At 38.4% G+C, this 230,686-nt stretch carries 205 protein-coding genes, 1 tRNA gene and 1 pseudogene (1 of these 207 cut by a window edge); 144 read left to right on the forward strand and 63 right to left on the reverse strand.

Annotation, left to right across the window (positions count from 1 at the left end):
- Positions 1–225: 225 nt before the first annotated feature.
- From J8L85_RS00005 to J8L85_RS00290, 57 genes are all read left to right on the forward strand, one after another.
- Positions 226–1,353 (forward strand): hypothetical protein, encoded by a 1,128-nt coding sequence (locus J8L85_RS00005; protein ID WP_211013660.1) that lies wholly within the window; start codon positions 226–228, stop codon positions 1,351–1,353.
- A gap of 147 nt (positions 1,354–1,500) precedes the next feature.
- Positions 1,501–2,544, forward strand: coding sequence for a hypothetical protein (locus J8L85_RS00010; protein WP_211013661.1), 1,044 nt, complete (start codon positions 1,501–1,503; stop codon positions 2,542–2,544).
- 158 nt (positions 2,545–2,702) lie between these two features.
- The gene (locus J8L85_RS00015; RefSeq protein WP_211013662.1) at positions 2,703–3,401 is read left to right on the forward strand and encodes a hypothetical protein; all 699 of its coding nucleotides are present in this window, start codon (positions 2,703–2,705) and stop codon (positions 3,399–3,401) included.
- Positions 3,402–3,544: 143 nt separating this feature from the next.
- On the forward strand, positions 3,545–4,528 hold the full coding sequence (locus J8L85_RS00020; RefSeq protein WP_211013663.1) for a hypothetical protein: 984 nt from the start codon (positions 3,545–3,547) through the stop codon (positions 4,526–4,528).
- 217 nt (positions 4,529–4,745) lie between these two features.
- Positions 4,746–5,204, forward strand: coding sequence for a cytochrome c oxidase assembly factor Coa1 family protein (locus tag J8L85_RS00025; RefSeq protein WP_211013664.1), 459 nt, complete (start codon positions 4,746–4,748; stop codon positions 5,202–5,204).
- 253 nt (positions 5,205–5,457) lie between these two features.
- A complete protein-coding gene (locus J8L85_RS00030; RefSeq protein ID WP_211013665.1) occupies positions 5,458–5,892 on the forward strand; it encodes a VOC family protein in 435 nt (144 codons plus the stop codon).
- Between the two features lie 90 nt (positions 5,893–5,982).
- Positions 5,983–7,488: a S41 family peptidase gene (locus J8L85_RS00035; protein WP_211013666.1), complete on the forward strand. Its 1,506-nt coding sequence runs from the start codon at positions 5,983–5,985 to the stop codon at positions 7,486–7,488.
- A 158-nt stretch (positions 7,489–7,646) separates the two neighbouring features.
- The gene (locus tag J8L85_RS00040; RefSeq protein ID WP_211013667.1) at positions 7,647–8,180 is read left to right on the forward strand and encodes a hypothetical protein; all 534 of its coding nucleotides are present in this window, start codon (positions 7,647–7,649) and stop codon (positions 8,178–8,180) included.
- A gap of 277 nt (positions 8,181–8,457) precedes the next feature.
- A complete protein-coding gene (locus tag J8L85_RS00045) occupies positions 8,458–9,024 on the forward strand; it encodes a GNAT family protein (protein WP_211013668.1) in 567 nt (188 codons plus the stop codon).
- 17 nt (positions 9,025–9,041) lie between these two features.
- Positions 9,042–10,133: a serine hydrolase domain-containing protein gene (locus J8L85_RS00050; RefSeq protein ID WP_211013669.1), complete on the forward strand. Its 1,092-nt coding sequence runs from the start codon at positions 9,042–9,044 to the stop codon at positions 10,131–10,133.
- Positions 10,134–10,478: 345 nt separating this feature from the next.
- The gene (locus tag J8L85_RS00055; RefSeq protein WP_211013670.1) at positions 10,479–11,315 is read left to right on the forward strand and encodes a DUF5694 domain-containing protein; all 837 of its coding nucleotides are present in this window, start codon (positions 10,479–10,481) and stop codon (positions 11,313–11,315) included.
- 153 nt (positions 11,316–11,468) lie between these two features.
- The gene (locus J8L85_RS00060) at positions 11,469–12,110 is read left to right on the forward strand and encodes a hypothetical protein (RefSeq protein ID WP_211013671.1); all 642 of its coding nucleotides are present in this window, start codon (positions 11,469–11,471) and stop codon (positions 12,108–12,110) included.
- 147 nt (positions 12,111–12,257) lie between these two features.
- Entirely contained in the window at positions 12,258–13,139 is an 882-nt protein-coding gene (locus J8L85_RS00065) for a putative metal-binding motif-containing protein (protein ID WP_211013672.1), read from the forward strand.
- Positions 13,140–13,582: 443 nt separating this feature from the next.
- On the forward strand, positions 13,583–15,052 hold the full coding sequence (locus tag J8L85_RS00070; RefSeq protein ID WP_211013673.1) for an agmatine deiminase family protein: 1,470 nt from the start codon (positions 13,583–13,585) through the stop codon (positions 15,050–15,052).
- Positions 15,053–15,167: 115 nt separating this feature from the next.
- Entirely contained in the window at positions 15,168–16,376 is a 1,209-nt protein-coding gene (locus tag J8L85_RS00075) for a serine hydrolase domain-containing protein (RefSeq protein ID WP_211013674.1), read from the forward strand.
- Between the two features lie 213 nt (positions 16,377–16,589).
- A complete protein-coding gene (locus J8L85_RS00080) occupies positions 16,590–17,366 on the forward strand; it encodes an AraC family transcriptional regulator (RefSeq protein ID WP_348771735.1) in 777 nt (258 codons plus the stop codon).
- Between the two features lie 61 nt (positions 17,367–17,427).
- Positions 17,428–17,901, forward strand: a complete 474-nt coding sequence (locus J8L85_RS00085; protein ID WP_247656514.1) for a carboxymuconolactone decarboxylase family protein — start codon at positions 17,428–17,430, stop codon at positions 17,899–17,901.
- Positions 17,902–18,767: 866 nt separating this feature from the next.
- A complete protein-coding gene (locus tag J8L85_RS00090) occupies positions 18,768–20,921 on the forward strand; it encodes a tetratricopeptide repeat protein (protein ID WP_211013675.1) in 2,154 nt (717 codons plus the stop codon).
- On the forward strand, positions 20,918–21,655 hold the full coding sequence (locus tag J8L85_RS00095) for a LytTR family DNA-binding domain-containing protein (protein WP_211013676.1): 738 nt from the start codon (positions 20,918–20,920) through the stop codon (positions 21,653–21,655). Before J8L85_RS00090 ends, J8L85_RS00095 begins: the two co-directional genes overlap by 4 nt.
- 231 nt (positions 21,656–21,886) lie before the next feature.
- Positions 21,887–22,096 carry a hypothetical protein gene (locus J8L85_RS00100; RefSeq protein WP_211013677.1) on the forward strand — a complete coding sequence of 70 codons (210 nt, stop codon included), beginning with the start codon at positions 21,887–21,889 and terminating at the stop codon, positions 22,094–22,096.
- A gap of 29 nt (positions 22,097–22,125) precedes the next feature.
- Entirely contained in the window at positions 22,126–22,686 is a 561-nt protein-coding gene (locus J8L85_RS00105) for a hypothetical protein (RefSeq protein ID WP_211013678.1), read from the forward strand.
- Between the two features lie 46 nt (positions 22,687–22,732).
- Positions 22,733–24,424: a cadherin repeat domain-containing protein gene (locus J8L85_RS00110; RefSeq protein WP_211013679.1), complete on the forward strand. Its 1,692-nt coding sequence runs from the start codon at positions 22,733–22,735 to the stop codon at positions 24,422–24,424.
- Positions 24,425–24,494: 70 nt separating this feature from the next.
- Complete coding sequence (locus J8L85_RS00115; RefSeq protein WP_211013680.1) at positions 24,495–24,881, forward strand: hypothetical protein; 387 nt, start codon at positions 24,495–24,497, stop codon at positions 24,879–24,881.
- Positions 24,882–24,917: 36 nt separating this feature from the next.
- Positions 24,918–26,123, forward strand: a complete 1,206-nt coding sequence (locus J8L85_RS00120) for a hypothetical protein (protein ID WP_211013681.1) — start codon at positions 24,918–24,920, stop codon at positions 26,121–26,123.
- 10 nt (positions 26,124–26,133) lie between these two features.
- Positions 26,134–27,198: a trypsin-like peptidase domain-containing protein gene (locus J8L85_RS00125; protein ID WP_211013682.1), complete on the forward strand. Its 1,065-nt coding sequence runs from the start codon at positions 26,134–26,136 to the stop codon at positions 27,196–27,198.
- Between the two features lie 25 nt (positions 27,199–27,223).
- On the forward strand, positions 27,224–28,363 hold the full coding sequence (locus tag J8L85_RS00130) for a hypothetical protein (protein WP_211013683.1): 1,140 nt from the start codon (positions 27,224–27,226) through the stop codon (positions 28,361–28,363).
- Positions 28,364–28,394: 31 nt separating this feature from the next.
- Positions 28,395–29,012 carry a hypothetical protein gene (locus J8L85_RS00135; RefSeq protein WP_211013684.1) on the forward strand — a complete coding sequence of 206 codons (618 nt, stop codon included), beginning with the start codon at positions 28,395–28,397 and terminating at the stop codon, positions 29,010–29,012.
- Positions 29,009–30,181, forward strand: coding sequence for a hypothetical protein (locus J8L85_RS00140; protein ID WP_211013685.1), 1,173 nt, complete (start codon positions 29,009–29,011; stop codon positions 30,179–30,181). The genes J8L85_RS00135 and J8L85_RS00140 overlap by 4 nt, the downstream gene beginning before the upstream one ends.
- Positions 30,182–30,523, forward strand: a complete 342-nt coding sequence (locus J8L85_RS00145; RefSeq protein WP_211013686.1) for a hypothetical protein — start codon at positions 30,182–30,184, stop codon at positions 30,521–30,523.
- A gap of 49 nt (positions 30,524–30,572) precedes the next feature.
- Positions 30,573–32,462, forward strand: a complete 1,890-nt coding sequence (locus tag J8L85_RS00150; protein ID WP_211013687.1) for a hypothetical protein — start codon at positions 30,573–30,575, stop codon at positions 32,460–32,462.
- Positions 32,452–33,174 carry a hypothetical protein gene (locus tag J8L85_RS00155; RefSeq protein WP_211013688.1) on the forward strand — a complete coding sequence of 241 codons (723 nt, stop codon included), beginning with the start codon at positions 32,452–32,454 and terminating at the stop codon, positions 33,172–33,174. The genes J8L85_RS00150 and J8L85_RS00155 overlap by 11 nt, the downstream gene beginning before the upstream one ends.
- An 18-nt stretch (positions 33,175–33,192) precedes the next feature.
- Positions 33,193–33,753 (forward strand): LemA family protein, encoded by a 561-nt coding sequence (locus J8L85_RS00160; RefSeq protein ID WP_211013689.1) that lies wholly within the window; start codon positions 33,193–33,195, stop codon positions 33,751–33,753.
- Between the two features lie 3 nt (positions 33,754–33,756).
- Entirely contained in the window at positions 33,757–34,563 is an 807-nt protein-coding gene (locus J8L85_RS00165; RefSeq protein WP_211013690.1) for a DUF1266 domain-containing protein, read from the forward strand.
- A 10-nt stretch (positions 34,564–34,573) separates the two neighbouring features.
- Complete coding sequence (locus J8L85_RS00170; RefSeq protein ID WP_211013691.1) at positions 34,574–35,641, forward strand: DUF3137 domain-containing protein; 1,068 nt, start codon at positions 34,574–34,576, stop codon at positions 35,639–35,641.
- A 130-nt stretch (positions 35,642–35,771) separates the two neighbouring features.
- A complete protein-coding gene (locus J8L85_RS00175; protein WP_211013692.1) occupies positions 35,772–36,623 on the forward strand; it encodes a hypothetical protein in 852 nt (283 codons plus the stop codon).
- Positions 36,624–36,886: 263 nt separating this feature from the next.
- A complete protein-coding gene (locus J8L85_RS00180) occupies positions 36,887–38,335 on the forward strand; it encodes a serine hydrolase domain-containing protein (protein ID WP_211013693.1) in 1,449 nt (482 codons plus the stop codon).
- A gap of 214 nt (positions 38,336–38,549) precedes the next feature.
- The gene (locus J8L85_RS00185; protein ID WP_211013694.1) at positions 38,550–39,071 is read left to right on the forward strand and encodes a hypothetical protein; all 522 of its coding nucleotides are present in this window, start codon (positions 38,550–38,552) and stop codon (positions 39,069–39,071) included.
- Positions 39,071–39,910, forward strand: a complete 840-nt coding sequence (locus J8L85_RS00190; protein ID WP_211013695.1) for a tetratricopeptide repeat protein — start codon at positions 39,071–39,073, stop codon at positions 39,908–39,910. Before J8L85_RS00185 ends, J8L85_RS00190 begins: the two co-directional genes overlap by 1 nt.
- 127 nt (positions 39,911–40,037) lie before the next feature.
- Positions 40,038–41,528, forward strand: coding sequence for an amidohydrolase family protein (locus J8L85_RS00195; RefSeq protein WP_211013696.1), 1,491 nt, complete (start codon positions 40,038–40,040; stop codon positions 41,526–41,528).
- A gap of 166 nt (positions 41,529–41,694) precedes the next feature.
- Positions 41,695–42,027, forward strand: coding sequence for a contact-dependent growth inhibition system immunity protein (locus tag J8L85_RS00200; RefSeq protein WP_211013697.1), 333 nt, complete (start codon positions 41,695–41,697; stop codon positions 42,025–42,027).
- Entirely contained in the window at positions 42,024–42,386 is a 363-nt protein-coding gene (locus J8L85_RS00205; protein WP_211013698.1) for a hypothetical protein, read from the forward strand. The genes J8L85_RS00200 and J8L85_RS00205 overlap by 4 nt, the downstream gene beginning before the upstream one ends.
- A gap of 166 nt (positions 42,387–42,552) precedes the next feature.
- A complete protein-coding gene (locus tag J8L85_RS00210) occupies positions 42,553–43,113 on the forward strand; it encodes a hypothetical protein (protein WP_211013699.1) in 561 nt (186 codons plus the stop codon).
- A gap of 166 nt (positions 43,114–43,279) precedes the next feature.
- Positions 43,280–45,055, forward strand: coding sequence for an erythromycin esterase family protein (locus J8L85_RS00215; RefSeq protein WP_211013700.1), 1,776 nt, complete (start codon positions 43,280–43,282; stop codon positions 45,053–45,055).
- Positions 45,056–45,987: 932 nt separating this feature from the next.
- Complete coding sequence (locus J8L85_RS00220) at positions 45,988–46,743, forward strand: hypothetical protein (RefSeq protein WP_211013701.1); 756 nt, start codon at positions 45,988–45,990, stop codon at positions 46,741–46,743.
- A gap of 500 nt (positions 46,744–47,243) precedes the next feature.
- The gene (locus J8L85_RS00225; protein ID WP_211013702.1) at positions 47,244–48,077 is read left to right on the forward strand and encodes a DKNYY domain-containing protein; all 834 of its coding nucleotides are present in this window, start codon (positions 47,244–47,246) and stop codon (positions 48,075–48,077) included.
- Positions 48,078–48,345: 268 nt separating this feature from the next.
- Entirely contained in the window at positions 48,346–48,786 is a 441-nt protein-coding gene (locus tag J8L85_RS00230) for a hypothetical protein (protein WP_211013703.1), read from the forward strand.
- A gap of 193 nt (positions 48,787–48,979) precedes the next feature.
- On the forward strand, positions 48,980–49,894 hold the full coding sequence (locus J8L85_RS18075; protein WP_211013704.1) for an AraC family transcriptional regulator: 915 nt from the start codon (positions 48,980–48,982) through the stop codon (positions 49,892–49,894).
- Positions 49,895–49,963: 69 nt separating this feature from the next.
- On the forward strand, positions 49,964–50,428 hold the full coding sequence (locus J8L85_RS00240) for a hypothetical protein (RefSeq protein WP_211013705.1): 465 nt from the start codon (positions 49,964–49,966) through the stop codon (positions 50,426–50,428).
- Positions 50,429–51,166, forward strand: a complete 738-nt coding sequence (locus J8L85_RS00245; protein ID WP_211013706.1) for an ankyrin repeat domain-containing protein — start codon at positions 50,429–50,431, stop codon at positions 51,164–51,166.
- Positions 51,167–51,210: 44 nt separating this feature from the next.
- Positions 51,211–51,780, forward strand: a complete 570-nt coding sequence (locus tag J8L85_RS00250) for a hypothetical protein (RefSeq protein ID WP_211013707.1) — start codon at positions 51,211–51,213, stop codon at positions 51,778–51,780.
- A 422-nt stretch (positions 51,781–52,202) separates the two neighbouring features.
- Positions 52,203–52,994: an aspartate dehydrogenase domain-containing protein gene (locus J8L85_RS18080; protein ID WP_211013708.1), complete on the forward strand. Its 792-nt coding sequence runs from the start codon at positions 52,203–52,205 to the stop codon at positions 52,992–52,994.
- 231 nt (positions 52,995–53,225) lie between these two features.
- On the forward strand, positions 53,226–53,810 hold the full coding sequence (locus J8L85_RS00260) for a uracil-DNA glycosylase family protein (RefSeq protein WP_211013709.1): 585 nt from the start codon (positions 53,226–53,228) through the stop codon (positions 53,808–53,810).
- 19 nt (positions 53,811–53,829) lie between these two features.
- Entirely contained in the window at positions 53,830–54,207 is a 378-nt protein-coding gene (locus tag J8L85_RS00265; protein ID WP_211013710.1) for a DUF1428 family protein, read from the forward strand.
- A 125-nt stretch (positions 54,208–54,332) separates the two neighbouring features.
- The gene (locus J8L85_RS00270) at positions 54,333–54,725 is read left to right on the forward strand and encodes a hypothetical protein (protein WP_211013711.1); all 393 of its coding nucleotides are present in this window, start codon (positions 54,333–54,335) and stop codon (positions 54,723–54,725) included.
- Between the two features lie 130 nt (positions 54,726–54,855).
- Positions 54,856–55,296, forward strand: a complete 441-nt coding sequence (locus tag J8L85_RS00275; protein ID WP_211013712.1) for a DsrE family protein — start codon at positions 54,856–54,858, stop codon at positions 55,294–55,296.
- Between the two features lie 141 nt (positions 55,297–55,437).
- The gene (locus J8L85_RS00280; RefSeq protein ID WP_247656515.1) at positions 55,438–56,073 is read left to right on the forward strand and encodes a hypothetical protein; all 636 of its coding nucleotides are present in this window, start codon (positions 55,438–55,440) and stop codon (positions 56,071–56,073) included.
- A gap of 335 nt (positions 56,074–56,408) precedes the next feature.
- A complete protein-coding gene (locus tag J8L85_RS00290; protein ID WP_211013714.1) occupies positions 56,409–57,254 on the forward strand; it encodes a hypothetical protein in 846 nt (281 codons plus the stop codon).
- A 274-nt stretch (positions 57,255–57,528) separates the two neighbouring features.
- Here J8L85_RS00290 and J8L85_RS00295 read toward each other — a convergent pair whose 3' ends face one another.
- Complete coding sequence (locus J8L85_RS00295; protein WP_211013715.1) at positions 57,529–57,876, reverse strand: DUF983 domain-containing protein; 348 nt, start codon at positions 57,874–57,876, stop codon at positions 57,529–57,531.
- Between the two features lie 94 nt (positions 57,877–57,970).
- Here J8L85_RS00295 and J8L85_RS00300 point away from each other — a divergent pair, with 94 nt between their 5' ends.
- From J8L85_RS00300 to J8L85_RS00475, 36 genes and pseudogenes are all read left to right on the forward strand, one after another.
- The gene (locus tag J8L85_RS00300; protein ID WP_211013716.1) at positions 57,971–58,861 is read left to right on the forward strand and encodes a helix-turn-helix domain-containing protein; all 891 of its coding nucleotides are present in this window, start codon (positions 57,971–57,973) and stop codon (positions 58,859–58,861) included.
- A 440-nt stretch (positions 58,862–59,301) separates the two neighbouring features.
- The gene (locus J8L85_RS00305) at positions 59,302–60,231 is read left to right on the forward strand and encodes a HAMP domain-containing sensor histidine kinase (protein ID WP_211013717.1); all 930 of its coding nucleotides are present in this window, start codon (positions 59,302–59,304) and stop codon (positions 60,229–60,231) included.
- Positions 60,232–60,296: 65 nt separating this feature from the next.
- Positions 60,297–60,815, forward strand: coding sequence for a DUF4442 domain-containing protein (locus J8L85_RS00310; protein ID WP_211013718.1), 519 nt, complete (start codon positions 60,297–60,299; stop codon positions 60,813–60,815).
- A 100-nt stretch (positions 60,816–60,915) separates the two neighbouring features.
- Positions 60,916–61,965 (forward strand): M14 family metallopeptidase, encoded by a 1,050-nt coding sequence (locus tag J8L85_RS00315; RefSeq protein ID WP_211013719.1) that lies wholly within the window; start codon positions 60,916–60,918, stop codon positions 61,963–61,965.
- Positions 61,966–62,110: 145 nt separating this feature from the next.
- A complete protein-coding gene (locus J8L85_RS00320) occupies positions 62,111–62,659 on the forward strand; it encodes a TetR/AcrR family transcriptional regulator (RefSeq protein ID WP_211013720.1) in 549 nt (182 codons plus the stop codon).
- Between the two features lie 53 nt (positions 62,660–62,712).
- The gene (locus J8L85_RS00325) at positions 62,713–63,573 is read left to right on the forward strand and encodes an SDR family oxidoreductase (protein ID WP_211013721.1); all 861 of its coding nucleotides are present in this window, start codon (positions 62,713–62,715) and stop codon (positions 63,571–63,573) included.
- A gap of 373 nt (positions 63,574–63,946) precedes the next feature.
- Entirely contained in the window at positions 63,947–66,316 is a 2,370-nt protein-coding gene (locus J8L85_RS00330; RefSeq protein WP_211013722.1) for a TonB-dependent receptor, read from the forward strand.
- Positions 66,317–66,367: 51 nt separating this feature from the next.
- On the forward strand, positions 66,368–67,519 hold the full coding sequence (locus J8L85_RS00335; RefSeq protein WP_211013723.1) for a PepSY-associated TM helix domain-containing protein: 1,152 nt from the start codon (positions 66,368–66,370) through the stop codon (positions 67,517–67,519).
- Positions 67,520–67,627: 108 nt separating this feature from the next.
- Positions 67,628–68,569 carry a carbon-nitrogen hydrolase family protein gene (locus J8L85_RS00340; RefSeq protein WP_211013724.1) on the forward strand — a complete coding sequence of 314 codons (942 nt, stop codon included), beginning with the start codon at positions 67,628–67,630 and terminating at the stop codon, positions 68,567–68,569.
- A 307-nt stretch (positions 68,570–68,876) separates the two neighbouring features.
- The gene (locus tag J8L85_RS00345; RefSeq protein ID WP_211013725.1) at positions 68,877–69,950 is read left to right on the forward strand and encodes an FUSC family protein; all 1,074 of its coding nucleotides are present in this window, start codon (positions 68,877–68,879) and stop codon (positions 69,948–69,950) included.
- Positions 69,951–69,979: 29 nt separating this feature from the next.
- Positions 69,980–70,813, forward strand: coding sequence for a 4,5-DOPA dioxygenase extradiol (ygiD, locus tag J8L85_RS00350; protein WP_211013726.1), 834 nt, complete (start codon positions 69,980–69,982; stop codon positions 70,811–70,813).
- A 237-nt stretch (positions 70,814–71,050) separates the two neighbouring features.
- The gene (locus J8L85_RS00355; RefSeq protein ID WP_211013727.1) at positions 71,051–71,194 is read left to right on the forward strand and encodes a hypothetical protein; all 144 of its coding nucleotides are present in this window, start codon (positions 71,051–71,053) and stop codon (positions 71,192–71,194) included.
- Positions 71,195–71,844: 650 nt separating this feature from the next.
- On the forward strand, positions 71,845–72,354 hold the full coding sequence (locus tag J8L85_RS00360; RefSeq protein WP_211013728.1) for a calcium-binding EGF-like domain-containing protein: 510 nt from the start codon (positions 71,845–71,847) through the stop codon (positions 72,352–72,354).
- A 130-nt stretch (positions 72,355–72,484) separates the two neighbouring features.
- Complete coding sequence (locus J8L85_RS00365) at positions 72,485–73,225, forward strand: hypothetical protein (protein WP_211013729.1); 741 nt, start codon at positions 72,485–72,487, stop codon at positions 73,223–73,225.
- A gap of 23 nt (positions 73,226–73,248) precedes the next feature.
- Positions 73,249–74,655 (forward strand): hypothetical protein, encoded by a 1,407-nt coding sequence (locus tag J8L85_RS00370; protein WP_211013730.1) that lies wholly within the window; start codon positions 73,249–73,251, stop codon positions 74,653–74,655.
- 15 nt (positions 74,656–74,670) lie between these two features.
- Positions 74,671–75,348, forward strand: a complete 678-nt coding sequence (locus J8L85_RS00375) for a hypothetical protein (protein ID WP_211013731.1) — start codon at positions 74,671–74,673, stop codon at positions 75,346–75,348.
- A 137-nt stretch (positions 75,349–75,485) separates the two neighbouring features.
- Positions 75,486–76,028 (forward strand): YcxB family protein, encoded by a 543-nt coding sequence (locus tag J8L85_RS00380; protein ID WP_211013732.1) that lies wholly within the window; start codon positions 75,486–75,488, stop codon positions 76,026–76,028.
- 307 nt (positions 76,029–76,335) lie between these two features.
- Positions 76,336–77,001, forward strand: coding sequence for a hypothetical protein (locus tag J8L85_RS00385; protein ID WP_211013733.1), 666 nt, complete (start codon positions 76,336–76,338; stop codon positions 76,999–77,001).
- Positions 77,002–77,553: 552 nt separating this feature from the next.
- A complete protein-coding gene (locus J8L85_RS00390) occupies positions 77,554–80,460 on the forward strand; it encodes an AsmA family protein (RefSeq protein WP_211013734.1) in 2,907 nt (968 codons plus the stop codon).
- Between the two features lie 149 nt (positions 80,461–80,609).
- Positions 80,610–81,578: a bile acid:sodium symporter family protein gene (locus J8L85_RS00395; protein WP_211013735.1), complete on the forward strand. Its 969-nt coding sequence runs from the start codon at positions 80,610–80,612 to the stop codon at positions 81,576–81,578.
- Between the two features lie 152 nt (positions 81,579–81,730).
- Positions 81,731–83,434 carry a hypothetical protein gene (locus J8L85_RS00400; RefSeq protein WP_211013736.1) on the forward strand — a complete coding sequence of 568 codons (1,704 nt, stop codon included), beginning with the start codon at positions 81,731–81,733 and terminating at the stop codon, positions 83,432–83,434.
- Positions 83,435–83,577: 143 nt separating this feature from the next.
- On the forward strand, positions 83,578–84,597 hold the full coding sequence (locus J8L85_RS00405; protein ID WP_247656517.1) for a hypothetical protein: 1,020 nt from the start codon (positions 83,578–83,580) through the stop codon (positions 84,595–84,597).
- Between the two features lie 6 nt (positions 84,598–84,603).
- Positions 84,604–85,911, forward strand: coding sequence for a YHYH protein (locus tag J8L85_RS00410; protein ID WP_211013737.1), 1,308 nt, complete (start codon positions 84,604–84,606; stop codon positions 85,909–85,911).
- Positions 85,912–85,919: 8 nt separating this feature from the next.
- Positions 85,920–86,438: a TlpA disulfide reductase family protein gene (locus tag J8L85_RS17950; protein WP_247656518.1), complete on the forward strand. Its 519-nt coding sequence runs from the start codon at positions 85,920–85,922 to the stop codon at positions 86,436–86,438.
- 5 nt (positions 86,439–86,443) lie between these two features.
- On the forward strand, positions 86,444–87,142 hold the full coding sequence (locus tag J8L85_RS00420; RefSeq protein ID WP_211013738.1) for a thioredoxin family protein: 699 nt from the start codon (positions 86,444–86,446) through the stop codon (positions 87,140–87,142).
- A 222-nt stretch (positions 87,143–87,364) separates the two neighbouring features.
- Positions 87,365–87,529 (forward strand): hypothetical protein, encoded by a 165-nt coding sequence (locus J8L85_RS00425; protein WP_211013739.1) that lies wholly within the window; start codon positions 87,365–87,367, stop codon positions 87,527–87,529.
- A gap of 19 nt (positions 87,530–87,548) precedes the next feature.
- The gene (locus J8L85_RS00430; protein WP_211013740.1) at positions 87,549–89,954 is read left to right on the forward strand and encodes a T9SS type B sorting domain-containing protein; all 2,406 of its coding nucleotides are present in this window, start codon (positions 87,549–87,551) and stop codon (positions 89,952–89,954) included.
- Between the two features lie 202 nt (positions 89,955–90,156).
- Complete coding sequence (locus tag J8L85_RS00435; protein ID WP_211013741.1) at positions 90,157–90,462, forward strand: metalloregulator ArsR/SmtB family transcription factor; 306 nt, start codon at positions 90,157–90,159, stop codon at positions 90,460–90,462.
- A gap of 48 nt (positions 90,463–90,510) precedes the next feature.
- Complete coding sequence (locus tag J8L85_RS00440) at positions 90,511–90,747, forward strand: thioredoxin family protein (RefSeq protein ID WP_211013742.1); 237 nt, start codon at positions 90,511–90,513, stop codon at positions 90,745–90,747.
- A gap of 10 nt (positions 90,748–90,757) precedes the next feature.
- A complete protein-coding gene (locus J8L85_RS00445) occupies positions 90,758–91,165 on the forward strand; it encodes an OsmC family protein (RefSeq protein ID WP_211013743.1) in 408 nt (135 codons plus the stop codon).
- Positions 91,158–92,132 carry a permease gene (locus J8L85_RS00450; RefSeq protein WP_211013744.1) on the forward strand — a complete coding sequence of 325 codons (975 nt, stop codon included), beginning with the start codon at positions 91,158–91,160 and terminating at the stop codon, positions 92,130–92,132. The genes J8L85_RS00445 and J8L85_RS00450 overlap by 8 nt, the downstream gene beginning before the upstream one ends.
- A 12-nt stretch (positions 92,133–92,144) precedes the next feature.
- Positions 92,145–93,461: an FmdE family protein gene (locus J8L85_RS00455; protein WP_211013745.1), complete on the forward strand. Its 1,317-nt coding sequence runs from the start codon at positions 92,145–92,147 to the stop codon at positions 93,459–93,461.
- Between the two features lie 376 nt (positions 93,462–93,837).
- Positions 93,838–94,890, forward strand: a complete 1,053-nt coding sequence (locus J8L85_RS00460) for an alpha/beta hydrolase (protein WP_211013746.1) — start codon at positions 93,838–93,840, stop codon at positions 94,888–94,890.
- Between the two features lie 82 nt (positions 94,891–94,972).
- The gene (locus J8L85_RS00465; RefSeq protein ID WP_211013747.1) at positions 94,973–95,746 is read left to right on the forward strand and encodes an AraC family transcriptional regulator; all 774 of its coding nucleotides are present in this window, start codon (positions 94,973–94,975) and stop codon (positions 95,744–95,746) included.
- Positions 95,747–95,811: 65 nt separating this feature from the next.
- Positions 95,812–97,332, forward strand: a complete 1,521-nt coding sequence (locus J8L85_RS00470; RefSeq protein WP_211013748.1) for a S41 family peptidase — start codon at positions 95,812–95,814, stop codon at positions 97,330–97,332.
- Positions 97,314–97,454: pseudogene (locus tag J8L85_RS00475) on the forward strand (glyoxalase); the annotation flags it as partial. The gene J8L85_RS00470 and the pseudogene J8L85_RS00475, both read left to right, overlap by 19 nt.
- A 157-nt stretch (positions 97,455–97,611) precedes the next feature.
- Here J8L85_RS00475 and J8L85_RS00480 read toward each other — a convergent pair.
- The 4 genes from J8L85_RS00480 to J8L85_RS00495 are packed head-to-tail and all read right to left on the reverse strand — an operon-like array spanning position 97,612 to position 102,567.
- Entirely contained in the window at positions 97,612–98,865 is a 1,254-nt protein-coding gene (locus J8L85_RS00480; protein ID WP_211013749.1) for an FAD-dependent oxidoreductase, read from the reverse strand.
- Between the two features lie 5 nt (positions 98,866–98,870).
- Entirely contained in the window at positions 98,871–99,878 is a 1,008-nt protein-coding gene (locus J8L85_RS00485) for a 4-hydroxyproline epimerase (RefSeq protein WP_211013750.1), read from the reverse strand.
- A 5-nt stretch (positions 99,879–99,883) separates the two neighbouring features.
- A complete protein-coding gene (locus tag J8L85_RS00490; RefSeq protein WP_211013751.1) occupies positions 99,884–101,614 on the reverse strand; it encodes a DUF885 domain-containing protein in 1,731 nt (576 codons plus the stop codon).
- 23 nt (positions 101,615–101,637) lie between these two features.
- Positions 101,638–102,567, reverse strand: coding sequence for a dihydrodipicolinate synthase family protein (locus J8L85_RS00495; protein ID WP_211013752.1), 930 nt, complete (start codon positions 102,565–102,567; stop codon positions 101,638–101,640).
- 386 nt (positions 102,568–102,953) lie between these two features.
- On the opposite strand from J8L85_RS00495, the gene J8L85_RS00500 reads away from it, so the two are divergent.
- Positions 102,954–103,634 carry a head GIN domain-containing protein gene (locus J8L85_RS00500; protein ID WP_211013753.1) on the forward strand — a complete coding sequence of 227 codons (681 nt, stop codon included), beginning with the start codon at positions 102,954–102,956 and terminating at the stop codon, positions 103,632–103,634.
- On the opposite strand, the gene J8L85_RS00505 is transcribed toward J8L85_RS00500, so the two are convergent.
- The 7 genes from J8L85_RS00505 to J8L85_RS00535 all read right to left on the reverse strand — a co-directional run bounded on the left by J8L85_RS00505 (position 103,635) and on the right by J8L85_RS00535 (position 113,733).
- Positions 103,635–103,817, reverse strand: coding sequence for a CPXCG motif-containing cysteine-rich protein (locus J8L85_RS00505; protein ID WP_211013754.1), 183 nt, complete (start codon positions 103,815–103,817; stop codon positions 103,635–103,637).
- 14 nt (positions 103,818–103,831) lie between these two features.
- Positions 103,832–104,506, reverse strand: coding sequence for a hypothetical protein (locus tag J8L85_RS00510; protein ID WP_211013755.1), 675 nt, complete (start codon positions 104,504–104,506; stop codon positions 103,832–103,834).
- A gap of 28 nt (positions 104,507–104,534) precedes the next feature.
- Positions 104,535–105,896 carry a TolC family protein gene (locus J8L85_RS00515; protein WP_211013756.1) on the reverse strand — a complete coding sequence of 454 codons (1,362 nt, stop codon included), beginning with the start codon at positions 105,894–105,896 and terminating at the stop codon, positions 104,535–104,537.
- Positions 105,897–105,953: 57 nt separating this feature from the next.
- Positions 105,954–109,169, reverse strand: coding sequence for an efflux RND transporter permease subunit (locus tag J8L85_RS00520; protein WP_211013757.1), 3,216 nt, complete (start codon positions 109,167–109,169; stop codon positions 105,954–105,956).
- The gene (locus J8L85_RS00525; RefSeq protein WP_211013758.1) at positions 109,169–110,299 is read right to left on the reverse strand and encodes an HlyD family efflux transporter periplasmic adaptor subunit; all 1,131 of its coding nucleotides are present in this window, start codon (positions 110,297–110,299) and stop codon (positions 109,169–109,171) included. The genes J8L85_RS00520 and J8L85_RS00525 overlap by 1 nt, the downstream gene beginning before the upstream one ends.
- 491 nt (positions 110,300–110,790) lie before the next feature.
- Positions 110,791–111,666, reverse strand: a complete 876-nt coding sequence (locus tag J8L85_RS00530; protein WP_211013759.1) for a hypothetical protein — start codon at positions 111,664–111,666, stop codon at positions 110,791–110,793.
- Positions 111,667–111,822: 156 nt separating this feature from the next.
- Positions 111,823–113,733: an ABC-F family ATP-binding cassette domain-containing protein gene (locus J8L85_RS00535; RefSeq protein ID WP_211013760.1), complete on the reverse strand. Its 1,911-nt coding sequence runs from the start codon at positions 113,731–113,733 to the stop codon at positions 111,823–111,825.
- A gap of 117 nt (positions 113,734–113,850) precedes the next feature.
- On the opposite strand from J8L85_RS00535, the gene J8L85_RS00540 reads away from it, so the two are divergent.
- Positions 113,851–114,231 (forward strand): DUF983 domain-containing protein, encoded by a 381-nt coding sequence (locus J8L85_RS00540; RefSeq protein WP_211013761.1) that lies wholly within the window; start codon positions 113,851–113,853, stop codon positions 114,229–114,231.
- Here J8L85_RS00540 and J8L85_RS00545 read toward each other — a convergent pair.
- The 8 genes from J8L85_RS00545 to J8L85_RS00580 form a co-directional block, all read right to left on the reverse strand.
- Positions 114,228–115,283 carry an FAD-dependent oxidoreductase gene (locus J8L85_RS00545; RefSeq protein WP_211013762.1) on the reverse strand — a complete coding sequence of 352 codons (1,056 nt, stop codon included), beginning with the start codon at positions 115,281–115,283 and terminating at the stop codon, positions 114,228–114,230. The genes J8L85_RS00540 and J8L85_RS00545 overlap by 4 nt on opposite strands.
- 81 nt (positions 115,284–115,364) lie before the next feature.
- On the reverse strand, positions 115,365–116,252 hold the full coding sequence (gene gldN, locus J8L85_RS00550; protein WP_211013763.1) for a gliding motility protein GldN: 888 nt from the start codon (positions 116,250–116,252) through the stop codon (positions 115,365–115,367).
- 63 nt (positions 116,253–116,315) lie between these two features.
- Positions 116,316–117,872 carry a gliding motility protein GldM gene (gene gldM / locus J8L85_RS00555; RefSeq protein ID WP_211013764.1) on the reverse strand — a complete coding sequence of 519 codons (1,557 nt, stop codon included), beginning with the start codon at positions 117,870–117,872 and terminating at the stop codon, positions 116,316–116,318.
- Positions 117,873–117,931: 59 nt separating this feature from the next.
- A complete protein-coding gene (gene gldL, locus J8L85_RS00560; protein WP_047247323.1) occupies positions 117,932–118,585 on the reverse strand; it encodes a gliding motility protein GldL in 654 nt (217 codons plus the stop codon).
- A gap of 84 nt (positions 118,586–118,669) precedes the next feature.
- On the reverse strand, positions 118,670–120,034 hold the full coding sequence (gene gldK / locus J8L85_RS00565) for a gliding motility lipoprotein GldK (RefSeq protein WP_047247322.1): 1,365 nt from the start codon (positions 120,032–120,034) through the stop codon (positions 118,670–118,672).
- Between the two features lie 121 nt (positions 120,035–120,155).
- The gene (locus tag J8L85_RS00570; protein WP_211013765.1) at positions 120,156–121,313 is read right to left on the reverse strand and encodes a formimidoylglutamase; all 1,158 of its coding nucleotides are present in this window, start codon (positions 121,311–121,313) and stop codon (positions 120,156–120,158) included.
- Between the two features lie 74 nt (positions 121,314–121,387).
- Positions 121,388–123,877 carry a type I DNA topoisomerase gene (gene topA, locus J8L85_RS00575; protein ID WP_211013766.1) on the reverse strand — a complete coding sequence of 830 codons (2,490 nt, stop codon included), beginning with the start codon at positions 123,875–123,877 and terminating at the stop codon, positions 121,388–121,390.
- Positions 123,878–124,157: 280 nt separating this feature from the next.
- Positions 124,158–124,895 (reverse strand): hypothetical protein, encoded by a 738-nt coding sequence (locus tag J8L85_RS00580; RefSeq protein ID WP_211013767.1) that lies wholly within the window; start codon positions 124,893–124,895, stop codon positions 124,158–124,160.
- A gap of 140 nt (positions 124,896–125,035) precedes the next feature.
- Between J8L85_RS00580 and miaB the strand changes: the two genes are divergently transcribed.
- From miaB to groL, 7 genes are all read left to right on the forward strand, one after another.
- Positions 125,036–126,481 (forward strand): tRNA (N6-isopentenyl adenosine(37)-C2)-methylthiotransferase MiaB, encoded by a 1,446-nt coding sequence (gene miaB, locus J8L85_RS00585; protein WP_211013768.1) that lies wholly within the window; start codon positions 125,036–125,038, stop codon positions 126,479–126,481.
- Positions 126,482–126,502: 21 nt separating this feature from the next.
- Positions 126,503–127,771: a sigma-54 dependent transcriptional regulator gene (locus J8L85_RS00590; RefSeq protein WP_211013769.1), complete on the forward strand. Its 1,269-nt coding sequence runs from the start codon at positions 126,503–126,505 to the stop codon at positions 127,769–127,771.
- A 19-nt stretch (positions 127,772–127,790) separates the two neighbouring features.
- A complete protein-coding gene (locus J8L85_RS00595) occupies positions 127,791–128,318 on the forward strand; it encodes an LptE family protein (protein WP_247656519.1) in 528 nt (175 codons plus the stop codon).
- 6 nt (positions 128,319–128,324) lie between these two features.
- The gene (locus J8L85_RS00600; RefSeq protein ID WP_211013770.1) at positions 128,325–129,194 is read left to right on the forward strand and encodes a hypothetical protein; all 870 of its coding nucleotides are present in this window, start codon (positions 128,325–128,327) and stop codon (positions 129,192–129,194) included.
- Positions 129,195–129,199: 5 nt separating this feature from the next.
- A complete protein-coding gene (secG, locus tag J8L85_RS00605) occupies positions 129,200–129,559 on the forward strand; it encodes a preprotein translocase subunit SecG (RefSeq protein WP_211013771.1) in 360 nt (119 codons plus the stop codon).
- A gap of 142 nt (positions 129,560–129,701) precedes the next feature.
- Entirely contained in the window at positions 129,702–129,980 is a 279-nt protein-coding gene (locus tag J8L85_RS00610) for a co-chaperone GroES (RefSeq protein WP_099572506.1), read from the forward strand.
- A gap of 58 nt (positions 129,981–130,038) precedes the next feature.
- A complete protein-coding gene (groL, locus tag J8L85_RS00615; protein ID WP_211013772.1) occupies positions 130,039–131,670 on the forward strand; it encodes a chaperonin GroEL in 1,632 nt (543 codons plus the stop codon).
- A 199-nt stretch (positions 131,671–131,869) separates the two neighbouring features.
- Here the strand turns inward: groL and J8L85_RS00620 are convergent, their stop codons facing one another.
- The 7 genes from J8L85_RS00620 to J8L85_RS00650 form a co-directional block, all read right to left on the reverse strand.
- Positions 131,870–132,232, reverse strand: a complete 363-nt coding sequence (locus tag J8L85_RS00620; protein WP_211013773.1) for a cation transporter — start codon at positions 132,230–132,232, stop codon at positions 131,870–131,872.
- A gap of 24 nt (positions 132,233–132,256) precedes the next feature.
- Complete coding sequence (locus J8L85_RS00625) at positions 132,257–134,494, reverse strand: TonB-dependent receptor (RefSeq protein ID WP_211013774.1); 2,238 nt, start codon at positions 134,492–134,494, stop codon at positions 132,257–132,259.
- 21 nt (positions 134,495–134,515) lie between these two features.
- A complete protein-coding gene (locus J8L85_RS00630) occupies positions 134,516–137,008 on the reverse strand; it encodes a heavy metal translocating P-type ATPase (RefSeq protein ID WP_211013775.1) in 2,493 nt (830 codons plus the stop codon).
- A gap of 62 nt (positions 137,009–137,070) precedes the next feature.
- Entirely contained in the window at positions 137,071–137,907 is an 837-nt protein-coding gene (locus J8L85_RS00635; protein WP_211013776.1) for an NHL repeat-containing protein, read from the reverse strand.
- Positions 137,907–138,536 (reverse strand): heavy-metal-associated domain-containing protein, encoded by a 630-nt coding sequence (locus J8L85_RS00640; protein ID WP_247656520.1) that lies wholly within the window; start codon positions 138,534–138,536, stop codon positions 137,907–137,909. The genes J8L85_RS00635 and J8L85_RS00640 overlap by 1 nt, the downstream gene beginning before the upstream one ends.
- A gap of 21 nt (positions 138,537–138,557) precedes the next feature.
- The gene (locus J8L85_RS00645; RefSeq protein ID WP_211013777.1) at positions 138,558–139,328 is read right to left on the reverse strand and encodes a hypothetical protein; all 771 of its coding nucleotides are present in this window, start codon (positions 139,326–139,328) and stop codon (positions 138,558–138,560) included.
- Between the two features lie 60 nt (positions 139,329–139,388).
- Complete coding sequence (locus J8L85_RS00650; protein WP_211013778.1) at positions 139,389–139,802, reverse strand: hypothetical protein; 414 nt, start codon at positions 139,800–139,802, stop codon at positions 139,389–139,391.
- 130 nt (positions 139,803–139,932) lie between these two features.
- Between J8L85_RS00650 and J8L85_RS00655 the strand changes: the two genes are divergently transcribed.
- From J8L85_RS00655 to rodA, 6 genes are all read left to right on the forward strand, one after another.
- Positions 139,933–140,382, forward strand: coding sequence for a GAF domain-containing protein (locus J8L85_RS00655; RefSeq protein ID WP_211013779.1), 450 nt, complete (start codon positions 139,933–139,935; stop codon positions 140,380–140,382).
- Positions 140,383–140,475: 93 nt separating this feature from the next.
- Positions 140,476–142,008 carry a bifunctional phosphoribosylaminoimidazolecarboxamide formyltransferase/IMP cyclohydrolase gene (gene purH / locus J8L85_RS00660; RefSeq protein WP_211013780.1) on the forward strand — a complete coding sequence of 511 codons (1,533 nt, stop codon included), beginning with the start codon at positions 140,476–140,478 and terminating at the stop codon, positions 142,006–142,008.
- A gap of 55 nt (positions 142,009–142,063) precedes the next feature.
- Positions 142,064–143,092: a rod shape-determining protein gene (locus tag J8L85_RS00665; RefSeq protein WP_047247307.1), complete on the forward strand. Its 1,029-nt coding sequence runs from the start codon at positions 142,064–142,066 to the stop codon at positions 143,090–143,092.
- A gap of 27 nt (positions 143,093–143,119) precedes the next feature.
- A complete protein-coding gene (gene mreC / locus J8L85_RS00670) occupies positions 143,120–143,950 on the forward strand; it encodes a rod shape-determining protein MreC (protein WP_211013781.1) in 831 nt (276 codons plus the stop codon).
- 495 nt (positions 143,951–144,445) lie between these two features.
- Positions 144,446–146,314, forward strand: a complete 1,869-nt coding sequence (mrdA, locus tag J8L85_RS00675) for a penicillin-binding protein 2 (protein ID WP_211013782.1) — start codon at positions 144,446–144,448, stop codon at positions 146,312–146,314.
- Positions 146,304–147,584: a rod shape-determining protein RodA gene (gene rodA, locus J8L85_RS00680; protein ID WP_211013783.1), complete on the forward strand. Its 1,281-nt coding sequence runs from the start codon at positions 146,304–146,306 to the stop codon at positions 147,582–147,584. Before mrdA ends, rodA begins: the two co-directional genes overlap by 11 nt.
- On the opposite strand, the gene J8L85_RS00685 is transcribed toward rodA, so the two are convergent.
- A complete protein-coding gene (locus tag J8L85_RS00685) occupies positions 147,581–148,393 on the reverse strand; it encodes a DNA/RNA non-specific endonuclease (RefSeq protein WP_211013784.1) in 813 nt (270 codons plus the stop codon). The genes rodA and J8L85_RS00685 overlap by 4 nt on opposite strands.
- A gap of 87 nt (positions 148,394–148,480) precedes the next feature.
- Between J8L85_RS00685 and msrB the strand changes: the two genes are divergently transcribed.
- Both msrB and msrA read left to right on the forward strand, forming a co-directional pair.
- Complete coding sequence (gene msrB / locus J8L85_RS00690) at positions 148,481–148,945, forward strand: peptide-methionine (R)-S-oxide reductase MsrB (RefSeq protein ID WP_211013785.1); 465 nt, start codon at positions 148,481–148,483, stop codon at positions 148,943–148,945.
- A complete protein-coding gene (msrA, locus tag J8L85_RS00695; protein WP_211013786.1) occupies positions 148,935–149,474 on the forward strand; it encodes a peptide-methionine (S)-S-oxide reductase MsrA in 540 nt (179 codons plus the stop codon). Before msrB ends, msrA begins: the two co-directional genes overlap by 11 nt.
- A 154-nt stretch (positions 149,475–149,628) precedes the next feature.
- Here the strand turns inward: msrA and J8L85_RS00700 are convergent, their stop codons facing one another.
- Positions 149,629–151,770 carry a carboxy terminal-processing peptidase gene (locus J8L85_RS00700; RefSeq protein ID WP_211013787.1) on the reverse strand — a complete coding sequence of 714 codons (2,142 nt, stop codon included), beginning with the start codon at positions 151,768–151,770 and terminating at the stop codon, positions 149,629–149,631.
- A gap of 189 nt (positions 151,771–151,959) precedes the next feature.
- Between J8L85_RS00700 and surE the strand changes: the two genes are divergently transcribed.
- Genes surE through J8L85_RS00725 form a run of 5 tightly spaced genes read left to right on the forward strand, consistent with a single transcriptional unit; the run spans position 151,960 to position 156,786 of the window.
- Entirely contained in the window at positions 151,960–152,742 is a 783-nt protein-coding gene (surE, locus tag J8L85_RS00705; RefSeq protein ID WP_211013788.1) for a 5'/3'-nucleotidase SurE, read from the forward strand.
- Positions 152,732–153,016 (forward strand): hypothetical protein, encoded by a 285-nt coding sequence (locus tag J8L85_RS00710; RefSeq protein ID WP_211013789.1) that lies wholly within the window; start codon positions 152,732–152,734, stop codon positions 153,014–153,016. The genes surE and J8L85_RS00710 overlap by 11 nt, the downstream gene beginning before the upstream one ends.
- 1 nt (position 153,017) lies before the next feature.
- Complete coding sequence (gene lpxB / locus J8L85_RS00715) at positions 153,018–154,145, forward strand: lipid-A-disaccharide synthase (RefSeq protein ID WP_211013790.1); 1,128 nt, start codon at positions 153,018–153,020, stop codon at positions 154,143–154,145.
- Between the two features lie 60 nt (positions 154,146–154,205).
- Positions 154,206–154,769 carry a C40 family peptidase gene (locus J8L85_RS00720; protein ID WP_211013791.1) on the forward strand — a complete coding sequence of 188 codons (564 nt, stop codon included), beginning with the start codon at positions 154,206–154,208 and terminating at the stop codon, positions 154,767–154,769.
- Between the two features lies 1 nt (position 154,770).
- Positions 154,771–156,786 carry a ComEC/Rec2 family competence protein gene (locus J8L85_RS00725; protein WP_211013792.1) on the forward strand — a complete coding sequence of 672 codons (2,016 nt, stop codon included), beginning with the start codon at positions 154,771–154,773 and terminating at the stop codon, positions 156,784–156,786.
- A 43-nt stretch (positions 156,787–156,829) separates the two neighbouring features.
- Here the strand turns inward: J8L85_RS00725 and J8L85_RS00730 are convergent, their stop codons facing one another.
- On the reverse strand, positions 156,830–158,182 hold the full coding sequence (locus J8L85_RS00730; RefSeq protein WP_047247294.1) for a peptide MFS transporter: 1,353 nt from the start codon (positions 158,180–158,182) through the stop codon (positions 156,830–156,832).
- Positions 158,183–158,215: 33 nt separating this feature from the next.
- On the reverse strand, positions 158,216–160,381 hold the full coding sequence (locus J8L85_RS00735) for a S9 family peptidase (RefSeq protein ID WP_211013793.1): 2,166 nt from the start codon (positions 160,379–160,381) through the stop codon (positions 158,216–158,218).
- Positions 160,382–160,588: 207 nt separating this feature from the next.
- Here J8L85_RS00735 and J8L85_RS00740 point away from each other — a divergent pair, with 207 nt between their 5' ends.
- Positions 160,589–161,911 carry a hydroxymethylglutaryl-CoA reductase, degradative gene (locus J8L85_RS00740; protein WP_211013794.1) on the forward strand — a complete coding sequence of 441 codons (1,323 nt, stop codon included), beginning with the start codon at positions 160,589–160,591 and terminating at the stop codon, positions 161,909–161,911.
- Complete coding sequence (locus J8L85_RS00745) at positions 161,908–162,813, forward strand: GYDIA family GHMP kinase (protein WP_211013795.1); 906 nt, start codon at positions 161,908–161,910, stop codon at positions 162,811–162,813. The genes J8L85_RS00740 and J8L85_RS00745 overlap by 4 nt, the downstream gene beginning before the upstream one ends.
- A 51-nt stretch (positions 162,814–162,864) precedes the next feature.
- Here the strand turns inward: J8L85_RS00745 and J8L85_RS00750 are convergent, their stop codons facing one another.
- From J8L85_RS00750 to J8L85_RS00820, 15 genes are all read right to left on the reverse strand, one after another.
- Entirely contained in the window at positions 162,865–164,985 is a 2,121-nt protein-coding gene (locus J8L85_RS00750; protein WP_211013796.1) for a peptidylprolyl isomerase, read from the reverse strand.
- 94 nt (positions 164,986–165,079) lie between these two features.
- Positions 165,080–166,366 (reverse strand): hemolysin family protein, encoded by a 1,287-nt coding sequence (locus J8L85_RS00755; protein ID WP_211013797.1) that lies wholly within the window; start codon positions 166,364–166,366, stop codon positions 165,080–165,082.
- Between the two features lie 2 nt (positions 166,367–166,368).
- Positions 166,369–166,572 carry a hypothetical protein gene (locus tag J8L85_RS00760; protein WP_211013798.1) on the reverse strand — a complete coding sequence of 68 codons (204 nt, stop codon included), beginning with the start codon at positions 166,570–166,572 and terminating at the stop codon, positions 166,369–166,371.
- Entirely contained in the window at positions 166,565–167,173 is a 609-nt protein-coding gene (gene lptC / locus J8L85_RS00765) for an LPS export ABC transporter periplasmic protein LptC (protein ID WP_211013799.1), read from the reverse strand. The genes J8L85_RS00760 and lptC overlap by 8 nt, the downstream gene beginning before the upstream one ends.
- A gap of 1 nt (position 167,174) precedes the next feature.
- Positions 167,175–168,545: a hypothetical protein gene (locus J8L85_RS00770; protein WP_211013800.1), complete on the reverse strand. Its 1,371-nt coding sequence runs from the start codon at positions 168,543–168,545 to the stop codon at positions 167,175–167,177.
- Positions 168,546–168,583: 38 nt separating this feature from the next.
- A complete protein-coding gene (locus J8L85_RS00775) occupies positions 168,584–169,870 on the reverse strand; it encodes a hypothetical protein (RefSeq protein ID WP_211013801.1) in 1,287 nt (428 codons plus the stop codon).
- Positions 169,871–170,599 (reverse strand): type III pantothenate kinase, encoded by a 729-nt coding sequence (locus J8L85_RS00780; protein ID WP_211013802.1) that lies wholly within the window; start codon positions 170,597–170,599, stop codon positions 169,871–169,873.
- A 48-nt stretch (positions 170,600–170,647) separates the two neighbouring features.
- Positions 170,648–172,390, reverse strand: coding sequence for a hypothetical protein (locus J8L85_RS00785; RefSeq protein WP_211013803.1), 1,743 nt, complete (start codon positions 172,388–172,390; stop codon positions 170,648–170,650).
- Positions 172,380–174,608, reverse strand: a complete 2,229-nt coding sequence (locus J8L85_RS00790) for a tryptophan-rich sensory protein (RefSeq protein ID WP_211013804.1) — start codon at positions 174,606–174,608, stop codon at positions 172,380–172,382. The genes J8L85_RS00785 and J8L85_RS00790 overlap by 11 nt, the downstream gene beginning before the upstream one ends.
- Positions 174,605–175,891 carry a BatA domain-containing protein gene (locus J8L85_RS00795; RefSeq protein WP_211013805.1) on the reverse strand — a complete coding sequence of 429 codons (1,287 nt, stop codon included), beginning with the start codon at positions 175,889–175,891 and terminating at the stop codon, positions 174,605–174,607. The genes J8L85_RS00790 and J8L85_RS00795 overlap by 4 nt, the downstream gene beginning before the upstream one ends.
- A 1-nt stretch (position 175,892) precedes the next feature.
- On the reverse strand, positions 175,893–176,789 hold the full coding sequence (locus tag J8L85_RS00800) for a DUF58 domain-containing protein (RefSeq protein WP_211013806.1): 897 nt from the start codon (positions 176,787–176,789) through the stop codon (positions 175,893–175,895).
- Between the two features lie 4 nt (positions 176,790–176,793).
- The gene (locus J8L85_RS00805) at positions 176,794–177,801 is read right to left on the reverse strand and encodes a MoxR family ATPase (RefSeq protein ID WP_211013807.1); all 1,008 of its coding nucleotides are present in this window, start codon (positions 177,799–177,801) and stop codon (positions 176,794–176,796) included.
- 9 nt (positions 177,802–177,810) lie between these two features.
- Positions 177,811–178,431, reverse strand: coding sequence for a DUF4159 domain-containing protein (locus J8L85_RS00810; RefSeq protein ID WP_211013808.1), 621 nt, complete (start codon positions 178,429–178,431; stop codon positions 177,811–177,813).
- 82 nt (positions 178,432–178,513) lie between these two features.
- The gene (locus J8L85_RS00815) at positions 178,514–179,830 is read right to left on the reverse strand and encodes a TldD/PmbA family protein (protein ID WP_211013809.1); all 1,317 of its coding nucleotides are present in this window, start codon (positions 179,828–179,830) and stop codon (positions 178,514–178,516) included.
- Between the two features lie 27 nt (positions 179,831–179,857).
- Positions 179,858–181,498: a TldD/PmbA family protein gene (locus tag J8L85_RS00820; protein ID WP_211013810.1), complete on the reverse strand. Its 1,641-nt coding sequence runs from the start codon at positions 181,496–181,498 to the stop codon at positions 179,858–179,860.
- Positions 181,499–181,905: 407 nt separating this feature from the next.
- On the opposite strand from J8L85_RS00820, the gene J8L85_RS00825 reads away from it, so the two are divergent.
- A tRNA-Phe gene (locus J8L85_RS00825) sits at positions 181,906–181,978 on the forward strand.
- Positions 181,979–182,068: 90 nt separating this feature from the next.
- Here J8L85_RS00825 and J8L85_RS00830 read toward each other — a convergent pair.
- Positions 182,069–183,640: a glycoside hydrolase family 32 protein gene (locus J8L85_RS00830; protein ID WP_211013811.1), complete on the reverse strand. Its 1,572-nt coding sequence runs from the start codon at positions 183,638–183,640 to the stop codon at positions 182,069–182,071.
- A gap of 64 nt (positions 183,641–183,704) precedes the next feature.
- On the opposite strand from J8L85_RS00830, the gene J8L85_RS00835 reads away from it, so the two are divergent.
- From J8L85_RS00835 to J8L85_RS00850, 4 genes are all read left to right on the forward strand, one after another.
- Positions 183,705–184,220, forward strand: coding sequence for a rhodanese-like domain-containing protein (locus tag J8L85_RS00835; protein WP_211013812.1), 516 nt, complete (start codon positions 183,705–183,707; stop codon positions 184,218–184,220).
- 70 nt (positions 184,221–184,290) lie between these two features.
- Positions 184,291–184,962 (forward strand): TIGR04282 family arsenosugar biosynthesis glycosyltransferase, encoded by a 672-nt coding sequence (locus J8L85_RS00840; protein WP_348771736.1) that lies wholly within the window; start codon positions 184,291–184,293, stop codon positions 184,960–184,962.
- Entirely contained in the window at positions 184,959–185,774 is an 816-nt protein-coding gene (locus J8L85_RS00845) for a purine-nucleoside phosphorylase (RefSeq protein ID WP_211013813.1), read from the forward strand. The genes J8L85_RS00840 and J8L85_RS00845 overlap by 4 nt, the downstream gene beginning before the upstream one ends.
- 41 nt (positions 185,775–185,815) lie before the next feature.
- A complete protein-coding gene (locus J8L85_RS00850; RefSeq protein WP_211013814.1) occupies positions 185,816–186,508 on the forward strand; it encodes a TIGR04283 family arsenosugar biosynthesis glycosyltransferase in 693 nt (230 codons plus the stop codon).
- Position 186,509: 1 nt separating this feature from the next.
- Here J8L85_RS00850 and J8L85_RS00855 read toward each other — a convergent pair whose 3' ends face one another.
- From J8L85_RS00855 to J8L85_RS00870, 4 genes are all read right to left on the reverse strand, one after another.
- A complete protein-coding gene (locus J8L85_RS00855; RefSeq protein ID WP_211013815.1) occupies positions 186,510–187,544 on the reverse strand; it encodes an N-acetylmuramoyl-L-alanine amidase in 1,035 nt (344 codons plus the stop codon).
- A gap of 51 nt (positions 187,545–187,595) precedes the next feature.
- Complete coding sequence (locus J8L85_RS00860; RefSeq protein WP_211013816.1) at positions 187,596–188,543, reverse strand: hypothetical protein; 948 nt, start codon at positions 188,541–188,543, stop codon at positions 187,596–187,598.
- Between the two features lie 106 nt (positions 188,544–188,649).
- Positions 188,650–189,657: a glycoside hydrolase gene (locus J8L85_RS00865; protein WP_211013817.1), complete on the reverse strand. Its 1,008-nt coding sequence runs from the start codon at positions 189,655–189,657 to the stop codon at positions 188,650–188,652.
- Positions 189,658–189,754: 97 nt separating this feature from the next.
- On the reverse strand, positions 189,755–190,477 hold the full coding sequence (locus J8L85_RS00870; RefSeq protein ID WP_247656523.1) for a DUF547 domain-containing protein: 723 nt from the start codon (positions 190,475–190,477) through the stop codon (positions 189,755–189,757).
- 164 nt (positions 190,478–190,641) lie between these two features.
- On the opposite strand from J8L85_RS00870, the gene J8L85_RS00875 reads away from it, so the two are divergent.
- From J8L85_RS00875 to J8L85_RS00960, 18 genes are all read left to right on the forward strand, one after another.
- Positions 190,642–191,988 carry an FAD/NAD(P)-binding oxidoreductase gene (locus tag J8L85_RS00875; protein WP_211013818.1) on the forward strand — a complete coding sequence of 449 codons (1,347 nt, stop codon included), beginning with the start codon at positions 190,642–190,644 and terminating at the stop codon, positions 191,986–191,988.
- A gap of 11 nt (positions 191,989–191,999) precedes the next feature.
- Positions 192,000–193,580 (forward strand): 4Fe-4S dicluster domain-containing protein, encoded by a 1,581-nt coding sequence (locus tag J8L85_RS00880; RefSeq protein WP_211013819.1) that lies wholly within the window; start codon positions 192,000–192,002, stop codon positions 193,578–193,580.
- Between the two features lie 105 nt (positions 193,581–193,685).
- Entirely contained in the window at positions 193,686–194,375 is a 690-nt protein-coding gene (locus J8L85_RS00885) for a glycosyltransferase family 2 protein (protein WP_211013820.1), read from the forward strand.
- Position 194,376: 1 nt separating this feature from the next.
- Positions 194,377–195,861: a cellulose synthase family protein gene (locus J8L85_RS00890; protein WP_211013821.1), complete on the forward strand. Its 1,485-nt coding sequence runs from the start codon at positions 194,377–194,379 to the stop codon at positions 195,859–195,861.
- Between the two features lie 203 nt (positions 195,862–196,064).
- Complete coding sequence (locus J8L85_RS00895; protein WP_211013822.1) at positions 196,065–197,408, forward strand: mannosyltransferase; 1,344 nt, start codon at positions 196,065–196,067, stop codon at positions 197,406–197,408.
- Between the two features lie 240 nt (positions 197,409–197,648).
- On the forward strand, positions 197,649–198,260 hold the full coding sequence (locus tag J8L85_RS00900) for a GNAT family N-acetyltransferase (protein ID WP_211013823.1): 612 nt from the start codon (positions 197,649–197,651) through the stop codon (positions 198,258–198,260).
- A gap of 74 nt (positions 198,261–198,334) precedes the next feature.
- A complete protein-coding gene (argG, locus tag J8L85_RS00905) occupies positions 198,335–199,525 on the forward strand; it encodes an argininosuccinate synthase (RefSeq protein WP_211016235.1) in 1,191 nt (396 codons plus the stop codon).
- Positions 199,518–200,492, forward strand: a complete 975-nt coding sequence (gene argC, locus J8L85_RS00910) for an N-acetyl-gamma-glutamyl-phosphate reductase (RefSeq protein WP_211013824.1) — start codon at positions 199,518–199,520, stop codon at positions 200,490–200,492. Before argG ends, argC begins: the two co-directional genes overlap by 8 nt.
- Positions 200,493–200,524: 32 nt before the next feature.
- Entirely contained in the window at positions 200,525–201,319 is a 795-nt protein-coding gene (gene proC / locus J8L85_RS00915; protein ID WP_211013825.1) for a pyrroline-5-carboxylate reductase, read from the forward strand.
- Positions 201,316–202,443: an aminotransferase class III-fold pyridoxal phosphate-dependent enzyme gene (locus J8L85_RS00920; protein ID WP_211013826.1), complete on the forward strand. Its 1,128-nt coding sequence runs from the start codon at positions 201,316–201,318 to the stop codon at positions 202,441–202,443. The genes proC and J8L85_RS00920 overlap by 4 nt, the downstream gene beginning before the upstream one ends.
- Positions 202,440–203,639, forward strand: coding sequence for a glutamate-5-semialdehyde dehydrogenase (locus J8L85_RS00925; RefSeq protein ID WP_211013827.1), 1,200 nt, complete (start codon positions 202,440–202,442; stop codon positions 203,637–203,639). The genes J8L85_RS00920 and J8L85_RS00925 overlap by 4 nt, the downstream gene beginning before the upstream one ends.
- A gap of 28 nt (positions 203,640–203,667) precedes the next feature.
- Entirely contained in the window at positions 203,668–204,459 is a 792-nt protein-coding gene (gene proB, locus J8L85_RS00930; RefSeq protein WP_211013828.1) for a glutamate 5-kinase, read from the forward strand.
- Between the two features lie 33 nt (positions 204,460–204,492).
- Complete coding sequence (locus tag J8L85_RS00935; protein WP_211013829.1) at positions 204,493–205,431, forward strand: acetylornithine carbamoyltransferase; 939 nt, start codon at positions 204,493–204,495, stop codon at positions 205,429–205,431.
- Positions 205,432–205,441: 10 nt separating this feature from the next.
- Positions 205,442–206,188, forward strand: a complete 747-nt coding sequence (locus J8L85_RS00940) for an SDR family oxidoreductase (RefSeq protein ID WP_348771737.1) — start codon at positions 205,442–205,444, stop codon at positions 206,186–206,188.
- Between the two features lies 1 nt (position 206,189).
- Positions 206,190–206,969: an acetylglutamate kinase gene (argB, locus tag J8L85_RS00945; protein WP_211013831.1), complete on the forward strand. Its 780-nt coding sequence runs from the start codon at positions 206,190–206,192 to the stop codon at positions 206,967–206,969.
- 2 nt (positions 206,970–206,971) lie between these two features.
- Positions 206,972–208,036, forward strand: a complete 1,065-nt coding sequence (locus J8L85_RS00950) for a M20 family metallo-hydrolase (protein WP_211013832.1) — start codon at positions 206,972–206,974, stop codon at positions 208,034–208,036.
- A gap of 62 nt (positions 208,037–208,098) precedes the next feature.
- Entirely contained in the window at positions 208,099–209,379 is a 1,281-nt protein-coding gene (gene argH, locus J8L85_RS00955) for an argininosuccinate lyase (protein ID WP_211013833.1), read from the forward strand.
- Positions 209,380–209,410: 31 nt separating this feature from the next.
- Positions 209,411–211,006, forward strand: a complete 1,596-nt coding sequence (locus J8L85_RS00960; RefSeq protein ID WP_211013834.1) for a M1 family metallopeptidase — start codon at positions 209,411–209,413, stop codon at positions 211,004–211,006.
- Between the two features lie 61 nt (positions 211,007–211,067).
- On the opposite strand, the gene J8L85_RS00965 is transcribed toward J8L85_RS00960, so the two are convergent.
- The 5 genes from J8L85_RS00965 to J8L85_RS00985 all read right to left on the reverse strand — a co-directional run bounded on the left by J8L85_RS00965 (position 211,068) and on the right by J8L85_RS00985 (position 215,975).
- Positions 211,068–211,910, reverse strand: a complete 843-nt coding sequence (locus tag J8L85_RS00965) for a pseudouridine synthase (RefSeq protein ID WP_211013835.1) — start codon at positions 211,908–211,910, stop codon at positions 211,068–211,070.
- 25 nt (positions 211,911–211,935) lie between these two features.
- Complete coding sequence (locus J8L85_RS00970; protein ID WP_211013836.1) at positions 211,936–212,886, reverse strand: carbon-nitrogen hydrolase family protein; 951 nt, start codon at positions 212,884–212,886, stop codon at positions 211,936–211,938.
- Positions 212,886–213,791: a geranylgeranylglycerol-phosphate geranylgeranyltransferase gene (locus J8L85_RS00975; protein ID WP_211013837.1), complete on the reverse strand. Its 906-nt coding sequence runs from the start codon at positions 213,789–213,791 to the stop codon at positions 212,886–212,888. Before J8L85_RS00975 ends, J8L85_RS00970 begins: the two co-directional genes overlap by 1 nt.
- A gap of 12 nt (positions 213,792–213,803) precedes the next feature.
- Positions 213,804–214,742 carry a mevalonate kinase gene (locus J8L85_RS00980; RefSeq protein WP_211013838.1) on the reverse strand — a complete coding sequence of 313 codons (939 nt, stop codon included), beginning with the start codon at positions 214,740–214,742 and terminating at the stop codon, positions 213,804–213,806.
- A 144-nt stretch (positions 214,743–214,886) separates the two neighbouring features.
- Positions 214,887–215,975, reverse strand: a complete 1,089-nt coding sequence (locus J8L85_RS00985; RefSeq protein WP_211013839.1) for a diphosphomevalonate decarboxylase — start codon at positions 215,973–215,975, stop codon at positions 214,887–214,889.
- Positions 215,976–216,057: 82 nt separating this feature from the next.
- On the opposite strand from J8L85_RS00985, the gene J8L85_RS00990 reads away from it, so the two are divergent.
- The gene (locus J8L85_RS00990; protein ID WP_211013840.1) at positions 216,058–216,531 is read left to right on the forward strand and encodes a TspO/MBR family protein; all 474 of its coding nucleotides are present in this window, start codon (positions 216,058–216,060) and stop codon (positions 216,529–216,531) included.
- 2 nt (positions 216,532–216,533) lie between these two features.
- Here the strand turns inward: J8L85_RS00990 and J8L85_RS00995 are convergent, their stop codons facing one another.
- From J8L85_RS00995 to pgmB, 6 genes are read right to left on the reverse strand one after another with little or no spacing between them, the layout of a single operon-like run.
- Positions 216,534–217,073, reverse strand: a complete 540-nt coding sequence (locus J8L85_RS00995) for a DUF1697 domain-containing protein (RefSeq protein WP_211013841.1) — start codon at positions 217,071–217,073, stop codon at positions 216,534–216,536.
- On the reverse strand, positions 217,074–218,354 hold the full coding sequence (locus J8L85_RS01000; RefSeq protein WP_211013842.1) for an NAD(P)/FAD-dependent oxidoreductase: 1,281 nt from the start codon (positions 218,352–218,354) through the stop codon (positions 217,074–217,076).
- The gene (locus tag J8L85_RS01005; protein ID WP_247656525.1) at positions 218,354–219,043 is read right to left on the reverse strand and encodes a glycerophosphodiester phosphodiesterase family protein; all 690 of its coding nucleotides are present in this window, start codon (positions 219,041–219,043) and stop codon (positions 218,354–218,356) included. Before J8L85_RS01005 ends, J8L85_RS01000 begins: the two co-directional genes overlap by 1 nt.
- 56 nt (positions 219,044–219,099) lie before the next feature.
- Positions 219,100–220,869, reverse strand: coding sequence for an alpha-amylase family protein (locus tag J8L85_RS01010; protein ID WP_211013844.1), 1,770 nt, complete (start codon positions 220,867–220,869; stop codon positions 219,100–219,102).
- Between the two features lie 47 nt (positions 220,870–220,916).
- Positions 220,917–223,232: a glycoside hydrolase family 65 protein gene (locus J8L85_RS01015; protein WP_211013845.1), complete on the reverse strand. Its 2,316-nt coding sequence runs from the start codon at positions 223,230–223,232 to the stop codon at positions 220,917–220,919.
- Positions 223,233–223,291: 59 nt separating this feature from the next.
- Positions 223,292–223,942: a beta-phosphoglucomutase gene (gene pgmB / locus J8L85_RS01020; protein ID WP_211013846.1), complete on the reverse strand. Its 651-nt coding sequence runs from the start codon at positions 223,940–223,942 to the stop codon at positions 223,292–223,294.
- Positions 223,943–224,214: 272 nt separating this feature from the next.
- On the opposite strand from pgmB, the gene J8L85_RS01025 reads away from it, so the two are divergent.
- Together J8L85_RS01025 and J8L85_RS01030 are read left to right on the forward strand one after the other, a co-directional pair.
- Entirely contained in the window at positions 224,215–225,573 is a 1,359-nt protein-coding gene (locus tag J8L85_RS01025) for a vanadium-dependent haloperoxidase (RefSeq protein ID WP_211013847.1), read from the forward strand.
- 43 nt (positions 225,574–225,616) lie between these two features.
- Positions 225,617–226,492 carry a hypothetical protein gene (locus J8L85_RS01030; protein ID WP_247656526.1) on the forward strand — a complete coding sequence of 292 codons (876 nt, stop codon included), beginning with the start codon at positions 225,617–225,619 and terminating at the stop codon, positions 226,490–226,492.
- Between the two features lie 2 nt (positions 226,493–226,494).
- Here the strand turns inward: J8L85_RS01030 and J8L85_RS01035 are convergent, their stop codons facing one another.
- The gene (locus J8L85_RS01035) at positions 226,495–230,205 is read right to left on the reverse strand and encodes a metallophosphoesterase (RefSeq protein ID WP_211013848.1); all 3,711 of its coding nucleotides are present in this window, start codon (positions 230,203–230,205) and stop codon (positions 226,495–226,497) included.
- Between the two features lie 55 nt (positions 230,206–230,260).
- Here J8L85_RS01035 and J8L85_RS01040 point away from each other — a divergent pair, with 55 nt between their 5' ends.
- Positions 230,261–230,686 carry the start of a Pycsar system effector family protein gene (locus J8L85_RS01040; protein ID WP_211013849.1) on the forward strand. 795 nt of this gene lie beyond the right edge of the window, so only the first 426 of its 1,221 coding nucleotides appear in the window; its start codon is at positions 230,261–230,263; its stop codon lies off the right edge, out of view.

Raw genomic sequence — 230,686 nt, forward strand, 5'->3', positions numbered from 1 at the left:
GCGGAAATAACTATAGCTAACAATGCCTAAACGTAATGCTGACTTTTGGGCTAAATCGAATGGTCTCTGTATATTTATGAAGTCGCTAAATCTTATGGATTTAGCTTTGGAACAAAAAAAAGAAAAAGCAAAACAATAAGCTTTAGCTACGTCGGTAGCCGGAAACGAAAAGTTTCCTTGCCTCCGCACTACGCTTAGCCGAGCCGTTGGCAATAATTAGAAGAAATGAGTATTTGGAATAGTATAAAAACAATGGACAAGCGATTTTCCTGGTCATTTCTAGGGACGTTGATTGGCATAATTGGAATCGGATATGGTATTTATGCCGACTTTTTTAAAGAAGAAAAACCTGAACTAGTTTTTGATATACTGTCAAATACACAAGTTTTAGATTTAAAAGAAGATGTATCTGAATTACAAATTCATTACAAACATCAGGATTTAAAAAAGTCCAAAAAGTCATTAGTTCTTATTACTGTTAGGGTAAGTAATAAAGGTAACGCGCCTATCACTGAAAATGATTATTACAGTAAAACTCCTTTTGGCTTTAAAATAACAAGAGGAAATATTGCTGAACCACCATCTTTGATAAACTCCTCCCGAAAGTTCTTTGAGAACAATGTGAAGTTTAGCATTGATTCACTTAATAATATTTTCATAGATAAAGTACCAATTGACTATGATGAATATTTCACTGTGAAAATTCTCACTATTTGCAATAATGGAGAGTTACCGGATATTACACCTTTTGGAGAAATTTCAGGTTTGAGAGGTGAGATTTACACTGTTAGATCATATGAGTCCGAAAAGAAAGAAGAATTAAGCTTTTGGAATAAGTTAACTTTCGGAACATTTGGGATACACGTTGCTCGATTTTTCTACTATTTATTCTGCATAGCTCTTGTAAGTATATGCATTGGTATCCCTACTTCTAAGATTTCCGATTATATTGAAAACAAAAAGAAAGAGAAAGCAATTGCGAAGTACAAAAAAGGGGTGAAACTTAAATTAAGTCAATATTCAGAAACTATCTTCAACTTTTATAAAAGATTTGGAGAATCTCAAATTAGTTGGTTGTTAAAAACATTAAATGACCAGAAAATATTAGAGGAATACCTTATTTATATGGAGAATAAGAAAAAAGAAAATTCTCTTATGAATGATTATTTGAGTTCCAGACCAAGACATCAAGATGATATTGAAATTACACGAATACAATATCTTGGTTCTATTCATGCAATTCTAAACACATTAATTGAAGAAAAAATAATTGACCAAGAGAATAATAATGAGGTGAAACCTGATTTCTTAAAAGAATTAGAAGAATTTAATTATTATCTAAATCTAAAATAACTATTGCCAACAATGGGTATAAAAACATAGGGCGGACTGTGGTTTTCGCAAGTTTTCGGCACTTAGCAAACTCGGTTTCGGGTGGACAGTTAAGTGCTTCGAAATGCCCTACGTTTCATACCCAAGACCGTTACCAGCAATATTGAAATGATGACAAACTTAAATGACATAATTAAAACAATTCAAAAGCAAAATCAAACGATGCAAGGTGCATTTGGATTGTCTTCACTTCAGGGGATAGCTTCTGCAATAGAAAAACAAAATAAAGCACAGTTCAATTTCTCATCATTAACTGGACTGACAGATATTGCGAAGACAATATCCCAACAAATGAAACAAATCAATACATCGTCAATAAATGCAGGAAATAGTATTCAAGCACATTTGGATGCAACTAAATATCCTAAAAATCATTCGGCACTATTTGGATTGACTTCTACACTTGCTGAAATTGCAAAAAAAAATCAATTAGTTTCGGATAGTCTTTCAGGTTTTGCCACAAGTCAACTACTCCTTTCTAATAATTTATCAGCAATTGCTAAAACATTGAGTCAATCTCATTTAAATAGTTTTAATAGTTTAGATATTGCTTTACAAGGTATCTCTAAAACTTATTTGAGAAATATAGCTTTAACAAGAGATTGGGATGATATTTCTATTGCAGAAGAAGCAAATGAGACTATTGCAAATATTGCAGACGGTTTATTAGATAATATAGAACAAATTACAGCTCAAGACCTTGAGAATTTTAAAAATTCAATAGTTTCTGAACTATTCGGATTACTAGGAAAAACAAAAACTGACAAGGCTCGACAGTTGATTTTTGAAATAATAGCAATTATTAGCTTTCTTTTAATATTCTACAATCCTTTTGTTATTCCAACCGATAAAACTAACACAGAAATAACTAAAGAAATTAAACTAGATATTGAAAAGTTAAACCAAGATTTATCGAAAAAAATAGAATTAGAACTTAATAAACTTAATAAAACAAGAACAGCAAGGACAAACGTAAATTTACGTTATGCAGATAAGAAAAACTCAAAAATAATTGGACTTGTAAAATCTGGACAACAAGTAACAGTCATTGAGATAAGACATAAATATCTTCTCATTTCATATATTGATATGGAGACATCAGAACCGAAATCTGGATTTGTCGTTAAAAAATATTTCAATATAGATAAGTAAAAATACAGCTGGTAACAATGTATAAAAATAATAGCCGTTTCATCAGTAAATTCAAAGGTTGTAGCCCGCTTCAACCTTTGTGTAACTTGACAGGAATAAAGCCCGCAATCGGCTACTATTCTTATACTAAACGTTGTGGGTAATTTAAATTGACTCTTTTGAAAGAATTTAGAAATGCAATTTTAATAATCGCTTCTATAATCGTTATAATCCTAAAACTGCATTATTACTACTATCATTTTATATATCCTCTGATTTTAGTAGCCCTGTTTTATGTCTACGAAATAAGAAATGAACAAAATGGATTACTAAAATCAATTTCCATAATATTTGTATCTCTTAATATAATAGTTACTGTTTTACCAGATGCATTGATTTACAAAACATTATTTAGCAATTGGCATTACTGGTCTGAAAAGGAATTGAGTATAGAGCATTTTAAGGGCGAACCTATGGAAGATTTGAATGCTACTGCAGCTGTTTATCCATCGATTATTGGAAAATTCAGCAAAGTATATAATTTTCCTTCATCAATTATTTTCACCGCTGACAACAGTAAAAATTCATGGATTAAAAAGGAATTGTTTAAGGAAAAGGATAGCAATACTTTAAAAAAGCTTCTCAGGCATGAAAAAAGACATTTGGACTTGACAGAGGTTTATAGAAGAAAAGCTATGGACAGTATTGAAAACCTAAGATTTCCTTCGATAGAAGAAAAATACAAAGTAATCGAATATTATTACAAGATTTCCGATTCGATTAATGATGTGTTTGACTTGGAAACAGAACATGGAATAAATCCTATTGGAAATAAAAAGTGGGCCAACTATTTGGACACTCAACTTGGACTCAAATAAAAACTACCCACAACACGGTATATAATTAATTGCGGTCGGATTTCCCAATTGGAAATCCTTGCAATCAATTATCTTTATAGTCAGGCGGACATTTTCCGTTGGAAAAGTCCGCAACTAATCATACACGAACCGTTGCCCACAATATGAACAAACCTTTGAGAAATAAACTAACACTTGGATTTTTATTAATCGGAATTACCGTTTTTGGACAAGATTTTGGATTTGATATTCATAATACTTCGTTGAAAGAATATATCCAAATGGAAGAAAAATTAGGTAGCGAAAGAATACCAACAACTTCAAACCACGTCTCTTTTAGCGGAGAAGCTCAACCGATTAAATTTCAACGGAAAGAAAAAATAATTCCTGACTTAATATCCTATTTCTATTTCAAAGACAAAGACTCTTCAATGACCAAAGTACTTTACGAATGGGATGTTAGGCATTTTAAAAAAACTAACGAACTGAATGTAAAGCAATCGAAGAAATTCCAGAAAACTCTCATTCGAAAATTTAATGAATTAGAACAAAAGTTAACTGAACTTTATGGCAAACCTCAATCCAAAGGAGACTTATCTGACTTAAAGCGAGCTAATGAAAAAGGTGGTTTGAAAAAGAATGATAAATGGTTTCCAAATGACAGTACAGAAATTGAGATGTACACAGTTGTTTCTAATTTTTACGAAAAAAGAGGAATGGCAACTACTGCACCAACTCATAGAATTAGACTTTATATTAGAAACAATAAAAAAGAAGAGAAAATTGAACCTAAATTAAGCGAGAAAAAGCTTGACAACTTAAAAGCAATATCGCAAGAATTTATTCAAACTTTAGGAAATAAAGATTTAGTAAAGTCAAAAGAATATTTATCGGAATTAATACTAAAAACTGTAACTGAAGAGCAATTAAACATATTGATTGACAATTTGGACTTTAATAGAGAAACGGAATTAATTTATAGCGGAATCCAAGCTGGACTTGATGGAAGTGTTTTTACTATGCTTCAATTTAAATATAAAGATGATATTTCAAATCCACCGAATGAATTAATTAAAATAATATTTGATGACAAAGATAAAGTTGTTGGAATACAGCCAATCAAGTTACAAGGAAAAGTAACGGATTAAAAATACTGTGGGCAACAACGTGTATAAAACATAGCTAATAAAGGCTTTCCGAGAGGTTTGTGTTTATTTGCTAAGACCGCCAAATTTTTAAATTTGGCTTTTTGAGAGAAATAAAATAAAAAGAAAATTTAAAAATTCGGCTTGTGTACAATACGAAGTTCCGTGTGTATTTGCACGCTACGTTTCATATACGCACCGTTACCTGTAATTTCACAAAATGAATGAATTAATTGAACATAAGAGTTGGTTTAAACGGAATTGGAAATGGTTCGTGCCTATAATTGTAATTCTTATCTCCATCATCGGATTAACGTCAAATTCAATAGTTGGAGAAAAAATAGCAGGAATGGCAAAAATACATGCGGAATCGTCCCTTTATGATGACGCATTGGAATTAGCAAAAAAAGACGAAAAGGTTATTGCAGTATTAGGAGAATTACAACCTCTCGGTAAGTTAGCAGTAATCGAAGGTTCGCATAAATACTCAAATGATTATAAAACAATTGAACTATCCGTAACGGTTACTGGATCAAAAGGGGATGGAAAAATAAAGAGTAAAATGGACATTTTTGCGGACAAAGTAGATTCTGTATGGATTTACAAAACTATTAATATCCGCATAAAAAAACCTGAGGACCTAAAACAAACGATTGAGGTTATCTCTCAGCCGGAATAAAAACTACAGGTAACAATGCCTATACGCAATGTGGGCTAAGGTGTTTATTCGCTACGTTTGCGTATTTTTATGAGGTCGCAAAATCTTTGGGATTTTGCTTTGGACAAAAAAAATAAAACAAAACCAAAAGATTTGGCTACGCATTGTGGCGCATCGGGAATTGTGTTTCCGCTCCCCCACTACGCATAGCCTAACCGTTGTGCGTCATTAGGAATAGCGTTACTTTGAATAGCTACTAAGAGAAAATAAAATTATGGCAATAGTTAACACCTATTTATATTTTAACGGAAATTGTGAAAAAGCATTTGAATTTTATAAATCTGTTTTTAAAAAGGATTACAAATTTATGGGACGTTACAAAGATGTTCCTGAAGTTGCGAGACAGAATTTTCCAAATTGTGAAGATGAACATATTATGCACATTGGATTACCGATTAGTGATGAAACAATTTTAATGGGAGCCGATATTATTGATGATAGTAGGAAAGAAAAAAATGCTTCTAAATTTTTCTCGCTTTATATCAGTACCGAAAGTAAGGAAGAAGCTGATAGGTTATTTAATTCACTATCAAAAGAAGGAGAAATAAAGCTTCCTATTTCTGACCAGTTTTGGGGTTCATACTATGGAATCTGTATGGATAAATTTGGTGTGAATTGGAAAATTAGTTTTGCTTTTGAAAACAATTGAATATAAATAACGAACGCACAACACTATGTAAAAATGCATTAAAACGCATTTTACATTAAACGTTGGGCGTAATTTGAGAAAACATCATAAATGAAATTAAAAATCCTTTTTACAATTATATTAACTCTCAATGTAGCCATTTCACAAGCGCAGGATTTACTCAGTAAAAAACAGATAACTGAAGACATTGAATTTCTGACAAAGACTTTAAATGAAAAGTCTTCCTATGTTTACCTAAATGAGTATGATTTCAATACCGATTTTGAAAACTATTTAAAAACTTTAAGCGATTCCACCCGACTTGAGAACTTTGGAATGTTTATTACCAATACTTTAGCAAAAATTGGAGACAGACATTCTTCCCTAAGTGGAATAAGAGGTTATGATTTAAAGGAATCGCTGTTTTTACCATTTATTTACGCTCCTTTATATGATAGAGTTGTTGTTTTAAATAAAAATCAAAATAAAGAGTTAGAAATACTCAATCCTAAATTTCCTTATCTCAAAAAAATTGACGGAATTGATATTAATGATTTCCTACAAAAAACACGACCAGAAGACATAAAAGCACCGCAAGAAACCTATTTTACATATGCTGTAAGAGATATTCGAGACATTGAAAAAAATTATATACTTCTCAATAAAACACTTTCTAAAGAAATAGAATTGACACTTTCAGATTCTACTTTCAACAATGACACTATTTTGACTGTTACAACAATTAATAAGTCACAAAGGCAAAGACCTTGGGATGAAAGATTTGAGGTAGATTTTTTTAGAGTAAAAGATGAAGATTATAATAAACCTGTAATAATCGAAAAGCTCTTTAACATAAAAGAAAAAATCGCATATATCAAAATTCCCGAAATGGTTAATAAAGATGAAGCACCTCTTCTTTTTGATAAAGTCAATTCATTTATGCAATCAATCCAAAATGATAGCGAAGCCTTGATTATTGATGTAAGAGCCAACAGTGGCGGAACCCGTGATTTATTGTATGAATTCTCAAAATACTTAATACATCCAGATTCTATATATGTTGTAAATGCTACTAAACAAAGAGGTCCGCTTCCATTACCAGAAGATTATAAAAAAAGTTTAAACAATCGTTTTTTATATACCTTATCCGAATTAGACGATGAAGAACAAAAAAAGGCAACAGAATTTTTAAAAAATTTTAAGCCAATCTATGAATTGGATGAAAACAAATACAGCGAATATTATTTTGGATTGTTGAATGGAAAGAAGTTAGGTAAAACAACTTTTCACTATAACAAACCTGTCTATATTTTAGCCAATGAAAAAACATTTAGTGCAGCATCTGTTTTCGTTTCTGCTTTCAAGGACTTACCAAACATCAAGATTGCAGGAATAACAACAGACGGCTCAAGTGGAAACAGCGAATGGGTTGACTTGCCAAACTCAAAACTATTTGGAAAAATAAGTACAATGGTTTCTTTTCAAAAGAATGGAGAAATTTTGGACGGTTACGGAACAGAACCCGACATAAAAATTGAAAGAGACCTCAATCAGGTTCTTTGGCTATCGGACACGCAACTTGAAAAATTAAAAGAATTGATATTAACGCAAGAATAAAAAACTACGCACAACAATGGCTATAAGTAATTGCTGGGGATTTTCCTACGAAAAATCCACGCATAATTACTATGTTTAGTGTACGGCGGGAAATCCTGCGGATTTCTAACGCCGCAACTAATCATAGCCGAACCGTTAGCCAACATTAAAACCAATAAATGACCAAACGAGATTTTTTTAGAATCATCCTCAAACTATTTGGACTTTATTCTGTTATTCTAACAGTATTTAATTACATCCCATCGAATATTGGATATGTCACTTATCAATTTGAACCAATAGCAATACTCTGGATTTTTGGAGCTACTATTTTGGCAGTTGGACTGTATGTATTATTAATAAGAAAAACAGATAAGATTATCGACTGGCTGAAAATTGATAAGGGATTCGACGATGACAGAATGGAAATCGGAAATTTTAACGCTATCGGAATAGTGAAATTTGCTCTCATTTTAATTTCTGGATTTTTGATCATCGATTATTTGCCCAACTTTCTACATTACACATATTTAGCATTTAAAAGTGAAGTTTCGCCTAATGGACTTAATATGCTCGAAAGTTATGGAAACGAGGGACGAGTGGACTATTTCCAGTGGACAATATCAACATTGAATTTAATATTAGGAATTATACTATTGGTCAATTACAAACGGATTGCCAATTGGATTGAAAAAAGAAATAACGTTGGCTAACAAAACCTATAAACAATACGGGCTTCTGGCTTAACCGAATGGTCTGCGTATATTTATAATGTCGCTAAATTGAAAATTATGCGCCAGCGAAATGTTCAAAATTAGCTTTGGAACAAAAAAAGAAAAAACAAAACAATAAGCTTTAGCTACGTCGGCAGACGGAAACTCGCCAACGCACCAACTCGCCCGCTGCTGTCGCAGACGGCGTACCTCCGCACTACGCTTAGCCCAACCGTTATGACACATTATGAAAAACATCTAGCCTTCACAAAACAATATGAACTTAGAAACATTTTTCTCATCTGAATTGATTCTTGAAAACGAGTCAATTTTAATACGCCCTTTATCCATTAATGATATTGACAAAATAGAATCTATAAGCTATAACAAGGAACTAGGAGAGTTTGGTGCCAGGGTAAAAAGCAGAAATGATTTATTGGATTACTTTGACTTTTGTTTAAACTCAAAAAAAGACAAAGAAATATATCCGCTATTAATTACAAGTAAAGAAAATAATAATCCAATCGGAATCACAATGTTTGGAAATATTAGTTTTCCCAGTAAAAGATTAGAAATAGGATGGACATGGATTGGTCATAAATTTCAAGGAACAGGCATTAATGCGGTTTGTAAAGAACTTTTATTAGATTATTGCTTTGACATTTTAAAACTTAGAAGGGTTGAGTTTAAGATTGATATAAATAACATAAAATCTCAAAAGGCAATCGAAAAGATAGGAGCTGTCAAAGAGGGTCTCTTAAGAAATTACAACATCCAATCATATGGAGAAAGTAAAGGAACTTTTATATATAGCATTCTTAAGGAAGAATGGAAAAAGCCATAGACAATAATATAAAAACGATGAAATCCAAAATATCAATTCATACAGCGATAGCGCTTCTACTATTTCTAACTAATTCTTATGGACAAACAAAAGAAATCGAAATCAAACTTTTTTTGGAAAACTTAAAGCCAAGCAATTTTTCAGGTGCAATTTTGGTAGCACACAACGATAAAATAATAGAGAAAAAGGCTTTTGGACTTGCAAGCATTGAATACGGTATCGAAAATAAATTGGATACCAAGTTCAACATTGCCTCGATTACCAAGATGATTACGGCAGTAGCAACCTTGCAACTTTATGAAAATGAAAAAGTTGGACTAAACGTTCCTATTGGAGAATATTTGCCCAATTATCCAAATAAACTCGTGAGGGATTCGGTAACAATCCATCAGCTACTGACGCACACATCGGGAAACAACAATTTTTATGTGGGCAACTATTTGCAATCAGATAAAATGAAATACAAGACCATATCCGATTTCGTTCCGCTGTTCGCCAATGATACGTTACTTTCCAAACCGGGCACAAAATATGATTATAGTGCTTCCGGCTTTGTTCTCCTAGGTTTGATAATTGAAAAAGTAAGCGGCCAGAATTACTATGACTATGTAAAGGAAAACATTTTCAAACCAGCAGAAATGGAAAATACGGGGGAGTTGGAAATCGATTCAGTCGTACAAAACAAAGCTAGTGGATACACTACTTTTTTTGGCGAAAGCGAGATTCCAAAAAGAAACGAATATTACCTTTCAAAAGCATCGCCCGCAGGATTCCATTATTCAACCGTTGAAGATTTGTTTAAATTCTCGAAAGCCTTGAGAAACGGTAAATTATTGAAAAAATCAACTGCCGAATTAATGTTCGAGCCAAAAGTAAAAGGCTATAACACAAATTTGGGATATGGTATAGATATCGACTTGCGTTATAACCAAACAATTCAAGGGCATAGCGGAGGTTGGTATGGTGTACGAGGGGAACTTATGGATTTTATGAAAGATAACTATACCGTAGTTATTTTATCAAATATTGACGACAATGGGAAAACGGGTGCTTCAGGAGTGGCTGATTTCTTTAAAGAATTGATAGCGGAAAAAGAGACCGAAAAATAACGTAGCATAACAACGGCTATAGCAAATAGGGTAATAAGTGCTTAATTTAAAGGCTTGTGTATATTTGTTAGGTCCCCAAATCTTTTGATTTGGCTTTTAGAAAAACAAGATAAAAACTAAACAATACCCTTTAGCTTCGTCACCAGACGGAAACTGGCCAGCGCGCCAACTCGCCCACTGCTGTCGCAGACGGCGTGCCTCCGCACTACGCTTAGCCGAGCCGTTAGCCATAATTATAAAAAAACATTGAATCCAAGCATTCAGGCAACGATTTTAAAACTTTAAACGTCTATATAAGTAGAGGTTTGAATTATTAAGCCTAAACAATTAATAAAACATCTTTATATGAAAAACTATGTAATTTTATCAATGGCATTTCTGTTTTTAAATTGTATTAAAGCACAAGAAAAGTCAAATATTAAAGAAGTCTTACTTGTTGGGACATTTCATTACAATAATCCTGGTGCAGATGTTGCCAAAACCAAATCTTTTGATATTCTAAAAAAAGAATCACAAAATGAATTGAAAAAAATATCGAAAAATATTAAAGCATATAACCCCACTAAAATATTTGTAGAATGGCCTTATGACGAACAAAAGGAATTAGATTCTCTTTATCAAATTTATACAAAAGGTAATTATTTCAAAAACGATAGTCTTTCGAACTTTTATTTAAAAAATGAAATTTTTCAATTAGCATTCAGAATCGCAAAAGAAAATGACTTAAAAAAAATATACGCAATAGACTATTCCACCTCATTTCCATTTGAAGATGTTATGAAAGAAATTGAAAATAACAACCAATCTGAATTAAAGACAAGGATTGAAAATGGAATTTCCAAATTTACCACTGATTTTGACAATAAAATTGAATCAGGACTTTCACTTACTGAACTTACTTATTTTGTAAATAGTCAAGAAATGCGAAAATTTTCAAATGACTTTCATAATAATTTAATGCTTTTAGCAGGTGGAACAAAAGATTTTTCCGGGCCTTTATTAACATCGGAATGGTTTAAAAGAAATCTATATATGTGGTCGTTAATTCAAAAAAACACAGAAGAATCTGACGAAAGAATTATGGTTTTGGCTGGTTTGAGCCACGTCGCAATGTTTGAATTATTTGTAAGAGAAAATGACAATTGGAAAGTCAAAGAATTAAAGCAAGTTATGGAAAAATAACTATGGCTAACACCGTATATAATTTATTGCTAGTTCTAGCCCACTTACAAAAATCCTCTCGGATATTCTATTCGGTTTTTATTTGTCAACTTAGTTGTTTAACCACGCAACAAACCATATCACCGATCCGTTAGCCATTATTAAACAAACTAAATGAAATTTAAAATAGTTTTTAGCATTTTATTGTTGGTCATTATTATAGGTGGATATTTTATTTTCAATTCTATTAGAGGAGATATTTTAAATAAAAAAGATTTAGGATGGCAACCTTATATGGTTGGAGATGAATTAGTCTTTGAATCAAACTTTGGACAAATAGATAAAATTATAGTTACAGAAATTTATAAATCAGAGCTGCCAGCTATTCCTTTTTCAATTATTCCAAAAGAAGTTATTGAGGTTAGAATTCAAAGAAAACTTATTAAGCTACCTAAAAATAAAGATGATTCATACAATAAATATGATTACAATGAAAAAGGGATTCATAATACATCAACTATCTTATTGACATTAGATGCTAATGATTATTTTGGCGGAAAGAAATATGAAAAAAGTTTAGAATATTGGGTGCCTCTTGGAGTTTCTAAACAAAAAATAAAAGACCTAAATGCACTTTCAGAAAAAAACAGAGAAATCGTACTTAAAGAAAAAAATAAATATTATACAACTTATGAAATTATAAATAAACAATATGGAATCATAAGTTATGGTAGTAATGACAAAAATTGGAATTTGAAAAAATTTATGAGAAACGGCAAAAATATTTATAAAAAAACAATGGCTAATACCCTATAAAATTAATTGCTGGTTTTGGCTTATTTACGAAAGTCCTTGCGGACTTTCTATTCGGTTTTTATTTACTGAATTAGGTATTTAGACTACGCAACTAATCATACACGTAACGTTAGCAATAAAAAAAAGTAAATACGAATTATGCACAAAATGAAAACAATTTATTCGGCAACATTATTAATTATTGGTTTATTTTTTATTCACTCGTGTAGTGAAGATGATAATTGTACAGAACAAACTTGGTATCGAGATGCTGATGGAGATGGATTTGGAGATTCAAATAATGCCATACAATCTTGTACAATGCCAATTGGTTATGTGGATAATGATAATGACTTTGATGACAACAACTCTTCCGCCTACCCAGACGCTATTGAAGTATGTAACGGGATAGATGATAATGGAGACGGAACAATTGACGAAAACCCAACCGATTGTGGCTCTGGACAAGTTTGTGAAAATGGTTCATGTGTAACGGCTATTACCTATTATAAAGATAGTGACGGAGATTCGTTTGGTAATCCAAATGATTCAATTGTAGCTGGTACTACCGCCCCTTTGAACTACGTTATTGATAATACCGATTGTAATGATCAAGATGCATCTATTAACCCTGATGCAGTTGAAAACATCTCTGACGGAGTTGATAATAATTGTAATGGTGATGTTGATGAACTAGACATTCTAGGCAAGAAATGGTTTTTTCAAAGACATGAATCAACAAGTTGTTCGAACGGAGGGTCTCTTGGTGGAGGTGCACCTTATGAATTCAGTTTTTTAGAAGACAATACAGTTGATTTTACAGAACCGGGTAGTCTAACTTCATCTTCATACACTATAACTGAAAATAATTTAACTCTTGAAATGATATATACAACACAAGTTCGAAGATATAAATTTGTTGGAACTTATACCTACTCTGAAAACAATCAGAATTTTACGGGAACCTTTATTTATTACTCTTATGAAGGTTTAGAACCTGACGCTGAAATTCTTTCCAGTTGTGAAGGACCAACCGATATATTTCAATAAGTATTTAAAAGAAGAGATTTAATCTTAAAACGTAAATGTCCGATTATATAATTTTGCAGAAATAGCATACAACATCTATCAAGCGACAGTAAATAAGATTTATTCAAGTAATCTAGTGTCTAAATCTTCTCTACATGTTAACATAAGTATTGCTAACACAAACTATAAAGAATATGGGCTTCTGGCATAATCAGAAGGTTTGCGTATTTTTATAATGACCGCAAAATTGAAAATTACGCACCAGCGAAATATTCAAAATTTGCTTTGGACAGGAAAAAGTAAATCAAAACTAAAAGATTTCGCTGTGTGTGGCAGAAAACAAACATTAGTTTGCCCCCCGTACTGTTCATAGCCACACCGTTGTGCAACATAAAAAAATCATGATAAGATTTAGCCTTTTAATAGTATTATATTCTTTTCTCGTTTCCTGTCAAAATGAGAAAGTGGAAAACAAATTCAAAGGCAAGAATTACCTACAAATTGATAATAATAGAATAGCAGCTGAGTGGGAACCGGTTAAAGGAGTAATGTTCGTATGGCCTCCAGTAATTTCTAAAGAACTCATTATTGAATTTGCAAAGGACACGCACATTTATCTTTATGTAGATGGACAAGAAGGGGAAATTGAAGCCAAAGAATGGTTTAAAAAATGGGAATTAGACCATCAAAATATAACTTTTATTAATCTAAAAACGAATTGGGAAGTCACCCCTAGAGATTGGGGACCAAGTGCTGTTTTTACAAATAAAGGAGAAGTTAAAATTACCGATGGTCAGTATAAATATGGAAGCCCATCTACAGATATGGTTTGCAATGATTCACTTGAATTTCACATAAATAGCAGTACTGGAAAAATTTACAAAAGTATTCATGTAGATACGGCCATAGTAACTATTGGAAATAAAATTGGACTTGAAGTAATTGATGTTCCCTTTGCAAATACTGGAGGCAATGTACTAACTGATGGTTTAGGCACCGCGTTTTCCACGTGTGCTTTACTGACAGAAAATAGATATAATGGTGTAAGCAATAATGAGTTTTTTAGGTTAAACGATTCAATCCTTGGACTCTCAACTTATCATATCATTTCAAATTTTGATGAAATGGGCATCCAACATATTGATTGTCTTCTGAAGCTTATTGATGAAGAAACCATTTTAGTTGCTGAACCACCGGTAGACCATAAATTATATAAAATATATGATAACATTGTTAAGAATGAATTATCGAATTTGAAAACAGTATATAATCGTCCATATACAATTCATAGGATCAAAACCGGAGTTTATTATGAAGATGAAGAAGCTGCTTATCTATCAGCATATACCAATTCGATTATTCTTAACAAGAATGTATATGTTCCATTGTTCGGTATTAAAGAAGATTCTTTAGCGTTAAAAACGTGGAAGTCTATAATGCCTGGCTATACTATCAAAGGATTTGATTATGTATTGGAAGACCAACCGATTAAATCTAAATATCATTTTGAGGGTTTTGATGAATTAGGTGTAAAAACTGGATGGCTGTATGAGGATGCCATCCATTGCCGAACAAAAGCGATATGGGATGAAAACAAAATACTTATATCCGTTAAAAAAGTCTTACCCGAAATTAACGTAAACCAAGAAGCTATTCTTTATGCAACTATTATTGACTATGGAAAAGAAGGCTTGTCCACAAAAGAAGTATTTCTTAACTGGAGGATAAAAGGTCAAACTAATTGGAACAGAATAACAATGGACATGGATAACAACCCCAATCATTGGAAGGCTAAATTTATAGAGGGAAGTGAAGGAATGGAAATAGAGTACTATATAGAAGTAAAAGCGAATACTGGAGAAACTCAAACAAGACCTATAACTGCACCAAAAGGATATTATGAATTTAAATACGTTGCACAACAGAGTATATAAGTAATAGCTTCCAGACGTCAGCTACTACTCATATACATAGACGTTGGCATTAATTATGAAATTGCAACATTCAAAAAAGATTGTCGTCTTTCCAAAACTAAAGAACAATCACATTATGAATAAAATGAAATTTAGTTTAATTGCTATTACAATTGTTGCATTATCATCTTGCCAATCAAATAAGAAAAAAGAAATTACAAACGACTTAAAAGAGAAAGAAACCTCTATTCAACAAAGGGTCGAAAGTAACATTTATAAAATAGACGAAAATAACAAAAATGATTCGACAGCCACGACCATTGAATCAAGAATGGAAGCTCTAAAAATTCCAGGAGTTAGTATAACTGTTTTCGACAACAATAAAATCCTATGGTCAAAAGGTTATGGTAAAAAAAATAAAGAAACAGGAGAAGACGTAAACGAGAACACTCTCTTCCAAGCAGCATCAATTTCTAAACCAATCGCAAGTGTTGCCGCATTTAAATTGATAGAAGAAAACAAAATTTCTCTTAATGAAGATGTTAACTCAAAATTAAAAAGGTGGCAAGTTCCAAATAATGAATTTACCAAAATAGAAAAAGTGACACCAAGTAGAATAATGAGTCATACTTCTGGTTTAGGCACATCTGGCTTTCAAGGCTATAATAAAAAAGATTCAATCCCAACATTAATAGAAATATTACAAGGAAGTGAAATGACAAATTCTGAGCCTGTACGTGTTATTCAAAAGCCCGGAGAATCTGAATTATATTCAGGTGGTGGAATGGAAGTGTTGCAAATGTTAATGGAGGATGTAACTGGAGAAGAATTTGCCCAACTACTAAACATTTTAGTTCTTAAACCAACTGAAATGATTAACAGTTCCTTTGCTTACCCGCTTCCTGAAAAGTTGGGCAGTTTAACAGCTAATGGTTATGATGAAAACGGGAACGTTATAAATGGAGGCTATCGTATCTATCCCGAAAAAGCAGCGGCAGGACTTTGGACCAATCCAACGGATTTAGCCCATTTTATGATAGCGTTGGGGAAATCATATCGAGGAGAAGACAATCGCTTATTAAGTCAAGAATCGGCGAAGACAATGATGACTAGAGTACCAAATGCAGGCGGAATTGGAATAGGTATAGACGGAGAAGGAAAAGCCTTTCGTTTTAGACACACGGGAGGAAACGCAGGATTTGTTTGTTATGCAGTCTCTTTTGCCGACACGGGACGTGGAGCGGTCATTATGACAAACTCGGATAACGGTTTTCCTTTGATTCACGAAATAATAAGAGCCATTTCAAGAGAATATAATTGGCCAGCAATGTGGATGCGTGAGTAAAGAAAAAGAATTGAATCGAAAAAAATAACTAATGCCAACAATGACTATAAGTAATTGCTTTTTATCGCCAACTTCTGAAAATCCTAGCGGATTATCAGTTTGGCGTGTACTTGCAAAGTTAACAGCAAACCCATGCAACTAAGCATAGCCAAACCATTGTAAGCAATTAAAACAAACGTCCTGCTTAAAGAATATTCCATATCAGACATTATAATATCCAATCCAAAAGAAAAATTTTTCTACGTTGGAACTTTTGAGGGAACAGAAGACCCAAATGTAGAATGGCCACATAGGCACGATTTTTATTCACTTGTTTGGTTCAAAAAAAGTACAGGAATCAATGTAATTGACTTTTCGGAATATGAAATCAAACACAACAGGCTTTTCTTGATGCGACCCAAACAGGTTCATAATTGGTCCTATTCCAAAAACTCGAATGGTTATATTATCGTTTTTGACAAGCATTTTTTAAAAGAAACAACAGATTTTGTAGACGACCCTTTTTTTGATTTATCCGACAAAAACACACAATTTCTAAAACCTTTATTTGAAAATCTTATCGAAGAGTTCAATATAAATGACAAATTGAGCGAAAAAACAATCGTGCAAGGAATTCAGTACTTGTTACTTCAACTAAAAAGGTTATCAAATGAAAATCCTAAAAACAAGGAAATCAAACCAAAAACTATTTTAGAGTTTTCAAAGTTAGTATCAGACAATATTTGCGAAAATATTTCTGTAAACGAATATGCGTCAAAATTAAATTTGAGCGTTGATAAACTCAACGAAATCTGCAAAGAAAATTATGGACAAAGTCCTAAAACAATCATTTTGGAAAAGAAAATAACGGAAGCCAAACGATTGCTTTATTTCACTGATCTATCGGTAAAGGAAATCGCATTTCGATTAGGATTTGAGGATAGTTCATATTTTTCAAGAATATTCAAACAGAAAGCAAACCTTTCGCCCACCGAATTTAAAAGTGCCTGAAAATCTGGAAAAAGTCCTGTAAGCAAACTTCTTTCACCCCCTATTTTTGCCTAAAAACAGAATGAAATATCTATCAATTTTAATATTCACTTTATTCATTGCCGTAAGTGCATATGGGCAAACAAAAAATCAAACAAAAATGGACAGTACAAAAACGGAACGATTTGAAAGGGGTTGGAAAAAACTAAAAGAGATTGACGGAGAGGCAGGAAAAAAAGTAATTGAAAGCTTAAAAGGCGTTTCGCCAGATTTAGCAAAATACACAATTGAATATCCTTTTGGAGATGTTTACAGCCGAGAAACCACTTTGAACAACCGAACAAAGGAAATTGCCGTTGTTGCAGCTTTAGCTGCAATGGGAAATGCAAGACCTCAATTAAAAGTACACATCAACGCCGCTTTGAATGTAGGAGTGACCGAAGAAGAATTGTCCGAAATTATGATTTTAATGTCGGTTTATGCAGGATTTCCTTCTGCTCTGAACGGAACTTTGGCATTGAAAGAGGTCATAGAGGAAAGAAAAATAAAAAAATAACTGCTTACAACATTATATATAAGCCGCAATAAGAAAAACCAGATTACCGAATGAGTGACACGTATTTCTGTTTCAGTGATGAAAACGGTGACTACAAAAGGGATATGACACCTAAACAGTTACGTAGACCTCCATTTTACGTTCGTACTACACTAATAATGAACGCAGAAACATGATTTTTTGTTTTTGCAAAAAACCAAAACGAAAGTTTGAGGTTTTGGAAAAAAAACAATGGACTAGGGGCATTGGGGATTTTGAAAGCCACAAATACCAATTAAGATAACGCCAATGTACCTTACCATCTCAGTGCAGAAAATGGGCAGTACCTACAACTGCAGTGTGGGGAACTATGTGGAATCCTATCTTGGATAAAGGCCCATGCCAAAGAAAAGGACATGGCCTTTAAATTACTAAAGACATTGGCTACTGAAATCAATGGAGTAGGTTGCGCCCTATCATGTTCTTGCTTTACGCTTATCTGCCGGAACGCTACAAGAACCTATAGGATCCATGTTCAAAAGTTATAGATGAGATTTGGTTAAGTTCCAGAATTTATTGATTTCATGTTACGAAACAAATAAACATCCTGCCCTTGCAAATATTTATTCAAGCATTACGTATATAAATTGATCGTAGTCCACCACCAAGAAAATTACGCTTATATTTTCTGAAGGAGATTAAAAACCCGTATTTTGTTTTAAGTCAAACCTTTCAGCCAATAAGAAAATGAGCAAACCATACGTATTAAATTTTTTATTATTTTGATTATGCATCTCTTATGTAAAATAGCCAACATAGGGATCAATAGAATTACGTCGATTTTTTGGAATCAAAATTCTCCTATCCAAACTTTTATTCTCATTTTTTTGCTAATCACAAGCACAGTAAGGGCACAGGACATTAAAATAGACAGCTTACAGAAAGAATTGGCATTTCATACCAAAAAAGACACTGCAAAAGTTAATTTGTTAATAGAGCTTTCTAAAAGTTATTCTACATCAGATATAAACCGATCCAACGAAAAAGCTCAAGAAGCCTATGATTTGGCCAAAGAGCTTAATTACAAAAAGGGAGCTGCAAACAGTCTACTAAGATTAAGCAACAATGCCTTAAAAAACGGTGAACGAGACAATGCCGAAAACTATACGCTTAAAGCCTTCGAAATATGTAAGGAACTGAAGGACCCGGATTGTATTTATGCTTCCTATACATCTTTGGGAAAAATAGCATACTTAAACGGTAAATTTGATAAGGCTGCCGACTTTTATAATACAGTACTTGAACTAAGCATTAAAAATGGTGACTCATTAGTTCAGGCAAATATGTATAATCAAATTGGAACCTCCAGGTACAGAAAAGGAAATTTTGATGAAGCTATCGACCTGTTTAAAAAGGCAGCTGATATAAGTGAACAATTAGGTGAGGAAAAATTAAACTTGGACATTTTAAACAACATTGGTGCTATTTGCCTTAATCAAGGTAGATATACAGAAGCCCTAACTTATTTTAATAAGTGTTTGAGCATACATATTGCAAATGATGAAAAGGAAGATATTGCCGTTTCTTCTTATAACATAAGTGCGGTTTATTATGAATTGAAACAGTACGACAAAACACTAGATTATCTAGATATTGCACTAAATATTTATAGGGAATTAGATGATAAGAAACAGATTTCCAGAACATTGATCAACAAGGGTGCGGTTTATGCAGATTTAAAAGATTTTGAAAACGCCCTGTTGTATATGACAAAATCTATAAACCTTAGCAAAGAAATCAATGATAAAACAGAATTAAGTGGGGGTTATTTTCAACTTGGGGATTTGTACTTTTTAATGGATCAACCTAAAAATGCCTTAAAACATTATAAAGCTTGTTTAGAGATAAGTGAATCGATTGAGGATAAGATCTATAGCTGCCATGCCCATATTGGATTGGCAAAAACTTATGTTTCGCTCAAAGATTATTCCAATGCTCTAATACACGCCGAGAACGGAAAAAAAATAGCAAATGAACTAGAACTTCTGCCTCAGCAAATATTGGTATACAAAACAATGGCAACCATATATAAAGCAAAGGGGAACTATAAAAAAGCCCTTGAAAGTCATCAGCAATTCAAATTATTGAACGACAGCCTTTTTAACAAAGAAAATATCGAAAAAATTGCCCAGTTGGAATACGAATACAAATACAAGCAGGCATTGGATTCTGCTAGTATTCGCGAATTAAAACTTACCAAAACGGTAATGAGCACTTCACAAGACCTTGCAAAGACCAAACAAAATTACCTTTGGGCCGTTATCGGCATTTTGGTTATCTCTATCCTGTCAGGTTCTTTGGTATTCTATCAAAAATACAAGAACGTTAAAGTAAAAAACCAAAATATTATTACCGAACAAAGGTTATTGCGCTCGCAAATGACTCCACATTTTATATTTAATTCACTTTCAGTCTTGCAGGGCATGATCTTGAACAAAGAAGAGAAAAAATCAATTACCTATCTATCAAAGTTCTCGAAACTACTACGACTTGTTCTAGAAAATTCAAGGGACAAAATAGTTCCCCTCATTCAAGAATTGGATGCCATAGACAATTATATGATCTTACAAAATATGGATGCCAATTCACCTTATGACTATAGTTTAGTGGTGGATGAAAACATAAATATCAATCTCTTTTTGGTTCCTCCCATGCTCATTCAGCCCTTTATTGAAAATGCTATAGAACATGCTTTTTCTACTAATCAAGAACATCGGGAAATAGAGGTTCACCTCTCTTTTAAGGACAAAAAACTAAGCTGTGCCATAACGGACAATGGTATTGGAATCGATGCCATTTCAAATAAAACCAATACCAAAAAGAAATCGTTGGCCACCACCATTACCAGTGAGCGGCTAAACCTTTTGGCCAAAGATTTCAACATGCCAGGATCCGTATTTGTCGAGGATAGAAAAAAATATAATGAGCAAGGAACCAAAGTTACTTTGATCATTCCCTATAAAATAATAAAGAATTCATGAAAGCACTTATCGTTGAGGACAAAGCCTATATTAGAAAAGGCTTGATAAATCTTTTGGAAACGGTTGAAACCAATATAGAAATCATAGGTGAATGTGCTACGGTCAAGGAGGCCGTTGTGGTCTCTAATGCCTGTAAACCAGAATTGATATTTCTGGACATAAATCTCACAGACGGTACTGGATTCGACTTTCTCGACCAAACCGAGCACCTTAGCTTCAAAACCATATTCATTACCGCCTATGAAGAATATGCTTTGAAGGCACTTAAGGCTGGTGCCGTAGATTATCTTTTAAAACCTGTTGACGTTGAAGAATTGGATTTGGCCTTAAAAAAGATAAAGACCTTACCTATTACCGAACAAAAAGAGCAAATAAATACGGCAAAAAAAGTTTGGTATCAAGATGATGCTACTTTGGTTCTTTCGCTCAGCGACAGTTTTCAGGTCATAAACCTGCAAGAATTATTGTACTGCGAATCCGACAAGGGGTATACGACATTCTACTTGGCCAATAATAAAAAATACGTGGCTTCCAAACCATTAAAGGAATACGAGGAGAAACTTGAAAAAGTCAATTTCACCCGGCCCCACCAGTCTTTCATGGTAAACTTGAAATTCATAGACAAATACGATAAGTCGGGCGTCATCTATTTAAAGAATGGTCAAAAAATTCCTGTCTCCTCCCGAAAAAAGGAAGCTTTTGTAACCACTTTTTTGAAATACAATAGTCATTGAGAACTATTGCCCCAATGATCAAGATTACCGGAAATAGCTATCTCTTCAAAAACGCATATTTCCTTACTTCGCACGAATAATGATTCCCGGCTCACGAAAATAGATTGGCTATTTCATAGGAAATGCCATTGACCCATCTTTACCCTGACCAAACCATTTCTTACTTAAGCCCGCTTCGAAAATCACACTTTTCCAATGGTGCTTATCAAGAAATATTAAAATCAAATCTTAATGGAAAACATCAAATCCAAACTAGGCCAAGGAGGCCTTGTACTTGCAGCTATGGGCCTAATTTCTGCCCTTTTGTCAATTTTTAATTACAACATCAGATTACTTGCTTGGATAGATAGCTGGGGCAGTACCACGGGATGGGTGCTCAGGATAGTATTGATTCTAGCAGGTGGCGCGCTGTTTTTTCTATTTGGAAAAGCAGAAGAGTAAGAGTCAATCAACATAAAAAAAGTATAAAAATGAAAATACAGTTGATAATTTTAATGATAGCGATAACACTGGTTTCCTGTGGAGGAGACACGACAAAACTACCTGCCAACGCCGATGGCTTTGCGGGCATTGAGAAAGAACTGAAAAGTGAATTTGGGGATAGTGCCTACTATACGGATTTGACTATCATTTACAATGAAACCATCGGTAATAGCATTTCGACCACGGTAACCGATGCCCCTGAATCGTTAAAAATGGGGCAATGGACCTACTCATTGGGCAACTGGAACCAAACTTCCGAAGTAACCTTGGAAATACCAGAGGGTACCAAGGCGGCAGATTTTATGTTTCAATTGGGTGAAAAAATCAGTCTTGGGAAATTAGGAGAACTCGTTGAAAAATCGAGTGAGCAATTAAAGGCGGAGAAAGACATCGAGAACCCCCGACTTGAAATGGCTTTTGTCAAATACCCAAAGAACGGTGATGTGAGTGATGCCCAATACATCGTAAAACTGCAGCCTGAAAATGGGGGGACTTCTTTTACTTTTTCATACAAAATGGACGGTTCATTAATTGAAATGGACTACTAAAATTCCGAACCTATTCCTCAATTAAATTAATTTAACCAAAACAATCATGAACAATAAACTTAAAACTATTTACTTGGCCGTAAGTGTACTTTTTCTATGTGTTGCCTGCAACAATGATGATGATGGAGCTGTAACCGTAACACTGTCGGATTTAGAGGTAACCCTAGATGAAAATCCCCAAGAAGGTGATCCCGTGGGCACCGTACAAACCGATGTTTCCACCACAAATTTTAATATCGTCTCACAAGCACCTGCGGGAGCTTTGAATATTGACGGTTCTACTGGTGAACTTACTGTAGCCAATGCGACCTTATTCGATTTCGAGACTCATCCTACGATTACGGCAACCGTTACCGCGGACAATGCTGAAAATTCAGCAAGCATTACCATAAACTTGAATAATGTGAATGAGGTTTCCGCTCAGAATTTAGAGGTGACCATAGATGAAAATCCTGCCGAAGGGCAAGTTATAGGCAGTCTTCAGACCATTGGCAATGCTTCGGGCTTTGCCATTACGTCCCAGACACCGAGCGGTGCTATGGATATTGATTTCAATTCGGGCGAACTTACCGTATTGGATGCTTCGCTATTCGACTTTGAAACCAATCCTGTACTGACAGCGACCGTTTCTATTGAAGATGCAGATAATCCGGTAACCGTTACGGTGAACCTTGAGAATGTAATTGAAGTAACGGCCCAAGACCTTACGGTCTCCATTGATGAAAATCCAACGGACGGACAGGTTTTAGGAACGGTACAGGCCAACAGCAATAGTACTTTAGCGTTTTCATTTACCTCGCAATCACCCATGGGCGCCATGACCATTGATGCCGCTTCGGGAGAATTAACGGTAATTGACCCCAACCTATTCGATTTTGAGACCAACCCCGTGATTACAGCTGAGATTTCAGTGACAGATGGTGCAGAAACAGCTACGGCCACGGCCACCATCAATCTAAACGATGTAGACGAAGTATCTGCCACAAATACGGATTTGACCATAGATGAAAACCCTTCCAATGGCGATGTTGTGGGAACCATACAGGCCAGTGGTTCCAATTTAATATATACCATTACGTTCCAGAATCCAGCTGGTGCATTTACGATAGATCAGAATACAGGTGAATTGTCCGTAGCGGATGAAACCCTTTTCGATTTTGAAACCAACCCCAATATGTTGGCCACCATTTCGGTAAGCAATGGTACCGAAACAGTTTCCGCCAATGCGTTCGTAGAACTTAATGACTTGAACGAGATTGGGGAATTCAAGTATGGTGGTGTTATTTTTTGGATAGACCCTGCAAGTAACAATAGTGAAGGCTTGGTTTGTGCAATTTCAGGTCTAACCGTTAACGCCTGGGGTTGTTCAGGTATACTAACAGGGGCTTCTGGAAGTGGTATCGGAACAGGAGAAACCAATTCTGAGGCAATTATTGCCGCAGGTTGTATTCCATCTGCCGCATTAACTATTTCCAATTTGGATTGGAATGGTTATGATGATTGGTTTTTACCAAGTGTGGATGAATTCAATGAAATAGCGATAAACTACGACGATTACATTGCACCGACGATACTCGCCAATGGAGGAAGCGCCCTTTTTAGTACAGTATGGACTTCTACAGAAGTTAATGCAAATGATGCTTATATAGCTTTTTTAGGGGGTAGTGCTCCCATAGCCCTTCCTAAAAATACTGCAAATTTCACCGTATTGCCAATCCGGTCTTTTACCGACTTTTAAAAACAAAGCACCGCCACAGATGGTCAAAACCATCTGTGGCTTTTTATTTATAACCAAAATCATACAACCAATGGAGAACTTAATTCAAATAAAACAACCATACAATTCTTTAGAGGAACTCTATGAAGTCTTAAAAAAAGAATCCGGTTTTGAGTGTTCAAAAGAATATGATGTTTGGGAACATCGTACGGACACCAGCGGACAAATGGCACAATGTATTGTACTTAAAAAAAGTGGCATGCACGCTGTTAAGTTACTTTTTGTGAATGAAAACACGGTGAAAGTAAACCATATCATTCCCAATAAACTAATGCACGCCTATTTCGGAAAAAGTGTAAAGGCTCGCAGAAGCATCTTAGAAGTGATTACCGGAGCCATAAAACAGGCCGTCTTGGTAAAATCGCAGCAGCAAGCCTTTGAGGAATTGGAGGGCAAAATTAAAAGTTTAGCGGCCTAAAATTAATAATGTAATCCAATTAATCACATAACAATAATGGATAAAAGCAACAAGTATTTTCCACCAATACATCCTAAAAAATCATCGACAAGGCAGGATGAAAAATGGGACGAGGCAGTAGCTCTTTTTAACAGTAAACAATATAACGAGGTAGTGCCTACCCTATTGGATTATGTCGGGAATCATCTTTCCGGCAAAAAAAAAGGTGACACCTACGAAATACCCCATGGGTCGGTAGTGGTATCCATTACCCAAACAACTGATGAACTGTTGATCAAATGTCCTTTTTTGAACATAAAAAATGCCAAAAAAGTACCCATGATGCGAAAATTGGCAGAACTCAGAATGTATCCGCTCAATTTGACCAATATAGTCTTGGACAATCATTTGGTGTATTTTTCTTTTTCATGTCCAATAAGTCTTTGTGAACCGTACAAAATCTATGGGGTGCTTCGGGAAATATGCTATTACGCAGATAGCTATGACGACGAGTTTATAGAAAAATTTGGTGCAGCCCACATACAAGAGCCAAAAACAACCCCTTTTCCAGAAAACAGTAAACAGGAAGCTTACGATAATTATCTAAAAATTTTGGACGATGGCCTACAACGATTTGACCGGTACATGGAAAAACGGCATGGAAACAATGCATGGTACATGTTGAACATCACCTTAAAAAAGATAGAGTTTCATGCAGAGCCCCAAGGGTATGTACGTACCCTATTGGAAAAGGCGATAGACGGACTTTTTGATGGTAGGCTACCATTTCATGACCGATTGCTGAATGGAAAATCGGCCTTGGAAAAATTGAAAGAACTCCCTAAGGAGCAATTCATGGCCGACCTCTATCAGACAGAAACCTTTATTCCCTATAAATACAGCGGAAAAAAGGAAAACATCAGAGAAAATTGGCAAGAAAATTATGAAGAAGCGCAGGAAATGATCGCCAACTCCAGATTCGAGGATGCTTCCAATCTTATACAGTCCTGTTTTTACAATATGTTCTTTTACAATTTGGTAAACGAAGAAATCAGCAAACCCATCACCGACGCCCTATCACAAGCTAGTGATTTGCCATGGAGCCAAGCGGCCCCCATCCTTTTAAAGGGTATGCAAGACATCATGGAAGATACCTTTATGGATGCCGATTACGGTATGGACCTTACAAAACTGATGGGCGAACAAATGCAACAATCTATGGCGGCCATGCAAAAGATCATGGCAAACTTTAAAACCAATTAAGCAAGGAATCATGAAGAATATAGAAAGTTCGGTATTTAAGATAAATACTGCAAACGGCACGGGCACAGGTTTTTACAATAAAGAAAATGATATTATCATCACAAACTACCACGTGGTGGCGGGTTGTCATACCGTTAGCCTGGAAGGGAAAGATAAAAACAGGTACTTGACCCAAGTGCTTTATGTAAATCCGGGAAAGGACATTGCGTTTTTGCGAGCTAACGACCTTCCAAAACCTATTGAAACGGTGGTAATTGAACATCGGACAGAATCAAAATCAAGAGACAAGGTGATTGTCTTGGGCTATCCTTACGGTATGCCATTTACAGTTACCGAAGGTATTGTTTCAAATCCACGCCAAAGTATAGGAGGCAACTATTATATTCAAACGGACGCCGCCATCAATCCAGGAAATAGCGGTGGGCCGGTAATCAATGAAAAAGGGGAGTTAATGGGGATTGTGACCTCAAAATTTTCCGATGCCGACAACATGGGTTTTGCCATTCCCATGGAAACCCTTCGGGAAGAATTAACGATAGTCAATGATATGTCGGATGCCTTTACCCTTGGTTGTTCCAACTGTGGGGGACTTATTGAAGAAAAGACCGATTACTGCCCCAATTGTGGCACACTTGTAGACGAAAAATTATTCGAAGAAATGGAACTTTCCGATTTCAGTCTAAAGGTGGAGGAAGCCATATCCAAACTCGATATCAATCCCATTTTGGCAAGGTCGGGCAGAGAGCGTTGGTATTTTCACCAAGGCAGTGCAGAGATACGCATATTCGTTTATGACAACAATTATCTATTCGCTACCTCTCCCCTAAACGACTTGCCCCGTAAAAATCTGGCTGAGATTTATGAGTACATCCTAACCGCGGATATGGGTCCGCATCGATTGTCCATTTCCGATAATCAGATCTACTTATCGTATCGCATCCATATCAGTGATTTGTATTCCGACCATAAAAATGAAATTCTGGAATGTCTGGCCCAGCTTGCCACCAAAGCCGATGAACTGGACAATACATTTGTAAACGATTTTGGAGCGGAAATGACACATTACAGCAAATAGTGCTACGAAAGCCAAAAATTATTACTTGAAACAGGTAAACTTGAAAGGATCAATGGTTCCACAATATAATATTTCACAGCATGGCACATTCTTAATAAAGTTTAGTGCTATGCTGTTCATTGCCCTATTATTTGTTTCATGTAAAGCATTAGTGCCAACTTCTGGAGAAAAAGTAGTTTTTAAGAAATTGGATTCCGTAATGTATCCATTTCAAGAAATAACGAATGAGAATGGTTCAAAATCAGTTTCTGATTTGCTTGAAGAAAAAGAAATCGTGCTTTTAGACGATTGGAGAAAGTCAACATCAATTTTAGCAAATTTTATTCAAGCGGAGTGCGCGGGCTGCTCCAACCGAACAGCAGACCTAAAACCCCTTTATAAAGCAGAAAAAGGAAAGTTTATCCATTTTGGAATTCAAAACGAGATGGGTGTTGAAAATTGGGTTTTTAAGAAAAACGGACGATTTATGACCCGTTTTTACATGTTTCAAGGCGAAACACAAGAAAAAATCAACGAAGAACTAAAAGACTTTCGAAATATAGATTATGTGTTGGAAAGTGTTTATCCAATCGAAATCAATACTAAAAATGCTTACCTAGAACATGTATCATATGCTCATGGTTTAGAAGCTGATAAGCAATGGTACAAAACCATATATCCAACAAAAATCAGCTATGCTATAGACTTAAAGCAAAAAAATCCCGTTTTAAGATTTATGTTCAAAGGTGGATTGTACTCGTATCAAAAACCTAATAAAAATGGGCAAAATCAAATCATCAACTTTGTGGAGCCCTCTTTTTACGCAAATGCTGTAACTATTGATGAGCCTCAATCCTATTCTTCCCTTACCGATGCCTTTTATGCCAATGCCACCTTTTTCTTGTTCTTTTTGGAGGAAGATGCCGAAGTTTCAATCCGTATGAAGTCAAAGATAAAGGGTATGGATTTCCGTTTCTCCGTGCTAGAAAACAATGGTTTTTTCACCATGGAAGAATACCTCAACAAAAAGGGAAAATTACATGGTCAATATCGAGAAAAATTAAAGAAGGGAGGGTACTTGATCCGGGTTGCACATGAGAGTGCTGATTTCATGCAAAACCCATTGTATACCGTTGAGATAGATAAAGTAAATGTTCATTTTCCTAATAATCCAAAAAGCCATTGAGTTATTTTAATATTAAAAATAAGCCAACGTTGTGTTCATACTAGTCATTGCCATACTGATTATTGTAGCAATTCTGCTATTGATCCTTGCCTTTAGGTTTTTCAAGTGGACCTTAAAAAGCAAAAGACGGGTTCAGGCAGTTTTGGCCGTGTTGGTATTTGGTGCGACGGGACTGGTAATCCACCACTTCTTTTTTAAGGATATGCGGTTTATTCAGTCAAACGTATATCCCAATTTGTATTTGGTAAAATATCCGGATAAAGATTATTCCGTAGTACAGAATGCCATACAAGAAAAAATAAAGGTGCACCTACGGACAGAGCATAAAACCGGAAAACCACTTTCGTATACCGGCGAAAATGGGATTTATTTTTATGAATACGGGGGAACGACATTTGGTTTTATTGGGGAAGCTGGCACAGGCTATTTTATTGACCATGAAGAAGATTTTGGGGGCTTTGTAAGCGAAGAACTGGGTATGTACCGGGATTACCGCTTGGCTGAGTTTTATTATGACCCATGCCTAAATGATTCAACCCTATACTGTGGCGAAATCAATTACTTCAAAGAAGGTGAATTCTTCAAAGCCGATAGCCTAAAGAATATTTTTTCAAATGGTATTTATCCTAAAACAAAACGTGTAAAATGAAGTTTCAAGTTGTATTTCTAGCAATCTTATTACTGTCTTGTGGTCAGGAGAACAAGCGCGCTGAAAAAGAGCAAAAAGCTAAAGATTCGGTGAATGCCCTCTTTATGGAAGCTTCAGAAAACTTAAACGCGGACGAATGGGAAGCTCCAGCTGGGGCTCAAGAAAAAAGTCCAATGGAAATCAGCATCCTAAACCTGTATAAATCCATGGAAGATAAGGATGAAGAAGAATTTCTACGGCAGTTTCCTCAAGATTTTGAACAGTTTCAAAGCTATTTTGGCTGGGATACACCAAATGACGCTCCCCATGAACTTTACGAACACAGTGTACATTATATCGAATACTTGTTTTATCTGCTGCGAACCAACAAATACCCTAGTTATGAAAAAAACATTATCCGTATTTGTGAGAACGGACAATGGGAAGCAGATGGGGTCAACTACTTTCAACACCATGTGCTAAACTATTTAAGGGAATACAAAAAATATTACCTGATAAACGAGCTAAGTAACGAAAAGGCAAAATCGGTGCTATTCTTTCTCTTTGACGGGCCACATCCAAAATTTGATGCTGATTTTGCATCCCATTTAACTACTTCGAAAAAACAGATTTTAGAAGATTTATTTGAAACAGCGTTTTTTGATGACAATGAAAATCCGGACCCATTTCCAGATGACCGAACCAATGGCACCTACACCTTATCGGATTACATGGAAAACGAGCACTTTTTTATCAGGGATATTGACATCAACAACGATGGCATAGTCGATAAAATAGTAAGTGCAGGGCCTTATCAAGGAGACGAACTATTGCTCTTTAAAAATGAAGGGGAAGCATACCAATTCGCTTTAAAAACCACCAATTTTTCTGAAGATGGAGGCAATCAAATTGTTGATGTGGTCGCAGAACCCGATGGTTTTTTCATTAAAACTGCCTTTCCTGATGGCGGACTAAACGAGGCCTACCATCACATAGCCTTTAACAAGAATAGTTGGATACTGACCAATTCGGTCTACAGAACCCGAAACGGCAATCAAAAAGATGCTTTTATCTATGTATGCGATGTAGCGCAAGGACTAGATATGGCCGACACCCATTTTTTTGAGAAACTAAAGGGGATGCCCGATGAAGTTGAAAAAGACACTGTTTGCACGAAAGAAATGTTATAGATGCGAATTTTAAAATACATATTGGCCTATCTATTTTGGACGCTGTTGTGCCTGTTCATAGGCATTGGCTATATGCGTTTGGTCTTAGGAGCCAATACGGTAAACGAAGAAGGATTGGGCTATTTGCTACATCTATTTTATGATATAGGGATGATTCAAGTTGGTCTGTGGGTTGGGAGCGCCATTGCATTATGCTTCGTGTTGTTAGATATTTTTTACCTACGAAAGAAACTGAAAAACAACCCGAAAAGGACGGTTATCCGTTTGGCGGTATTGCTAATGATTACTGTACTCGTTTCCATAGTGCATTATTTACTCGAAAAAGTGATTGACGTAATATAGTATAAGAAACTAAAAACAGTGGATTTATATAAACCATAATCGGCATTAAATGAAAATTCAATATCACATAGCCATACTAGTACTTACAATCTCCTGTGGCCATGGCTCCAAAACGAAAAAAAAACCGGAGATCGAAACCCAAGGCGCCGTTGAAATCATTGAAACGGCTTTGGACACCTTACCTAAGAGCGTGCATTTAGATTTTGCCGAAGTAATTGCCAACAGCCAAACTAAAAAATTGCCACACATCGAAGACACGAATTTTGACAGTTTTATCGATGAAGACGATTATGATGAGGTAGATGCCAAAGCTTTGAAACTGGACCAAATCTATCCTGATTTTAATTCGGAAGGTCATAATTACAGGGCGATCACCATCTATAAGATACCTGTGAATACAAATTTTCACACCATTGTAACAACCATTCAACACGGAGACCATGAAATGGAGACGATTATAATCAATTATGATACGGAGGGGAACATCATAGACCACAAACAAGTAGCTTTCGATGAAATAGCCGAAGGCATGTCCAGGACTGTCTCCCGAATTAGCGAAAGCAAACTAACGGTAAACAAAATATTTTGGGGCAACACCAAAGAAGTAGAAGAAATTGAATATGAAATTAGGGGGAATGGCACCATTGAAAAAGTAAGTGTCAAAAGATTGAACGATTCCTTTAAAAATTTTGCACTGATCGATGGCGTTTTAACGGACCTAAATTTGGATTGGGTGCAAACAAAGACCGATTTGATCACTACTCTGGAAACCCCAGACAATCCCAACGAAAGCATTGTGGTCATCCCAGAAGTCGTGGATGAAGGCGAACAGTATTTTGACCTCAACAGCCACATTGTTATTGCGGACAACCGTTCTGGAAAAATAATGAACAAGTACTTTGAAAGTCACCAGACCAACCAATGGATTTCTGATGCCATTGAGTTAAATGAAATTCAGATTGCCCCAAATTTACTTGAGATTACTGAAAACAAAGTGGCTTTCGGCTTGTACGTTTCCTACTTCGGACACTCAAGGGTCAATCCATACCAAAATAAAACACTGTCCCTTTTCATGAAATCAAAAGATAGTTTGATCAAGGTGCTTGCCAATTATACCGTTGCCATGAATCGTGGAGAATGGGATGAGGATTGTGACGGAAGATTTAAAGATGAAGAAAAAGCGGTGGTGATGAGCACTAAGAAGACCAATGACCATTTTGATATTCTGATAAACAACAAGATAACCGAAACCAAGATGTTTAAAGATAATGATGGGGAATGCCAAACAGAAAAATTCTTTCATGTTAAAAACAATGTCTTGAAATTCAATGGAAGTACGTATACCGAACATGATTCTGGGGCCATTTTATTTTCCGAGTACGATCCAGAAAAATTGGAGGGCATTCACATAGATAGGTTTGATGTAGATCACGCCTATCAGTTGGAGGCATTCAAAATAGCAGCAGGAAACTATAAACCAGAAAACGGACGAACCGTAGCCCCAGATACTGAAACGGATTGGGGCGATAGACTTTTAATGTTGGATGCATCCAACAAAATAGTATACCGATCGAAAGGTATAGGTGATGCCTATCTATTTGAGCCCCATTTTTATAAAAGCAACGCATCGGACAAAGTCATTATTATTTGTCAAATGGCATTTGAATATCCATTTGGAGGTGAGGCTTTTATTCTTGAAAACGGAACCCTGAAGTCTATAGGAACCCTTGACATTGAACCCTATGATGAAAATTTGGATAATTATTTGACAGATGTTTTAGAGATAAATGAAATAGAAGGTAGCCTTGTTTTCGCCCTCAAATCTGAAGAAGTGATTCTAAAGCCTGGTTCAGAAGACACGCTTAAGACCAACAAAAATGTCATTTACGTGTATCAAAACAACGAATTGGCGTTGAAACAAATTAGAAATGAATTTTAGGAACATAGCATTTTTGATGGCATTCTTTTTGGTTCAGGTGTTTTACGCCCAAAGTGGACCTATGCTGCCGGAGCTGCCCGCCAAGGGAAGGTCAATGCAAAATATAATCCCGACCAATTGGAAAATTTTATCTAAAGCTTCAGGAGATCTAAACGGAGACGGTTATAAAGACATCGTGTTTGCGATCGAAAGTCCCATAGAGAAAAAATATGTCTACAAGGACAGTTCAGATAGCGATACGCTACACATTAACCCGAGGATATTGGGTATCTACTTTGGCAAACGCAATGGAAAATTCAAGAAAGTGCTTCAATCCAACGCGTTTATCATTAACCAAAATACACCCACGATGGAAGAACCTTTTAAAGGGCTTCAAATTCTTCCAAATGGTGAATTACAGATAGATTTCTATATATGGCCATGTCGCGAATGTACAACATGGTCTTCCCACGAATACATTTTCAGGTTTCAAAATAGAGCTTTTGAATTGGTCGAATATAAGGAAAGTGCTGCCCAAAGGGTATCGGGTGAAGAAATGAATTATAGCATCGATTTTCAAAATAAAACACTGAAAATGATAACCGAAACCCGCAATGAGGACGATGAGCGTGAATATAAGGAGACCTTACAAAAATTTGAGTTAGATCACTTAAAAACAATCCAGTCTTTGGGTAAACCCTTTGAGTGGGAATTTCAACAGTTACGCATATAACCATTTAAAAAAAGTAATATGAAAATCATTATCGCCATTGCAATTCTAGCACTTATCGGGCTAACTGGCATTATTGTCAACAACCGGATAATTGGTAAAAAAAATCAAATCAAACAAGCCTTTGGCAGCATTGAGATTTATCTTAAAAAAAGGTTTGATTTGATTCCGAACCTTATCGCCATGCTCAACAAATATCTGGCGCATGAAAAGGAAACCTTGCTAAAGATCACAGAACTACGCAGTACTGTTGAAAAAGCCTCTGGGGCGAACGAAAAAATAAAGGCCTCAAACGAGCTAACGCATATTATTGGCGGGTTGAACATCAACGTGGAAAACTACCCCGATTTAAAGGCCGACAAGCAATTCACGAACATCCAGTATGAACTTTCTGATATTGAAGACCAGATATCCGCGGCACGACGTGCCTATAATGCGGCGGTCACCAGCTATAACAATACCATAGAAATGTTTCCCGCAAGTATTATCGCGGGTATTCGAAAAGACCAACCCGGTACGCTATTGGAAATTCCAAAAGCGGAACAAAAAGAAATCAACGTTAATCAATTTTTAAAACCATAAATCATGCAAATGTTCGAAAACTTACCCTGGTACGGTTATGTGATACTGGCCATCGCTATTGCTTCTTATGCCATTCGTTATTTTAAAATTGGAAAGAAAGAATACGATGCCCCGGCCAAGACGAAGGCGAAATTTAGAAAGTCGCCAAACAGTAATCTCAATCAAGAACAATTATTTGGCTTAGCCTTGTATACGCCCATAGCCGAATGGTGGAAAGCCAACACCAACACCCTATCATTTCTCACTGCCAAAGATGTTAAGCCCTATCTGGAAGGTTGGGGCATTGATACCGTGGAAGGGTATTGGGGTTTGACCGAGTATTTTATGAAAGATGGTCGCCGATGGTACTTTGATTTTATCCAAGGAATGATTGAAAACGAACCTCAAGAAAAATGGGGCGAACTAATGGATCAAAAATTCGGCAGTAATGAGCGGGCCCATCGTTATTTGAAAACGTTAAGTTCTGGAGAAGCCCTAAACAGTTTAAAGCAAAAAGGCATCATCCTTTTTGATTCCGAATTAAAGCTTGGTGTGGCAGGTTATGATGCGGCAGTATTGGTCGGGCAGGCACGTAAAGCCTATACCGGCAATCTTATTTCTGAGGAAGAAGCCTGGAAGGTCATCAATTTTGCCAAAGCATTGGCCTTGCAACATTTTTCTTCTTGGGAAGATTTTGGAAAAAGCTTTGCCCTTGGTTTTGCCATAGATATAAGTGCCGATTCCAGTACGTACAAAGAAGAAGTATTCCACCTTTACAAACAGGTTTTGGAAAGCCCAGACAGTCCGTGGAACACCATAAAATGGCCATAATATTAAGATAATGCAAGAGCGCATAGTAGCGGCCTATTCCGAAACCAGCAAAGTGTTGGATACGCTTTATAAAAAAAAGAAGCGCACCCTTTTTTTGCAAAGAGTCATGTGGGGCATTACCGGTATGTACCTCATATTTATGCTTGCATTGTTGGGCATACAATACATACCAATGCTCGAAAATACTTCTTTGGCTTTTTTGGATGTATTTAAGCCTACACCCACCAATCCCTACGCATCCCTCTATCCAATAATGGGGCTGATGGTCCTTTTATATCCGACCACCATCTTTTTTACCAGGGCATTTCAAAAATTTAAAACCACGGAACAGAAAACCATTGCTAAAATGGTCAAAATGCTGTTTCCACAGGTTGAGTTTACCCAAGGTGCAATGGCCCCAACCAATGAAGTGGCAAAAAGCAAATTATTCCCTTGGATAAAGGAAGAAGCACCAGTTTATAGTTACGGGCAGATTAGAGGAAGAACCAATGATACAGAAATAAACATAACGGACTTGGGCATTGTGGAAAACAATGTAGCCAACAAGTTTTTGGGTATATTAATGCGTATTCCCGTTCTAAATATGTTAGGCGTTATGTACCAGACCGTATTCAAGAATATGGTAACCAAAAAATTAGCTGACAACACCAACTATTCTTTCCGGGGTATGTTCTGTTGGTTGCGGTTTAAAAAGAAATTGAACGGCCATACGGTGGTATTGTCCAAAAACCAAATGACAAAATTGGACCGATTGGCCAGTTTTAATTTTAAGGAAGAGCAGGAAATACATTTGGAAGATCCAAGGTTTACCAGCAAGTTTATGGTGTACGGTACCGACCAAGTGGAGGCCCGTTATGTTCTATCTGCTTCAATCATGGAAAAAATTGTTGCTTTAAAAGAAGAATTTGACCGACCCATATCGATGTCTTTTCAAAATAGACAAATGTATATGGCCGTAAAAAATGCGAATGGGCTGTTTTCATTTCCATCAGGAAAGCTGGACAGTATTAAGCTAGTGGAAGAATTGGCCAATGACATTGAAACTGCCTTGGAGATTTCCGAAGAATTAAAATTATAGATTGTGTATTCATCTGATACTATGGGAATTTATTGGTAAAACCGTTTTTTAGATTAGTGTGACTGAAAAAGATGTATAGCAACTAGTTGCTTTACACAATTGTTGTGTGTCATTAAAAACAACAGACTAAATGAGAATTATTAAAGTAGTCTTATTAATCTTATTGATATTAACATTAAGTTGTAAAGACAATAAGAACTCAAAAAAAGTTGAGGAAAAAAAAACTATCGAAGAGAAAATTGAGATTAAAGAAAGCAGACAATTACAATTTTTATACTTTGCGAATGGTGGTCTAATTGGCTATTTTGATGACGGAACAATAGTTGGATGTCCAAGATGTGATTTAATCGATGAAAATATTGAATTAATTAAAAGTCGAAAACCTCACTCAAGATTTAAAGTTATTGACAAAATATTAATCTCTGAACAAGGAGATTCTGTTCCAATAAATTCAATGAAAAATAATGAATGGGCTATAATTAATTACAAAAGCACTTTAAGAGAGCCTAAAAGTCCTAGTAAAAAAGAAATTAAAGATATTGCTTTATCATTTCATAAATGGTATATAAAGAACACAAACGAATTTAAATCTAAAGTTCCGACAGGCTTTGAAGTTACTGAAGGTGATAACGATAATTGCATTATTAATTACGAACCATATTTTAATGAATTACGAAAACTTGGAACAATTTCAGAAACATTTTTAAAAAAGGAAAAAGAACGTACAAAACTTTGTGTAGAAACAATATCAAAAATGAAATGGAGCGATTATATCGGAGTAATACCTGAAAATTGTGATGATTATTTGTATTGGACAAGAAGACAAGATATTTCCGAAAGTGTTGAAGTGGTAAAACTAAATCAAAAGAACAATCTTTGGGAAGTAAATATATCCATAAATAGAACAGAAGAAGCTATTGTTATAATAGAGAATGAAAACGGAAAATACCTGATAACTGAAATAAAATGGCTGAATAAATAACGCCACACAACACCGTGTATAAAAAACATAGCTAGTAAGGGCTAAACCGAAAGGCTTGTGCATTTTTGCAAGCACCGCCAAATCTGCTATTTGGCTAAGTGATAATCCGAAAAATTAGCGTCTATTTATACGCTACGTTTCATACACAAGACCGTTGGCCTTCATTATGACCAATAAACTAACATTTTACACTTTATTGACACTTTTTTACAATTGAAAAGTAGTAAACCAAATTTATAGCAGTAGGCTTAACAAAAAAAAATATGAAATTAATATCCAAATTCTGTTTACTGTTATTGGTAAGTTCGTGTTCAGGTGAATCCAATTCAGATACTGATAAAAATTTTACTACAAAGGCTGATAAAATTAATGAAATCATCAGTTTATACTCTGATTACGAAAGTTTCAATGGAGCTGTTGCTGTGTCGCATCAAGGCGCTATCCTATACAAAAAAGGGTTCGGTTTCGCTAATATGGAATGGGATATACCTAACGAAACAGACACAAAATTCCAAATAGCGTCAATAACAAAATCATTCACAGCGATGCTAATTATGCAATTAGTAAACGAAGGTGAATTAGATTTAAAAAAGCCAATCGCTGCATATTTACCAGATTATCCTAAAGAAAACGCCAACAAAATCAATATTCATCATCTTCTTACGCACACTTCTGGTATCCCAAATGTGAAAAGCGATATAAAAGCAAATCGCCCAGAAGATATGGTAAATCAATTTGCTAATGAACCGCTGAATTTTGTTCCTGGTTCAAACTTCGATTACAGTAATTCAGGGTATACATTATTGGGTTATATCATTGAAAAAGTGACGGGTAAACCCTATCAAAAGGTTTTAAGAGAAAAGATTTTTAATCCGCTAAAAATGGAAAATAGCGGATTTTACAAACACAGACCAATCATTAAAAAAATGTCGTCAGGTTACGATACGTGGTATCCAGAATATTTTGATGTTGACAAATCCGATGAGTCTTCAGCATACGCTGCGGGCGGATTGTATTCTACAGTAGATGATATGTTATTATGGGACAAAGCTTTAGTCAATGAAGAATTACTGCCAAAAAAGTATATGGATATGATTTTTACCAAACACAGTCCAGATGGAAATCATCATTATGGATACGGTTGGGAATTAAGAAAAGTGAATGTCGGAAAAAAAAATATAGAAACAATTAGTCATAGCGGCAGAGTTGATGGATACCGAACCATCTTTACACAAATTCCTAAAACTAATTCGTGCATAGTACTTTTTAGTAATACCAGTAACTCACTTTTACATAGGATTAACACCGCTATTTTAGCCATTCTAAATGACCAAAGCTATGATTTCCCTTTGAAACCTATTACACTATTTATGGATAGAATCATTGAGAAAGAAGGAATAGACAAAGGGATTGAATTTTATAAAGCCAACAGTAAAAACCCAGCCTACTCTATTTCTGAAGATGAACTCATTCTATCTGGTTATTATTTTCTTAAACAAGACAATTTTAATAAGGCGCTAAAAATTTTCAAATTAGCTATCGAAACTTTCCCCGATAAATATAACCCTTATCACAGTTATGCAGAAGGCTTAATGAAAATTGGCAAGAAAAAAGAAGCTCTTGTGAATTTTAAAATGTCATTGAAACTTAACCCAAATAATGGAAGAGCAGCACGTATGATTGAGATATTAGAAAATGAAGTGAAAGAATAACGAAAGGCTAACAACGTGTATAAAACATAGCTAATAAGTGCTAAACCGTAAGGTTTGTGTCTACTTGCAAAGACCGCCAAATTTTTAAATTTGGCTTTTTGAGAAATTAAGATAAAATATAAAAAATTGGCTCTGTGCTAAACCCAAAATGTAGTATCTTTTTACACACTACGTTTCATATACGAGACCGTTGCAAGCCATTTGAACAAAACGAATGAAGAAATCAATTTTAAAAGTAACACTACTCTTTTCAATTCTTTGTAGCTGTCAATCAGAAATAAAAACCAGCGAGAAAGAAAAATATTTACGTTGGGTTGGAGACATTGAGCAAAATGACCAAATAGATGAAACAGCATTTAAAGTTTGCAACGGAGACGATAAAATTCTTCAATATTTCAATTTAGGTAATGGACCTATTTATGCCGGAGAAAAATCTAAAGTCTTAAACACGTTCAAATCAAAATACAAACCAATATCAGGCAAAAAAGAAAATGGACTAATCAGAATACGGTTTATTGTAAATTGTGAAGGAAAAGCAGGAAGGTTTAGAGTTGTTCAATCAGATTACGATTATCAAGAAAAAGAGTTTGATGATGAAATTGTTTCTCAACTTTTAAACATAACCAAAGGAATTGAAAATTGGGAAGTTTTAAAACAAAACGAAGTGCCGATCGATTATTACATGTATCTAATATTTAAAATTACCGACGGACAACTAACAGAAATTTTGCCTTAATGAAATACTTAAACTTTTTAATATTACTGTTTGCATTTTCAAATGTATTTGCCCAACCAAATTGCGAAGCCTACAAATATTATGGAGATACTTTAAAATACGAAGCTTGTAAAAAAGCAATGGAAATTAGTGGTCATTACCAATTCAGTAAAAAGTACCAAACCATTTTAGACGAATCAATAGAGATTGACCCAACATTCGATTATGCATATTGGGCAAAATCTATTGCCTATTTGAAAAGTGGAGACTTTGTTAGTTGGAAAAAACTGATCGACAAGGCAGTTGAGTTAAAGCCAAAAAATCATTTAGGATATAGAGGTTGGTGTCGCTATCAATTCTTCAGAGACTACAAAGGAGCAATAAAAGACTTCGAAAAACTAGATAGTTTGGTAGGTTATGATATTGGACAATCTCAAAACGGAACATATCATTTGAACATTGCCAAAGGTTTGTGTTATAAAGCAATTGGAGAAAAAGAAAAAGCTGTTCAAATTATAGAAAAACAAATTAAACTAAACGAAAAAGAGAACTTTATTGGCTCCTACGATTATTTACATTTGGGAGTTCTCTATTTGGAGTTAGGAAATTTTGAAAAAGCAATTGAATTATTTAAGAAACAATCAAAAGACAATGAATTGGCCGAAAACCAATATTATTTAGCCTTGGCATACAAGAATTTAAATAAAAAGACTGAATATAAATCCTGTTTAGAAAAAGCAAAAGAACTTTATATCGGACAGAGCAGAATGTTCGATTTTTATTCAAACCCAATGGACAAAGTATATTTAGAGAATATTGAAAACGAAATAAAAACGGCGTACAACAATGGCCATAGGTAATTGATTCTCCTCGCCTACTTCTGAAAATCCTCACGGATTTTCAGTTTGGTGCGTGCTTGCAAAGTTAAATGCTAAACCAAGCAACTACTCATAGCCGAGGCTGTTGGCATGCATTAAAACTTTAAGAATGAAAAAAATCATTTTACTAACACTTATATTACAATTATTTTCTTGTAAAGACAAACAGGATCGATTGAACCTTACTCAAGGTGTTTATATATCGAACATAACCATTATATCTTCTGAAGATGGAAACTACAGCCCATATATAGGTCATCTGGTAATAGAAAAAGATAAAATCGTTTACTTTGATATAAACGAGCCAAGTGTTAACGGCAAATTTGAAGAAATTGACGGAACAGGGAAATTTTTAATTCCGGGATTAATCGATAGCCATGTTCATATCACAGAAGTACAAGGAATGCTTCCTTACCATATGGAAAAACACCCTGAATTGACAGAAGAATTTAATAATCAGATGCCCCGAAGCTATTTGTACTATGGCTTTACAACTTTGATCAACCTGGGAGGCATATCAGAAGAACAGATTGCTTCTTTTAACGCACACCCCATTAAACCAGATTTATTTCATACTGGCAGATCAGGTGCATCAGTTGCAAATGGCTATCCTATGAATTTTGCTCCTGAACAACTCCGATTCGAGAGCACTCCGAATTTCATATATCTGGAAAGTGAGGCCGACAATATTCCTGATCGATTCGACCCAGTAGATCACACCCCAAAAGCTGTTGTAAGTCGGATAAAAAATTCTGGAGGCATTGCTGTCAAATCATATTATGAATCTGGTTTTAGAGGGATGCCAAAATTGCCCGTGCCCACAAAAAGTATTATGACCGACCTGCTAAATGAAGCCCGATCAAACGGACTTGTTCTTACTGTTCATGGCAATTCACTGGAAGCACATTCATTTCTGGCCGATATTGGAGTGGATATTATCGCCCATGGTTTATGGAACTGGGGAAAATACAAAGATGTACCAAAAGACTCTTTGCCAAAAGAGATAAGGAGGGTACTAGACTTGCAAATTCAAAAACAGATTGGTTATACACCTACTTTGACGGTTATAGCTGGAGAAGAAGCTTTAGCAGACGATAGTTTTCTAGGCAATCCTGAATTAAGCAAAGTTGTCCCAAAAAAATTGCTGGAGTGGTATGCGACAGAGGAAGGACAATGGTTCGCCAATGAGCTTTTTACGGACTATACTGCCGAGGAAGTCCATAGCATATATGGCAACATTCAAGAACATGCGAAACTCGTCTTAAAATACCTGTCGAATAATGGAGGGTTAGTGTTATTCGGTACTGACACTCCTTCGGCACCAACATATGGAAATCAACCCGGTCATAATGGATTTTGGGAATTAAAATTAATGAATGAAGCTGGGGTTCCGCTAAATCAAATTTTAGCTTCAGCGACAATTAACAACGCAAAGGCTTTTAAATTGGACTCAGATGTTGGTTCAATAAAAGTTGGAAAAAAAGCAAATTTAATATTGATGACAAAGAATCCTCTTGAAGAAATAGAGGCCTACAATACTATTGAAAATATAATTCTAGGAGGTGAAGTAGTAGTTAGGGAAAGTTTATCCGTAAAATAACAACTACATGCCAACAACCTATATAAAAAATAGCGGTTTAGTCGCTTAAATGAAACAAAACGAATAAATTAAAGGTCAGCTATAACCTGAAAAGTTAGTGTATAAAAATTCGCTGTTTTTTATATACCAGACCGTTGTGCAACATTGAAAAGAACCGAAATTATCATTGAAATCGACAGAAACGAAATATGAAAATAATTGGCGAGAGAAGTCTTTGGATAATTTAAAAAAGGCCTATTGGAGCAAACCAGATTATGAAAGCCATTTGGTCAAGACTTGTCACCAACTCAGAAAAAAGCCATTAAAGGAATTCGAGATAGAAGACCTTAGAATAATGATCGGTCAAAATATCGGACCGAAGTTTTTAGTTTCAGTTGCTATTGAAGAATTGAAAGAGAACATACTTAATGAACTGATTCAACAAAATTTAGAATTGTCGGACCAAAATGCTCCAGAATTAAAGGAAGAATTTGAAGGCCTTAAATCAAGTGTTAGATGACTTGGAACAATTTATTATTAATATTAATCGCATTCGGATCAATGCTGCTTGCTTGGAAACGGTTGACAACAAAATCACTTTTTCCAACTAAGAAAAGACTCGTTAGACTTTTAGAGAAGGCTGAAAAAATGGTGTCGAAATACGAGGGTGGCTACTCGGGAGAATACTTATCGGCCCAAGAATTCCATAAAGACTTAAAAACTGCTATTGTAGACTATAAGAATGGGGACGATTCAAGACTTGACCAGTTATATATTTGGTTTGCTCCGACCTGTCAATGGGACGATTTTGTTGGAAAAGAAGGTGAAAGCATAGCAAATGAAATATTTGAAATAGTGAGTAAACTGAAAAAGAAATAAAAAACGTTGCTCAATAAGATGTATAGCCAATAGGGCATTTAGAGATAAATTGAAAGTCCTGTTCTTTGAGCAGGCAACGTCAAAACAAAAGTAATGTGTTTCGAGTCTACCCTACCTGCCATAGCTGAACTGTTGGCAACAATTAAACCAATCTATTGACAAAAAAATGAATTCAATTTTAGAGCAAATAAAAGCAGAAAATGAAAAATTTGGAGAAATAGATATACAAGTTGACAATTTCATCTGCAAAGACTGGAATGTTTATTACAATTTGTATAATCCTGAAAATTTCGAAGACCCTGAAAATAGCCCTGAATGGTACGATGTATCTGAAGTTTACGAATATTATGAAACCCCTTTTTCAACATCTGACAAGATTTCTTTCTATTCATCAAAAAGAGTCGATGATTTTCAAACTATAAAGGAATTAATAGAAAAATCAGCTGAAATTGAAAAAAAGCTATTGACTGCGATTGTAAATTATACTTTTGGAAATGGCGGAGCTTATGCATCTGCCAAACATTATGAATACGCAAAAAGAACAATGGAGATTTTGCATAAAACTGAATTCTCTAACGAAGAGTTTATCAAAAAAAATCTATGTATTGATACTATTTCATTTGGAGACAAAAATGATGAATTAGAATTACTTTTTAATTGTAGTTGGAATGAAGAACACGGACTAAAAATCAATTTAAAAAATAACGAAATAATGTCTATTGAATAAAAAACCACTAACAACAACGTATATAAAAAATAGCGGCTTTAGTGCTTGAACAGAAGATAAATAATAAAATAAAGGTCAGTTATAAACCGAAAAATTAGTGTATAAAAATCCGCTACTTTTCATACACTAGACCGTTAGCAACAACCCTAAAAAAATCAAGTAAGATATGAAAGTTATAAAACAAACATTTTACTTTTTAGTTCTTCTGATGCTAATACCTTTAGCTGTTAATAGTCAAAATAAATACAATTTAGACTTTAACGATTTTAACCAAGAAGAACAAAAAATGCCCACAGGATGGTTTAAGTGGGGGGATTTCGAAAATTTAACGGGAGAAATTATTAGCGAGGGTAATTCTGTGGGGAAAGTTGTTTCCGATAAAGATGGGGAATTTGGCTGCATTACTTATAGAATACCAGCAAATTACGTTGGAGACACCATTGTACTTTCTGGTAAAATCAAATACGAGAATGTAAAAGGATTTGTAGGGCTTTTGATGCGGATTGACGGAAATTCAAAAAAAAGGTTTTTAGCGTTTAAATCAATGCAAAATCAAAAAATAAGAGGAACAAGTGATTGGAAAGAATATTCTATAAAACTACCTTTTCCATCTAATGCAAAAACAATCTTTGTAGGCGGAATTTTAGGCAAAAAAGGTGTCGCTTGGTTTGATGACTTTAAAGTGAGTATTGACGGCAAAGACATTCAGGAATTAAAAGAAACAAAAAAGTTAACTTTAGAAAACTACAATTCTAACGAACTAGAATCGGCTTTATCAAAATCCTCTAAAAAATTGGACTTTTCCAACGAAGAAAGTCTGCGCAATAGTTTAGACCCTTTGATAGAAAAAATCGGAGACAAAAAGATAGTTGCAATAGGCGAAAGCACACACGGAACATCTGAATTTTATCGACTTAGAGAAATCATAACAAAAAGACTAATTAAAGAAAAAGGGTTTAGTCTCGTTGTTTTGGAAAACCCATACGATGATATTGAAATCTTGAACAAAGATTTGGATAAAATGCCATTAGATAGCTTAATGCGAAAACACCTATTTTCAATTTATCAAACCCAAGAAATAAAATCTTTCTTACAATGGTATAAGGACAACAAAACCCGATATAACATTAAGTTTAAAGGTTGTGACGATTCATATTGGGTTTTCTATGAACTACTAAAAGACAACATTAATCCAATAAATGATAAAATATTGAATAAGCTTTTGAAGGAATTAGAATCCAATATTGCAAAAAGTTCAACTGATAATTTAAAAAAAGAATACAAAGTCAATAATTCAATTTACAATAACATCTTAGAAATTGAAAATTATTTAGAATCAACTAAAAAACTAACTAAATCAATCAGAGAAATTCTATTCAATGGGAAAAACACATATATCAACTATGCAAACATTAAAAACCAAAAACCATATCAAAGTCGAGATGAAATAATGGCAGACAGAATATCATTTTTGGCTAAAAATTCGGACAATAAGATTATTGTTTGGGCTCACAATGCACATATTTCAAACGAAATTATCATAGATAATGAAATAGGGATTATGGGCAGAGATTTAAAAAATGATTTCAATAAAGATTATTACACAATTGGACTTACGACCTTAAAAGGCAATTATTCATATATAGATGAAAAATTTATAAACGGAGATCACAGTTATAAGGAGAAACTTAAAATCGAATCATTTAAACCAATTGATAGCTTGTTTTGGGAAAATAGATTATCTGAAATTGGCAACTCGTTTATTATAAATATGTCCGATTTAAAAAATGAATTAACCACAGACAAAATAATGGGTCCTACAAGGCTAATTGGATATTCAAAAGAGTCGGAAGAGGATATTTATTATCTTCCATTAATCAAGAATTTTGACACGATGATTTTCATTAAAGAAACTAATTCAACCAAACCAATATTCGAGTGAAAAGGGCAGTTGCTAACAATGTACAAAAAAATAAGGCGGAAAGGTGCTTAAATAAAGGCTTGAGCATATTTTCAATGTCGCCAAATCTTTTGATTTGGCTTTTAAAAAAATAAGATAAAAACAAAATACAAAAGATTCGGCTTGTGGCTAAACGGAAAGGTAAACGCTTACCATCTGCCCTACTTGCCATAGCCGAGCCGTTGACAGTCATTTAAAAAAATATTCAATTGAAGATTTTACTAAAAATTTATAGGATTCTGACATACATATTTTTAATATTACTAATAGTCGGACTTTTTCTAAGCGCATACGAATATTTCACTGAAAAACGCGACGTCGGATTTGACGGACTTTCGATAAACATTATTATCATTTGCCTTTTTATAATTGTGGGTTACTATCTCTTGAAAACAAAGAATATTTTTCTTCTAAAACCGAATGAGATTTTAAACAAAGCAGACCTGGCTGGCTTTAAATTTGATAAAGTGACCGGAATCGGGAACTTTTTAGTTGGACTGGCCATAACTGCGTTCCCTATTTATATATTCCTTATATATTCTATTAATCCATTAGATGTAAAAGAAATCCTCAGGATCAGCTTGCTTTTACTTGTCGGTTTTTATGGAATTTTAAAAATAAACTATACGATACGGACTTTAAAAATCATATTTGACGTAAACAAAAACTAGTCTGCACAAGAAAAAGTACGTATACCAACAAAACCTAAACGTAATGCGGACTTAAGGGCAAAACCGAAAGGTCTGTGTATATTTATGATGTCGCCAAATTGAAAATTACACGTCAGCGGAATATTCAAAATCGGCAATTAAAAAATAAAAAGATTCGGCTAATCGTTTAAACGGAAACAAAAGTGATTTTTTATTCCCGTACTAATCATAGCCGAGACGTTACCAACAAGCTAAAAACAAACTATGAGAATACTTATAACATCCTTTATGATTTTAAGCATTGTTAGTTCTTTTGCTCAAAAAAATGATTCATTGGTCTATGGGTTCGGAGAAAACCTCAAAGTATATAAAACTCAGGAATCAAAAACTTTTAAAATCAAAAAAAATGACAAAAAAGTAATTTTCAAAAACCTAAAATTCATCGAACCTTTAGGAGAATATTTACAAGTTTTAGATAAAAACAATATTGCTTTCTACATTGACAGCAAAGGAAATAAGAAAGAAAAAGTAAACATAAACCTTGAACTATGTGGAACTGTCCCTAATTATATCTATCAAATCATAGAAAAAAAAGGAAAATATTATTTGACCGAGAACGAAAACTTCTATGATTATGAAGATAAAATTCCGCCAAAAATTATTGATTCAATCGGAATAAAGGGAATTGAAAAAATTAACTTTCCAAACAACCAAAGGAAAATCGAATTTGACGAAAACACATTTATTTTTAATCATACAAAAGTATTCCCAAACGCAATTATAATTAAGAAAGGAAAAAAACAGGGAGTTTTATATGGCAATGACTTAAAATACTTTGACGAAGTAACCTATGATTCTGGTTTATTAAAAGTTCGAATAAATAACGAGTATGGATACTACGGCATAACAGAAGTGAAATATAAAGAACTTGAAGAATTTACATTTGGATTAGCTAAATTTAAAACGACTGACAATAGAATTGGTTATGTTGATTCGAATGGAAATGAATATTATAAATAAAGCCAGTTGACAGCAACGTGTAAAATTAATTGCTGGTTTTAGTCTATTTACAAATGTCCTCACGGATTTTCTATTCCGTTTGTATTTGCTAAATTAGTTACTGAACCACATAACGAAATCATACACAAAACCGTTAACAATAATTTGAAAAAAAACAAACTACAAAACAATATTACTAGCTTATATTCCAATCGGAATTAAGTACTGGTTTTAGAGGATATCATGACTTTGTGAAGTATACTATCTTTTTGGTCAGTGGTATCATAGTGTTTATTTGCACTTTAATAAAACAGGGAATAAGAATTAAGAAAAAAGTTGAAGTTAGAGATGCCAAAATTAGTATAATCCTGCTTTTAATTTCTACTTTTTTAGCCATTGGCTCATTATATTTTCCAGATTATTTTTTTACTGAAATTAAAAACACCCGTTATTACTTCTTATAATTTCGAAACAGAATCTAAACACCATAAGCTTTTAAAACCCTATCAATAAAATTTAAAATGGACGATTTAATAATCTTAGATATATTTTGGGACCGACAATTGGTAAAAGATAAATCAGGCAAAGAGTTTGAAATTTTTAGAGGAAAAGATTACGATCACGACTGGGTAAATTTAGGACACGGATATTCAAAAAATAAAGATTGTATTTATTATTACCTCAACACTTGTTTTGAGAAATATCTAAACAAGATTGATATTGACAGCTTTAGTGTAATTGAAGCTAATAAAGCTGAAAACACCATTTATTTTAAAGATAAAAACGCTGTCTATCTAGAAAGTTATATGTGTGGATCTACAATCTTACCTGATGCGAGTCCAAACAATTTTAGAATTTTAGATATTGATAACGGCTACTCCACTTCGGGGGAAATCGATTATTGGTATGAATCTAAACTACCTTATTCCCTTTCTGAAATGACACCAATTAATGAATGTTACCAAAGAGTTGGAGATACCGTATATTATGGCCATACCGTAAGAATGACTTGTGATGTGGAAACTTTTGAACAAGTTCACCCAAAAGTGGATACACTTTTTAAAGACAAAGACCATCTATATTTTAAAAGTGAAATAGTAGAAGGAGCAAATCCTGCAACTTTTCAATTTTTGGAAGAATGCATAGGAGAGGATGCCCCATATTATTTAGAATGTGATATTCATTACTATGCCAAGGATGACCAATATGCCTATTTTGTAAACGAGCCTTTTGGTATCAAGGTAATTAAAACTAGAGATTTGGAAAATTTCAGGTTTGAAGTGATAGATGAAATTGGATATGGAAGAGACTCTAAATACAGATATGAAAAAGGGAGAAGAAAAAAAATAAATTGAATAAAAATTAACTACTGCCGACAAAACCTGAACGTAATGCGGACTTAAGCGCAAAACCAAAAGGTCTGTGTATATTTATAATGTCGCTAAATTGAAAAAAATAAATACAAAACAAAAAGATCCGGCTGGTAGACCAGACGGAAACTGGCCAGCGGGCCAACTCGCCCGCTGCTATCGCAGATGGCGTGCCCCGTACTGTACATAGCTAAACCGTTGGCAACAAGTTGATAAAAAACTGCCTTGATTCACTAATCATAACAGAAAAAAGTTGAAAATAAATATCTCAAAAATATCTTTTGAAAAACTGACTAAAAAAGAATTGCAAGTATTTCATAATTTGAACAATGAAAACTATGGTGAAAAAATAGCGCATAAAGTATCTGAGAAATTAAAACAGTCCGTTAATGAATCAGATGGGTTATATTTTTCTCATCGAGACTATTGCGGAATAGGAATATTTTTCCAAAAAGGAAGTTTTATTTTGAGCACAGTCTATGATGGTCATGGCATTGATAAAGTTATTGCTGAATTTAATTCTGATACTGAATTTATTAATTGGTTGTCTAAAGAAAATGACCAAAGTATGTCATTATATGGAGAGAAATTTAATAATCAGACTATAACTAAATTGAGATTAAATTGGTTTCTCGAAGATAACTATTCACCCGTTTGGAATGACTATTGTGAATACATCAGAGCAACAGAATGATTGAATTTTATATTAATTGAATAAAAAAACCAATGCCAACACCGTACAAAATTGCGGTTTAGTGTTTAATCAAGTGTACATGCTTTTTTGTTACAGCTGATTTTCCTGTGGAAAATCTACGCATACAAAAACGCACTATCCTTATACCTAAACGTTACCCACAAGCTAAAAAAACACCTCGACAATAGACAAAGTGCAGTCAAAAATAAAAACATACAATTCTGAAGATTTCAGAAAGGAGTACTTCAACGCAAATCCTAAATTAGATAAACTGTTTAAAAAAAGTGTTGAGGACTTTTTCTGCTTGCGAATTGAAGATCTAAGTGAAGGAGTACTCAAACCAATCCATCCTTCAAGAGAAGAAAGCCACACATTGATTTATGTTACAGAAGGCTCGTACAAAACAAATATAGGCTTCCAAGAATTTACAATTTCACCAAATCAAATTGTAGTCCTTCAGGCAGGGGCTGTATTTTCAGCGGAACAGATTTCAAAAAATATGAAAGGGTTTACTTGCCATTTTCACCCAAACATACTTGTTGGCAAATTCGGCAATCGATATTTAGTGTCAGATTTTCAATTTTTAAACAATGGAAATTATCCCATTTTAAATATTAATAAAGAATCGAAAATTCCAATTTTAAACTTATTTGAAAGATTGGTAACAGAATTTAAAAGTGCCATAAAACCAAATTCAGATATCATTCATTCCTACATTTATACGTTATTGACGGAATTAAAAATAATTTATGGATTAAATAATTTTCAACGTCAAAATGCTTCTTTTAATATAACATCTCAATTTAGAATGTTAGCAAACGAAAAAGTAAAAGAAAACTTAAAGGTAGCCGACTTTGCAAAAATGATGAATATTAGTCCAAATCATTTGAACAAATCCATTAAAATATCCACTTTAAAATCAGCATCTGAAATTCTTGATGAAATTAAATTAATTGAGATCAAGTATTTACTTTATCAATCAACTTTATCAATAAGTGAGATTTCCTATGAAATGGGTTATTTAGACCCTTCATATTTCGCAAGGTTTTTCAAAAAAAGAGAAAATGTATCACCAACGAAATTTCGAGAATTGATTGAAAAGTCCTAATCAAAGCATGAAAGTTTCTAATCGAAGATGAACTGAATATAGACCTTTGCCTTAACAAAATCAAGGCATATGTATTCAACTGTACTAATTCTTCATTCCATTTTCAGATGGCTTGTTCTACTCTCATTGGTTTATGCCATATTTCGGGCAGGTAGAGGTTATTTTACAAAAAGCAGTTTTTCATTTTGGGATAACAAGGTTCGTCATTGGACAGCAACAATTGCACACGTCCAACTTATTTTGGGCATGCTCGTTTATATGAAAAGTCCTCTTGTTCAATACTACTTTGCCAACTTTAAAACTTCCATTTCGAATTGGGATTTGACCTTTTTTGGGCTTTTTCACTTTACCTTAATGGTTGTTGCTATTGTGCTTATCACAATTGGTTCTGCAAAAGCAAAACGAAAAGCCACTGATTTAGAAAAGTTTAAGACAATCCTTTTGTGGTTTTCAATTGCACTTACGATCATATTCATAGCCATTCCTTGGCCATTTTCACCTTTGGCAAATAGACCATACATAAGAACATTTTAGATGAAGACATTTCTTAGTTCAAATATCGGTAGATTGCGTTTGCTGGCAATTATAGAAGGATTTTCGCTACTCATTTTAGTCTTTGTTTCTGTTCCACTAAAACAGATTTACGGAGTTACAACACTATCCTCAATTTTAGGACCAGTTCACGGAATACTTTTCCTCTTGTTCGTTATGAACACGATAAGTGTAGGAACAGAGCAAAATTGGAAATTCAAACAGACAACTTGGAAAGTTCTATTAGCCTGTATTATTCCGTTTGGAACATTTTACATTGATAACAAGATTCTTAAACCCTTGCACGTAGCCTCATACTACGGTCATGAACAAATTGTAAAATACCTTTTTGAAAACGGAGCTAAGATCAACAAAAACGGTTTTAACAATGAATCGCCCCTTTATGTAGCCGCTTACAAGGGGGATCCTAAAGTGGTTGCGTTTTTAACAGAAAAAGGAGCCGATGTAAATATTAAGAAAACCGATGGCACCACCCCTCTTTTAGCAGCTTGCCAAGAAGGGCATCTTAAAATTGCAACCATGCTGATCAACGCCGGTGCGAATATCAATAGTACGGATAACCACAGAGCCTCTCCACTGCATAGGGCAGCATCTGGCGGCCATAAAGATATTGTTGAAAAATTACTTGCGAACGGTGCCGACCCTAGTTTAAAAAACAGGAACGGGAAAACAGCATACGATCTAACAAAAGACCCAGAAATAAAAGATCTATTTAGATAGGTTTTTTATTTTTGTTGCTTTATCAACCTATTTTACCCTATTACATGCATACGTCTATAAATTTTATTTTTAAAACTATAGTCTGTTTATTTTTCATTACCTCTTTTGTCAGTTGCAACAACAAAAAAGCAATTCAACCAACAACTGATTTTATCCAAATAGAACCTGAAAAGGCCTCCACGAACCTTCCTTCCATATCGGGAGAGTGGAAATTGGATTCTATCGTATGGACCGACGACTCCATTAGGGGCAAGCAACAAATACCTTTTAGCACTACCATTTGGTCTTTCTCTGCAGAGGGGGATTATGTGGTTGAAATTTTACAAAACCAATACGATGTTTCTTCAGTGGAAGACGGCACCAAACAAAAAACTTCATTGACGGCAGAAACTCCTTCCCAAAAATTCATTGGTAAATTCAAAGAAAATAGCGGTAAAGTGACCACCACCATACTTGGAGGGGATACAGAATATCAAATTGTACAACAATCGGACACCTCCCTACATTTAAAATCCCAAAGAGTTCAAGTACCTCCCATTTCTGAAGAAGATAAGGGCAAAATTGCGGAGCATTATTTTTCTTTATACAAACAACAAGAAACCAACGACCAATAAGTAACACCGACTATAGGGCCAGACCAAAAGGTCTGTGTATATTTATATAATCGTAAAATCTCTGGGGCTGGCCTTATAAAAAGCAAGCGGAAAAATAACTGCACCTGACAATGGCAGCCATCGCACAACCCCAAGATGACCAAAACTATAATTTTTACGACCACGTCCCGTATTATAACGATTCATTTTTAGGCCCCGTAAAACCCATGGCCTTCCCTCAAAAAAGCACCGTATAGACCGCAGTTTATAGAACTTTCAAATGTAGTTACAATACGAATAAAAAATACCGTTGCAGAGCAATCGACAAAACCGTTACAACGCTATTACCTCATTTTCATACCATTAATAACCCTCTTATTCAATTCAAATTTTTTATTCTAATTTTAACTGAAAATTTACCCAAACAATAAAAACAGCCCCCTGTGAAAATAGCGATAATAGGTTTTGGAAATATTGGTAGATATCTTGCGGAATGGATAGATAACGACCCTTTTTTCGATTTAAAATATGTAGTAGCAAGAAGAGACATTGATAAAGACAGTATTGGTTTTAAAAATGAATCTATAGAATTTAGAAAAGAAATCACCCCTGACTTGATCAATGATGTAGACATTATTATCGAATGTGCCAATAAGGATGTCGTAACACAGCTATTGACATTTGAGGAAATAGACCGTATAGGCATGAAACTAATCGTTATTAGTACCGGCGGTCTGTACCAAAATAAAGAGGTTATAAAAAAATTAAAAAACTGCGAAATCGTTATACCGGTAGGGGCAATCGCAGGGTTAGATGCCATAAAAGCCGTGAACGACGAAATTACCTCCATCAATCTAAAAACCACCAAACATCCTAAAAGCTTAGAAGGGGCACCTTTTTTTGAACATGCAAAAATCGACCTATCATCAATTAACACAGCCCAAACTATTTGGGAAGGTGACGTAAACGAGGCGGTAAGCCAATTTCCCAAGAATATAAATGTTGCCGCAAGCATCTATTTTGCATCTAAATGCGAAGACCTAACAATTAAAATCGTTGCCGATCCCAACGCTTCTAGCAATATGCATGAGATAACTTGTGAAGGTGGTTTTGGAAAAATATACACCCGTACAGAGAACAAACCGAGTCCGAGCAACCCTAAAACAAGCTTTTTGGCCGTTAAGAGTGTGGTAAGTATACTTAGAAACATGAATTCCAATATTAAAATCAATTAAACATACCTTTAGCCTATCGGCATAAGCGATTGCTTCATCTCCTTATATTTCGAAATGTCCAGTGGCAATCGGTACAGCCATTGGCCATCGAAGGAAAGATTAATTTAAAAACATGTTCTAGATGATATGGTCAACCTTTCCGTGAAATGGATAGATACCAATAAATACTTGTAAAAATGAATATTGGAGTACATTTACAAGAAGTAAGTATAAATTCAAAAAAACAAATAATTGGACCGGTTATTATCAAAAATATATAGTTGTGATATTTGCAAAAACAAGCTTCCTCTTGGTCCAAAACCGATTGTTAATGCGCATCGTAAAAGCAAAATTGTCGTAATCGGACAGGCGCCGGGTTCCAAAGTTCACAATACGGGTGTGCCTTGGGATGACCAAAGTGGCGAAAACCTAAGACAATGGATGGGTATTGATAATTCCGTTTTCTATGATGTAGAAAAAATTGCGTTGATTCCAATGGGATTTTGTTATCCAGGAAGAGGAAAATCCGGTGACAACCCTCCAACCAAAGAATGCGCCCCTAAATGGCATAACGATTTATTAGCCAAAATCGAAAGCCCAGAGCTAATTATCTTAATAGGTAAATACGCTCAAGATTACTATTTAAAGGACCTCTCTAAAAAAACACTGACAGAAACCGTTCGAAACTACAAAACATACCTGCCTCAATATTTCGTTCTTCCCCATCCATCACCAAGAAACAACATATGGCAAGCTAAAAACGAATGGTTTAAAGAAAATGTACTTCCTGACTTAAAATTAAAAACAAACGAAATTCTAGAAAATAATAATCGTTAACATTCTAAACACAAAAAATATGACCAACTACATTGATGGCTTTGTTTTTCCGATACGAAGTATTTATTTGGACGAATACAAAAAAGTGGCAGAAAAAGTAGCTAAAATATGGAAAGAACATGGTGCAATGGCCTACTTCGAATTTGTCGGCGATGATTTATACTTAGAAGGTGTAAAATCGTTTATTGCTACCGTAGAAGTAAAAGAAGACGAGGAAATTATATTTGGATGGGTTGTTTTTCCTTCAAAAGAGATACGTGATTCTGCCAACGAAAAGGTTTTTACCGACCCAAGAGTAACAGCGCTGCTCGCACCCTTAACAGACCCAAAAAAAATAGTCTTTGACAGTAGTAGAATGGTTTACGGAGGGTTTAAGCCTCTGATACAATTAAATTGAACGTATATATTTAACCACATAGCAATATAATTGATACTCCGACACCATAGTAGGTACGAGGCAATTTCTATGAATTAGTGCAATGTTCTCTGTAAGAGAACATCTAAACAAAACATTACATCTCCATGAAAAATGTTATTATTCCAATTGCCCTCTTTCTAATAGCTTTATCTTGCTCCGATTCAAAAGATGGGGATTGGGACGACAACATAAAACTATCACAAAAAGAAGTCCGGTTTTCATCAGAAGCCCAAACTATACAGATTTATACGGAAGAGACAGATTGGTGGATCAACGAGATTGTATGGAACGGAGAATCGGTGGACCTAAACGAGGTTGATACCGGGGAGGAAAACTTTGTTATTGAAGAAATCGAATTCTCCATTGAAAGAAAAAACGAAACAGAGATATCTATCTCAATGGAACAGAACCAAACAGCATCGGAACGGGTTTTGACCATAAGCCTCCAATCAGGTGATTACTTTGACGGAATTACAATCACCCAATCCGGTACCTAAAAAACGACCTCATATACATTATACGGGCATAAGTTGAGACCAAAGATTTATTGAACGGGCCTTAAACAACACCGAATAGGGATTAATTTCCGTATTTTTAAAGAAACTATATCCATTTAAAATAGAATATATGAATACCATTTTTAGAACCTTATTTATTATTATGGTAATGGTGGGCAGTGCTACAGGCGTCCACAGTCAAAAGAAATTGGACCAACAAGTCGTTACAGATTTACAAAAGACACCTAAATATGGCTTTATACTCACCACAGAAAGGCATTTTAAAGGAGTGTTGGGCATGTACGACCTACTTATTGAAAACGGTGTTACCATAGAGGATTATGAAATTGTGGTCAAGGGCAAGGTGGTGACACAATTGGTCAAAAATTCTGAACTGGAAACATTTTTTCAAAAATATAAAGGAAAGGTAAAGGTAAGCGTGTGCAGTGTTGCCATGGAAAAATTGGGTGTATCGAAAGAAGAGCTTTTTGATGGCCTTAGCGTTACCCCGACCGCCTCGGTACGTATGCTCCAATTACAGGCAAACGGTTATAACACTTTAACATACTAATTATTTTTGTGCATTTATCGAAATATTGGCATCGGTTCTGCCACTAAACAAAAATCCGTAGAACCGTCTTTGACAGGTCTTTGGGCAATTTTGAGTAACGAACTTTAATTCTATCCGTCTAAATAAAAGACACCGTTTACCATGAATAGTATTAAAGAAAAAATAGTACCTCAAATTTTAATCATTTATACGAGATATTTAATTGGTGGAGCTTTTGTTTTTGCCAGCCTGATAAAAATAAAAGGACACCGCTTTACCTCTGAAAGTGGTGAATTAAACCCCATAAATAGCGCTTGGCATTTTTTCGAGACCATGTACCAATCCGGTCTATATTGGAAATTTATTGGAATAGCACAATTGATAGCCGGTTTTTTATTAATGACACAGCGCTATTCTAAACTGGGCGCCTTAATTAACCTTCCGATTATTCTGAACATCTTCATTATCACCTTATCCTATTATTTTGCTTATACTCCCGTAGTTACCGGACTTATGCTATTCGCGAATTTATTGTTGATTTTTTGGGAATGGAACGAAATCAAAATCCTATTTAATTTAACCCCGACCTTTGACCAAAACATTAGATTGGAAAAAGATCTATTTTGGCAGATCATCGGATTGGTTTTATTCCTTTTTACATTTACTTATAGATTATTGATCAATAAGTATGATCTTGTATTTTGGATGCTAACTTGTGTATTAATAAGCTTATTCGGATTAATAATAGGATTGTACAGAGAGAGAAAAAGAAAGATCAACTTACAACAACACCTTTAGCTTATTACAAAGGTGCTTTAAATGATAAAAAACGACATTCTCTACAATCTAAATACCCAACGTGGAAGAAATATTCGATCAGGTAAAAGTTTTTTTTGAGCTAAATCCGAAATACGCTTATTTAGTATTGTCCATTATCTTCTTCATTTTCGCTATCGGTAATTTTCTTAATAAAGATTGGGCAATAGACCCCGCAAACAGTACTCAAAAGTTTAATTATGAAATTTTCGGGCATACTATTTTTAGATCAACGAAGGGGTTGATTTATTTACTGGGTTTTATAGCCGGCCTATGCGGATTTATTATACATTTAGAGTAATCAAATTACAAAACCAATGAAATACAGAACACTCGTGCTACTGGTAGTATCGGCCATATTAATACCTTTAAAAAGTAGTGCCATAAACTTTAGCACCATAACAGAAAGGGAATTCAACAAAGAAAAAGACTTGTTGCTGGTACATTTTGATTGTAAAACAGATGTGGACGACCTTCATTCGGTCGCTGCATTGGCAACTTTAATGTCCCATCCCGATTTTTCTGAAATACAATATCATGCAGTTGCCGGCACATACGGTATTCAAGAAGGCTTATATGTTCCGCCCAACGACCTATTTCAACTTACCTTTGGAGACAACTGGACAGATGCAAACAAAAATTTGTCCAATGCGGTTGAAAAGGTCAAAACCATTGCCTTAAGAACTCTTACCGATAAAGGTGATGTTTGGATTGCCGAAGCGGGGCAATCCGATTTTACCGCCAAATTGATAAAAGCAATTCAATTAGATCTGCCAGAATTAAATGTTTCAGAACGTATTCATGTTGTTCAACATAGCGATTGGAACGAAAAAGTGACTTCGCCCGAAGCGCTTCAATTTACCAAAGAACACGCCGATTACCATAAAATTGCCGATGGAAACGCTATAGGAAACGGAACACCCGGTTTTCGTACCCCAAATTTCTCCTACTGGGAAGAAAAGATCGTAGACCCTACATTGATGGAAGTATGGCAACTCGCAACAGACATCGCAAACACATACAATGGAAAAGACGGGCGTTATAATAACGAGGCCGTTGCCGCCGGAGGATTGGACTTCTCTGACCTTTCCGAGGTTTGTTGGATCCTGGGGCTAAAACAAATAAAGGATACCGAAGAGTTCTTTAATATCTATTCTTATTAATAAGACCTATATGGCCATTATGTCCACAAGGGGCAACAGGGTTACGTACGGCCTATTTATATACGTTGCCAAGAAATTTAAGTTTAGAAAATATCATCAAGAAAATAATGGATCAGGGTATTATTACATCCAAAGAAAAACTATCTGTTTTGGTCCATAAAACCATGTTTCCTTAGATTATTAACTCCCTTTGGCGCTCTGGTCACATTAGCCTTAAATTACTCAAACATTACACTTTAAAATATTGTAATGTGACATGCAATAAAAGTCCATTTCACTTATAGAACAAATATATCCAAATAGACCTCGACAATTTATAATTGAAAGTACTTAACAAAAATGCAATTACCGCAATAATGGAAAAGACCTTTAAAGGAGACAAATCTATAAAATACCAAAATACAATAAGACTGGTTATCATTTGTGCTGCGGCAAGGGCGTAACTCACGAACATGGCCCCGAAAAAGAAACCTGGCTCCCGTTCAAATTTATAATTGCACACCGGGCACGTATCGCTCATTTTAGGAATGTTCAACAATATTCTTTTTCCCTTATCAGGAAACATGTTTCCTTTCTTGCAATTTGGACACTTACAATTTAAAGCATCTATAACTTTGCTCATAGTATAGAATTTATTCTACCACAAAGTTAGGCTGCCAACCTACTTTCACCCATATATTATGTTCGCTATTTTTTGTACTTTTAAGACATTTTAAATGAAAATACCCGTTCTAAATATTGGTCAGTTCAGAGAATCGGCACCTTTAAACGATGTGTACGTAAATTCTTTTTCAAATCACATACAGTTAAACAAGCATTTAATCAACAGACCCCACACCCACAATTTCTATCTATGTGTGCTTTTTACCGAAGGTACAGGCACACATGAAATAGATTTTAATTCTTATAGTATAAATCCTGGTAAGGTGTTCTTTCTAAAACCTGGACAGACCCATTTTTGGAAATTTGAGACACCACCCGAAGGATTTATCTTTTTTCATTCCCAAGAATTTTACGACCTAAAGTTCTTAGGGCACACAATTAACTCGTTTCCTTTTTTTGGTTCGTATCAAAACCCTCCCGTATTACAGTTAGACTCCCAAAAATTGAACGACCTAAAGAGCAAGTTTCGTGACGTCTATACAGAATACCTGCAAACCCATCTTTTAAGGGAATTAAAAATTATAAACACGCTAAACAATATCTATATAGAATTAACAAGGGTCTATACAGCCGATATTAATTTGGAAAAACTTACTTCCCCTAATTATTCCAACATACTTGAAAACTTGGAAAACTTAATAAACATCCATTTTTATAAAGAAAAATTTCCAAAATTCTATGCCGATAAACTTAATATAAGCACCAAGCATCTAAACAGGGTAGTAAAGCAAACTATAAACAAAACAACGAACCAATTAATTTTCGAAAGAGTAATTCTGGAAGCAAAAAGAATGATCGTACATTCCCACGATAATTTAGCCACAATTGCGGATACTTTAGAATTCTCGGATTACGCCTATTTTTCAAAGTTTTTTAAATCAAAAACAGGAATGACACCTTTGGGTTTTCGCAAAAAGTATTTTTATAAGACCAATTTAAAATAACAATAGGGTTAAAAAACGCACACCCAACACACAAACAATTGTTTATCGGCAACTTGATACATTAGTTTTTCAAACAAAAATCAATCGATTTTACAAGAACCGTATAGTTACACTACAAATTTCTTGCTTCCACTATTTTGTACTTTTTAAACAATACGACCAAAAGAATCATATTGCCCTATTTTATGCGCCCAAAGATTTTTAACGACCATAAAAATTACCAACAACAAAAACGTGTTTTTATAACAAAGAATGGTATCTTAAAAGGAAAAAGGCGACAACAGCCTATTTCTTTTGATCAATATTTTCTATTTTGTAGTGTTTTGCACTAGATAGACCTTTAGTGACCATTTAAGTTAAATTTATTCTTGATGCGCAAAAAAGAACATTAAATTACACAATCATCATGCATTGTAGTCCCCTGAAGAATTTTAGATAACATGCCCAAATTCATAGAAAAAGTAGAAAACCTACTAAGTAAGCCGTATAGAATTGTCTTTGTCTCTGTACTTTTTTCCCTCTTTTTATTTCTATTGTCCGCCTGTTTTATAGAGGTGGCCAATTTTACCTATGGTTTTACACTTGCCTTGGTAATGCCCATAATTATATCGTACCCGATATCTAAAATTGTTTATGGGTATACCCAAAAAATAAAAAAACAGAAGCAGGAACTTGCCAAGTTGGATAACATCAACAAAAAACTATTTACATTAATATCGCACGATATAAGAAGCCCCATCGCCACCCTACAGAGTTTGGTTTATTCGATGGCCTTTAATGATTTTGACAAAAAAACGGAGAAAGAGTATTTAGGTAAGTTGTCTAAACATATTGCGAACCTCGACATATTTTTAACCGATTTATTACAATGGTCCCAAGACCAAATTCAAAATAAACCGGTCAATTTTACCCTGTTCAAATGCAACGATATCTTAACGCAAATTGGTGGTTTGTTCGAAGGTCTGTTACTGGAAAAACAAATAGATTTTACCATTGGCGATTTGGACAGCACCATATATGCCGACCAACAGAACTATGCTTTTATCGTTAGAAACGTTTTGCACAACGCTATCAAGTTCACTCCTAAAAACGGTAAAATACATATTTGCCTAAAGGTACGTGGTGATGAAGTGCACACCATAATCAAAGATTCTGGTGTTGGACTTTCCAAAGAAGAAATAGATACCATATTCGAAGGCGAAAAACTGTTTACCCAATTGGGTACGTCAGATGAAAAAGGCACAGGTTTTGGACTAAAGGCCTGTATCGACTACTTAAAGAAAAACAACGGAAGATTGGCTATAGAAAGCACACCGGGAAAAGGAACGAAAATCTCTATCATATTGCCCCGTTCTTCCCCTAAAGATTAAATACCGAAAACAATACTTTCTACCTTTGCCCCCGTTACCTGCAAACATCGAAACCCAAATACAAAATGTCTATCTATAAAAAAATTGCAAAAATAGGTTCAAAACTATTTTCAGAGCACAAGCTTTTTAAACACGGATTCAATTTGTCTCCCATGTACAAAAGAAGTACTGCCAAAGTCATTAAGGTATCATCCGATCTATTACACATAAGAATTAAGCTTCCCATAAGCTATAAAAACAGAAATTATGTAAACACTATATTCGGAGGCAGTATGTTTTCGGCCGTAGATCCTTTTCCGATGGTTCAGTTAATGAATTTGATCGGGGATGACTATGTAGTTTGGGACAAATCGGCCCAAATATTTTTCAAAAGGCCGGCAAAAGAAAACCTATATGCGGATTTCGATTACTCAGAAAAAGAACTTGAAGACATCAAGAAACAAGTTTCCGAAAAGAAAGAAATAGAAATAATAAAAACAACACAACTCACCAATAAGGAGAAAAGCAAAGTTTTTTGCGAAGTGAGAAAAACCATTTACGTAGCCGATAAAGAATTTTATAAGCAAAAACGTAAAAACAAATAAATTTGTTCTTTATCTCAGAACGTTCGTGAGCCAAGATCATTAACCGTATTAGTTAGCGTCTATGTTTTATTTACAAACCCATTGCAAAACCAACATCACCATGTCAAAAGCTCTGTTATCGCTGTTGTTCTTTTTCACAGCGAACATAATTGTATCGCAAAATAGTTTTGAAAGCATCTATACGGCCAGCGCAAGGCCTCATAAAGAGAACATTCAGATTTATTTCAACGATAGCGAGGGCAATTCGGGCTATTTGCCAATATCCATCGTAAAAGGTGCAAACGAAGGTCCCGTATTCACGATTATTGCCGGGGTTCACGGTTTTGAATACCCACCGATCGTGGCTACACAAAAACTAATGGCCGAGATTGATATAAAAGCGCTTACGGGTACCCTGATCATTATTCCGGTAGCCAACACGGCTTCCTTTTTTACCCGAACCCCCTTTATAAACCCGCAGGACCAAAAGAACTTGAACAATGCTTTCCCCGGAAAGGTCGATGGTACCATTACAGAACAAATAGCACATTACATAACCACCAATATTATACCTGTAAGCGATGTTCTTTTAGATGTACATGGAGGCGATGCCTGCGAGGACCTGATTCCGTTTGTTTGCTATTACGACAACAAACAAAAACCCGATCAAACGGCATTGGCAAAAAAACTTTCGGAAAATAGTGGTTTTGAACTTGTGGTTTCCTACGGATACTCGCTATCTGATACAGAACCCGCAAAGTACACCTTTAAACAAGCTGTGCAGGATGGTAAAACGGCCCTGAGCATCGAATGTGGCAAACTGGGCAATGTACAGGAAGAAAATGTAGACTTGATACTAAAAGCGATACATAATATGCTTGCGGAAATGAATATGTACAATAATGGTAGCGGACCACATGAAAATATAATCTATGGTACCGACCAAGTATATATCAATGCCGGTGTACAAGGTATTTTTTATAGTGACTACAAAGCTGGTGACAAGGTTAAAAAAGATGCCATTGTCGGTTACACCACCGATGAGTTCGGCAAGGTGTTGGAGGAGTACAAATCGCCCAAAGACGGAACTATTCTGTACAAATTGGCAACACCGCCCATAAACATCGATGACACCGTTATGTGCATTACATCCATCAAAGAAAATGAATAACAAAAGACCCATATAGTCTTTTGTTAAACATGATTTAGTGTCAAGACCTTTATTTTTAGGAATCGATACGTAAAAAATAAAATCCCCCGTAAAATAATCTGAACAAAGTTTGGAATATTCATTCCAAAGATTCTATATTTGCAGTGTGAATAAAAAAGAATCCATATTACTATCAGCTTTACAGCTTCTTGTGAACAACGGGGTGCACAACACTCCTATGTCGGCAATTGCCAAAGAGGCCGGTACCGGTATGGGGACCATTTACAATTATTTTAAAAACAAGGATGAACTGATCAATGAATTGTACTTGTATATAAAAGAAAAAGAGAAAACCGTGTTTGTGCCGTTTGATGAAAACGAACCGGTAAAAACGCAGTTTGAACAATATTATACCAATTTTTTGGACTTTTTTATACAAAATCCTACATATTACGGGCTTATCGTGCAATTACAGGCATCACCCATTATAACTAAAAAGAGTAAGGAAGAAGGTAATAAATCGGCACAACCATTTATAGAGCTACTTCTACACGGACAAAAAAACAGGATTATCAAAAACATTCCGGCCGATGAGCTTATCATATTTATTGGCGGAGCCGTATTGTCTTATTTAAGATGGTATTTTGACCAAAACGAAAAACGCATTTCCATTTCAAATCAATTACAATTGGTATGGGATGCGATCAAGGAATAAAAAAATTTATCAATAATTTGGAATGAACATTCACTCCATAAACTGAAATCAAAATGAAAAAGAATGTATTAATTACCGGAACATCCACCGGCGTTGGATTTGAAAGCGCCTTACTATTGGCCAGAAACAATTACAAAGTGTACGCTACTATGCGTAACCTTAAAAAAGCAGATGCATTAAAACAGCGAATAGAAGAGGAAAATTTAGACATTGAGATTCTTCCTCTTGACGTCACCAAAAAAGAATCCATTACATCTGCCGTAGATCATATTATTAAAAAAGACGGAAAAATAGATATACTTGTCAATAATGCCGGTGCCGGTTTTGCAAAAACCACCGAACAAGCAAGCGAAGAAGAAATACGCTGGGTAACGGAAGTCAACTATCATGGTGTGGTATTTTGTACGCAGGCCGTGCTACCACATATGAGGAAACAAAAATCGGGACAAATAATCAGTATTACCTCGGTAGGAGGCCTTGTCGGACAACCCTTTAACGAGTTGTATTGCGGTGCCAAGTTTGCCGTAGAAGGTTATATGGAATCTTTGGCAACTTATGTAAGTGATGCCTTCAACATTAAGATCAGTAATATTGAACCTGGCGGAATAAGTACCGAGTTTACGGCATCTGCCATTGGTAAGACCGCCGTAAACGGAACATTTGCCACAGGGGAATACGCCCCGATCTTCGAAAACTATATGGCCGGAAACCAAAAAAGGGCCAGCGAAAGTACCGAACAGGTATATCAAACCGGCGCCGAGGTAGCACAAGTAGTACTACAAGTAGCACAGAACGACAACCCTCCGTTAAGAATACGGACTTCAAAATGGGCCGAGGATTTTTGTGAACTAAAGACAAAAGCCGACCCGGATGGCACAAAATTGGTGACTCAAATAAAAGAAAGTTTTTTATAGATAATACACCTTATTAAACAGGCAAAAGCATTGCCCAAGTCAGGAAATTGAATATGACAATATAGAATTCCCTGCACCGGGCCCAAGCGTTTCGGCGCTAATGCTTTTGCCTTTTGTTGTAACATGAACAATGGGCAAGTTTATACCAGCCCCCCTAATTACAGATAAATACTTACCCATCAAACCATTACACCTCCTTTAAAAGTCAATACTACCGTTACATTTACATAAAAAAGAACATCCCCTGCGATACCTCTTTCCCCTTTCCTAAAATTTCTTATTTAGATTTAATACAAATAATTTGGATTACTTGTAATTGGGAAATACATTTGCCCGAAATTTTACCTATTCATATTAAGTCTAAATAAGCCTAATGAAATATTTTATATCTAGTTTCACCTTACTACTGCTGTCGTATTTCGGTTTTTCCCAAGATGCCAAAGTAAGCGGAAACGTCACCGATAACTACGGAAACCCCTTAATGGGCGTTAACATCCTCGTAAAAAACACGATCAAAGGAACACAGACCGACGACCAAGGGGTCTTTGACATCAACGGTCTATCCAACGGAGACTATGTGCTTTCGCTCTCGTATCTCGGTTTTAAGACTCGCGAAGTTCCTTTTTCAATTATCAACGACCAAAATGTAAATCTTGCCGAGATCATCTTATACGAAGGCAATGAAATATTGAGCGAAGTGATCGTAGAAGCGGAACGCCGCAACAAGTTCTCTAGAAAAGAAACGGCCTATGTCTCTAAAATGCCATTAAAGAACATAGAGAACTCTCAGGTGTACAACACCATTACCAATCAGTTGTTGGTTTCGCAATCGGTAAACACCTTTAAGGATGCCTTGTCCAACGCCGCTGGTATTACCCAATTATGGTCTTCTACCGGTAGAAGTGGCGATGGTGCCGGTTACTACTCTAGCCGTGGTTTTGCGGTACAACCACAATTGGTAAACGGTGTAGCCGGTATTACCAACGGTTTTATAAACCCTTCTAACGTAGAACGTGTAGAGGTGATCAAAGGCCCTTCCGGAACTTTGTTCGGTAGTGCGGTGACCTCCTATGGCGGCCTAATAAACATTGTTACCAAAAAACCCCATAGCGGTACCGGTGGAGAAATTACCCTTTCGGGCGGATCTTACGATTTTGCAAAGCTGAACGCCGATGTAAACATAAGTCCTAACGACCAATTGTCGTTACGTTTTAACACAGGATTCCAACAAGAACATAGCTTTCAGGATGCCGGTCTAAAAAAATCGGTCTTTGTAGCGCCCTCCATTTCGTACAAGGTCAATAACGACCTAACCCTTAACTTTTCGTACGAGGCTTCCGAGAACGAACAGACCAACGAGACCTTCTTGTTCTTAAACCGATATGCCCCTCTTACCTTCAGCTCTATAGACGAGTTGGGTTATAACACCGACCTGTCTTTCACCAGCAACGATGTTACGATAGAGAACATTACCCAGAATTACCGTGGTGAAGTTGCCTGGAAAATTGCGGACCAATGGTCTTCACAAACGTTGGTCTCTGGCGGTATCGCAAAATCTTTAGGATACTACACCTATTTATGGAACGGTGCCGAAGATACTTTTAGTCTATATGCTCAAGACACCGATTCTAAGACCAAGACCCTTAATTTACAGCAAAACTTTACGGGAACCTTTAAAATAGGCAACGTACAGAACAAATTGTTGGTAGGTGCCGATTACCTAGACTACAACATCATCGACAATAGCTCTAATTGGGGGTATTTGCATACGATAGATATTACCGGTGACCGCATCTACGGCGAACCTGAAATCAATGCAGAAAACTTAAGCGCTGCCTTATCGGGGCTTGGATATTTAGATAGCGATATACGTCAGAATATTTTTGGGGCCTACGTGTCGGATGTCATCAATATATTGCCTTCTTTATCGGTAATGGGGAGTGTTCGTTACGACCGTTTCGATTACCAAGGTGACAGAAAAACGGATACCGACGACGATACAGAATACACAGAATCTACCCTATCCCCAAAATTCGGAATCGTTTTTCAACCTATCCTTAATCAACTATCGATCTTCGCCAACTATCAAAACGGATTTTCTTATGTAAATCCACAATATATCACAGACTACGATTCTGGCGAGGTTACCCTACAGGCGTATGATGTAGAAAAAGCCAATCAGTTGGAAATAGGGGCAAAATCGAACTTGTTCAACAGTAAACTGGAGGCTACTTTAAGCTACTACAACATTAATGTGGACAACAAATATTACTGGGCCACACAGACCCAAGACTTGGAAATTAACAGTCAGGGTATAGAACTGGAAGTAAATGCCAACCCTATAGAAGGCCTGAACATCCACTCTGGCTTTAGCTATAACGATTCTGAAATTACCGACTCCCCTTCCGCAAGACAATTGGAGGGCAATAGATACGGCGAATCGGGACCTGAGATTACCTATAATTTTTGGACGGACTACAGGTTTTTGAAAAACTTTGGGGCCGGGGCCGGCTTTAATGGCCAAACGGAATATGATACCATGGTAGATTACAAGGCTACCACCGGCAGTTTTATGATTCCCGGTTACACCATTTTTAATGCGTCACTTTATTACGAAACCAATAAATTTAGAATTAGCGTCAAAGGCAATAACCTGGCCGACAAAGCTTATTATTCGGGCTGGAGCACGGTTACGCCACAACAGAGAAGAACTATATTAGGTACTTTTACCTTTAAGTTCTAAAATGCATTTTACAAAGGCAGCCCCATGTGGGTTGCCTTTAAAATTATAGGCATGACTTTTAAAAAATTCGTATTTCAATTACATAAAACACTAGGCCTTAGCACGGGCCTTGTAGTCTTTATTGTGGCCATTACCGGCTGTTGCTGGTCTTTTAAGGAAGAGATTGAAAGTACGTACGATCACTATAAAAAAGTGGAGCCCCAGAACAGCCCTATTTTAATGCCTTCGCAAGCAAAGGAAATTGCCAAGGATATATTCCCCGAGCATCATATTCACGGTACGCTCTATAAAAAAGCGGACGATGCCGTAGAAGTTATCTTCTACGACCCGGAGCCCGAATTTTACCGTAGTGTATTCTTAAATCCATATTCCGGCGAGGTGATACAGGTAGACGACCACCTTAGTGGGTTTTTTGCTTTTGTTCTAAAGGGGCATATGCGATTGTGGTTGCCCGCAGGTATCGGCGAACAGGTGGTGGGCGTCTCCATCCTGATTTTTATCGTTATTATTATTTCCGGATTTATCATCTGGCTGCCAAAAAAACGGAAGAACCTAAAACAGCGCCTAAAATTTGACTGGAAAAAGACCACCCGATGGAAACGCAAGAACTTTGACCTACACACGGTTATTGGTTTTTATATCTGCTTCCTCGCATTAATATTGGCTTTTACCGGCTCTTTAATGTCATACAATTGGCTCATGAACGGGGTATACAAATCTATAGGCGGCGAAAAGGAAGTTGTATTTACCATTCCGCAAAACATAAACGGCCCCTTGGCCGACCCAAACGCACGACCTATGGATAAATTACTTTCCAAGTTGATGCAAGAATCCCCGAACGCCGAAGCCTACGAACTGCACTACCCTACTTACGAAAACGAAAGTATCTACGTAGAAGTCTCTAATAGCAAAAGTCTATTTTACGATGCCGATTATCGGTTTTTTGACCAAAACACCTTAGAAGAAATAGAAACCCCAAGTGTGTACGGCAAATACAAAGATGGTAAAGTGGCCGATAAGATCATTCGTATGAACTACGATATCCATATTGGTGCCATTGGTGGTATCGCCGGTAAGATCATTGCCTTTTTGGTAAGCCTTTTGACCGCATCGTTACCGGTTACCGGTATGTTGCTGTGGTATGGCAGAACCTACAAAAAAAAGCCCGAAAGCGTTAAAATAGCCTCTAAAAGAACTATCTGATCATTTGTTCGAACAGAAAAATTCTTACTGTTTCTTAATCGGTACGTATTTACTACATTAGTTGCTTATCTCCGAACCACCGGACAAAGAATTTCAAAACCGAAACAGATGAAAATAAAAACATGCCTGATCCAAGACAGCCCCGTTTTCTTTGACAAGGACAAAACATTGGATAAAGTAGAAATGCTGACCAAAAAGTACGCACAACAAGGTTGCGAACTCATTGTTTTTCCGGAGTCTTTTATCCCGGGCTATCCCAGAGGGTTCTCGTTTGGTGCAACCATTGGAAGCAGAACCGACGAAGGCAGAAAACTGTATTCGGAGTTTTACAAAAACAGCATAGACATAGAAAGTGACGATATAAAAAGACTGGAAAAGCTCTCGAGGTCAGAACAGGCATATTTGGTTATCGGCGTCACCGAAAAACAGCAGGTGAACGGAAGCCTATACTGCTCTATGCTCTACATTTCACCCACCAATGGTCTACTGGGCGTACATAGAAAAATAAAACCTACGGGCACTGAAAGGATCGTTTGGGGCGAGGCCGACGGTGAATCTCTGGTCACCTTCCACACCGAAATAGGCAAATTGGGCGGACTTATATGTTGGGAAAACTTAATGCCCCTGGCAAGAATGGCCATGTATAAAAAAGGTGTGGAGATCTACATCGCCCCCACGGCCGATTCTAGGCCGGAGTGGACCGCCACCATGCAGCATATTGCTTTAGAAGGCCGATGTTTTGTAATGGGCTGCAACCAGTTCTTTACAAAATCTATGTACCCAGAAAAATACCGTTCTTTGGTAGCGGACCAGCCAGAAAATATATGCCCCGGAGGCAGTGTAATCGTTTCGCCCATGGGCAAGATAATCGCAGGCCCCTTATTTGGTGAAGCCGGTGCCTTGATAGCGGAATTGGATTTGGAAGAGATCAACCTTAGCAAATTGGATTTTGATGTCATAGGCCATTATTCCAGAAACGACATTTTTGACTTTAACGTGGTCCATCAACCAGAAATTAAAAAAGAAAACAGTCGGCAAAAAGATAAATAGCCAGTGCCGATCCAAGGCATCCATAAAAACTTCACGCTCAATAATTCTTGTAACATTGGGTCTTGAGCCAAGGTCTACGTATCTTTGTAGCTTCTAAAATGGGGTATTACATACCGGTGTACATTCAATTTTAGCGTTACGACCAACCATACTGTCATCGACTTTAAAACCTTGCCAATTATAGCTAAAAACGGCATCGGTACCGGTAAACCCGAAAAGAAATTTAATAGTTGACGTGGAAAATAGATACCATGACGGAAACTACCGTTGGGCCGTTCCACGATGGTAATTTTACATGAAGAGGAACATGAATAGTAGCATAACCAAAGAAATTCGACTTCTTTTTGCTTTAAAGTCGTCGGAAAACAAATGGCAAAAACCCATACTTACCGCTATTAGCATAGGTCTACCACTATTGATAGGCTTATATTTTGACAATTTAAAGTACGGGCTCACCGCATGCTTAGGCGGATTAATCATTATTTATCTACCGGAGACGGGTTCCTTCACCAATAGAATATTAACGCTCTTGGTGTGTTCTTTTGGTTTTATGGTATCTACGGCATTTGGTCTGTTGTTCAGCTTTGACCCCTGGGTATCCGTCATCGCCTTTGGCCTCTTTTCAATGACCGTACACTGGATTGTTTTGTTCTATAAAACATCACCGCCCGGAAGTTTCTTTTTTATATTGATAGCTGCAATGACCATTTGCCAACCATTTGACCTTGGCTCCATACCCATAAAAATCGGATTAATGGGCTTGGGCACCATGCTTGCCTGCATTTTTGCATTGGTTTACCTATTGATACTTTCACAAAAAGAAAAACAATCGAATACCAAAACCATAAAGCCCATTTTTGAACGCAATACCTATGCCGATATCTGGGAAGCCCTCATTGTCGGAATATTTATGTTATCCTCTCTAGCTATAGGAAACTTGCTTAAATTGGACAACCCCTATTGGATTCCGATATCTTGTGCGGCGGTTATGCAAGGGGCATCGTTATATCATATCAGACAACGCACGTTTCAAAGAATATTGGGCACTTTTGTAGGCCTGGGCCTTACTTGGTGCCTGTTCAACTTTATCAATTACACACCGCTATCCATTTGTATCTCAATTATAGTACTGCAACTTATTATAGAAATGCTTGTTGTAAAACAGTATGCGTTTGCCGTGGTATTCATTACCCCTTTCACCGTATTATTGAACGAAGCCGCCAACCCCATTTTTAGCACTCCCGACACCTTGATCGCGCTACGTTTCTGGGAAATAGTTATGGGTAGTATTTTGGGTGCACTTGGGGGCTGGGTGCTACACAAAGAGAAAATCAGATATGCCTCTATAAACCAATTGGAAAAAATAGTCAAGAGACATTAACCTCCGCACAACGATTTAAAAATACCGCTATGAGCCTACATAATTTAAATAAAATGACCGCCGAAATGGGTAACACGGCTCCAATGCCCGTATTGTTCCTTGGTCATGGAAGCCCCATGAACGCCATAGAGGAAAACGAATTTGTTGCCTCTTTCCGTAAATTGGGAAAAGAACTGGTACGGCCCAACGCCATCTTATGCATATCGGCACATTGGGAAACCAAGGGCACCTATGTAACGGCCATGCAGCAACCCCCAACCATTCACGATTTTGGCGGTTTTCCCCAAGCCTTGTACAATGTGCAATACCCAGCACCTGGAAGTCCAGAATTGGCCCTACGAACAAAAAACCTAGTTACACGCACCCAAGTGGAACTAGACCATAAATGGGGACTCGACCACGGCGCATGGAGTGTTATAAAACACCTATACCCCAATGCCGATATTCCGGTAATACAAATGAGTATAGACTACTCTAAACCACCAAAACACCATTACGAACTGGCCAAGGAAATAAACAGTCTACGAAAAAAGGGTGTTCTTATTATCGGAAGCGGTAACATGGTGCATAACCTTCGTATGGTGGCCTGGAACAAACTGAACGAAACCTATGCCTTTGATTGGGCCACGGAGGCCAATGAGAAAATGAAACGTTTTATTCTTAACGGGGAACACCAAAAACTAATCGATTTTAAATCCCAGGGTACGGCCTTTGACCTTGCCATCCCCACACCCGAGCACTACATGCCCTTGTTATATGCACTGGCCTTAAAAGAAGAGAACGAAAAAATAAGCCTCTTTAACGATAAGCCCGTGGCCGGTTCCCTTTCTATGACCTCCGTAAAAATAGAAGCCGATTTATAGTTGTCATAAAGTAGTGCCCCTATACACCTTCCTACAATAACACCCTGATTAGTGCTCGGTTACGCTTTTTCGTAAGAAAAAAGTGTAAGAATTTTTATATTGCAAATACGGACCTTGGTCCGCTTTCCCCCCGATTATTGGAGCTTGATATCTATATAGTTACTCAATAATGTTTACCGCGATTCATGTGATTAAAATTGAGAACAAAAAAAGAAAACAATAATTCAACTTTTAAATATGGAAAGAATATTTTGGGAACTCTACAATTCAGGCTCGGAATCTGAAGTAGAAAAAATCATCAATAAGCATAAGATTTTTGACGATAAACAAACGGCTGGACCAAATGGAAAAATAAAGAAGGAAAAACTCTTGATGAATTGAAAAGAAAATAAAAGAACTCCGCTCTGCGAAGTCTGTGACTTCTACCCGTAAATGGCCTTTAGGCTCCATCTTAGGTGGATAGAAAAAATTTAATTTTCAATATATAAATAAGTTGAAGGCACCGTTGTCCGAAATGCGAAAGAGGATGTTATAAGTGGGTCACCGAGCGTTTTGAAAGTTGTCGGGAATTATGGATTGTATTATTTTGAATAATAAATACAAAATCAAACTTCCGATTTTTGTAATTCCCTTGGTCTTTCTAATAGGTTACTTTTTGGTTTTTCGGAACTATAGCAGCACTTATCACCCATCTAATTGGACACCTAAGGAAAAAGAAAAACCTAAAGGACATAAGCACTGCCAGCAACTAAGGTTAAGGCAAACGAAATCTTATTTGTTTTAGGTAATTATCATTATTGTCCCTAGCCTACATAATTATATGTTATGGCCGCTTTCCGTCCAATTGTACAATTAACCATGCAACAAACTGTATACAGGCACGTTATGATCTATAGTTGAAAACTATAAGTGCGAAGAGGCCATCAATCAAAATTATGTAGACAATTGATACGGATTTTAGTCCATAAAAAAGGAAGCCTCCGTTGAAATTAAATGGCATACCCATCTATTAACCTTCTTAAGCAAAAAACATGAAAAACGTAAAGCTCCCAATAGTAATAGTCGTATTATTTACCATGTTCATGGTGACCCAGTCTTGTAAAGATGACATTTGCTCCGATACGGTATGTCTCAATGGCGGCACTTGTAATGATGGTACTTGTGAATGTGCTGAAGGTTATTCCGGTTCCGATTGTTCTACGTTATGGAGATCTAAGGCAATCGGAAGTTATACCGTTACTTCTGTAAGTTGCAGTCCCACATATACGGGAAGCGCAGTAGTATCAAGTGATCCATCCGATGATTTAAACCTATTGTTGGATATTGCAATTTCCAATGCCGATAGCGAAGAGGATGCATTATATCAGTTTAAATTGACAATGACCGGTGAAACAACTTTTACCGTTCCTACCCAGAATCCTTGTCTGAATTTGGAGAATTGTTCGGATTTTTCAGGAAGTGGGCAAATTGATGCCGATGGAAATATTACTATGTCCACCCCTGTTAATGATTACGATTGTGTTTGGACACTCATTAAGTAAGCTTTGGACAATGGAATGCAAGGTTGTAAAAAAACAAAGAGATCAGTAGAAAACTTTTTTTGGTCCAGTGATTTCCTTCCAACGACCCAGGAGGTTAAAAATTTGGGACAATCGTACGAATAAAAGCGAAATGTATATAAAATCACCAGTTATAATAGGAATGGTCATTTTCTGTTCCTTATTGAATGTGGCTTGTAAAACAAAAGACAAGAACAATGTTATGAGCAATCAAAAAATACATGAATACAATACGATTACCGCTTTTGAATTGAATAAAGAACTAAGCTTTCCCAATTTTACCATTGAACACACCCAACATAAAAAAGTTCAGGGACCGAACAATGCAAAATGGGAAAGACAAACCTTCTACTTTACTGTGACAGGAGAACGTGATCACCAGGAAATTTCGTGGAGCACGGGGGTTATCCGTAATACGGAATTCACGGTAGACGGTATGACATATGAGTTGGTCATGGGGAGTTATCAGGATCCCAATTCAACAACCAAAGCATTCAAAACCCTTGGGTTGAACGAACTGATCATAGTAAAACCAAAAAAGGTGACCCTGTCAGAACAAAAAATAAAAACAGGCGATATTGTATTCAGAAGTACAAAGAAAAAGAATGGTGAAGTGTTGTTCAATGAATACGGAACTATTCAAAAAAACACATTCGGACTTTTCGTTTGGGATCTTAGAAATACCTTAAAACAACCGCTAAGATCTTGGTCGGCCCAAGGGATCGATAAGAAAATCGCGATTTTTCGTGTAAAATCACCGGATTTTCAAATGAACGAGATGGAATTAATAGACGGAAGCTTCAATTATTTATTTGACTCAGAAGCATTGGAGCTGGTGACCAAAAACTTTTAAGAACATTGTAAAATTGGTGTAGCATGTCAAAAAAAAACAAACAGGAAAAAATTAAACTCTTAGGGAAAGAATATGAATACGTAAGGATCGATGATATCAAGAAGAATCCCGTTATTTTTTTTGAAGAACACAGTGTTGACCTATGTATTAAAGCCTATGGGATTTTAAAACCCAAGTGCATTTATATCAACGATGTCCCTTTTGATTTTTTAAAGGATCCCCAATTCTCAGAGTTGGAAGAGATACACGTATCTGCCGCTGAAGGCGTGGATATAAGTCCTTTACATTCCTTACATCATCTAAAGTCGATCTGGGTGACCTTTTACGCAGGGTATGGGCCAAAAGGCAGTTTGGATTTTAGCCATTTCCCAAAGCTGGAAACTTTACATTGTAGTTGGTTGAACGGATCAAAGAACCTTGCTGAACTTAAAAATGTGCAATCAATTTTTATAGCTGATGCTAGCCTAACCGATCTAAAGATTTTCCATGGTTTGGAGAATTTAAAAGTTTTGGAATTAGCGCGCTCAACAGTGGAATCTTTGGAAGGTTTGCAAGGTATCGTTAATTTAAGGGAATTGAAGATAACCGGCTCATCCAATATCAAGTCCTTTGAAAGTTTAGCTGAAGTAAGCAGTACGGGTCTGGAACGTCTTGAAATAACCTCTAAAAATAACATTACGGCATTAGAGCATATAGGCAAGCTGAACAAATTACGGTCCCTGTCATTGGAAGGCATACAAAGTATAGATTGTTCTGCGTTTGAAAATAACACCAACCTTACCCAATTAAGTTTAAAAAGAATCAAAAAAATGACCAATGAACAAGGTTTAAGTAAATTGGTCAACCTAAATTCATTGCGGTTAATGCAAATAGATTATATAGACAGCCTCAACTTTCTTACCGATCTGCCCAATCTTGAAGCGTTGAATGTATTACCATGGTTCATTAAAGTTAAAGACGGGTATTTGCCTTTGATCCAAAAGTTTAGGGCGCTCAATAAATTGGAAAGTCTGTTTGAATGGGATGAAATACTTGATCATTTAGACGAAGAAGGGAAACAACAGTACAAAAAACATTTTGGTGATTCTCCTCTGGAATTTATTAAAAAAGAATTCACGTTTCATTGTTATGAAGACTTCTCTGAACCGTATACCAAAGAAAATTGTAACAAAGTGGATGAAGAAATAAGAAACTTGATCGATCGGTTAATAAAGAATGCCGAGGCAACCACGGAAGAGAAACTCAAATACTTTGAAGCCACAGCTGATAACCTAGATAAAATAGATGAGGAATTGAATCTTTTTGCAACGGGTGAACGCGAGTACCTGTGGGACACCTTGGATGAAATAGCAGGGGCAAGCGGTATCGATGTAGGCAGTCTAGAAGAATCCAATTCTAAGAACAAGTATTTCAAATGGCCCGTTTTTTAATTTATACCGTAAGACATGAATGAATTGATCCTTTTTAAAAACGAGGTGAACAAGCATCTAAGAGATAGGCTTAAAAAAGACAAATGGTCCGGCGTAAGTCCCGTTTTTTATAAAAATGATGTTCCCAACCTTACCAAATGCATTGAAATAAGACGGTCGTTGAAGGAAAACCACTTTTCTTGTTCCCTGGCCGTTTATTCCGATTTTAAGTTTCCCAATACCCCAAAAGCCATAAAAACCAAGAGGTTGCACACCTATAAGCAAATATTCCAAGTCGCATTGACCCCCGATAAGGTGAGCAGCTCGTATTACCATTGGACCTTAAAGGACGATAAGGACTTCAACATAAGGCAAATACAATTATTAGGAGAGGCCATAAGCACCCACGGTACCGATTTTTTCAATGGTTTCACTAATTTTCCGGAACCGTTCTTAAACATAGAACCAGGGGATTTCGATACCAAAGAAGTAAAATTGTTCAACAAATACGATGTGTTCAATCAAGTAATCTATATGAATTTCTTAAAAGAGGTACATCTGTCCGTCGATCAGATCGAGAAAGCCACCGTATTTTCAAACCTGGCCCTAGCGCGATTTCATGATAACGTAAAAGGCAAAAAAATAATACATGACAAAGCATATGAAAAATCCATAGGAGAATACGTAAGATTTTTAGAAATGCCGAAGTCATAAATCGCAAACGTCATAATACAGGAGTGACCGGCTTATTCGTGCCACTATTAAAAACGGTCATTACAAAGAACCATAAACCTGTACACCATCAATTCGTTACGTTTTATAGTTGAACCCAACGCAATACCCAGAAAGAGATGAAAGTAGTATATAAATTAAAACAAGAGGATTATCTACAATATGCCCTATTTTATGATTCCATAGATGAGCAATCGAAAAAATTAAGATGGAAGGCGTGGGCAAGTGTAATACTGGCGTTCATTATTTTTGGCGTTCTACTCTATAATTATGCAGACGGTTTTGTAATATATGTTTACGCAATAACCGCCACCTTGGTCGCTGTGGCTTTTCCTTTTTACCATAAAAGCAGGTTAAAAAAGTTGCATATAGGCGCAATTAAAAAAAATTATAAACATAGTTTCGATAAACCTAAGGAACTTTTGTTCGATGATGATTTTTTAGAAATTTCCTCAGAATTGGAAAGGTCTAAGTTAGATTATTCCGCTATTGAAAGCATACAGGAAATAGCAAGTCATTATTTCCTGAACTTAAAATCCGGAATCCATATTATCATTCCTAAAGCAACATTGAAAAATGATAATTCTGTGGCAACTAGGTTAGATATACTTTGTAAAAAATATGGAATCGTTCATTCTAAGAATTTAGACTGGAAATGGTAATAACAAGCACCAATATCGGTAATCCGCTCTGCGAAGTCTGTGACTTCGTAGCGTATGGCGTAAGTACATGGGTAAGTGACAAGAGTGAAATAACCTAGCCCGGTTATGGCACGAAGTTGCAAACATAGCACAGCAGGCCAATTTAGCAAAGTGATTAATAGCTATCATGAACCACTTGTCCGCTAACTCCCCAAACCCCACAAAACATTTCCAATACAAACCAAAAACCCAACCTTGTAACTATTTTTCTGCAAGCACTTTCTCAATTTTATTTACCTTGGCAAAAAACACTAACCAACTATACTTTATGAAATACCTATTCTTATTGGTTGCCGTATTATCCACTGTAGCCTCTTTTGGGCAAGCGCCGCAAAAGGTAAACCTCACCGAATACATCAGGGAAATTCAAATCTGGGAAAAAGATAATAGTCAAATGACCCTTGCTTTCTGGATCCCAAAAAGTTATTGGAAAATTTCGTTGCAAGACAATCCACAAATACCCGCAGAAACCGTAGACCAAATAGTGGCTACTTTCGAAGATTACATTTTTGTATGTGGTTTAGATGTAACGATCCACAACAACGGTACAGCATCTTTTACCGATGAGGCCGTTTTAAGGGAATCGCTTTCGCTGGTAGACGACAAAAGCGAGACCTACCTGCCGTTAGAGAACGATCAGATCGCACCCGATGCCGTAGCCCTCATGGAATCTATAAAACCCATGTTCCGCCAAATGTTGGGCCAAATGGGCGATGGCATGCATTTTTATCTTTTTAAGGTACAGGACGAAAACGGCAACAATACTATAGATGAATACAAAGAGGGTAGTTTTACCGTAAAACATTCCAACAAAGAATTTACATATACGTTGCCATTGGTAACCCTGATGCCGAGCAAAAAATGCCCTGTGGACAATGCCGAAATGAAAGGAAACTGGACGTACTGTCCTTTTCATGGCAACTTACTTAAGTAATAACGCATAAAAAACGGCCAAGAAGAATGTTTTCTATAGCGGATAGTTTATAAAATGAGGGGAAAAAGATTTTTCCCCTTAAAATACCTGTTGCAATAATCTTTGCTCATTTTAAATACCCTTTCCTTCATTTTATCTGAACCTGCATAATGTTCATTTGCAATTGAGGCGATACTTTTTGTACCCGCCCAAATATTTTGTTAGATAAAACTTTGGTCTTTGTCGATACAATTGCCATGACGGTTGATTTCATTTTATACAGATTCTATTTTTTAATACCTATGCAGCTATGGATCAATACCGTTACAGACAATATTACTAACTACAATGATCAAATAAAGTGCTCAACGGAATGTTCTACTTCGCAGATTACAGTAATTTCCCCCGTTACTTTTTACCCGTAATATGAAGACCGAACTTCCGTTACACTTTATCTGGCCTTTTAAAAACAAAAGATGTACCATGGTTCAGTAAACCCTTTTGACCCCAAAAATGCAACCCTAAATAGTCTTAATTTTGCACCCCTAAATCTTAAAAGGACCGACCCTATTAATGAAAAAAGAAAATACCCGAAAAAATAAGATTGTCAAAATACTAAAATGGTGTTTGCTCACCGTAGGCATTCTACTTGTTTGCCTGTTCAGCATCCCCTCCATTTTTGGCGACACCATTGCCAACGAAATCAAAAAGGGAATAAATGCAAATCTGAAGACAGAACTGCAATTCAAGAATTCCTCCATCTCTTTCTTTAGGCATTTTCCTTCTCTGACCTTTTCTTTCGAAGAGGTAAATTTGACCAGTACCGAACCCTTTGAGGAAGAAACTCTTGTCACCGCCCAAGAATTGGGCTTCGGCATCAATGTCTTTAAGCTTATTTTTTCTGATAAAGTAGTGATCGAAGGAACCTATTTGACAGATTGTAACATAAAGCTTATCAAAGATAAGTTCGGCAGAAACAACTACGATGTGTACAAGGCCACCGATACTTTGGCCGCTTCGGAAAAGGATACCAGTGCCCAAGGGCTGAACCTAAACCTAAGGAGATTAAAAATAGAAAATGCGACCGTTCTATATAAAGACGAGGATATGGGCATTACCGTAAGTTCCAACGGTCTAGATTACAATGGTCGCGGTGGATTGGTAGACGGTAAATTGGAATTGGGCTCTCGATTGGATATCGATAATGTAAATGTCGTGTTTGATAATATAGATTACCTGAACGGAAAAAAACTAAAGGCTCGGTCCTTTACCATCTACGACACGGAAAACTTATCTATAGAACTCGACAAGAACACCATTTCATTAAACGACCTTGAGGTCAACTTCCACGGCAATCTAGATATTTTTGATGAAGGCGTCGCCTATAACCTGATCGTCAATACCGAAGACGGAACCTTGGAAGAAGTGGTTAGCGCCCTGCCCCCTAAGTATGTCGAATGGTCCAAAGAAATGACCCTCAACGGTGATATGGATGCCACCCTACGTTTGGCCGGTTACGCCGGAACCGTACCTGCAGACAAAAAAATAGACCAAACGGATCTCGACGTAGATATCCGTGACGGATCTATTAAGCACATAAATGCCGAACAACCTATTAAGAACCTATATGTTAAGCTAAAGGGAAGCTTAACCGATAATGAAATAAGTTTTAACTTGGACAGCCTCAACTTTACACATAACAATAAAGTTACCCGAGGGCACTTGTTCGCTTCAGGCACTATGGATTCACTTTACGTGCAGTCGAACATCAAATCGAACATCGACCTCGACCTGCTCAACCAGACCCTAAGTTTGCCCGACCTGGCCTTTAACGGCCTATTGGAGACGGATTTTAACATTGACGGTGTCTACAGACCGGAAACATCCAAACTGCCAAAAACCAAGGGTATTTTTAAACTCACAAATGGATATTTGAAAACCTCCGGCTATCCAGAACCCATTAAAAACATAGAACTTAATGCGGTATTGAAAAACGAGGGACAGACCTACGAAGCATCTTCAATTACCATCAACGCCCTTAATTTCACCTTTTTGGAAAACCAATTTACCAGCAAGGCGTACTTTAAAAATTTTGATAGTCCGGAATACGATATACAGGCCAAGGGAAGTATAGACTTTACCGCCCTTAACCAAGTGGTGGACCTTCCTTTTTTGATCAAGGACGGGCAACTCATTGCCGATGCCAACCTAAAAGGTCGTTTGGACAATGACCTAGAAGAAAACGAGAACAGCGGTACCCTGGGTATTAAGAACATCAAGGTAAAGACCGACTTGCTACCTTACGAGGTTCGGGTCAAAGAAGGACAATTTTTATTCTTGAACGAAAGAATGGCTTTTTCCAAATTGGATATTGAGCACCGTTCATCACAGATAAACATGGACGGTTACTTTACCAATTATTTAGATTATGCCCTTTCTTCCGAAGGTACCTTGCGGGGAGATGTAAATCTACACTCGCCCAATATTGACATTACTGAATTTTTTCCAACCGAAGAAATACAACAACCATTGGATAGTATAGGTACCGTTACCGCCGAAGAAGTGGTAAGCGGGGTAATGCAGGTACCCGAAAATATAGACCTCGCCATTACTTTGGACATAGACACCCTCACCTATAACAAACTTGACATTACGGACCTTTCAGGAAACCTAGGTCTAAATCCGCAAGGACTTTTCTTAAAAAAAGGCCATATGAAAATGGTAGACGGCACCGCCTCCCTATCTGGGGTCTACAAGCCCGTATCTTCAGAGAAGGCCTTGTTCACTATGGATATAGATGCCGAAAACCTGAACATAGCAAAAGGATACAACAGTATCGACCTTTTTAAGGAATTGGCGCCTGCGGCGGCGCAAGCGGCCGGTATAATGTCGGTAGATTATAATTTGGCGGGTACCCTAGACGACCAAATGCTACCGGTACTTCCAGAGTTGTCGGGCAAGGGAACCCTAAAAGTGCACAGTGTTCAGTTTAATGGCTATAAATTGATGGGCAAAGTGTCCGAAAAATCGGGATTTGAGGCACTGAACGATCCCAAGGTATCGGAAATCACCATTAACTCTACCTTAAACAACAATGTCTTGGAAATGGAACGCTTTAAGTTTAAGGTATCTCCCTTTAAGTTAAGGGCCGAAGGCCAAACCACCTTGGACGGTGAGCTAAGTCTTAAAATGCGGATAGGCCTACCTCCGTTCGGACTCTTGGGCATTCCGGTGGTCATAAAGGGAAACAGTGACGATTTTGATGTAAAACTGGGTACCAAGTCACCGGACCTTGACTCCCTAGAGGATACCGAAAGCGGTTTATCTGAAGAAGATATACAACGAATGTCCATGCTCAAAGATTCCATTCGCGAGGGAATGTCCGTAGACGACATTAACAAACTACAGTCACAGATCCAAAATATGAAATTGGATTCGTTAAAGACCCAACCTGTAGACTCCTTGAACACAATTAATTAAGAAATCATGTAGGCTGATAGTATCAAACTGCACCATCAACATAAAATTACGGCCCAATGATCGAATGCCCGTACCCGTGATATAGTATCTTTGCCACTTGCAAAAATATCATAGAGGTTTCGGCCTTTGATGTGACATATCTAAAGAATATGAAACTAAAGATAGATCGGTTTGTACTATCGGTGATAGGGGTCATTGGCCTGGCCTATCTATTTCCCCAATGGGGATTACCGGACAGCAATATTCCCATCGATACCATTAGTGCGATAGGCATTTCACTTATATTCTTTTTCTACGGACTCAAATTGAGTCCCTCTAAACTAAAGGACGGACTTAAAAACTGGAAATTGCACCTGCTGGTACAGACCTCCACATTTTTTATATTTCCTTTGTTGGTCTTGCTCTTTCGCCCTCTCATCCAGAACGGGGAACAAGAAATCATTTGGCTGGCCTTTTTTTTCTTGGCCGCGCTTCCCTCTACCGTATCCTCCTCGGTGGTCATGGTCTCCATTGCCAAGGGAAACATCCCTGCAGCTATTTTCAACGCTAGTATTTCGGGTATAATCGGTGTAGTACTCACCCCTTTATGGATGGGGCTGTTCGTTAAAAACGGCCAAACCGATTTTAACTTTACCAATATATATGTAAAACTCATCGTACAGATTATTTTACCTGTATTGATCGGGGTGACACTGCAACGGTTTTGGGGTGTATATGCTCAAAAATACAGCAAGCAACTGACCTTGTTCGACAAGTCGGTAATTCTGCTCATCATCTATAAAAGTTTTGCCAGGTCTTTTGAAGGAAACATATTTGAAACCATCTCTATTACAGACCTTTTGCTACTCTTTGTAGCTGTTTTAGCCCTGTTCTCGGCCTTATATCTCTTAACAGGTTTCTTGGCCAAGAAACTAAAGTTCAATACCGAAGACCGGATTACCGCCCAGTTTTGTGGAACCAAAAAATCATTGGTGCACGGTACGGTGTTCGCAAAGATCATCTTTGGAAACATGTCCTCCATAGGTATTATTCTTTTACCCCTTATGTTGTTCCACGCCTTACAATTACTGATCATAAGTGTACTTGCTTCAAAAATGGGCGTTAAAAACCAAGGGTAAAACACCTATCTGTACAATCGTAAATTTCAACACCCGTTACGAATCCAGAAAGCCTTTTATACTGGTTTTCCGGTATTTACTCACGAGGTTCTATTCGATACATTTATCCGTAGAAAAAATACAGCCTGTATTTTCCGTAAAACGATAAAAAGATGAATTGGAGCCCCGTAGTTACAAACCGTATTTTCTTAGGTGTACTAGTTTTATGCACCGCCATTGTAAGCGGTCAGGAAAGCCTAAAGTCCAAAGTACGTGAAATACAACTTTCGACCCCGGCTACCGTGGCCTCCAGTAAACTGACCTTTCAACAAGACATGAAGGTAATCTCCCCTAGTTATTTACAGTTTTCGGTTACGGAGACCGACGATAAGGGGCGTGCCGAAAAAAGGGAGTACGCCTTTGGACTTTCCGATATAGACCAACGCAGTGTCCGCTCCTTTACCTATAAAGACCGGATCTTGGTGGAAATACGTACCAAGGGAAGGCAAAAATTGATCCAACGCTCCTTGGACGGGGGCAATAAGGTAGATTATGTGGGCGACCTTACCCTATTGGCCCGTAATGCGGCCAATGGACGCAGTTTAAAGGAAGCTTTGGAAGAGGCTATTCCCGTGGCCGAGGAATACGATAAGAATGCCCTAAACCTACATACCTACACCGATCATTTGGATTGGTTGGAAAACAACATCGAAAGTGTATCCCTGCCCAAGGAAAGAATCGGACAAGAACTCATGGCCGATAAAGACCGGCCGGCCTATGTGCGTTTTGAACGTATGCGCGGTACCCGAGAAGAAAGCGCGGTTTTTAACCTCTCGCTCCTCAACCCCGCTTCGTTACGCTATGAAATGTCGGGCAGTGAGCTGTTTTTGGAAATTTGGACCAAAAACAATGTAAACGCCATAAAATATTTCGAGGGCGACAGTCCAAAAGGCTTTGGCGACAAACTGGTCATTTATGCCAAGAACATGCCCCATGCCAAAAAAATACACCAAGTACTAGAGGGAGTGGTTCCCTTGGCCGAAGTACACTTTGGGCGCTACAGCCCCGATATCGGCACCATACCAAAGGCGGTGGACTATATAAACCCTAGAATTGGAAACGTGGTGATGCCCGAGGGCAACACCCGTCAAAAATTGGTATTGGAAGACAACCGGGCCATTCTTGAGCGAAACGAGACCCGTGTAAAGGAGGCCATAAACAATGAGTATATTTTTGACATCAATGATATTGACCCTAGAAAACTAATTCTCGACAACGACAAAACCCGTTTTATTCTAGAATTACATGTAAAAAACGGGCAACCCTTTATCCGACATATAGAAAATGGAAGGGCCCTGAATTTCAGAAAATACGTGCGCCTGTTCTTTAACACCATAGACGATGCCCTGTTCTCTAAAGAGGCCCTGCAAACGATCTTGGACAAGAACGAGAACAAGCTACAGGTGAAACAGAACATCGACCGGATACCTTTTTATCAAGGCCTGGAAGCATTGGGCAATACCATAGGCAAAGTAGATAAGGACGATATTTCGTATCATCAAGAAGTAAAATTGTTCAATAGGGAAATGAGTGGCATTACCTTTACAAAGGGGATTGCCGAGCCTAAAAGAACAAGGGAGCTCGTGTACGAATTCAGTACGAGGGACCTGAACCGGAACCAGATGAACATAGGGGTTTCCGGAAATCGCATTTGGGTGGAACTATTTACCAAGAACAAGCAAAAATTGGTGAAGTTGTACGAAAACGGACAAGTACAAAACTACCAATACCGCATTGACATAGAAGCTACCGATGCCGTAAACGCAAAGGATATCATCGCCCTATTCAGAAAAATCGAAGACTTGGATACCGAATAGAAAAAAGAAGCGTGGCCGTAAATTCTAGGCCAATTGGCCTGCGGATAGCCATCTCCCTAATAAATAAATGTTAATTTAAATCCCCATGGTTGTATGACCTATGGGGATTTATAATTTCGTTCCCGAAAACAATATCTATAAATATGAAAATACTAACGAACACCCTGCTTGTATCGCTTCTATTTATGGTGGGGTGCGCCGAGAACAAATCGAAAAGCAAATCGGAGCTAAGCGCCAATGCTTCGGAAAACATCGCCTACAAGGGTACGGCCAGCATAACCCAAGGGATAGCCAAAACGATCGTCGAAGACATCTACAGCTGTGAACGGGGAAGAAAGACCGATGTGGGCGAAATCGTTTCCACGGACGGAAAAAAATGGACCGTTCCGGCCGTAACCCATTACACCGACGATAGTTTTCCGTTTGCAACGGATCTGAACAATGAATGTGAAGGAAAAAACTATGCGACAACCGAAGAAGCCCTCTCTCATTTTGACGCTTCCAACACCGTCGAAATCGATACGGACGGGGAACTTTATACGGCCTATATCTTTGCCGATAATTATTTTGAAATGTACGTAAACGGCGTTCCTGTCGGAAAAGACAAGGTACCCTTTACCCAGTTTAATTCCAGTATTGTAAAATTCAAGGTCCAAAAACCATTTACCGTCGCCATGAAGTTGGTCGATTGGGAAGAACACCTCGGGGTAGGTTGTGAGGCCAACAGGGGCAAGTCTTTTCATGCCGGTGACGGCGGAATGGTAGCCGTTATCAAAAACGAAAAGAACGAAACGGTGGCCGTTACCGACGAAAACTGGAAGGCCCAGACCTTCTACACGGCCCCTATTACCGATCTTGCCTGTGTTTCGGAAGAGGGTGCCTATCGCTATTCCAAAAATTGCGACACCAATGGCGGACAAGACGGTAGCCAATTTTACGCCTTGCATTGGGAACTTCCCAACGATTGGATGAAAGCCGGTTTTGATGATGGCAATTGGCCCAAGGCCACTACCTTTACCAACAAGGCCATTGGCGTTGACAACAAACCTGCATATACCAACTTTACCGATATTTTTGATGATAAGGGCAATGACGCCCAATTCATCTGGTCGACCAATGTAGTTTTGGACAATGAGGTTTTAGTAAGATACACTGTAAAATAGCGCATTTTGAAAAAATGGATATTCATCTTGCTGCTCCAAGTAGCGGCATTTAACACTTTTGCCCATGTGGGCGGACATGGAACACCGACCAAAACATGGAGGTTGTCCCAAGGTAACATCGAGGCCAATTTCGTAAAACAAGAGGGCAATATGGTCTATTTAAGTGATAGTCACAATAACACCCTTACCTTCGACATTAACGAGTTTACAAAAGAGGACCGGCAATTTATTGAAGAAAAGGCCCAATGGATATTGAAGGCCAACACGGCAAGCCATCACCATTATAAAGGCTATGGTTATCTATTGATATTTTTTGGGGCGGTATTGCTCTTGGTCTCCGTTTTTAAATGGGGAAAACGCTATAAAAGGTTTCAATTGGCCTACGGGATCATAGGGCTGGCGTTGATCGTTGTTGGTTGTAAGAATACGTCGGGCAAAGAAAAGTCCGCCATAACCGATATAAAGCTTCCCGCCAATGATGTTTCATTTTTAGAGTCCGTTTTCGGGGCCTTCGATAAAGTGACCACACGTTACGACGATCATTATTTTTATGTGGAATCCGATGGTATCCCCGAACATGGGATGATGACGGGCATTACCAATTGGCAGCAACAAGTACCTATAGACCATGACTATTCGGGTAACAACGCTTGGGCGATTCCCTTGCAACCGGAACTGGCGGAGACACCCCTTTCCACCAAAACGAACTTTATGAAAGGGGCCATCGCCATTGCGGCAAACGGACTTCCCATTTTCAACCCTTTGAACAACCGCGGTGAAGACGCCAATGCCATTGGAGAGCTCGATAAATGGGGCGGACACTGTGGAAGGGCCGATGACTATCACTACCATTTGCCCCCCACGCACTTGCAAGAACAAGTGGGCGAAGGAAAACCCATTGCCTATGCACTGGACGGCTTTCCCGTATATGGGGAAACCGATGAAAAACTCGATGAGAGTTTGGGCAGGTTCAACGAAGAAGGCTCCTACGAGTACCATGCCGTAAAGGAATATCCGTACTTGATCGCATCGATGCGGGGAAAGGTAAAGCTCAACCCAAGAACAAAAGCCCCGGAAAACGAAATAATGCCACAGGCCAAGACGAAAGGGGTGCGCCCTGATCTACGGCCTTTAAAAGACGCTGTAATTACCGGCTTTAAAACCCTCGGTCCCCATTCGTACTCATTGACCTATACCATCGGGCCTAAAGAGTACACCATTAAGTACGGATGGAACGAGGAAGATGAATATACCTTTGAGTTCGTAGATCCCGATGGAAAAAGTACCGTATCGACCTATAAAAGAAAAAAATAAACAGCACATTGAAAAAGACCGTTCTAACACTACTTACGTCCCTTTTGTTCCTTGCTTTTACCAAAGGGCATAATTCGAAGGCGGTCCCCGGGGAGGTCAATTGTATTGACGACATTCCCGTTTACGATTTTGGGGCCTTGGAACCCTTGCTCTACACCGATTCGGAAAAAACCCATATCGTCAACTTTTGGGCCATGTGGTGTGCCCCTTGCGTAAAAGAGCTTCCGGTGTTTAAGGAGTACGCCAAAAATCATCCGGATGTTGAAATGGTTTTTGTAAGTCTCGATTTTCCCGAAGACATCGAAACAAAACTAAAACCCTTTTTAAAGAAGAAGGGAATCACATCAAAAGTAGTGCTGTTGGATGATCCCGACTCCAATAGTTGGATAGATAAGATCAATCCCAATTGGTCGGGCGCCATACCTTTTACGATTATCTTTAACCATAAGAACCGTTCGTTTTACGAGCACACTTTTGAAAATATTCAAGAGCTACAAAATGAAGTAACAAAAACAATAAACAACTAACAGTAATGAAAAAATGTAATTTGACATTTATTGCTATTCTAATTTTAAGCAGTGTTCTCACCACTGCCCATATTAATGCACAAGACCGAAAGGGACCACCACCAAACGGTGAACGCAAGGGACCTCCAGGTGGGGGACACAGCCCCGTACAGACAAAAACACTGGAAGAGATAGAAGGCTATAAAATAGGGGACGTAGCTACGGATTTTGAACTAAAAAATGTAGACGGAAGTACCTTCTCTCTATCCGATATCAAGGATGCCAAAGGATACATTGTGGTCTTCACCTGCAACGAATGTCCGTTTGCAAAAATGTACGAAGACCGTTTAATAGCCCTTCACAATACCTATGCCCCACAGGGGTATCCGGTAGTGGCCATTAACCCCAATGTTAGTGAAGACAATGAGAAGGAAAGTTTCGCAGCCATGCAGAAAAGAGCAAAGGAGAAAGATTTCCCCTTTGTGTACTTGGCCGATGAGGAACACAACATATTTCCCAAGTACGGGGCCGTAAGAACGCCCCATGTCTTTTTATTGGACCAAGAAAAAAAGGTACAATATATCGGCACCATTGACGACAATGCCCGATCGCCGGAAAACGTAAAGGTAAAATACGTTGAGAATGCCATTGCGGCCTTAGAAAACGGTAAAAACATAGAACCTAACTTCACCAAAGCAATAGGTTGTCCGGTAAGGGCCCGGTAATTACAAAAATCGAAACCTATATATAAAAGCGGTTCGAGTCTCGGCCCGGACCGCTTTTTGTTTGTACCCATTCCAACCATCATCTTATCCCTTTCCTAAAAAATTTTGCCTTATGTGACTTTGGTCACATTATAAGTCATAGACCCATCGTAATCTTACAAAAAGAAAAACAATGTAAGGTGAACCTATGTACAACTTTCTATAAAAAGGAAGTACTAAAAGATGAAAATAAACGCGGAACATATAGCGTATGCGACCCTATCTAGAAAAATCGAAGATCTGGATACCGAAAAGGAAGAAGGGGGTTATGTTCTTCGTCGTTTTTTTCATTATAACGAATTCATACGGGCTAAAATGATTTTCAAGCGATTTTACATTACTTTGTAATTCTTGTTAATTTTCGTTCATGAAAAACCCCCTATTTCTCATAATATTACTTTTTTTAGGCAGTTTCGTTTCATTGGCTCAAATTCCCGTATCCGAAATACAAGCTCTAAAGGCTTTTTATGATGCGACCGGGGGACCTGGTTGGGTCAGCGAAACGGATGGTGACCCGACAAACGATTGGAATTTTGTGGTTCCCATAGAAAATACAATGGTAACCAATGATTGGTATGGACTGACCTTATCACCAAATAACGTTACCGGAATTAACATGAACCTTACCGGTGATATAGCCGGGAAGAACAACTTGATAGGGGTATTACCGGAAGAGATTGGGAATTTACCTTTTCTAAATTTCTTAAATGTAGAGCTTGGAGAGCTGTCAGGGCCCATACCCGCCAGTATAACCACATTAACGAATTTGGTATCGCTTAACCTACGAGGAAATAAATTTACCGGAGGCATACCTGCCAATATTGGAGATTTGTCAAATCTTATAAGGCTAGACCTAGGTCAAAACCAATTAACGGGCGAGATACCGCTATCATTACTTCTATTGAACAATTTAACCAGCCTCTCATTGCGTTTCAATGAACTTACAGGCGAGATACCCATTGGTATAACCAACTTAATAAATCTTAGTATTCTCTATTTAGGTACAAACAATTTTACAGGTTCTATCTATCCGGAATATGGCAATCTTATTAATTTGACATACTTTGAGCTTGAAAATAATGAGTTAACAGGAGATATTCCGGAAGAATTAGGGAATCTGGTGAACATGGTGGACTTTAGAATTGGCCGTCAAGAACTAACGGGAACGCTGCCTGCATCTTTAGGTAATTTTGAAAATATTCATACTTTTAATATCAACAATACCCTTATAGAAGGGTCCATACCTCTTAGTTACGAAAATTGGTCGGATCCCATATTAATTGTACTTGACCGTAATAATTTAACAGGTCAGGTTCCGCCACAGTTTGCAAACTTTAATAACTTAGAGTGGCTTATTTTACATGGCAATGAACTAGAGGGGTCCATACCTGATTTTAGCGGTATATCAACATTATGGGGTTTAGATATAGCAAATAATCGTTTTGAATTTGGGGACTTTGAGGATCAGTTCGATAGCTATAGCTCCAATATTTTAAATTTTGTGGACCACCCCCAGGCAAAGGTCGATGAGGTAGAGAACATTACCACCTGTCCCGGAAACACAGTTACCCTCGAAACCACCGTAAGCGGTTCCGCCAACACCTATGAATGGTTTAAGGACGGCGTTGCCATCCCTAGTTCTAACAATGCCAATTTGGAACTGGACGACCTCCAACCTTCCGATTCCGGGGTCTATACCTGTGTGATAACCAGTGGTATCGTCACAGATCTGATATTGGAAAGAAACCCGATAACACTTACTGTAAGTGACGAAGGCCCAACCGCCAACCCCATTGAGAATTTATATGCATGTGATACGGACGGGGACGGTATTGCAACCTTTACCTTGGACCTGGACCAGATGGAATCGCAAGTGATCGGCTCACAGACAGGGGTCACCGTTTCCTATTTCGACGACATGGGAAACCCTCTGTCCCTATCAGCATCGTACACCAATACGACTCCCGAACGGCAAGACATTACCGTAAGGATCGCCGGTTCCGAAGGTTGTTACGGCGAGACCGTTTTCAGCCTTTTTGTACAAGAGGCACCGGTGGCCGACATCTTCGGAGATGTAGAACGGTGCTATAATTTTGAGTTGCCATCGTTGAGCGAAAACAACTACTATTATACGGGGCCGAACAAAACGGGAACGCAACTAGATCCAGGGGATATCATATCGGAAACGATCACCGTGTACATATATGCCGAAAACGGTTCGGGACCGGATACCTGTACGGACGAAAGTAGCTTTACGGTTACCATCGATAGGGTGAACGAAGTTACCCTGCTGGAAGATGTAACCGAATGCAAGGGCTATATTCTACCGATCCTACCTACAGGCGAAGGCTATTTTACGGAGAGCAATGGCGAAGGCCTGCAACTATACCCTGGAGATGAGATCGTTGAAACCCAATTGATCTACGTTCGTGCGGAATCCAATGGATGTGCCCAAGAAACTAGTTTTACCGTGACCATTGACACTGTCGCCTGTAACGATTCCGAATCTTTGGGGCTTCCAAAATTCTTCACACCCAACAATGACGGAACCAACGATTATTGGGATACTTCCATTCTTGCGGGGGAAAACAGGGCCAATATTTATGTGTTCGATCGCTATGGTAAATTGTTGGTGCAATTAGACCCGAACAACAATGCTACTTGGGACGGCACCTATAATGGTCGACCAATGCCCCCCAGCGACTATTGGTTTAAATATGTAGATCAAGGAACAGGAAAAACATTGTCCGGTCACTTTACTTTAAAAAGATAGGAATAGCGCATACTTAAAAAAGAGCCACGTAATTACAAAAAATCGTAACCGGTATATAAAAGCGGTTCGAGTCTCGGCTCGGACCGCTTTTTGTTTGTACCCATTCCAACCATCATCTTATCCCTTTCCTAAAAAATTTGGCCTTATGTGACTTTGGTCACATTATAGGTCACAAGCCCATCGTAATTTTACGATAATAAATATGAAAAGAAGTTTGGGACATATCGAATATAAAGATGATACCGAAACCTTGGCGAAATTTGCCAAAGCCTTGGGGCATCCGACACGCATTGCCATTTTAAAACATCTTGAAAGTCAGTCCTGCTGTTTTACAGGCGATTTGGTGGACGTGTTTCCCTTGGCGCAATCGACCATTTCCCAACATCTTAAAGAACTGAAAAACGCAGGGCTTATTCAGGGAGAATTAAAACCGCCCAAAATAAAATACTGTATCAACCAAGAAAACTGGAACATTGCAAAATCATTGTTTCAGGATTTTTTTAAATAATTTTTTTAATAATCAAATCGTCTATTGGCGATAAACAAAGAAGTTGCCATGAGTAAAACAATTAAAATTTTAGGAACCGGTTGTCCAAAATGTCAATCATTAACGGGAGTTGTAAAAGATGTTGTATCCGAAAACAACATAGACGCCACTATCGAAAAAGTAGAGGATATCATGGAAATCATGAAGTACAATGTTATGACCACGCCGGCATTGGTCATTGACGATGTGATTACCATAAAAGGAAGAGTTCCCTCAAAAGAGGAAGTATTGGCATTGTTGAACTAATCTTGATACTATGGACTACCAGATCAAAGCTTCCTCGATGGCCAAAGACGATGCCAAGATTCATATAAAGGAATCGAACATCGATTTTGGCACGACTTCAAAAACCGCTGACAGTCTGCCCAATCCGGCCGAGTTGTTTCTAGGGTCTTTCGCTGCCTGTATGCTAAAAAACGTGGAGCGTTTTTCGGCCATGATGCGATTCTCCTATTCCAAGACCATGCTGGAGGTAAAGGCCACTCGCCTAGAGAATCCCCCTCGAATGGACAATATAGAATACAGCTTAACGATCTACAGCGATGATGATAAGTTGAACACGGCCCTATTGAAAAAGAACATTGAAAAGTTCGGTACTATTTACAATACCGTAAAACTATCATGTTCCATATCGGGGACCATAAAAACCGTTCCTAATGTTTGATTGGCTGCAACATTTTGCCGATTGGTTGATCTATTCGGTGTTTGGAATAGGGGCGGAAACCCATTTGGGCACCGCTTTGAATTTCTTTGTCTTCGACACCCTAAAAATTCTTATTCTCCTATTCTTTATCGTTTTTATCATGGGGATAGTAAACGCCTACTTCCCTATCGAACGACTTAAAGACTATCTGAACAAGAAAAAACTCTACGGGCTGGAGTACTTTTTTGCTTCCGTCTTCGGAGCCATCACTCCTTTTTGTTCCTGTTCGTCCGTGCCTCTTTTTATCGGCTTTGTACAAGGCGGCATTCCCTTGGGGGTCACCTTTGCCTTTTTAATTACCTCACCGTTGGTAAACGAAGTGGCGGTGGCCATGTTTTTGGGGATGTTCGGAATAAAGGCGACGTTGATCTATGCCTTTTCGGGAATTCTCTTGGGCTCCGTTGGGGGTTGGCTTTTGGGGAAACTGAAATTGGAACATTTGCTGTCGGATTGGGTAAAGGAGATTCTTGAAAACAAAATGCAACAGGCCGCCTACCAAGACGAGAAACGAAGCTTTCGCGATCGACTACCGGAGATTAGCCGTGGGGCCTGGGATATTGTAAAGGGAGTGCTGTTGTATGTAATTATAGGTATTGCCATTGGCGCCGCCATGCACGGGTATGTACCCGAGAACTTTTTTAACCAGTATTTGGGCGGTGGCCAATGGTGGACCGTGCCCCTGGCCGTACTGGTAGCCGTACCCATGTACGCCAATGCCGCCGGTATTGTTCCCGTCATTCAAGTATTTGTGGCAAAAGGGGTTCCCCTAGGTACTGCCATTGCCTTTATGATGGCAACGGTAGGCCTCTCCATTCCAGAAGCTACCTTGCTTAAAAAAGTGATGTCACTAAAATTGATCGCTATTTTCTTTGGGGTCGTAACGCTGTGCATCATCATCTCGGGATATCTCTTTAACCTCATCTTGTAATTCTTATCATTCATGAAAAAAATCATTTTTATTCTCTCCATCATCGTTTTTACATCGCAGTTCCTCTTAGGGCAGAGCGTACCCACCGTACATTCCGTTGGGGCGATGAAGGATATGGGCAACACCTACGACCTTAAGGTCTGGTTGGATACCCTTCCCCAGAAATCGCACGTATACGGCATGGGTCCCTATGACCGTATGAAGGGCGAAATAACCGTTGTGGACGGCATACCCTTCCACGCCTCGGCCTTTGAGGAAGGAAAGGCCGTTGTGGCCCAGAGCTGGGACATCCGTTCCCCTTTTTTCGTCTATAGTCAGGTACCCGAATGGGAAGCCTTTGATATAAAAGGCCCGTTGAACAGCGTTCAGGAAATTCAACAAAAAGTAGCGGCCCTTGCCAAAGAAAAGGGCTATGACCTCAAAGAACCTTTTGCATTTAGGCTTGCGGGTGAATTTGACGAGCTTACCGTACATATCGTTACGCCGAGAAATCCGGAAGTGGAAGGATATAGACCTGATGTAAAATCACAAAAATTCATTTCTGAAAAAGAAAAAGGACAACTGATCGGATTTTATTCGGAACAACACCAGGGGATTTTTACAGGTTCCAAAAGCTTTGTGCATGTCCATTTTTTAAGGAACGACCAAACCTTTATGGGCCATTTGGATAAAATCACCTCGGGCGACCGATCGTTCAAAATCTATTTGCCCCAAAAAAATAACCGCGTAAAAACGGGATTGCGTGTCAATGACACCGATTTCTCCAAAGGACGTATGGGCCATATCCAAAACATAGACCTCGACGACCTCGTAAAATTTCACGGCCACCTTTGCGACGGACTTGTAGTGGGTCATCTTGCCCTGCAAGAGGCCCTGAACGAACTGTATCCCGACGGACGCATAGACCGTACCAATACCCGTATCGTAAGTCAACCCTCGCCCTGCCTAACCGATGCGGCCATATATATCACAGGGGGACGGTATCAATTCAACACCTTTTACGTTTCCAAGGATATTGACGGCCTGTTTACCCTTCAGCGTATGGATACGAAAAAGGCCGTAACCGTACGAATGAACAAAGGGGTGAAACCCGAAAAAATAGACAAGCTGGGTGCCCTTGCCGTAAAAGGGGAACTGCCGGCCTGCGACTTGGACAAGCTCAAAAAAATGGAGGACGATTTTACCGAAACCCTATTGTCCACAGACCCAGGAAAAAATTTTACCGTAACGGAAACCGTCAATTTTAAGTGGAAGCCCGTTTTAAGGAACGATTTTGTAAAAACGGATATCCTTAACAAAGACAAATCAAAATGCGGCGAAAACAATTAGGACAAGTAAATGAAGTTAGCCACCATTTTAACCCTGGAAAAATGGAAAAGGCCATGAAGCTTATTATTTATAAAGACTACCACTAACCGTAAGAAAGAGCCCAGTATAAAACTGGGCCTTTTTTATACAAAGATCTAGCATCACTAAAACTATTCAAACCAATAGATATACACAATACATGCTTTAAGAACCCGCTCCCCTTTTATATCGAATACAAGAGAAAACAAACCCTCATCACAATACCAAAACAAACAGCACCTTAACGTAGAAACATACGCCCATACCTTAAACACCTTACGTAGTATAACCGATATGACATAATAAAATACCTTGTTAAAACGTTCGCGTAATCCAACCCCATTTAATAAAATTAGATATGAAAGCCCTGACACGGATTATTTTGGCTTTGCTGACCTTAAGCGCTTGTTCCGACGATGCCAACGAAGAACCCGACCCAACCTTACCTTCTACCATAGATGACCTTGAGGGTCCCATTAACAAGCCCACCGAAGGCTATGGGAGCGACGGCACCTATACGGTGGCGAAGATCGCATTTGAAAGTCCCACCTACGAAGGAAAAAATGTGGAGGTGTTTTACCCCGAGGAAGCAACGGGACCGGTACCTACCATTTTCTATTCACATCCTTATGGTGGCGAGGAAAGTGAATACAACCTTGGACTTTACGAGTTTATCGCTAAAAAGGGATACGCCGTGGTCTTTGCTCCCTATCCAACTACAGGTGCTTCGGTAGAGGAGCGATACGAAACCTTATGGGAAAGTTTTGAAAAGGCGGTAAGCGATTATCCGGATATTATCGAAACGGAAAAAGTGGGTTTTATGGGGCACTCTTTCGGGGGCGGCGCCTCCTTTTCCCTAGCCTATAAAGGATTTGTGGAAGAAGGCTGGGGCGAAAACGGTCGATTTATTTTTACCATGGCACAGTGGTTTTCATACGACTTGTCCGATACGCAATTGCAAAATTTCCCCTCCAACACAAAACTCATTACCCAGGTCTATGACGATGATGTGACCAACGACCACCGTATGGCGATCGATATTTTTAAGCATATCAACATATCTGATGCGGAAAAGGACTTTATCTTGATCAAAAGCAGCACCGTGGATGGCTATACGTATTCGGCAGAGCATAACCTACCCAATACACAGGCGGCCTACGATGCCTACGATTATTATGGTATTTACCGTCTTTTGGACGCTCTGATCGATTATAGCTTTAACGGAAATTCCACCGCAAAAAAGGTGGCTCTGGGCAATGGCTCCCCAGAACAGATCACCATGCCGAGCTATGATGGACAGGCCTTAGAGCCTTTAGTGGTCACGGACGACCCCACCCCCTTGTATGCACAATCAAATTACTTGTTCAAGTGCGGGGCGGCAAGCAACCCGAGAAGCGCCTATTGCGAATAGGAAATCGTTGATTTTTAAAATTCGCTATCTTCGTCTTACTTAGATGGAGCCTATTTTGGGCCGAAAAACCAAAAAAACGACCATGTTTTTTGATAATTTAGAGTATATCAACATCGATGGGCAAACGGCCAATTTCCCCAAGCATTTTCATGAAACTTTTTGTATTTCGTTGATTCATCAAGGTATTGAACAGATCGAGTTTGAAAATCAAAGTTTTTTTAGCGAAAAGGGCAGCATATCCATTACCAACCCATATGAGATACACGCCAATCCCTTAAGCGAATCAAAGGTTGCCTTAAAATTCGACACCATCTATCTGTCAGGCGACCTGATGAAATACCTGTTCGAAGGAAAAAACATCACATTCGAAAACAGAAAGATCAATAGCGAAAAGGCCAACTTATTATTCGTACAACTGACCAAAGCCATGGATACCGGCAATGCAAAAACAATCGAACTTGCGTTGCATCGGTTTGCAAATGCCATAAAATATCATTCACAAGAAAATATTGGGACCCACGGGAAGCCTCATTTTAGTGATTTCAATGAGATCGATCTCTATATCGAAAACAACATCCATGAAAAATTCAATTTGGACGACCTATCAAGAATGGCAAACATCAACAAATATGGTTTTGTCAAAAAATTCAAGGCCACAACTGGCATGACCCCAATGAACTATATTTTGATGAAAAAGGTTTTTTCGTGCAAAGAGCTCATAGACGCACATACCGAACTTACGGATGTTGCCTATCGATACAATTTTACCGATATGGCCCATTTTTCAAAAACCTTTAAACGCTTTGTCGGTGTTTCCCCAAAAAAATACCAAACACATCTTATCGAAATTTTATAATTGCCAATATCTTACAAGTGTCTGGACGGACAGAAATTTACTTTTGGAAAAAAAATAATTTCCGAATGAACAAAACCGTCTTTTTCCCGCTTCTTTTTTTTATTGTTTCATGTATCGGCTTTGCTCAGTCCGTTGACGACCCTTTTTCTCAAAAAAGGATGCGCAAAGACCTTGAAGTATTTAAAAACATCCGTTTGAAAGCAAATTCGGGACTATATAAATACCGCACCAAAGAACAAATCGACAGCATCTACACCTGGGCGGACCGGGCGATAGACCGAGCGAATACTTATGGCGATTTTTATAATATCATTTGCCAACTGACCGATTTTGAGGGCAGTTTGCACAACGATACAAGGTTACCGGAGAGATATAACCAATCTATGAAAAAGGAACAAAACGGTTATTTCCCCTATCCCGTCAAATGGATAGAGGGTAAGTGGATCTTAAATTTTGCCAAGGGAGAAATACCGCTTGGGGCCGAAATTGTATCGATCAACACTATAAAAATGTCCGATATCATAAAAAACCTATACAAGTATTACACTACCGATGGTGTAAATACCACTGGAAAACGCATAGGAATAACATACAATTTTAGCAAATACTACCGATTGCATTATGGCCTATCTCCTGTATTTGAGGTTGCGTACAGGCCCCATAATTCAAATGAGGTCCAAAACGTTACCCTACAGGGAATCGCCTATACGGATTATTACAAAAATGTAAGGCAAAGGCACTCAGAACCCTTTGATGAGGTCGATTACAAAGATTGGGAAGAAGAGGAAACCTACAGTTACAAGGACATAGATGGGGATACCGGCATACTAACGGTAAACAGTTTCTCTTTAGGAAACAAACAATCTTCGTCTCATGGCAAGTACCTTACCTTTTTAGACAGTGTGTTTACCCATATAAAAACAAAGGGGATTAAAAACCTCATTGTTGATGTTCGTTACAATGGCGGTGGTACCGACCCCAACGACCTAGTAACCTATTCTTACCTTACCCAAAGGAATTTTAAGGAAAACAAACAAGCCTGGATCAGCTTTAAAAAGCTCCCTTATCTTAAATATGCCTTTACCAAAATTCCCCGTTTTTTAAGGCCACTGGGCGCAGGCAAGTACAATAAAATGTTTGAAAATAATTTTCCGGAAGAGATAGATGGAAAGTTCTATCAAGACGAAAACAACGAAGACCATCAGATTAGAAAACCAAGGCCACAAGCCTTTACCGGAAATATCTATTTATTAATAGGTCCGAGGGTGGCATCGGCAGGAAGCCTTTTTGCCGCAATGGTAGCCGGAAACAACAACACGACCGTAATAGGGGAGGAAACCATGGGCGGTTACTATGGGCACAACGGACATACCCCGATGGGATACATTTTGCCAAAATCAGGAATGGCCGTTTTCTTTTCGGTCGTAAATTTGGAGCAGGATGTACCCCAGAAGTCGAACCAGCGGTATGACAGGGGCATTATTCCTGATTATGATGTACCGCAATCGTATAATGACTTTCTGCAAAACAGGGATACTCAAATGGATTTTACGATCGATCTTATAAAGAGGAACAAAAACCGGTAAAACCACCGAAACCGGACAAACCTTTTAAAATGTGCTACGTGGAAGATCCTTTCGGAATCGTTTTTGGAATCTACACGCATAGTTACGAACTCACTTATTCATCGGGAGCCTATGCGAAATAGGAACATATTGACAGACAGAACACACTTTTTATTTAAGACAGCGCACTCAGGACTATTGCGTACTAACAAAATGGCGACCAATGGGTCGCCATTTTAGTATGTACAATTGGCCATAACTATTCGACCTATCGTTTATAATATTATGGGAATTATCACATTAATCAAATGATCGTTGGGGATCAAAGGCATCAATATTCATAGATGTCTCTTTACCGTCAACAATCTCTGAAATCAATTTTCCTGTTGCCGGGCCCAAACTCCACCCCATCATTGCGTGCCCCGTGGCAACAAAAAGATTATCCAAAACATTGCTTCTACCTATATAAGGCAGCCCATCTGGCGATACAGGGCGCAGACCACATTTGGCATTGTTTATTTCCTCTTCGGTTATTTTTATTTGGGGGTAATATTTATGGACAGCATCGGCTATGGCCTGAACCCTGCCCCTATCGATTTTATAGTCTACCCCTGAAAATTCCATCGTACCCGCAAACCGGGTAAACCCGTCCATCGGTGTTATGGCCACTTTGGCCTCCATTAAGATAACCGGATACTCGATTCCCGTAGGTCTATATACATTGATACAATACCCTTTTCCCCCTTGTACCTGTAAATTTATTCCTAATTTTTTGGCAATGTTGCCACTCCAGCTACCAGAAGCCAGTATTACATCATCTGCCTCATAGGTGCTATTTTTTGTTTGTACGGCATTTATTTTTCCATCTGTAACATCAAAACCATTCACCTCTTCGCCATACCTAATATTGACCCCAGATTTCTTGAGATACCCGTACATCTTTCCCATAAAATCATTAGGGGTACTATGGGCGTCGCAATGATAATGGACAGCCCCGTTAGCAACAACTTCGGTGTTTCCGTGCATTGCCTTTAATTCTTTCTTGTTCAGTTCCTCTACCTCTAAACCCATTTGTTTGGCCTTATTGGCTACAACCTTCTCCTCTTCTTCGGAAGCCTTTGTTTGATACACCATTAACAAGCCCTTTTTCTCTAAATGAAATTCTCCCAAATCGCCAGAATCTTTTATCTCGTCGTACAGACCACTGCTCAAAAGGTTGATATCTTTAATGACAGGACCTGCCTTGATGACTTTTTCTTTGGTCGAGGATTTATAAAAGGACCACGCCCATTTAAAAAAATCGACATCCCACCTAGGCTTTATATAAAAAGGACTCTTACTATCCATCATCATGGATAGCCCTTTGGTAATAACACCCGGAGCTGCCAACGGAATTATATGGCTAGGGGTAAGATAGCCCGCATTGACAAAGGAAGCTCCCATTTCCCCTTTTGTCTTTTCAAGAACGGTAACTTCATGACCGTTCTTATGAAGATAATAAGCTGAGCAAAGCCCAATTACACCACCACCGACAACAACTATTTTTTTTCCCATAACAACTATATCACTTGAAAACCAAAAGCATAGGGATCGTCCTCATTTATTGAAATTTCATTATAACCATATTGTCTTGCCCACCCCTTGATACTTGGTATAACACCGTTAAAATCGCCAATCTTACATGTTGCTTCGGGCACGCCAATAAATTTGGAGCCTATAAAACTCTCATGTACAAACTCTTCTCCCAACTTTAATTTTCCTTTGGCAAACCATTGCGCCATTCTGGCCGAGGTTCCCGTACCGCATGGTGAGCGGTCAATGGCCTTATCACCATAAAAAACGGCATTTCTCGCCATGGCATCGGAAGAAATTGTTTTACCTGTCCATAAAATATGGCTAACATTCTTGATCGAAGGGTTTTCTGGATGTATAAACTTATCAGGGTAGGTTTCGTTTATTTTTTGTCGAAGCTCCCTTGCCATTTCAATTAATTGCGAAGCGGTATAATCTTGTAAGCCAGAAAAATTTTCTTGGGGATCGACTATGGCATAATAGTTACCTCCATAAGAAACATCAATGGTCAGTTCCCCTAGAAATTTAGACGTCACCTTTATATCGGAAGCCGCCAGATAAGAGCCTACGTTCACCAACTTTACCCATTCTACCTTATCACCGTTTTGATGGTAGGTTACCTCTACCAGCCCTGCCGGTGTTTCCATCCTAATTTTTCCAGGTACTTTAGGGGTAACCACGCCTTCTTCGATAGCCATGGTAATGGTGCCTATACTACCATGCCCACACATGGGCAGGCACCCACTGGTCTCGATAAAAAGAATACCAAAATCATTATTGGGATCGGAAGGCGGATATATAAAAGATCCGCTCATCATATCATGCCCACGAGGTTCGAACATCAGTCCTTTACGGATCCAGTCATACTCCTTAAGAAAATGGAGTCTTTTTTCGCTCATATTGGCCCCTTCAAGTTTAGGAGCACCTTCTACCACCAACCTTACAGGGTTTCCACAGGTATGGCCATCAATACATTTAAAGACATGTTTCTTCATTCAAATCAGCTCTTTTTAGTATTTTCAATATAGTTATCGACCCGTCTTTCAAGTATAGGCAAAGTAACTGTTCCCTGTCCTAAAATAACTTCATGAAATTTACGAATATCAAAATCGGGACCCAATGCCTTCTCGGCTTTTTTTCTTAACTCCCTGATCTTTAATTCACCCATCTTATAAGACAATGCCTGGCCCGGCCATGCAATATATCTATCTGTTTCGGTATTAATTTCATGTAGGGACAAAGCCGTGTTATTTTTCATAAAATCCAACACTTGTTGTTTTGTCCATCCTTTTGCATGAATACCGGTATCCACGACCAATCTGGCCGCTCGCCACATCTCGTAGGTCAATTTACCGAACTTTTCATAAGGCGTTTTGTACATGCCCATTTCATCACCCAAAAATTCGGTGTACAATGCCCAGCCTTCACCGAACGCCGACAAATACATATTTCTTCTGAACCTAGGAATATCATCGGACATTTCTTGGTTTAGGCTCATTTGTAGGTGATGGCCAGGTACGGCTTCATGCAGGGTCAGCGACGGCAACACGTACAAGGGTCTACTTTCTAGCTTATAGGTGTTCACCAAATAATAACCGGGTTCTGTAGCACTCCGGGAACCGGAATACCTGCCACCTGTATATTTTGGGGCAAGCGCATCGGGAACCTTCTTTACACCATAAGGTTTTCTGGGCAAGGTTAAAAAATAAGCGGGCAATTTCGCGTCTATTTGCTTGGCGATATTTCTAGCTTCCTTTAAAAGGTCTTCTCCCTCTGTTACATAAAATTGAGAGTCGGTCCTTAAAAACTCCAGAAAATCAACAAACTCTCCTTTAAACCCAACGGAGGCTATAATCTCTTGCATCTCTTTTTTGATCCGGGCTACTTCATTTAATCCTATTTCATGAATATCATCTGCCGTATACGAGTTGGTCGTAGTAAAATAATCTATTCTGTTCTGATATGCCTCTTTACCGCCCGGTGTATCGGAAATACCCAAAGAGCTTCTTGTTTTTGGCAAATATTCCGTCTCAAAAAAAGTTTTGATCTTTTTAAAAGTAGGCACTACCGATTTTTCAATAGCCACCTTTGCCGCCTCAAGAATAGAGTCTTTCTGTGTAATGGTAAGTGTATTGGGTAAATTTTCAAATGGTCCGTAAAATTGATTTTCTTCTACCCTATCGGTAATATGTTGGTTATAGGTAGACTCGTAACCATCGAAAATAACCTTGGGTTGAGATACCCCTTTTTGCAAAGAACTTCTTAAAACAACAAAATGTTCATCTGCAAAACGGGGTATATCGTTAAGAAGGTCAAGGTACCTTTTAGCATCCTTATAACTTCTTATAGGTCTTATACGGTAATTGAGGTTTAAATGAAATCCCTGGTCGGCCTGTATCGGATTTAAATATAGCCCATGCGTATACCTGTCCACTCTGTTTTTAAGAGTAAAACGAAGCAGTTCTAAAGATATACCATCCGTTTCGTCAAGGTCATTTACCGAAATTTCTTCTAGCTCCCTCAGCTTCTTTTCAGCAAATGCAGCATCTTTCCGATAAATTTCAGGTAGATACCTACCCAACGGGTATTTATTTGAATCGTACAATTCAAATTCTTCTACCTGTTCAATAATCCCATTTAAAAGTGCTGCACTGTTTTTACCGTCTTGCGCGGACATGTGTACCGTTATAGGCAACAGCCATAGCAAGACAAGAAGCTTTTTAATTATCATAATTTATCTATTCAGGTTTTTTATTACGCCATCACTTCGGTTAAATCAAGATACGCTGGCAAAACCGGTCTTGATGCTACACCTTCTTTGATTATTTTCAACACTCTTTCTCGTTCCGCTCCCTGCAATGGCAACCTTGGTGCACGTACGGTTTCCGTTCCTATTCCCGTAGCGACTTCGGCCAACTTAATATTTTGTACCAACTGAGGGTTTATATCAAGTTCTAGCAACGGCAAGAACCATCTGTAAATATCCAATGCCTCTTTGATCCTGCCTGCTTTGGCAAGTTTATAGATTGCAACGGTCTCGGCAGGAAAAGCGCATACAAGGCCTGCTACCCAACCATCCGCACCCATTAGGATACTCTCTAGACCTAAGGTATCTACCCCGGTCAAGACCTTAAGACGATCACCGAACCTATTTCTTATTCTTGTAACATTGGAAATATCCCTAGTGCTCTCTTTTACCGCCTGTATGTTCTCTTCTTTGATCAAGGTCTCGAACATATCCAACGTAACCTCAATACCGTAATCTACGGGGTTATTATAGATCATGATCGGTAATTTGGTGCTTCGGGCGATTTCTTGAAAATACGTTACCGTTTCGTAATCATTTGCCTTATACCTCATCGGGGGCAATACCATTAAACCATTTGCGCCATTTGCCTCGGCCGCCTGTGCCACTTTAATGGCATCTTGGGTGGTCTGCTCCGCTATGTTCAATATTACGGGTATTTTACCCTCTACGATCTCTAAAGTCTTTTTAAGTAGTGTTTCTTTTTCCTCAGCGGTAAGGGTACTTGCCTCTCCCAAAGTTCCCCCCAGAATAATTCCATTTACCCCTGCTGAAACTTGGGCCTCAATATTAACCTGAAACATTTCTAAATCTAATTTACCTTCTTTGGTAAATTTTGTAGTAACCGCAGGCATAACCCCGCTCCATGAAACTGCCATATTTTATATATTTTGTTTTGATAAAATTATACAGAAGATAGAATACCTTGGTAATGATATTTTATCATTTACCTATACTATATTGCCCTCTAAGGCACCCTAAACGGCAATTATCCATTATTATAAGCTAAAGAGAGTGTAACCACGGAAGGTTACACCAAGCCCCACTAACCCCACAGCACCTATAAATTATGCTCAATGCAAGATTCTTAAAACCTTTATAAGCTATGCCAACATATAGATCTCTATAAAATCACATGACATTTGCATCTTCAGTGAACATATGCTAAATATGCCAAATTCTTCCAAATGTTTCGCAAATGGCCTAAAAATTGAATGATTTGTATTAATTTTCCCTTTTAATCCGCATTAAAGAATACTTTAAAATGAAAAATATCCTCTCTGTCATTGTTCTAATATTTATGAGTACGACCTGTTTTGCACAAAAAGTGAACACCAAAATATTAGAAGAGTTTTCTGAACTTAAAGTGTACGACCGTATAACCGTATCCCTTAAAAAAAGTAATGAAAACAAGCTTGTAATTACAGGGGACGATAAAGATGAGGTAAGTATTTCCAATAAGAACGGACTCCTTAAAATTAGAATGGAATTCGACAATTTTATGGACGGTGACGAAGCACATGCCACCTTATATTACAATGGCGACTTAACCCTTTTAGATGTAAACGAAAATGCCAAAATAATTTCCGATGAAACCTTTAAAGCGGATAAAGTGGATATAAGGGGCCAAGAAGGAGGGGTCATTAACTTGACAGTTGACCTGGACGAGGTTTTCGTAAAGGCCGTATCTGGTAGTGAAATTACCCTTACAGGATCAAGCAAAAAACAAGAAATATCATTAAATACCGGCGGCAAGGCCTATAACAAAGACCTAGACACCTTAGATACCATGGTAACGGTGATGGCAGGCGGAAGAGCGGATGTAAAGGCTTCCGAAGAGGTAAACGCAAAGGTAAAAGCAGGAGGCTCCATTTATATATACGGTAATCCGAAGAGCATTAAACGCGATAAGGTATTTGGTGGAAAAATCAAGGAAATGGATTAGCTACTGTCCTATTTCCCGAGCTTCAAAAGAAATCAGTTCATTGTTCAGAAAGCTCGAAACAACCTCTATAGGATTACAACATACTTCGCAATCCTCTACATAGCTTTGTTGGGGTACCGATGGATCCATGAGCATAGAGATATCTTCCCAACAGTAAGGACATTGAAAAAAATGCTCATACATAAAACGGTGTCTATTTAGTGTGTCCCTAATTTTTTGACAAGTTCTTCCAAGGTCATTCTTTGGATAAGGTTGTCGGCATTTGAAGTAAATATTGTTCTATCCTTAAGTTTTAACCCCAAATTATCATCTTGCGTTTCCAATAACAACTCAGAGGCACTGGCCTTCATTTCCTCCAATTTTACATCAAATCGTTTCTTTAAGGTAATCACCCCTTCTAGGTTAGACAACTCAAAGCCCCAATAATCGAACAAACGCCCAATACCACTAAAAAAACGTATTGCAATAAATATTAGCGAGGCCATTGCAAGTTTCATAGCCAAGGTAAATACATCTAGCTCATCTCCATTCATAAAAGTGAACACCAGGTCTATGATTCCGTTAATTCCGATAAAGAACACCACCAAACCCAAAATCACTGCAAATACATCGGTCAATACCGCATTCGTAGTTCTTGTTACCACAACGCCCTCACCGTCAGATGCCGCCTTAAAACCAAAATCTTTAAGGTATTCTAAGTTCTTGATTTTTTCGAGCTTTTCAGATATGGCCTTTTCCAATCCGGATACATCGGCTTGCGACAGGTTTCTTTTTTCTATTTCATTTTTTAAGATTAACTGCGATTCAAAAGTTAGCATAGAATACTGCTGCAACAACTCTAAAAGCTCTTTATCCGTTTTACTACTGTACATATCCATTACTTTTAAGTTGACCTCTAGGTTATAATTCAACATTTAACAACTGGCCCGTAAGTTGTAGCAACTGTAGCTCGGCCAATTTAGCATCGTATTTCGCTAAATTCTTATTTGTTTGGGCATTTAATAAATTGATCTGCGCCTGCCTAAACTCTATTGAGGTTATTCTACCCAATTCGAACTGTTCTTTCGACCTTTCAAAGTTGTTCTGATTGGTAATTACATTTTGCTCTTGAATTCTGTATATCTTCAACATGTTCTCATAAATGGCCATAGCATTCTGCATATCCCTATTTACCTCGAGTTCCACCTGTTTTTTTAACAATTCTTGATTTTCATAAGCAATTTTAGCATTTTTTACCCGTACCGTGGTACTACCACCATCGAACAAATTCCATGTTAAGCTGGCACCCAATGCCAGGTTATAGTTAGTACGGTTGGTACCTGGAAATATTTGTCCCGGAATAAAAGAGGATGGCGCACTCTGGTTTAGGTTCCACCCATAAGAGCCACTTAGACCAATAGTTGGCAAATACCCTGATTTGCTGACCTTGATATCGTACTCGTTTATCTGAAGGTTCTTTTCGGTCTGTAAAATTGCCACATTATTGGACATGGCTTTCTCCATATATTCTACCAGTTTTATTCTTGGAATGAAATTTATCAGTGTATCTACCAAAAATTTTTCATTAAGATCTTGGTTCAATATTACATTCAGGTCTCTTTTGGCATTTGCCAATTGCTGCTCTATATTCAATAAATTGATGCTATCATTGGTAACATCTACCTGTGCATTTAAAATATCCAACTTCGTATTCTGTCCGTATTCAAAAGAATACTCTGCCCTGGTAATTCGCTGTTTCGATATTTCCAAAGCTTTCTCTTGTACATTTTTATTCTCCGTTAGGCGGGCAACTTCAAAGTAAACACTAAACATCTGAAGCATCGTATTCTCTATCGTCTCTCTGGCCTGCAGCTCACTCAAACGATATTGCTCCTTCAATTTTTTGTAATTGTACAGTCTTCCCAAACCATCGAACAGTGTATAGTTTAACTGCAAAGTAGAGCTATATGTTTGTGATTCCGCATCATCTATAACAATATCTGCCCTGGGTTCCCCACTGTCTTCGAACTGACCTGGATATTCTGTAGTACTGTCCAAATTATTATAATTTGCCCCGGCCGTACCGGTAAGTGTTGGCAAATACCCCGAATTTAAAATACCAGCATTGTTTTCTGCTATGTCTACCTGGTTTTTGGCTATTTCTATTCCAAAATTACTCTCTAAGGCCTTAGCGACCGCTTCCTCTTTTGAAAGCACGTTTTCTTGGGCAACGACTAGAGCGGAAAACGATAAAAGGAAACAGGTTAATCTAAACTTTACCATTATATTTTTTCTTCTAATTCTTTATAATTCATCACTGTCTGTGGCTGTACCATTATGTTAGTGGTGTTTTTCCCCTTCTAAATGAGCCGATTCCTTTTTCTCTATAATGGCACGTTCCACTTCTTCTTTGGTTATCTTATGCCCTGATGCCAACATTCTGTTTTTCGATTTTAGTTTATTGCTAAAAGATAAAAACAAAGGCAACATTAGTAATGTAAGTACGGTTGCAATTGCGATACCATAGGCAATAGAAATTGCCATTGGTTTTAAGAATTGTGCCTGCCTACTGGTTTCTGCCATTAGGGGCGCCAAACCGGCTATGGTAGTAATAGAAGTCAGAAAAATTGCCCTGAACCTAGATTTTCCGGCTTCAAGAATAGCACTATCAAAGGTCATACCCTCCCTAAGATTGGTATTGAACTTGCCTATAAGAACCAGACCATCGTTCACCATAATACCTATCAAAGCTATTATACCCAAAAGGGAAATTACATTTATAGGAAAATCATGTATCCAATGCCCCCAAGCTACGGCCGTAAAACTAAATGGCACCAAAAGCAGCAACATTAACGGTTGGCTAAAGCTTCTAAAGGTAAATGCTATGGTAATGTATATAAGCATTAAAATAGATAGCCCCACCAATTTTAAAGATCCTGTTAATTTATCAAGTTCCCTATTCTGTCCTTCGTAAGATGGTGATACCGTTGGGTATCTAGATTGTATGTCGGGCATTATTACATTTTGAATCTCGGTCATTATTTCGGTAGGACTATCTTTCGCGTCCTTCAAATCTGCCGATACCTGAATCTCTCTACGCCCTTCCAATCTATTTATGGCCACATCACCACGTTCTATGGTATATTCCGCAATTTCTTTTAAAGGAACCCTTTCTCCTGTAGGAGTAATAATCCGCATATCGTCCAGATTGGTTATCGAAGAACGATTTTCTCGATCGTAACGCACCCAAACCCTGATCTCATCTTGCGATCTTTGAAAACGTTGCGCCTGTACCCCAAAGAAACCGGCCCTTACCTGACTCATTACCGTGCTAAGGTCCAAGCCCAACAAATAGGCATTTTCTTTAAGCTGAAGTCTTATTTCTTTAATACCGGCAGGGTCGTTATCGGAAATATCCTTTAATCTGCTATTGTTTTTCAATACAGATTTAAGTTCTTCCTTGGCCGCCTTAAGTTCTTCTATATTATTTCCCAATAGCGATACGGAGACCGGGGACCCACCAAAATTACCTCCAGATCCATAGATCAGACTTTCTACCCCAACTACAGGCCCTACCAACTCTTCCAATCTACTGGTAATCATATCCGCAACGATCTCATTGGGCCTTTCCTCACCGGGCAACAGGTTAATCGAAAGTTTTGCCGTAGAAGAACCAGGACCTATACGTCTGATCATATTTTCAAAAAGCACCTTATCGGTACCTTTTAAATACTTCTCTGTAAGCTCCTGATTTACTATTTCTGCCTTTTCTTCTATGAATGTAATAATGGAATCGGTAATTTTCTCATTTGTACCGTTAGGCATTTCCAATTCTATACTTACCTGATCACTGGCTACCCTAGGAAAAAAGGCCGTTCTTATAATTCCTCCTCCAACAGAAGCGAACGTTAACACCAAGGCTACAGCAAAAAAACTAAAGGTCAGCACCTTATATTTCATAGCAAAATGCAGTGCGGGTGCATATAGTTTATCTCTCATCCAAGACATAAACTTGTCTCCCGTTTCATTGATCACCCTTAGTTTGGCAAAAGCATTTGCCAACCCTTCTTTAGGTTTATTATCCATAGGCTGCAATGCTTTTGAATGCGCCAAGTGGGCTGGAAGAATTATCAGGGCCTCTACGAGCGAAACTACCAATGTTAAAATAACGATTACAGAAACCTCACCAAAGAACTCCCCGATCCTACTATCTAGAAAAAGGAATATAGAAAAAGCAAGAAGGGTCGTTATAATGGCCGATATTATCGGGGGCAATACTTCCATAGTACCATCTACGGCTGCCTGCACGGGAGATTTCCCTTTCTCATAATGCTGATAAATATTTTCAGCGATCACAATACCGTCATCTACCAAAATACCGATAACGATAATCATTCCGAACAAAGAGAGCACATTGATGGTCACATTAAAAAAGCCGGCAAATACAAACATCCCCAAAAATGCCACTGGCAGACCAAAAGCAACCCAAAATGCCAATCTTGTGTTTAAGAACAGGGAAAGAAATACCAAAACCAAGATCATACCCATGATGGCATTCTCTGTCAGCAATTGCGTTCTTTGAACCAATGTCTTTGATTGGTCAGAAACGATATCCAACTTAACGTTGTTATGTTTTTGGTTGAATTCTTCTATATATTCCTTTACATTTTCGGCAGACTGTATCAAGTCTTCGGTATTCGTACTTGTAATCGATGTATTTACGGATAGGTTTCCATCAAAATAAGTGGCATTGGGAGTTTCCGAAAAACGATCCCTGACCACAGCCACGTCTTTTAAACGAACGGTACTACCTGAGGCATCGGCCCTTACGATCAAGTTAGAAAGTTCATCACCGTAATAAGAACGGTTGTTGGCCCTGATCAAATATTCTTCAGCATCGGTCTTAATATTACCCCCCGTAACCAAAATATTGGCATTGCCAACCGCCGCGGCCACCTCTGTAAAAGAAATTCCGTAGGCCAGTAGACTATTTTCGTTTACGGCAATTTCGATTTCCTCGTCCGGAAAACCTGAAATCTCTATTTGTGAAATACCTTCGATCGCCCTTAGGTCATTTTCAATTTCCCTACCTACGCTTTTTAAAGTTGCCAATGGTATATGATCACCGCTAATGGCAAAGGAGATGGTTTGGCGAACCGCTTCCAATTTTGACACTATCAAGGGTTCCATACCCGTAGGAAAACTAGGCACTCGGTCTACAGCATTTTTAACCTCTAAGAGCATAAAATCAATATCTCTGCCCTTTTCTATCTCTACATTAATGGTTCCGCTGTTTTCCCTTGAAGTAGAGGTAACCCTATCTACACCTTCCAAACCTTTTAGGTTGTCCTCTATTTTAAGCACTATACCTTCTTCTACCTCTAACGGAGAAGCTCCGGGATAGGTAATGGCAATCGAAATATTTTTAGAATCCGTTAAGGGAAAGAAAGATGATTTAAGCGATTTTGCACCGACTATACCAAAAAGTGCAAAAGAAATTACTACCACATTTACCGCAACATGGTACCTAATAAAATATTCTATGATCTTACGCATTATTCTTCTGAGTTATCTGGTTGGTCCTTATACACTTTAACGGCCATTCCCGTATATGCCCCTACCAAAGGTTTGGACAATATAACCTCTCCGTCGGGAACATTCTTTAGCACCACACTTTTCTCTGAAAAGTACACAGGCCTAACATCTATAAGATCTAATACAGAATCTCTTACAACAAATATCTTATTGCCCTCAAGCAACAAACTTCTATCTATCTCAATAGCATTTTCCTCTTTTCTGGCGTCTAGATCAGCCTCTAGGTACATACCTTCCTTAAGATTTTTATCTTTCACCTCAATATAGGCCTTGATCGTTTGGGAAGCTTGGTCTACCCTACCGTTGACTCTTGCAACTTTACCTTTATAAACAGTGTTGTCGTCTAAATTGGTCAATGCTACGGACTCTCCCAACTTTAACAAATCGGAATAAGATTTACTAATGGACACCTCAAGTTCGTACACATCGGGATTGATGTACTCCCCCAATTTTTGACCAGATCTTACCAACGTACCCTCTGTTACCAAGGCTTCTGTAAGTACGCCTGTGAACGGTGCCACTATGCGATACTTTGATAGACGCTGTTCTAGATTTTTTACGCTGTAGTAACTGGTCAATATTCCCCTTCCGGTGATAAAAAACCGTTCACTTTCCGAGGACATCTCTGGTAATGGAGGTACGCTTTTTGTCATATCAAAATTGTTCAGATATGCCTGCCACTTAGGATAGAAATCTGGATAATCTAAACGTAGATCCGGCATTATTGAGGTTAACTCGTTGTACAAACTACTTTTGGCAGATTGCACACTAGCAGCATATTCCTCCGCATCGATACTTATTATCGTTTCTCCTTTACGGTAGGTCTGCCCTTCTTTGAACAATTTACTCCCTTTTTTAAATACGCCTTGTACCTCGGCATATAACTCAACTCTTTGTTTGGCTGACAAATTACCGTTAGCCGTAACCACTATAGGTACATTTTGGTTCTTAACTACTTCGGTAAAGACAGTCTTTACTACCTTCTCAACCTTTGGTTTAAAAGTTTTTTTGCTATCGATAATGATTTGGGCAAGAAAGAAGGAAACTATTATTAATACAATACCTAGTCCGGTAAAGATGATTTTTCGCATTTTAGTTTTGGTTTTTAAACTTTGTTTTTGCCTAAAGTGAACAAATATATTCGAATGGTTGTTTAGGATATTTTTTTATAAAGTGAAACGTCTAATTTAATCAGTGAAACGTCTTTCATTTTACTTTAACTTTTATGTAACAGTAATTTTTTATCATGGTTTAATTTGCACACAAACGAGAAAAAAAACCGTATAAAAATAGACCAATACAACTAATTATCTACCAATTAGATACATCGAACCCACTATTATAATTTGGGCGAATCTACAAAAAAACAAGGTCTGTCAAATACGCATCCAAGGTTAAAAATATCATAAAAAAACTTGAAAATTTTAATAAAAAAAGAAAACAATACGGTAATATGCTTTATAATTTTTCACTTCACAAAAAGCCTTTAGATCCAATTACACCCACTCTTTAAAAACAAAAAAGAGGCGCCTAACAACACCTCTTTTTTCACCAAACTAACTAAAAGTGTAAACTACTACTCTTACTCTTCAATATCCTCAAATTTTGTATCGGCCATTCTAGTCTTACTAAACTTAAGATCTTTGTATTCGAAATCTCTTTTATCACCGTCAAAATCAAAAACCAAAAACTCTCTATTTTCGAACACTTCCAAATTCTTGAAAGATTCGAACTTATTATTCTGTATTTGAAATATTTCTAGATTGGCCAATTGACCAAATTCTTTTGGTATCTCGCCTTTAAAACTATTATTTGCCAAAACCAGCTCTTTAAGTTTTTTTAAGTTACCCATTTCACCCGGTATAACACCTTCCAATGCATTTTCGAACAAGCCCAATGTTTCCAATTCGGTTAACTCGCCCAAAGATTCAGGTATAGTTCCCCTAAGGGCATTACTGGATAAGTTTAATACCTTAAGTTTTTTTATTTCACCAATACTCTCAGGTATACTACCTGAAATAAAATTATTAAAAGCAGTAAGTTCCTCTAAATTGGCAAGACTACCTATATTAGAAGGTAACCCCCCCTTTATTCTGTTCATTTCCAACTTTAACACCTTAAGGTTAGGTATATAAGCTATCTCTTCAGGTAACTGCCCGGTAATAGAATTAAAAGCCAAGTTTAAGACCTTTAAATGCTCCAATTTGGAAAGGTCTGAGGGCAAAGGCCCCATTAAGTTATTTCTGAACAAGTTTATCTCTACAACCTTATCGTCTTCTACCTTTACACCATACCACTCTGAAACTGGCTGTTTTAAATTCCACTTTTTTATCCAATGTGCACCGTTGGTACTTGTATATAGGGACAAAAGTGCCTTCTTTTCCTTTTTAGAAACCTCGGCCATACCAAAACTTGATGTTAGCAGGGCAACGAATAAAAGAGTGTAAAGCTTTTTCATAACTATGTTAGTTTAAATTGCGGCTTGGTGTTTTTAAGAATTCTCCTACAAATTTGCATTAATAACGCCACAATGTCAAAATTTATCGTTGAAGTGACGTATTTTGTTGTAAAAACCTGAATAATTGTGGTGAAAATAGAGGAAAAGTATGTTTTTCTACTTTAAACCCTCAATTTCAATGGTAAGGGTCTCCCATTTTTCCATATATTTTTCTAGTTGAGATTTTTTTGCTTGGTAATCATCGAAGAAATTAGGTTTAGCAATAGTGGCATCATAATCCATCAACAAATCATGGTCTATTTCCTTTATCTCTTTCTCTAGAGACGATATCTTACTTTCTAAATTGCTCAACTGATTCTTAAGGCTTTTGAGTCTTTTTTGTTCTTCAAAAGTATTATTGGCTTTCTCTGTCGGTTTTTCTACAACTACCTCCTGTTTTTTCTCTATACTCCTAAAGTTTTCTACCTTTCTTTGCTCTAAATAGAAATCAATGTCCCCTAAATATTCCTTTATTTTATGATCCTTGAATTCATATACTTTATTGGTTAAGCCTTGTAAGAAATCCCTATCGTGTGACACCAATATCAACGTACCTTCAAAATTAAGGCAAGCTTGTTTTAAAACATTCTTCGATTTTATGTCCAAATGGTTGGTTGGCTCATCCATTACAAGCACATTGAAAGGCTGAAGCAACATCTTGGCCAAGGCCAAGCGGTTACGTTCCCCACCGGACAGAACTTTCACGTACTTTTCTACATCATCTCCCCTAAACAAGAAAGACCCCAGAATATCACGAACCTTACTCCTGTTAGATTCATTGGCCGCATCTATCATAGTGTCCAAAATGGTTTTGTCACCATCTAAATACTCGGCCTGGTTTTGGGCAAAATATCCTATTTGTACATTATGTCCCAATTTTAAATGACCCTCGTGTTCCAATTCTCCCACAATAATCTTGGCCAAAGTAGATTTTCCTTGTCCATTTTGCCCCACAAAGGCAGTTTTACTGTTTCTTTCAACCAACAGATTTATATCTTTCAGTACCTGTTTTTCTCCATAGGATTTAGAAAGGTTCTCTATCTCTACCACAACCTTACCGGGCGTTATGGAGACGGGAAATTTGAGGTTCATAACACTATTGTCGTCTTCATCTACCTCTATGCGCTCTATTTTATCCAATTTCTTGATAAGCGATTGGGCCATGGATGCCTTGGTAGATTTGGCCCTGAACTTTTCTATTAAACGCTCTGCTTGTTGAATTTCTTTTTCTTGGTTTTTCTGGGCATTTAATTGTTGTTGTCGTATCTCGTCCCTCAGAACCAAATATTGCGAGTATGGTTTGTTATAATCATAAATTCGCCCCAAAGAAATTTCTATGGTTCTATTGGTTACATTGTCCAAGAACATTTTATCGTGCGAAACGATTACTACCGCACCGGTATAATTGTTCAGAAACTGCTCAAACCAAATAATGGATTCTATATCCAAGTGGTTGGTTGGCTCATCTAACAGCAGCACGTCGTTGCTCTGCAAGAGCAATTTTGCCAATTCTATACGCATACGCCACCCCCCTGAAAAGGTTTCGGTCTTTCTATTAAAATCTTCTCTGGTAAACCCAAGGCCCTGAAGAATTTTTTCTGTTTCACCTTGATAGTTGTATCCGCCCAATATTTCGTAATGACTAGAAAGGTCGCTCAAATCAACGATCAACTGATGGTAAGATTCACTTTCATAATCTGTACGTTCTGCCAATTGTTTATTTATAGCATCTATTTTTGCCTCTAGAGTCTTTATTTCCTCAAAAGCTTGGTATGCTTCCTCTAAAACGGTTCTGCCAAGTTCAAAATCTATATCTTGGCGCAAGAAACCGATCTTTATATCCTTTTCTATAGCAATAGTACCAGAATCTATAGGCATATCCTTTGCCAATAGTTTTAGTAAGGTAGACTTACCGGCACCATTTTTACCTACAAGGCCCACCCTGTTTCCGGCATTTAACCTAAATGATATTTCCTCAAATAAATATTCGCCGCCAAAAGAGACGGAAAGATTATGAATGTTCAGCATTGTTATAATCCAAATTTAAGAACCAACGGTAAAAAATAATACGGAAACACCATTAATCCTAACTAAATTTACAGGCAAAATCACCTACATTAATTACTTTTGCACAAAGTTTTGCAAATGTTAAAAAAAGGAAACAAACTCTACAGCATTTTAACAGGAAGTTGTCCTAAATGCCATCAAGAGAATATGTACCTGGACAAAAACCCTTACCATATTTCAAAAATTTTTGATATGCACGAGCGGTGCAGCCATTGTCACACAAAATATAAAATTGAACCTTCTTTCTTTTACGGGGCCATGTATGTAAGTTATGCCGTAGGTGTAGCTTTTGCTGTTGCGGCGTTCGTGATCAGTAAATTATTTATAGGAGCTAGCCTAATCAACACCTTTATTTCTATCGTGGTTACCCTAGTGGTATTCATGCCAATAATTATTCGCTTGTCAAGAAATATTTGGATCAACTTCTTTATACACTACGATAAGGACAAAGCTTCTTAGACTTCTTGTAGCATTGCAGAAAACCTATTGATATCCAATTCTGGATCTAGTGGTTTTCTTTCCTCTATGTGTCTATATAATTCCTCGGCAGCCCATGGAGCTACCATTATGCCGTGGGAGCCAAAACCATTTAAAAGGTTTATTCTTACATAGTTTGGATGTGTGCCTACCAACGGTCTTCTATCCCTAACGGTAGGCCTTACACCGGCCACATGGCCTTCTACTTGATACTCCTCTGACAATATAGCATCTAGTTTTCTCAAAAGCTCGTCCTTCGCGGACACCGAAGGTTCGTTGTTCTTATCTTTATTACTGTACGTTGCCCCCACTTTATATAGGTCGTTACCAAGCGGTATAATAAATATAGAAGACTTTACGGCCCTAGATTCCTTTAAGCCCGTAGATCTGATAATCAGATACTCACCCTTTGAACCTTGCATGGGTAAATAATTAAAAAACGGATTTTTAACGAGTCCATAACCTTCTGCAAAAACAATGTGTTTGGCCTTTATGTTCTTATAGGAAACATAATCGGAGTGTTCCTCTAGATCCGAATACTCAAAAGTTTCGGTTCTTAACTTATTCTGGGCCGATAAAAATTCTGCATACGAGTTGATCATTAGCCCGGTATCTAACCTAAAAGCTCTTAAAACCTCCCCAAAATCATAGGGGGCTTTAATACGGTCGTTGCTATTGCGAACCAATTTGGGTGACAGATAGTCTTGTAACAGATTCTTGTCGGATGCCTCGAACCAACGGTTTTGTTCTTCTATAGAACTTAGTATTCGTAAAACGGATTGATCGCGGATCAAGTCTACCTGCAATTCTTCACCTAAACCAGTATAAAACTTCTTTGCTAATGGCATCAACTCATTGGCCTTCCAAGCCATGGTAAACCTCTTTAGTATAACAGGGTTGGATAAACCGCCCGCAACTAAAGAAGACTTTTGGGAGGCATCGTTAAAAACGACAAATGTCTTATTGTTTTTTCTTAGTTTTTCACAAAAAGCGGTTCCAGCAAGGCCTAGGCCTACAACAATATAATCTAACATGTTGCAAAAATAACCATAAACAAAAGCTCCGATATAAAATATCGGAGCTTTAATACTTTTGAATTGGAATTTTCTAAGGCCCTAGTAAGCCCACATATCTTGCTCTCTGTCTCGAATAGTTTCTTTGATACGTTGAGCTTCTAACAATTGAAACAAGGCATTGTCGGCAATGTAATCGCTAACCTTCCTATCTCCATGTACATTATCTTCTTTATAGATAACAGCATTAAACCTTCTTGCATTCAACAGCATGTCAAAAGAGATAGGTTGTGCGGAATTACGCTGATTAAAGACTTTTGCCTCATGTAAAATTTCTCGTGCATCAGGATACCAGATCCAGAACAATTCTACTTTATCGGGATTTTCGTCATCGATAAAGTTTACGTCCGGAGCAACTGGGGCAATACCCAATAAACGATATTTCAACTCTCCCTGTCTTTTATCAAAATACCACATACCTTTAATATGATACTCTTCTATTTCTGCGGCGGTTATATTTCTACGAGTAATATACTCTTCAGAAACTTGCTCACCGGCATTCATTTGTTCGTATCCGTAGTCTAAGGTATCTACAGTTTGTAAAGCATCTGAAAGATCATCGTACGTTCTTTTTTCCGTGAAATAAGAATCGGCATAAGCCTCTAAATTCCCATTTTTAAGGTTTTTTATCAATACATGGTACAAAGATCTTCTGTCATGACCTATATCCATTGTATCCGTTGGATAATAAAGAGGAAAGTTTACCCTTTCATCCAGATCTATGGTCTCCCAAAGGGTCTTGGACCAAAGAATATCCCTATCGTCTACATAACCATATTCTAAAGGCGCATCGTTGTCCGCCTTTTTTTGGGCTTCTGTACGAACACCAATTTCATCAGGTTTCTTAGCGTTCAAGATATTGGCCTGCGCCATCATGGATACTGGCAACAAAGTTACCGCTCCCATTACTAAAACATTTTTCCAATTCATTCTTATTAACTTTAAAATTAACCGGGCAACGCTGTACGGTTACCCGGTATCATTCTATTTGTATTAATTTGTTAACTCCACAACTACCGGAGATACTTTTTTCAACTTGTAACTTTTGTTATTGGTGATGTAAGCTTCGATATCGAAGATCTGAACCACATCGCCTCTTTTGGCACGTTTAAGAGCAGACTTAGCTTTTGCATCTAGTTTACTACCTCTTACACTAACCGTTGGTTGACCAGGTACTTTGAATTTGAAACCGCTAACCGCAAGGTTCAAGTCAAAATCAAAATCATCCAATTGAGCACTAATAGTACCGATCTCAACATTTCTTCTTGGTAATTTAACACTACCCGCTTGCTTGCTTATAGTACCTTCAGGCCTTGGAATATCTTTAATTCTGAATTCAGATTTAGAAGATATTGGTTGACCATCTGGCAAGGTTCCAGAAGCTGTAATAGTAACAGTTCTACCTTTTCCAGGGTTCATAACATATTTACTACCACTAACCTGCTTAAGACCTGGTGCAGATGCACGTACCTTATTGTTTGGTATACCAGGAATAGAGATAGACATTGGGTTCGGTACCCCACGATAAACAACGTTCATCTTATCTGCAGCGATCAATGCCGAGTTTGGTTTAGAAATGGTAGCGAAAGAGTTCTTTACAGGAACTTCGATTTCTTCGCCATCTTGCTTAAAGTAGATAGTACCGGCAACTTCATGGTCACCTGCCCCACCTGCTCCAATAAGCATTTTAACTCCACCAGCTTCCAATTTATAATCTTTGCCTTCTGTAAGTTTTCTTCCGTCAAGGGTCAATTCTGCCCTTACAGGAGTAGAAGAATTATCCGTTTTACTGATAATGATCTTACCATCATACTTTTCACCTGCATAGTACGCAGATTTTGTAGCGGACAATGACGTTGCAAAGTTCTTTAAAGATACTTGGCTTGTCAACTCACCTTCCAACATAGATTTTAAAGCAGCTTCTTCAGTAGCCTTAACATCGGCTTGCAAAGAAGTCAATTTAGCTAATGACGCTACTAAAGGATACCCTTCATAGTGGTAGTTTATCCAATTTTGCATACCATCTTTCGCCTTTACCTTACCTTCTTCGTTACCTGTTTCAAATCTATCGATAACAGATTGTTTTAAAGAAGCAGGTACAATTGCAGCTACTTGGTCTCTATACTCGGTAAGTCTTTTCATAAACTCTTCACCGCCTTCCGACAGTTTGTCGCCTTGAAAGAACTTTTGATCCAAGAAATCCGAATTATCCATACGTGCATAATCCTTTGGATCTTCTATACCTTCCATCATACCGGTCTTAAGAGTTTCTAGATAATCATAATACTCTTGAGACATTGATTTAATTTTCTGTGCATTCTGGTACAGCTTTTCATATTTAGCTGCATCTTCAGATGCCTTAGTTTCTAGACTACTCAAGAACGCTTCGTTACTTGCGGTCGTCTTTGCGTTAGAAGTCTCTAGCTTTTCATTCATTATACCGAATGCCGCTAGCACCTCTTTACTCATGTTTAACGCCAGCATTGCGATGAAGATCAAATACATAAGGTTGATCATCTTCTGACGTGGTGTTGCTTTTCCTCCTGCCATGGGTTTTTCTTTAAATTAGATTTTAATTAATACTTAAATTCGATTTGATTAAAATCCAATTAATTTCTTGTCATTGCAGATAACATTCCACCATATACACCATTCAAAGAAGAAAGGTTGGTAGAAAGAGAGGCCATTTGCTCTTTAAGTGCACTAGCATTTTGTACTACTTCTTCGTTAACAGAAGCTTGTCTACTAGCACTTTCCAATTGTACTTTATAAAGACTGTTCAAAGACTCCATCTGAGCTGCTGCCTGAACCATTTCCTCAGAATATTTTCTGGTAGATTCCATTGCGTCAACTGTAGGGGCAATACCTTTGGCCGCACCTTCGAAGTTTTTGATACTTGTACCTAAGCTCTCCATAAGATTTGCATCTACTCCAGCTTCTTTTAATAAATCGTCTAATTTTTTAGACAAAGAAGTTTCAGCTTCTGCAACTTCGGCAGCCTGGGTTTTTCTAGAAGCACTAGCTTCTCCACCTGCTAATTCTGGGTATACCAAGGCCCAATCGTATTCATCGTCTACCGGTTCGAATGCACTAATTGCGAAGATAAGTGCCTCTGTAATAAGACCGATAGATAATAATAGACCACCTGTTAAAGGGCCGATTTCCCAGTGAAGGATCTTAAATAGAGCACCTATGATTACTACTGATGCTCCCAGCCCATAGGCCATGTTAAATAATTTCTTTGTTGATTTTGACTGTGCCATGATTTAATTTTAATTTAAGGTTTAATACTAAAGATTTGGTTAATAATTAATTTGTTAATGATATTTAATAGTTTGATGTAATTATTACTGTGTTGAATCTTCCTCACCCATATAATCCTGTACTGTTCTGAATCCTATATAACTTCTAGCAGAATCTGCATACTCATAATCCCTTGTACTTACTTGTAAGAAATAAGCAACGTCTTTCCAAGAACCTCCTCTGATAACTTTTCTGTTATTAGACTGGTCACCACCGTTAGGGTTCATTGTTGATACATATTCATAGGCGCTAGGATCATAACTGGAGTTCGTCCATTCAGATACGTTACCCGCCATGTTATACAGGTTAAAGTCGTTTGGTTCGTAAGATTTGGCCTCTACCGTATAGAGTGCCGCATCTGCTGCGTAATCTCCACGTTGTGGCTTAAAGTTGGCCATAAAACAACCTGTATCGCTTATAACATATGGGCCACCCCATGGGTATGTTCCTCCTTCGATACCACCTCTTGCAGCATATTCCCATTCTGCTTCGGTAGGTAACCTAAACTGGTTCACAAATTGTTTGCCACGACTTTTTTGATCATCGTTCTTGAACTTGGTTCTCCAGTTACAAAAAGCCTTTGCTTGTTGCCAAGTAATACCAACTACCGGATAATCGCTATAAGCATCATGCCAGAAATAATCGTTGTGCATTGGCTCGTTGTACGAATACTCAAAATCTCTGATCCATACCGTGGTATCTGGATAAATCTCCAATTCTTCGTGACGGATAAAGTCTTTTCTACTTCCCTTGCCTTTTTTAGCGGCACGAGCAGCTGCCTCGATATCCATCCAGCTATATTTATATTTTAGTTTTGTAACATCTATACTACGCTGACCGTTATAAGACTCTTCCTCTGGAATGTATAGGGAATCCATAACCTCTGCATAATATTCATCTGGATATTCAGAAGTATCCCATATAAGGTCTTCATCTTTGTTAAGAGCCCTGCCTTCATAACCGGTCTCTCCCATACCTGAATAATTATCCAACATGTATTTGTCGTATACCGAAGCTCTTGTGGTATCCGCATCTTTAAATGCATAATCTCCAATACCACCATCTTCAGGTCCTATACCCAACTCGTCAGCCAAAATGGCCAACCTGGTTCTAACTATAGAATCCTTTACCCATTCGACAAATTGGCGATATTCGCTGTTCGTAATTTCCGTGTCGTCCATATAGAAAGAACGAACGGTTACTGTTTTCGTTGGAGCGTTGGATATTTTGGCTTGATCCTCTTCACTTTTACCCATAATGAAAGAACCCCTGGGTATAAGTTCCATTCCATATGGTTTTTCCGGATACCATTTCTTGCCCTGGACTCCGACTAGCTCTCCTTTAGTCTTTGACCCACAACTTGTGAGTAAAAAAACAAACGCTATAGATGATAACAATAGCTTCTTCATACTTTAGGTTAAATTTCGATTATGGTTATAAATGCAATACAATCTAATATTCTAACTTCTAAAACTAAGTTTTGATTAAAATATTGTATTGAAGTGTTTTATGATTTAATTATTTTTTCAATTAATTAAAACCTTTCTTGTAGGCTTTAAACCACCTTTCGGGAATGTTTTGATTACAAGCATCCAAATAATCCTTCTCGGTGCAAGGTAATAACGCAGGTGTTTCGTCTTTAGTATGTGAAGTGAAAATAGATGGTACCTCAACCCACCATCTTTCTGTCAAAAGACTCTTGTAGAAAACAAGTTCCCCTTCTTCATTGGGAACATTATATTTGGTGAAGTCTTCTGTTTTATTATAGGGATCTTCTTTTATACGATAGTTTATTCCCTCAATAAAATACCATATTATTTGAGCAACCAGCTGCTGTGACTGCACATTATTTTCCATCTCAAATATTCCGAAGGCAGCTACTTTTTCGCTTATCCCGGCATATCTGGCAATGGCACAAATCTCTCTACCATCAAATCCGTTCGGAGAAAAATTCGGAGAAAACCCCATCTCACTTGCTTTTACCGCCCTGGTATCCAAACTTACCATATGGGCGTTTCTAAGCACGGGTTCTGCCAAAGTAAGGTCATTTGCTATTTCACCTAGCCGATAGGCATCGAAGAACAAACGCTCCATAAGGTCCATTTCTTCTTGGGCATTAAAATAACTTTGATAACCTATATTCGAAAAATTAAAAAGATTATTGGGTTTGTCGGTAATAATCTTGCTCATATATGAATGAGAAGAAATGAGCTCGTCGTGTATACCAAAATCAAATCGGCTATCTACGGCAACCAGGTTGATCATATCCTTTATACCATCAAAAGCTCTATATGCGGGGTACGTAATGTCTTGGGTAGCGCCCAAGATAATAGGAATTATATTTTCTTCAAGAAGACCGGCCGCCACTTCCTTTACCACAAAGTAAGTATCCTCTACCGTTTCGCCTTCTTCTAAATCTCCCAGATCCACCAAGGTAACGTTCCAGTTGCCCAACATTAATTTATACAACTGCAACCTTATAGCGGAAACATCTAGTTTTTCGTTCTTTTTCTCGAAAGCATTTCTAGATTCCCGAACCCCAAAAATGGCCACAGTTGCGTTCGCCAAAACGGGCAGGCCATCATTGGCCGTATGTATATGAGTGTTTCTGCCTATTGCCTGGGCCGGCAATAATTCGCAATGTGCAAGGACTTTATCTTCTACAGGAACTAAAAAGTCAAATGCCATATTGGTCTGGTGGTGTTAATTTTGAAAATCTTCAGCGAAAATTACTACTAAAATATCCTTATTTCAAAATTATACTACTTTTTTGATTTTGCTTTTGCTTTTGTCTTTTTTTTGGGTGTCTTTTTTTCTATTAATGCCGAGGCCTCTTCAAGCGTCATTTTTGCCGCATCTACCGTTTTGGCCAACTCCACCTTTATCTTACCCTTAATAATGTTGTGTCTTCCCCAACGGGCCTTTTCTATACGAATACCTTCTTCTGGCCAATTCTGAACCACCTTCTCTATCTCTTTTTGTTTCTTGGCCTCGATCAACTCAACAATATCCTCTTGCGAAAGATTATCAAAATCGTACTTTTTGTTCACGTTTATGAACATACCGTTCCATTTGATAAAGGGGCCGAACCTACCTACGCCCTTGGTAACATCTTTATCTTCATAAGTGGTTATAGGCGCATCCGCTTTTTGCTTTTCCTTAATAAGTTCAATGGCACGTTCCATCTCCACATCCATGGCACTCTCCCCTTTTGGCAACGAGATAAACTTTTTACCAAAACGCACATAGGGTCCAAAACGACCTACATTGGCCTCTACTTCTTCCCCTTCATATACCCCAAGTTTACGAGGCAACTTAAACAGCTCCATCGCATCCTCATAAGTAATCGTATTTAAAGACTGATCGGGCAACAGACTTGCGAACAAAGGCTTATCTTCATCGTCTACAGTACCTATTTGTACCATAGGCCCGAACCTGCCCAAGCGAACAGATACCTGTCTTCCTGTTTTTGGATCTGTACCAAGAACACGTTCACCACTTGCACGATCGGCATTTTCTTGTACATCTAACACGGTAGGATGAAAATCTTTATAAAAGTTCTTCATCATTTTCTTCCAATCTTCTTCACCTGCAGCGATCTCATCAAAATCTTCCTCCACCTGTGCAGTAAAGTTATAGTCTAGAATGTTTCCGAAATTGGCTACCAAGAAATCGGTTACGATCGTACCTATATCCGTTGGAACCATTTTACCTTTATCGGAACCAACATTTTCGGTTAGGCTCTTTTCTTTGACGGCATCGGCTTCCAATACCAATTGGGCATACTTTCTTTCAGTACCTTCTATCGTACCCTTCTCTACATAACCCCTATTCAATATCGTAGAAATTGTAGGCGCATAGGTAGAAGGTCTTCCAATACCCAACTCTTCCAGTTTTTTTACCAACGAGGCTTCCGTAAAACGATATGGAGGCCTAGTAAAGCGTTCTGTTGCGGTTATATAGTTATTATATAATGTTTCGCCAACCTTCATCGCCGGCAACATTCCTTCTTGTTCCTCTGCTAGGTCCTCATCGTCCACACCTTCCATGTACACTTTTAAGAAGCCATCAAAAGTGATCACCTCTCCGTTTGCGGTGAACTCCTCATTATGTTTATTCGATTTTATCCTAACATTGGTACGCTCTAATTGGGCATCACTCATTTGAGACGCCACCGTACGTTTCCATATTAAATCGTACAGTTTGGCCTGATCTCTTTCCAATGAAGGAGACTGGTTGCCCATATCGGTAGGCCTTATGGCCTCATGTGCCTCTTGCGCTCCTTTAGATTTTCCTGTAAAGTTACGTACCTTACTATATTTTTCTCCGTAGTTTTTTACAATGGCCTCTTTCGCGGCATTAATTGCCTCACCCGAAAGGTTTACACTATCCGTTCTCATATATGTTATAAGACCGGCTTCGTACAAGCGTTGTGCTACCTGCATTGTTCTGCCTACAGAAAAATATAACTTTCTTGATGCCTCTTGTTGCAAGGTAGAAGTGGTAAATGGTGCAGAAGGCGATTTTTTAGCTGGTTTTTTATCCAGTTTAGCAACAGAAAAATCTGCTTCAATATTCTTTTCCAAGAAATCGTTCGCCTCTTTCTTAGAAGCAAAAGCCTTATTTAGTTTGGCCGTAAAAACACTACCCGAGGCTGTTTTGAATTCAGCACTTATCTTAAAGGAGGCTTCTGGTGTAAATGCTTCTATCTCTCTTTCTCTCTCTACGATCAATCGCACCGCTACAGACTGAACACGACCTGCAGAAAGACCCGGTTTTATCTTTTTCCATAATACCGGAGAGAGTTGATACCCTACCAAACGATCTAAGATCCTTCTAGCCTGTTGGGCATTTACCAGATTATAATTTATTTCTCTTGGGTTCTCTATAGCCTTTTGTATCGCCCCTTTGGTTACAGAGTTAAAAACGATTCTTTTGGTCTTATTTTTATCTAAACCTAATTCTTCCGCCAAATGCCAAGAAATAGCCTCTCCTTCTCGGTCCTCATCACTTGCCAACCAAATAGTTTCCGCTTTTTTGGCAAGGTCCTTCAGTTTTTTCACCAAGGCTTTCTTTTCCTTGTCAACGATATACTTAGGCTCAAAACCATTCTCTACATCTACCCCTAATTCTTTTGATGGCAAATCTGCGATATGTCCAAAACTGGACTCCACCTTGAAATCTTTTCCTAGAAATTTTTCAATGGTCTTAGCTTTTGCCGGGGACTCAACTATTACTAAATTTTTGGCCATGCATTGGTTTTTATGAGCAACAAAAGTAGTCGATTTTTTTAATTTGCCTTTACTAAACGGTATATACCACAAAAAAACACCCCTTTAAACAACGATATTTTCATTATAAAAAAGATATTTTCCGATTCAAAATCTATGTAATCCACCAACATCTCTGACATATACGTCCATCATATTCCCCGTTACCGTACACAACACTTTATTATAAACCGACACTATCGGCAACTATCGCTGTAACTTAATATCTTAAAACAATAGCACGTACGTTGTCTCCTATAAATTAGAACTGTGAAGCGTCCTCTTCAAAACCTACCCCATGTTTAAACATAAAGTACATTGGTATCTTAGACAACATGGCCGTAAAAAGTATTCCCACACAACATAGCAGAACACCTAATTCAGCTATTAACGACACTATAATTATCAGACCGAAAATGACCAACCAATTTTTATTGCCCAATACAAAACTCGCCTTTACGACCTCCATAGCGGACAATTCTTCTTCAAACGCTAAAAAAGCAGGAAACAGTGACATCGGCACCACAAAATAAATAAGGGCTATTCCACATGTCATCATCCCCACAAGGGAAAGGCCAAGCATAATCAACGACACCATCAATATTTTTCCGAGCCTACCCTGTTTAAAAAAGTAAAAATAATCACCATCTCCCGTTTCATTCAAATCCTTCAGCCTACATATTCTTAAAAAAGCGGCATTTAAGGCCATTGCAAAAGTCAGCACCCCTATATACACTATCGGCATAATGATAGACATACTTATAATGACCATAATAGACGGATCTTCATTCCGCAACATATCTGGATCTGTTATCCCCATTGCTATCATTGGAATATAGATCATAATATAAAAAGGCAAGATGGTCGCAAAGCCCAGCAACAATATTACAAACCCCTGCAACCAAACTTTTTTAAACAGTTCTATCGTCTCCGAGAATATTGTTCCGAAATTCAAAGGAGGCCTATCTGCTATTTTTCTATGCATGCTCTCTAAGCTCATGGTCGATTTTTAATTTTTGGCAGTAAAGATAATTTATTTGAATGCCTAAAATTACGCTAAATTAAACTGTCAACTTGTCATATTTTTGAATATAATCCTATCTTTGCAAACCCGATATTTAAAGGCTAAATGGGATGAACATGGAGAAAACTATCGATGAGAGCATACAGGGATCTACCTTGAAAACCGAGAGCAAGACTCAAAATAAACGAAACTTATACATAGAAAGTTACGGCTGCGCCATGAATTTTTCCGACAGTGAAATCGTGGCATCCATCTTGGCAACGGAAGGGTTTAACACTACCCAACAACTTGCCGATGCAGATTTAGTATTGGTCAACACCTGTTCTATAAGGGACAAGGCAGAGCAGACTATCCGAAAACGCCTGAACGAATACAATAAGGTAAAAAAAACAAGACCACATTTAAAAGTAGGTGTTTTAGGGTGTATGGCCGAACGCCTAAAAGACAAATTGCTGGATGAGGAAAAGATCGTGGATATGGTCGTTGGCCCCGATGCCTATAAAGACCTTCCGAATCTAATCAAAGAAGTGGACTCGGGTAGAGATGCCGTTAACGTAATCTTGTCCAAAGACGAAACCTATGGTGATATTTCACCAGTTAGATTAAATACCAATGGCGTTACCGCCTTTGTTTCCATTACCAGGGGATGCGACAATATGTGTACTTTTTGCGTGGTACCTTTTACTAGAGGAAGAGAACGGAGTAGAGACCCGCAATCTATACTTGAAGAAGTGAACGAACTATGGAACAATGGGTTCAAGGAGATTACACTTCTCGGACAAAACGTGGATAGCTACCTATGGTACGGGGGAGGCCTCAAAAAAGATTTTGAAAAAGCGTCCGACATGCAAAAGGCCACTGCCGTTAATTTTGCGAACCTATTGGAGATGGTTGCCTTGGCACAACCAAAAATGCGTATACGTTTCTCTACATCGAACCCCCAGGACATGACTTTGGATGTTATCAGAACAATGGCCAAATATGATAATATATGTAACCACATTCATCTCCCCCTACAAAGTGGCAGCAACCGTATTCTTAAAAAAATGAACAGGTTACATACCATTGAAGAATATTTTAAATTGATCGATGATATTAGAAATATTCTTCCGGAATGTGCCATTTCGCAAGATATTATAGCTGGATTTCCTTCAGAAACCGAAGAGGACCATAAGGACACTCTAAAAGCCCTAGAATATGTAAAATACGATTTTGGGTATATGTACGCTTATTCGGAGAGGCCCGGAACCTTGGCAGGAAGAAAAATGGAGGATGATATACCAGAACCTGTTAAAAAAAGAAGGCTATCGGAAATTATAGCCTTGCAAAGAGAACATTGCCAATACCGAACCGAACAACATTTAGGAAAAGTTCAGGAAGTATTGATAGAAGGAACCTCTAAAAAATCTGAAAATGAATGGATGGGAAGAAACTCACAAAGTTCAGTGGTCGTTTTCCCTAAAGAACATTATAAGATCGGAGATTTCGTAAACGTACAAATAAACGATTGCACCTCTGCCACCTTGATAGGAAAAGCAATAGGATACTCCGAAAACAATTAAGGCCTAAAGTATAAATTACAGATGGAAAGTATACAAAGTATAAAACAACGGTTTGAGATTATTGGTCAAGACCCAAAGCTCAATAGGGCTATAGAAAAAGCGATGCAAGTTGCGCCCACCGACATATCTGTATTGGTTACCGGAGAAAGTGGTGTAGGTAAAGAATCCATTCCTAAAATAATACATTCGCTATCTCATCGAAAACATTCAAAATATATCGCCGTAAACTGTGGTGCAATTCCTGAAGGAACCATAGACAGTGAACTTTTTGGTCATGAAAAAGGCGCCTTTACAGGAGCTACCCAGACCAGAAGTGGTTATTTTGAAGTAGCGGACGGAGGCACTATTTTTTTAGACGAAGTTGGCGAGCTGCCACTTACGACCCAAGTAAGACTTTTAAGAGTTTTGGAAAACGGCGAATTTCTTAAAGTAGGTTCTTCGCAAGTTCAAAAGACCAACGTGCGGATCGTGGCGGCAACAAACGTAAACATGTTCGAGGCCATTAAGAAAGAAAAATTCAGGGAAGACCTATACTACCGTTTAAGCACGGTAGAAATAAACATTCCACCTTTACGGGAAAGACGTGAAGATATTCATTTGTTGTTTCGAAAATTTGCATCAGACTTTGGACAAAAATATAAGATGCCCACAATACGTTTAGATGAGGACGCCGTAGATCTACTTGTAAAATATCGTTGGCCCGGAAACATCAGACAGCTGCGCAACATTGCCGAACAAATCTCGGTACTGGAAGAGAACAGGTCTATTTCCGCCAGTACGCTAAACAGCTACCTGCCCCATAATGTAGGAAACAATCTTCCGGCAGTCGTTAACTCAAAGAAATCTGAAAGTGATTTCAGTAACGAACGTGAAATTCTTTATAAAGTTCTTTTTGACATGAAGGGAGACCTGAACGACCTTAAAAAGTTAACGATGGAACTTTTAAAGAACAACGACTCACAAAAGGTGCAGGAAGAAAACAAAAACCTGATCCGCAAAATCTATGGCGATAAAGAAGAGGAAATCGAAGATCAGGACAGCTCCCCTTTAGAAGTCTTGCACCTACCGGAACCGACGGTAGAAAGAACCTTTACTCCCGCACCAACGGAAGACAAATATCATTTCGCCGAAGAAATCGAAGAAGAGGAAACACTATCTTTACAGGAAAAAGAAATTGAACTGATCAAAAAATCACTGGAAAGAAATAAAGGAAAGAGAAAGGCCGCAGCTTCGGAACTAGGAATATCGGAACGAACCCTTTACAGAAAAATAAAACAATACGATTTATAGACCCAAATAAAATAGTAAATTGAAAACAAGGAAAGTTCTTATAGGTTTTGTCTTTTTGGCGTTAACATTTTCAATAAACGGTTGCGGCATTTACAACTTTACGGGCGGTAATGTCGGGGATGCAAAAACGTTTCAAGTCAATTATTTTCAAAACTACGCCACCCAAAGTCCCGGATCTACTTTTGAACCTGGTATGGATCGCGACTTCACTATTGCCCTGCAAGAAAGAATACGTGACCAAACTAGTTTAGATCTGGTAAACAACAATAATGCCGACCTATTGTACGAAGGCGAAATTACAGAATACAAAATATCCCCGATGTCGGCTACGGCCAATCAGACCGCTGCACAGAACAGGCTTTCGGTACGGGTAAAAGTAAGGTTCTACAATAAAACAGACCCCGACTCGGACTTTGACCAAAGCTTTTCTTTCTTTTATGATTATGATGCGAACACCGCATTCTCATCTATAAAGAGCGAAGCGCACGAGGTTATTTTTGAACGAATTACACAAGATATTTTTAACGCATCATTGGCAGATTGGTAAAATAATATGACAGTAACGGATTTTACATATTTTCTAGAACATCCTACCAAAGTGGTAGACCCGTTACAGACCAAGCAGTTAGAGGATATTTTAGAGGAATATCCATATTTTCAGGCTGCAAGGGCCCTTCATTTAAAAGGTTTAAAAAACCTTAATAGTTACAAATACAATAAGGCCTTAAAAACCACGGCCGCCTATACAACGGATAGGGACGTACTTTTTGATTTTATAACATCGAAAGACTTTCTTCAGTACAATCCTCCCCACCCGTCTAAAGAGATCAACGACCCCGCCCCGCCCATAGCGCAAGAGACCAAAGCGGAGAAGCCGTTAATAGAGGAATCGGAAGACGAACCTTTGCCGCAAGACACCAAGGATGCCGAGAATATTCTGGACCCTAAACTCTTTATCTCAAAAGAACCAAAGAAGGATGAAACGGACGAACTGGAACTGGGCAAACCACTTATCTTTGACAAAAAAGAGAAATATTCTTTTTCCGAATGGCTTCAACTAACCTCTAAAAAACCCATTAATAGAGAAAAAGAACCAGCGAAGGAAAAAGCTCCTAAAAATACTTCGGCAGATAAAAACCTACTCAAGAAAAAGAAATTTGACAGAATTGATGAGTTTATAGCCAAAAACCCTAAAATAGTCCCCAAAGAAAACACAGTAACACCGGTCAACATCAAAGACTCTATCAAGATCGATAAAAAAGAGTTGATGACAGAGACTTTGGCCAAAGTTTATTTAGAACAGAAAAAGTACAAAAAGGCCATACAGGCCTACAAAATTTTAAGTTTGAAATATCCGGAAAAAAGTGGTTTCTTTGCAGACCGAATTAAAGCGGTACAAAAAATTCAACAAGAAAACAAGTAAGTAAAATGAGTACATTTTCAATATTCCTGATACTGATCATCATCGTTTGTTTTTTATTGGTATTGGTAATTATGGTACAAAACCCAAAAGGTGGCGGACTTTCTTCTTCATTCGGTGGAGGGGGCAACCAAGTAGTAGGCGGTGTTAAGAAGACAGGTGACTTTTTAGATAAGAGTACTTGGACCTTAGCAGGATTATTGGTTATTCTAATTTTAGCATCGAACATTGCGCTAAAAGGAAATTTTGGTGATGTCGATTCAAAATTATTACAAGGAGACGATATAGAAACGACCGTTCCGGAAACACTTCCAGAAGAAACTACTCCACCTGTCACAAACGAAGCTACACCTTCCGACAGTTTATAATTGGAAGTTCAAAACAATATAGGAAATGCCAGCTTAGTGACAAGCTGGCATTTTTGTTTTACAATGTGTCAGTTTTTAGGCAATGGCATAATTTCTGCCCATAAAAAGCGAAACTTAAAAATCAATTTAAAATTTTAATATTATGGCTAAAGTTAACATCAAACCATTGGCTGACCGAGTTCTTATCGAGCCCATGGCAGCTGAAACAAAAACTGCGTCAGGAATTTACATTCCAGATACGGCAAAAGAAAAACCACAAAAAGGAAAAGTTGTTGCCGTAGGTCCTGGAACAAAAGACGAAAAGGTAACTGTTAAAGTTGGCGATACCGTTCTTTATGGAAAATATGCCGGTACGGAATTGAAGTTAGAAGGCACTGATTATTTGATGATGCGCGAAAGTGACATTTTAGCAATTATCTAAGTAAACCTATAGTCATTAGCACAAAACAACAACATTCAAAAAACAAAAAATAATAGAAATGGCAAAAGATATAAAATTTGATATTGATGCAAGAGACGGCCTAAAAAGAGGTGTCGATGCATTGGCAAACGCCGTAAAAGTAACTTTAGGACCTAAGGGAAGAAACGTTATCATCAGCAAATCGTTCGGCGCACCACAAGTAACTAAAGATGGTGTTACCGTTGCAAAAGAGATAGAATTGGAAAACGCCCTTGAAAACATGGGTGCCCAAATGGTTAAAGAAGTAGCCTCTAAAACCAATGACTTGGCAGGTGACGGTACCACTACCGCTACAGTTCTTGCACAAGCTATCGTAAAAGAAGGTCTAAAGAACGTTGCCGCAGGCGCCAACCCTATGGATCTTAAAAGAGGTATAGACAAAGCTGTTGACGCTATCGTTGAAAACCTTGCCAAACAATCTAAAAAAGTTGGTGATTCTTCTGAAAAAATTAAACAAGTTGCTTCTATATCTGCAAACAACGATGACACCATCGGTGATTTGATCGCACAGGCATTTGACAAAGTAGGCAAAGAAGGTGTTATTACCGTTGAGGAAGCAAAAGGTACCGATACCTATGTAGACGTTGTAGAAGGTATGCAATTCGACAGAGGTTACCTTTCTCCTTATTTTGTTACCGATTCGGAAAAAATGGTTACCGAATTGGATACCCCATACATCTTGTTGTTCGACAAGAAAATATCTTCTATGAAAGATTTGCTTCCTGTATTGGAACCGGTAGCACAATCAGGAAAACCTCTTTTGATCATCGCCGAAGATGTTGACGGTGAAGCATTGGCAACCCTTGTTGTAAACAAACTAAGAGGTTCTTTAAAAATTGCCGCGGTCAAAGCTCCAGGTTTCGGTGATCGCAGAAAAGCAATGTTGGAAGACATCGCTATCTTAACTGGTGGTACGGTTATTTCAGAAGAAAGAGGTTTCTCTTTAGACAATACCACTATAGATATGTTAGGTACTTGTGAAAAAGTACAGATAGACAAAGACAATACAACTATCGTAAACGGTGGTGGTGTTGCAAAAGACATAAAAACAAGGGTTAATCAGATCAAATCTCAAATTGAGACCACTACATCTGACTATGACAAAGAAAAACTTCAAGAACGTTTGGCCAAATTGGCCGGTGGTGTTGCCGTACTTTACGTAGGTGCCGCCTCTGAAGTTGAAATGAAAGAGAAAAAAGACCGTGTTGACGATGCCCTACATGCGACAAGAGCCGCAGTTGAAGAAGGTATCGTAGCTGGTGGTGGTGTTGCCTTGGTAAGGGCAAAATCTGTTCTATCCAAAGTTTCTACCGAAAATGAGGATGAGGCTACAGGCCTACAGATTGTAGCACGTGCCATAGAAGCTCCATTAAGAACCATCGTTTCCAACGCTGGTGGTGAAGGTTCTGTTGTAATCGCTAAGATACTTGAAGGTAAGGGCGATTATGGATTCGATGCAAAATCTGACCAGTACGTTGAAATGATGAAAGCAGGTATCATCGATCCTAAGAAAGTAACAAGGGTAGCACTAGAAAACGCAGCCTCTGTTTCTGGAATGATATTGACTACAGAATGTGCTTTAACCGATATTAAAGAAGATGCTCCGGCTGCCCCTCCAATGGGTGGTGGCGGAATGCCAGGCATGATGTAAGTCGGCAGTACCAACAGGCTATTATCAGCGTGTCCGGTCTACTAAAACCAAAACCGCTCTTGAGACTTCAAGAGCGGTTTTTTTTATATCCTTTTACCAATAAAAAAACCACCTTCTTTACTTACAGAAGATGGTTTTATCGATTAAAAATAGGCAATCTACCTTATAGATCTATGGTAGTTTTCTTTACCAAAAAATTTTACATTTTATGGGTTGCACCATCATCAGAATTGTCCTCTCTATATTTGCAGCAAGGGTGCACACTGTTATAAGCTTCTTCCGTCGCTTTTAATTCTTTGGTATCATGTCCAACGGCAACAATCGCCGTTTTGATCTTCATGGCATCTGTCTTGCGTTCATCCATAATCACAGATAGTTGATGACTGGGAATATCCCAATTGGCATATTTTACCCCTTTTACGTTCAATGCCGCCTTCTCTATACGCTCTTTACACATGGCGCACTTGCCATTTACATCGAATGTCAGTTTTTTATTCTTGTCTTGGGCATACGTCAATACCGCAATCAACATCATAGCAATTGATAAAATCGTAGTTTTCATAGTTATTGTATTATTTATTGTTCGTTATATTTTAAATCTAAATCCACCATAGAACATTCTTCCCATAATCGGGGCATACACTATAGTTGTATCAAAATTAGGACCAAAAGGATTGTCGGCACCTAATACAGGGGTATTTTGTTGTACCTCGCTAAGGTTCTCCCCTCCTATATATATTTCAAAAGTATTAGAAAACACCTTTGTTATTTGGGCATTCATATGGTTGTAAGGTGATGAGTATTCCCCAAACTGATATTGCACCGGATTAGAGCTGGTATCGGGCAATCTCTTTTTACCCATACTGTGCAAGGTATAATCAAACTTCCATTGCGCCCCGTTATCCTTGACCTTGGTCTCATACCCTAAGTTAACAAAAAAACGATCTTGCGCCAGTAAAGGCTTTTGCAAGTTTCCGCTTTTATAATCGGTAGTGACATCATAAAACTTATAGGCGGTTCTAAAGTTTAAACGTGGCAACAGTTCATAGTTCAGTTCTACTTGAAAACTCTTGGCGCTACTATCACCCTCTAAATTATAAAATGATACTTCTTGCGGATTTTCCCAATCTACCACTACCTGATTTCTAAAATCGGTAATATAATAATCTAAGGAAATATCTCCCTTTTTGTTCAGAAAGGTAAACCCTTGCAAGAAACTCACCCCATAATTCCACGCATCCTCTGGTTCCAATCCATATACATTTCCACCGGTATCGGCAATATTGATTACCCTGGCCGATGCAAACAACTGCTGGTTCTCAGCAAAAATATTGGCAGCCCTTTTTCCCCTTCCAAAAGAACCTCGCAAACTTCCCCTTTCCCAGGGTGTATATCGAATATGAAACCTTGGGGTAACAAAGGTCCCCAACCTGTTATGGTTATCCACACGAAGACCTGCCGTTAAACTTACCTTCTCTAGATTTTCATAACTGTACTCAAAAAAGGCACCGACCGAGGTGTCTTCCCTAGAATAGTCGACTGCGGTCACCATTTCATCATAACCATCATAGGCAAATGTAACACCGGTCTTAAACTTGTTTCTGGTATCACCAATGATAGAATTAAAAATAAGGTTACTGTACAAACTCTCATGATCAATATCATAGGTTCTAAAACCAAAATACGAGTCTTGTTTATGTATACTATAAGAAGTCTGAAATCCGACACTTTGAAACGGAAGTTCCGGAAAAACATACCCTAATTTTAAAGAAGTATCAAAACGGCGGGTATTGATCTCGCTGCCCCACGCATTGGTGGTAAACTTATCGGTATCAGGATTAAAACCTACCTGCCCCACCTGCTTCTCGTCATTTAAAAAACGTACATTGAAAAAACTTACCCATCCTTTTTCAGGGTCTTGGTACTGCCAGCGATTCATAACATTGATTTGATCCGCCAACGGTGCATCTAGAAACCCATCTTTGTTATCATCCTCTTTCTGGGTTCTCTTGTTTCCATGAACATACAAACCTGTACTCCACTTTTCGGTAAGTTTCTTGTTCAAATGCATATTCAGCTCATAGCGCCCATTTTGATTTGCATATCCGTTTATAAAAACCGCCTTATCCGTCAACGGTTTTACAAGTTCGGTGTTTATTTGCCCGGATATACTTTCGTACCCGTTTACTACACTGCCCGTACCTTTGGTGATCTGTATACTCTCTATCCATGTGCCAGGAGTAAAAGTTAATCCATAGGCTTGAGAAGCTCCACGAACCATTGGTATATTCTCTTGGGTGATTAACAAATACGGACTCGTGAGCCCCAACATCTGAATTTGTTTGGTACCAGTTAACCCATCGGACAGATTTACATCTATCGCCGGGTTGGTCTCAAAACTCTCGGCTAAATTGCAACAGGCGGCTTTCAATAATTCATCACTATTTACCGAGACCACGTTCTGTGGACTAAAATATGTTTTCTGAATGGCGTCACGTTCTTGTTGCACCACTACCTCATCCAACTCATTTGACGGCCTTAGACTGATACGTAACTTCTTGGGGCTATTTACAACAAGCGTGTCGGATTCAAAACCAACATAACTAATTATCAGTTTATTGAATTCCTTTAAATACGGGATAGAGAATTTACCGTCAAAATCGGTCACCACACCCATCTGGGAATCTTGCCAATAAACATTTGCCCCCGACAGAGACAAAGCGTTATCCCCATCAGAATCCAGCACCACTCCCTCTACTTTTTCTTGAGAAGAAGCAAACCAAGGCAACGCCGACATTATTACTACTATTATATATTTATTCATTTTAACTATGATTCAATTTTATTAATCAATTTTTACTGCCCGTAACCGTAACGCATTCGCAATTACAGAAACAGAGCTAAAACTCATGGCCAATGCAGCGATCATTGGCGACAACAACAACCCGAACAACGGAAACAACGCCCCTGCCGCAACCGGAATACCGACCGTATTGTAAATCAGCGCAAAAAACAAATTCTGTTTGATGTTCTTCATAACGGCATTACTTAGACGATAGGCCTTTACGACACCGTGCAAATCACCTTTTACCAAAGTGACGGCAGCACTTTCTATAGCCACATCGGTACCCGTACCCATTGCAATGCCCACATCACTTTTTGCCAATGCTGGAGCATCGTTAATTCCGTCACCGGCAACAGCCACTTTTTTACCCTCTTCTTGTAAACGTTCCACTACTTTCAACTTGTCTTGCGGAAGCATTTCTGCCTTAAAATCGGACAGGTTCAGTTGCTCGGCCACCGCCTTTGCCGTATCATAATTATCACCTGTGAGCATCATTACAGATATACCATATTTCTGAAGATCGGCAATAGCATTTTTACTGGTGCCTTTAATCTTGTCCCCTATGGCAACATAGCCTACCACCTTATTATCCACCGCCAAATAAGACACTGTTTTTCCTTGTTTTTGATAAAAAACAACTTCAGATTTTAACGCGTCAGGAACCGTAACTTTCATCTGAGACATCATGTTCTCGTTACCAAGGGCAACGGACTCATCATTAACCGTTCCCCTAACTCCCATCCCGGTAACAGAATCGAAATCATCCACCTTTAAAAAAGTTACGTTCTTCCCTTTTCCATATTTCACGGTAGCATCGGCCAACGGATGTTCGCTATGCTGATTTAAAGAGACTATGTATTGCAACACCTTTTCAGAATCAACATCACGTACACTACCTACCGTTTCTACAGATGGCCTACCTTCGGTTATGGTTCCTGTTTTATCTACAATTAAGGTATCTATCTTGTCCATACGCTCCAAAGCTTCGGCGTTCTTTATCAAAACTCCTGATTGCGCCCCTTTACCGACACCCACCATTACGGACATAGGAGTGGCAAGACCTAAAGCACACGGGCAAGCAATGATCAACACGGCAATCGCATTCACCAAGGCGTACACATAAGCCGGTTCTGGCCCAAAAACGACCCAAACAACGAACGTAATTATAGCTACAAAAACAACGGTGGGCACAAAATAACTAGAGATTTTATCTGCCAATTTTTGAATAGGCGCTTGGCTTCGGCTTGCCTTGTTCACCATATCCACAATCTGTGACAACAATGTATCGGCCCCCACTTTTTCAGCTTTCATTACAAATGAACGCTTTCCGTTTATGGTTCCCGAACTTACATGGTCTCCAACTACTTTATAAACCGGAACAGGCTCCCCGGTAATCATAGATTCGTCCACCGTACTTTCACCTTCCTCAATAACCCCATCTACCGGAATTTTATCTCCAGGTTTTACACGAAGTAAATCCCCTTTCGAAATTTTATCGATCGCGATGGTCTCTTCTCTTCCGTCTATAATCCGTACAGCTTTGTTAGGCGCAAGCTTTAGAAGCTCCTTTACAGCGGTATTTGTTTTGCTATGGGCACGAGCCTCTAACAACTGCCCAAAAAGCACCAATGTAAGAATCACGGTCGCAGCCTCAAAATACACATGTACCGTACCCTGATCTGTTTTAAATTGAGAAGGAAAAAAATCGGGAACCAAAATGGCGAATACACTGAACAACCATGCCACCCCTGCCCCAATACCGATCAAGGTGAACATGTTCAAATTCCATGTTTTTACCGAACGGTAAGCTCTCTCAAAGAACATCCAAGCCGCATAAAACACCACAGGAATGGACAATGCGAACTGCACCCAGTTCCAATATTTTAAACTTAAAATACTTTGAAGTGGCTTACCCGGTATCATCTCGGACATTGCAATGATGAAAATCGGCAAGGTAAAAGCAACAGCTATCTTAAACTTGCCCAGTAACCTTCTATAACTTTTCTCCTCTGCGGAAACATCTGCCTGTTTTGACACTAAATCCATCCCACAAATTGGGCAATCACCAGGTTCGTCTCGCACCACTTCCGGATGCATGGGACAGGTATATTCTTGGGCTCTACCGACCACCGCACTTACCTCTTCCACTAGATCCATACCGCAAACAGGGCAATCCCCCGGTTTGGAATAGGTTTTCTCTCCCTCACAATGCATCGGGCAATAAAAAATACCGTTACCATTTTCTACCTTTTTTGGCTTGGCAACCTCATGGTTATGTTCGCCCAATTCATGAATAGAATAATGTCCGCCATCCGCTTTCATAGCTTCTTGCAAATCGCCCAAAGACAACCGTTCATCCATCTCTAAAACTGCCTCGGCCTTTTCTAAATCAACGGACACATCCTCAACCCCTTCGATATTGGACAAAGTCTGTTCCACATGAGACCTACACCCATTACAGGTCATACCAATTATAGTATATGTATGTTTCATATTATTAATGTTTTAATTATCATAAACATCTGGACACCCAATAGGATATCCATATGAATCAATCATTTCTTCGCCACCATTGGCTGTTTGTTAAAGAGATTGAGTTTGCCATTTCTGTAATTAATTACATATAGCACCTCATCGATTACCAACATGTCCGTTGGTTTTTCAATCTGATCCTTTAAGGCTTGTAAAAAATTGCCCTTTATATCAAAAACCAACACACGATTGTTTTCAAAATCAGTAACGAACACCTCATTCTCGGCAACAAAAATACCCGTTGCAGCATTCATCTTTTGATCTTGCCCCATCATTGCAAGGAAAGCTCCTTTTTTATCAAATACCTGAACTCGATTGTTATAGGCATCTGCAACCCATATCCTATCCTTTGTAATTTGAACATCGGTCGGGTAATAAAACTCCCCTTCGGCCTTACCCTCCTTACCGAAGGAAATCCAACTAATGCCATCAAAATAAAGAATACGGTTATTGTAGAAATCTGCAATTGCCCTTTCATTTTCAAAAACAGAAACTCCCGCAGGAGCATCTAAAGAATCAGAGATCTGCATTACGAACCTTCCCTTTTTATCAACAGTTTCTATAACATCTTTTCCATACTCAGGAATAAAAATAGTTTCCTTTATTGCATCGATATGCATTGGCCTGTCTAGAGAATCAATAGTTTCGGTGATTCTACCCTCCTTGTCAATTTTCACCAAACGGTTGTGGTCTCCATCAGAAATCCAAATTTCCCCATGTACCTGGGTTAAACCAATAGGATTCACTCCACTTAACTGAATAGTTTTAGACAACTTCCATTCTTTAGGAACTTCAACTTTTTCTTTACAAGCCGATGCAAAAACCAACACAATGATTACAAGAATACTTTTCCTCATCATTAGTAACTTAAACGTTCGTACTTACAACATGCCAGTAAATTTCCGTAATCATCGGTATGTGCTTGATGATTTTTAGTGTCATGACCCGCGACCGCAACTTCCTTTTCTATTTTTTCAAGAGAAGTTAATCCCATGTCAAAAGAAACGTTCATGATTTTTGTATTCTTATCCCAAGAAACGGCAGAAACACCTTTGACCGATTTTGCAGCTTTGGTAATTCTAGCTTCGCACATAGCACAATTACCTGCCACCATTACATTTTTGCTTACCGTACCCTCAGACTTTTTAGCCATTTCATTTCCTGAAGATTCTTCAACCTTACCATTGGCGCGTTCTACTTTAGTTGTTATCGGTGTATAACCTGCTTTTTCAACTTGTTTTTCTACATCAGCAATCGATAAAGCCTTATCAGAAGGATAACTAAAACTAAAGTCTCCTGTTTCTATGTCTATTTTGACATCCTTTATACCTTTAAATTCCTTGAATTTTTTCTCAAGACCGTAGGCACAAAACGGACAACCTAGCCCGTCGACCTGTACCATAAACTTATCTTTACCCTCTTGTGCGACCGCACTAAAAACGACCATTAGCGTTAAAAACGCCGATACTATTATTGATTTTTTCATCATTATATATTTTAAAAATTTTTATTAAAAAGAATATCTAGAGCCTAAAAACAGGCTGTATTTTAATCTACGGTCTGCTTCAATATCGTTCACCAAAGGCACCTGAACCGCAAGATCGAACGTGACATTCTTTCTTGCATACTGTATACCTTGGGCATATAATAATTGATACCAATCACGCTCGACCAACCAAGAATTCGTATACTCAAAATACAGATTGACCTGTTTATTAGGATACTGAGGTTTTAAGAGCGGAAGACCAAAACCGATTTTATGGGTAAATACATCTAAGCTACCATCAGGCACCCAATTGTACCCAAACTCATTAGAAATACCATATTTCAACGATTCGTAACCTGCTACAATACCATAATACCCTGCATATTTCCCCGTACTTAAATCCATTACGTCCAACTCCTTCCCTGTTGGCAGCGTCTGTAATGTTTTAGCAACCATTCTAAAGGTTTTCCCCGTACCATCTTTTCTAAAGAACTGATACTTACCCATCAATTTAATATCCGCTAAACTGCTACCGCTAGGTCCGCCTTCGATCTCATAATTTATATAGGGTAAATGAATTGCCACCAAAGAATTCGAAGTGGGCAAATAATGAAGCATAACTGGAACGTAAGTAAAATTCCCTCTTTCCGTATGCCTTATCTCCGTTAAGGTTTTTACAGTAAAACTACCCCCACCCAGCATAATAGGTTTATCGGCGGTAATCGGAGGACCTTGGGCCCCGGAAAATTGTATCCCGAATAGGACAAAGGCTAAAAGCCAAGTAATATTTTTCATTGAAAATTAAATTTGATTAAAACTGTGTAAACGAAAAAGCGACGTAAAACACGTTTTAAATCAAATCAAGAAAACTTGGTGAAGTATATTTAAATCCTCAGCTACATTAGGTGGAGGATAGAAATCAAAAGCAATACCCCTATCTACAGACTCTTGAAACAAGCCTAAATAGGAAGTGGCATAGGAAATTATAAATACTTGTTGAGAGAAATCGAAATGAAAAATATCAAGATTTAAAGTATCTTGACCTTGCATAGTGAAAGCTTCATTATCGCAGCAATGCTCTTCCCCTATAGATGTATCGTCCAGCAAAGCCAAACCAGCTTCCATACCACAATCATCCGCTTGGTCAAATAAAGCTATATCCATAACCCGCCCCATGCACATATGTTTTTCTACCGTCCAAGAAATGGTGGACAACAACAACAGCAACGCCATTGAAACAGAAAACAATTTATGAAGCAAATTTTTCATCTCTGCAAAGTTACAAAATATAAAAATTGAATTTTTTAAAGACCAATACTTCTTAACGAATATTTATGCGTCACTTATTGTAGATATTGGTTTTAAGCACCATTTTTGTATCAAATATAAATCTATCGCCATGTTTAATGCTTTACGCCCTCGTGTAAGTTCTATTATAGAAACCAATAACTCCCCAGAAACTATAATGCAGAAAATCTGCGACCTATTAAAATCCGAAGTCCCACATTACGATTGGGTAGGTTTCTACTTTAAAAACGGGGATAAGCAAGAATTGAACCTAGGGCCATATGCAGGCGCACCTACAGACCACACCACTATTCCATTCGGTAAAGGAATTTGCGGACAAGTGGCGGAAAGTAACGAAAACTTCGTTGTGCCCGATGTTAAGGCACAAGACAACTACATTGCCTGCAGTATTACGGTAAAAGCAGAAATTGTAGTGCCTTTATTCGTAAATGGCGAAAACATAGGCCAAATAGACATTGATTCCAACACTCCCGACCCTTTCACCCAAGAAGATGAGCGCTTTTTGGAATTCGTAAACGAAGAGGTTGCCAAAATTCTTTAAAACTTTGTTGTTTTTGTTAATAAACTCAGTGCTTTACTACTTTTAAAAAAATTACTTTTGTTGGCTTAATAGTAAACTTTAAGCACCTTTAAAATGAGCAGCTCAAAAAAAGCCACTTCGGCTCTTATTTCCGTATTCCATAAAGATGGCCTAGAACCCATTGTAAAGAAGTTTCAAGAACTTGGCATCACCATATATTCTACGGGTGGTACAGAAAAATTCATTAAAGATCTGGGGATAGATGTGGTACCGGTTGAAGAGGTGACCAGTTACCCTTCTATATTAGGCGGAAGAGTTAAAACATTACACCCAAAGGTGTTTGGAGGTATTTTGAACAGACAGGACAACGAAAGCGATATGGCACAGTTGGCCGAGTTTGAAATTCCACAAATAGACATAGTCATTGTAGACCTTTATCCTTTCGAAAAAACAGTTGCAAGCGGAGCTTCTGAACAAGATATCATAGAAAAAATCGATATAGGAGGAATCTCTTTGATCCGTGCCGCGGCCAAAAACTTCAAAGACGTACTATGTGTCTCCTCTATGGAAGATTACGCCGAAGTTTTAGAGATCATCTCTAACGGAAACGGTGCCACCACCTTAGAAGAACGCAAGCGTTTTGCAGCAAAGTCTTTTAATGTTTCTTCTCACTACGACACGGCTATTTTCAATTATTTTAACCAAGACCATGATTTGGCCGCACTAAAAATAAGTGAGACCAACGGCAAGGTATTACGATATGGGGAAAACCCCCACCAAAAAGGATTTTTCTTTGGAGATTTTGACGCCATGTTCTCAAAATTACACGGCAAAGAACTCTCTTATAACAATTTGTTGGATGTTGATGCTGCCGTGAACCTGATGGGAGAATTTAAAAATGACGCCCCTACTTTCGCCATACTAAAACACAACAACGCTTGTGGATTGGCACAACGCGATACGCTACACCAAGCTTATGTAGATGCTCTTGCCGGTGACCCGGTATCCGCTTTTGGTGGAGTACTCATCAGCAACAAAGAAATTGACAAAGCCACGGCCGAGGAAATCCATAAATTATTTTGCGAGGTAGTGATCGCCCCTAGCTATTCAGAAGAGGCACTTGAGATATTAAAAGGCAAAAAGAACAGGATCATCTTAACACAGAACGATATCGAACTGCCACACAACCAAGTTCGTACTTGCCTGAACGGTATATTGCTACAAGAAAAAGACGCAAAAACAGATGTTCGCGAAGATTTAAAAACTGCGACCAAGCTTACACCATCAGAACAAGAAATAGAAGATTTGTTATTTGCATCTAAACTTTGCAAGCACACAAAATCAAATACGATCGTATTGACAAAGAACAAGCAACTTTGCGCAAGTGGTACCGGACAAACCTCTAGGGTAGATGCCCTAAACCAAGCAATTCACAAGGCACAATCCTTTAATTTTGACCTAAAAGGCGCCGTAATGGCCAGTGATGCGTTTTTCCCTTTTCCAGATTGTGTAGAAATAGCGCATAAAGCAGGCATTACTAGCATTATACAACCAGGTGGATCCATAAAAGACCAATTGAGTATAGATTATTGCAACGAAAACGAAATTTCTATGGTGATGACGGGCACACGTCATTTTAAGCATTAATTTTACTACTTTTGTCGATGAAATACACCCCCTAATCCATAACCAAAATTATTATATGGGATTTTTTGATTTCTTAACCGAGGAGATAGCCATTGATTTAGGTACCGCAAACACGTTAATCATCCATATGGACAAAGTGGTCGTCGATAGCCCTTCCATTGTTGCCAGAGATAGAATTAGCGGAAAAATTATTGCAGTTGGTAAAGAGGCCAACATGATGCAAGGAAAGACCCACGAGAACATAAAAACGATTAGACCGTTAAAGGATGGTGTAATTGCTGATTTTGACGCATCTGAAAAGATGTTGATGATGTTCATCAAAAACATTCCTGCACTGAAGAAAAAATGGTTCCCACCAGCCTTGCGCTTGGTAATATGTATACCTAGCGGCATTACCGAAGTGGAAATGCGTGCGGTTAAAGAATCTGCAGAACGTGTAAACGGCAAAGAAGTATACTTGATCCACGAGCCTATGGCCGCGGCCATAGGTATTGGTTTGGATATTATGCAGCCAAAGGGCAACATGATCGTGGATATAGGCGGTGGTACTACCGAAATAGCAGTAATCGCCTTAGGCGGTATCGTTTGTGACAAATCCGTAAAAATTGCGGGAGACGTATTTACGAACGACATTATCTACTACATGCGTACCCAACACAACCTGTATGTAGGGGAAAGTACAGCAGAAGCGATTAAGATAGAAATAGGGTCTGCTACCGAAGATTTACAATCTCCACCGGACGAGAAATCCGTTCAAGGGCGAGATCTTCTGACAGGAAAGCCAAAACAGGTACAGATTTCATATAGAGAAATCGCCAAGGCTTTGGACAAATCCATTCTTCGCGTAGAGGATGCGGTAATGGAAACCCTATCGCAAACCCCTCCAGAATTGGCAGCGGACATTTACAATACCGGAATCTATCTGGCAGGCGGAGGCTCTATGCTTCGTGGACTGGACAGAAGACTTTCGCAAAAAACGGATTTACCCGTTTATATTGCCGAAGACCCACTTAGAGCGGTTGTTCGTGGTACTGGAATAGCGTTAAAAAACTTGGAAAGGTATAAGAGTATCTTGATTAAGTAATTGCCTAAAATGAAAATTTAAAAGTGAATGCAACAGATTATTAATTTCCTAATTAGGTACAAAATCTTTTTGCTCTATCTCTTTTTGCTTTTCATTTCATTAATATTCACTTTTCAATCGCACTCTTACCACCAGTCAAAATTCTTGAACTCCGCCAACTATTTCACCGGTAATATTTATGAATTTTTTGACAATACCACTTCCTATTTTGGGCTTAGGGAAGAAAACGAAAGTTTATTAGAGGAGAATGAACGGTTAAGACACCAATTATATAACAGAAAAACGAATTTAACGAACACCCCCGCCCCTATAGATTCTTTGGAAAAAAACTACACTTTGGTCAGGGGAAGGGTTATAAAGAACAGCTTTTCGGATCTACGCAACTATATCACCATTAACAAAGGCCGTAAAGATAGTATTGAACAGGACATGGGAGTCATAACGGCCAAAGGTATTCTTGGTATCATAGAAAACACCTCCGAAGGTTTTGCCACTGTCCAAAGTATCCTCAATGAAAAATCCAACATCAACGCCAAAATAAAAAACTCGAACCATTTTGGCTCTTTGGTCTGGGACACAAAAAATTACAATACGGTACAACTTGTAGACATCCCCAGACTAGTGCCTCTTACCATTGGCGACACCATAGTTACAGGGGCCATGAGTAGTATCTTTCCAGAAAACATTCCTATCGGAACCATTAAAAAGTTCGATCTGGACAAATCAAAAAGCTTTTATTATATAGATGTCTCCCTTTTTAACGATATGACGAACCTTAACAATGTCTATATCATAAAAAACCTTAAGCGTCAAGAAATTTTAGAACTACAAGAAGAAACCCTGTCCAATGATCAATAGTTCTTTTTTTATAAATATTCTAAGATTTACCTTGCTGATCCTGGTTCAGGTTCTTGTATTCAATAGACTAAATTTCTTTGGTTACATAAACCCAATGGTCTATGTACTTTTTATTTATTGGTATCCCATTAAAGAAAACAGGACTTCCTTTATTATTATAAGTTTTTTACTGGGTTTTTTTATCGATATATTCTCCGACACCCTTGCATTAAATGCGGCCTCAACGGTGTCGATCGCCTACTTAAGGCCAACGATCATGAGATTCGTTTTCGGGGTAAACTACGAATTCCAGAGTTTTAAACTAAATAGTACCACAAAGGCACAACAATTCACCTTTTTAGCGTTATTAATTGTAATCCATCATGTTATTTATTTTACGCTAGAAATTTTTAGTATTGCGAACATCCTGTTAATTGTTCAAAAAACTTTAACTATTGGACTCGCATCTATAATTTTGTGCTTATTGTTTAGTTCTTTATTCAGTACTAAGAAAGAATGAGAAAAATTCTTCTATCATCTATTATTATAATCATAGGCATTACTTTTTTGAGTAGGTTGTCTTACCTACAGATATTCAGTTTTTCACCTGATCAAGTTTTAGAGGACCCAAGTATCAAAAGGGTATATAGCTACCCAGAAAGAGGCTATATTTATGATAGAAACGGAAAACTACTTGTAGGTAATGACCCCGCCTATGATGTCATGGTAATACCAAGAGAGGTAAAACCCCTTGATACTCTCGAGTTTTGTACGTTGTTAGGTATAGACAAAGAAAAATTTATAGAGAAGTTAAGAAAGGCCAAGGTATATTCACCAAGGTTACCTTCCGTTCTTGTACCACAGCTATCCAAGGCCGATTATGCACGGTTACAGGAGAAAATGCGAAAGTATAAAGGATTTTACATTCAAAAGCGCTCTTTACGATATTACGACACCAAGAGTGCCGCAAACGTTTTAGGATACATTAGCGAAGTAAACGAAGGAGACTTGGCCAAAAACAAGTACTATGTTCAAGGAGAATTAAAAGGACGAACAGGGGTAGAGCGTTATTACGAAGATTTGTTAAGAGGAAGAAAAGGAGTAAAATACATTCAAAAAGACCGTTTCAACAGAGATATCGGCCCTTATAAAAATGGCGCCTTGGACACCTTGCCCGAGCCAGGAAAACAAATAAGCATCACCTTAGATAAAACCCTGCAAGAGTACGGAGAGCGGCTAATGGTAGGAAAACGAGGTGGTATTGTAGCCATAGAGCCAAAAACCGGAGAAATATTAACCATGATATCGGGCCCCACCTACGACCCTTCATTGTTAGTAGGAAGACAAAGATCAAAAAACTATACTGCTCTTTATAACGATACAATAGCCAACCCGACATGGGATCGCTCTATACATGCTCAACAGCCGCCCGGCTCCCCTTTTAAAACCTTAAATGCCCTTGTAGCATTACAAGAAGGGGTTATAGATGAAAATACGACAATAAGGTGCTACAATGGCTTCTATGTCGGAAAAACGAAAAGAGGCTGCCATTGTGGTGGCGGTCTGCGTAAATTGAACGACGGTATCTATAAGTCTTGCAACGCCTATTTTGCCGGTGCCTTTCGAAAAATATTCGAAAAGTTCGACACTACCGACGAAGGTATGGATGTATGGGAAAAACATATAAAAAGTTTTGGCTTGGGAGATTACCTGGGCTACGACCTACCATTTGGGCAAAAGGGAAGAATCCCCAGTAAAGAATATTACGACAAATGGTATGGTGACAATAGATGGAGCTCCAGTTTTATTATTTCCAATTCTATAGGACAAGGAGAAATATTGGCCACTCCTGTACAATTGGCCAACATGACGGCCGCTATTGCCAACAGAGGATATTACTACACCCCACATGTCTTAAAAAAGGTTGAAGGAAAAGATATTACAAATCCAAAATATACAGAGCCAAAACACACCACGATCGACCCTAAGTATTTTGACCCAGTAATTGAAGGTATGGCCAATGTCTACACAAAAGGAACCGCAAGATGGTTACAGATCCCCGGTATAGACGTTGCGGGAAAAACTGGTACTGCCGAAAATTTCACAAGAATAAACGGTGTACGAACCCAACTTACCGATCATTCCGTTTTTGTCGCCTTTGCCCCCGTAAACGACCCTAAAATTGCCATTGCCGTCTATATCGAGAATGGTTATTTTGGATCAAGATATGCAGGCCATATTGCATCTTTAATGATAGAAAAATACTTAAAAGGTGAAATTACCAGAACAGACCTTGAAAAAAGAATGTTAGAAAAGACCTTAGAAGAAGAATATGCCAAACCCTACAGTGGTAAAGAATTTAAAATAAACGAGCGTGCTTGGTAAAATTCTAAAAAGAATAGATTGGCTTACGATATTTATCTATTTGTCCCTTGTTATTATAGGATGGGTCAGTATCTATTCCACCACTTTTACCGAAGACAACGCCTCCATTTTCGATTTTAGCTCACTTCATGGCAAACAACTCTTTTTTATCATTGTAAGTCTAATCTCCATTTTTGTGGTTTTAGGACTGGAAGCTAACTTTTACGAACGGTTTGCGAGTCTATTTTACCTTATTTCGATGGTGCTGCTCCTAGGACTTTTTGCTTTTGGAAAAACAATAGCAGGAGCCACCTCATGGTATGATCTAGGTTTTTTTAACCTACAACCTTCTGAACTTGCCAAAGTGACCACAGCATTGGCATTGGCAAAATACCTCAGTGATATACAAACAGATTTACGTAGAAGAAAAGACCAGTTATATGCCCTGTTGATAATTCTAATACCGGCAATACTGATAATACCACAGCCCGACCCAGGAAGCGCCTTGGTGTTTTTTGCCTTGGTATTTGTAATTTTCAGGGAAGGCTTGCCCTTGTTTTATCTAGGTATAGGTTTTTCCTTGATCCTGATTTTTATCATCACCCTTATGTTCGGCACCACCTGGCTAGTCATTGGCCTTGCCCTTCTCATAGCACTATTCTATCTATTAAAAAGAAAATCTTTTAAAATACCTGTTCTACCTGTTGTTTTAGGAGCTATCGCTATTATATTATTTTCTTTATCCGTTGATTTTGTCTTCAACAATGTTTTTGAACAAAGACATAGAGATCGTTTTAGTTTGTGGTTACGTTTAGAGAAAGACCCCCAAAAGTTAGAAGAGATTCGCAAAACCATCGGTTACAACACCTACCAATCGGAAAAGGCCATTGAATCCGGCGGATTTTTTGGAAAGGGATTTTTGGAAGGAACAAGAACAAAAGGAAATTTTGTGCCCGAACAGCACACAGACTACATATTTAGTTCTGTAGGAGAGGAATGGGGCTTTATTGGCACGGCTACCGTTATTTTCCTTTTTTCGATACTCTTTTTAAGGTTGATATATCTTGCCGAACGACAAAAAAATGCATTCTCTAGAATGTACGGTTATGGTGTAATTTCTATTTTATTGATTCATTACTTTATTAATATCGGAATGGTTATAGGGGTGCTGCCTACTATCGGCATTCCCTTACCCTTTTTTAGCTATGGGGGATCTGGGCTTCTTTTCTTTACCATCCTATTGTTTATCTTTCTAAAACTTGATACCAATAGACTTAAAGAAAGTTTTTAGAATTTCCAATTATTAAGCGTTATACTTGATTCTAGAACCACCTGTTTCTCTTTGTCCAACTTTTGAAAAAAATCGATTCCCGTCAATTGTTCCACACGATCTATCGACACGGCAAATTTTTGTATGGGGGCACTTTGCTCTTTATTCGGCATTAAAAAGGCTATTGCTTTAACATCCCCATTATTTTTACGGGCCACTATCTTGTAAAAATAATCGGGAACAGCTACATCCTCACTTCCTATTTCTTTTAGGCCAGGCTTAAGCACACCGCCAGTAAACACATATAAAACACCATATTTTTTTGCCCATTGCCGGGTCTTCTTCTCCAGCCTGTTCCAAAGACCCGCATTAAACTCTCTGTTTTGAGGACTAACATTACTGGTATAAAAGGTCTCGTTATATGCCTGTTCAGAAAATCTGCGGTCGCCCGCCGGCACCAAATGCCCACGATCATAACCAGAACCTTTATAATTTCTCCAATCCGCAGATTTCGTCCTTACCCAAGGGTCTTCAATAAAATAAGGTCTTTTTCTATCATCATAAGTCAAATGTTCTTTTTTAAGTATATATGCAACCCATTCTGCCTGCTCATAATCTTCGTTATAGGAAAGTGTATAGTAAGAATGGTTTACAACTTCTCCGGTCGTGGTATTTGGCAAGAGATCTACCGGGAACTCGTTATTGGTACTTTTCTTATCAGATTCAGAATAAGTACTAGGGGTATAAAAATTTTCGACCAACCAAAATCCAACAATACAAAACAGTATTAAAATGGAATAAATTGTTCTATTTTTACTAGGTATGCGCATTGTTCAAATTTAGTTCAAATTTGTAAGATTTAGACGCTTATATCGACTAACGACTAATTCTGAAAACACTTTAAGAAAGATAAAAACATGGCTATAACTTGGAAAGATATTATTCATTATACGGTGAACGGCAATCCCGTTCCCGATAAAAGAGTTGAAAAAAGTGAAGCTGAATGGCAAGAGATACTAACTCCAGAGCAATATAGAATTACCCGAAAAAAGGGAACCGAAGCTCCACATTCAGGCGCACTATGTAGCACGCACGATGCAGGAAAATACGAATGTGTTTGTTGCGGAACTCCTTTGTTCGATTCGACCATAAAATTTGAATCGGGCACCGGTTGGCCCAGCTTTACACAACCTATTAAAGACAACGCCATTAAATACATCAAAGATTCTTCTTTTGGAATGATCAGGGTAGAAGTGCTATGCAATACTTGTGACGCCCATTTGGGACATGTGTTCCCCGACGGACCGCCCCCAAGTGGATTACGCTACTGTATCAACTCAGAATCAATGAAAATACAAAAAGAGGCCACCAATGAGCACTAACAACTCGACAACCATCACATTAGGCGGCGGGTGTTTCTGGTGTACCGAAGCAGTATTCCAGAAAGTTAAGGGAGTCTCCTCTGTAATATCGGGCTATACCGGAGGCACCGCACCCGGCAAACCTACCTATAGGGAAATATGTTCGGGTCTAACAGGACATGCCGAAGTCGTACAAATTACTTTCGACCCAGACATAATCTCCTTAAACGATATATTGGAAATATTTATGACCACACACGACCCAACCACACTTAATAGACAAGGGGCAGATGTTGGTACGCAATACCGTTCTGTTATTTATTACAATAATGAAAAACAAAGGAAAGTCGCAAAAAAGGTCATCGACAAAATGTCCTCTTTCTACACAGACCCCATTGTTACCGAAATTAGCCCTTTAGGACCCTTTTATGAAGCTGAAGATTACCACCAAGATTATTACAAGAATAACTCTGAACAGGGTTATTGCCAAGTAGTCATCAATCCTAAATTAGCCAAATTAAGAAAACTTCATAGCGATAAATTGGCATAAGCCAAGCATTATTGATTACCCTGGGCAAACAGCTATTATAATTACTACGTGCAAATCAACTGATATAAATTCATTGGCCTATACAATTAGACCATAAAACAAAAAAACCACTCTTTCGAGTGGTTTTTTTTATATGATATACAACAACACTTTTTTAATTTTTTGCCCTACTGGCCAACTTAATGTTTTTAATGTTGTTCATTTTTAAATCTTCCAATACGTTCACAGCTTCCTCCACATAAATATCCTTCGCCAAATCCTTATGCCAACGATCTCTTTTCTCTCTAAGCACAGAATCTTTGGTAAATAATTCTTGCTCGTACTTTAATGAACCAAAAGTTAATTTAGAATCATATTCAGATAAGCTCTTATAATACTCAGATTGTTTTTTATCCTTTTCTTTTTCTTCTTTATAAGCGGTATAGTTCAAAGGAATTTCGGTTTCATCTTGTTCAGATTTTATCCATTTGGCATTCTCCTCAATGAGTTTTATCTGTGGATTGTTCGCCATTCTCTTCTTACTGTTCTCTATAGTTTTCTCATAATCTATATAACCGTCCCAAGCTTCATATTCGGCTGGGGTGATCTTATCCCATTTTAAAGGATTGGATTGATCTTTTTCCCCTAGGTCGATATAGCTATACTTATCTGGCACCACAACATCACTTTTTACACCTTCTAATTGTGTAGAACCACCGTTGATCCTGTAAAATTTCTGTGTAGTCAATTTAATAGCACCTAAATCCCCATGCTCGTTACTTCTTAGCATATTGGCCAAGGGTATTACATTTTGCACGGTACCCTTACCAAAGGTCTGCTTACTACCAATAACAATAGCTCTCTTATAATCTTGCATGGCAGCGGCCAAAATTTCCGATGCCGAAGCAGAAAGCTCGTTCACCAATATCACTAAAGGTCCGTCCCATTGTATTCTTTCATCCTTATCATCATAGATTTCTTTTTCTTTGTTACCAGATCTCACCTGTACAATAGGTCCTTCTTTTATGAACAGGCCTGCCATTTCTACGACCGTTTTCAATGATCCGCCTCCATTGTCCCTTAAATCCAAGATTAGGCCTTCCGCCCCTTCTTGTTTTAAACGTTCCACTTCTTTAGCAACATCGGTAGCTGCATTTCTTTCACTGTAATCTTCAAAATCGACATAAAACTTAGGAAGGTTGATCAACCCGAATTTTTCATCGCCTTTAAGAATATAGGCAGATTTCGCGTAAGATTCCTCAAGTTCTACCACATCCCTTACCAAAGAAATTTCTTCAAAGGAACCATCTACTTTTCGTACTGTTAAATCCACAACAGTACCTTGTGCGCCCTTTATCAATTTAATGGCATCGTCTAAACGCATACCAACAATATCAATAGGTTCTTGTCCGTTTTGACCTACTTTTACGATTTCATCCCCTACTTCCAACCTACCATCTCTCCATACGGGTCCTCCAGATATAATTTCTACTATCTTGGCTCCTTCAGGTTTCTTTTGAAGCCTTGCGCCAATACCCTCGAACTTACCGGACATACTAACATCGAATCTTTCTTTGTCTTCTGGGGCAAAATAAAATGTATGTGGATCAAACTCATCAACTATAGTATTGATGTACTGTACAAACCAATCTTTACGCTCCAGATCCGCTATAAAATCAAAAAATTCATCCAAGGTAGTCTCTGTAGATTCCCTGGCTTCCTTTTCTACCTCTTCAGGAGTGTGGGCCTCATGGTCATGATCATCTGAAAAGTCCGATGCCGACTTTTTCATATGTGACAATTTAGAGTCGTACGTACCCAAAGTCGCATATTTCAATTGCTTTCTCCATCGTTCTTTCAACTCTTCTTTATCGGAAGCAAAAGGCTGCTCGTCATATTTTATATCGATACTTTCTTTTTTATTGTAGTCAAAGGGCCTTTCCAATATTTCTTTATAGATAGACTTGACCTCGTCCATTCTTTGCATCAATCTTTCATAGACAATATTGAAAAAAGTAATATCGGTGTTCTTGATCTGATCATCTATTTGAAACTTGTACTGCTCAAATTCTTCTATATCAGAGGCCAAAAAATAACGTTTCGTAGGATCTATAACATCTATAAAATCCTCAAAAACACTTACCGAAAAATCGTCATCTATGTCTTTAGGCTCATAATGTCCCTTTTCTAAAACATAGGTAATCAGATCTAGGAGTAATTTGTCCTTGTCGTCATTTTCAAAAGTTTTATTGGTGAAGCTACATGAGGCGACCGCTACAAGCATCACCGTTAAAACGTAGGCTAAATTTCTTTTCATAAAAATCATTTTAAATCTATTTTTCAAAATCTTGGAATTTGAAATTTTTAGGCCTATTCTACAAGCCATAATCCTCTAAGATAAAGAAAAAACCATGCCAATAGGGACACAGGAGATTAATTTTTTGTTAAACGCCGAAATCGTTCAATCCTATTTAAAAACGTATTTTTACCCTAGAAAGTATATCTCATGAAAAAACCTTTGATATTGGTCACTAATGATGACGGAATTACCGCTCCGGGAGTTCGGGCATTGGTATCATATATGAAAGAGCTGGGAGATGTAGTTGTCGTCGCCCCTGACAGCCCGCAATCTGGTATGGGACACGCCATTACCTTGGACAGCACCATTTATTCAAAAAAAATGCTTGTCGACCTAAGTCACACAGGAACAGAAGAATACAGCTGTAGCGGCACACCTGCCGATTGTGTAAAACTAGCCCTACAGGAACTATTGGACAGAAAACCCGATATATGTGTCAGCGGTATAAATCACGGATCCAACTCATCTATTAACGTTATTTACTCCGGCACCATGAGTGCTGCGATAGAGGCAGGAATAGAAGGTGTACCCGCCATTGGTTTTTCTTTATGTGACTATAATTGGGATGCAGATTTTTCACAAGCCGAACAGCACATTAAAAGTATCGTTAGGGAAGCTTTGAACAACGGCATGCCAAAAGGCGTGGTCCTGAACGTAAACATTCCCAACTTGGATAAATCACAAATCAAGGGAATTAAAATCTGTAGGCAGGCAAAGGCGAATTGGAAAGAGAAATTCGACAAACGAACCAATCCAATGGGCAAAGATTACTATTGGCTCACAGGAGAGTTCGAACTACTAGATAAAGGTGAAGATACTGACGAATGGGCGCTGGCCAACGGTTATGTTTCGGTGGTCCCTACCCAATTCGACCTTACGGCACACCATGTTATACCTGATATTAATAATTGGAAATTAAATGAACACTAAAAAAGAACTGGCCATCGGCTTCATAGTAGGTATCATTGCCAATACCATCGGCACATTGGCATATATATTATTGTTCTCCGACATGAGCATTTCAGAAACTTTTAGTGCCGCTATCGCCCAAGGCCATGTTGGAAGTCTTTTGGCATTGGGAGCCATCTTAAACCTGTTGGCATTTTTTGGCTTTTTAAGAATAAAAAGAGACCAAAGAGCCAAAGGGGTTCTTATTGCCACTATTTTAACCGCTTTTATAATTCTTTACTACAAGGTTTTTTAGGATGAAATATTATATCATCGCAGGCGAAGCTTCAGGAGACCTCCATGGCTCTAACCTTATTAAAGCATTAAAACTGCAAGACCCCGAAGCGGACATTAGATGTTGGGGAGGTGATTTGATGCAACAAGCAGGTGGAGACTTGGCAAAACACTATAAAGAAATGGCCTTTATGGGATTCATAGAGGTATTGATGAACCTTAATGCCATTTTTAAGAATATTAGTTTTTGCAAAACGGACATCACCAACTTTAAGCCAGATATTATTGTTTTTATAGACTATTCGGGCTTTAATTTACGAATTGCCAAATGGGTCAAAGAAAATGGTTATAAGACAAATTACTACATCTCTCCCCAAATATGGGCCTCTCGTGAGGGCAGAATCGAAAAAATAAAGAGAGACATCGATGCCATGCACGTAATTCTCCCCTTCGAAAAAGAGTTCTATGAAGAAAAGCATGGTTTTCCCGTCAATTTTGTTGGTCACCCGCTAATAGATGCGATTTCCAACAGACCAACATTGGACAATACCAAATTCAGGGCTTCGCATAAGATCGACCCGAACAAACCCATAATCGCACTTTTACCGGGAAGCAGAAAACAAGAGGTACAGAAAATGTTGTCCATTATGCTTTCCGTTACCTCTGATTTTGCCGAGTATGAATTTGTAATTGCAGGCGCACCTAGTTTAGATCTTGATTTTTACACTCCGTTTTTAAAGGACCAGAACGTAAAAATTGTATACAATTGCACCTACGACCTTCTCTCTATAGCACAAGCAGCCTTGGTAACAAGTGGCACCGCTACTCTTGAAACCGCCTTGTTCGAAGTACCACAAGTGGTATGCTACAAAGCCAACTGGATTTCGTATCAAATTGCAAAACGCATTATTACACTAGAATACATTTCTTTGGTGAATTTAATAATGAAGAAAGAAGTGGTTAAGGAATTGATACAATCGGACCTAAACCACAACATGCTTAAAAAAGAACTTTCCTCCATTTTAAATGGCCCTAAAAGAGAGGAGATACTACAAGATTACAAACTTTTAAAAACAAAATTGGGAGGAGAAGGCGCAAGTGAAAAAGCAGCGGCACACATTATAGAAAATGCCAAATCACAAACGAAATGAGCAGATTATAAAATAATTCTATAATTTTGATGTTCAAGTATAAGATACTACTTGATATACATGCGTACCTTAATAGTTATTATTCTTATTACATTAGTTACCAGCTGTGGAACTTCTAAAAAAAGTGCTTCAATAAAAGACCGCACGGTTTCCGTGGCTGCGGCCGACAAAGAACGTAGAGGCGTAGATACGGCACCTAAAGAGCATAGGACCCGAACAAAATCAAGGTCCTCGAAAACCACAAAGGCCGATGAAGTTATCAATACAGCCCTTACATTCTCTGGTGTCCGTTATAAGTTTGGAGGTACCTCTAAAAAGGGAATGGACTGCTCTGGACTACTTTATGTTTCATTCGGGGAACATGATATACAATTACCCAGAACTTCGGCCAGTATGGCACAACAAGGCAAAAAAATAAGGGTCAAAGATGTAGAAAAAGGCGATTTGCTTTTTTTTAAGACAAGTAAGGGCGCTAAACGCATTAACCATGTAGGTATGGTCGTAAAAGTAGAAAAGAACGAAATCAAATTTATTCACGCATCCACTTCAAGAGGTGTAACCATTTCTTCTCTAAGAGAAGGTTTTTGGAACCGAGCTTTTGTAAAGGCAACCAGAATACTATAAAATGAAACTACTGGCGTTCGTTCCGATCAAACTAACGCTATTACTCATTTCTGGAATCTTAATAGGAAACTTTTTTTCAGTACCCTTAAACCTATTGTTAGCCGCAACACTGGTTTTCCTTTGTTTTCTTGGTATATTATTTAAATTTTACGACCACGACAAATCTATATTGTTTGGCGTTATAGCCGCATGCACCACCATTTCTTTAGGTGCTTTTATCGGCACTCATGCACAACCTGTAAACCATGCCTCCCACTACAGCCATTTAAACATTGAACAAGAAGCCACCTGGAAATTAAAAATAACCGACATTCTTAAACCCAATCAATTTTCACAAAATTATATTGCCTCTCTTATAAGTGTAGGCGACCACCATGTTACAGGCAAAATTCTTCTTAGTGGAAACCCTGCTCCAGATTCTACAAAATTGCAGATCGATGACGAGCTCTTGGTCCGTTCTAAATACATCCCCATAAAACCAGCATTGAACCCACACCAGTTCAATTTTAAAGATTACATGAAAAAATTAGGGGTTTACGACCAAATAAAACTTAACGACCAAAACCATTTTAAATCCAAGAATAGGACTAGAACAATTTTTGGGTATGCCCAAAAAGCAAGAAATCATATTATTGAAAAGCTAAAATCTGCAGATTTTGAAAAAGAACAATTATCGGTCATTCAAGCATTAATACTAGGGCAAAGATCCGATATTTCAGAGGGTACCTATTCCGATTATAAAAATGCCGGTGCGGTACATATACTAGCTGTCTCTGGGCTACATGTGGGCATACTGTTATTATTGATCCAGTTTTTGTTACGTCCATTAAGAAATATCCCAAATGGCCGTACCATTATTCTTTGCACTACGGTTCTCTTGCTTTGGGGATTTGCCTTTTTGGCAGGTTTATCCCCCTCCATTATTCGCGCTTGTGCCATGTTCACGTTCGTCGCCTACGCCCTATACCTAAATAGACCTAGCAACACTTTTAACATATTGGCACTATCCATGTTCTTTTTATTGCTTTTTGTTGACCCCAATCTACTATTTCAAATAGGCTTTCAAATGAGCTATGCGGCAGTTTTTGCCATTGTTTGGTGTTACCCCTTATTACAAAAACTTTGGATCCCAAAGAACAAGATTGTTCGTTATATATGGCAACTTTTATCGGTAAGCATTGCGGCGCAATTGGGTGTATTGCCCATTAGCTTATTCTACTTTCATCAATTTCCAGGGTTGTTCTTTATATCTAACCTACTTATTGTACCCTTCTTAGGTTTGGTTTTAGGTACAGGTATACTGGTGGTCTCATTATCACTCATAGATATATTGCCAAAACCACTTGTATGGATATATAATGAAATGATAGGAATCATGAACAGCTTAGTGGCTTGGGTAGCCGAACAAGAAGCCTTCCTTTTTACATCTATCTCTTTTGACGGCGTACAACTTGTATTGAGCTATATCGCTATAGGGGCAATGATAGTTATGCTGACCAACATACGTTTTAAAAGAACAATGATCTTTTTAATAGCTATACTTTGTTTTCAGTCATGGACCATTTATTCAAACTACAAGGCAAGCACCACCAATGGTCTATTGATTTTTCATCAGACCAAAAATTCTATAGTCGCACATAAAGCAGGTAAACAACTGTATGTATATACTTCTACACCTGAGCGTTCTGCCAAATTAATAGAAAACTACGCTGTTAAGGAAAGAATAGATATTATAAAATACGACACACTTCAAAACAGCTATCATATCAACGATATATTATTTTCTAGAATAGACAGCTCTGGGTTATACCTAAAAGAAAACAAAGGGCACATTGTGCTGCTAACAGATTCTCCTAAAATAAACCTTGATCGTTTAATAACGGACACCATGCCACAAATAATAATTGCGGATGGCAGTAATTACCACAGTTATGTTCAAAGCTGGAAAGCAACCTGCCAAAAAAACAACATCCCTTTTCACCACACGGGCGAAAAGGGAGTTTATACTTTATATTGATTTTAAAAAATAGAATCCTGTTACTTTAAGGACCTATGCTCTATTAGGCAATCTTAGTCTCACCATCTTCCGCCCCGTGCGACAAACGTTTTAAAGGTTTTAGCAATAAAATAACCAAAATACCTATCAAGGACCATATTACGGCAATACCTGTGAATATTTCGAATTCTCCCATCTCTTGGGAAGCTTGCCCAATTAGACCGGCCACCTTATTACCTAAACCTGTTGCCGCCCAATAAAGTCCCATAATAATTGAAGCGTATTTCAACGGCGCCAACTTGGTTATGTAGGACAATGAAACGGGAGAGGCGCACAGTTCACCAATAGTATGGAGCAAATATGCCAAAATTAGCCAATACATGGCCGATGAGCCGTTTGCCTCATATTGTAATGACGCCGCACTCATAAACCCAAAACCTAATGCCATAATGATCATACCTACCGCAATTTTAAACATCGAGGACGATTCTTTCCCTTTTTTACGCCATTTTAACCAAAACGCGCCAACAGCTGTTGCAAGGGTTATAATAAAAAATGAGTTGACAGATTGAAATACCGAAGCAGGAATTTCAAACAGCCCGAAGAAATTACGATCTGTTTTTTGAGAAGCATACAGATTCATTAAACCACCGGCCTGTTCAAAAGCGGCCCAAAAAAGAATTATCAATAAAAAGGAGATCAGCAGAACTTTTATACGGTCTTTTTCTATTTTTGATAATGGTCTATCCAACAACTCCCTATCTTTTTCATTTTTACGGCTAATCAAGTTTCCTACGTGAACCAAATATTTTTGCCCCCACATATACACTGCCTGGCCTATAAACATTCCAATGGCGGCAAGTCCAAATCCATAGTGCCAACTAATATTCTCACCTACATAACCACATAAGATAGGGGCTAAAAAACCACCAATATTAATACCCATATAAAAAATATAAAACCCTAAATCACGTCTTTCATCCTTAGGTTGGTAAAGTCCCCCGACCATAGACGAAATATTGGGCTTTAGGCACCCTACACCTAAAATGATAAAGAGACAACCAATATAAAAAGAAGTCTCAGAATTTAAGGCCAATACTGCGTGCCCTATACATAAGAGCGCCCCTCCAAGCATTACGGTTTTCTTTTGTCCCAATAATTTATCCGCCACCCATCCGCCAGGGATAGAAGACACATAAACCAACATGGTGTACCAGCCGTACAATGCCAAGGCTTCATCGTTTGACCACCCAAAACCGGCGTTACTCGAAGTAGTTTCAGCAACCAAAAACAAGGTAAACAATGCACGCATTCCATAGTAAGAAAAGCGCTCCCACATTTCGGTAAAAAATAGTATATAAAGCCCTACAGGATGTCCAAAAAGTTGTTTTTGATTAGCTGGTATTGAATTTGTCATTATATATTTAGTTTGATTATCTAAAGATTTTTGTTACAGATTATCCTTTACAAAGTTTGTCATTTTATTAAAGAGGTGTACTCTGGTATTACCTCCATAAATACCATGGTTATTATCTGGATAAATGGCCCATTCAAATTGCTTGTTCGCCTGTATCAAGGCTTCTACCATTCTCATAGTATTTTGTACATGCACGTTATCGTCTCCAGAACCATGTATCAACAAATACTTTCCTTTTAACATTTCAGGGTAATTAAAGGGCGAATTGTCATCGTAACCACTTGGGTTTTCTTGTGGTGTCTGCATATAGCGTTCTGTATAGATCGTATCATAAAAAGCCCATGATGTTACCGGTGCTACCGCAATGGCCATTTCAAAGGTATCGTTCCCTTTTAATATACAGTTGGTAGACATAAAGCCTCCATAGCTCCACCCCCATATACCGGTTCTTTCTTCGTCTATATAGGGCAACTCACTTAATTTTTGGGCAGCGGCAATCTGGTCTTCCACTTCAAATTTACCCAACTCTTTTTGAGTCACTTTCTTAAAATCCCTTCCTTTGAATCCGGTTCCACGACCATCTACGCACGCAACAATATACCCTTGCGCCACTAAACTTTGGTGCCAGTAATCATTAGCGCCCATCCAACTATTCGATACATTTTGAGAACCGGGACCACTGTACTGGTACATAAACAAGGGATATTTTTTTGAGGGGTCAAAATCTACCGGTTTGATCATATACATGTTTAGATCGTTACCGTTAACGGAAATCGTAGAGAACTCCTTAGGAGCTACAGCATAGCCCTTCAACTTATTCAGCAGAGCAGAATTATCTTTAATATCCTTCACTTTTTTACCGTTCAAGGCTTTGTGCAAAGTAAAAACAGGTGGCGTATCGGCACTGGAAAAAGTATTTATAAAATAGGTGAAATCTGTACTGAAAGAAGCCGAATTGGTTCCCGCGGACACCGCTAGGGCCTTTTTGTTCTTCCCGTTGCTCTCTATACTGTAGATACCACGGTTGATAGACCCGTTTTCGGTAGATTGATAGTATATCTTATCATCATTCTGATCATAGCCGTAGTACTTGGTCACCTCCCAATCACCTTTTGTGATCTGGTTCATTAATTTACCGTCCGAACCGTACAGGTATATATGGTTCCAACCATCCTTTTCACTCGTCCAGATAAAACTGTCATCTGCCAAAAAGGTAAGGTTGTCGGTTACATCTACATAGGCCGCATCATTCTCTTCCAACAAAAGCTTTACAGCGTTTGTTTTCGCGTTCACCATATGAAGCTTTAAATGGTTTTGATGCCTATTGATCGTCTGTACACTTAAAGAATTTGGATCGTTCATCCATTTGATCCTTGGCACATAATAAGCATCTCCCAAATCTATGTTCGAAATATTACCGGTCGCTACATCCCACATATGCAATGTTACCACCGCATTGTTCTCTCCGGCTTTTGGGTATTTAAAAACATGTTGTTGAGGGTACAGTTCAGTACCATAAACATCCATCGAAAACTCGGGCACATCTGTTTCATCGAACCTTAAAAAAGCAATTTTTGTGCCGTTGGAGTTCCATTGAAAAGCCCTCACAAAAGCAAACTCTTCTTCGTACACCCAATCGGTAATACCGTTGATTATCTTATTTTTTTCACCATCGGTGGTTATTTGTTTGGTGGTATTACTTTTTAAGTCCATCACATAAAGGTTGTTCTCCTTTACATACGCCACTTTTTCACCATTGGGAGACAATGTAGGCTCTTGGATCTTCTCATCACTGATCTTGGTCAATTTTTTAGACGCAATATCATACACATAGAAAATACCCAAGGTAGACCTTCTAAAGATTGGTTCTATTTCAGTAGATAAAATTATCTGTGATTCATCGTCACTAAACTGGTACGACATAAAATTATCTATGGCATCCAGATCTTCGGAAGAAACAATGGTCTCCACCTTTTTTAAGGTGCGATAATCGTACTTGTCAATAGAGGTAGCTCTGGTCGCCCTATCAAAATTTAACACCGTATACTGCTTTCCATTGTTCATAGAACGTAGGGCTTCCATCCCTTCTGTCCTAAATTCCCCTGCATAAATCTCTTCAACGGTAACCTGTTTTTGTTGTGCAAATACCACAGGTTGAATACTCAAGAAAAAAACTGCTAAAATGTATAATTTTCGCATAAATGAATAAAATTTGTTAAACCTGTCAAGTTTACTACTATTTCTGTAAAAAACCTCAATTTACCCCAAAAAAGAAGCCAATTTTAACGATGCTTTCACGTTGATTTAGATTCTGCTCAATATCCATTATCTTTACCACTTGATACTTGTACAGTTAAATTTTACAAGTACAAAAACATACCAACTTAATTCGGAAACCTAATATAAATGACAAAGCCGATCAGTGGTTTTTCAAAACTTTCCAAAGAAGAGAAAATAGATTGGATAGTTAACAACTACACCCATAATCCCGAACAATCGAAACACGTTATCGAAGCCTATTGGAACTCCGATTCACAATTACAAAAACTGCATGACGAGTTTATAGAAAATACGATATCAAACCTTTATATGCCTTTAGGCATTGCCCCAAATTTCTTGATAGACAAAAAACTCTATGCCATACCTATGGCCATAGAAGAAAGTTCTGTGGTGGCCGCAGCAAGTAAAGCGGCTAAGTTTTGGTTGGACAAAGGTGGATTTAAAACTACGGTACTGGGCACTGAAAAAGTAGGGCAAGTACACTTTATCTTTAAAGGTTCATACACAAGTCTCTCTCAATTTTTCGACTTTGTAAAACCTAAGTTATTACAGGAGACAGAAAGCTTAACAAAAAGCATGTCTGAACGTGGAGGAGGCATTCTAAACATAGAATTAAGGGACAAAACGGCCGAGTTGGAAAACTATTTTCAACTACACTGTACTTTTGACACGCAAGATGCGATGGGAGCGAATTTTATAAATAGCTGTCTAGAACAGTTTGCGACCACCCTTAAAAATGAGGCTCTTAAATACACTTCTTTCACAGAAGAGGAACGGAACATAGAACTGATAATGAGCATATTATCAAATTATGTCCCCAATTGCCTAGTTCGTGCCGAAGTAAGTTGCCCTGTAAAAGAACTGAATATATCTAACGAGGTTTCACCGGAAATCTTTGCGGAAAAAATGGTAAGAGCCATTGACATAGCAAAAGTAGAACCCTACCGGGCCGTAACCCATAACAAAGGTATTATGAACGGCATAGACGCGGTTGTTTTGGCCACTGGTAACGACTTTAGGGCCGTAGAAGCAGGTGTACATGCATTTGCGGCCAAAAACGGCCGCTACAGCAGCCTTACCCATGCCGAGATAGCGAACGGTATTTTCAAATTTTGGATAGAAATTCCTCTGGCCCTAGGCACCGTCGGGGGACTCACCAAACTACACCCTTTGGTGAAAATGAATCTAGAAATACTCCAAAACCCATCTGCCAAAGAGTTAATGAGAATTATGGCCGTTGCCGGACTCGCCCAGAACTTTGCCGCAGTTAGTTCTTTGGTGACCACCGGTATTCAAAAAGGCCACATGAAAATGCACCTGATGAACATCTTGAACCAGAATGGAGCCACTGAAGAAGAAAAAGAAAAGATAATTTCATTTTTTAAAACACAAACGGTCACCCATAGAGGTGTTCTTAACGCTCTGGAGGATTTAAGAAGACAGCCATGAAAAAATTCTATAGCAATGGCAAACTATTACTATCTGGCGAATATGCCATTTTAGATGGCGCAGAAGGCTTGGCATTGCCAACAAAATTCGGTCAACATCTTTCTATTAAAGATTCAGATACAGGGATTATTAACTGGAGGAGTTTGGACGAAACGAATAATGTTTGGTTTACTGCCCACCTTGACCTAGAAAGTTTGAAAGTTATTGAAACCTCTGACCCTGTCATTGCCCATAGGTTGAGTGAAATTTTAAATGAAGCGAAAACAGCCAATCCAAAATTTTTAGAAAACCTAAAAGGCGTGTACGCCGACAGTATATTAACATTTCCAAAAAACTGGGGACTAGGGTCTTCTTCTACCTTGATCAACAATATCTCTAAATGGGCGAACATTGACCCTTATCGGTTACTGGAAGCCACCTTTGGAGGCAGTGGCTACGACATTGCCTGTGCGCAACATAATTCTGCGATAGTTTATAGCAAAAAACAAAACCATCCGTACATAAAGGAAGTAACCTTCAATCCTAAATTCAAGGATAGCATTTTCTTTATTTATCTAAACCAGAAAAAAAACAGTAGAGAGGCCATTGATTCCTATCGAAAGCGTGCCATAGATAAAGTAGATTTAATTCCACAAATAAACCAGATTACTACCTCCATACTCAACTGCAACAATCTTCCTGAATTTGAGAAGCTCATGGACACCCACGAATCATTAATTTCAAAAACCTTGGGTATTACCACTATCAAAGAAAAACTATTCGACGATTACCCCAAAAGTATAAAAAGCTTGGGAGCTTGGGGCGGAGATTTTGTAATGACAACCGGTACTATGGATACAATGTCTTATTTCAGAGACAAAGGATACACCACTATATTGCCCTTCCACGAAATGATATTATAAAAAAAAGCCTCCCAAAAGGGAGGCTTTTTTTATATATCTATCTTATATATTTTAATAAAATACAGCTCTTTTATCCTCAATTTCAGAAGATTCTTTTAATGCATTGTAAACCTCTATATTTACCCTGTTAGCCGCATTGTTCTTTATAGCATTGGCGTAGGTACTATAGTTCTGTAGTTTTGGCGCCTCTGTTCTTTTTGTAAGTTCGATCATGAACACACCAGTATTTCCTTCTATTAAATCTGAAGTTTCTCCTTCTTTCATACCATAAGCAGTACCTACCACTACAGGCTCACTACCCGCACCAGGAATGGTCGGTGATTTCACCGTTAGCGCACTGGCAGTAGAAACGGAAACATTGTTGCTTGAAGCTATGGCATCCATTGCCTTTCCCTTATTGGCAGCTATGATCTGCGCAGCCTTACGTTCTTTTCTAATAATAGGAAGTACAGTTGCGGACGCATCTTCGGGGCTCATTAAACCTTCTTCATAGCTTCCCGTTACCTGAACTACAGCATAACCGTTATTTACATTGAACCTTTTAATATCACCTACTTCGGTATCTTCATTAAAAGCCCACTGTACAATACTACGTTGTGCACCAAGACCAGGAAGATTTTCGTCCAACGCCTTGATCTTATTCACCGGTCTTACCAAGTAATCGCTCTTTTTAGCAATTTCCGAAAACGCACTTTCATCCTCTAGGGTTTCCATTTCAAATTTAGTGGCATCGGTAAACAACTTGTTCGTAGTTTCTTCCGAAGCAACGATCTCTCTTGATAATGTAGCAATTTGAACTATATCCTCTTTATCATCTATTTTAATTACATGAAACCCAAAATCAGTTTCTACCAAACCAATGGTTCCTACCGGATTTCCAAAAGCAAAATCGTTGAATTTAGGCACCATTGTACCCTCTTGAAAATACCCAAGATCACCACCGTTAGGAGCAGATGGCCCATCAGAATTATCTCTTGCAAGTTCTGCAAAAACAACACCTGATTTTTTTGCTTCCCTTAACAACCTGTTCGCCTCTTCCCTAGCTTCTTCTTTTGTTCTTTTAACGTCTGCACTGGCTCTTGTAGCACCTTCGTAAGAAATAAGAATATGACTGGCCTTAACCGATCCGTTCGGTTTTCTTCCCATCATTTTAGAAATCTTATATGAACCGGCATCTTTGTATGGACCATAGAATTCCCCGACTTTCAAATTCATTAATGAATCCGCAACGCTGGATGGCAAGTTCTTTTTCGCCTTATAGATAGTATCAAATTTTACATCTGAATGTCTATCTAAAAATGCAGCTACGTCCTTTGTGTTCCTGAATCCAAGTATAGTGTCGTTCTGATCTGTTTGCGCATTGTACTCTACAGTATCGTCCAACAAATCGGTAATCGCTGTTTTAATTGCCAACTCATCTGCCTCAGAAGGTTTTTCATCAAAATAAACAAATCTAATATCCCTGGCAGGATCTTGCTTATAATCTTCTTTGTGCTTACTGATATAATCGGCTATTTCACTTTTTGTTACTGTAATCGTGCTGTCAGGTATAGATGTATAAGGCACGCGAACGTATTTGATATCCATTTTTTCGTTGGCAAGCTTATAATCCAACTCACCCTCTTTTAAGGTAGCACCTACACCTGCCTTAACAAGGTCAAAATAAGTTTGCTCTTTGGCCAACTGAATTATCTCTTTTTCAGTTTCTAACCAAGCTTCGTATTGCAAAGGATTATTGGTTTTCCAATCTAAAACGGTCTGTCTAAACTTATTAGCATCAAAAACCCCATTCTCGTTTTGAAACTCAGGACTTTGAGCATATCCGGTAGTTCTTAGAAAATCGACTATTTGATCCTGCTCTATACCTATCCCCAAATCTTCGAACTGTTCCCCTAAGATGGTATTTCTAACTTCATTTTCCCACACCTGATTCATTACTTGCATAGAAGACACCGTAGGGCCCACTCTTCTTGAGGCAGTTTCTACCTTTTGTCTAAACTCATCAATGGAAATTTCATGCCCATTAATTTCTGCAACAGTAGTACCCACTTTACCTCCTGCTCCAAAATTACTACTGGTAAACACACCAGAGATTACGAACGCAAAAAGGGCAAGGCCTATTATCAGTATTAAAACTGTAGTACGTTTTCTTATATTTTCTAAAACTGCCATTCTATCAAAAAATTAAAATCAGTTGGCGAAATTACCATTTTTAATTGAAATAATAAAAACTAAAAACACTTGTAAATAATAGATAACAATGTAGTTAGTCTTCTTCTAAAAGCTCTAATGAAACCAAATCTATTTTGGTATTGGACACTTCTAAAACCATAAACTTAAAACGATCTATAACAATCTCCGAATCACGTTCGGGTATCTCCCCTACACTCTGTACCAACAAACCGCCCAACGTTTCGTATTCATCGCCACTAGGCAGGTTCAATTTATAGTTTTCGTTTAAATAATCTACCTCTAACCGGGCAGAGAACAAAAAGTGGGTTTCATCTATTTGTTCTTCTTTAAGATCAGTGGTGTCGTGTTCATCCTCTATCTCTCCGAACAACTCCTCTACGATATCCTCGACCGTCATAAGGCCCGAAGTACCCCCGTACTCATCTAACACCACAGCCATACTTTTTCTTTTCTTGATAAGTACATTGAGTATATCCTGTATCAACATAGTCTCTGGAACAAATTCTACAGGCAACAGAATGCTTTTGATCGTTTTAGGTTTTTTAAAAAGCTCGTAAGAGTGCACATACCCAATTATGTTGTCTACCGTTTCTTTATACACCAATATCTTAGAATACCCGGTCTCTGTAAAAAGTTTTGCAAGGTTTTTGGGCGTCTCGTGCATTTCTACCGCCATGATCTCGGTTCTGGGCACCATAACCTCTCTTGCCTTGACCTCGGCAAACTCTAGGGCGTTTTGAAAAATCTGAATTTCAGAATCCACTTCATCTTCTTCCTCTACGGTTTCCATCTGCTCACTAATATAATCGCCCAATTCAATTTTAGAAAAGGCCAACTGAACCTCGTCTCCAGAGGTTCTGAATATATATTTTAGTATAAAATCGGACACAGAGATCACAAAGTCTGAAATCAAGGAAAAAACCAAATAAAAGAAATAGGCCGGTATGGCAAACAGCTTCAATAAACTATTGGCATAAATCTGAAAAAGCACCTTGGGCAAAAATTCAGCCGTAATTAAAATAACCAACGTAGATATCATGGTTTGCGTAAGCAGACTAAAGTCTGTCAGCAACATTCTAAGTACATTGTTATCGGGAGATAGACCAGAAAACCAGTTCATTAACAATTCTCCCATAAAAAGACCATATACTACCAAAGCAATATTATTGCCTATTAGCATGGTTGCAATAAACTTCGATGGTTTTTTGGTAAGTCTTGTCAATACTTTAGCCAAAAACCCTATTTGTTTTTTTTCTATTTCGATATGGATCTTGTTCGCGGAAACAAAGGCTATTTCCATCCCAGAGAAAAAGGCTGAAAATATAAGGGACAGAACAATAATTAATATACTATGGTCCACAACTAATTTTGATTATCCTTAGCCCGTTGCTCAAACTTCTTACGATACTTTCTTCGGAAGAAAAACATACCTACCGAAATAACCGCAAAAAACACAAAAAGATAGGCCATGTTCCTATCCGTATTCCAATCCGTAAAGATCCTATAAATAGAAAAAACAGCTACGATTAGGTATAGATACTCTGTATATTTTAAAATTTTAATCATCTTTATCTTCTTTAATTAGCATTAAACCATAAGTTTTACGTGCATTTAAAAAGCTAAGGTCCTTTTTTATATCCATTCCTTCGCCATCCATCACCGTACCGTCCTCAGGATTTGTAAACTTAAACTTTTCTTCAGTAAATGCCCATTCATTTTCCCTATCATAATATAACTGCGGGGCCTCTAATTTTTTTCCATCATGCCCTTTAATTATAACATTGCCCTGCAGATCGATCAGTGCTGTCGAGGCATAATAAATACCATAGTCAGCCTCAATGGTCGTTTTTTGTTTTTTTTCATCAAAAACCTCTACTAACAATCCCTCTGGAAAAGTTTGATACGGAAAATCGAGATTTTCAAAATCTTTACGTAATGGACCGGAAAGAATGGCCAACACATTAGAGGCGGCCTCACCATCTGTAACCACTTTCTCTGGTGTTTCGGTATAGGTAAGCACAAAATTTTCGGCCACTCCTTGAGGAAAAACCTCTCTTTTTGCCTCTTCCCCGACTCTTTTGTAATTGTCCTTACATGAAAAAAAAAGCATTGCGATGGAAAAAACCATGGCAATGCCTTTTAATATTTCTAAAAAACGTTTGTTCATCTTATAAACTAGGAACCTTTACGCTACCACCTACCCAGCAAGAAAAGGATACAGTTTTACCTGCCATACCGGAACTAAAGATCATCTCTTTTGTAGGTGCTTTAGCCGCATAACTTGCAGCGGCCTGTCTGGCTCTACCACTTAATGCAGGATCCACTCTACCGGCCTGTCTTGCCAAGTTTTCAGCTTTCCAGTAAATAGCTCTTTTTTCAAAAGGCGTACTACCACAAGCGTTGGCGCTACTTGCATATAGACTAGCTATCAACAAATAAGCTTTTCCGTTTGCAGGGTTGGCATCTATTGCCTTTTGAGCAAAACTTCTAGCACTTGACTTACTTGTTTTTGCATAACTGGTCGCAATCTTATAAGCAATGTTAGATTTCTTTTTAGGGTCGGTCTCCAACTCTAAAGCTTTGTTGAAATCTGCAACGGCCCCTTTGGTATCACCGGCTTTTTTCTTTAAGGTACCACCATAAACATATGCATCTGCGGATGGATCTAAAGCTAACTGCGCTTCGAATAATTTTTTGAACATAGGATCATCTGTACATTCTTTACTGAACATTCTTCCTACTGCTCTTTTTACCCAATTAACATCGTTCTTTTTTTCCTCAAAATTCTTTTCATATAAAGGAATAAGGTTACCACAATCTGCCAAGGCCCCTAACTTAGAGTCTATACTACTAGATATTTTACCGTAGTTTACAGAGTAAGAGTTATAAACCTTTAATGACCTTTTCTCTTTAGAGGTCAAAGTACCCGCTTCTTCTTTTGGAAGTAGCTTGGCGATTTTATCCGTCAACTTATCATTTTCCTCCTCAATTTTACCGGTTACGTCATCATATACGTCAAACACCTCTTGCAAATCTTTTTTTCCTGCATTGTGCAAGTCTACCAAACTTGAAAAATAGATGTATAGTGCTTTAGGATTCGTAAAGTTTTCTTTGTCCTTGGCAAAAGCCTCTGATAACATTTCATACATTTCCGCATCATCGGCCATTTTATTGTCATACTTTACCATAGCCTTGTCCACCAAAGTTTCACCAAGACTTGTTTTTGAAGAAAAGTACTTTAATTTATTATCGTACAGCCCCATCAATTCATTAGCATAACCTTCCTTTTCGCCTGCAGCTGCTTTTTCGATCTTATCCTTCAAAATTCTTTCACCATATACATAAATGGCATTATTAAGTTGAGGACAAGTCTCATAAGTCTTTTTCCATGGCTCATAGGCCGCATCATAGTTTTTAACTTTTGCATGTTCCGAGAATATGGACAGATTAGTCATACATTCAGGGTTCTGTGCCTGAGCATTACTTACCCCCATCATTCCAAGGAACATTATTGCCGTGAAGTAAAGTTTCGTTTTCATTTTGCTATTTTTAAAGTGGTTAAAGTACTAAAATTTTATTAATCTACTTTTCGTTTTCGGAACCATCTGTCGTTCAATGACAAACCAAGATTGATCTTGTAGTAGCTCTCCTCTATCAAATCGGCCCGGGTAGTACCTCGCCTTCCCAATTCAAAACCAACATTAAGATTTGAGAAACTACGCCCCAGTGGTAACCCAAGTCCAAAAGTTATGCCAAAGTTATTTATATCAACATCGTTAACGACCATCCCAGTCTTGTCCAAACGAAGCCCAGCCCTATAGGTAACCCTACTTAAATAACTATTAAAGGAGTTGTAATTTGGTGTATAAAAACCTCCTACAGCAATTGAACTTGCATCTTCGTATACTACATTATCCACCCCCATAAAAGAGTTCTCAAAAGAACTTAGACCCTGAAAACTATATTCGGCACCTAAAAACCACTTTAAATCTTTACCATACCCAAGACCTATTGTGGTAGTCGTAGGTATCTTAAGTTCGGTATTTGCGAGGTTTTGAGCGTATAAATTTACTTCTACCTCTTCAATATTGACGCCATTGGCGTTAGAAAAAGAACCTATTTTTCTTTCATTTCTAGAAACAAGGTTCCCTTGTGTATTTACCCTAACCGAGGCACGCAATGTATAACCCTCTTTTATTTTGGGGGTATAATTAAGGGCATAGTTAAAATCGAAACCATGAATTTTAGAAGTTCTTCTATCAAAAGCACCAAACTGCACATCTTCCATTTGTTGCAATCTTTCGCTGTTCATGGTACCATAATTAAAATTGATGGTTGCCCCGACACTCAAATTTTTGATAATCTCATACCCTATAGAGTAATAAACCCTATTTAATCCTCCATCACCGTTAAAATTATTTGTAACCGTCTGACCGTCGACTTCCCTTTCACTTAAAAAATTATAGCCCACAGAAGAATAGGGCATGAGGCCAAAACCCATTCCCAGTCCTTTTCCCAAACTAAAGCCCAGTGACAAATAATCTAGTGTAGTAACGGAAGGACTTTCTTCTTCGGTATAACTTTTTAACCTGTAATTATTACGGGACATACCTGCAGTATATACCACCGTACCCACTTTATTCAAAACATCCATACCCAGTTCCCCATAGGCGGCCGGGTTTTGCAAATTCACATGGATACTATCGGCATATATACCAATACCCCCCATCATTTGATTTTCAATCGTGCCCGAGGCCCTTATGTCACCGATACCGAAAAAAGAATAGGGAGAAACGGTGCCATTTTGAGCGCTCAAACCTATAGAGGCCATGAACACTAGTGCAATTACAATTTTTTTGATCATTTAGTGCTTGTTGTATTCCAGCAAATAATTAAGTCCTTTTAGAAGGAATTTGGAATCCGCAAAGATGGTATTTTTTAGCCGTTTAGACAAAAATTGTGTATCACCCCCTGTTAAAATAACTGTTAAATCTTTAAATCTGCTAGCATATTGTTCTATAACTCCGTTTATTTCACTGCACACACCATTGATTACACCACTGTGCATACAGTTTTCTGTGGAGTTACCAATAAGATCCAATGGCTCTTGTTTTTGTAACAGCGGTAACCGAGCAGTTTGATCATGCATGGCATTGTACCTCATCTGTATACCAGGCGAAATGGCTCCTCCCAAATATTCATCAAAATCATTGAGTATATCATATGTGATACAGGTACCAGCATCTATGACCAAGGTATTCTTATGTGGCCTATAATAAAAAGCAGCGGTTGCCAAGGCAATCCTATCCTTTCCCAAGGTATGGGGAGTTGCATAACTATTCTTAAAGGGCACTTTAGAATCGGCGGACAATAAATGAACTTTACAAAATAGCGAAAGTACCGCCAATTCCGTTCTTTTTACTTCCCCAACAGATGACACAATGGCTCCCTCTATTTTTGGGTATAGACCAAAAAGTTCCTTTATTTTGACAACAAACAAGTCTTTTTTGAAACTATCATCAAAAATAATCTTGTTTTTTTCAAAAACTGCCGTCTTTACCAGCGTATTCCCAATATCTATTACGAGATTCATACTGTAAAGTTATAAAACCAAACTAGTTTTCACATCTATTTACTAGGCTTAGTTTAAACTTGTTAACTTAGGCTCCAGCCACAAATACCCCATACCCAAAATAAAAACAATGAAAAACCACAGGATATTTAATTCTTGGGAAAACTTTTTTATGGGTGCCTGCCCCGTAATATCATTAAAAAACAATTTATTATGCTTTAGCATCTTACTGTAGGACAGAGATTTCCACTCTGTAGTATCCAATACAAAATAATTCAACATCACCGTACTATCTTTGCTCGAATAAAGATATTGCCACCCCTTTTTTTCAGGATACGTGATACCCTCCCACTCCTCTTTAATAATCAAACTTCTTTTTAAAGGAATTTGAAACCCTTTAGAATGAATCGCCCCAGGATTTTCCTCATACGTATTCAAAATAAATTTATAGGGTTCGTTCAAATACACTAGGTCATCTAGAGAACTGAACGACCACGACTCTTTCGATTTTTTTCCTACTCTATCTATTATAGTAGACCACACCCTTTCAAAAACATCGTTGTTTCCCTCTAAAACCAATTGATATGTATTCTTTAACAAGCTGGTACCGAACCTACCGCTTCCACTTAACAAAGTATACGCATAATTTTCAATAGGCACGCCTTTTAACCTAGTATCATTAAAATAGTAGGGGTATTTTTCAAGATTACGATCAGACCAATCTATAGACAACTCCTCTTTATTTTCTTTTTTCACATCGAAATCTACCATCGAATTTGACGAGGAAAACAATCTTTCGCCCGGTTGTACAAAAACTCCTAAGCCATCTTCCTTTACACCTTCTGATATTGCCTTTTTTTCTATCCTAGATAAACTAAGCAATGTAAGGTCATCCATAATAAGCACATCGAACTTCTTTAAATTTTCTTGGTTAATAGGGGCTACCGGTAAGCGGTCGGTATTAAAATATTCGAACTTGTACTTTTGCTTGGTAAGTTTGCTCCTGACCACAACTTCATGTCCGTTCTCCGCCAAAAAATTCTTTAAATACTTGGTCTCAAAAGAAGGAAACTCATTAACCATTAGTATTTTCATTACCTCAACGCCCCTAACTATGACCGGCAAAGGTTCTATATTAAGTATTTTTCCGGTGCTATCTTTTTCGGTCAGTTTATAAATATATTTCCCCTCAGCTTTTAGGTTGGTCTTAAGCTCAAAATTCTCAAATGTATTGTTCTCAAAAACAATGGAATCCAACCCCGATCCGCCCGAATTCTGTAACACCAATCTGTTATTGACCAAGGGACGATCATAACGCCCTTGTACCACTAATTCATTACCCACCGTGTTTTCTTTCCCGTAGTTCAACTCCGTAATTCCTTTGAGTGTCTTTGTCCCCAAGAACTCAACTTCTTTGTTTTTTAATTGCCAAAGGTCATAATCCCTAATACCATAACCCAATACAACCACATTTGATACGGAATCCAATTGAGCGGACAAATCCATACCCGGAAGGTATTTTATATATTTTGTTCGCTTCTTTGCTTTTTTCAAACTATCGAGCTGTTCTTTTTCAAAACCATCGGTAACCAAAACAGCTTCCCCCTTTATTTTTTTCTGTATTGTAGGCCTCAAAAAAATACACAACAGGGAAACAATGGAGACAAAACCAACTATAACGTTCACTATAAATCTTTTGCCGAAATTACCTGACCATTCTTTCCAGACAAAAACACTAAAAAGCAATATAGCTCCTATTAACAAAGGTATAAGCCAATCAATATGCACAAAATCCAAACCGCTATTCAACATTCAAAGCTTCTATAAAAAGTTCATTGATCTTATCGTTACCACCCTTTTTTGTACTCGGCAACGGCTTTTGATCTGGTAAAACATCATACAAACCTCTTAACACTAGGTCTATTTGTTTTACGGAAACCTTAGCCGATTCCGAAAGCCATTTAAGTTCTTGTAATGTATTAAGGTATTTTCCGGGCTCGGCAATGGCCCTTGCGGCCAATTCAGACCCCGCTTTTCCAAACAGTTCCCTATCGCCGTTCATTAGTACGTCGGGGGAAAGACGCAGCATTTCCAATCTAGCTACCGCTTTCTTTATATACGGATACGCCACATCACCTGTCAAGTTTTCTTCTTTTGTAAAGTTGCCTATCTCTTTTAAATCTCCGGTTAAACGCTTATCTTCCTTAATAGGCGGAGGGTCGAACCCGATGCGATGTACATATATACGGGCACTATTCTTTATTTCCTGAATCAGTTTAAGTGCTTTGTATTGATAGGGAAGTGATTTTTCTGGCTGAAAAAGCCTTAGATACAATTCAGCATCCCACATTTCTGCCATTGCCTGTTTCAATTTACTTTTTAAAGAATTAGCAAAGAGTGTAGATGCTTCAGGATCTTCATGATTATGTACATACGCCTCCAGAGGATCTTCTTGTTCTTCCGAATCACCATCGCTTTCATGTTCATGCTCATGCTCATGACCATGACCCTCGTCTTCGACCAGATTGTGTTCATTGGCCCCATCATGATCATGCGTATACCCAGCCAAAAGATTCCCTTCTTCAGATGTTTCGTTTATTTCGGCCGGTGCTGGGGCCGACTCGGTCTCATCGCCCATAAACTCACCATATTTTAGCCGTAGGGATTTTTGGTCAAAACCTAGCTCGTTACTTCTATAATTAAATTCTTTCTCCTCTATTTTAGATTTTTCGGAAATTAGTTTTTCGGTATCTATGATCAACTGTCGCTGGCTCCGAAAATAATCGGGCATCAGATCCGCACCCAATGTTCCTTCTACGGCAAAGAGATCTGTTACCGTATCCTTAACCACCGAGAAATAGGTTTCGGTCCTGGCAATATTTGGTCTGGGCCGTTTGGTATCGGTCGCTTCGATATAAAAATAAAGCTCATCGCCAGGCTCCATCTTTAAATCGCGCAAGTCTATCTTCTTACGAAGGTTTTGGTTTTTAGAATTCTTTTTAAAGGATGTATCAAAACCCAGTCTTTCTTCCCTGAATTTTACCGATTCTCCCGTACCCTTACTGACCGTAGCTACAATGGCAACCGCAGAAACCCCAAAATCATCATTTAACCCAGCAGAAAACTCCAACACTTGCGGACCATCATAATCAAAAGAACTAAACTGCGGCAGCCCCTCTACCCGAATAATCGGTGGTTCGTCTTTATAAACCTCCATAACATACAAATCGGATAAATGTTTGTTCTGAACCGAATCAGAAAATACGAAGGTGTAAAAATCGGAGTAGTCGGCCTTGACCGAGGCCGAATAAGTATCTCCATTTAAAACCATGGACAAAGAATCATCCCCCTTCTGAAGCAACACTTCTTTTACCGCTTGATCAAACCGAATTTTCCAATTAACCCTAGACCCCTCTAAAACCTCTATGTTCATTTTAGAAGTCACCAAAGTTGATTTATTGGTGTAATCGGGATATTGTACACTTACCTTTTGTTCTATAATTTTAGGAGCTGCAATGGTCGAAGCAACCGAATCTATCAATTGAAAATTGATCACCTCATCTTCTGGAACAGTATTGTTTGAAGAATTTGGCCCCACAAACCCTAAGGAGTACAAAAACACCCCCGCTACTGAACACCCCAATGCAAAAAGAAGCCACAGAACCAAATTATTCTTAAAACGCACCTCCCCTTTATGCGCCCCCAGTTCTTTACTTATTTTAGACTGTTGAATTTTGGCTAGCACACTCAGGTCTTTCTCGTCTTTAAGTACGAGTCCCGTACTATTTTGCATCTGTATGATATGTGCATCTACATAACTACACACATCTTCTAAAGACATACGCCAAGGTTTCACATATATAAAACCAATAACAAACAAGCCTAGCAAGACCACAAAAGCCATCCAAAGGTCAAAAAAGATAAAATAGGACAACACCGATACTCCGACACCAAACAAGAGTATTTCAGAGATTTTTATAACCCTCCACTTTGCCAAAAGTCGATATAGTATTTTTTTTGCCTCTGTCATTGTTTTTTGATTTTTGACAAAATTCTTTCGGACAATAAAAGCAGTGCCATAAACAACCACAGCCACGGAGAAACATCCATAGTACCCACACGAACCGATGATTTTTTCAAATTATTAAAAACAGGAGCAATCTCTTCTTCTGCCAAAACCCTAATATCGTAGGAATCCACCAAATTTTGGATACTATCATTTTTCAACAAGATACGAGCCAAATCCTTTACCAACCCCCTATCTATAGCCGATTCTATATTCAGCCTTTGTGTAAGCGAATACGAGTTGTTTCTTTCCGCCGGTACTATTAATTTACTAGCTAAAGAATCGGGACGAAAAAGTATTGTTGTAGAGGTTTGCAAATATGGATCCACCCCCAACCAAACCGAAAGGTCCATTTTAGAATCAAGAACGTCCGCACTTTCCCCTTTTCTGAAACTAACGATTTTTACTGGATGACCACCATATGTACCTACCGCTTTAAAAGCCGCTTCCATAAAGTGTTTTTCTCTCTCATAATCAGCATCGAAAAAGATTCCTACCTTAATAGTGTCTTTCTTCCAAACAGGAACATTAATGCTTCCTTTTTTCGAAGAAAAAAATAGACTATCACTATCCAGTCTTTTAATTTCTTCATCACTTTTAGAAATCTCCTGTTTACGGATATCCATTAGCCTATGATCGCTATTGACCTTAAGCAATTCCACAGAATCACTACCTACCCATGCTCCTACATATTCTTCTATGGCTTGCCCATCATTCAAGACCATCCAATTAATATGCTCTGAAACCGTAGGCCTTTTTCCTTTAACCCCTTTAATCAACCCTTTTGAGAATACCACAATACTATCTGACCCCAAAACGGGCATTTCTTGTGCCAACTTCCAATAATTCGATTCCTCATTACCACCCTCATAATCATAAATATCAGGAAAACCATTGGCCAATAATTTTACATGGGAAGATGGCAAAGAATCCAATAAAGACTTTATTTGTGCATTTTGAAGTAAAGAAGGCTCTATTAAGTAAGTTATAGGTGTATTTTCGGATGGCATCTTCCATTTTGGCCCAGCCATAGTCAATACCAAAAGAGCAAACAAAAGCAAACGAAGCGCCAACAACAAAATCTCATTGATCCTTATTTTTCTAGATTGCTTGGTAGCGTGTTCAGAAAGATATTTGACACTACCTACCTTGACCGTTTTTACATCGCCTTGGTTTAAAAAGTGAATTATTATCGGCAACAATAACGAAAATAAACCCCAGAGATATGTTGGATGTGCAAATGTCATATCAACTTAAACTTGCTCTTTTCTTTAAAAAAAACTGTAACGCCTCTTCTATGGGCCGGTCGAGCCTAAAGAGTTCATACCCGATATCTTTCGATAAAAAGGCCTCTTTAATCTCTTTTAGATTTCTTTGCATAGCCGCGAGGTATGCTCCCTTGGCATTTTTTGCATTCACTTTCACTTTCTTCCCGGTTTCCAAATCCTCAAAAACGATTGCCCCCTTATAATCGAACATTATTTCGTTTTTGCCTAAAACATGTAGCACACAAACTTCGTTTTTTGAAGTCTTTAAGCTTTGTACCCAATTGGTCAACTCAGCATTGTTCTCGTGCATATCGGTCACAAGAAACAATAGCTCTTTTTGGGTTCTTTGATGAATTTTGTCCAAATCGTTCTGATCGGAAGGCCATACGCCCCCTATCTTCATATGAACAAGTTCATGTAATAAACGATTGTAATGCTTTTTGTTCGAAGAAGGAAAAAGACTTTGCAAATTGACATTGTTCAATGCAAAAAGCCCTACCGAATCTCCCTGATTTTGCGATAAATAAGCGAGCGACGCTACCAATACACGTACATAATCGATTTTGCTCACCCCATCTTCCTCATGTAACATTGAAGCACTGGTATCTATAATAAACTTAACGGTGACATGGGTGTCTATATCGGACTCTTTAATATAGTACCTACCGGAGCGTGCCAACATTTTCCAATCCAACAGCCTCATATCATCCCCCGGCTGATACCCTCTGTATTGGCTAAATTCCAATCCGGACCCTACTCTTCTACTTTGGTGTGCCCCTGCCAAAAAGGTATCTACGACCACACGCGCAATCAATGCCAAACCAGACACGCTGTTAATTATTTGTGGTTGCAGTAATTGCCTATAGTCGTTTTTCAATGGATCAGCGCTTAATGTTCACTTTTATATTTTCAAGTAAGTTTTCAGTTACCTTATCTGAGGTTATACCCTCTGCCTCTGCCCTAAAATTGACTATAATTCGATGTCGCAACACGGGATAAGCCACTTTTTTTATATCCTCTAGGGTAACGGAAAAACGCCCTTCTTGCAAAGCCCTGGCCTTTGCCGTTAGTATCATCGCCTGTCCGGCCCGTGGCCCTGCACCCCAACTTACCCAATCTTTCACAAATTCATTTGTTGAAGTTTCCGGTCTGGTGGCCCTTACTATATTACTGACATACGCGATAAGGTCATCGCTAATGGGCACATCTCGCACCAACGATTGCAATTTGATGATCTCTTGGCCGCCAATTATCTTTTCAATTTTTGGCTTATTAGAACCGGTCGTACTTTTTAATATGTTAACTTCTTCGGTTGCGGAAGGGTAAGCTATTTTAATATAAAAAAGAAAACGGTCTTGTTGTGCTTCCGGCAAAGGAAAAGTACCGGATTGCTCAATGGGGTTTTGTGTCGCCAAAATAAAAAATGGCCTGTCCATCTTATACGTTTTACCCGAGTAGGTAACCTCAAACTCTTGCATCGCCTCTAAAAGTGCCGCCTGTGTCTTAGGTGGCGTTCTATTTATCTCATCGGCCAACACTATGTTGGCAAATATTGGCCCTTTATTAAATTTAAAATACTTATTGCCCGTAGTATGGTCTTCTTCCAATATCTCTGTACCCACAATGTCTGAAGGCATTAGATCGGGCGTAAATTGAATTCTATTAAACTTTAAGTCAATAGCCTGAGAAATTGTTTTTATCAATAAGGTTTTGGCCAAACCAGGTACACCTTCTAAAAGTGCATGGCCACCGGCCAAGAAAGTAATCAACAAATGCTCAATGGTCTCTTCTTGCCCTATGATCACTTTTGCTATTTCCTTTTTTAATAACGGTAGTTTATCCGTTAATGCTTTTATTTCCTTTTCGGCCGTTGCCAAATTATTATCCATTTTGTGTATTTAAGAAGTTAATGCGTACATCACAATATTTACCCCAAATCTTGTATTATCTATCTTATACCATCTTTTGTTCCTGAAATCGTAATCCCATTCGCAACCGTAATCCTTATTACTGTACAAAACACCGATTCTACCATTTACCTCAATAGCTTTCAGGTATTCATGTACCAAATCATCGCCCCAACCATTAAGTTCTTGTGAGGTAGTGGGGGGGCCATCTTCAAAATCGAAGAAAACAGAATACAATTCGTGATCGTTGGGTATTTTTTTAAGGGCTTCACCACCGAACAACTCTTCCATTTGCCTTTCAAACGACTTGGCAAAAAGACCGTCTATATCGTGGTTGCAATCATCTACAAAAACAAATCCACCGTTATCCACATATTTTTTAAAATTCTCTTTTTCCTTTTTGGAAAACTGCACCAGCTTATGGCCCGACAAATAACAAAAGGGACATTTAAAAATATCATCACTGGCCAACGGCACTATATTCTCTACAGTGTTCACTTGCAACGTGGTATACTCTACCAAAGAGTTCAGCAGATTGGAGGGCATTCGCTGATCTACATCCCAATCGCCGGATTCGTATTGAAGACGGGTAAAAAAAAAGGCATTGCTCAACAGTATACTATTCTAATTATATTAAAAGAAAAAACTGGTTACAACCATTTCAATTGCAACCAGTTTACACAACTATTCTTCCTTATACGGCATCGGACAAACTAGTGAATGTAAAGTCCCTGATTTTCATGTACGGTATTAGGTTACCATTGATCCTTACTTGCTTACCAAGGGTTTCCAAATTATTCAACATGATAATAGGACTTTCGTTAAAGCGGAAATTTTTAACCGGATGTTTAATTTTTCCGTTTTCAATATAGAAAGTTCCATCTCTTGTTAAACCTGTATAGAGCAATGTTTGGGGGTCTACCGAGCGTATATACCATAATCTGGTCACCAAAATTCCCTTTTTGGTACCCTTGATCAAATCTTCCAATGAAGCATCTCCACCGCCCATGATCAAGTTACTTGGAAAAGGAACTGGCTCTACTCCTTTTTGTTCTGCCCAATATCTACTGTATGCCAAATTTTTGACCACCCCGTTCTCTATCCATGTAGTTTTTTTAAGAGGTTGCCCTGCCCCGTTCCATGTTGCTGTCGGCACTTCGGGATGCAATGGATCAGACCAAATATTTACTCTCTCATCCAAAATTTTCTCTCCCATTTTTGTGCCACCGCCTTCTTTGGACATAAAGCTACGACCCTCATCCGCTGTACGTGCGTTCAAAGACCTACCCATGTTTCTAATAAGGTTTTCCGCGGCGGCAGGCTCTAAAATAACCGTATACTTACCCGGCTCTATCGCTTTTGCCTCTCTAGACATTACCGCTTTATCTATTGCTATTTTAGAAGCTTCGGCCGCATTAAATTTGGTAACGTCGTTATAATCGCGGGACACCCAACCAGATCCGGTACCATCATTGGTTCTCATGGTCACCGTAAAATCAACATTTGAAGACTTGTTATATGCAAACAAGCCTTTAGAGTTAAGCATGGCACTAAAACCATACGAATCATCTAAAAACCCTGCTGCGGTCACATCTTGTTTTGTAGCCGGCACAATACTGTCATTGGCCACAGACGCTCTGTATTCAGGTGTAATGTTGGCCGTCGCCTCCACGTAATTTATTGCCTTGTCATAGGTTTGTGGACCTAAGGGATCCATAAATTCCGGGTTTTCGGGCGATAGCTTTGCCAGCTCCTCTGCCCTTTTTACCACTTTTTCTAAAGAGGCATCGTCAAACTCGTCAATTGTTGCTGTTCCAGATTTTTTTCCAAAACTGGACTGTACCGCCAATGTTTGGTTTGATCTATGACCCGATGTGGAAACGGAGTTTCTCGCATAACGGATATTACCACTTTCACTACCGCTCAGATTTATTTCGCAGATGTCGGCTGTGGAAAAGCTCAGCGCTTTTTCCATTATTTTTCTAGCTTCTTCTTCTGTATATATTGCCATTTTCGAATTTTTTGAATTGCGTATCCTTTAAATGGAACGACCAGTATTAATTACGTTAATATCATTGAATCTTGAAGTAGCACTACCGTGTGATACCGCACTTACCTGAGAAGGTTGTCCCTTTCCATCAAAGAAGGAACCAAACAAACGATAGTCGCTCTCATCACATATTTTTACACAAGAATTCCAAAACTCTTGGGTATTGGACTGGTATGCCACATCATTCAACATACCTACGATCTCACCATTCTTTATCTCATAAAAAATAGTTCCACCGAATTGGAAGTTATAACGCTGCTGATCTATGGAGTATGATCCGCGACCTGCAATATATATGCCTTTTTCAACATCTTTGATCATCTCGGCTATGGAGTATTTCTCTTTACCCGCTTCTAACGATACGTTAGGCATACGCTGAAACTGAACGTCGTTCCAACTTTGTGCGTAACAACAGCCGTGTGATTCATTTTGCCCAAGAATATTCACTTGATCTCTAATTGCTTGATAATTTACCAAGGTTCCGTTCCTTACCAAGTCCCATTTCTTACATTTAACCCCTTCATCGTCATAACCTACCGCACCTAAACTACCCACTTGGGTCTTATCGGCCACTAAGTTAACGATCTCACTACCGTAGTTAAAGTTACCCGATTTCCATTTATCAAGGGTTGCAAAACTTGTTCCTGCATAATTAGCTTCATAGCCTAATACACGATCCAGTTCTAATGGGTGACCGACCGATTCGTGAATGGTAAGCCCTAAATGATTAGGTTCTAGCACCAAGTCATATTTACCTGGATCCACAGATTTTGCGGTTAACATCTCTTTTGCCTGTTTGGCCGCTTGCACGGCATCTTCGACTATATCATAACTTTTGCTGTAAAGGGTAATTCCGGCCGGACCTTCTTTTTTCTCAGAAGCAAGACCGTCCATATACTCATACCCCATTCCCATAGGAGCACTCATGGCCTGTCGTGTCTTAAACTTACCGGCACCCCTATCTACGGCCGTAACACTAAATGTTGGCCAGATACGATGCACGTCCTGATCTATATAGGAGCCGTCGGTAGAGGCAAAATATTTTTGCTCGTTTACCATAAACAGGGCAGAATTCACAAAATTGGCACCATTTTCCATTGCAGCTGCATTGGCACTCAACAACAAATCTACCTTCTCTGAAACCGGCACTTCTTTAAAGTCTTTTTTAATGGGGGTCTTCCAAGACACTTCACCGTATGCCGGAACAGGCGCGAGTTTCACCGGCTCTTTCTGAATTTTAGAGTTCGCTTTGGCTATTGCCACTGCTTGTTGCGTAGCTTTCTTAATTCCGTCTTCGGTAACACTATTGGTAGAAGCAAAGCCCCAAGTGCCATTGGCTATAACCCGTATACCTATACCAAAAGATTCGGTATTGACCACATTTTGCACTTTGTCTTCCCTTGTAAAGACATACTGGTTCAAATACCTTCCAATACGGGCATCCGCGTAGGTGGCCCCTAAAGATTTGGCCGTATTCAAGGCTACATCGGCCATTCGTTTTTTTACAACAACATCCATTCCTGGAGCTAACAGGGCTTCTGTCGCAATTGTATTCCCCATCATGCTGGCAGGCACCAACAACGATGCCGCACCCATTCCGGATAATTGTACAAAGTCTCTTCTTTTCATGTATTAGTATTTATATTTTGGTCAGTATTATCTAGCATTAAACACCTATACCAAGGTGATACACTAGACTTTAAAATTTATTAAATCACCTGTATCAAACAAAAAAATATGCTTGTCACATTTTACTTCTAATGCTTTTAAAAATACAGAATTATATACATACATCATATCGGTATTTAGATTTTATTAAGAAGATTTTATGATATTGATAATTTAGAAACAATTTTAATTCGTAAAAACTAAATAACTTCTTGATAAGAAGATATAACCTTCTATTTTTTAAACCAATAGAGCCATACACTTTAGCCTAAACACATCTATAGGAAACAAAAAAATATGCTTTTTTTAAATTTTAGTTGGTATATCTCAAATTTGAAATTATATTTGCAGCCGCTTACAGCGTATCTGGTACCTTAGCTCAGTTGGTAGAGCAACGGACTGAAAATCCGTGTGTCCCTGGTTCGATTCCTGGAGGTACCACAAAAAATCCTTACTTCACGGTAAGGATTTTTTTGTTTTACAGTATTCGCAAACACTATTGTTTAACTTATTACGTGTTTAAAAAGGACATCAATCCCAGATTCGTTCTATTTCACTTTCGGTAAAACCTTTTACTTCCAGTACCTCGTCCGACAAATTCTCTATGGTCAATTGGGTATATGGACCATTAGGAAAAATTTGATTGGTCATTACATATTGTCCTTTATTAAAAAACAGCTCTAAAGACGAGTGATCCAGTATCATGCGCACTTCTATATTACCATCTTTAAGGTTTGGAACATTCATCTCTTGCAGGCCGTCGCTAAATTTCTGACTAAAATCCGTAAGACCCGACTTAGAACGATCCAATAACACCTTTTTATTTTTAATATCCACTGCGACCTTTAAGCTATCACCCTGTTCATTACTAAAAATCCAATTGGCATTTTGCGCTCCCATATTGAATTTTATTTCCGACCTATTTCCAAATTGCAGGTCTAGCTGTTTTAGTTCATTTTTCTTTAGTACTACGAGAGGCTGTTCATAAGGCTTACCAACAATCTTATCAAAGTTTTCCAATGGATAATTGTACAGCTCCAATTGTCCATTATTTCTATGTAAAGATAATTTTCTGGGCAGGGTCATTGCACTTCTCCAAACTTTTGTGGGCGTATCGGCAGCATAATCCCAGTTGCTCATCCAACCAATAAAAATTCTATCATTGTTCGGCACATTGTTATAGGTTACCCCGGCATAATTGTCCCTACCCATATCTATCCATTTTGTCTCCTCTTGGTCTGTGGTAAAAGTAGTTCCATCAAACTCTCCAATAAAATATTGAGTGCCACTACCCCCATTTGGTGCACCTGGATTTATACTGATAAGCAATACCCATTTCTCCTCGTCACTTCCTTCTACTTTTAGTTTAAATAGATCTGGGCATTCCCAAACACCCCCATGGGCTCCTTTATCATGGCCAAATTCGCTTACTTTTTCCCACTTCTTCAAATCCTCTGATTCCCATATCTGCAAGTGGTCTCCGGCCACTAATAGCATGGTCCAATTCTTTTTGATATCGTTCCAAAAAACTTTTGGATCCCTAAAGTCCTTAATCCCCGTGTTTCCCACTACCGGGTTCCCCTCGTATACCGTCCAATTATCGCCATTATCCAAACTATACGCAATACCCTGTGTCTGAAAATTATCTTCACCCTTCTTGAGAAGGGTATCGTCATGATACGTAAAAATGGCCACCAAAGGCGGATTTTCTTTTGTTCCGAAACCAGAAGTGTTTTCAACATCCACAACCGCACTTCCAGAAAAAATATACCCGTGCCGGTCCGGATAAAGTGCTATAGGCTTATGTTGCCAATGTATCATATCTTCACTTACCGCATGCCCCCAATGCATTGGCCCCCAAACAATGTCCTCGGGGTAGTGTTGATAAAACAAATGATACTTTCCTTCATGGTATACCAACCCATTAGGGTCGTTCATCCATTTCTCTTTGGGCGAAAAATGAAACTGGGGCCTATATTCTTCTGTATAATAGACCATATCATTTTTCGTTATATCCGATGTTTTTTCTGGAGTCCTTTGCTTGCACCCCGCACTGGCCAACACAACAAAAACAATTATGCTTCTCACTATATATTTTAACATTTTATAACTTTTATCAAGGTTTTACATAAAGAGCTTCCTCTTTAAAAATACTACATTTACACTTATGTTTCGTTTTTCTTCACCCATTATCTGCTTTATTGCTATCGCAATACTATTTATACAACCCACAGAAGCACAACGCAGTATAGAAAAAAGCCTGAAAAAATGGAACAAAGAATCGGTACCTTATATCTATCCACAAAATTTGGAAATGAACGATGATTTAATATTATTGGACACCCGAAAAAAGGAAGAATTTGAAATAAGCCATTTAAAAGGAGCCATATGGGTAGGATATAAAAAATTTGACGAACAAACGATTCTCGACACCATTAAGAACAAAACAACACCGATCGTTGTTTACTGCTCTATAGGTGTGCGTTCAGAGAATATTGGAGAAAAACTTTTAAAACTTGGTTATACCAATGTAAAAAACCTTTTTGGTGGTATTTTTGAATGTAAAAATCAAGACCACAAGGTGTACAACCCAAAAGGTGTTGCCACCGATAGTGTACATGCCTTTAATAAGCATTGGGGAAAATTTTTAAAAAAAGGGATCAAAGTATATAAGGACCACTAATTATATACGACCAACAAGAGTATTGAATCTTTCAGAACAAACAACAAAATAAACTTCTTTTACCTTGGGAATATTACAGACCAATAAGACTGAAAAAGACGAAAAAACAATTGATTTTACCTTGGCAAGCTCTAAAAACCTATTGCTCATCTTTACCCGTAACCCCGAATTGGGCAAGGGAAAAAGACGTTTGGCGGCAACAGTCGGTGATGAATGTGCCCTAAACATCTATAAATTTCTGTTAGAACATACGGTCGATATTACATCAAAACTCTATGCCGAGAAAACAGTCTATTACTCAGAAGAGATTTGGAAAGACGATATATGGAAAAACACCATATACGACAAAAAGGTACAACAGGGCAAAGACCTGGGCCAACGAATGGCCAATGCTTTTAAAGATGGTTTTGAAAGAGGATTTGAAAAAATTATTATTATTGGCAGTGACATGTACGACCTAGATCAAGAAGATCTAGAAAATGCTTTTAAGCATCTTGCACAAAACGATTTTGTAATAGGCCCGGCAGAAGACGGCGGTTATTATTTACTTGGAATGAAAAAATTAATGCCCGAACTTTTTGAAAACAAAAATTGGGGCACCGCCAGTGTTTTAAAAGATACCCTTGCCGACCTAAAAGACGAAAAAACAAAGTTATTGGAAATTAGAAACGATATAGATCATTATGAGGATATCAAAGACGTACCCGTTTTTGCTCCTTTTTTAAAACATATAACAAAATGATAAAAGAACAACTTGAAGAATCAGTAGCATATTTAGTATCGAAAGGATTTGACAAACCTGAAATAGGCATTGTACTTGGTACCGGCCTTGGTAGATTGGTAGACGAAATTAAAAACCCCATAGATGCACATTACAACCATATTCCTTTCTTTCCATTGGCCACGGTAGAATTTCACACCGGCAAATTGGTCTTTGGTACCATAGAGGACAAAAAGGTGGTGGTAATGCAGGGGCGTTTTCATTTGTACGAAGGATACGATTTTCTTGATATCACCTACCCCATTAGGGTAATGCACATGCTGGGCATCACCAAATTATTCATATCCAACGCCGCAGGAGCAATCAATACCAATTTTAAAAAAGGCGATATGATGTTGATAGAGGACCATATTAACCTTCAAGGGGGGTCACCATTGGCATTTAAAAACGTCTCCGAATTCGGCGAACGGTTTGTGGATATGTCAGAACCTTATGACCAAAACATGAGGAACAAACTCATCGAGATAGCTAAAGACAACGGTATTTCATTGAAATCGGGAATCTATGCTTCTGTAGTAGGGCCACAGCTAGAAACAAAGGCAGAATATCGTATGTTAAAGATATTAGGCGCAGATGCAGTAGGCATGAGCACTGTACCCGAAGTGATTGTGGCAAACCACCTGAACCTTCCCATGATAGCGGTATCCGTTTTAACTGACGAATGTGACCCGGCCAATCTTAAACCGGTAGATATTAACGAAATTATCTCAATTGCAGAGAAAACAGAACCAAAAATGGTAAAATTGTTCAAAGAATTGATAAAACAAATCTAAAAACATCATTCTTTACAAGCGTTTGACCAAGTAGTTTTTCAATGGCCGGCATTAGCATTATTATCCCCGTATTAAATGAAGAAGCTTACATTGAAAAGCTACTTACAACCATCTCTGAACATTCAACATCAAACCAAATAAAAGAAATATTGGTAGTGGATGGCGGTAGTACCGACAACACCTTGTACATTGCCCAAAAGTTTGGTGTCGAAACAATATCCTGCGGGTCAGGTAGGGCCAAACAAATGAATATGGGAGCCCAAAAAGCTACGGGTGAAATTCTTTATTTTTTACATGTTGACAGTCTTCCCCCTATGGGTTTTGACCAAAAGATCGTTCAATCATACAATGAAGGGTATAAAACAGGATGCTTCCGACTAAAATTTGATACCCAAAGCTATTTTTTGGGATTCTTTGCCTGGTTTACAAAGATCAACCAACCTATATGCCGTGGCGGAGACCAATCATTATTCATATCAAAAGAACTCTTTATACAACTAAAGGGATTTAATGAGGACTATATAATTTATGAGGACAATGAGTTTATTCGACGTATTTATAAGGCAACCTCTTTTAAGGTTATAGACGATTTCATCGAAACTTCCACTAGAAGATATAAAAAACACGGAAACGTACGGTTACAGTATCATTTTGCAATGATACACCTAAAGCATTATTTGGGCAGTGGACCACAAACCTTGCTCAATTATTACAAAAAGCACATTGCACTTTAAGCTACCGCTCCTCATAATCCAGGATTAAACCTTCAGAAATCCATTTTGCCAAAGCCTGCCTATTGTCCGGCTCCAAAATTCTACGTTGATCTTTCTTGTTCTGTATGTTTCCTATTTCTATAAAGGCCATGGCAGGGTGCGTTTTTTTAACCAAGTATAAAGATGTGCGATCTTCAAAAGTACCCGAATAAGTACGGTTGGGCTGATACTTTTTATATTTGGTCTGAAAGGTCTTGTGAATATTCTCGGCCAATCGTTTTCCATTTTTACTTTTTTCATGATGGTAGAAAAACACATCTATATTTTGCCCCTTGCTTCTACTATCTACATGGGTTACGATCAACCGCTGGTAGGCTCCCTTGTTCTTTTTATAGAGATTATTTACAATATCGACCCTTTGCCTAAGTCTGGCCAGTTGGTTTAACGGAATGGTCTTGTCGGGGTAAGCGACCTCATCGTTATCTATCTCCAAGATTCTTTCTTCACGAATACCATCATCTTCATCCCTTATAATGATGTACACCTTAGCTCCATGGGCCAACAATTCTTTTGCCAAACGCAATGTTATATCATAGGCGTACTCATCTTCTGCAATGGGTTTACCTTTATATACCGCCATAGCACCGGGATCGGGACCTCCATGACCCGAAACCAGATAATAAACGGCTCCTTTTAATCGTTCGCTTTTTGGCAAGACTATCTTGTGGTCCTCACCAAAAATATCATAGGCCTTACCTTCTATTTTCTTTACTTTCTTGGATTGTTCTTGCAACGAACTTTCAATAGGCACGTTAGCCAATGCCACTTTCGGAATCGCATAGGTTTGCCCTTCATAAAGATGAACGCTATCTCTAAGATTATCTATATTAACACTTACAAACTCATCATAATATTCGTAAGGGTCCACCCCATGCTTTCTTAACAACGATAAAATACCGTCGCCCTTTTCTGCGGTTATCGTTGCCAAAGTATCTTGAGAGCACACCACATGGATCTGCCCTAAACATAAAAAACAAGTAATTATAAGTTTATACATCACAAAAAATTGAAAACAAAGTTCATGCCGAACAAAAAAGCTAAAAATATATTATTTTTCAAAAGTCAAATTCGCATGGTCTTGCAGAATACCATCCTTTAAAATATTTACCAACAACTTCTTATCTGTCTTTACCTTGATTCCTTTTTCAGACGGATCAGATGTTTCCTTAAAGTCCAAGGTTATGACCGGGGGCAGTACATTCTTCGCAAAGAAAACACGCACCCCATCATCAAATGAAGAAATACCGTCTTTAGCGGCCGTACTTTTTAGAGCATTCTTTCTTATCACCTTTTGAAGGTTCTTTGCGAGTTTCTCGCCTTGTTGGCTTTCATTAAAATAGTGGACCGAAACGGTCATGTTCTTTTCATTTTCAAGCTGGTCCTCGAACAACAATAGCCGTTGGTAACTACCATTATGTTTTATATACTTTTTATTTACAATGCTGGAATACTCCCCATAAATGGTTTTTTTTCCCGTCAGACCATTACTATCTCTTTCAATATTCTCTTCCAAAGAATCGCTCTGTAACACATACACTCTTGCCCCTCTCTCTAACAGATCCTTAGAGAGATGCTGCACCATATCGCCAAAGTTATTCTTATCCTTTCCATAACCTGAGTTTACCAGATAATACACGGTGTTTTTTAAGCTACTATCCTTAGCTTTCATCAACATCAATCTGTTTTTATCGAATATTGGCTCTTCTTGCAAAGTACCTACCGATATTTTTATGCCCATATTTTTGAACGAGTCGGGGGCCAAGGGCAAAATGTATTTTTTTCCGATAATCAATTCACTACCGTTTTTAATATTGCCTTCGTTCAGCAACAAGAACTTTTCGTAATATTTTACGGGATCCATGCCCGATTTTCTCAGTATCGAAAAAATACCGTCTCCCTTTTCCGCAACAATAGTGTCGTTTGAATATTGGGCAGAAATGGAGCTTAAAACAAAGAAAAAAACCAAAAAAGGGTAGCGAATTACGTTAATGTACATAGTATAGTGTTCCTTATACAAATATTACCAAAAATTATATCGGCGACAAAAAAGAAATCGCACTTTACATAAATGACACCGAGCAGATACGACGCAAAGAGACCCTTTAGTTCATGTAAGAACCGTAATGCTCCTGTATTACTTGTTGGGCCGGTTTGTTCTGCGGTGTAAACCTATTATCGGAAGCTCCCCCAGATTTTTCGTGTTTTATGAACCATTTCCATACATAACCGCCAGCAAACCAATCTTCTCCCCAAAACTCTTCAAAAATCGCTCTTTTAGCATTGGTCTGCCCCTCTAGGTTAACCCCCTCCTCGGTGCGATCTACAAGCCAAGGTTTTTTTGCCGTATAATCCATACTACGGTATCCATATTCGGTAAACAAAATAGGCCTTTCATTCGCTTTCGAAATTTCCGCTATCTTATTCTTCCATGGTTGCCAACCTTCTTTTAGCTCGTTAACAGAAGGTGTTTTAGATTCTGATAAAGGAAAATAGGCATCGATACCTATATAGTCCAATTCTTTCCAAAACGGTGTTTTGCCAAACTCGTCCCAGTTAGAGGCATAGGTCAATTTTCCGTTATATATTTTTCGAATCTTCTTAATTAAAGATTGCCAATATTCAGGTCTGTTGGCAATAAAGGTTTCCAACTCGGTGCCAATACAAAAAATTGGCGCTTCTGTTTCTTCCGCAAGTTCAGCATAGCTTATTATGAATTTTTCATACGAAGATTCCAATAGCTTCCAACTTTCTTCTGATTCTATTTTTATGGCTCCTGTAAATTGACCGTGACCGATCCATATTTGGGGTTTTACCATCACCTTTATGCCATTTTTACGAAGCATTTCTATATACTGTTTGGCTCCTTTTCTAGTCTCACCAAACCACTGGCGCTCTGTATCGAAAATAATTTTTGGAGAATTGACATCCCTGATAAAACCAAAGGGCATGACCGCAGCACTATTGGCATTTATTTTTAAAAGCTCATCCACATGCGACTGCGCCACTTCTTCCCTAGATGCCACAAAACTTACTCCGTTTATTTTTTTCTGGGCCTTTCCCGAGCAACAAAATTGCATGCAGCACAAAAAAAGAAGTCCTAATCTTTTCATAGTTGAACATTATGACTTCTAAAATAGTTTTTTTTAGAATGGCTTTTCACCCCATTGTAGCGAATACTATGTTAAACTTACCACAAAACAAAAAGGGTCAATGTTTATCGTTAAGGCTCCAATCGTATGGGTAATAAGACAATATTGCTTTTTCTGGCAGCTTTTCTTTCCTATACCGATTTATAAAATCTTTTAAAGAAAGGTCGTTTTTAACAAAATCACCATGGTACCATTCAAAAATCTGCGACACTTCTACTTTATTCTTATCTACTTTTATAAAATTAGGATCGTTAAGCGCCTTTACCGTTTGCTCTTGCAGTTGTTCTTTTAACAATAATGGCCTGTATGCCCCATCCTTTATCGACGGGCAACCTAACCCGGCACATACGAGTACAAAATGAAACCTTGGTTCGTTCGGAAAATTTGCCCTAAGCAGCTTGTTTTCAATATCGTTTAAGGTAAGGTCTATACCTTCTGCCCTAAATGTTTTCTTATCAAAAAAGTCTGGAACGTCCAATGGGGAGCCTATGGGGTAATTTTCTATAACACCCTTAATGACCAAGAGATTATAAGTATTGATCCAAAAAGCCTGATAATTTGAGCTATCCGATTTAGAGACAGAAATTGTCCGGGCCATTTGCAATGCATCCCATAACCCCTTTGGGTCTTTTTTAATGTCGGCATATTTGACCCTACCATTCTCCACATGGGTATTCAAGAATTTATCCGTATGGTCTATATAGTTCGATAGTTCTTGTCCACTGACAACAAAACCGATCATAAACGCACAAACACTGCCCCATAAAAATTTCTTCATCATATCAAGTTAAGAAACAACCATTTTAATTCTGAGTCGCAAATAACCTTGCAAACCTACGCTATGAATAAAAATTTAACCCCTCTATATTTAAATTCATTCTAAATAACCCTTCATTGTTAAGTAATTACCTTTATCATCGACACATCATGTAATAAAACTAACCTATGGAGCATGTTCTCATAATCGGAAATGGTATATCTGGTATCACTTTGGCTAGACACATCAGAAAATTATCCGATAAACAAATTACGGTAGTATCCTCGGAAACCGATTATTTTTTCTCACGTACGGCCCTCATGTATGTCTACATGGGCCACATGAAATTTGAACATACCCAACCTTACGAAAACTGGTTTTGGAAAAAAAACAGGATCGATCTAGTAAAGGGGTATGTGCAAAAGGTACATACTTCGGATAAAAAGGTGGAGCTATCCAACGGAGCGTTCATTACCTATGATAAATTAGTGATCGCAACAGGATCTAAACCCAATAAATTTGGTTGGCCCGGTCAAGACCTAAAAGGGGTGCAAGGTCTATATTCCAAACAAGACCTCGATAATTTAGAGAAATACGCCCCTAACAAAAAACAATGCAAAAGAGCGGTTATCGTTGGCGGGGGCCTCATCGGCATAGAAATGGCCGAAATGTTGAGAAGCCGAGAAATTCCTGTTACTTTTTTAGTACGGGAAACAAGTTTTTGGAACGGTGTTTTACCCGCTGGTGAATCACAAATGATCAACGAACATATCGCCGAACACCATATAGACCTTCGCCTAAACACCAATTTAAAAGAAATATTAGCAGATGAAAATGGGCAGGCCAAAGCCGTTGTTACCGATAAGGGAGATACTATACCATGTAGTTTAGTAGGGTTGACCGCGGGTGTAACCCCAAATATTGACTTTCTAAAAGATTCGAAAATTGAGATAGGCAGAGGCGTCAAGGTCAATAGATTTTTAGAAACCAATATCTCCGATGTATACGCCATTGGCGATTGTGCGGAACAACACGAGGCAATAGGCAATCGTAGACCCATAGAAGCAGTATGGTATACCGGCAGAATGATGGGAGAGACCTTGGCACAGACCATTTGCGGAAACCCAATGGAGTATAGACCAGGCCATTGGTTCAACTCTGCAAAGTTTCTCGATATTGAATATCAAACCTATGGCTGGGTCTTTAGTGAACGTAACAAAAAAGACCATGAAGAACATTTTCATTGGCGTCACCCAAAAGAAAATATCTGCATTACCGTAGCCTATCACAAAGACACCAAAAAGTTTCTTGGCATCAATACCTTCGGTATTCGCATGCGACATATCATGTTTGATCGTTGGCTAACGGAAGAACGAGACATAGATTATGTAATGCAACATCTAAAAGATGCCAATTTTGACCCAGAATTTTATTCACATTACGAAGAACAGATCATTTTAAAATACAACTCGGTTATGCACACCAGCTTATCCGTAAAGAAAAAAAGTTGGAAACGAATTTTTAGCAAAGCTTAACCAAACACGAAATGAAAGCAATTAAGAATATAGGACTGGTTATCTTTTTAGTAGGACTGGCCACTTTTACGGTACTACCGATTATAGGTACTTACAGGTTAGACCAAAACACCTTTGAAGAAATCATTAAGGACAAAAACATTAAAAGCGATGTTTTTATCCAGTCTATAAACCAAAATGTGATAGGTAAAGAATTCAATGGCATGTTGAATTTATCTCCAGCTATTACCACTGCCTTGGAAGATGCCAATACACAGCATCGAAAGAACAAGGAATATAAAAAAGTAATCTATACCAGTGGTCATGATATGGCCGCCTTGGTAGGAAAGAAATCAGGAACAGGCTTTATAACCGAAAACAAAGGTCTTATGTGGTTTTTTACCTTTGGCCTAGGTATTATTGGAGCATTAATGTTTATTCTGCCCAATATTATACTCTTGGGCAAAAAAGGAATCAAGAATGATGGCATCTACCACCAGAGTGCCACAAACAGAGGATGGATCGCTTGGATGGTATTCATATTTCTGGTTTCGTTTTATTTGGTACTGTATTTTCGTCCGGAATATGCCGTAAACTGGACATTTTTAGTTGACCCAATTAGTGAAAGTCTCAGCGGCAACCCTGCCGGCCATTGGTTTGTATATGGCTTCATGTATTGTGTAGTGATGACCGTTATGGCCGTACGCATGTATATTAAATACCGTCATAACGTTTACCAAATGGTACGTACCACATCTGTACTGTTCTTTCAAATCGTTTTTGCTTTCTTGATACCAGAAATCATGGTGCGCTTACAGATGCCATACTACGATTTTAAGAACGCATTTCCCTTAGACTACGATTTCTTTTTTCAATGGAATTTAAAATCATTGCTCAATAGTGGTGGAATAGGATTATTTATTCTAGTATGGGGTATTGTACTGACCTTGGTTATTGTACCGGTCATGGTCTACTTCTTTGGAAAAAGATGGTATTGCTCTTGGGTCTGTGGTTGTGGAGGACTGGCAGAAACATTGGGTGACCCCTACCGCCAACATTCAAGCAAATCATTATTTTCTTGGAAAGTAGAACGTTGGTTAATACACGGGGTCTTGCTTTTTGCCCTGATCATGACAGGTATGACCCTATATAGTTTCTTCGCCGAATCTGGCACTGTATTGGGCATTAAGACCCAAAGTGTTCAAAATGCGTATAGTTTATTGATCGGCGCCATCTTTGCCGGGGTTATCGGAACCGGGTTCTACCCTATTTTCGGTAATCGCGTGTGGTGTAGGTTCGGGTGTCCGCTAGCTGCATATCTGGGCTTTGTACAACGTTTTAAATCGCGCTTTAGAATAACCACCAATGGTGGACAATGTATTTCTTGCGGCAACTGTTCTACCTATTGCGAGCAAGGTATTGATGTACGTGCGTATGCACAAAAAGGAGAGAACATAATACGATCTAGTTGTGTGGGTTGCGGCATTTGTTCAGCGGTATGCCCAAGAGGAGTTCTTAAACTAGAGAACGGCCCTGAGAAAGGAAGAATAAACCCCACCGAGGTATTACTAGGAAACGATGTGGACCTTATGCAATTGGTGAACAAAAAATAGATTGTTTTACAAACAGAGACAGGTTCTCATTTAAATTCATAAACTTTGTCCACGATTTTACTATGGGTACCCTCATGGTAAAAAGATATTACCCTTAGTAGTATTATGGTAAATATTAAAGTTATTATTCCCGCTTTTAACGAGGCAGATTCTATTGCCAGCGTCATAAACGAACTTCCTAAAACGGTTTCGGAGACCATTGTCGTAAACAATAATTCTTCTGATGAAACGGTAAAAAATGCCGAATCGGCAGGTGCAACCGTATTGACAGAGAAAAGAAAAGGGTATGGCTATGCCTGCCTTTGCGGAATGGATTATGTTGCCAAACAGTCTAAAAAACCAGATATTATCGTATTTATCGACGGTGACTATTCCGATTATCCGGAAGAATTAGACAAAATAGTGGCCCCCATTATAGAAAATGACCTTGATTTTGTGGTTGGGGCCAGAAAAAAAAGTTTGAGAGAAGAAGGATCCATGACCCCACAACAAGTTTTTGGCAACTGGTTGGCCACTTTTCTAATGCAATTGTTTTTTAGGGCAAAATTTACGGATTTAGGACCTTTTAGAGCCATAAAATATGAAAAGCTCAAAGAATTGGAAATGGAAGACAAAACTTATGGGTGGACAGTAGAAATGCAATTGAAAATTTTACGAAAAAAAATGACATATACCGAAGTACCAGTACGTTACAAAAAAAGAATTGGAGTCTCTAAAGTGTCTGGTACAGTAAAAGGTAGTATCTTTGCTGGCATCAAAATATTGGGTTGGATCTTTAAATACAGTATAAAATAATATGACATTAATAATATCTTACATCATTATTGCCATTTACAGTATTTCCCTATTGTTGATTTTCTTTTACAGTTTGGCCCAATTGAATCTATTGATCAATTACCTAAGCCAAAAGAGAAAAAACCAAACTGCTCCAAAATTCAATTTATTGGACCCAAAGGAGATTCCGTTCGTTACCATTCAGCTACCTGTATACAACGAAGAATATGTAATGGAACGTCTTTTGGACAATATTGCCAAAATAGAATACCCTAAAAGTAAACTGGAAATCCAAGTTTTGGACGATTCTACGGATGATTCAGTAGCATTGACGGCAAAACGTATCGCCGAACTTCAGAAAACCGGTTTAGACATACAACATATTAGAAGAACGGACAGAACCGGCTTTAAGGCAGGAGCTTTAAAAGAAGGCCTCAAAATAGCCAAAGGGGAGTTTATCGCTATTTTTGATGCGGATTTTATGCCTGCATCGGACTGGTTGAAAAAAACGGTTATCTATTTTAAAGACGAAGAGATCGGTGTGGTCCAAACCCGTTGGGGACACCTAAACCGTGATTATTCTACCCTTACCAAAATACAGGCCTTTGCCTTGGATGCCCACTTTACCCTAGAACAGGTGGGTAGAAACAGTAAAGGACATTTTATCAACTTTAACGGTACAGCAGGTATCTGGCGTAAAGAATGTATTATAGACGCAGGTAACTGGGAAGGCGATACATTGACCGAAGATTTGGACCTTAGCTACAGGGCCCAATTAAAAAATTGGAAGTTTAAGTACCTAGAAGATGTAGAAACGCCTGCAGAACTACCTGTTGTAATTAGTGCTGCTCGCTCACAACAATTTAGATGGAACAAAGGAGGGGCCGAAAACTTTAGAAAAACCGTTTGGAGCGTTATTACCGCAAAGAACATTCCGTTTAGAACAAAATTTCATGGCGTAATGCACTTGTTGAACAGTTCTATGTTCCTATGTGTGTTCTTGGTTGCACTACTAAGTATCCCATCGTTATACATAAAGAATACATATGGCCACTTAGACTGGGTCTTTTCTTTACTGAGCCTCTTTACGATCAGTACTGTTATTCTTTTCATTTGTTACTGGTTTACCTATAAGAGCATTCAAGGCAGTAGCTTTGATAATTTTGTAGACTACATAAAACTCTTTTTTACCTTCTTCTCAGTGGCCCTAGGATTTTCATTACATAATTCTATTGCCGTACTGGAAGGACATATGGGAAAAAGAAGTGAGTTTGTGCGTACCCCAAAATTCAACATCAACAATTTGACCGAAAGTTGGAAAGGAAACAAATACCTAGCAAAGAAACTGTCACCGAACATGATACTTGAATTTGCATTAATGCTGTATTTCTTATTTGGTATGTACAGTGCCGTACCCTTAAACGATTTTGGATTGTTCCCATTTCACTTTATGTTGTTCTTGGGCTTTAGTTTCGTTTTCTTTAAATCGTTAACCTCTAGGGCATAAACGATCTTTACAAAAGATAAAAAAAACGGATGGCAATGATGTCATCCGTTTTTCTTTTAATCTATATGGCCCGCTTAACTTTCAATAACCTCGGGCGAGCCTAAGGAAAAGTGTACCCTCTTTAAGACCAATAAAAACACACCTTCAAATCAATACCGTAAAAAATCGCTTAAATTCGTACGTTCTTATATGTAAATCAAAAAATGTCGACAAGACTAACAACGTACTTTAAACTACATAAGTTTTCCATACTGTTTGTATTCTTCTCGCTAGTGTTCTATTACACGCTGGCATACCAACTGGAGCGTATAGATTTTATAAAACTACTGACCCTATTTCTTGCCCTTTTCTTCTTTTACCTAAAATTGATTCAGTTCGAAAAATGGAATTATAGGTTTCTCTTGGCTGCGGGCATTTTAGCCAGAGTGGTTTTCTTGCCTATGGAACCTCACCTGTCACAAGATTTTTATCGTTTTATTTGGGACGGTGAGCTGGTAAGTAATTTCATGAACCCTTATGTAGAAGTCCCTAATATATTGATCAAACAACCTGACCTTATAATAGCCAATGCCCAAGAGCTATATATGGGCATGGGCGATCTAAGTGCCAGACATTATAGCAACTACCCGCCCTTGAATCAATTACTTTTTGCGCTTGCCGCCCTGTTGGGAGGTAAAACGGTTTTAGGTTCCATTATTGCCATGAGAAGTATTATAATACTCGCAGATATCGGGATTTTCTATTTTGGAAGAAAGCTCTTAAAAAAACTAAACTGCTCACCCCATCTTATTTTCTGGTACTTTCTTAACCCCTTGGTTATAGTAGAGCTAACAGGCAACCTTCATTTTGAAGGGGCCATGTTGTTCTTTTTTGTGTGGTCCATGTATTTATTATCCATAAAAAAATGGCAATGGGCCGCCGTAGTATTTGGCTGCTCCATTTCTATCAAGTTGGTGCCTTTGTTGTTTTTACCCCTCTTTCTAAACTACTTGGGAGTTAAAAGAAGTATTCTTTTTTATATAATAGTATTAAGCACCCTTATATTATCTTTTGCCCCATTTTATACTTTCGAATTTGTTTCAAACTATTCACAGACCCTCAGTTTATGGTTTTCTAATTTTGAATTCAACGCAGGCATCTACAACCTCATAAAGCAAATAGCGGTTCATTTTGACCAAAAACCTTGGGAATTCATTAAAACCTATGGTAAAATAACACCCCTCATTACCGTTTCTGTGGTATTATTACTAACCTTTTTTGGCAAAAACAGGAACCTTTTAGGATTAATGACCTCTATGATGTGGGCCCTAACCATCTATTACCTGATTTCCACTACGGTTCACCCATGGTATATAGTTTTCTTGGTTTTGCTAGCTTCTTTTACCTCGTATAGATACGCACTCATATGGTCGGCGGCCATTATTTTAAGTTACTTTGCTTATTCTCAAGTAGATTTTAAAGAGAATCTCTTACTACTAGCAATTGAATATATTTCAGTATTAGGTTTTATCTGTTACGAATTTTTTGCACATCCTAACAAAAAATGAAGTTTTTGTAAAAAAAATTCCATCCATTAGGTGGGCTCAATATAATTTGTACTTTTACTCCATAATGAACGAACAAAACTACATATCAACTACTATGGGCATTTCTGCTCCCGTACGTCGTCCGTTCGCACTTCGCCGCCGTCGCCCGTAAGGGTAGGGTATATTTTATGGAATTAGGTGAGTCCATTTCCGCACAAGCAAAATCAATTATTTCTTTATTTTCTTAAAATCTAAATAGCAATGAAGCTAGTTGTTGCTAACGAATCACATTATAAATACGCACAAATTATTTGTGATACCATTGGGGAGTCTGCAAAAGTTCGTGGAACAGGCATTGCCAAGCGTACCCCTGAATATATTCAGAAAAAACTATCTAACGGTAATGCAATCATTGCCTTGGACGGGGACACCTTTGCCGGCTTTTGCTACATAGAAGTTTGGGGACATGAAAAATTCGTAGCCAATTCGGGCTTAATAGTACATCCAAATTATAGAGGACAGGGCTTGGCAAAAAAAATCAAAAAAAGAATTTTTGAACTTAGTAAAGAAAAATTTCCAGGCGCCAAAATATTCGGTATTACCACCGGTCTGCCCGTAATGAAAATTAATTACGAACTAGGTTACCAACCCGTTACTTTTTCTGAACTTACAGATGACCCAGAGTTTTGGAAAGGCTGCCAAACCTGTAAAAATTTCGATATCCTAACTAGAACGGAACGTAAAATGTGCCTTTGTACCGGTATGTTACATGACCCCGAGAGAGAGAAAAAGGAAAAAAAGAGTATTGACAAGAAGTCGTTTAGAAGATTGAAAAGCATTAAAGAATCTTTGTTTTTAAAAAAGAAAAAATAGAAAAATCATCATTCTAAAGGGTAGAACAACTCGCCCTATAAACAATATTCCGATAAGGAAAACAAAATAACAACATCATGAAATTAGTATTAGCATACAGTGGAGGATTGGACACCTCATATTGCGCCAAATATTTATCAAAAGAAAAAGGATTTGAAGTACATGCGGTAAGTGTAAATACAGGTGGTTTTTCTCCAGAAGAAATTAAGACCATCGAAGAAAAAGCACTAGAATTAGGAGCTTCCTCATACACGTCTATAGATGCTGTACAGACTTTTTACGACAAGGTGGTAAAATACCTGATTTTTGGAAATGTACTAAAAAACAACACCTACCCCCTTTCGGTGAGTGCCGAAAGAATCGTACAGGCCATTGAAATCGTAAACTACGCGAAAAAGATTGGCGCTAAATACATTGCTCATGGTAGTACCGGAGCAGGAAACGACCAAGTGCGGTTCGATATGATCTTTCAAATCATAGCTCCAGAAATAGAAATAATAACTCCCATAAGGGACAACAAACTCGCAAGGGAAACAGAAATAGAATACCTAAAACAGAACGGTATAGAATACTCTTGGGAAAAAGCAAAATACTCCATTAACAGGGGACTTTGGGGAACATCCGTTGGTGGTGATGAAACACTGACTTCCGACAAAGCGTTACCGGACAGTGCCTACCCGAGCCAGTTAGAAGAAAAAAATCCAACAGATGTAAAGCTTACTTTTAACAAAGGAGAGTTGATTGCCATAGACGGTATAAAAGATACGCCGGTGAACAATATTGAAAAATTGGAAGCCATCGCTTCTAAATATGCCATAGGTAGAGATATTCACGTAGGCGACACCATTATCGGAATAAAGGGCCGGGTCGGTTTTGAAGCCTCTGCAGCACTCATCATTATAAAAGCGCACCATTTGTTAGAAAAACACACTTTGACCAAATGGCAACAGTTCCAAAAAGAACAACAGGCAAATTTCTATGGTATGCTTTTACACGAAGGCAATTATCTAGATGCCGTGATGAGAAATATAGAAGCATTTTTGACCGATACCCAAAAAACTGTTTCCGGTGATGTATTCGTTACCCTGTACCCATTCCAGTTTAGGTTGAACGGCATATCGTCTCCACATGATTTAATGAACGCAGCCTTCGGAAGTTACGGCGAAATGAACAAAGGCTGGACGGCCGATGAAGCTAAAGGTTTTATAAAAATACAGTCCAATGCGGGTAAAATATATAACCACGTAAACAATAGTGATGATTAAAGCAGGAATTATCGGAGGTTCTGGATATACCGGGGGAGAACTTATCAGAATTCTTTTGAACCACCCTGGTATGGAAATCGATTTTGTGTATTCCACCACTAGGGCCGGCAAGCCCTTGTCCTCTGCACACCCTGACCTATTGGGCATTACCGACCTACAGTTTACGGGCGAGGTACATTTAAATGTGGACATTGTTTTTTTATGTCTGGGACATGGCAACTCCTCTAAATTCTTAAAAGAACATGATTTTTCATCGAACACTAAAATTATAGACCTCAGCAATGATTTTAGACTACAGGCCGATGCTAATTTCAACGGTAAAGAATTTGTTTATGGATTGCCCGAACTTAATAGACCACAAATTGAAAATGCCGAATTTATAGCTAACCCGGGTTGTTTTGCCACTGCCATACAATTGGCACTGTTACCATTGGCCAAAGCGGGTCAACTTAATTCGGCCGTACATATCAACGCTGTCACCGGAAGTACCGGGGCCGGTGTCAGTCCGTCCGCTACCTCTCATTTTAGTTGGAGAAACAACAATGTAAGCTGGTATAAACCATTTACCCATCAACATTTATGGGAGATAAACGAGAGCTTACACACATTACAACCAGATACGGGAGAACTCTTTTTTCTTCCTAACAGGGGAAATTTTACTAGAGGTATTTTAGCCACGGCCTATACCAATTTTGAAGGCAGTTTAGAAAATGCACAAAAATTGTACAACGATTTTTATGCCGACGCCCTTTTTACACATATTACCCAAGACCCTATTAATTTAAAACAAGTGGTAAACACCAACCAGTGTCATGTTCATTTACACAAACACGAGGATACTCTTTTAATAACATCCGTGATCGATAATTTATTAAAGGGTGCGTCTGGACAAGCAGTACAAAACATGAATTTGATTTTTGGTTTCGAAGAAGATCTTGGGTTAAATCTAAAGGCAAGTGTATTTTAATAAATGACCATTATTAACCAATAATATAAAAAATGAAAATCGCAATAATAGGAGCTGGTAATTTAGGGCTTTCCATTGCCAAAGGTATTTTAAATACCGATGGGGCCAAAAACATGTACCTTACCAAAAGAAATACAGAAGCTATCTCCGAGTTCGGAAAATATGGCAATGTTACCATTACTTCCGACAATCGTGAAGCAGTCTCCAACTCAGACATTCTAATCTTTGCGGTACAACCAGGCCATTTTGCGAAAATTTTAGAGGATGTTAAAGACTTGCTGACTGACAACCATGTGATTATTTCGACCATTACAGGATTTGAGATTTATAAAATCGAAGACATCATAGGGGCCAACAACTATATTATTAGAAGTATGCCCAATACCGCTATATCGGTAGAAGCATCTATGACCTGTTTATGCAGTAACGAAAAAGGAAAAAAAAGAATCGAATTGGCCAAATCCATTTTTAACAGAATGGGGCATTCCATGGAAATACCCGAAACTCAAATGCAGGCCGCAACAGTAATCTGCGCAAGTGGTATTGCTTTTTGGATGCGACTTATAAGAGCTACCACACAAGGGGCCATACAGTTAGGTTTTGATGCCAAAGAAGCCCAAGAATTGGCCATGCACACCTGTAATGGTGCCGCTAAACTATTGATTCAATCCGGCAATCACCCTGAAGAGGAAATTGATAGGGTTACTACTCCCATGGGTTGCACTATACAGGGTTTAAATGAAATGGAACACCAAGGACTAAGTTCTTCCCTTATTCAAGGTATAGTGGCTTCGTTCGATAAAATAACAGAATTTAAGAAGAAATGAAATTATTTGACGTATACCCCTTATATAATGTAACACCCGTTTCCGCCAAAGGAATAAAGGTAATCGACGATAAAGGCCAAGAGTATCTTGATTTTTATGGAGGCCATGCCGTTATATCCATTGGTCACTCCCATCCACATTATATTAAACGGATCTCGGATCAGTTGAACAAAATAGGTTTTTATAGTAATGCGGTTCAAAACCCCTTACAAAAAGAACTGGCCACAAAATTAGGTACTCTTTCTGGGTGTGACAATTACAATCTTTTTCTGTGTAACTCAGGTGCCGAGGCCAATGAAAACGCCTTAAAAATGGCTTCATTTGTAACGGGTAAATCTAGGGTGATCGCTTTTAAGAACAGCTTTCACGGGAGAACTTCGGCCGCTGTGGCCGCAACGGACAATGCCGCCATTGTTGCCCCAATAAACAAACAACAAGCAGTTACTTTCTTAGAGTTCAACGACGCCAAAAGTCTTCAAGAAGAACTGGAAAAAGGCGATGTTTGCGCAGTAATTTTAGAGGCTATACAAGGTGTAGGAGGCTTGGATGAACCGACGATGGACTTCTTTAAAGAAACAGAAGCTCTTTGCAAACAAAATAATGCACTTCTTATAGCCGACGAAGTACAATCCGGTTTTGGAAGAAGTGGCAAGTTCTTTGCTTTTCAACACCATAACATTCAACCAGATATTATAAGTGTCGCTAAAGGAATGGGAAATGGTTTTCCCATTGGTGGCATTTTAATTCATGAAGATATAAAAGCAAGTTACGGTCTCTTAGGAACTACCTTTGGAGGAAACCACTTAGCTTGCGCAGCCTCATTGGCCGTCTTAGAAGTACTGGAAAAAGAAAATCTTATCGAGAACGCTGCAAAAATAGGAGCCTATTTTAAAGAAAAAGCCAAAGAAATTCCACAGGTAAAAAAAGTAAAAGGCCAAGGGTTAATGCTTGGTCTAGAATTTGATTTTGAAGTAGGTGAACTTAGAAAAAAACTAATATACGACCAGCACTTGTTTACTGGTGGGGCAAAAAACAAACAGTTATTAAGAATACTACCCGCCCTTACTATTACCGAAAAGGACATCGATATTTTTTTTAATGCACTAAAAGCACAACTACCTTGAACAAACAACTCAACATAAAAGTGCGAAATGCTGTTTTAATGACCATGGCCGAACTGATTGCCGATGAAAAACAGGCATTACTAGCGGCAAACAATACAGACCTTGAAAAGTACGACGGGGATGACTTGGCCATGAAAGACCGCTTAAAAATTGACCAAGCAAAAATAAACGGTATGATCTTGAGCCTACAACAACTTGCGGCACAAGAAGACCCGTTGGGAGTGGAACGTTTTAGCTTTACACACGATAATGGCATACAGGTAAGTAATAAGACGGCACCGTTCGGAACCATCCTAATCATATACGAATCTAGACCCGATGTTACCATCGAAGCGGCCGGAATTGCCTTTAAATCCGGTAACAGAATACTTTTAAAAGGAGGCAAGGAATCATTGAACAGTAACTTATTCTTGGTCAATTTATGGCATAAGGCCCTGGAGGCCAACCAAGCCGATACCGATTGGGTCACCTACTTACAATTTAATAGAACAGAAACACAGGCCTTTCTTGAAAAGCCCACCCAGAAAATAGATCTAATCGTACCTAGGGGAGGCGAAAAACTGATCGCCTTTGTAAAACAACATGCCACCTGCCCTGTAATTGTTAGTGGCCGGGGAAACAATTTTTTATATATAGACGAAGAGGCCGATCTAGAAATGGCCACAGATATCATTATTAATGGCAAAACCTCAAAAATATCGGCGTGTAATGCCTTGGACAAAGTACTTGTTTCAAAAAATCTGCCTCGAAAACAAGAGTTTTTGCAACATCTTGTAAAAGCATTGAAAAAGCATAATGTTGAAATTTTAACAGATGCAAAATTGGAAGGGCTAGAAGGCACCTCACCTATGGACAGCAATGCTGTTTGGTTCGAAGAATTCTTAGATTATAAAATACTATTAGGACAAGTGTCAGGTTTAAGCGAGGCCATACAACTGATAAACACCTATGGAGGAGGGCATTCTGCGGCTATCATTACCAACAATAATGAAAAAGCTGACGAATTTATGACCTCTGTAGACGCGGCGGCCGTATATCATAATGCCTCAACACGTTTTACCGATGGAGGCCAATTTGGTCTAGGCGGAGAATTGGCCATAAGTACCGATAAATTGCACCAACGAGGCCCTATAGGCTTACAACATTTAGTATCCAATAAATGGTACGTAAAAGGAAAAGGGCAAGTAAGAAACTAAACCCTTCTTTTACCTAGATCAAAATACTATGTCTAAAAAAAGAATATTATTAAAAATTGGCTCAAATACCCTTACCAAGGAAACCGATCAGATTTCTCGGGGAAAGATAGAGGATATCGGAAGGCAGATTGCCGCCCTTAAGAACGACTATGAGTTTATCATTGTAAGCTCTGGTGCCATCGCAGCAGCCAAACAGTTTGTAAAATTAGAACACAACGGAGAAGATATTAATGTAAAACAGGCATTGGCCGCCATTGGGCAGCCGCATTTGATGCGAATGTTTCAAGAGAGTTTTAGAGAACTTGGCCTTTTTGCCGCCCAATGCCTTTTGTCATACTCCGATTTTGAAAATCAAAAATCAAAAGCGAACATAAAAAACACGATAGATATTCTGATCAGCAATAACTTTATTCCTGTCATCAACGAAAATGATACCGTTGCAGCCGATGAGATCCAATTTGGGGACAATGATAAATTGGCTGCATTAACTGCTTCATTGCTCAACGCCGATTTATTAATGATCGCCACCAATACCAATGGTATCTACACGAAGATTTCCATTGAAAAGGGTCAACCGGAAACTATTTTTGAAGTACTGGGGGTAAAAGACCTTCAGCACCAGATCAGCACACAAAAATCTTCGCACGGTACCGGGGGCATGCGATCAAAAGTTGAAGCGGCGACCATTGCCCAGCATGCGGATATCGAAACATGGATCGTAAACGGTCTTAACGATAACTTTATCACCGATGCTTTTAAAGGATTGGGAGAACACACTAAGATCAAAACAAAAGACGGTCACTTTCTAGAAGACCTATAAAAAAATAAAAACAGCCAGAGAAATAGAACACCAATGAAACATTACCTTTCCGTACAAGACATAGATTCGTTACCCGACTGGGTAGACGAAGCCAGAAACCTGAAAAAGGACCCAAAAAAATACAAAACCCTTGGCACCGACAAAACCATCGGGCTATTGTTCTTCAACAACAGTCTCCGTACCCGATTAAGTACCCAAAAAGCAGCTATGAACCTTGGCCTGGAAGTTATCGTCATGAATTTTGGCAGTGAAGGATGGGCCTTGGAGTACGCGGACGGAACCGTTATGGATCAAGGCACCTCGGAACATATTAAAGAGGCAGCACAGGTCATTTCTCAATACTGTGATATTATCGCCATTAGGGCTTTCGCCGGATTGAAGGACAAAAAGGAGGACGAGGCGGAAAAAGTACTCAACGGCTTTAAAAAATATGCGTCCGTACCTATCGTAAACATGGAGAGTTCTGTAGGCCATCCTTTGCAGGCCCTTGCAGATGCCATTACCTTGGCCGAACAGAACACTAAAAAAAGACCTAAAGTGGTGCTTTCTTGGGCCCCGCACCCGAAGGCCCTTCCCCACGCAGTAGCAAATTCATTTGTTGAAATGATGCATTTACAAGACGCAGATTTTGTGATCACCCATCCCCAAGGCTATGAACTAAATGCCGAGATTACCAAAGGAACAACCATAGAATACGACCAAAAAAAGGCCTGCGAAAATGCAGATTTCATCTATGTAAAAAACTGGAGCAGTTATAACGATTACGGTAAAGTACTGAATCAAGATAAAAGTTGGACCATGACGCCAGAGAAAGTCGGCAAGGCCAAATTTATGCACTGCCTTCCCGTACGAAGAAACGTTGTGGTTTCCGATGATGTTTTAGACAGCGACCAATCTCTGGTCATAGAGCAGGCCAACAACCGAACCTATGCGGCCCAGGTGGTACTGAAGAAAATTTTGGAGAACAATTAAAATTATTGCCATCAAAAAATTAGAAAACAAAGTATGCATTATCACAGGAGCCACTAGCGGAATGGGCAAGGCGACAGCCGAACTTTTTTCTGCCGAAGGGGCCAAACTGGTGCTTTCGGGTCGAAATCAAGAACGGGGTACCAAACTGTCCGATCAATTGCCCCACTCCATATTCGTGGCCGGCGATGTTAAGGACACAGATTACAACAAAGCCTTGGTGTCGGCCGCAATAGAAAATTTTGGCAAAATCGATGTGATATGCCTTAATGCAGGCATGCTCGGATTAGGGAATGTAGTTGACCTGTCGGATGTACTTTGGAACGAAACCCTGGCCACCAATTTGACGAGTATTTTTTCGCTCTCAAAGTTTGCCATTCCCCATTTACAAAAAGAAAAAGGAAATATATTGATCAACGCCTCCATAGCGGCCTTTAAGAGCTTTCCCAACCATCCGGCCTACTGTGCCTCCAAAGCAGGTGCTGTAGCCTTAATGAAACAAATGGCCGTAGAGTACGCGCCCGACATAAGGGTGAATGCTATATGTCCTGGCCCCGTGGATACCCCTTTGCTGTATAATTCGGCCCAAGCATTCAAAAATCCCGAAAGTGCGGTTGAAAATGCGGCCAAAGCCACCTTGTTAAATCGGTTGGGCACGCCCGAAGACATTGCAAAGCTGGCTCTTTTTCTTGTGTCCGATGACTCGTCATGGATTACCGGAACGGCTATGACCATTGACGGGGGAATTATAAATTCGTAACATGAAACAAAAATTATCCATCATAAAAATCGGTGGTAACGTCATCGAAAATAAGGAGGAACTTTCTAAGTTCTTAAAGGCTTTTTCTGAATTGGATGGCCCAAAAATATTGGTCCACGGAGGCGGAAAACTGGCCACCCAATTAGGTAAAAAACTTGGAATAGAATCAAAACTTGTCGGGGGACGGAGAATTACCGATGCCCAAAGTCTTGAACTTATTACCATGGTCTATGGCGGACTCGTAAACAAGAATATCGTGGCCCAGCTACAATCGCAGAACTGTAATGCCCTCGGACTCAGCGGTGCTGACGGCAATACCATTCAGGCCCATAAGCGGCCGGTAAAAGATATCGATTACGGCTTTGCCGGGGATGTCGACGGTGTTGACGCCACTACCATAACCCGACTTTTAAAAGCGGGTCTTACTCCCGTTTTCTGTGCCATGACTCATGATGGAAAGGGACAATTATTAAATACAAATGCCGACACCATTGCTTCGGAAATCGCCATTGGCATGAGCGAAAAGTACGAGACCACCCTATACTATTGCTTTGAAAAAAAAGGAGTCTTGATGGATATAAACGATGATGAATCGGTAGTAAAACATATCGACAGCACGTCGTACCAAAAATTATTGCAGCAAAAAATCATCGCCGATGGCATGCTTCCCAAAATGGAAAATTGCTTTCATGCCTTACATAAAAAGGTACACCAAGTACGTATTGGAGATATTGGCATGTTAGACCCTAAAACTACTTTATTCACGACTCTTACCCTCTAAAAATGGAACAAACAGCATTGACACATAAAGCGATAGAATTATTAAAAAAATTGATTTCCATACCCTCATTTTCAAGGGAGGAAGATGAAACGGCCGAAGCTATTGAAAATTGGTTTCAAGAATTCGACATTCCTTTTCAAAGAGACCATAACAATGTATTTGCCAAGAACAAATTTTGGGACGATAGTAAACCTACCCTATTATTGAATTCGCACCACGACACCGTAAAACCCAATCAGGCATATACAAAAGACCCTTTTCATCCACATATCGAAGATGGAAAATTATATGGCCTAGGTAGTAATGATGCAGGGGGATGTTTGGTTTCTTTACTAGCAACATTTACCTACTTCTACAATCAAAAAGACCTTAATCATAATATTTTAATGGTTGCTTCCGCTGAAGAGGAAAACGCTGGCGAAAATAGCCTAAGGGGATTATTACCCAACCTACCTAAAATTGATGTTGCCATTGTTGGAGAACCGACCTTACTGGATTTGGCCATTGCCGAAAAAGGTCTCATTGTTTTTGATGCGGTAGTAAAAGGTACTCCTTCACACGCCGCACACCCGAACGACGACAATTCCATTTACAACAGTATTGAGGTACTGGAGTGGTTCAAAAACTATAAGTTTCCAAAAACATCGGAAGCTTTGGGCCCCGTAAAAATGACCGTTACCCAAATCAATGCCGGCACACAGCACAATGTAGTACCTGCAAAAGTAGATCTGGTCATCGACGTACGGGTAAACGACAAATACACCAATACCGAAATAGCCGAGTTACTCAAGAAAGAAGCACCCTGCGAACTCAAGGAACGCTCCCTACGGTTAAACTCCTCGGCCATATCCAAAGACCACCCCCTCGTGCAATCGGGAATCGCATTGGGAAGAAAAACATACGGCTCGCCTACACTTTCGGACCAAGCGGCCTTAAGCTGCCAATCGTTGAAGTTGGGCCCTGGCGATAGTACCCGTTCGCATTCTGCGGATGAATTTATCTATGTAAAGGAAATTGAAGACGGTATAGATTTGTATATTAAATTATTAAAAGGATTTTTACAATAAACAATGACCGGTAAACAATAATCAATTGATAATTGTTTACCGGTCAATGCAAACTGACAATTATGAAACTCTGGGACAAAGGCTTTAGCACCGATAAAAAAATAGATCATTTTACCGTAGGTAACGACCGCGAACTCGACCTACACTTGGCCAAGTACGACGTAATCGCCTCGCAGGCGCATGCCAAAATGCTGGGCAAAATAGGATTGTTGACCGATGAGGAAACCTCGGACTTGGTCAAAGAATTGGACACTATTGCCGAAACCATTGAAAAAGGGGAATTTACTATCGAGGATTCCTTTGAGGACATGCACTCGAAGATCGAGTATGTTCTCACCGAAAAATTAGGCGATACCGGTAAAAAAATACACACCGCACGGTCAAGAAACGACCAGGTTTTGGTGGCCATGCACCTTTACCTAAAACACGAGCTTTCGGAAATAAAATCGGGCACAAAAGAGCTTTTTGATTTGTTATTGCAGCTGGCCGAAAAATACAAAGACGTTTTGTTACCAGGTTATACGCACCTGCAAATTGCCATGCCGTCATCATTCGGCCTCTGGTTATCGGCCTATGCCGAAAGTTTGATAGACGACCTATACTTTGTCGATGCCGCCTTTAAAGTGGCCGACCAGAATCCGTTGGGGAGTGCCGCGGGTTACGGAAGTTCTTTTCCCATAGACCGTAGTTTTACGACCAAAAAAATGGGCTTTGAGACCTTAAAATACAATGTTGTAGCCGCACAAATGGGCCGGGGCAAGGTAGAAAAAGCCACTGCATTTGGTATGGCGAACATAGCTGCGACCTTATCCAAACTAGCCATGGATATCTGCCTGTACATGAGCCAGAATTTCAACTTTGTATCATTTCCCGACGAGCTGACCACCGGTAGCAGCATTATGCCCCACAAAAAGAACCCGGATGTGTTTGAACTAGTACGGGGCAAATGCAATAAGCTACAGAGTATCCCCAATCAGTTGACCTTGGTCATCAACAACCTGCCCAGTGGCTACCACCGCGACCTACAATTGGTAAAGGAAATTATCGTTCCGGCCATTCAAGACATGAAGGCCTGTATAGAGATACTTACCTTTAGCTTAAAAGAAATGCAGGTAAACAAAGATATTCTTGAAGATCCCAAATACGACTACCTCTTTAGTGTAGATACGCTGAACGAACTGGTACAAAGTGGTATGCCCTTTAGGGATGCCTATAAAAAAATGGGAATGGAAATTCAAGCAGGCACCTTTACCCCTAAACGCGATATCAATCATACACACGAAGGCAGTTTAGGTAATTTGTGTTTGGAGGAAATAAGGGCCAAGATGGAGAAGATTTCATAAATTAGCACGCATACCACCCAAAAAACGATTCATGAAAAAACAAGCGCATTACCAAAGTTTCATTTTTTTTATTTTTTTAACAATAGGGTTGTGCGCAAAGGCCCAAGACACCTATCAACGAAATACGTCCGCCGATGTACAAGGCTATGTCTTTGGTCTAACACTAAACGATGAATCAAACACAATTAAGGGCGAGGCAGAAATTACGGTCGACTTTAAAAAGGAGGTAACCCCATTTGCTCTGGACCTCATTGCCAAGTCGGGAGCTTACGGCATGAGTGTTTCTGGTGTTTTTGAAGGGAACCAACCTGCCAACTATAGCTACAAGGACAACAAAATAAAAATTGTACCTACGCCATCGAAAGAAAAGACAAGAACCTATAAAGTGATCTATGAAGGTATTCCCGAAAGGGGACTTGTTATCGACACTACCAAATTTGGGCAACGGTCTTTCTTTGGCGACAACTGGCCCAACCTGGCAAGACATTGGCTTCCGTCTGTAGACCACCCATACGACAAGGCATCTATAGAATTCCGAATTACCGCACCCGCCCATTACGATGTAGTGGCCACGGGCGAAAAAATAGAGGAAAGTTATTTGGACGATGGTTTAAAGCTGACCTCGTATAAAGAGCCGGCCCCCGTAGCCATGAAGGTGGTGACCATCGGTGTTACCAAATTCGCAAGTAAACTTCTGGAAGATGTCTACGATATTCCCGTTTCGGCCTGGGTATACCCCGAAAATCGCCTCGAGGGCTTTTCCGATTACGGAGTGGCTACCAAAGTATTAAAATATTTTATCGATAATATTGGTCCGTATTCGTACGCCAAACTGGCCAATATGCAGGCCAAGACCCAATGGGGTGGCCTAGAAAATGCAGGAACCATTGCCTATTTTGAAAATTCCGTCAACGGAAAAAACGAGGTAGAAGGTCTGATCGCCCACGAAATCGCCCACCAATGGTTTGGAAACTCGGCCAGTGAAAAAGACTGGAACCACGTTTGGCTCAGTGAGGGCTTTGCCACTTATTTTGCCATCTTGTACCAAGAAAGCGTTTACGGCAATGACAAGCGAAAAGAAGAACTGGAACTGGACCGCAAGCAGATTATCGATTATTATCTACAACATCCGGCTCCGATCGTAGACCCGACCATTACCGACCCGATGAATGTCTTAAGTATCAATACCTACCAAAAAGGCGGGTGGGTCTTAAATATGCTGCGCCATAAAATAGGTGATGAAAAATTTTGGGAGGGCATAAGGGCCTACTACAAGGCTTTTAGAAACTCAAATGCCCTTACATCCGATTTTCAAAAAATTATGGAGGAAGTTTCCGGTAAAGACTTAGAGAGCTTCTTCGAACAATGGATATTTACCAAAGGGCATCCGGAAATTAAATGGAACTGGAGCTACAATAAAAAGAAACTACAGATCAACCTAGAGCAGCTTCAAAAACACCACATTTTTAAATTTCCCATGGAAATAGGAGTTAAAAAAGACGGAAAGGTCACCATCTACAAAACAGAAATGGATTCTGCCTTAAAAAACTTTACGATCAAGCTAAACGATAAACCCGATGATGTGATACTAGATCCTGAATCTTGGTTATTGTTCGAAGAAAAATAAGATGCTAAGTTCACATTTGGCATATAAAATTTATGTGCCATTCCGCAATGCCCGCCCTTATTTACTTGATCATTTTAAAATTGATGATTTCTTGCTCCGTTAAATAACGCCAATGACCTCTGGGTAAATCTTTTTTTGTGAGTCCACCGTACACAACACGGTCTAACTTTACGACTTTATAGCCCAAATGCTCAAACAACCGTTGTACAATTTTATTTCTTGAACTATAGATCTCAATGCCTACTTCCCTTTTCGGTGCATTATCTATATAACTGATATCGTGTACCCTTACCACCTTTTCATCAACGATGACCCCTTCTTGTATTTTTTTAAGGTCGGCACTGCTCAAATCTTGGTCCAATACCAGATGATATATCTTTCGCAATCCGTTTATAGGACTTTTAAGACGCTTGGTCAAATCACCATCATTGGTAAAAACAAGCAATCCGGTATCTTCCTTATCAAGCTTATCTACCGGTAACAGTTTTGACTTGGATGCATTGGAAATTAACCCAGAAACATGGCGTTTTCCCTTTTCATCCCTAATGGTGGTCGTAAAATCTTTTGGTTTATTAAGTACTACATATTCCTTCTTGACAGGATTCAGTAATTGTCCATCAAACTTAACCTCATCGGTCAATTTTACCTTGTACCCCATTTCGGTAACAGGTTTGCCGTTTACGGTAACACTACCTGCTGCAATATATATATCTGCATCTCGCCTAGAGCATACCCCTGAGTTTGCCACATATTTGTTCAAGCGAATTGAGTTGGGGTCGCTAGGTTGCTTTGGAGCAGTATTCTTCTTTATGGGAGCATTGCCCCGTGCATAACTTTTCTTTTTAAAATTACCTCCCTGCCTCCCTGAGGCTCTCTTATCATTTTTGGAATCTGATTTGCCCATATCTCTAATTTATGCAAAGGTAGCTTTAATCTTTGAACTCTACGGTAGATTGCCGCTCTCGATTTATGGTTAACTTGGTAACATCAGGTCTTGAATAGTGGCCTACTGGGTCAAAGTTTTGACGTTCTTCATACACCCTGTTAAAATCAAGGCTATGGTAGAGCAAGCCTTCCTTATCTATCACAGGCTCAACCAACCACTCCCCGTCCGGACCCGCTATACAGGATCCGCCATTAGCCAGTACTTCTGGTGCTTTTTTTAATATTTCGGCCAAATGGGGAGTCGTTTCCGGAAAATCACCCCTCTTCATCAAAGAAGAAACCGAGATAACAAAACTCCTAGACTCGCGTGCTATAAAACGTGTAATATCTTTTGTGTTGAAATCGCTTCCAGGCCAAACGGCAATATGTAAATTCTCTCCTTGTCCGTAAAGGGCTGTTCTAGGCAAAGGCATCCAGTTTTCCCAACAATTGAGTCCGCCAACGGTAAATTTTTTAAGGCTATGCACTTGAAGTCCGTTCCCGTCACCAGGCGCCCATGTTAAACGTTCATCGTAAGTGGGCTGTAATTTACGGTGTACCGACTTTATTTCCCCATCAGCATCGATGTAAACCAAAGAACAGTACAAACTGTGACCTCCCCTGTTTTGGGCCCTTTCTATAACTCCTAAATAAATAGCAATTTTGTTCTCTTTTGCAAGCTTACATACCGCATCTAGCTCGCCCATTTCTATCTGTACGGCATTGCGGGCGTAGTGGGCGTGTAATTCTTTATTTACCTTGGTGTTCCAAGCAGCGCCATCTGTCAATGCCAACCAAAATGGATAACCCGGCAACAGGGCCTCGCCAAAAACTAAAAGCTCCGCATTTTCTTGACCCGCTTCTTGAATACTTGACTCTATCTTTTTTAACGTAGCCTCTTTGTTCAACCATACCGGTGAAATTTGGGCCAAGGCCACTTTCAGTATATTCTCCATTATAAAATTCTATTCAACACTAAATTTACATTAATCAGTAAAATACTAAAGACACCTACTACAATAATCAATTTTATAATATTGTGTAACCAAACATATTGCTTCTTGGTATTGGACCTAAACAATATAAACAAGAACAAAATCAGCAAAACAATGCAACCTGCAAAATAGTAGTGCATATACCCCACATCGAACTTAAAAATCAACAACAAAGAAGGTATTAGCGTCAATAATATCAAAATAGTTATAAGCATTTTTGACACCCCAACTCCATATATAATGGGAATTGTTCTATAATTCTGTGCCATATCACCGGACATATTTTCCAAATCCTTTATTATTTCCCTAGATAAAATAAGCAGGAAGAGAAATATAGCATGAACAAATATTACGGTCTCAAAATTTTTATAATAAACGAAAACAGCAAAAAAGGGGGTAATGGCCAAAGTTGCGGAGACAAAATTACCAACAAAGGGTATTTTCTTTAGTTTATGGGAATAAAACCAAATACCGAATATATAGGCCGAAAAAAACAATACCGCCTTAAAGGACACATAACTGGCGGCAAAAACGGCAAAAAAGTTCAACACAAAATAGGTGGTCAACTTAAAGCGTTGGCTTACCAACCGATCCAACATACTTTTTGTAGGTTTATTGATCAGGTCTTTTTCGGCATCGTAGAAGTTATTTATTATATAACCCCCGGCAATGACCAATATAGAGGCCAACACAATAACAAAAAGGTCTATATCGAAAATAACCTTTCTTAACGGTAAATGGGGTGCAAGAATATAAATGGACGCCAAATATTGCGCCAAAACGATAATTAAAAGATTGTAACCTCTTACTACAGAAAACAGACTCAATACCTTTAATAGTAAGAGTTTGTTTTTTCTATTAAGCATTGTTGAAATCTACTAGAAGTTATACACCACCTCTAATTTATAATCTTTAAGCGCTTCTTTTGCTTTTTCAAAATCTTCGGTAAACCCTAAAAAATAGCCACCACCACCAGAACCACATAATTTAAGGTAATAGTCGTTGGTCTCAATACCTTTTTTCCATAGATCATGGAACTTTACGGGTATCATAGGCTTAAAATTATCCAGTACCACATGCGATAATTGTTTCAGATTACCGAACAATGATTTTACATTACCATTGACAAAATCTTCTACACAAGCATCTGTATGTTTAACAAACTGGTCTTTTATCATTTTTCTGAACCCTTCATTCTTCATTTGATCCATAAAAATCTGTACCATAGGTGCAGTTTCTCCTGTAGAACCACTATCCAATAAAAACACGGCACCTTTTCCTTCCGTATTTTGAGAAGGGATACTGGTAGACTCTATATTATCTTTTGAATTGATCAGAATGGGCAGGCTCAAATAACTGTTCAAGGGATCCAAACCGGAAGATTTGCCATGAAAAAAGGATTCCATCTTACCAAAAATAGCCTTAAGCTTCAATAACTTTTCTCGGGTAAGGTTCTCTAAAACCGTAATCTTATCTTCGGCGTACTTATCGTATATGGCAGCTACCAAGGCACCACTACTACCTACGCCATAGCCTTGTGGTATAGAACTGTCAAAATACATACCATCGGCAACATCTTTCTTTAAACGTTCTAAATCAAAAGAAACCAAAGTAGGTTCCTTCTCTGTTAATTCTTCTAAATATTCTGCAAAGCCCGCCAATGCACTATTAGACTCTTTTGCTACCGAAGAGTTGTTTTTATTGCGCTTCAGCGCACCCTTAAAAAAATTATAAGGTATAGAAAGCCCTTTGGAATCTTTAATGATACCATATTCTCCAAATAGAAGAATTTTAGAGTAAAATAATGGTCCTTTCATCTGCAAATATCAATGGATAATGGTGTTTAGTGTTTTAAAGATAATCAACAAAAGTGCAAATTTTATAATTTTTACCCTAAATAGTTGCGCTTTTTGACTAAAAGATTACTTCAAAAACGTAATATACAAGCCTTAAGTATATAATTATACCGTTAACTTTCTTGCTCCAAATCCAATTCGGTCACAAATATACTGCTGGTTTTGACAGTATGCAACCAACTCATCCTTAATAAATTGATGAATTATTTCCTTTTCATTTTCCGGATATAGAACGTGCACGTTGGCCCCTGCATCCAATGTAAAGCACACATGGGTCTTGGACGCTTCCCTAAAAGCCCATATTTTGTTGATAATCTCTAGGGTATTCGGCTTCATCAATATAAAATAGGGCATGCTCGTCATCATCATGGCATGTAAGGTCAACGCTTCACTTTCTACGATCTTGACAAACCCATCTAAGTCCCCTTTTTTAAAGACCGTCATTAATTGACTTAAATTACGATGCGCCTGCTCAAAACGCTGTGTCGCAAATGGATGGTCGTGCATTAAATTATGCCCTACCGTACTACTCACCTGTTTTTCCCCTTTATCTACCAGTAAAATAGTGTCGTGATAGTTATCGAAAACAGAATGTACCTCATCTGAATATTTTACACCATACAAATCGGTGCTATCTGAAATAGCATCGTGTTTTCCCCATTGCACTATACTGCCTTCTATACTTCTGCAAGCACTACCAGATCCTAAACGGGCCAAAAAGGAGGCTTTTTTCAAGAAAAAATCATCGTCCATTGTTGGTTGATGCCCTCTTTCTATTTCCATTAAACATAAAGCCAAAGCAGACATTCCACTAGCGGAAGATGCTATACCGCTGCTATGGGGAAATGAATTACCGGTATTGATTACAAAATGATATTCTTTTAGAAAAGGTATATACGGGGATATTCTTTTAAAAAAAGTTTCGATTTTCGGTTTAAAGTCCGGTTTAGGTTCACCTTCAAAATATAGTTCGAACGAGAAATTTTCGGCCGGTTTTGCAAGCCGTTCAAACGACATGGTCGTTTTTGTGGCACACGCATCCAATGTAAAACTGAGCGAGGGATTGGCCGGAATCTGATTTGCGCGTTTTCCCCAATATTTTATCAAAGCAATGTTACTAGGGGATTTATAACCTACCTTTCCTTCTTTCTTTAAATTTTGATATCCTGAAAGGATAAAATCTTTCTCGGTCATTAATACATTGTTTGACACAAAGATAGTTTTTAGCAACACCAATTAAAATAAATCGTTATTTTAGGGGATAAACAACAAAGCTTTGAAAAAGAAAATAACCTATGTTGCCGTATGTGTTATTATCTGCCTAATTATTGGCTTTCTCTCCAGTATCGTTACCCAAAGCTCTGTCAACGATTGGTTCCTAACCTTGAACAAACCCAGCTTTAACCCTCCAAACTGGCTTTTTGCCCCGGTATGGACCGCACTATATATTCTTATGGGTATTTCTGCAGGTTTGGTATGGGCAAAAGGATTTCACCATAAATGGGTAAAAACCGCTCTCTACCATTTTGGATTTCAACTTCTTCTAAATGCTCTTTGGAGCATTGTTTTCTTTGGTCTTAAATCTCCTTTCTGGGCATTATTGGTCATACTTGGGCTGTTGACCATGCTTTTATTGACCATAAAATGGTTTAAAGTAGTAAGCAAACCAGCAGCCGTTCTTTTAATTCCTTATTTAATTTGGGTCTGCTTTGCCACACTGCTCAACTATAAAATTTGGGAATTAAATTAATACTATACAGCTAGGTCCACCATTTTTTTCATGGTCCTATAATTTCTTGTAGTAGCCTCTACCTGTAGCTTTCTTTCCACTAGGTTGTTATTTAATTTTGCTTTTCCATATCCCTGCCCACAACACAGATAAACACAGTCTTTTGCTATCTTAAATTTTTCGTTGACGTACTCTTCTTGTTCTAAGACGATTACGGATTCTTTTGTAGGCTTCGTAAAAAGAAGCACAAAATAGACCTTATTGGCGTCTAAATCCTCTTGATCGCCATAAGGGTTCTTATCCAAGATATCCACAACCTCTATAACCGATTTTAAGAGTACCGGAACCTTAAACCCGAACCTGCCAAATATAGATTTGCCAATTAAAACATTCAGATCCTCAACAGAGCCAACATTACTATCAAAAATAATATTACCGCTCTGAATGTACGTTTTTACATTAAGCAGCCCAATATCCATTAGCAGTGATCGCAACTCGGACATTGGAACTTTTTTCTGCCCTCCGACATTTATTCCCCTCAAAAAACCGATATATCTTTTCATCTAAGACGGAGTATTGTTCAAACTATCTACAATACCCCTAGCCGACAGGTAGCCACTGGTCCATGCATTTTGAAAATTGAACCCCCCGGTTACGGCATCCACATTCATGATTTCACCCGCTAAATAGAGTCCGTCCAAAATTTTGCTTTCAAAGGTCTTAAAATTGATTTCCTTTAGATCAACACCGCCTGCAGTAACAAATTCTTCTTTAAAGGTGCTTTTTCCGTTTACTTGAAAAACACAATTGGTCAACTGGCCCGCCAACCTTAACAGCTGATCTTTGTTTGCTTCTGGCCAGGTAAGGGCATCGTCTATATCCGCCGCCCTTACTAAATTGCTCCACAACCTTTTAGGAATATCTACCACCTTTGTTCTTAAAATGGTTTTTTTCTCCTCTTGTTTTATTTTTAATAACAATTGTAAAAGTCCATCTTGATGATACTCCGGCACCCAATTCACTTTAATTTTAAACTGATAATTATAAGACTCCAACAACCTGGCCCCCCATGCCGACAACTTTAATATGGCGGGTCCGCTCATACCCCAATGGGTTATTAAAAGTGGCCCATCGGAAAAAAGAACTCCTTGTCCATTTGGCCCGTTCTTAAAATTTCTTCGGGACTTGTTCTTGTCAAGGATAGAAACTTCGGCGTAGGTACTTACCCCTGGAATCTTATCGATTCTTTGGTCTTTTATATTAAAAGTAAACAACGATGGCACCGGAGGTACGATCGTGTGCCCCAATTGGCCCAACATTTCCCATATTTTAGGGTTACTGCCGGTTGCTATCAATATTTTCTTGGCTTTAAAAACACTTTTCGTTGTCTTTATCTGCCAAACATTGTTGCCATTATTGTTTGAAAGTGCTATTCCGGTGACCGAACACAACTTAAAAACCTGCACCCCCAAACGCTCGGCCTCACCAGTAAAACAATCAATAATCGTTTGTGAAGAATCGGTAACCGGAAACATTCTACCATCTTCTTCAATTTTAAGGGTCACTCCCTTTTTTTCAAAGAAATCAACCGTATCGCCACTACAAAACTGATGAAACGGCCCCAAGAGCTCCTTTTCTCCACGGGGATAATTGGACACCAATTCCTTTGGATCGAATTCGGCATGGGTCACATTACATCTTCCGCCTCCGGAGACCTTTACTTTCGTAAGAACTTCTTTGCCCCTTTCTAGAATTGCAATTTTTGACGATGGTCTTTGGGCCGCAATTTGAATGGCCGAGAAAAAACCTGCAGCACCCCCACCAACAACGATAACATCGTACATTAATTTACTCTTTCAGGATAATTGGTAATAATACCATCTACCCCAATATCTTTCATCGCTTTAATGTCTTCAGGGTCATTTACCGTCCAAACGTAAATTTTTAAGCCTTCTTTTCTTATTTGATCGGCCGTTTCCAAATCAAGTTTTTTAAAATAAGGGTTAATGGCCACGGCGTTCAATTCTTTTGCTATAGGTATAGCTTCTATTGGGTCGTCTTCTGTAAGAATGGCTATTTTAACATCGGGGTTGATTTTTCTCATTTCTTTGAGCTCATCCCAGTCAAAGCTCGATATCACAAAATTATCTTTTGACCATCCCTTCTTTTCTATATAATAATTCATGGCATGGTTCACCTTGTCGGCCGTACCGGCACCCTTTAATTCTATATTTAGGGCCACCTTGTTATCTATAAGCTTTAAGACTTCTTGGAGCATAGGTATTTTATGCCCTCCGTCAAGAGTCAAATTTAACAAGTCTATATAATTGTACTCTTCGACCTTTCCTGGGCCATTGGTCAATCGATCAACGGTTTCATCATGAAACACGACTATTTCTCCACTTTTCACCCTAAAAACATCAATTTCTATCATATCCACACCTAAATCCATGGCTTTTTGGATTGATGCCAATGTATTTTCTGTTTCGTGCCCCATCGCACCCCGGTGCCCTATAACTAGTGGTCTGTTCATATTACATGATATTAACAATACGGTGATACCCAATACTAATAAAGTTTTTTTCATATTCAATAAATTTCAAAAATATACGATTGTAACGGGACGAGATCAATAGCCACATGCCCTTCCCTATTTATTATTTTCAACTCGTTTTCTTTACCATAAAGAGCATCCATCAATTTATACTGTTCTTCCTTCATTCCCCATTCTTCTATTAGGTCTATAGGTAATTTTAGATCAAAAGAGAAAGATTCATTAACATCAAAATTAACGACAATTATTAGTTTTTGATCTTTAGACCAACGTACGAACGACAGTACCCTATGGTTATAGTTCTCAGTGAGCTCTTTATTATAAAAATGAATTTCTCTATAATGGCCGATCAAAGCTTTACTGCTAATGGTAAAGTTCAACAATCTTTTGTAAAAATCCCTTAAGGCAGTCTCTTCTTTACTTAATTGCCCCCCGTCATATTTTTTATCATTTACCCATCTTTGAAAATGGGGCACACCTATATAATCAAAAATAGAGGTTCTTGAAGCACTTCCGAATCCTGCATTTTCGGCCGCGGGCTCCCCTACTTCCTGACCAAAATAGATCATGGTTGGAGACGTACTTATGGTCGCCGACACTACCATTGCGGGTTTTCCGATTTCGGCATTGCCGACAAACTCAGGACTCGCAATACGTTGCTCGTCATGATTTTCTAAAAAATGGAGCATATGATGCTCTATATCACGTACCCCTTTTTGTACTACCGGGATATGATCGGACCACCCATAACCCTTCATTATGTGCTTTAACCCATCGTAAAAATCCACTTTATCATAAAGATAATCCATCTTACCCTTGTGAATATAGGTCCGGTATAAATCCGGGTTATACACCTCGGCCATTAGAAAGGCATCCTTATTTTTCATTTTGATGGACGAGTTCATAAAACTCCAAAACTCTACAGGCACCATCTCCGCCATATCATACCTAAATCCATCAACTCCAAAATCTAACCAGTACAGGGCAATGTTCTTAAACTTGACCCAAGAATCCGGCACATCTTTATGTTTCCAAAATTTAAAATGTTCTTCGTAATCCCTTTCTCCAAAATCATGCGGAAGCAAGTCAAAATCAAGACTACCATCGGGTCTTACCCCATAATTTACACGTACGGTCTCGTACCAATCGTTCATGTCCGGCTTAGGGCTTCTAACCCCATTACCGGTCCACTTTGCTGGTTTTTCCACAAAAGTGCCAATATTACTATTCTCTTCTCCCCCTAAAGGCCTATACCCATCTTTCCAGTCCGGCACTTCAAAAGTGGATCCAGGTATATAATAAAAGTTATTGTTTTTTTTATAGGTAAGGGTAACATCATCATCGACCCCGAAACTTTTGACACCTTTTGGGTTTGTAATGCCCTCATAGGCCCTTGACACATGATTGGGAACAATATCTATAATAACTTTCATGCCTTGTTCATGAGTTCTATCTATCAAGGCCTTGAACTCTTCCAACCTGTTGGCCGGATCGATGGCCAAATCAGGATTTACGTTGTAATAATCTTTAACGGCATAGGGAGAACCCGCCCTGCCCTTCACTATATTTGGATCGTCATTAGAAATACCATATGCCGTATAATCCCTTATTACCGCATGATGGAGTACCCCTGTATACCAAATATGGGTTACTCCCAAATCCTTAATTTCCGACAAAGCCCTTTCAGAAAAATCGGCAAATTTACCTACTCCGTTTTCCTCAATGGTTCCCCAAGGTCTATTGGTGGTATTCGTGTTACCAAAAAGTCTTGTAAAGACATGGTAAACAACTATTTTACTGTTCATATTCCATTAATCCTAATTCGTGAAAAACACGATTATCTTTTGTTATTTTAATGTTTTACCTCTATACTCACCGGCCTATTCGGTATCAATTTTACCTCTTTGCCTACTACCTTAATATCGATTTTCTCTTTTCCGGTCAACTCGAACATTAGTTTATTGGATGACACCGTAACCTTAATTATCCTGTTTCTGAAGTTTACCTTAAATGAATATAGCTCCCATTGTTTAGGGATACGCGGATCAAATGACAATGTACCCCCAATGACCCGCATACCTCCAAAACCTTCGACAATGCTCATCCAAGTGCCGGCCATAGAAGTAATATGCAACCCTTCTTCCACTTCTTTATTGTAGTCGTCGAGATCCAATCTTGATGTTCTTAAATAGAACTGGTAAGCTTGTTCCATCCTACCCAATTTTGCCGCCAAAATACTATGCACACAGGGTGACAATGAAGATTCGTGCACCGTAAAAGGCTCATAAAAATCAAAGTGTTTTTCTAAATCTTCAGAAGAAAAATTTTCTTCGAAGAAATAAAACCCTTGCAGAACATCGGCCTGTTTAATGTAGGGCGATCGTAATATGCGGTCCCAGCTCCATTTTTGGTTTATGGGACGTTGGTCTTTTTTCAGGTCACTGACACGAACCAGCTCCTTATCCAAGAATCCGTCTTGTTGCAAAAAGACGCCGTGTTCCTTTGAATAAGGGAAATACATATTGTCCGCTACTTTTTCCCATTCTTCACATTCATTAGGGGTAAGATTTGTTTTCCCCAATACCCTGTTATAATCTTTTGGATACCCTTCTTTAACTTTTTTAATCTGTTCTATCGTAAAATGAATACACCATTGGGCCAAATAATTAGTGTACCAATTATTGTTTACATTGTTCTCGTATTCATTGGGGCCGGTAACGCCCAATATTACATATTTACATTTACTGGTAGAGAAATTGGCTCGTTGGTGCCAAAATCTTGCTATACCGATCAGTACTTCCAATCCCATCTCGGGTATATAGCTATAATCACCTGTATATCTGTAATAATTATAGATAGCAAAAGCAATGGCCCCGTTTCTATGAATTTCCTCAAAGGTAATTTCCCACTCATTATGGCACTCCTCCCCGTTCATGGTTACCATAGGATATAATGCCGCACCATTTGAAAATCCTAATTTTTCAGCATTTTCAATAGCCTTTTCCAAATGGTTATACCTATACTTTAACAGATTTCTGGCAACTTTTTCGTCTTTGGTCGCCATGTAAAAAGGAATACAATAGGCCTCTGTATCCCAATAGGTACTACCGCCATATTTTTCTCCCGTAAAACCTTTGGGACCAATATTTAATCGAGAATCGGTACCCAAATAGGTCTGATTAAGTTGAAAAATATTAAATCGGATACCTTGCTGGGCCTTTATATCGCCTTCAATTACAATATCGCTCATTTTCCATATAGCCGCCCATGCTTCTATTTGCTTCTGTAGTAATTGGGAAAAGCCTAATGTGGAAGCTTTGTCCAATGCTCTATGTGCCGCATCTATCAACTGGTTGTCGGCATGGTTTCTAGATACTGTATAACCGCCAAATTTCGTCAATGTAAGCTGTTCTCCGGCCTTGACCTTTTGAGAAAAGCTCATTGAGACATATGTTTCAGAACCTGTACCGAAAGTACCTTTTATATCTTGTCCTTTATAATCTAACGAAGCCTGCATGAAGGTACATGTGCTAAAATTGGTCTTCATGGTATGGGCCTCTATAAAAGCACGGTTTTCTGCCGTAGCCATATGGGTCGTATTCCAAAATTTATCGTCCCAATTACTATCCTCATTGGTAATACCACTATCCAGATAAGGCTCAAAAACCACCGTAGCATCCGTATTTAATACATCTACTTTATAAGAAATGGCCCCAACCTCGTCTAAATATAAGCTCAAGAACCTTACTACTTCTACAGATATTTCGACATTATTTTGAAGTATGGCATTAAAACTACGTTTATACCAGCCTTCTTTCATATCGAGTTCACGCCTAAAATCAGATACCTTTTTACAAGTAGCTAAGTCTAACTCGGTATCGTTCACAAAAAGCTTTATACCTATCCAATTAGGTGCATTCAAGACTTTGGCAAAGTACTCGGGGTATCCGTTTTTCCACCACCCTACCCGGGTTTTATCGGGATAGTAGACCCCTGCGATATAACTACCTTGAAACGACGGCCCCGTATACGTTTCCTCAAAATTGGCACGCTGCCCCATTGCACCGTTACCAAGACTAAAGAGACTTTCGGACGATTTTACCCTATCGGCATCAAAACCCTCTTCTATTATGGACCATTTGTTCGCTTTTATGTAGTCTTGATTCATTTATTATTTGATATTCAAATTTAATCGGCCCATTAAAGTAACGTCTTTCTTTGGCATTACTAAAGAAGTGATTCTAAAAAATCATCTCCAATTTCGGTAAAACCATTGAAATTATAGTTGGCTTCGTTAAGAATATTGGCATCTCCGATCCCTATACTTATCATTCCGGCATTATTGGCCGCTTGAATACCGGCCACAGCATCCTCAAAAACCACACAATTCACCGGATCCACATGTAAGTTCTTGGCCGCTATCAAAAATACTTGGGGGTCGGGCTTTGCCTTTGAAACATCGTTGCCATCAACAATGCTGTCAAAATAAGGGAGCAACTCTACTTTTTTTAGGATTGCCCGGGCATTTTTACTGGCAGAACCTAAAGCGATCGGAACATTCTTTTGCTTTAGAAACCCAAGTACCCTAGGCACATCGGGCAAAATTTCCGATGCATCCATCTTTTCTATATAGGCCAAATAATCTTCATTTTTCTCTACCATCCACTTATTAAATTGTTCTTGGGTAGCTTCTATATTACCGATCTTCAACAAAATTTCAAGACATCTCTTTCTACTTACGCCCTTGAACAACTCATTTTGCGCTTTGGTAAACTCAAACCCCAATTCGCCCGCCAATTTTTTCCAAGCCAGATAATGGTACTTGGCGGTATCTACTATTACCCCATCTAAATCAAAAATAAACCCTTTCTTACCCATACCAACAAAAGTACTAATTGATCATGGATCCATACGTAACCCTAATAGCTGAAATACTTAGAATACCTTCTACCTCAACGTTCTTTTCTGTTCCCAGCTCACCAAACGCCCAAAATCACTCAAGAAAACATTAATAAAGCTTAACGAAAGTTTAATATACTTAAGTTACTTCCATATTTAACGGTAAAGGCTTGAATCGCAGTTAAAATAATGTAATTTTGTTTCTTCTGTTATAGTTCTTATTAGCTAAGATGGAAATAAAACCACCAAATATGTTCAAACGAATTTCAGTTTTATCACTTCTATTTATTGCGTTTTCTTGTTCAGAAACTCCAAAAAACGAAGAACCTATAGTTGTAACGCCCGATGACCTTCATACCTCCATTGATAAGGTTGTGGATATTATGATCCACGATATATTCTCTCCGCCTGTGGCAAGTAGAATATTTGCCTATCCGAATATTGCGGCTTACGAAATTGTGGCACAGGTGAATCCTGAATACAAATCTTTGGCCGGACAAGTGAATGAGCTTACGCCGATCCCCAAACTAGATTCGATTCCTGATGTAAATCCAAATTTGGCGGCTATTATAGCCCACATGAACATTAGCAAACAACTTATTTTCTCAGAGGATAAGTTTGATGTATTTCAAGACAGCTTGTTCAATAAGTGGAAATCTACCAACGAAAAAGAATTTGAAGCATCTATGGCTTACGGCACAAAGGTGGCCGAACATATAAAAAAATGGATGAACAATGATAAATATAACGAGACCCGTACAATGCCCAAGTTTACGGTGGACACCAACGACCCAGCTAGATGGCAACCCACGCCACCGGCCTACATGGATGGTATAGAACCTCATTGGGACAAGATCAGGCCTTTTTTCTTGGATTCCGCATCTCAATTTAAACCTGTTCCTCCTCCTCCCTTTTCTATGGAAGAAGGTTCCGATTTTTACAAAGAGGTTAAAGAAATCTATGACATCAGCAACAAAATTACAGAGAACGGCGACGAATCGGAAGAAGTGGCAATGGCCAAATTCTGGGACTGTAACCCCTACGTATCCGTTACAAGGGGACATTTAATGTTCGCTACCAAAAAAATTACACCGGGTGCCCATTGGATCGGTATTACAAAAATAGCGTGCAAAAAAACGAATAGCGATTTTGCGAAGACCATATTTGCCTACACAAAAACATCGATGGCCATCGCAGATGCTTTTATCAGCTGTTGGGACGAAAAATATAGAAGCAACCTTATTAGACCCGAAACCTTGATCAATTTACATATTGATGAAGACTGGGTACCTATCTTGCAAACCCCTCCATTTCCAGAATATACAAGTGGCCATAGTGTTGTATCCGGTGCCGCCAGTACCGCATTGACCGATATTTTTGGTGATGGGTTTGCCTTTGATGACGACACCGAATTACCATATGGTCTTCCGGTAAGATCGTTCCCTTCTTTTAATGAAGCTGCCAAAGAAGCCGCCTTTAGTAGAATGTATGGAGGAATCCATTACCGATCAGCAGTAGAAGTAGGTGTTGACCAAGGAAAAAATGTTGGGAACTACCTAAACCAAAAAATTAAAATGTTGAACGATGACCAAGTAGTTTCGGCCAAATAGAGGTTACTTTCTTGAGCGGTATCACTACGTACTTTGTATTTGTATGATCTTAAAAACCAAATTATGGATCAAAGCATATTTGGCCCTATTTATTACGATTACAACATCCTGTAACAACTACGGGCAACTTAACGTAATTACAGACCTACCAAAGAGCTTAAAGGAGAATTCTGGTATGGTTAGCCTAAGGGACTCTACCGTTTGGCTTATTGAAGATAGCGGAAACAAAGAAGAAATCTACAATGTTGATTTCCACGGAAAAATCATTAAGACCTTGGAGGTCAAACATGCAAAAAATGAAGATTGGGAAGATTTAGCGAAAGACGATGAAGGCAATGTTTATATAGGTGATATAGGAAACAATGATAATGAACGGAAGCATCTAACCATTTATAAGATTCCCGACCCAGAAATTGAACCCGGAGATAAAATAGATGCAGAGAAGATAACCTTCAACTATCCGGAACAAAAAAAGTTTCCTCCACATAAATCTAAAAGATTTTATGACGCAGAAGCTCTTTTTCATCATGGTAAACAGCTTTATATAATCACAAAAAACCGTTCGAATCCCTTTACGGGCGAAGCATTGGTATACACCGTACCTGATTCGAAAGGATCATATGAAGCTAAATTGGTATCTCGCCTAAAACTATGTACCACATGGAAAACATGCCAGATTACGGGTATGGACATTTCGCCAAAAGGAGATAAAATTGCAGCTCTCAGCTACGGAAAAATCTTTATTTTTTCAGACTTTTCATGGGACGATTTCACCAAAGGAAAAATTGAGGAAATTGATCTAGGTACCAGAACACAGCTAGAATCGATATTCTTTATGGACGAAAACACCCTGTTATTGTCCGATGAACGCTCGCATGGCACAGGCGGCAACCTATATTATTTTCACCTGCCGCAATAAAATTAAAAGGCAAAGCCCAGGCCAAAAGTAAATCTTGCCCCATCTACACTGTTGAACAAGGCGAGGTTAACGGATATAATATCGGAACCATTTACAAAAAATCCTCCCCCATAGGAGGTATGCCATTGATTAGATTCGATAGCCGGCGACCACACCTTACCATAATCGAAGCCGGCAAAAAGCCCCATTGATGTTGGCAGGATCCTAGTTTTCATTCTTCGTAGGCTATATCTTATATCAGTGTTCTGATAGTAAGCAGATTTACCGGTAAACCTTTGGTTTCTATATCCTCGTAATCCATCTATGCCCCCTATACTTGCAGCCTGATAAAATTCATACCCATTTCCAATGTTCAAATGCCCTTTCCATTTGGTAGCCAACACCAAACGTCCGTTAGGTACCAACTTATAATCAAAAGAAATACTGGGAACAAAGTAACCGAAACTATTACCCTCACCATTGGTATTACTTTTATAACCAACTTCTATGGACGTTGCCATCCCCAAGGTCGGAAAGCCGGTATTATCGTAGTTCTTATAGGTATATCCACCATGTACACCGACAAAACTATTTACCGTTTCCGCCCCATTTTCTTGATAAAAAATATTTACGAACCTATTGTCCGTTTCTTCCACCTCTATGGTCTCATACGAAATTCCTGTCCTGAATTTCGCCCCCATTGGACTTCTCCAAACCAATGAAGGGGATACTTCAAAATTTTGAATACGAACCCTATTGTAATCCATACCCAATTCATCATCATTGTTTTCGGTACTATTTCCGTATCCGAAAAAATTGATCGCAAAGTTAGGCGTGGTAAACCTACTTTTAAATTCTAGGTTCCAATTTTCGAACAGATTGGCAAACTCCCCTTTATACTCAAGTTCTACACCACTGGTGGCAAAATAATAAGCTGCCTTCAATGTATGTTGTTGGGTAAAGGGGTTTTGTCTAAAACCATTGTACGTGTAGGTATTCAAAAAACCTATCTTAATACCATCATCGGGGTTAAACCCTATGGTGGGCAAGGCCTGGTTCACACTACTTCTAACATTTAGCGGATCGTACGTGTTTACACTATAGTCATCTGTTAACCGAACCTTGGCACGATCAACTTTGTTAAAAGTGTTCTTCTTGCTCTTATAATCATATACAACCACTCCCTTACCATTTTCAATGGTATACACATCGTTGTTTTGCCCTCCTATGATCCGCACTTTCATCCCCTTATAGCCTTCATCATTATTAACTTCGAAAACATCATCATCGTCCAAACCGTAGATCCAGATTTCTTTTGTGTTCGATGTATAAAAGACCTTATTGAAAAACTGTCTCTTCTTTTCTCCTTTTATAATCCTATAAGCCTTTACCTCTGTCCTTTGATTATCTAACCTGGTAACCTCGAACCAATCATCTTTATCGGTACCGATTACCGTGGCAAATTTGTTCAGAATATCAAAGTACTCGTTTGCGGTCTCCTCTATATGGCTGGCCCTGGCAAGTAAAATTCTTTTTATTTCCCCTACACTTTCGTCCCTTACTTCCTCCGGAAACATTTTTAAGGCCTCATCTATGGCCTGTTCGTTCAAATTTTCCCTTAAGAAAGAAGCTTGTTCCATCCATTCTTCTTTTGTAGTCTGTGAAAGCAATGCCAAATCTAATGCATATGTCTTTGGCGAAGAATTAAACCCCTTTACACTTCTTATCTCCTCTTTAAAACCTTCCATTAAACGCAGGCCGGGAATTATTCTAGTAGCTACCCCCATGAGTAGGCCATCTCCCATTTTAGAAAACACCTGATCGCGATCTCTTGGTACCGGTCTATATATAACTTTTTTATTTTCTTTAAACTCCGCCCAACGCCATTGATCCACATGGCGATCCCAATCACCAATTATCATATCGAACAACCTGGCTCTTATATAGGCTTGGGCGTCTACACCATATTTTTCATCGTCCCTTAAATTTTCTAGCATGGCATTGGAACTCTTCAATTCATTGGAATAGCCAAAACTCTCTAGATCTCCATGGCCATCACCGGCATGTTCCTCTATCATATATAACTCATCTCCAAAAACATCGTTATAATTGCCCAAGGCTTTTTGTTTAGGAACATAATAAAGAATAGGGTTGGTATGGTATATTCCGACAGCATCGGAAAGCTTGCCCACGGTAAACGGGGCATACGGATGAGACCCTGTATAAAAATCCTCCAACAACTCTTGCGTATAGGTCTCCTTAAGGTCCTCTAGAACATACTGATCCTTAAAGGCCATTGACTGTAAATAGAGTTCTGCACTCTTTTTTAGCGCCCTCATCACATACTCCTTACCACTGGCATCTCGCAACCTTAACGATTTTGATTGATGCCCTCCCCCTTTCTTTACCGGTTTAAGGCCTCCGTACAACGTATCTAACAATACTACTGGTGCCATTACCTCCGTTCCATAATATTTTCTATAACGGTCTCCCCAAACAGCCTTAAAAAAACCTGTTTTATCCACTTCTTCCTTAGAGTAAACCGATGCCTTTACTTTATCAGGAAAATGGTCGGGGTAAACCCTATCGCTTTCTTGTGTATCTGGCGGCAAAACTTCGGACGTAAAAAGAAAAACCTCTTCCCCTTTTTCGTTTATGCCATAGAACCGTACTCTTGATGACCCGTCTTTGTATACTTCTAAAATGGCGTATCCCCTTTTGCCTGTAGAAAAACGGGAACCGTTCAATAACCTAGTACTACCTTCTTTTGATCCGGCCCCACTGACAATTTGAGGTATGTTGTTCTCTACTATATACTGCAACGTATGTTCATGACCCGAAGCAAAAACAATCTTTTCAGAAGATTGAGCCAAGGTGGTCACCCTCTTTATCAGTTCTAAATATCTTTTATTCTGTAAATCTTCGGTCGATGCCCCCGAAGTTTTTCTAAGAATATTTATAAACGTTCCCAACACCGGCACCGGCACCGGCAACTCTTTCGGATAAAATTGTTTTCTTAATGAATATTGCCCCCCATGAATACCATAGCTGCTCATAGGGTGATGCATTGCTATAATGGTGGTTTTTTCGCGATGGTCCTTTATGGCATCTTCCAGTTCCAAAAAAAATCTTTCCCTACTCTTAATATCACATTTATCGTTTATACCCGGTTTTTTGTTCCAATTGGTCAAATACCATTCTGTATCCAACACAATAATAGCTACATCGTCATTAACCTCCACCACATCAATGGGACAACCGTTTTTGGGCAAAAAGGCATCTTTATCGTCCAGTATTTTTTGCACATACTTTTGTTCTCTCTTAAGGCCTTCCAAACCATCGGTATACCAATCGTGATTACCAGGAATAAACAATTTTGCCCCCTTAAAATCGGTCAATGTATTCAATTGCGCATCTAAATGGTTCTTGGCGGTCAGATAGGCCACCGTAGAATCTTTGGGGTCTGGAAAACCGGCCGGGTAAATATTATCCCCAAGAAATATAACCGTACTGTTTTTGGCCGCCCTATCAAGTCTTTTCTTAAAACTCTTTAAAACGGGGTTCATATCGCCCATAGGGGAAAGTCCTGCATCCCCGATAAGATAAAAGGTATGCGACACTTCTTTTTCACTAACGACGTCACTGGCATCGTTCATATCCGCGTATTTACTTTTGTACGTCGCACATCCAGTAAAAAACAAGATTAACAAAATATAGGCATAATATTTTTTCATGTAAATGTCCTAGTATTCAAAATTTCGTAATTTGGTCTTTCTAACCCATTTTCCCATGCCTGATATTCTTCAGAATACCGAAAACTATGTAGTAGAACTTCTATCGGAAAGACTTAGTCCCGACTATTTATACCACAATCTGAGGCATACTCAGCGAGTCGTCAAAAGTACTAAAGAATTATCTAATGCATACGAGTTGTCGGAACAGGAATCGGAAGCCTTACAATTGGCCGCTTGGCTGCACGATACCGGTTATATCAAGGGACCTAAAAACCATGAAAAAAACAGTTGTGAAATTGCCACTTCGTTTTTAACGGAACAGGAATACGACCCTAAGTTGATCGCCAAGGTAAACGAATGTATTATGGCAACGGCCAAAGATGCCCAACCAGATACACTACATGAAAAAATACTTAGAGATGCGGACGCCTCGCACTTTGCCCAAAAAAGTTATTTAGAAACCTCCGATTTCTTACGCGAA

The organism is Maribacter sp. MMG018, assembly GCF_018100785.1.
GTDB lineage: Bacteria > Bacteroidota > Bacteroidia > Flavobacteriales > Flavobacteriaceae > Maribacter.

Coding starts and splice junctions, on each gene's coding strand:
- J8L85_RS00005 (WP_211013660.1), top strand. CDS start 226: ATGAGTATTTGGAATAGTATAAAAACAATGGACAAGCGATTTTCCTGG.
- J8L85_RS00010 (WP_211013661.1), top strand. CDS start 1,501: ATGATGACAAACTTAAATGACATAATTAAAACAATTCAAAAGCAAAAT.
- J8L85_RS00020 (WP_211013663.1), top strand. CDS start 3,545: ATGAACAAACCTTTGAGAAATAAACTAACACTTGGATTTTTATTAATC.
- J8L85_RS00025 (WP_211013664.1), top strand. CDS start 4,746: ATGAATGAATTAATTGAACATAAGAGTTGGTTTAAACGGAATTGGAAA.
- J8L85_RS00030 (WP_211013665.1), top strand. CDS start 5,458: ATGGCAATAGTTAACACCTATTTATATTTTAACGGAAATTGTGAAAAA.
- J8L85_RS00035 (WP_211013666.1), top strand. CDS start 5,983: ATGAAATTAAAAATCCTTTTTACAATTATATTAACTCTCAATGTAGCC.
- J8L85_RS00040 (WP_211013667.1), top strand. CDS start 7,647: ATGACCAAACGAGATTTTTTTAGAATCATCCTCAAACTATTTGGACTT.
- J8L85_RS00045 (WP_211013668.1), top strand. CDS start 8,458: ATGAACTTAGAAACATTTTTCTCATCTGAATTGATTCTTGAAAACGAG.
- J8L85_RS00050 (WP_211013669.1), top strand. CDS start 9,042: ATGAAATCCAAAATATCAATTCATACAGCGATAGCGCTTCTACTATTT.
- J8L85_RS00055 (WP_211013670.1), top strand. CDS start 10,479: ATGAAAAACTATGTAATTTTATCAATGGCATTTCTGTTTTTAAATTGT.
- J8L85_RS00060 (WP_211013671.1), top strand. CDS start 11,469: ATGAAATTTAAAATAGTTTTTAGCATTTTATTGTTGGTCATTATTATA.
- J8L85_RS00065 (WP_211013672.1), top strand. CDS start 12,258: ATGAAAACAATTTATTCGGCAACATTATTAATTATTGGTTTATTTTTT.
- J8L85_RS00075 (WP_211013674.1), top strand. CDS start 15,168: ATGAATAAAATGAAATTTAGTTTAATTGCTATTACAATTGTTGCATTA.
- J8L85_RS00085 (WP_247656514.1), top strand. CDS start 17,428: ATGAAATATCTATCAATTTTAATATTCACTTTATTCATTGCCGTAAGT.
- J8L85_RS00095 (WP_211013676.1), top strand. CDS start 20,918: ATGAAAGCACTTATCGTTGAGGACAAAGCCTATATTAGAAAAGGCTTG.
- J8L85_RS00100 (WP_211013677.1), top strand. CDS start 21,887: ATGGAAAACATCAAATCCAAACTAGGCCAAGGAGGCCTTGTACTTGCA.
- J8L85_RS00105 (WP_211013678.1), top strand. CDS start 22,126: ATGAAAATACAGTTGATAATTTTAATGATAGCGATAACACTGGTTTCC.
- J8L85_RS00110 (WP_211013679.1), top strand. CDS start 22,733: ATGAACAATAAACTTAAAACTATTTACTTGGCCGTAAGTGTACTTTTT.
- J8L85_RS00115 (WP_211013680.1), top strand. CDS start 24,495: ATGGAGAACTTAATTCAAATAAAACAACCATACAATTCTTTAGAGGAA.
- J8L85_RS00120 (WP_211013681.1), top strand. CDS start 24,918: ATGGATAAAAGCAACAAGTATTTTCCACCAATACATCCTAAAAAATCA.
- J8L85_RS00125 (WP_211013682.1), top strand. CDS start 26,134: ATGAAGAATATAGAAAGTTCGGTATTTAAGATAAATACTGCAAACGGC.
- J8L85_RS00140 (WP_211013685.1), top strand. CDS start 29,009: ATGAAGTTTCAAGTTGTATTTCTAGCAATCTTATTACTGTCTTGTGGT.
- J8L85_RS00145 (WP_211013686.1), top strand. CDS start 30,182: ATGCGAATTTTAAAATACATATTGGCCTATCTATTTTGGACGCTGTTG.
- J8L85_RS00150 (WP_211013687.1), top strand. CDS start 30,573: ATGAAAATTCAATATCACATAGCCATACTAGTACTTACAATCTCCTGT.
- J8L85_RS00155 (WP_211013688.1), top strand. CDS start 32,452: ATGAATTTTAGGAACATAGCATTTTTGATGGCATTCTTTTTGGTTCAG.
- J8L85_RS00160 (WP_211013689.1), top strand. CDS start 33,193: ATGAAAATCATTATCGCCATTGCAATTCTAGCACTTATCGGGCTAACT.
- J8L85_RS00165 (WP_211013690.1), top strand. CDS start 33,757: ATGCAAATGTTCGAAAACTTACCCTGGTACGGTTATGTGATACTGGCC.
- J8L85_RS00170 (WP_211013691.1), top strand. CDS start 34,574: ATGCAAGAGCGCATAGTAGCGGCCTATTCCGAAACCAGCAAAGTGTTG.
- J8L85_RS00175 (WP_211013692.1), top strand. CDS start 35,772: ATGAGAATTATTAAAGTAGTCTTATTAATCTTATTGATATTAACATTA.
- J8L85_RS00180 (WP_211013693.1), top strand. CDS start 36,887: ATGAAATTAATATCCAAATTCTGTTTACTGTTATTGGTAAGTTCGTGT.
- J8L85_RS00185 (WP_211013694.1), top strand. CDS start 38,550: ATGAAGAAATCAATTTTAAAAGTAACACTACTCTTTTCAATTCTTTGT.
- J8L85_RS00190 (WP_211013695.1), top strand. CDS start 39,071: ATGAAATACTTAAACTTTTTAATATTACTGTTTGCATTTTCAAATGTA.
- J8L85_RS00195 (WP_211013696.1), top strand. CDS start 40,038: ATGAAAAAAATCATTTTACTAACACTTATATTACAATTATTTTCTTGT.
- J8L85_RS00205 (WP_211013698.1), top strand. CDS start 42,024: ATGACTTGGAACAATTTATTATTAATATTAATCGCATTCGGATCAATG.
- J8L85_RS00210 (WP_211013699.1), top strand. CDS start 42,553: ATGAATTCAATTTTAGAGCAAATAAAAGCAGAAAATGAAAAATTTGGA.
- J8L85_RS00215 (WP_211013700.1), top strand. CDS start 43,280: ATGAAAGTTATAAAACAAACATTTTACTTTTTAGTTCTTCTGATGCTA.
- J8L85_RS00220 (WP_211013701.1), top strand. CDS start 45,988: ATGAGAATACTTATAACATCCTTTATGATTTTAAGCATTGTTAGTTCT.
- J8L85_RS00225 (WP_211013702.1), top strand. CDS start 47,244: ATGGACGATTTAATAATCTTAGATATATTTTGGGACCGACAATTGGTA.
- J8L85_RS00240 (WP_211013705.1), top strand. CDS start 49,964: ATGTATTCAACTGTACTAATTCTTCATTCCATTTTCAGATGGCTTGTT.
- J8L85_RS00245 (WP_211013706.1), top strand. CDS start 50,429: ATGAAGACATTTCTTAGTTCAAATATCGGTAGATTGCGTTTGCTGGCA.
- J8L85_RS00250 (WP_211013707.1), top strand. CDS start 51,211: ATGCATACGTCTATAAATTTTATTTTTAAAACTATAGTCTGTTTATTT.
- J8L85_RS00265 (WP_211013710.1), top strand. CDS start 53,830: ATGACCAACTACATTGATGGCTTTGTTTTTCCGATACGAAGTATTTAT.
- J8L85_RS00270 (WP_211013711.1), top strand. CDS start 54,333: ATGAAAAATGTTATTATTCCAATTGCCCTCTTTCTAATAGCTTTATCT.
- J8L85_RS00275 (WP_211013712.1), top strand. CDS start 54,856: ATGAATACCATTTTTAGAACCTTATTTATTATTATGGTAATGGTGGGC.
- J8L85_RS00280 (WP_247656515.1), top strand. CDS start 55,438: ATGAATAGTATTAAAGAAAAAATAGTACCTCAAATTTTAATCATTTAT.
- J8L85_RS00290 (WP_211013714.1), top strand. CDS start 56,409: ATGAAATACAGAACACTCGTGCTACTGGTAGTATCGGCCATATTAATA.
- J8L85_RS00295 (WP_211013715.1), bottom strand. CDS start 57,876: ATGAGCAAAGTTATAGATGCTTTAAATTGTAAGTGTCCAAATTGCAAG.
- J8L85_RS00300 (WP_211013716.1), top strand. CDS start 57,971: ATGAAAATACCCGTTCTAAATATTGGTCAGTTCAGAGAATCGGCACCT.
- J8L85_RS00305 (WP_211013717.1), top strand. CDS start 59,302: ATGCCCAAATTCATAGAAAAAGTAGAAAACCTACTAAGTAAGCCGTAT.
- J8L85_RS00310 (WP_211013718.1), top strand. CDS start 60,297: ATGTCTATCTATAAAAAAATTGCAAAAATAGGTTCAAAACTATTTTCA.
- J8L85_RS00315 (WP_211013719.1), top strand. CDS start 60,916: ATGTCAAAAGCTCTGTTATCGCTGTTGTTCTTTTTCACAGCGAACATA.
- J8L85_RS00325 (WP_211013721.1), top strand. CDS start 62,713: ATGAAAAAGAATGTATTAATTACCGGAACATCCACCGGCGTTGGATTT.
- J8L85_RS00330 (WP_211013722.1), top strand. CDS start 63,947: ATGAAATATTTTATATCTAGTTTCACCTTACTACTGCTGTCGTATTTC.
- J8L85_RS00335 (WP_211013723.1), top strand. CDS start 66,368: ATGACTTTTAAAAAATTCGTATTTCAATTACATAAAACACTAGGCCTT.
- J8L85_RS00340 (WP_211013724.1), top strand. CDS start 67,628: ATGAAAATAAAAACATGCCTGATCCAAGACAGCCCCGTTTTCTTTGAC.
- J8L85_RS00345 (WP_211013725.1), top strand. CDS start 68,877: ATGAATAGTAGCATAACCAAAGAAATTCGACTTCTTTTTGCTTTAAAG.
- ygiD (WP_211013726.1), top strand. CDS start 69,980: ATGAGCCTACATAATTTAAATAAAATGACCGCCGAAATGGGTAACACG.
- J8L85_RS00355 (WP_211013727.1), top strand. CDS start 71,051: ATGGAAAGAATATTTTGGGAACTCTACAATTCAGGCTCGGAATCTGAA.
- J8L85_RS00360 (WP_211013728.1), top strand. CDS start 71,845: ATGAAAAACGTAAAGCTCCCAATAGTAATAGTCGTATTATTTACCATG.
- J8L85_RS00365 (WP_211013729.1), top strand. CDS start 72,485: ATGTATATAAAATCACCAGTTATAATAGGAATGGTCATTTTCTGTTCC.
- J8L85_RS00370 (WP_211013730.1), top strand. CDS start 73,249: ATGTCAAAAAAAAACAAACAGGAAAAAATTAAACTCTTAGGGAAAGAA.
- J8L85_RS00375 (WP_211013731.1), top strand. CDS start 74,671: ATGAATGAATTGATCCTTTTTAAAAACGAGGTGAACAAGCATCTAAGA.
- J8L85_RS00380 (WP_211013732.1), top strand. CDS start 75,486: ATGAAAGTAGTATATAAATTAAAACAAGAGGATTATCTACAATATGCC.
- J8L85_RS00385 (WP_211013733.1), top strand. CDS start 76,336: ATGAAATACCTATTCTTATTGGTTGCCGTATTATCCACTGTAGCCTCT.
- J8L85_RS00390 (WP_211013734.1), top strand. CDS start 77,554: ATGAAAAAAGAAAATACCCGAAAAAATAAGATTGTCAAAATACTAAAA.
- J8L85_RS00395 (WP_211013735.1), top strand. CDS start 80,610: ATGAAACTAAAGATAGATCGGTTTGTACTATCGGTGATAGGGGTCATT.
- J8L85_RS00400 (WP_211013736.1), top strand. CDS start 81,731: ATGAATTGGAGCCCCGTAGTTACAAACCGTATTTTCTTAGGTGTACTA.
- J8L85_RS00405 (WP_247656517.1), top strand. CDS start 83,578: ATGAAAATACTAACGAACACCCTGCTTGTATCGCTTCTATTTATGGTG.
- J8L85_RS00420 (WP_211013738.1), top strand. CDS start 86,444: ATGAAAAAATGTAATTTGACATTTATTGCTATTCTAATTTTAAGCAGT.
- J8L85_RS00425 (WP_211013739.1), top strand. CDS start 87,365: ATGAAAATAAACGCGGAACATATAGCGTATGCGACCCTATCTAGAAAA.
- J8L85_RS00430 (WP_211013740.1), top strand. CDS start 87,549: ATGAAAAACCCCCTATTTCTCATAATATTACTTTTTTTAGGCAGTTTC.
- J8L85_RS00435 (WP_211013741.1), top strand. CDS start 90,157: ATGAAAAGAAGTTTGGGACATATCGAATATAAAGATGATACCGAAACC.
- J8L85_RS00440 (WP_211013742.1), top strand. CDS start 90,511: ATGAGTAAAACAATTAAAATTTTAGGAACCGGTTGTCCAAAATGTCAA.
- J8L85_RS00445 (WP_211013743.1), top strand. CDS start 90,758: ATGGACTACCAGATCAAAGCTTCCTCGATGGCCAAAGACGATGCCAAG.
- J8L85_RS00450 (WP_211013744.1), top strand. CDS start 91,158: ATGTTTGATTGGCTGCAACATTTTGCCGATTGGTTGATCTATTCGGTG.
- J8L85_RS00455 (WP_211013745.1), top strand. CDS start 92,145: ATGAAAAAAATCATTTTTATTCTCTCCATCATCGTTTTTACATCGCAG.
- J8L85_RS00460 (WP_211013746.1), top strand. CDS start 93,838: ATGAAAGCCCTGACACGGATTATTTTGGCTTTGCTGACCTTAAGCGCT.
- J8L85_RS00465 (WP_211013747.1), top strand. CDS start 94,973: ATGTTTTTTGATAATTTAGAGTATATCAACATCGATGGGCAAACGGCC.
- J8L85_RS00470 (WP_211013748.1), top strand. CDS start 95,812: ATGAACAAAACCGTCTTTTTCCCGCTTCTTTTTTTTATTGTTTCATGT.
- J8L85_RS00480 (WP_211013749.1), bottom strand. CDS start 98,865: ATGGGAAAAAAAATAGTTGTTGTCGGTGGTGGTGTAATTGGGCTTTGC.
- J8L85_RS00485 (WP_211013750.1), bottom strand. CDS start 99,878: ATGAAGAAACATGTCTTTAAATGTATTGATGGCCATACCTGTGGAAAC.
- J8L85_RS00490 (WP_211013751.1), bottom strand. CDS start 101,614: ATGATAATTAAAAAGCTTCTTGTCTTGCTATGGCTGTTGCCTATAACG.
- J8L85_RS00495 (WP_211013752.1), bottom strand. CDS start 102,567: ATGGCAGTTTCATGGAGCGGGGTTATGCCTGCGGTTACTACAAAATTT.
- J8L85_RS00500 (WP_211013753.1), top strand. CDS start 102,954: ATGAAAAATATCCTCTCTGTCATTGTTCTAATATTTATGAGTACGACC.
- J8L85_RS00505 (WP_211013754.1), bottom strand. CDS start 103,817: ATGTATGAGCATTTTTTTCAATGTCCTTACTGTTGGGAAGATATCTCT.
- J8L85_RS00510 (WP_211013755.1), bottom strand. CDS start 104,506: ATGTACAGTAGTAAAACGGATAAAGAGCTTTTAGAGTTGTTGCAGCAG.
- J8L85_RS00515 (WP_211013756.1), bottom strand. CDS start 105,896: ATGGTAAAGTTTAGATTAACCTGTTTCCTTTTATCGTTTTCCGCTCTA.
- J8L85_RS00520 (WP_211013757.1), bottom strand. CDS start 109,169: ATGCGTAAGATCATAGAATATTTTATTAGGTACCATGTTGCGGTAAAT.
- J8L85_RS00525 (WP_211013758.1), bottom strand. CDS start 110,299: ATGCGAAAAATCATCTTTACCGGACTAGGTATTGTATTAATAATAGTT.
- J8L85_RS00530 (WP_211013759.1), bottom strand. CDS start 111,666: ATGAAAAAGCTTTACACTCTTTTATTCGTTGCCCTGCTAACATCAAGT.
- J8L85_RS00535 (WP_211013760.1), bottom strand. CDS start 113,733: ATGCTGAACATTCATAATCTTTCCGTCTCTTTTGGCGGCGAATATTTA.
- J8L85_RS00540 (WP_211013761.1), top strand. CDS start 113,851: ATGTTAAAAAAAGGAAACAAACTCTACAGCATTTTAACAGGAAGTTGT.
- J8L85_RS00545 (WP_211013762.1), bottom strand. CDS start 115,283: ATGTTAGATTATATTGTTGTAGGCCTAGGCCTTGCTGGAACCGCTTTT.
- gldN (WP_211013763.1), bottom strand. CDS start 116,252: ATGAATTGGAAAAATGTTTTAGTAATGGGAGCGGTAACTTTGTTGCCA.
- gldM (WP_211013764.1), bottom strand. CDS start 117,872: ATGGCAGGAGGAAAAGCAACACCACGTCAGAAGATGATCAACCTTATG.
- gldL (WP_047247323.1), bottom strand. CDS start 118,585: ATGGCACAGTCAAAATCAACAAAGAAATTATTTAACATGGCCTATGGG.
- gldK (WP_047247322.1), bottom strand. CDS start 120,034: ATGAAGAAGCTATTGTTATCATCTATAGCGTTTGTTTTTTTACTCACA.
- J8L85_RS00570 (WP_211013765.1), bottom strand. CDS start 121,313: ATGGCATTTGACTTTTTAGTTCCTGTAGAAGATAAAGTCCTTGCACAT.
- topA (WP_211013766.1), bottom strand. CDS start 123,877: ATGGCCAAAAATTTAGTAATAGTTGAGTCCCCGGCAAAAGCTAAGACC.
- J8L85_RS00580 (WP_211013767.1), bottom strand. CDS start 124,895: ATGAGCTTAGAGAGCATGCATAGAAAAATAGCAGATAGGCCTCCTTTG.
- miaB (WP_211013768.1), top strand. CDS start 125,036: ATGGAGAAAACTATCGATGAGAGCATACAGGGATCTACCTTGAAAACC.
- J8L85_RS00590 (WP_211013769.1), top strand. CDS start 126,503: ATGGAAAGTATACAAAGTATAAAACAACGGTTTGAGATTATTGGTCAA.
- J8L85_RS00600 (WP_211013770.1), top strand. CDS start 128,325: ATGACAGTAACGGATTTTACATATTTTCTAGAACATCCTACCAAAGTG.
- secG (WP_211013771.1), top strand. CDS start 129,200: ATGAGTACATTTTCAATATTCCTGATACTGATCATCATCGTTTGTTTT.
- J8L85_RS00610 (WP_099572506.1), top strand. CDS start 129,702: ATGGCTAAAGTTAACATCAAACCATTGGCTGACCGAGTTCTTATCGAG.
- groL (WP_211013772.1), top strand. CDS start 130,039: ATGGCAAAAGATATAAAATTTGATATTGATGCAAGAGACGGCCTAAAA.
- J8L85_RS00620 (WP_211013773.1), bottom strand. CDS start 132,232: ATGAAAACTACGATTTTATCAATTGCTATGATGTTGATTGCGGTATTG.
- J8L85_RS00625 (WP_211013774.1), bottom strand. CDS start 134,494: ATGAATAAATATATAATAGTAGTAATAATGTCGGCGTTGCCTTGGTTT.
- J8L85_RS00630 (WP_211013775.1), bottom strand. CDS start 137,008: ATGAAACATACATATACTATAATTGGTATGACCTGTAATGGGTGTAGG.
- J8L85_RS00635 (WP_211013776.1), bottom strand. CDS start 137,907: ATGATGAGGAAAAGTATTCTTGTAATCATTGTGTTGGTTTTTGCATCG.
- J8L85_RS00640 (WP_247656520.1), bottom strand. CDS start 138,536: ATGATGAAAAAATCAATAATAGTATCGGCGTTTTTAACGCTAATGGTC.
- J8L85_RS00645 (WP_211013777.1), bottom strand. CDS start 139,328: ATGAAAAATATTACTTGGCTTTTAGCCTTTGTCCTATTCGGGATACAA.
- J8L85_RS00650 (WP_211013778.1), bottom strand. CDS start 139,802: ATGAAAAATTTGCTTCATAAATTGTTTTCTGTTTCAATGGCGTTGCTG.
- J8L85_RS00655 (WP_211013779.1), top strand. CDS start 139,933: ATGTTTAATGCTTTACGCCCTCGTGTAAGTTCTATTATAGAAACCAAT.
- purH (WP_211013780.1), top strand. CDS start 140,476: ATGAGCAGCTCAAAAAAAGCCACTTCGGCTCTTATTTCCGTATTCCAT.
- J8L85_RS00665 (WP_047247307.1), top strand. CDS start 142,064: ATGGGATTTTTTGATTTCTTAACCGAGGAGATAGCCATTGATTTAGGT.
- mreC (WP_211013781.1), top strand. CDS start 143,120: ATGCAACAGATTATTAATTTCCTAATTAGGTACAAAATCTTTTTGCTC.
- mrdA (WP_211013782.1), top strand. CDS start 144,446: ATGAGAAAAATTCTTCTATCATCTATTATTATAATCATAGGCATTACT.
- J8L85_RS00685 (WP_211013784.1), bottom strand. CDS start 148,393: ATGCGCATACCTAGTAAAAATAGAACAATTTATTCCATTTTAATACTG.
- msrB (WP_211013785.1), top strand. CDS start 148,481: ATGGCTATAACTTGGAAAGATATTATTCATTATACGGTGAACGGCAAT.
- msrA (WP_211013786.1), top strand. CDS start 148,935: ATGAGCACTAACAACTCGACAACCATCACATTAGGCGGCGGGTGTTTC.
- J8L85_RS00700 (WP_211013787.1), bottom strand. CDS start 151,770: ATGAAAAGAAATTTAGCCTACGTTTTAACGGTGATGCTTGTAGCGGTC.
- surE (WP_211013788.1), top strand. CDS start 151,960: ATGAAAAAACCTTTGATATTGGTCACTAATGATGACGGAATTACCGCT.
- J8L85_RS00710 (WP_211013789.1), top strand. CDS start 152,732: ATGAACACTAAAAAAGAACTGGCCATCGGCTTCATAGTAGGTATCATT.
- lpxB (WP_211013790.1), top strand. CDS start 153,018: ATGAAATATTATATCATCGCAGGCGAAGCTTCAGGAGACCTCCATGGC.
- J8L85_RS00720 (WP_211013791.1), top strand. CDS start 154,206: ATGCGTACCTTAATAGTTATTATTCTTATTACATTAGTTACCAGCTGT.
- J8L85_RS00725 (WP_211013792.1), top strand. CDS start 154,771: ATGAAACTACTGGCGTTCGTTCCGATCAAACTAACGCTATTACTCATT.
- J8L85_RS00730 (WP_047247294.1), bottom strand. CDS start 158,182: ATGACAAATTCAATACCAGCTAATCAAAAACAACTTTTTGGACATCCT.
- J8L85_RS00735 (WP_211013793.1), bottom strand. CDS start 160,381: ATGCGAAAATTATACATTTTAGCAGTTTTTTTCTTGAGTATTCAACCT.
- J8L85_RS00740 (WP_211013794.1), top strand. CDS start 160,589: ATGACAAAGCCGATCAGTGGTTTTTCAAAACTTTCCAAAGAAGAGAAA.
- J8L85_RS00745 (WP_211013795.1), top strand. CDS start 161,908: ATGAAAAAATTCTATAGCAATGGCAAACTATTACTATCTGGCGAATAT.
- J8L85_RS00750 (WP_211013796.1), bottom strand. CDS start 164,985: ATGGCAGTTTTAGAAAATATAAGAAAACGTACTACAGTTTTAATACTG.
- J8L85_RS00760 (WP_211013798.1), bottom strand. CDS start 166,572: ATGATTAAAATTTTAAAATATACAGAGTATCTATACCTAATCGTAGCT.
- lptC (WP_211013799.1), bottom strand. CDS start 167,173: ATGAACAAACGTTTTTTAGAAATATTAAAAGGCATTGCCATGGTTTTT.
- J8L85_RS00770 (WP_211013800.1), bottom strand. CDS start 168,545: ATGAAAACGAAACTTTACTTCACGGCAATAATGTTCCTTGGAATGATG.
- J8L85_RS00775 (WP_211013801.1), bottom strand. CDS start 169,870: ATGATCAAAAAAATTGTAATTGCACTAGTGTTCATGGCCTCTATAGGT.
- J8L85_RS00780 (WP_211013802.1), bottom strand. CDS start 170,599: ATGAATCTCGTAATAGATATTGGGAATACGCTGGTAAAGACGGCAGTT.
- J8L85_RS00785 (WP_211013803.1), bottom strand. CDS start 172,390: ATGTTGAATAGCGGTTTGGATTTTGTGCATATTGATTGGCTTATACCT.
- J8L85_RS00790 (WP_211013804.1), bottom strand. CDS start 174,608: ATGACAGAGGCAAAAAAAATACTATATCGACTTTTGGCAAAGTGGAGG.
- J8L85_RS00795 (WP_211013805.1), bottom strand. CDS start 175,891: ATGACATTTGCACATCCAACATATCTCTGGGGTTTATTTTCGTTATTG.
- J8L85_RS00805 (WP_211013807.1), bottom strand. CDS start 177,801: ATGGATAATAATTTGGCAACGGCCGAAAAGGAAATAAAAGCATTAACG.
- J8L85_RS00815 (WP_211013809.1), bottom strand. CDS start 179,830: ATGGCAATATATACAGAAGAAGAAGCTAGAAAAATAATGGAAAAAGCG.
- J8L85_RS00820 (WP_211013810.1), bottom strand. CDS start 181,498: ATGAAAAGAAGAGACTTTGTACAATTATCCGGAATGGGTGCGGCATCG.
- J8L85_RS00830 (WP_211013811.1), bottom strand. CDS start 183,640: ATGTTAAAATATATAGTGAGAAGCATAATTGTTTTTGTTGTGTTGGCC.
- J8L85_RS00835 (WP_211013812.1), top strand. CDS start 183,705: ATGTTTCGTTTTTCTTCACCCATTATCTGCTTTATTGCTATCGCAATA.
- J8L85_RS00845 (WP_211013813.1), top strand. CDS start 184,959: ATGATAAAAGAACAACTTGAAGAATCAGTAGCATATTTAGTATCGAAA.
- J8L85_RS00850 (WP_211013814.1), top strand. CDS start 185,816: ATGGCCGGCATTAGCATTATTATCCCCGTATTAAATGAAGAAGCTTAC.
- J8L85_RS00855 (WP_211013815.1), bottom strand. CDS start 187,544: ATGTATAAACTTATAATTACTTGTTTTTTATGTTTAGGGCAGATCCAT.
- J8L85_RS00860 (WP_211013816.1), bottom strand. CDS start 188,543: ATGTACATTAACGTAATTCGCTACCCTTTTTTGGTTTTTTTCTTTGTT.
- J8L85_RS00865 (WP_211013817.1), bottom strand. CDS start 189,657: ATGAAAAGATTAGGACTTCTTTTTTTGTGCTGCATGCAATTTTGTTGC.
- J8L85_RS00870 (WP_247656523.1), bottom strand. CDS start 190,477: ATGATGAAGAAATTTTTATGGGGCAGTGTTTGTGCGTTTATGATCGGT.
- J8L85_RS00875 (WP_211013818.1), top strand. CDS start 190,642: ATGGAGCATGTTCTCATAATCGGAAATGGTATATCTGGTATCACTTTG.
- J8L85_RS00880 (WP_211013819.1), top strand. CDS start 192,000: ATGAAAGCAATTAAGAATATAGGACTGGTTATCTTTTTAGTAGGACTG.
- J8L85_RS00885 (WP_211013820.1), top strand. CDS start 193,686: ATGGTAAATATTAAAGTTATTATTCCCGCTTTTAACGAGGCAGATTCT.
- J8L85_RS00890 (WP_211013821.1), top strand. CDS start 194,377: ATGACATTAATAATATCTTACATCATTATTGCCATTTACAGTATTTCC.
- J8L85_RS00895 (WP_211013822.1), top strand. CDS start 196,065: ATGTCGACAAGACTAACAACGTACTTTAAACTACATAAGTTTTCCATA.
- J8L85_RS00900 (WP_211013823.1), top strand. CDS start 197,649: ATGAAGCTAGTTGTTGCTAACGAATCACATTATAAATACGCACAAATT.
- argC (WP_211013824.1), top strand. CDS start 199,518: ATGATTAAAGCAGGAATTATCGGAGGTTCTGGATATACCGGGGGAGAA.
- proC (WP_211013825.1), top strand. CDS start 200,525: ATGAAAATCGCAATAATAGGAGCTGGTAATTTAGGGCTTTCCATTGCC.
- J8L85_RS00920 (WP_211013826.1), top strand. CDS start 201,316: ATGAAATTATTTGACGTATACCCCTTATATAATGTAACACCCGTTTCC.
- proB (WP_211013828.1), top strand. CDS start 203,668: ATGTCTAAAAAAAGAATATTATTAAAAATTGGCTCAAATACCCTTACC.
- J8L85_RS00935 (WP_211013829.1), top strand. CDS start 204,493: ATGAAACATTACCTTTCCGTACAAGACATAGATTCGTTACCCGACTGG.
- argB (WP_211013831.1), top strand. CDS start 206,190: ATGAAACAAAAATTATCCATCATAAAAATCGGTGGTAACGTCATCGAA.
- J8L85_RS00950 (WP_211013832.1), top strand. CDS start 206,972: ATGGAACAAACAGCATTGACACATAAAGCGATAGAATTATTAAAAAAA.
- argH (WP_211013833.1), top strand. CDS start 208,099: ATGAAACTCTGGGACAAAGGCTTTAGCACCGATAAAAAAATAGATCAT.
- J8L85_RS00960 (WP_211013834.1), top strand. CDS start 209,411: ATGAAAAAACAAGCGCATTACCAAAGTTTCATTTTTTTTATTTTTTTA.
- J8L85_RS00965 (WP_211013835.1), bottom strand. CDS start 211,910: ATGGGCAAATCAGATTCCAAAAATGATAAGAGAGCCTCAGGGAGGCAG.
- J8L85_RS00970 (WP_211013836.1), bottom strand. CDS start 212,886: ATGGAGAATATACTGAAAGTGGCCTTGGCCCAAATTTCACCGGTATGG.
- J8L85_RS00975 (WP_211013837.1), bottom strand. CDS start 213,791: ATGCTTAATAGAAAAAACAAACTCTTACTATTAAAGGTATTGAGTCTG.
- J8L85_RS00980 (WP_211013838.1), bottom strand. CDS start 214,742: ATGAAAGGACCATTATTTTACTCTAAAATTCTTCTATTTGGAGAATAT.
- J8L85_RS00985 (WP_211013839.1), bottom strand. CDS start 215,975: ATGACCGAGAAAGATTTTATCCTTTCAGGATATCAAAATTTAAAGAAA.
- J8L85_RS00995 (WP_211013841.1), bottom strand. CDS start 217,073: ATGAAAAGATATATCGGTTTTTTGAGGGGAATAAATGTCGGAGGGCAG.
- J8L85_RS01000 (WP_211013842.1), bottom strand. CDS start 218,354: ATGTACGATGTTATCGTTGTTGGTGGGGGTGCTGCAGGTTTTTTCTCG.
- J8L85_RS01005 (WP_247656525.1), bottom strand. CDS start 219,043: ATGAACAGACCACTAGTTATAGGGCACCGGGGTGCGATGGGGCACGAA.
- J8L85_RS01010 (WP_211013844.1), bottom strand. CDS start 220,869: ATGAACAGTAAAATAGTTGTTTACCATGTCTTTACAAGACTTTTTGGT.
- J8L85_RS01015 (WP_211013845.1), bottom strand. CDS start 223,232: ATGAATCAAGACTACATAAAAGCGAACAAATGGTCCATAATAGAAGAG.
- pgmB (WP_211013846.1), bottom strand. CDS start 223,942: ATGGGTAAGAAAGGGTTTATTTTTGATTTAGATGGGGTAATAGTAGAT.
- J8L85_RS01025 (WP_211013847.1), top strand. CDS start 224,215: ATGTTCAAACGAATTTCAGTTTTATCACTTCTATTTATTGCGTTTTCT.
- J8L85_RS01030 (WP_247656526.1), top strand. CDS start 225,617: ATGATCTTAAAAACCAAATTATGGATCAAAGCATATTTGGCCCTATTT.
- J8L85_RS01035 (WP_211013848.1), bottom strand. CDS start 230,205: ATGAAAAAATATTATGCCTATATTTTGTTAATCTTGTTTTTTACTGGA.